261 protein-coding genes, 2 pseudogenes and 1 other annotated feature (2 of these 264 cut by a window edge) are annotated in these 230,686 nt (G+C 39.9%); of the genes and pseudogenes, 36 read left to right on the forward strand and 227 right to left on the reverse strand.

Annotated features, from left to right (window positions below):
* Positions 1–461, forward strand: partial view of a YqhG family protein gene (locus LG307_RS14610; RefSeq protein ID WP_404443339.1) — the 3' portion only. The gene continues 358 nt to the left of window position 1, outside the view; only the last 461 of its 819 coding nucleotides appear in the window; its start codon lies beyond the left edge, outside the window; the stop codon is at positions 459–461.
* 22 nt (positions 462–483) lie between these two features.
* Here LG307_RS14610 and LG307_RS14615 read toward each other — a convergent pair whose 3' ends face one another.
* The 8 genes and pseudogenes from LG307_RS14615 to LG307_RS14650 form a co-directional block, all read right to left on the reverse strand.
* Entirely contained in the window at positions 484–786 is a 303-nt protein-coding gene (locus tag LG307_RS14615; RefSeq protein WP_404443342.1) for a DUF5658 family protein, read from the reverse strand.
* Between the two features lie 85 nt (positions 787–871).
* On the reverse strand, positions 872–1,300 hold the full coding sequence (locus LG307_RS14620) for a hypothetical protein (RefSeq protein ID WP_404443345.1): 429 nt from the start codon (positions 1,298–1,300) through the stop codon (positions 872–874).
* Entirely contained in the window at positions 1,287–1,532 is a 246-nt protein-coding gene (locus tag LG307_RS14625; RefSeq protein WP_404443347.1) for a cytoplasmic protein, read from the reverse strand. The genes LG307_RS14620 and LG307_RS14625 overlap by 14 nt, the downstream gene beginning before the upstream one ends.
* Before the next feature lie 70 nt (positions 1,533–1,602).
* Positions 1,603–2,469 (reverse strand): GyrI-like domain-containing protein, encoded by an 867-nt coding sequence (locus LG307_RS14630; protein WP_404443350.1) that lies wholly within the window; start codon positions 2,467–2,469, stop codon positions 1,603–1,605.
* A gap of 27 nt (positions 2,470–2,496) precedes the next feature.
* The gene (locus LG307_RS14635) at positions 2,497–2,964 is read right to left on the reverse strand and encodes an NUDIX hydrolase (RefSeq protein WP_404443352.1); all 468 of its coding nucleotides are present in this window, start codon (positions 2,962–2,964) and stop codon (positions 2,497–2,499) included.
* 11 nt (positions 2,965–2,975) lie between these two features.
* Positions 2,976–3,728, reverse strand: coding sequence for a class I SAM-dependent methyltransferase (locus LG307_RS14640; RefSeq protein ID WP_404443354.1), 753 nt, complete (start codon positions 3,726–3,728; stop codon positions 2,976–2,978).
* A 5-nt stretch (positions 3,729–3,733) separates the two neighbouring features.
* A complete protein-coding gene (gene aac(6'), locus LG307_RS14645; protein WP_404450467.1) occupies positions 3,734–4,183 on the reverse strand; it encodes an aminoglycoside 6'-N-acetyltransferase in 450 nt (149 codons plus the stop codon).
* 18 nt (positions 4,184–4,201) lie between these two features.
* Positions 4,202–4,645: pseudogene (locus tag LG307_RS14650) on the reverse strand (GNAT family N-acetyltransferase); the annotation flags it as partial.
* 86 nt (positions 4,646–4,731) lie between these two features.
* Here LG307_RS14650 and LG307_RS14655 point away from each other — a divergent pair.
* Positions 4,732–5,916 carry an oxalate decarboxylase family bicupin gene (locus tag LG307_RS14655; protein WP_404443356.1) on the forward strand — a complete coding sequence of 395 codons (1,185 nt, stop codon included), beginning with the start codon at positions 4,732–4,734 and terminating at the stop codon, positions 5,914–5,916.
* Positions 5,917–5,935: 19 nt separating this feature from the next.
* Here the strand turns inward: LG307_RS14655 and LG307_RS14660 are convergent, their stop codons facing one another.
* The 18 genes from LG307_RS14660 to LG307_RS14745 form a co-directional block, all read right to left on the reverse strand.
* A complete protein-coding gene (locus LG307_RS14660) occupies positions 5,936–6,277 on the reverse strand; it encodes a hypothetical protein (RefSeq protein ID WP_404443359.1) in 342 nt (113 codons plus the stop codon).
* Positions 6,278–6,409: 132 nt separating this feature from the next.
* Entirely contained in the window at positions 6,410–7,174 is a 765-nt protein-coding gene (lepB, locus tag LG307_RS14665; protein WP_404443361.1) for a signal peptidase I, read from the reverse strand.
* A gap of 105 nt (positions 7,175–7,279) precedes the next feature.
* Positions 7,280–7,867, reverse strand: a complete 588-nt coding sequence (locus tag LG307_RS14670; RefSeq protein WP_404443364.1) for a sigma-70 family RNA polymerase sigma factor — start codon at positions 7,865–7,867, stop codon at positions 7,280–7,282.
* Positions 7,855–9,084, reverse strand: a complete 1,230-nt coding sequence (locus LG307_RS14675) for an aminopeptidase (RefSeq protein WP_404450468.1) — start codon at positions 9,082–9,084, stop codon at positions 7,855–7,857. The genes LG307_RS14670 and LG307_RS14675 overlap by 13 nt, the downstream gene beginning before the upstream one ends.
* A 296-nt stretch (positions 9,085–9,380) precedes the next feature.
* Positions 9,381–11,099, reverse strand: a complete 1,719-nt coding sequence (gene ptsP, locus LG307_RS14680; RefSeq protein WP_404443366.1) for a phosphoenolpyruvate--protein phosphotransferase — start codon at positions 11,097–11,099, stop codon at positions 9,381–9,383.
* Positions 11,099–11,365: a phosphocarrier protein HPr gene (locus tag LG307_RS14685; RefSeq protein WP_010194663.1), complete on the reverse strand. Its 267-nt coding sequence runs from the start codon at positions 11,363–11,365 to the stop codon at positions 11,099–11,101. The genes ptsP and LG307_RS14685 overlap by 1 nt, the downstream gene beginning before the upstream one ends.
* Positions 11,366–11,709: 344 nt before the next feature.
* The gene (locus LG307_RS14690; RefSeq protein WP_404443369.1) at positions 11,710–11,892 is read right to left on the reverse strand and encodes a YqzE family protein; all 183 of its coding nucleotides are present in this window, start codon (positions 11,890–11,892) and stop codon (positions 11,710–11,712) included.
* Positions 11,893–11,925: 33 nt separating this feature from the next.
* Positions 11,926–12,441: a shikimate kinase gene (locus tag LG307_RS14695; RefSeq protein ID WP_404443371.1), complete on the reverse strand. Its 516-nt coding sequence runs from the start codon at positions 12,439–12,441 to the stop codon at positions 11,926–11,928.
* Between the two features lie 99 nt (positions 12,442–12,540).
* Positions 12,541–12,768, reverse strand: coding sequence for a YuzF family protein (locus tag LG307_RS14700; protein ID WP_404443373.1), 228 nt, complete (start codon positions 12,766–12,768; stop codon positions 12,541–12,543).
* A gap of 74 nt (positions 12,769–12,842) precedes the next feature.
* Entirely contained in the window at positions 12,843–13,259 is a 417-nt protein-coding gene (comGG, locus tag LG307_RS14705) for a competence type IV pilus minor pilin ComGG (RefSeq protein ID WP_404443376.1), read from the reverse strand.
* Positions 13,213–13,659 carry a competence type IV pilus minor pilin ComGF gene (gene comGF, locus LG307_RS14710; protein ID WP_404443378.1) on the reverse strand — a complete coding sequence of 149 codons (447 nt, stop codon included), beginning with the start codon at positions 13,657–13,659 and terminating at the stop codon, positions 13,213–13,215. The genes comGG and comGF overlap by 47 nt, the downstream gene beginning before the upstream one ends.
* Positions 13,643–13,978, reverse strand: a complete 336-nt coding sequence (gene comGE / locus LG307_RS14715; protein ID WP_404443381.1) for a competence type IV pilus minor pilin ComGE — start codon at positions 13,976–13,978, stop codon at positions 13,643–13,645. Before comGE ends, comGF begins: the two co-directional genes overlap by 17 nt.
* The gene (comGD, locus tag LG307_RS14720; protein ID WP_404443383.1) at positions 13,962–14,420 is read right to left on the reverse strand and encodes a competence type IV pilus minor pilin ComGD; all 459 of its coding nucleotides are present in this window, start codon (positions 14,418–14,420) and stop codon (positions 13,962–13,964) included. Before comGD ends, comGE begins: the two co-directional genes overlap by 17 nt.
* Positions 14,407–14,592: a hypothetical protein gene (locus LG307_RS14725; RefSeq protein ID WP_404443387.1), complete on the reverse strand. Its 186-nt coding sequence runs from the start codon at positions 14,590–14,592 to the stop codon at positions 14,407–14,409. Before LG307_RS14725 ends, comGD begins: the two co-directional genes overlap by 14 nt.
* Before the next feature lie 42 nt (positions 14,593–14,634).
* A complete protein-coding gene (locus LG307_RS14730) occupies positions 14,635–16,299 on the reverse strand; it encodes a recombinase family protein (protein ID WP_404443389.1) in 1,665 nt (554 codons plus the stop codon).
* Between the two features lie 73 nt (positions 16,300–16,372).
* Complete coding sequence (locus LG307_RS14735; RefSeq protein ID WP_404443392.1) at positions 16,373–16,633, reverse strand: hypothetical protein; 261 nt, start codon at positions 16,631–16,633, stop codon at positions 16,373–16,375.
* A 123-nt stretch (positions 16,634–16,756) separates the two neighbouring features.
* Positions 16,757–17,092, reverse strand: coding sequence for a hypothetical protein (locus LG307_RS14740; RefSeq protein WP_404443395.1), 336 nt, complete (start codon positions 17,090–17,092; stop codon positions 16,757–16,759).
* Positions 17,093–17,103: 11 nt separating this feature from the next.
* On the reverse strand, positions 17,104–17,325 hold the full coding sequence (locus LG307_RS14745) for a hypothetical protein (protein WP_404443397.1): 222 nt from the start codon (positions 17,323–17,325) through the stop codon (positions 17,104–17,106).
* 128 nt (positions 17,326–17,453) lie between these two features.
* On the opposite strand from LG307_RS14745, the gene LG307_RS14750 reads away from it, so the two are divergent.
* Both LG307_RS14750 and LG307_RS14755 read left to right on the forward strand, forming a co-directional pair.
* Positions 17,454–17,693, forward strand: a complete 240-nt coding sequence (locus LG307_RS14750; protein WP_404443400.1) for a helix-turn-helix domain-containing protein — start codon at positions 17,454–17,456, stop codon at positions 17,691–17,693.
* On the forward strand, positions 17,686–17,964 hold the full coding sequence (locus LG307_RS14755) for a hypothetical protein (RefSeq protein WP_404443402.1): 279 nt from the start codon (positions 17,686–17,688) through the stop codon (positions 17,962–17,964). Before LG307_RS14750 ends, LG307_RS14755 begins: the two co-directional genes overlap by 8 nt.
* Positions 17,965–17,985: 21 nt before the next feature.
* Here the strand turns inward: LG307_RS14755 and LG307_RS14760 are convergent, their stop codons facing one another.
* Entirely contained in the window at positions 17,986–18,387 is a 402-nt protein-coding gene (locus tag LG307_RS14760) for a hypothetical protein (protein ID WP_404443404.1), read from the reverse strand.
* A gap of 94 nt (positions 18,388–18,481) precedes the next feature.
* Positions 18,482–18,694: a helix-turn-helix domain-containing protein gene (locus LG307_RS14765; protein WP_404443406.1), complete on the reverse strand. Its 213-nt coding sequence runs from the start codon at positions 18,692–18,694 to the stop codon at positions 18,482–18,484.
* Between the two features lie 264 nt (positions 18,695–18,958).
* Between LG307_RS14765 and LG307_RS14770 the strand changes: the two genes are divergently transcribed.
* From LG307_RS14770 to LG307_RS14780, 3 genes are read left to right on the forward strand one after another with little or no spacing between them, the layout of a single operon-like run.
* Positions 18,959–19,267, forward strand: a complete 309-nt coding sequence (locus LG307_RS14770) for a hypothetical protein (RefSeq protein WP_404443408.1) — start codon at positions 18,959–18,961, stop codon at positions 19,265–19,267.
* 6 nt (positions 19,268–19,273) lie between these two features.
* On the forward strand, positions 19,274–20,443 hold the full coding sequence (locus LG307_RS14775) for an FtsK/SpoIIIE domain-containing protein (RefSeq protein WP_404443410.1): 1,170 nt from the start codon (positions 19,274–19,276) through the stop codon (positions 20,441–20,443).
* Positions 20,427–21,101, forward strand: a complete 675-nt coding sequence (locus LG307_RS14780; protein WP_404443412.1) for a hypothetical protein — start codon at positions 20,427–20,429, stop codon at positions 21,099–21,101. Before LG307_RS14775 ends, LG307_RS14780 begins: the two co-directional genes overlap by 17 nt.
* Positions 21,102–21,117: 16 nt before the next feature.
* Here LG307_RS14780 and LG307_RS14785 read toward each other — a convergent pair whose 3' ends face one another.
* Complete coding sequence (locus tag LG307_RS14785; RefSeq protein ID WP_404443414.1) at positions 21,118–21,732, reverse strand: restriction endonuclease; 615 nt, start codon at positions 21,730–21,732, stop codon at positions 21,118–21,120.
* Positions 21,733–21,850: 118 nt separating this feature from the next.
* On the opposite strand from LG307_RS14785, the gene LG307_RS14790 reads away from it, so the two are divergent.
* The 3 genes from LG307_RS14790 to LG307_RS14800 all read left to right on the forward strand — a co-directional run bounded on the left by LG307_RS14790 (position 21,851) and on the right by LG307_RS14800 (position 23,277).
* Positions 21,851–22,003, forward strand: a complete 153-nt coding sequence (locus LG307_RS14790; protein ID WP_404443416.1) for a hypothetical protein — start codon at positions 21,851–21,853, stop codon at positions 22,001–22,003.
* 72 nt (positions 22,004–22,075) lie between these two features.
* On the forward strand, positions 22,076–22,408 hold the full coding sequence (locus LG307_RS14795) for a hypothetical protein (protein ID WP_404443418.1): 333 nt from the start codon (positions 22,076–22,078) through the stop codon (positions 22,406–22,408).
* A complete protein-coding gene (locus LG307_RS14800; protein WP_404443421.1) occupies positions 22,405–23,277 on the forward strand; it encodes a hypothetical protein in 873 nt (290 codons plus the stop codon). The genes LG307_RS14795 and LG307_RS14800 overlap by 4 nt, the downstream gene beginning before the upstream one ends.
* 322 nt (positions 23,278–23,599) lie before the next feature.
* Here LG307_RS14800 and LG307_RS14805 read toward each other — a convergent pair whose 3' ends face one another.
* From LG307_RS14805 to LG307_RS14900, 20 genes are all read right to left on the reverse strand, one after another.
* Positions 23,600–25,885: a phage tail tape measure protein gene (locus LG307_RS14805; protein ID WP_404443424.1), complete on the reverse strand. Its 2,286-nt coding sequence runs from the start codon at positions 25,883–25,885 to the stop codon at positions 23,600–23,602.
* A 3-nt stretch (positions 25,886–25,888) separates the two neighbouring features.
* Complete coding sequence (locus LG307_RS14810) at positions 25,889–26,134, reverse strand: hypothetical protein (RefSeq protein WP_404443427.1); 246 nt, start codon at positions 26,132–26,134, stop codon at positions 25,889–25,891.
* A gap of 65 nt (positions 26,135–26,199) precedes the next feature.
* Positions 26,200–26,529, reverse strand: a complete 330-nt coding sequence (locus tag LG307_RS14815; protein WP_404443429.1) for a hypothetical protein — start codon at positions 26,527–26,529, stop codon at positions 26,200–26,202.
* Positions 26,530–26,585: 56 nt separating this feature from the next.
* A complete protein-coding gene (locus LG307_RS14820; protein ID WP_404443431.1) occupies positions 26,586–27,131 on the reverse strand; it encodes a hypothetical protein in 546 nt (181 codons plus the stop codon).
* A 7-nt stretch (positions 27,132–27,138) separates the two neighbouring features.
* On the reverse strand, positions 27,139–27,585 hold the full coding sequence (locus LG307_RS14825) for a hypothetical protein (protein WP_404443433.1): 447 nt from the start codon (positions 27,583–27,585) through the stop codon (positions 27,139–27,141).
* Complete coding sequence (locus LG307_RS14830; RefSeq protein ID WP_404443436.1) at positions 27,582–27,914, reverse strand: hypothetical protein; 333 nt, start codon at positions 27,912–27,914, stop codon at positions 27,582–27,584. Before LG307_RS14830 ends, LG307_RS14825 begins: the two co-directional genes overlap by 4 nt.
* A 2-nt stretch (positions 27,915–27,916) precedes the next feature.
* Positions 27,917–28,237 (reverse strand): hypothetical protein, encoded by a 321-nt coding sequence (locus tag LG307_RS14835; RefSeq protein ID WP_404443438.1) that lies wholly within the window; start codon positions 28,235–28,237, stop codon positions 27,917–27,919.
* On the reverse strand, positions 28,234–28,548 hold the full coding sequence (locus tag LG307_RS14840; protein WP_404443441.1) for a phage head-tail connector protein: 315 nt from the start codon (positions 28,546–28,548) through the stop codon (positions 28,234–28,236). Before LG307_RS14840 ends, LG307_RS14835 begins: the two co-directional genes overlap by 4 nt.
* The gene (locus LG307_RS14845; protein WP_404443443.1) at positions 28,548–28,745 is read right to left on the reverse strand and encodes a hypothetical protein; all 198 of its coding nucleotides are present in this window, start codon (positions 28,743–28,745) and stop codon (positions 28,548–28,550) included. The genes LG307_RS14840 and LG307_RS14845 overlap by 1 nt, the downstream gene beginning before the upstream one ends.
* A gap of 64 nt (positions 28,746–28,809) precedes the next feature.
* Positions 28,810–29,628 carry a hypothetical protein gene (locus LG307_RS14850; protein ID WP_404443445.1) on the reverse strand — a complete coding sequence of 273 codons (819 nt, stop codon included), beginning with the start codon at positions 29,626–29,628 and terminating at the stop codon, positions 28,810–28,812.
* Between the two features lie 82 nt (positions 29,629–29,710).
* A complete protein-coding gene (locus LG307_RS14855) occupies positions 29,711–30,361 on the reverse strand; it encodes a DUF4355 domain-containing protein (RefSeq protein ID WP_404443448.1) in 651 nt (216 codons plus the stop codon).
* A 117-nt stretch (positions 30,362–30,478) separates the two neighbouring features.
* Positions 30,479–31,345, reverse strand: a complete 867-nt coding sequence (locus LG307_RS14860) for a minor capsid protein (protein WP_404443451.1) — start codon at positions 31,343–31,345, stop codon at positions 30,479–30,481.
* Positions 31,329–32,651: a phage portal protein gene (locus LG307_RS14865; protein WP_404443454.1), complete on the reverse strand. Its 1,323-nt coding sequence runs from the start codon at positions 32,649–32,651 to the stop codon at positions 31,329–31,331. The genes LG307_RS14860 and LG307_RS14865 overlap by 17 nt, the downstream gene beginning before the upstream one ends.
* 15 nt (positions 32,652–32,666) lie before the next feature.
* Positions 32,667–33,317 (reverse strand): hypothetical protein, encoded by a 651-nt coding sequence (locus tag LG307_RS14870; RefSeq protein ID WP_404443457.1) that lies wholly within the window; start codon positions 33,315–33,317, stop codon positions 32,667–32,669.
* Complete coding sequence (locus LG307_RS14875; protein ID WP_404443460.1) at positions 33,310–34,359, reverse strand: hypothetical protein; 1,050 nt, start codon at positions 34,357–34,359, stop codon at positions 33,310–33,312. Before LG307_RS14875 ends, LG307_RS14870 begins: the two co-directional genes overlap by 8 nt.
* A gap of 383 nt (positions 34,360–34,742) precedes the next feature.
* Positions 34,743–35,144 carry a helix-turn-helix domain-containing protein gene (locus LG307_RS14880; RefSeq protein ID WP_404443462.1) on the reverse strand — a complete coding sequence of 134 codons (402 nt, stop codon included), beginning with the start codon at positions 35,142–35,144 and terminating at the stop codon, positions 34,743–34,745.
* Between the two features lie 39 nt (positions 35,145–35,183).
* A complete protein-coding gene (locus tag LG307_RS14885) occupies positions 35,184–35,417 on the reverse strand; it encodes a hypothetical protein (protein WP_404443464.1) in 234 nt (77 codons plus the stop codon).
* 4 nt (positions 35,418–35,421) lie between these two features.
* Positions 35,422–36,252, reverse strand: coding sequence for a phage tail domain-containing protein (locus tag LG307_RS14890; RefSeq protein WP_404443467.1), 831 nt, complete (start codon positions 36,250–36,252; stop codon positions 35,422–35,424).
* Complete coding sequence (locus tag LG307_RS14895; protein WP_404443470.1) at positions 36,221–36,484, reverse strand: hypothetical protein; 264 nt, start codon at positions 36,482–36,484, stop codon at positions 36,221–36,223. Before LG307_RS14895 ends, LG307_RS14890 begins: the two co-directional genes overlap by 32 nt.
* Before the next feature lie 72 nt (positions 36,485–36,556).
* Entirely contained in the window at positions 36,557–36,931 is a 375-nt protein-coding gene (locus tag LG307_RS14900; RefSeq protein WP_404443472.1) for a hypothetical protein, read from the reverse strand.
* A gap of 291 nt (positions 36,932–37,222) precedes the next feature.
* Between LG307_RS14900 and LG307_RS14905 the strand changes: the two genes are divergently transcribed.
* Complete coding sequence (locus tag LG307_RS14905) at positions 37,223–37,645, forward strand: hypothetical protein (protein ID WP_404443475.1); 423 nt, start codon at positions 37,223–37,225, stop codon at positions 37,643–37,645.
* A gap of 212 nt (positions 37,646–37,857) precedes the next feature.
* Here LG307_RS14905 and LG307_RS14910 read toward each other — a convergent pair whose 3' ends face one another.
* The 34 genes and pseudogenes from LG307_RS14910 to LG307_RS15075 all read right to left on the reverse strand — a co-directional run bounded on the left by LG307_RS14910 (position 37,858) and on the right by LG307_RS15075 (position 67,310).
* Positions 37,858–38,640 (reverse strand): hypothetical protein, encoded by a 783-nt coding sequence (locus LG307_RS14910; protein ID WP_404443477.1) that lies wholly within the window; start codon positions 38,638–38,640, stop codon positions 37,858–37,860.
* 69 nt (positions 38,641–38,709) lie between these two features.
* Positions 38,710–39,066 carry a DUF2513 domain-containing protein gene (locus LG307_RS14915; protein ID WP_404443478.1) on the reverse strand — a complete coding sequence of 119 codons (357 nt, stop codon included), beginning with the start codon at positions 39,064–39,066 and terminating at the stop codon, positions 38,710–38,712.
* Between the two features lie 97 nt (positions 39,067–39,163).
* Complete coding sequence (locus LG307_RS14920) at positions 39,164–39,652, reverse strand: hypothetical protein (protein ID WP_404443481.1); 489 nt, start codon at positions 39,650–39,652, stop codon at positions 39,164–39,166.
* 13 nt (positions 39,653–39,665) lie between these two features.
* Positions 39,666–40,103, reverse strand: coding sequence for a hypothetical protein (locus tag LG307_RS14925; RefSeq protein ID WP_404443483.1), 438 nt, complete (start codon positions 40,101–40,103; stop codon positions 39,666–39,668).
* Between the two features lie 202 nt (positions 40,104–40,305).
* Positions 40,306–40,506: a hypothetical protein gene (locus LG307_RS14930; protein WP_404443486.1), complete on the reverse strand. Its 201-nt coding sequence runs from the start codon at positions 40,504–40,506 to the stop codon at positions 40,306–40,308.
* Entirely contained in the window at positions 40,503–40,652 is a 150-nt protein-coding gene (locus LG307_RS14935; protein ID WP_404443489.1) for a hypothetical protein, read from the reverse strand. Before LG307_RS14935 ends, LG307_RS14930 begins: the two co-directional genes overlap by 4 nt.
* Entirely contained in the window at positions 40,649–41,422 is a 774-nt protein-coding gene (locus LG307_RS14940; protein ID WP_404443491.1) for a hypothetical protein, read from the reverse strand. Before LG307_RS14940 ends, LG307_RS14935 begins: the two co-directional genes overlap by 4 nt.
* Positions 41,423–41,434: 12 nt before the next feature.
* Positions 41,435–41,824 (reverse strand): hypothetical protein, encoded by a 390-nt coding sequence (locus LG307_RS14945; protein ID WP_404443494.1) that lies wholly within the window; start codon positions 41,822–41,824, stop codon positions 41,435–41,437.
* A 330-nt stretch (positions 41,825–42,154) separates the two neighbouring features.
* A complete protein-coding gene (locus tag LG307_RS14950; RefSeq protein ID WP_404443496.1) occupies positions 42,155–42,367 on the reverse strand; it encodes a helix-turn-helix domain-containing protein in 213 nt (70 codons plus the stop codon).
* 297 nt (positions 42,368–42,664) lie between these two features.
* A complete protein-coding gene (locus LG307_RS14955) occupies positions 42,665–45,337 on the reverse strand; it encodes a hypothetical protein (protein WP_404443499.1) in 2,673 nt (890 codons plus the stop codon).
* A 234-nt stretch (positions 45,338–45,571) separates the two neighbouring features.
* Entirely contained in the window at positions 45,572–47,068 is a 1,497-nt protein-coding gene (locus LG307_RS14960; protein WP_404443500.1) for a hypothetical protein, read from the reverse strand.
* A 42-nt stretch (positions 47,069–47,110) separates the two neighbouring features.
* Positions 47,111–47,272, reverse strand: a complete 162-nt coding sequence (locus LG307_RS14965; protein ID WP_404443502.1) for a hypothetical protein — start codon at positions 47,270–47,272, stop codon at positions 47,111–47,113.
* 66 nt (positions 47,273–47,338) lie between these two features.
* Positions 47,339–47,527 (reverse strand): helix-turn-helix domain-containing protein, encoded by a 189-nt coding sequence (locus tag LG307_RS14970; protein ID WP_404443505.1) that lies wholly within the window; start codon positions 47,525–47,527, stop codon positions 47,339–47,341.
* A 102-nt stretch (positions 47,528–47,629) separates the two neighbouring features.
* Positions 47,630–48,409, reverse strand: coding sequence for a hypothetical protein (locus LG307_RS14975; RefSeq protein WP_404443507.1), 780 nt, complete (start codon positions 48,407–48,409; stop codon positions 47,630–47,632).
* 105 nt (positions 48,410–48,514) lie between these two features.
* Positions 48,515–48,829, reverse strand: a complete 315-nt coding sequence (locus LG307_RS14980) for a hypothetical protein (RefSeq protein ID WP_404443510.1) — start codon at positions 48,827–48,829, stop codon at positions 48,515–48,517.
* Between the two features lie 148 nt (positions 48,830–48,977).
* On the reverse strand, positions 48,978–49,271 hold the full coding sequence (locus tag LG307_RS14985) for a hypothetical protein (RefSeq protein ID WP_404443512.1): 294 nt from the start codon (positions 49,269–49,271) through the stop codon (positions 48,978–48,980).
* Positions 49,272–49,285: 14 nt separating this feature from the next.
* Complete coding sequence (locus tag LG307_RS14990) at positions 49,286–49,525, reverse strand: hypothetical protein (RefSeq protein WP_404443515.1); 240 nt, start codon at positions 49,523–49,525, stop codon at positions 49,286–49,288.
* A gap of 268 nt (positions 49,526–49,793) precedes the next feature.
* A complete protein-coding gene (locus LG307_RS14995; protein ID WP_404443518.1) occupies positions 49,794–50,414 on the reverse strand; it encodes a helix-turn-helix domain-containing protein in 621 nt (206 codons plus the stop codon).
* Positions 50,415–50,548: 134 nt separating this feature from the next.
* Positions 50,549–50,707: pseudogene (locus LG307_RS15000) on the reverse strand (competence type IV pilus major pilin ComGC); the annotation flags it as partial.
* A 1-nt stretch (position 50,708) separates the two neighbouring features.
* Entirely contained in the window at positions 50,709–51,746 is a 1,038-nt protein-coding gene (gene comGB / locus LG307_RS15005; RefSeq protein WP_404443520.1) for a competence type IV pilus assembly protein ComGB, read from the reverse strand.
* On the reverse strand, positions 51,730–52,800 hold the full coding sequence (gene comGA / locus LG307_RS15010; RefSeq protein ID WP_404443523.1) for a competence type IV pilus ATPase ComGA: 1,071 nt from the start codon (positions 52,798–52,800) through the stop codon (positions 51,730–51,732). Before comGA ends, comGB begins: the two co-directional genes overlap by 17 nt.
* Positions 52,801–53,046: 246 nt before the next feature.
* Positions 53,047–53,865, reverse strand: coding sequence for a serine hydrolase (locus LG307_RS15015; RefSeq protein WP_404443526.1), 819 nt, complete (start codon positions 53,863–53,865; stop codon positions 53,047–53,049).
* A complete protein-coding gene (locus tag LG307_RS15020) occupies positions 53,852–54,871 on the reverse strand; it encodes an ABC transporter ATP-binding protein (protein ID WP_404443529.1) in 1,020 nt (339 codons plus the stop codon). Before LG307_RS15020 ends, LG307_RS15015 begins: the two co-directional genes overlap by 14 nt.
* A 2-nt stretch (positions 54,872–54,873) precedes the next feature.
* Positions 54,874–55,797, reverse strand: a complete 924-nt coding sequence (locus tag LG307_RS15025) for an NlpC/P60 family protein (RefSeq protein ID WP_404443532.1) — start codon at positions 55,795–55,797, stop codon at positions 54,874–54,876.
* Positions 55,790–56,890 (reverse strand): mandelate racemase/muconate lactonizing enzyme family protein, encoded by a 1,101-nt coding sequence (locus LG307_RS15030; protein WP_404443535.1) that lies wholly within the window; start codon positions 56,888–56,890, stop codon positions 55,790–55,792. The genes LG307_RS15025 and LG307_RS15030 overlap by 8 nt, the downstream gene beginning before the upstream one ends.
* A gap of 14 nt (positions 56,891–56,904) precedes the next feature.
* Complete coding sequence (locus LG307_RS15035) at positions 56,905–57,825, reverse strand: LD-carboxypeptidase (protein WP_404443537.1); 921 nt, start codon at positions 57,823–57,825, stop codon at positions 56,905–56,907.
* 120 nt (positions 57,826–57,945) lie between these two features.
* On the reverse strand, positions 57,946–59,577 hold the full coding sequence (locus LG307_RS15040) for a peptide ABC transporter substrate-binding protein (protein ID WP_404443541.1): 1,632 nt from the start codon (positions 59,575–59,577) through the stop codon (positions 57,946–57,948).
* 206 nt (positions 59,578–59,783) lie between these two features.
* Positions 59,784–60,794, reverse strand: coding sequence for an ABC transporter ATP-binding protein (locus LG307_RS15045; protein WP_404443544.1), 1,011 nt, complete (start codon positions 60,792–60,794; stop codon positions 59,784–59,786).
* A gap of 8 nt (positions 60,795–60,802) precedes the next feature.
* The gene (locus LG307_RS15050) at positions 60,803–61,753 is read right to left on the reverse strand and encodes an ABC transporter permease (protein ID WP_404443546.1); all 951 of its coding nucleotides are present in this window, start codon (positions 61,751–61,753) and stop codon (positions 60,803–60,805) included.
* A 1-nt stretch (position 61,754) separates the two neighbouring features.
* Positions 61,755–62,687: an ABC transporter permease gene (locus tag LG307_RS15055; protein ID WP_404443549.1), complete on the reverse strand. Its 933-nt coding sequence runs from the start codon at positions 62,685–62,687 to the stop codon at positions 61,755–61,757.
* 57 nt (positions 62,688–62,744) lie between these two features.
* A complete protein-coding gene (locus LG307_RS15060; RefSeq protein WP_404443551.1) occupies positions 62,745–63,569 on the reverse strand; it encodes a M55 family metallopeptidase in 825 nt (274 codons plus the stop codon).
* A 159-nt stretch (positions 63,570–63,728) separates the two neighbouring features.
* Positions 63,729–64,244, reverse strand: coding sequence for a type 1 glutamine amidotransferase domain-containing protein (locus LG307_RS15065; protein ID WP_404443553.1), 516 nt, complete (start codon positions 64,242–64,244; stop codon positions 63,729–63,731).
* 287 nt (positions 64,245–64,531) lie between these two features.
* Positions 64,532–65,824 (reverse strand): lysine N(6)-hydroxylase/L-ornithine N(5)-oxygenase family protein, encoded by a 1,293-nt coding sequence (locus LG307_RS15070; protein ID WP_404443555.1) that lies wholly within the window; start codon positions 65,822–65,824, stop codon positions 64,532–64,534.
* A gap of 217 nt (positions 65,825–66,041) precedes the next feature.
* Complete coding sequence (locus LG307_RS15075; protein ID WP_404443558.1) at positions 66,042–67,310, reverse strand: ATP-binding protein; 1,269 nt, start codon at positions 67,308–67,310, stop codon at positions 66,042–66,044.
* Between the two features lie 290 nt (positions 67,311–67,600).
* Here LG307_RS15075 and LG307_RS15080 point away from each other — a divergent pair, with 290 nt between their 5' ends.
* The gene (locus tag LG307_RS15080; protein ID WP_404443560.1) at positions 67,601–67,774 is read left to right on the forward strand and encodes a hypothetical protein; all 174 of its coding nucleotides are present in this window, start codon (positions 67,601–67,603) and stop codon (positions 67,772–67,774) included.
* A 59-nt stretch (positions 67,775–67,833) separates the two neighbouring features.
* Here LG307_RS15080 and LG307_RS15085 read toward each other — a convergent pair whose 3' ends face one another.
* From LG307_RS15085 to LG307_RS15110, 6 genes are all read right to left on the reverse strand, one after another.
* Positions 67,834–68,889 (reverse strand): hypothetical protein, encoded by a 1,056-nt coding sequence (locus LG307_RS15085; protein ID WP_404443563.1) that lies wholly within the window; start codon positions 68,887–68,889, stop codon positions 67,834–67,836.
* A 539-nt stretch (positions 68,890–69,428) separates the two neighbouring features.
* On the reverse strand, positions 69,429–70,499 hold the full coding sequence (locus LG307_RS15090; RefSeq protein ID WP_404443566.1) for an undecaprenyldiphospho-muramoylpentapeptide beta-N-acetylglucosaminyltransferase: 1,071 nt from the start codon (positions 70,497–70,499) through the stop codon (positions 69,429–69,431).
* Positions 70,500–70,657: 158 nt separating this feature from the next.
* Positions 70,658–70,822, reverse strand: coding sequence for a YvrJ family protein (locus tag LG307_RS15095; RefSeq protein ID WP_404443568.1), 165 nt, complete (start codon positions 70,820–70,822; stop codon positions 70,658–70,660).
* 67 nt (positions 70,823–70,889) lie between these two features.
* Positions 70,890–71,105, reverse strand: a complete 216-nt coding sequence (locus LG307_RS15100; RefSeq protein ID WP_404443571.1) for a DUF2922 domain-containing protein — start codon at positions 71,103–71,105, stop codon at positions 70,890–70,892.
* 42 nt (positions 71,106–71,147) lie between these two features.
* Entirely contained in the window at positions 71,148–71,363 is a 216-nt protein-coding gene (locus LG307_RS15105) for a DUF1659 domain-containing protein (protein ID WP_404443573.1), read from the reverse strand.
* 371 nt (positions 71,364–71,734) lie between these two features.
* Entirely contained in the window at positions 71,735–72,127 is a 393-nt protein-coding gene (locus LG307_RS15110; RefSeq protein WP_404450469.1) for a Spx/MgsR family RNA polymerase-binding regulatory protein, read from the reverse strand.
* A 337-nt stretch (positions 72,128–72,464) separates the two neighbouring features.
* Here LG307_RS15110 and LG307_RS15115 point away from each other — a divergent pair, with 337 nt between their 5' ends.
* Positions 72,465–72,710 carry a DUF2626 domain-containing protein gene (locus tag LG307_RS15115; protein ID WP_010194612.1) on the forward strand — a complete coding sequence of 82 codons (246 nt, stop codon included), beginning with the start codon at positions 72,465–72,467 and terminating at the stop codon, positions 72,708–72,710.
* Between the two features lie 38 nt (positions 72,711–72,748).
* Here LG307_RS15115 and LG307_RS15120 read toward each other — a convergent pair whose 3' ends face one another.
* The gene (locus tag LG307_RS15120; RefSeq protein ID WP_404443575.1) at positions 72,749–73,768 is read right to left on the reverse strand and encodes an SAM-dependent methyltransferase; all 1,020 of its coding nucleotides are present in this window, start codon (positions 73,766–73,768) and stop codon (positions 72,749–72,751) included.
* 111 nt (positions 73,769–73,879) lie between these two features.
* A complete protein-coding gene (locus LG307_RS15125; RefSeq protein ID WP_404443577.1) occupies positions 73,880–74,512 on the reverse strand; it encodes an MBL fold metallo-hydrolase in 633 nt (210 codons plus the stop codon).
* Positions 74,513–74,595: 83 nt separating this feature from the next.
* Here LG307_RS15125 and LG307_RS15130 point away from each other — a divergent pair, with 83 nt between their 5' ends.
* The gene (locus LG307_RS15130; protein ID WP_404443579.1) at positions 74,596–75,081 is read left to right on the forward strand and encodes a hypothetical protein; all 486 of its coding nucleotides are present in this window, start codon (positions 74,596–74,598) and stop codon (positions 75,079–75,081) included.
* 114 nt (positions 75,082–75,195) lie between these two features.
* Complete coding sequence (locus tag LG307_RS15135) at positions 75,196–75,369, forward strand: DUF2759 domain-containing protein (protein WP_404443581.1); 174 nt, start codon at positions 75,196–75,198, stop codon at positions 75,367–75,369.
* Between the two features lie 370 nt (positions 75,370–75,739).
* On the opposite strand, the gene LG307_RS15140 is transcribed toward LG307_RS15135, so the two are convergent.
* From LG307_RS15140 to LG307_RS15200, 13 genes are all read right to left on the reverse strand, one after another.
* Positions 75,740–76,054, reverse strand: a complete 315-nt coding sequence (locus tag LG307_RS15140) for an MTH1187 family thiamine-binding protein (RefSeq protein WP_404443584.1) — start codon at positions 76,052–76,054, stop codon at positions 75,740–75,742.
* Between the two features lie 16 nt (positions 76,055–76,070).
* Positions 76,071–77,201, reverse strand: coding sequence for a hypothetical protein (locus tag LG307_RS15145; protein WP_404443587.1), 1,131 nt, complete (start codon positions 77,199–77,201; stop codon positions 76,071–76,073).
* Between the two features lie 135 nt (positions 77,202–77,336).
* Complete coding sequence (locus LG307_RS15150) at positions 77,337–78,536, reverse strand: M14 family metallopeptidase (protein WP_404443590.1); 1,200 nt, start codon at positions 78,534–78,536, stop codon at positions 77,337–77,339.
* Between the two features lie 122 nt (positions 78,537–78,658).
* On the reverse strand, positions 78,659–80,554 hold the full coding sequence (locus LG307_RS15155; protein WP_404443593.1) for an LTA synthase family protein: 1,896 nt from the start codon (positions 80,552–80,554) through the stop codon (positions 78,659–78,661).
* A gap of 390 nt (positions 80,555–80,944) precedes the next feature.
* Positions 80,945–81,904, reverse strand: coding sequence for an ROK family glucokinase (locus LG307_RS15160; RefSeq protein ID WP_404443596.1), 960 nt, complete (start codon positions 81,902–81,904; stop codon positions 80,945–80,947).
* Between the two features lie 16 nt (positions 81,905–81,920).
* Positions 81,921–82,112, reverse strand: coding sequence for a YqgQ family protein (locus LG307_RS15165; RefSeq protein WP_404443598.1), 192 nt, complete (start codon positions 82,110–82,112; stop codon positions 81,921–81,923).
* Between the two features lie 147 nt (positions 82,113–82,259).
* Entirely contained in the window at positions 82,260–83,696 is a 1,437-nt protein-coding gene (locus LG307_RS15170; protein WP_404450470.1) for a spore germination protein, read from the reverse strand.
* A 177-nt stretch (positions 83,697–83,873) separates the two neighbouring features.
* Positions 83,874–85,394: a rhomboid family intramembrane serine protease gene (locus LG307_RS15175; RefSeq protein WP_404443601.1), complete on the reverse strand. Its 1,521-nt coding sequence runs from the start codon at positions 85,392–85,394 to the stop codon at positions 83,874–83,876.
* Between the two features lie 74 nt (positions 85,395–85,468).
* Positions 85,469–87,187, reverse strand: coding sequence for a methyl-accepting chemotaxis protein (locus LG307_RS15180; protein WP_404443604.1), 1,719 nt, complete (start codon positions 87,185–87,187; stop codon positions 85,469–85,471).
* Positions 87,188–87,320: 133 nt separating this feature from the next.
* Complete coding sequence (locus LG307_RS15185) at positions 87,321–87,500, reverse strand: hypothetical protein (RefSeq protein ID WP_404443607.1); 180 nt, start codon at positions 87,498–87,500, stop codon at positions 87,321–87,323.
* 64 nt (positions 87,501–87,564) lie between these two features.
* Complete coding sequence (locus LG307_RS15190; RefSeq protein WP_404443609.1) at positions 87,565–88,509, reverse strand: L-lactate dehydrogenase; 945 nt, start codon at positions 88,507–88,509, stop codon at positions 87,565–87,567.
* An 89-nt stretch (positions 88,510–88,598) separates the two neighbouring features.
* Positions 88,599–89,393, reverse strand: a complete 795-nt coding sequence (locus tag LG307_RS15195; protein WP_404443612.1) for a DUF92 domain-containing protein — start codon at positions 89,391–89,393, stop codon at positions 88,599–88,601.
* Positions 89,371–89,946 (reverse strand): 5-formyltetrahydrofolate cyclo-ligase, encoded by a 576-nt coding sequence (locus LG307_RS15200; RefSeq protein ID WP_404443615.1) that lies wholly within the window; start codon positions 89,944–89,946, stop codon positions 89,371–89,373. Before LG307_RS15200 ends, LG307_RS15195 begins: the two co-directional genes overlap by 23 nt.
* A gap of 199 nt (positions 89,947–90,145) precedes the next feature.
* Here LG307_RS15200 and rpmG point away from each other — a divergent pair, with 199 nt between their 5' ends.
* Complete coding sequence (rpmG, locus tag LG307_RS15205; protein WP_010194590.1) at positions 90,146–90,295, forward strand: 50S ribosomal protein L33; 150 nt, start codon at positions 90,146–90,148, stop codon at positions 90,293–90,295.
* 38 nt (positions 90,296–90,333) lie between these two features.
* Here the strand turns inward: rpmG and LG307_RS15210 are convergent, their stop codons facing one another.
* The gene (locus tag LG307_RS15210) at positions 90,334–91,395 is read right to left on the reverse strand and encodes a sugar phosphate nucleotidyltransferase (protein ID WP_404443618.1); all 1,062 of its coding nucleotides are present in this window, start codon (positions 91,393–91,395) and stop codon (positions 90,334–90,336) included.
* Between the two features lie 14 nt (positions 91,396–91,409).
* On the reverse strand, positions 91,410–93,149 hold the full coding sequence (locus LG307_RS15215; RefSeq protein WP_404443621.1) for a glycosyltransferase family 4 protein: 1,740 nt from the start codon (positions 93,147–93,149) through the stop codon (positions 91,410–91,412).
* Positions 93,150–93,386: 237 nt separating this feature from the next.
* Between LG307_RS15215 and LG307_RS15220 the strand changes: the two genes are divergently transcribed.
* Positions 93,387–93,767 carry a hypothetical protein gene (locus tag LG307_RS15220; protein WP_404443623.1) on the forward strand — a complete coding sequence of 127 codons (381 nt, stop codon included), beginning with the start codon at positions 93,387–93,389 and terminating at the stop codon, positions 93,765–93,767.
* The gene (locus LG307_RS15225) at positions 93,757–94,248 is read left to right on the forward strand and encodes a hypothetical protein (RefSeq protein ID WP_404443626.1); all 492 of its coding nucleotides are present in this window, start codon (positions 93,757–93,759) and stop codon (positions 94,246–94,248) included. The genes LG307_RS15220 and LG307_RS15225 overlap by 11 nt, the downstream gene beginning before the upstream one ends.
* A 344-nt stretch (positions 94,249–94,592) precedes the next feature.
* Here LG307_RS15225 and LG307_RS15230 read toward each other — a convergent pair whose 3' ends face one another.
* The 11 genes from LG307_RS15230 to LG307_RS15280 all read right to left on the reverse strand — a co-directional run bounded on the left by LG307_RS15230 (position 94,593) and on the right by LG307_RS15280 (position 103,744).
* Positions 94,593–96,719, reverse strand: a complete 2,127-nt coding sequence (locus LG307_RS15230; RefSeq protein ID WP_404443629.1) for a heavy metal translocating P-type ATPase — start codon at positions 96,717–96,719, stop codon at positions 94,593–94,595.
* Entirely contained in the window at positions 96,709–97,104 is a 396-nt protein-coding gene (locus LG307_RS15235; protein WP_404443631.1) for an ArsR/SmtB family transcription factor, read from the reverse strand. The genes LG307_RS15230 and LG307_RS15235 overlap by 11 nt, the downstream gene beginning before the upstream one ends.
* Before the next feature lie 76 nt (positions 97,105–97,180).
* Positions 97,181–98,047 (reverse strand): permease, encoded by an 867-nt coding sequence (locus tag LG307_RS15240; RefSeq protein WP_404443633.1) that lies wholly within the window; start codon positions 98,045–98,047, stop codon positions 97,181–97,183.
* Positions 98,048–98,120: 73 nt separating this feature from the next.
* Positions 98,121–98,567 (reverse strand): MarR family winged helix-turn-helix transcriptional regulator, encoded by a 447-nt coding sequence (locus tag LG307_RS15245; protein WP_404443636.1) that lies wholly within the window; start codon positions 98,565–98,567, stop codon positions 98,121–98,123.
* A gap of 107 nt (positions 98,568–98,674) precedes the next feature.
* Entirely contained in the window at positions 98,675–98,848 is a 174-nt protein-coding gene (locus LG307_RS15250) for a hypothetical protein (protein WP_404443639.1), read from the reverse strand.
* 153 nt (positions 98,849–99,001) lie between these two features.
* Positions 99,002–99,430, reverse strand: a complete 429-nt coding sequence (locus LG307_RS15255) for a dual specificity protein phosphatase family protein (RefSeq protein ID WP_404443642.1) — start codon at positions 99,428–99,430, stop codon at positions 99,002–99,004.
* 13 nt (positions 99,431–99,443) lie between these two features.
* On the reverse strand, positions 99,444–101,186 hold the full coding sequence (gene arsA, locus LG307_RS15260) for an arsenical pump-driving ATPase (RefSeq protein ID WP_404443645.1): 1,743 nt from the start codon (positions 101,184–101,186) through the stop codon (positions 99,444–99,446).
* A gap of 12 nt (positions 101,187–101,198) precedes the next feature.
* Positions 101,199–101,567 carry an arsenite efflux transporter metallochaperone ArsD gene (gene arsD, locus LG307_RS15265; protein ID WP_404443647.1) on the reverse strand — a complete coding sequence of 123 codons (369 nt, stop codon included), beginning with the start codon at positions 101,565–101,567 and terminating at the stop codon, positions 101,199–101,201.
* 70 nt (positions 101,568–101,637) lie between these two features.
* Positions 101,638–102,057, reverse strand: a complete 420-nt coding sequence (gene arsC, locus LG307_RS15270; RefSeq protein WP_404443651.1) for an arsenate reductase (thioredoxin) — start codon at positions 102,055–102,057, stop codon at positions 101,638–101,640.
* A gap of 29 nt (positions 102,058–102,086) precedes the next feature.
* Complete coding sequence (locus LG307_RS15275) at positions 102,087–103,385, reverse strand: arsenic transporter (protein ID WP_404443653.1); 1,299 nt, start codon at positions 103,383–103,385, stop codon at positions 102,087–102,089.
* Positions 103,386–103,402: 17 nt separating this feature from the next.
* Positions 103,403–103,744 carry an ArsR/SmtB family transcription factor gene (locus LG307_RS15280; RefSeq protein ID WP_404443655.1) on the reverse strand — a complete coding sequence of 114 codons (342 nt, stop codon included), beginning with the start codon at positions 103,742–103,744 and terminating at the stop codon, positions 103,403–103,405.
* Positions 103,745–103,953: 209 nt separating this feature from the next.
* On the opposite strand from LG307_RS15280, the gene LG307_RS15285 reads away from it, so the two are divergent.
* Entirely contained in the window at positions 103,954–104,106 is a 153-nt protein-coding gene (locus LG307_RS15285) for a hypothetical protein (protein WP_404443658.1), read from the forward strand.
* 81 nt (positions 104,107–104,187) lie between these two features.
* On the opposite strand, the gene LG307_RS15290 is transcribed toward LG307_RS15285, so the two are convergent.
* From LG307_RS15290 to LG307_RS15345, 12 genes are all read right to left on the reverse strand, one after another.
* Positions 104,188–105,651, reverse strand: coding sequence for a SulP family inorganic anion transporter (locus LG307_RS15290; protein ID WP_404443661.1), 1,464 nt, complete (start codon positions 105,649–105,651; stop codon positions 104,188–104,190).
* 240 nt (positions 105,652–105,891) lie between these two features.
* Positions 105,892–106,551 carry a phosphate signaling complex protein PhoU gene (phoU, locus tag LG307_RS15295; RefSeq protein WP_404443664.1) on the reverse strand — a complete coding sequence of 220 codons (660 nt, stop codon included), beginning with the start codon at positions 106,549–106,551 and terminating at the stop codon, positions 105,892–105,894.
* Between the two features lie 24 nt (positions 106,552–106,575).
* Positions 106,576–107,400, reverse strand: coding sequence for a phosphate ABC transporter ATP-binding protein PstB (pstB, locus tag LG307_RS15300; RefSeq protein WP_404443667.1), 825 nt, complete (start codon positions 107,398–107,400; stop codon positions 106,576–106,578).
* A gap of 18 nt (positions 107,401–107,418) precedes the next feature.
* Positions 107,419–108,303 (reverse strand): phosphate ABC transporter permease PstA, encoded by an 885-nt coding sequence (pstA, locus tag LG307_RS15305; RefSeq protein WP_404443670.1) that lies wholly within the window; start codon positions 108,301–108,303, stop codon positions 107,419–107,421.
* A 1-nt stretch (position 108,304) separates the two neighbouring features.
* Positions 108,305–109,264 carry a phosphate ABC transporter permease subunit PstC gene (gene pstC / locus LG307_RS15310; RefSeq protein ID WP_404443673.1) on the reverse strand — a complete coding sequence of 320 codons (960 nt, stop codon included), beginning with the start codon at positions 109,262–109,264 and terminating at the stop codon, positions 108,305–108,307.
* Between the two features lie 94 nt (positions 109,265–109,358).
* The gene (locus LG307_RS15315) at positions 109,359–110,345 is read right to left on the reverse strand and encodes a PstS family phosphate ABC transporter substrate-binding protein (protein WP_404443676.1); all 987 of its coding nucleotides are present in this window, start codon (positions 110,343–110,345) and stop codon (positions 109,359–109,361) included.
* 241 nt (positions 110,346–110,586) lie between these two features.
* A complete protein-coding gene (locus LG307_RS15320) occupies positions 110,587–112,743 on the reverse strand; it encodes a peptidoglycan D,D-transpeptidase FtsI family protein (RefSeq protein WP_404443678.1) in 2,157 nt (718 codons plus the stop codon).
* A 148-nt stretch (positions 112,744–112,891) separates the two neighbouring features.
* Positions 112,892–114,178 (reverse strand): MFS transporter, encoded by a 1,287-nt coding sequence (locus tag LG307_RS15325; RefSeq protein ID WP_404443680.1) that lies wholly within the window; start codon positions 114,176–114,178, stop codon positions 112,892–112,894.
* Between the two features lie 290 nt (positions 114,179–114,468).
* Positions 114,469–115,077 carry a superoxide dismutase gene (locus LG307_RS15330; RefSeq protein WP_404443683.1) on the reverse strand — a complete coding sequence of 203 codons (609 nt, stop codon included), beginning with the start codon at positions 115,075–115,077 and terminating at the stop codon, positions 114,469–114,471.
* Positions 115,078–115,218: 141 nt separating this feature from the next.
* Complete coding sequence (pfkA, locus tag LG307_RS15335; protein WP_404443686.1) at positions 115,219–116,178, reverse strand: 6-phosphofructokinase; 960 nt, start codon at positions 116,176–116,178, stop codon at positions 115,219–115,221.
* A 78-nt stretch (positions 116,179–116,256) separates the two neighbouring features.
* Positions 116,257–116,736 (reverse strand): DUF456 domain-containing protein, encoded by a 480-nt coding sequence (locus LG307_RS15340; protein ID WP_404443689.1) that lies wholly within the window; start codon positions 116,734–116,736, stop codon positions 116,257–116,259.
* Positions 116,737–116,810: 74 nt separating this feature from the next.
* The gene (locus LG307_RS15345) at positions 116,811–118,451 is read right to left on the reverse strand and encodes a Na/Pi cotransporter family protein (RefSeq protein WP_404443692.1); all 1,641 of its coding nucleotides are present in this window, start codon (positions 118,449–118,451) and stop codon (positions 116,811–116,813) included.
* A gap of 237 nt (positions 118,452–118,688) precedes the next feature.
* Here LG307_RS15345 and LG307_RS15350 point away from each other — a divergent pair, with 237 nt between their 5' ends.
* From LG307_RS15350 to ispG, 3 genes are all read left to right on the forward strand, one after another.
* Entirely contained in the window at positions 118,689–119,474 is a 786-nt protein-coding gene (locus LG307_RS15350; RefSeq protein ID WP_404443694.1) for a DUF1189 domain-containing protein, read from the forward strand.
* 96 nt (positions 119,475–119,570) lie between these two features.
* A complete protein-coding gene (locus LG307_RS15355; protein WP_404443697.1) occupies positions 119,571–119,921 on the forward strand; it encodes a hypothetical protein in 351 nt (116 codons plus the stop codon).
* A 247-nt stretch (positions 119,922–120,168) separates the two neighbouring features.
* A complete protein-coding gene (gene ispG / locus LG307_RS15360; protein WP_404450471.1) occupies positions 120,169–121,263 on the forward strand; it encodes a flavodoxin-dependent (E)-4-hydroxy-3-methylbut-2-enyl-diphosphate synthase in 1,095 nt (364 codons plus the stop codon).
* Between the two features lie 68 nt (positions 121,264–121,331).
* Here ispG and LG307_RS15365 read toward each other — a convergent pair whose 3' ends face one another.
* Complete coding sequence (locus LG307_RS15365) at positions 121,332–121,742, reverse strand: hypothetical protein (protein ID WP_404443699.1); 411 nt, start codon at positions 121,740–121,742, stop codon at positions 121,332–121,334.
* Positions 121,743–121,926: 184 nt separating this feature from the next.
* On the opposite strand from LG307_RS15365, the gene LG307_RS15370 reads away from it, so the two are divergent.
* Positions 121,927–122,508, forward strand: a complete 582-nt coding sequence (locus LG307_RS15370; RefSeq protein ID WP_404443701.1) for a hypothetical protein — start codon at positions 121,927–121,929, stop codon at positions 122,506–122,508.
* 37 nt (positions 122,509–122,545) lie between these two features.
* On the opposite strand, the gene LG307_RS15375 is transcribed toward LG307_RS15370, so the two are convergent.
* The 5 genes from LG307_RS15375 to LG307_RS15395 all read right to left on the reverse strand — a co-directional run bounded on the left by LG307_RS15375 (position 122,546) and on the right by LG307_RS15395 (position 126,374).
* Positions 122,546–122,710, reverse strand: a complete 165-nt coding sequence (locus LG307_RS15375; RefSeq protein ID WP_404443704.1) for a hypothetical protein — start codon at positions 122,708–122,710, stop codon at positions 122,546–122,548.
* Between the two features lie 119 nt (positions 122,711–122,829).
* Positions 122,830–123,240 carry a Fur family transcriptional regulator gene (locus tag LG307_RS15380; protein WP_404443706.1) on the reverse strand — a complete coding sequence of 137 codons (411 nt, stop codon included), beginning with the start codon at positions 123,238–123,240 and terminating at the stop codon, positions 122,830–122,832.
* Entirely contained in the window at positions 123,237–124,076 is an 840-nt protein-coding gene (locus LG307_RS15385) for a metal ABC transporter permease (RefSeq protein ID WP_404443709.1), read from the reverse strand. The genes LG307_RS15380 and LG307_RS15385 overlap by 4 nt, the downstream gene beginning before the upstream one ends.
* Positions 124,076–124,852, reverse strand: a complete 777-nt coding sequence (locus LG307_RS15390; RefSeq protein ID WP_404443712.1) for a metal ABC transporter ATP-binding protein — start codon at positions 124,850–124,852, stop codon at positions 124,076–124,078. The genes LG307_RS15385 and LG307_RS15390 overlap by 1 nt, the downstream gene beginning before the upstream one ends.
* 112 nt (positions 124,853–124,964) lie before the next feature.
* Complete coding sequence (locus LG307_RS15395; protein WP_404443715.1) at positions 124,965–126,374, reverse strand: ATP-binding protein; 1,410 nt, start codon at positions 126,372–126,374, stop codon at positions 124,965–124,967.
* A gap of 142 nt (positions 126,375–126,516) precedes the next feature.
* On the opposite strand from LG307_RS15395, the gene LG307_RS15400 reads away from it, so the two are divergent.
* Complete coding sequence (locus tag LG307_RS15400; RefSeq protein WP_404443717.1) at positions 126,517–126,774, forward strand: DUF2624 domain-containing protein; 258 nt, start codon at positions 126,517–126,519, stop codon at positions 126,772–126,774.
* A gap of 459 nt (positions 126,775–127,233) precedes the next feature.
* Here the strand turns inward: LG307_RS15400 and LG307_RS15405 are convergent, their stop codons facing one another.
* Together LG307_RS15405 and LG307_RS15410 are read right to left on the reverse strand one after the other, a co-directional pair.
* Positions 127,234–128,133, reverse strand: coding sequence for a deoxyribonuclease IV (locus LG307_RS15405; RefSeq protein ID WP_404443719.1), 900 nt, complete (start codon positions 128,131–128,133; stop codon positions 127,234–127,236).
* A gap of 74 nt (positions 128,134–128,207) precedes the next feature.
* Positions 128,208–129,515, reverse strand: a complete 1,308-nt coding sequence (locus LG307_RS15410; RefSeq protein ID WP_404443722.1) for a DEAD/DEAH box helicase — start codon at positions 129,513–129,515, stop codon at positions 128,208–128,210.
* A gap of 236 nt (positions 129,516–129,751) precedes the next feature.
* Here LG307_RS15410 and LG307_RS15415 point away from each other — a divergent pair, with 236 nt between their 5' ends.
* The 3 genes from LG307_RS15415 (at position 129,752) to LG307_RS15425 (ending at position 131,628) form a co-directional block, all read left to right on the forward strand.
* Positions 129,752–129,931 (forward strand): hypothetical protein, encoded by a 180-nt coding sequence (locus tag LG307_RS15415; RefSeq protein WP_404443725.1) that lies wholly within the window; start codon positions 129,752–129,754, stop codon positions 129,929–129,931.
* Positions 129,932–130,034: 103 nt separating this feature from the next.
* Positions 130,035–130,565: a VrrA/YqfQ family protein gene (gene vrrA / locus LG307_RS15420; RefSeq protein ID WP_404443728.1), complete on the forward strand. Its 531-nt coding sequence runs from the start codon at positions 130,035–130,037 to the stop codon at positions 130,563–130,565.
* Between the two features lie 112 nt (positions 130,566–130,677).
* Positions 130,678–131,628 (forward strand): 4-hydroxy-3-methylbut-2-enyl diphosphate reductase, encoded by a 951-nt coding sequence (locus tag LG307_RS15425; protein ID WP_404443730.1) that lies wholly within the window; start codon positions 130,678–130,680, stop codon positions 131,626–131,628.
* A 77-nt stretch (positions 131,629–131,705) separates the two neighbouring features.
* On the opposite strand, the gene LG307_RS15430 is transcribed toward LG307_RS15425, so the two are convergent.
* From LG307_RS15430 to LG307_RS15565, 28 genes are all read right to left on the reverse strand, one after another.
* Entirely contained in the window at positions 131,706–132,824 is a 1,119-nt protein-coding gene (locus tag LG307_RS15430) for a Nif3-like dinuclear metal center hexameric protein (RefSeq protein WP_404443732.1), read from the reverse strand.
* On the reverse strand, positions 132,811–133,530 hold the full coding sequence (locus LG307_RS15435) for a tRNA (adenine(22)-N(1))-methyltransferase (RefSeq protein WP_404443735.1): 720 nt from the start codon (positions 133,528–133,530) through the stop codon (positions 132,811–132,813). The genes LG307_RS15430 and LG307_RS15435 overlap by 14 nt, the downstream gene beginning before the upstream one ends.
* A gap of 115 nt (positions 133,531–133,645) precedes the next feature.
* Positions 133,646–134,017: a cytochrome c550 gene (gene cccA, locus LG307_RS15440; protein WP_404443738.1), complete on the reverse strand. Its 372-nt coding sequence runs from the start codon at positions 134,015–134,017 to the stop codon at positions 133,646–133,648.
* 380 nt (positions 134,018–134,397) lie between these two features.
* Entirely contained in the window at positions 134,398–135,537 is a 1,140-nt protein-coding gene (locus LG307_RS15445; RefSeq protein WP_404443741.1) for an acyl-CoA dehydrogenase family protein, read from the reverse strand.
* A gap of 148 nt (positions 135,538–135,685) precedes the next feature.
* The gene (locus tag LG307_RS15450; protein WP_404443743.1) at positions 135,686–136,213 is read right to left on the reverse strand and encodes a hypothetical protein; all 528 of its coding nucleotides are present in this window, start codon (positions 136,211–136,213) and stop codon (positions 135,686–135,688) included.
* A 126-nt stretch (positions 136,214–136,339) separates the two neighbouring features.
* Positions 136,340–137,464: an RNA polymerase sigma factor RpoD gene (gene rpoD, locus LG307_RS15455; RefSeq protein ID WP_064099988.1), complete on the reverse strand. Its 1,125-nt coding sequence runs from the start codon at positions 137,462–137,464 to the stop codon at positions 136,340–136,342.
* A 45-nt stretch (positions 137,465–137,509) separates the two neighbouring features.
* Positions 137,510–139,324, reverse strand: coding sequence for a DNA primase (gene dnaG / locus LG307_RS15460; protein ID WP_404443745.1), 1,815 nt, complete (start codon positions 139,322–139,324; stop codon positions 137,510–137,512).
* 31 nt (positions 139,325–139,355) lie between these two features.
* Complete coding sequence (locus LG307_RS15465; protein WP_404443747.1) at positions 139,356–139,826, reverse strand: YaiI/YqxD family protein; 471 nt, start codon at positions 139,824–139,826, stop codon at positions 139,356–139,358.
* Between the two features lie 257 nt (positions 139,827–140,083).
* A complete protein-coding gene (locus LG307_RS15470; RefSeq protein ID WP_404443750.1) occupies positions 140,084–140,893 on the reverse strand; it encodes a pyruvate, water dikinase regulatory protein in 810 nt (269 codons plus the stop codon).
* A 14-nt stretch (positions 140,894–140,907) separates the two neighbouring features.
* Positions 140,908–141,537 carry a helix-turn-helix transcriptional regulator gene (locus LG307_RS15475; protein WP_082380827.1) on the reverse strand — a complete coding sequence of 210 codons (630 nt, stop codon included), beginning with the start codon at positions 141,535–141,537 and terminating at the stop codon, positions 140,908–140,910.
* Between the two features lie 346 nt (positions 141,538–141,883).
* Positions 141,884–143,965, reverse strand: coding sequence for a glycine--tRNA ligase subunit beta (gene glyS, locus LG307_RS15480; RefSeq protein WP_404443753.1), 2,082 nt, complete (start codon positions 143,963–143,965; stop codon positions 141,884–141,886).
* Positions 143,958–144,845 (reverse strand): glycine--tRNA ligase subunit alpha, encoded by an 888-nt coding sequence (gene glyQ, locus LG307_RS15485; protein WP_404443755.1) that lies wholly within the window; start codon positions 144,843–144,845, stop codon positions 143,958–143,960. The genes glyS and glyQ overlap by 8 nt, the downstream gene beginning before the upstream one ends.
* Before the next feature lie 485 nt (positions 144,846–145,330).
* On the reverse strand, positions 145,331–146,107 hold the full coding sequence (gene recO / locus LG307_RS15490; protein WP_404443757.1) for a DNA repair protein RecO: 777 nt from the start codon (positions 146,105–146,107) through the stop codon (positions 145,331–145,333).
* 111 nt (positions 146,108–146,218) lie between these two features.
* Positions 146,219–146,359, reverse strand: coding sequence for a YqzL family protein (locus LG307_RS15495; RefSeq protein ID WP_404443760.1), 141 nt, complete (start codon positions 146,357–146,359; stop codon positions 146,219–146,221).
* 147 nt (positions 146,360–146,506) lie between these two features.
* Positions 146,507–147,424, reverse strand: a complete 918-nt coding sequence (gene era / locus LG307_RS15500; protein WP_404443762.1) for a GTPase Era — start codon at positions 147,422–147,424, stop codon at positions 146,507–146,509.
* A complete protein-coding gene (locus LG307_RS15505) occupies positions 147,417–147,815 on the reverse strand; it encodes a cytidine deaminase (RefSeq protein WP_404443765.1) in 399 nt (132 codons plus the stop codon). The genes era and LG307_RS15505 overlap by 8 nt, the downstream gene beginning before the upstream one ends.
* Positions 147,816–147,926: 111 nt before the next feature.
* Entirely contained in the window at positions 147,927–148,316 is a 390-nt protein-coding gene (locus tag LG307_RS15510) for a diacylglycerol kinase family protein (RefSeq protein WP_404443768.1), read from the reverse strand.
* Entirely contained in the window at positions 148,297–148,773 is a 477-nt protein-coding gene (gene ybeY / locus LG307_RS15515; RefSeq protein ID WP_404450472.1) for an rRNA maturation RNase YbeY, read from the reverse strand. The genes LG307_RS15510 and ybeY overlap by 20 nt, the downstream gene beginning before the upstream one ends.
* Positions 148,767–150,977, reverse strand: coding sequence for an HD family phosphohydrolase (locus LG307_RS15520; protein ID WP_404443770.1), 2,211 nt, complete (start codon positions 150,975–150,977; stop codon positions 148,767–148,769). Before LG307_RS15520 ends, ybeY begins: the two co-directional genes overlap by 7 nt.
* A gap of 78 nt (positions 150,978–151,055) precedes the next feature.
* Entirely contained in the window at positions 151,056–152,021 is a 966-nt protein-coding gene (locus LG307_RS15525) for a PhoH family protein (protein WP_404443773.1), read from the reverse strand.
* 3 nt (positions 152,022–152,024) lie between these two features.
* On the reverse strand, positions 152,025–153,212 hold the full coding sequence (gene yqfD, locus LG307_RS15530) for a sporulation protein YqfD (protein WP_404443776.1): 1,188 nt from the start codon (positions 153,210–153,212) through the stop codon (positions 152,025–152,027).
* Positions 153,213–153,227: 15 nt separating this feature from the next.
* On the reverse strand, positions 153,228–153,512 hold the full coding sequence (yqfC, locus tag LG307_RS15535) for a sporulation protein YqfC (RefSeq protein WP_010196237.1): 285 nt from the start codon (positions 153,510–153,512) through the stop codon (positions 153,228–153,230).
* A gap of 573 nt (positions 153,513–154,085) precedes the next feature.
* Positions 154,086–154,691 carry a hypothetical protein gene (locus LG307_RS15540; protein WP_404443779.1) on the reverse strand — a complete coding sequence of 202 codons (606 nt, stop codon included), beginning with the start codon at positions 154,689–154,691 and terminating at the stop codon, positions 154,086–154,088.
* A 68-nt stretch (positions 154,692–154,759) separates the two neighbouring features.
* Entirely contained in the window at positions 154,760–155,749 is a 990-nt protein-coding gene (floA, locus tag LG307_RS15545) for a flotillin-like protein FloA (protein ID WP_404443782.1), read from the reverse strand.
* 20 nt (positions 155,750–155,769) lie between these two features.
* Complete coding sequence (locus LG307_RS15550) at positions 155,770–157,107, reverse strand: nodulation protein NfeD (protein WP_404443785.1); 1,338 nt, start codon at positions 157,105–157,107, stop codon at positions 155,770–155,772.
* 212 nt (positions 157,108–157,319) lie between these two features.
* Positions 157,320–157,763 carry a GatB/YqeY domain-containing protein gene (locus tag LG307_RS15555; RefSeq protein ID WP_404443787.1) on the reverse strand — a complete coding sequence of 148 codons (444 nt, stop codon included), beginning with the start codon at positions 157,761–157,763 and terminating at the stop codon, positions 157,320–157,322.
* Between the two features lie 15 nt (positions 157,764–157,778).
* Positions 157,779–157,952, reverse strand: a complete 174-nt coding sequence (gene rpsU, locus LG307_RS15560) for a 30S ribosomal protein S21 (protein WP_010196218.1) — start codon at positions 157,950–157,952, stop codon at positions 157,779–157,781.
* A gap of 156 nt (positions 157,953–158,108) precedes the next feature.
* On the reverse strand, positions 158,109–158,672 hold the full coding sequence (locus tag LG307_RS15565) for a flavin reductase family protein (protein WP_404443789.1): 564 nt from the start codon (positions 158,670–158,672) through the stop codon (positions 158,109–158,111).
* A 69-nt stretch (positions 158,673–158,741) separates the two neighbouring features.
* Between LG307_RS15565 and LG307_RS15570 the strand changes: the two genes are divergently transcribed.
* Complete coding sequence (locus LG307_RS15570; RefSeq protein ID WP_404450473.1) at positions 158,742–159,668, forward strand: Na/Pi symporter; 927 nt, start codon at positions 158,742–158,744, stop codon at positions 159,666–159,668.
* Positions 159,669–159,731: 63 nt separating this feature from the next.
* Here the strand turns inward: LG307_RS15570 and deoC are convergent, their stop codons facing one another.
* The 13 genes from deoC to gpr form a co-directional block, all read right to left on the reverse strand.
* The gene (deoC, locus tag LG307_RS15575) at positions 159,732–160,403 is read right to left on the reverse strand and encodes a deoxyribose-phosphate aldolase (protein WP_404443792.1); all 672 of its coding nucleotides are present in this window, start codon (positions 160,401–160,403) and stop codon (positions 159,732–159,734) included.
* 149 nt (positions 160,404–160,552) lie between these two features.
* The gene (gene mtaB / locus LG307_RS15580) at positions 160,553–161,917 is read right to left on the reverse strand and encodes a tRNA (N(6)-L-threonylcarbamoyladenosine(37)-C(2))-methylthiotransferase MtaB (RefSeq protein ID WP_404443796.1); all 1,365 of its coding nucleotides are present in this window, start codon (positions 161,915–161,917) and stop codon (positions 160,553–160,555) included.
* 10 nt (positions 161,918–161,927) lie between these two features.
* Positions 161,928–162,680, reverse strand: a complete 753-nt coding sequence (locus LG307_RS15585; RefSeq protein WP_404443799.1) for a 16S rRNA (uracil(1498)-N(3))-methyltransferase — start codon at positions 162,678–162,680, stop codon at positions 161,928–161,930.
* A gap of 15 nt (positions 162,681–162,695) precedes the next feature.
* Positions 162,696–163,637, reverse strand: coding sequence for a 50S ribosomal protein L11 methyltransferase (gene prmA / locus LG307_RS15590; RefSeq protein WP_404443801.1), 942 nt, complete (start codon positions 163,635–163,637; stop codon positions 162,696–162,698).
* Positions 163,638–163,680: 43 nt separating this feature from the next.
* A complete protein-coding gene (gene dnaJ, locus LG307_RS15595; RefSeq protein WP_404443804.1) occupies positions 163,681–164,808 on the reverse strand; it encodes a molecular chaperone DnaJ in 1,128 nt (375 codons plus the stop codon).
* Between the two features lie 318 nt (positions 164,809–165,126).
* Positions 165,127–166,965, reverse strand: a complete 1,839-nt coding sequence (dnaK, locus tag LG307_RS15600; RefSeq protein WP_404443807.1) for a molecular chaperone DnaK — start codon at positions 166,963–166,965, stop codon at positions 165,127–165,129.
* A gap of 195 nt (positions 166,966–167,160) precedes the next feature.
* Complete coding sequence (grpE, locus tag LG307_RS15605) at positions 167,161–167,766, reverse strand: nucleotide exchange factor GrpE (RefSeq protein ID WP_404450474.1); 606 nt, start codon at positions 167,764–167,766, stop codon at positions 167,161–167,163.
* Between the two features lie 48 nt (positions 167,767–167,814).
* A complete protein-coding gene (hrcA, locus tag LG307_RS15610) occupies positions 167,815–168,846 on the reverse strand; it encodes a heat-inducible transcriptional repressor HrcA (RefSeq protein ID WP_404443810.1) in 1,032 nt (343 codons plus the stop codon).
* Between the two features lie 81 nt (positions 168,847–168,927).
* Entirely contained in the window at positions 168,928–170,067 is a 1,140-nt protein-coding gene (gene hemW / locus LG307_RS15615) for a radical SAM family heme chaperone HemW (protein WP_404443813.1), read from the reverse strand.
* Between the two features lie 108 nt (positions 170,068–170,175).
* Positions 170,176–172,011, reverse strand: a complete 1,836-nt coding sequence (lepA, locus tag LG307_RS15620) for a translation elongation factor 4 (RefSeq protein WP_404443815.1) — start codon at positions 172,009–172,011, stop codon at positions 170,176–170,178.
* Positions 172,012–172,175: 164 nt separating this feature from the next.
* Positions 172,176–172,526 (reverse strand): DUF3679 domain-containing protein, encoded by a 351-nt coding sequence (locus LG307_RS15625; RefSeq protein WP_404443818.1) that lies wholly within the window; start codon positions 172,524–172,526, stop codon positions 172,176–172,178.
* 32 nt (positions 172,527–172,558) lie between these two features.
* Positions 172,559–173,746, reverse strand: coding sequence for a stage II sporulation protein P (spoIIP, locus tag LG307_RS15630; protein ID WP_404443820.1), 1,188 nt, complete (start codon positions 173,744–173,746; stop codon positions 172,559–172,561).
* Between the two features lie 69 nt (positions 173,747–173,815).
* Positions 173,816–175,033: a GPR endopeptidase gene (gene gpr / locus LG307_RS15635; RefSeq protein ID WP_404443823.1), complete on the reverse strand. Its 1,218-nt coding sequence runs from the start codon at positions 175,031–175,033 to the stop codon at positions 173,816–173,818.
* Between the two features lie 221 nt (positions 175,034–175,254).
* On the opposite strand from gpr, the gene rpsT reads away from it, so the two are divergent.
* Positions 175,255–175,521: a 30S ribosomal protein S20 gene (gene rpsT, locus LG307_RS15640; protein ID WP_010196181.1), complete on the forward strand. Its 267-nt coding sequence runs from the start codon at positions 175,255–175,257 to the stop codon at positions 175,519–175,521.
* 190 nt (positions 175,522–175,711) lie between these two features.
* Here rpsT and holA read toward each other — a convergent pair whose 3' ends face one another.
* Complete coding sequence (gene holA / locus LG307_RS15645) at positions 175,712–176,737, reverse strand: DNA polymerase III subunit delta (protein ID WP_404443825.1); 1,026 nt, start codon at positions 176,735–176,737, stop codon at positions 175,712–175,714.
* 322 nt (positions 176,738–177,059) lie between these two features.
* On the opposite strand from holA, the gene LG307_RS15650 reads away from it, so the two are divergent.
* On the forward strand, positions 177,060–177,194 hold the full coding sequence (locus tag LG307_RS15650) for a YqzM family protein (protein WP_404443827.1): 135 nt from the start codon (positions 177,060–177,062) through the stop codon (positions 177,192–177,194).
* A gap of 139 nt (positions 177,195–177,333) precedes the next feature.
* Here LG307_RS15650 and LG307_RS15655 read toward each other — a convergent pair whose 3' ends face one another.
* The 3 genes from LG307_RS15655 to LG307_RS15665 form a co-directional block, all read right to left on the reverse strand.
* Complete coding sequence (locus tag LG307_RS15655) at positions 177,334–179,643, reverse strand: DNA internalization-related competence protein ComEC/Rec2 (RefSeq protein WP_404443829.1); 2,310 nt, start codon at positions 179,641–179,643, stop codon at positions 177,334–177,336.
* Positions 179,644–179,649: 6 nt separating this feature from the next.
* Positions 179,650–180,219 (reverse strand): ComE operon protein 2, encoded by a 570-nt coding sequence (locus LG307_RS15660; protein WP_404443832.1) that lies wholly within the window; start codon positions 180,217–180,219, stop codon positions 179,650–179,652.
* A 76-nt stretch (positions 180,220–180,295) separates the two neighbouring features.
* Positions 180,296–180,958 carry a helix-hairpin-helix domain-containing protein gene (locus LG307_RS15665; protein WP_404443835.1) on the reverse strand — a complete coding sequence of 221 codons (663 nt, stop codon included), beginning with the start codon at positions 180,956–180,958 and terminating at the stop codon, positions 180,296–180,298.
* Between the two features lie 83 nt (positions 180,959–181,041).
* Between LG307_RS15665 and comER the strand changes: the two genes are divergently transcribed.
* Positions 181,042–181,860 carry a late competence protein ComER gene (gene comER, locus LG307_RS15670; RefSeq protein WP_404443838.1) on the forward strand — a complete coding sequence of 273 codons (819 nt, stop codon included), beginning with the start codon at positions 181,042–181,044 and terminating at the stop codon, positions 181,858–181,860.
* A gap of 79 nt (positions 181,861–181,939) precedes the next feature.
* Here comER and LG307_RS15675 read toward each other — a convergent pair whose 3' ends face one another.
* From LG307_RS15675 to LG307_RS15710, 8 genes are read right to left on the reverse strand one after another with little or no spacing between them, the layout of a single operon-like run.
* Positions 181,940–182,692 (reverse strand): class I SAM-dependent DNA methyltransferase, encoded by a 753-nt coding sequence (locus LG307_RS15675; protein ID WP_404443840.1) that lies wholly within the window; start codon positions 182,690–182,692, stop codon positions 181,940–181,942.
* A gap of 1 nt (position 182,693) precedes the next feature.
* Complete coding sequence (gene rsfS / locus LG307_RS15680; protein WP_404443842.1) at positions 182,694–183,044, reverse strand: ribosome silencing factor; 351 nt, start codon at positions 183,042–183,044, stop codon at positions 182,694–182,696.
* Positions 183,045–183,623 carry a bis(5'-nucleosyl)-tetraphosphatase (symmetrical) YqeK gene (gene yqeK / locus LG307_RS15685; protein ID WP_404443845.1) on the reverse strand — a complete coding sequence of 193 codons (579 nt, stop codon included), beginning with the start codon at positions 183,621–183,623 and terminating at the stop codon, positions 183,045–183,047.
* Complete coding sequence (locus LG307_RS15690; protein ID WP_404443847.1) at positions 183,616–184,182, reverse strand: nicotinate-nucleotide adenylyltransferase; 567 nt, start codon at positions 184,180–184,182, stop codon at positions 183,616–183,618. The genes yqeK and LG307_RS15690 overlap by 8 nt, the downstream gene beginning before the upstream one ends.
* Positions 184,183–184,200: 18 nt before the next feature.
* Entirely contained in the window at positions 184,201–184,494 is a 294-nt protein-coding gene (gene yhbY / locus LG307_RS15695) for a ribosome assembly RNA-binding protein YhbY (RefSeq protein WP_404443850.1), read from the reverse strand.
* Entirely contained in the window at positions 184,488–185,324 is an 837-nt protein-coding gene (gene aroE / locus LG307_RS15700; RefSeq protein WP_404443853.1) for a shikimate dehydrogenase, read from the reverse strand. The genes yhbY and aroE overlap by 7 nt, the downstream gene beginning before the upstream one ends.
* A gap of 15 nt (positions 185,325–185,339) precedes the next feature.
* A complete protein-coding gene (gene yqeH / locus LG307_RS15705) occupies positions 185,340–186,443 on the reverse strand; it encodes a ribosome biogenesis GTPase YqeH (protein WP_404443855.1) in 1,104 nt (367 codons plus the stop codon).
* A gap of 5 nt (positions 186,444–186,448) precedes the next feature.
* Complete coding sequence (locus LG307_RS15710) at positions 186,449–186,964, reverse strand: YqeG family HAD IIIA-type phosphatase (protein ID WP_404443858.1); 516 nt, start codon at positions 186,962–186,964, stop codon at positions 186,449–186,451.
* A 476-nt stretch (positions 186,965–187,440) separates the two neighbouring features.
* Between LG307_RS15710 and LG307_RS15715 the strand changes: the two genes are divergently transcribed.
* Positions 187,441–187,581: a sporulation histidine kinase inhibitor Sda gene (locus LG307_RS15715; protein ID WP_404443861.1), complete on the forward strand. Its 141-nt coding sequence runs from the start codon at positions 187,441–187,443 to the stop codon at positions 187,579–187,581.
* A gap of 74 nt (positions 187,582–187,655) precedes the next feature.
* On the opposite strand, the gene LG307_RS15720 is transcribed toward LG307_RS15715, so the two are convergent.
* The 5 genes from LG307_RS15720 to LG307_RS15740 form a co-directional block, all read right to left on the reverse strand.
* Positions 187,656–188,438, reverse strand: a complete 783-nt coding sequence (locus tag LG307_RS15720; protein ID WP_404443864.1) for a phosphatidylserine decarboxylase — start codon at positions 188,436–188,438, stop codon at positions 187,656–187,658.
* 147 nt (positions 188,439–188,585) lie between these two features.
* The gene (locus LG307_RS15725) at positions 188,586–190,361 is read right to left on the reverse strand and encodes a M3 family oligoendopeptidase (RefSeq protein ID WP_404443867.1); all 1,776 of its coding nucleotides are present in this window, start codon (positions 190,359–190,361) and stop codon (positions 188,586–188,588) included.
* Positions 190,362–190,921: 560 nt separating this feature from the next.
* The gene (sigK, locus tag LG307_RS15730; protein WP_404443870.1) at positions 190,922–191,635 is read right to left on the reverse strand and encodes an RNA polymerase sporulation sigma factor SigK; all 714 of its coding nucleotides are present in this window, start codon (positions 191,633–191,635) and stop codon (positions 190,922–190,924) included.
* Positions 191,636–191,868: 233 nt separating this feature from the next.
* Complete coding sequence (locus LG307_RS15735; protein WP_404443873.1) at positions 191,869–192,105, reverse strand: hypothetical protein; 237 nt, start codon at positions 192,103–192,105, stop codon at positions 191,869–191,871.
* A gap of 30 nt (positions 192,106–192,135) precedes the next feature.
* On the reverse strand, positions 192,136–192,258 hold the full coding sequence (locus LG307_RS15740) for a hypothetical protein (RefSeq protein ID WP_404443875.1): 123 nt from the start codon (positions 192,256–192,258) through the stop codon (positions 192,136–192,138).
* 199 nt (positions 192,259–192,457) lie between these two features.
* Here LG307_RS15740 and LG307_RS15745 point away from each other — a divergent pair, with 199 nt between their 5' ends.
* Complete coding sequence (locus LG307_RS15745) at positions 192,458–193,345, forward strand: helix-turn-helix domain-containing protein (RefSeq protein ID WP_404443878.1); 888 nt, start codon at positions 192,458–192,460, stop codon at positions 193,343–193,345.
* Between the two features lie 33 nt (positions 193,346–193,378).
* Here the strand turns inward: LG307_RS15745 and LG307_RS15750 are convergent, their stop codons facing one another.
* Positions 193,379–194,905 carry an ABC transporter permease/substrate-binding protein gene (locus tag LG307_RS15750; protein ID WP_404443881.1) on the reverse strand — a complete coding sequence of 509 codons (1,527 nt, stop codon included), beginning with the start codon at positions 194,903–194,905 and terminating at the stop codon, positions 193,379–193,381.
* Positions 194,905–195,858 carry an ABC transporter ATP-binding protein gene (locus tag LG307_RS15755; protein WP_404443884.1) on the reverse strand — a complete coding sequence of 318 codons (954 nt, stop codon included), beginning with the start codon at positions 195,856–195,858 and terminating at the stop codon, positions 194,905–194,907. Before LG307_RS15755 ends, LG307_RS15750 begins: the two co-directional genes overlap by 1 nt.
* Before the next feature lie 173 nt (positions 195,859–196,031).
* Between LG307_RS15755 and LG307_RS15760 the strand changes: the two genes are divergently transcribed.
* On the forward strand, positions 196,032–196,856 hold the full coding sequence (locus tag LG307_RS15760; RefSeq protein ID WP_404443887.1) for a thermonuclease family protein: 825 nt from the start codon (positions 196,032–196,034) through the stop codon (positions 196,854–196,856).
* Between the two features lie 177 nt (positions 196,857–197,033).
* Here the strand turns inward: LG307_RS15760 and LG307_RS15765 are convergent, their stop codons facing one another.
* The 6 genes from LG307_RS15765 to LG307_RS15790 form a co-directional block, all read right to left on the reverse strand.
* Entirely contained in the window at positions 197,034–197,267 is a 234-nt protein-coding gene (locus LG307_RS15765; protein WP_404443890.1) for a YrhC family protein, read from the reverse strand.
* 147 nt (positions 197,268–197,414) lie between these two features.
* On the reverse strand, positions 197,415–198,950 hold the full coding sequence (locus LG307_RS15770; RefSeq protein ID WP_404443893.1) for a carboxypeptidase M32: 1,536 nt from the start codon (positions 198,948–198,950) through the stop codon (positions 197,415–197,417).
* A 140-nt stretch (positions 198,951–199,090) separates the two neighbouring features.
* Positions 199,091–200,227 (reverse strand): bifunctional cystathionine gamma-lyase/homocysteine desulfhydrase, encoded by a 1,137-nt coding sequence (locus LG307_RS15775; RefSeq protein WP_404443895.1) that lies wholly within the window; start codon positions 200,225–200,227, stop codon positions 199,091–199,093.
* A 1-nt stretch (position 200,228) separates the two neighbouring features.
* Entirely contained in the window at positions 200,229–201,152 is a 924-nt protein-coding gene (locus LG307_RS15780) for a PLP-dependent cysteine synthase family protein (RefSeq protein WP_404443898.1), read from the reverse strand.
* 33 nt (positions 201,153–201,185) lie between these two features.
* Positions 201,186–201,887, reverse strand: a complete 702-nt coding sequence (gene mtnN / locus LG307_RS15785; protein WP_404443901.1) for a 5'-methylthioadenosine/S-adenosylhomocysteine nucleosidase — start codon at positions 201,885–201,887, stop codon at positions 201,186–201,188.
* Between the two features lie 80 nt (positions 201,888–201,967).
* Positions 201,968–202,609 (reverse strand): class I SAM-dependent methyltransferase, encoded by a 642-nt coding sequence (locus tag LG307_RS15790; protein WP_404443903.1) that lies wholly within the window; start codon positions 202,607–202,609, stop codon positions 201,968–201,970.
* Positions 202,610–202,822: 213 nt separating this feature from the next.
* Between LG307_RS15790 and LG307_RS15795 the strand changes: the two genes are divergently transcribed.
* A complete protein-coding gene (locus tag LG307_RS15795) occupies positions 202,823–203,035 on the forward strand; it encodes a YrzA family protein (RefSeq protein ID WP_404443905.1) in 213 nt (70 codons plus the stop codon).
* Between the two features lie 66 nt (positions 203,036–203,101).
* On the opposite strand, the gene LG307_RS15800 is transcribed toward LG307_RS15795, so the two are convergent.
* The 9 genes from LG307_RS15800 to mltG all read right to left on the reverse strand — a co-directional run bounded on the left by LG307_RS15800 (position 203,102) and on the right by mltG (position 212,626).
* Positions 203,102–204,067, reverse strand: a complete 966-nt coding sequence (locus tag LG307_RS15800; RefSeq protein WP_404443908.1) for a nuclease-related domain-containing protein — start codon at positions 204,065–204,067, stop codon at positions 203,102–203,104.
* Positions 204,068–204,554: 487 nt separating this feature from the next.
* The gene (locus LG307_RS15805; RefSeq protein WP_404443910.1) at positions 204,555–205,244 is read right to left on the reverse strand and encodes a YrrS family protein; all 690 of its coding nucleotides are present in this window, start codon (positions 205,242–205,244) and stop codon (positions 204,555–204,557) included.
* A 93-nt stretch (positions 205,245–205,337) separates the two neighbouring features.
* Positions 205,338–207,113, reverse strand: coding sequence for a peptidoglycan D,D-transpeptidase FtsI family protein (locus LG307_RS15810; RefSeq protein WP_404443912.1), 1,776 nt, complete (start codon positions 207,111–207,113; stop codon positions 205,338–205,340).
* Positions 207,114–207,167: 54 nt separating this feature from the next.
* On the reverse strand, positions 207,168–207,641 hold the full coding sequence (gene greA, locus LG307_RS15815; RefSeq protein ID WP_237663715.1) for a transcription elongation factor GreA: 474 nt from the start codon (positions 207,639–207,641) through the stop codon (positions 207,168–207,170).
* A gap of 161 nt (positions 207,642–207,802) precedes the next feature.
* Positions 207,803–208,438: a uridine kinase gene (gene udk / locus LG307_RS15820; protein WP_404443915.1), complete on the reverse strand. Its 636-nt coding sequence runs from the start codon at positions 208,436–208,438 to the stop codon at positions 207,803–207,805.
* 4 nt (positions 208,439–208,442) lie between these two features.
* The gene (locus tag LG307_RS15825) at positions 208,443–209,714 is read right to left on the reverse strand and encodes a U32 family peptidase (RefSeq protein ID WP_404443918.1); all 1,272 of its coding nucleotides are present in this window, start codon (positions 209,712–209,714) and stop codon (positions 208,443–208,445) included.
* A gap of 22 nt (positions 209,715–209,736) precedes the next feature.
* Positions 209,737–210,663, reverse strand: coding sequence for a peptidase U32 family protein (locus LG307_RS15830; RefSeq protein ID WP_404443919.1), 927 nt, complete (start codon positions 210,661–210,663; stop codon positions 209,737–209,739).
* On the reverse strand, positions 210,660–211,322 hold the full coding sequence (locus LG307_RS15835; protein ID WP_404443922.1) for an O-methyltransferase: 663 nt from the start codon (positions 211,320–211,322) through the stop codon (positions 210,660–210,662). The genes LG307_RS15830 and LG307_RS15835 overlap by 4 nt, the downstream gene beginning before the upstream one ends.
* 164 nt (positions 211,323–211,486) lie before the next feature.
* Positions 211,487–212,626 carry an endolytic transglycosylase MltG gene (gene mltG / locus LG307_RS15840; RefSeq protein WP_404443925.1) on the reverse strand — a complete coding sequence of 380 codons (1,140 nt, stop codon included), beginning with the start codon at positions 212,624–212,626 and terminating at the stop codon, positions 211,487–211,489.
* 244 nt (positions 212,627–212,870) lie between these two features.
* Between mltG and LG307_RS15845 the strand changes: the two genes are divergently transcribed.
* Positions 212,871–213,329 carry an RrF2 family transcriptional regulator gene (locus tag LG307_RS15845; protein WP_404443927.1) on the forward strand — a complete coding sequence of 153 codons (459 nt, stop codon included), beginning with the start codon at positions 212,871–212,873 and terminating at the stop codon, positions 213,327–213,329.
* Between the two features lie 40 nt (positions 213,330–213,369).
* Here LG307_RS15845 and LG307_RS15850 read toward each other — a convergent pair whose 3' ends face one another.
* From LG307_RS15850 to LG307_RS15920, 15 genes are all read right to left on the reverse strand, one after another.
* Positions 213,370–213,657, reverse strand: a complete 288-nt coding sequence (locus LG307_RS15850) for a DUF1292 domain-containing protein (protein ID WP_148987717.1) — start codon at positions 213,655–213,657, stop codon at positions 213,370–213,372.
* Between the two features lie 16 nt (positions 213,658–213,673).
* Positions 213,674–214,090: a Holliday junction resolvase RuvX gene (gene ruvX, locus LG307_RS15855; protein ID WP_404443930.1), complete on the reverse strand. Its 417-nt coding sequence runs from the start codon at positions 214,088–214,090 to the stop codon at positions 213,674–213,676.
* Positions 214,091–214,093: 3 nt separating this feature from the next.
* The gene (locus LG307_RS15860; protein WP_010196077.1) at positions 214,094–214,360 is read right to left on the reverse strand and encodes an IreB family regulatory phosphoprotein; all 267 of its coding nucleotides are present in this window, start codon (positions 214,358–214,360) and stop codon (positions 214,094–214,096) included.
* A gap of 81 nt (positions 214,361–214,441) precedes the next feature.
* Complete coding sequence (gene alaS / locus LG307_RS15865; RefSeq protein WP_404443931.1) at positions 214,442–217,075, reverse strand: alanine--tRNA ligase; 2,634 nt, start codon at positions 217,073–217,075, stop codon at positions 214,442–214,444.
* A gap of 53 nt (positions 217,076–217,128) precedes the next feature.
* Positions 217,129–217,355: a binding site (T-box leader), on the reverse strand.
* A gap of 46 nt (positions 217,356–217,401) precedes the next feature.
* Positions 217,402–218,460: an AI-2E family transporter gene (locus LG307_RS15870; protein ID WP_404443933.1), complete on the reverse strand. Its 1,059-nt coding sequence runs from the start codon at positions 218,458–218,460 to the stop codon at positions 217,402–217,404.
* A 56-nt stretch (positions 218,461–218,516) separates the two neighbouring features.
* Positions 218,517–219,878, reverse strand: a complete 1,362-nt coding sequence (locus LG307_RS15875) for an aspartate aminotransferase family protein (RefSeq protein ID WP_404443936.1) — start codon at positions 219,876–219,878, stop codon at positions 218,517–218,519.
* A 43-nt stretch (positions 219,879–219,921) separates the two neighbouring features.
* Positions 219,922–221,388, reverse strand: a complete 1,467-nt coding sequence (locus LG307_RS15880) for a CoA-acylating methylmalonate-semialdehyde dehydrogenase (RefSeq protein WP_404443937.1) — start codon at positions 221,386–221,388, stop codon at positions 219,922–219,924.
* 165 nt (positions 221,389–221,553) lie between these two features.
* Positions 221,554–223,161 (reverse strand): PucR family transcriptional regulator, encoded by a 1,608-nt coding sequence (locus LG307_RS15885; RefSeq protein WP_404443940.1) that lies wholly within the window; start codon positions 223,159–223,161, stop codon positions 221,554–221,556.
* A 168-nt stretch (positions 223,162–223,329) separates the two neighbouring features.
* Positions 223,330–223,563 carry a hypothetical protein gene (locus tag LG307_RS15890; protein WP_010196066.1) on the reverse strand — a complete coding sequence of 78 codons (234 nt, stop codon included), beginning with the start codon at positions 223,561–223,563 and terminating at the stop codon, positions 223,330–223,332.
* A gap of 72 nt (positions 223,564–223,635) precedes the next feature.
* The gene (locus LG307_RS15895) at positions 223,636–223,866 is read right to left on the reverse strand and encodes a hypothetical protein (protein WP_404443943.1); all 231 of its coding nucleotides are present in this window, start codon (positions 223,864–223,866) and stop codon (positions 223,636–223,638) included.
* 20 nt (positions 223,867–223,886) lie between these two features.
* The gene (locus tag LG307_RS15900; protein ID WP_404443946.1) at positions 223,887–225,353 is read right to left on the reverse strand and encodes an NCS1 family transporter; all 1,467 of its coding nucleotides are present in this window, start codon (positions 225,351–225,353) and stop codon (positions 223,887–223,889) included.
* A 265-nt stretch (positions 225,354–225,618) separates the two neighbouring features.
* Positions 225,619–227,043 (reverse strand): dihydropyrimidinase, encoded by a 1,425-nt coding sequence (gene hydA / locus LG307_RS15905; RefSeq protein ID WP_404443948.1) that lies wholly within the window; start codon positions 227,041–227,043, stop codon positions 225,619–225,621.
* A gap of 13 nt (positions 227,044–227,056) precedes the next feature.
* A complete protein-coding gene (gene preA / locus LG307_RS15910) occupies positions 227,057–228,343 on the reverse strand; it encodes an NAD-dependent dihydropyrimidine dehydrogenase subunit PreA (RefSeq protein ID WP_404443951.1) in 1,287 nt (428 codons plus the stop codon).
* A 23-nt stretch (positions 228,344–228,366) separates the two neighbouring features.
* Positions 228,367–229,686, reverse strand: coding sequence for an NAD(P)-dependent oxidoreductase (locus LG307_RS15915; protein WP_404450475.1), 1,320 nt, complete (start codon positions 229,684–229,686; stop codon positions 228,367–228,369).
* A gap of 169 nt (positions 229,687–229,855) precedes the next feature.
* Positions 229,856–230,686: the 3' portion of a nitrilase-related carbon-nitrogen hydrolase gene (locus LG307_RS15920; RefSeq protein ID WP_148987725.1), read on the reverse strand. 60 nt of this gene lie beyond the right edge of the window; only the last 831 of its 891 coding nucleotides appear in the window; its start codon lies beyond the right edge, outside the window — the gene reads right to left on this strand; the stop codon is at positions 229,856–229,858.

Below are 230,686 nucleotides of genomic sequence, written 5' to 3' on the forward strand. Positions count from 1 at the left end.
ACCCGTGGCTGAATGTAAATATGAAAGTGAGCTATCAGTGTGACCGCAAGAAGGACGTGATTATGTCCCTTGGGATCCACTTGATTACAGGTACCATCCTGGAAAAGTTTCAGGAAGAAGTGGAAAAGATTCATTTGACACCTAAAATTCCTGATTTTTGTTTCACCATGACTCCCATCATTAAACCGGCGAGCGGCCTTTCTAGGCTCGAGCATTATGTAAATGGATTTATCGCCAGTCAAGATCATCAATGGGCAGAGGACGCAAGGAAAAGATGGGATCAAGATCTTCAGCTTTTGAAGCATTTTTATGAGGATGATGAAGAAAAACCTGAAGCCTATGAAACGGAGATGAAGGCTCTTCAAGAGCAATATGAGCCAAAAATTCACGTATCAATCATTAACGGCGGTCTTTTCTATTTGGGTCCATCGTTTATCAATAACCTTCACAATGGTAAATGAAGACTACCATTGTGAAGGTTTTTTAAGTTATATAGTAGTAAATCCAGTACATATGTAGGATAGTGACCATGCCGTACCCGCAGACGGCCGTTACGCAGACCGCTTTAAGCATAGGCGATTTAAGTTTCAGGTTATTTTTTATGAAAAACAGTAGAAGTAGGGAAATACCAAGTTTAAAGAGTAAAAATAAGATCGGGCTTGTTTCATAGAGGGATTTCATCAGCGGGTTGCCTTCATTAATTAACTGGAAATGCAGGCCAAAGTATGTGGCAACTCCGTCAAAAATATTCAGTAGCAACAGCGCGATCAATAGTTTTTTGACCATGGCACAACTCCTGATTGCAATTTGTTCTTTAATAAGAACGATTATACCTTTAATATTCTTTGCAAGGCAAGCTTTTAGTTTTTTTTTAAGAACATTTAATTAGTGGTATCTTTTCAGTCTTTCCACTTTGAGTAGGATTATAAGATCTGGTAGGGCACTGTAGAAGGGTTTTTGAGGGGATGAAGTTTTCAGATGCTAGAATTCGTGGAATTCTACCTTTTTTGGCACCGTTCGTGGCCTTAGATGCCAAACTTAACGTCATTTTGCTTTTTCTGGCATCGTTCTGCTCCTTAGATGACAAACTTAACATCATTTCGCCTTTTCTGGCATCGTTCTGCTCCTTAGATGACAAACTTAACATCATTTCGCCTTTTCTGGCATCGTTCTGCTCCTTAGATGACAAACTTAACGTCATATTGCTTTTTCTGGCATTGTTCCGCCTCTTAGATGCCAGAGTTTTCGAAAATCCGCTTTTTCTGGAATCTATAGAGTCTTTAGTATTAAAACCAAGCACGATGCATACTTTCTAAAAACTCTTTTGTTATGGAATACCCCGAACTTTCACCAATAACAGAATCAATTCCACAATGGGGACACACGGCCGTTTGATCTTGATCAATCCATTCCGTAATAAGAGAAGGATTGTAAATTTCCATGCAGAAAAAACACCCACATACCTTATCCTTTTCTAACTCTTTTTTATGATGGCTGCTGAATTTATGCGCCTTAGCGATATAATCTTCCATACTGTTTCTCCTCTCTATTCTCAAAAAAATAAGAGCCCACCTTATCAAGACAAGGTGGACAATCTCTTAATTATTTTATCGGAATCCATATCTCCGAGTAAAGGTCCGGACTCGACGGATCCTCATCTGTGTACAATTCAAAATCCGGCGCTCCGGAATGTTCGTAGCTATTGGAAGGGAACCATTCTGAGAAGATACGTTTCCACGTGTCCTGCATGGCATGTGGCATCGGACCATGCACTTCAAAAACTACCCATTTTGAAGCAGGAATCTCCAACTTCTCCAACTCTTCCGGAATCTCCCCTTCTATCGCCGCAGCCACCCAGTAATCCATCACTTGTTCTGATTTCATCTCTTCTGTTGTTCCTTCACATACACCAAGAACCCCTTTGATGGCCCCATTATTTAATGCAAACAGCTTATCTGTAAAACCTTCTGCATTAACATCCTGCCAAAACTTCGGGATCTCCAAAGATTGCTCATCATTGGCACATGAAAATCTTCGTTTCTTCCCAGCCACGGTAAATGCCTCTTTGTTCACTACACTATATTTCATCGGTTCTGCCCCTTCCAATGTGACCTGGATGACCAGGCGGTTATAAGTTTGCAGCTTCCCTTCATGCCTCCGCACTTCTGTTGGAGAAGTGCCGTGTTGCCTTCGGAATGCCTTCGTGAAAGCCTCGGGAGTGTCGTAACCATAGTTGCAGGCGATATCAATGATCTTGTTGTCCGTTGTAAGCAATTCCTGTGCAGCAAGCGTCAACCTTCTTCTTCTTAAATACTCTGCAACCGATGTATCCGTCAACAATCCGAAAGTCCGTTGAAAATGAAAGGAAGAAACATTTGCATGTCTAGCTATATCCTCGATTGTTATATCTTCTGTCAAATTCTCTTCCATATATTCGATTGCCCGCTGAATCGATTCCACCAACGCCATATGACCTCACTCCTTATGTCTATCCTATCAGCGTGAACGATTGGATTCCTGTTCGTTTGTGCTTTGTTTTGGCAGGTTTCTTAATCGAGCTGCCTCTCTAATATTGTCATGTAAATAGGATTCCGTCTGTGGATGATATAGAATTTCTTCGGTCGTCATCCAATGAACAGCCTCCACCTCATCCGGACTCTTCGGAAATGGTTCTCCACTCTGCCATTCACATAGAAATACAATGTCCACAACTTCCCGGCCATCCGGTAAAACGAAGGAGGTATTACGCACATACGTCATATTTTCATGAACGCTGATTCCCACTTTCTCCATCAACTCTCGCCTCAAGGTCCGCTCCAAAATATCAGAAGAAGCGCCTTCTGGGTCAACCGTCCCGCCAACAAAAGAAAGCATCCCTCCTGCATGCTCTTCTTTGTGGCTCCTCTCTATCATCAACCATTTATCCCCTCTATACACAGCACCTTCCACATTTATTAAGAACATCCTAATCCCCCTTATTTTCTTGCTTTAATAATCAAAGTCGATGGAAACCTGCGAGTCTTATAAAGAGAATAGTAGCGGTCGGATACCGGCGCATCCTCATCTTTAAAACGTTCTCCCGCCTCACTTTCCACCACCTTCTCGATGGTAAAGCCCGCTTGAATCAGTTCATTTATGTAGGTTGCAAGTTTTCTTGTGTGGATGGTCATCGGTGCATCTTCACCTTTAAATTTCTCAAAGGTGTGCAGGCCTTCTTTCTGATAGGAACCTTCTAAAGTCATGACACCATTCTCGCTACTAATATGAGCGTATAAAGGATGATCCCAGCTGAAAAGAAAGCTTCCTCCTTGTTTTAGATAAGAATAGATCAATTGCAAGGTTGCCTTTAAATCTGTGGTCCAACCCAAAGCATAGATGGAATAAACACAATCAAAATAATCTTTTGGAAGGTCGATTTCTTGTTCCATCGGCGCACAAAATAAGCGAGGTTTCCATCCTTGAAGTGTCTTTTCGGCAGCTAATTTCTGCTCAGAAGAAAGGTCCACTCCCCACAGTTCACCTGCGCCCTTTTCCTCCGCCATATACTTTAAAGAATGACCACTTCCAAACCCGATATCCAACACCTTTTTACTTTGAAGATTGTCTAACAGTTTCAATTCATCTTCCGTTTGAGTAAAAGGCCCATAACTCGGAAGGGCATCCACCCCGTTGAAATAATGGGCGACCTTGTCCCAGCTCTTGCGATTACTTTCCAATAGTTGATTCATGACCATTACCCCTTTATATCTTTTATAAATGCAATTAACCTGCTTGATTCCTTAAATCCCACTCCAATGTGAAAATCATAGCTAACATGATTATCTAAGTGGATGTCTGAGCCTATTTGCTTACAGCCTTTCTTTTTTAACCAAAGCTCGCCTACTTCTACTAACTTTGCAGAGTATCCTTTCCTTCTAAACTCTGGTTTCACATATACCCCTTCTATATATCCTGTCGGAGTGGATTCTGTCCCTTCCACATAATCGACTCTGATAGAGAGATGGATAAAGGAAACAAACTCTGTACCTAAGCGGTAAAATAGAATCTTGTCCCGATTGGAAGCCAGGATTTCCTGGAATGACTCCTGCAACTCTTCCTTCGTGCTTTCCGGCCAGAGATCTAAGGACATTTCAGTGTAGTAGTCTATATGATTGTTCGAAGCAACTACAACGTTTTCATCCATACGGTCTTCTGAAGTTTTAAGTTCCAGCCTAGCCAATTGCTCCCCCCACGAAGCAATCTCCGTTTCTACAAAACCAGCATTTTTATATAACTTTTTCGCTAGATGGTTGGTCGGTTCATAGCCAAGCACGACATACGGGATGGAGGTGGCGTTTTCTTTATTAATATCCTTCAATACTTCATCAAGCGCTACTTTTCCAAACCCCTTCCCTTGGAATTTTTCATCTATCATCAATCGGTAGATCCAGTAATTCCCGTCATCCGGATCAATCCCATACATCGCAAAACCCACCATTTCCTCTTCCGCATAAACTCCCATTGCTTTGAAATCCGGTAAGAATTGCACCTGTGCAAGGGAATAGAGGTTGGATGCCACGAAGTTTTGTTGGTCCTCTGAAACTTTTAATTGAATTGCCTTTTGCCAATTTTCAGCTGTAATTTGTCGTAGTGTGATTTTCATGATTTTGTCCCTCTTCTATTTTTTAGTTTTGTTCATACCAATAGAATAGTGTGTATTTACCCATTATCTTTAATGAAGGGTGATTCTAGATGACTGATGATAAAATTGACAAACGAATTCCTCAACCCATCAGGAGCGATGGTGCCGGAGCATTAGATCTTGGTCCGAGAAACGTGCTGAGAGATTTACAGAATCCTGATTTGCTCGTGCCCCCAAAAACCGATGCCGGAATCGTTCCAAATCTGCGTTTCTCCTTCTCGGATACGTCTATGATTCTGAAACACGGTGGATGGTCCAGAGAGATTACGGTCAGAGAACTTCCCATCGCCACCACTCTGGCTGGTGTTAATATGAGTCTGACCGCCGGTGGTGTAAGGGAGCTCCATTGGCACAAAGAGGCAGAATGGTCCTATATGATACTCGGCCGTGCCCGCATTACAGCTGTAGACCAGGACGGAAGGAATTTCATTGCCGATGTCGGACCTGGTGACTTGTGGTACTTTCCACCCGGCATTCCCCACTCCATTCAAGGATTGGAGCATTGTGAATTTTTGTTGGTTTTTGATTCTGGCGATTTTTCCGATTTGAGCACTCTCTCCATTTCCGACTGGTTTGCTCATACACCAAAGGAAGTGTTATCGGCTAATTTCGGAGTTCCGGAGAGCACCTTTGACGACCGTCCAAAAGGCCAGCTTTATATCTATCAAAGTGAGGTGCCCGGACCTCTTGAAACACAGGCTGTCCAATCGCCTAACGGGAAAGTTCCATTACCATTCAAGTACGAAATGTTAAAACAGCCACCACTGGAATTTTCCGGAGGATCTGTTCGTATTGTTGACTCCACCGTTTTCAAAATTTCCAAAACCGTCGCAGCGGCCCTTGTGGAAGTGAAGCCTGGTGGCATGCGGGAACTTCACTGGCACCCGAATAATGATGAGTGGCAGTATTACCTTACAGGAAAAGCACGCATGACCGTCTTTCTTGGGGACGGAACAGCCAGAACCTTTGATTACATGGCGGGGGATGTAGGATATGTTCCTTTTGCAACTGGACACTATATCCAGAACACAGGTGATGAAACGCTCTGGTTCCTCGAAATGTTTAAAAGCGACCGGTTTGAAGACGTATCCCTGGCCCAGTGGATGGCATTAACGCCGAGACAACTGGTGGACAGTAATGTTAATGTCAGCTCCGCTTTTACAAAAAATATACGAAAAGAGAAGGAACCTGTTGTGAGCTTTCCACCTTATACGTATAAGCCGAAAAGTAATTAGATCTCGATGGAGAGCCCTGTTAATGCTGACGGGGCTCTTTTTTGCTTGCGTATCGTAAGGATAAAACAATAAAAAGGACAAAAGCACCAATTCCCATCAAAATATAGGCAAGCATATCTGTCCAATGAAAAGGTGCTTCATGGAGGTACACCGCTTTAACCCATATTTCTTGTTGCTCTTCGACTGCGATGGCAGTAGCCGAGTCGATTCCCATAATTTTGTAATACTTCGCACCCTTTTCATAATAGTTGGAGGCGTCGCCATAATAAGATCCCGTCCTATCATCAGCCATCCTTTTTACCTCGCCAATCTTTTTCCCTATGTCTGAAGCATCCACGAATTCCTCTGTGACTTCGTACACTCCACCTCCCCATACAACAAACTTATATGCCCAACTAAGCGCATGAGCCGTAGAGGAAACCATTGAGAAGCAAATTACAAAAAATAATAGACCCCTTTTCATCTCTCTATCCCCCGTCTAAAGTCCATAATATTACTTCCACTTACGATAGCCTAAAACCTTCCCGTTTATATTTTCGATCGGAACCACTCCAAAATTCCTGCTATCAAAACTTCTCCACCACGCATCTCCTAATAAAAAGACATGACCTTCAGGAATGGTATATTTTTCTGTATCATATTCTTTCGCATCCTCGAATAAAGGACGATTATAAACATTATCCAAACCTCTTCCATAAAACGCATCTAACTTCTTATCATCTATATATATTTGAGCATCTTTCAAGTGAATTGTTTCTCCAGGCAACCCCACAACCCTTGATATATTTTTAGGTTCACTGTACTTATCAAGCATACTTGGATCGATTTTCACCTCTTCAGGATACGTAAAATTCACTACATCCCCACGGTTTACACTATTCACTTCATAATATGCCGGATCGATGACAAGCAGATCTTTATAGAAATGGTGATCTCCCCTATCCATGGCATCACTATGCCATTCATATAAAATCATGTCATCCTCGTACACTACCCTCTCAATATCGGGTGAAGTAATTGAATCGGTAATTACCGAAGAGGTCGGTTCGAATAGAGGCTTAAAAATAAGTATCACTACCAATAAGGAGACAGAAAGCGACATCGCTATTCCCAATGAAAGAAAGACAGGCTTCTTTTTAGAAGGATTCTTCTTAATATTTTTTAATACACTTTGTTTACGTTCTTCTGAAAGTGCGGCATATTGAAATACAGTCGTGTCCATCTTTTTTCGAAATTGCTTCAACTCTTGTTCAATCATTACCCCTACCTCCATCCGTATAGTGAACTCGCAATAGCTCTTTTCCTCTAGTCAGTCTTGTCTTGACAGTACTGAGGTTGGTATGAAGAAAACTGCTTATCTCCTTCAAGCTACCTCATAATAAAAGAGGAAAACGACTTCCCTATATTTCAATGGTAGGGCTAACACAAAATCCGCCAAATCAGTAACATGCTCTTTTTCTAAAAATGGTTGTTCAGGTGTGCTTGTATGGTCCGCAACCACCCTTCCAAACATTTCTGTGATTTTCACTTTTCTATAGTTCCAACTCTTCAAATAATCCTTACATTTATTGATGGTGATTCTGTATAGATAGGTTTTCACACTGGACTCGCCACGAAAAATATCCAGATTATTAAAATAGGTTATAAATACCTCCTGTGAAATATCTTCAGCTATATTAAAATCCTTCACGTAGGAATATGCCAATTTTACAATACTATTTCCGTATTGATTCATCACACTTTCCAGATGTCTTTCTTTATGGTCAAAAACATGCAAAGGTTCTTCCAAGGCTGCCTTCACCCTCTCTTCCATTCTTTCACTAATAAAAGTTAGACGACACTTCTCCTTGGAAAGTTTGGAAAATCTTTCTTTTAATTGTACCAAAAGAAAAAAGCAGGAGAACTTCTTATTAAAAAAGAAATTATCCTGCTCTATTTTTAAATGGCCCATTCTCCATCTGTCATGATTTTTTCTTTCACGCCATCTTCCGTTTCCCCTTCAATGCTCAACTCTTCCGAACCAATCATGAAGTCGACGTGGATCATACTGGTGTTGATTCCCTTAGCTTCTAACTCTTCCTTGCTCATCTTCGCGCCGCCTTCAATATTGATGGGATAGGCAGAACCTAGCGCCAAGTGACAAGAAGCATTTTCATCAAACAGTGTATTATAGAAAATCACTTCTTGTTTGGAAACTGGTGAACTGTGCGGGACAAGCGCTACCTCACCTAGATGCAGTGATCCTTCATCCGTTTCTAAAAGCTTTTTCAACACTTCATATCCTTGCTCTGCAGTGAATTCAACAACTTTGCCTTCTTTAAATGTAAGGCTGAAGTTGTCCACAAGATTTCCATTTAGGTTTAAAGGTTTAGTGGAGGATACGACACCGTTAACTCCGGTTTTTACAGGTGCCGTAAAAACTTCTTCTGTTGGAAGGTTTGGAACAAAATAAGTACCTTGATCATTGTTCATTCCACCGCCAAGCCATACCTGTTCATTTGGAAGCTCGATTGTTAGGTCTGTACCTGGCGCTTTGTAATGAAGCTTTTTGTATTTTTTCGTATTTAAAACTTGTAGTTTTTCCTGGAGGGTTTTAATGTGCTTATTCCAAGCTTCAACAGGGTCATTTTCATTGACGCGTGTTACCTGGTAAATGTTTTCCCATAGGCTTGCAACCTGTTCTTCAGGAGATTTTTCCGGGTAAAGCTTAGCTGCCCATTCTTGAGAAGGCACGGAAACAATCGCCCAGCTTACCTGTGCTGTTTGAATGTATTTTCGGTAGTTCTGCATGGCTTTTGCCTGCGCTTTGTTAGAGATGGATACTCGCTCAGGATCGACGTCTTTTAGAAGGTCTGGGTTGGACGCAACGATGGACATAAATGCCGCTCCTTCTTCTGCCATCTCCTCCATTCCTTTTACTTTCCACTCACGAACGTGACTGAGAGATTCTGTTGAGGCCGTTTCATATGTAATCTTTGTTAGTTGTTCGTCGTTCCATTCGGTATGTACGTATTTAGCACCCAGCTTATATGCGATTTTTGCAACTTCTCTTACAAATGGTGCTGCAGATATTGGGGCATTGATAACTAGAGGCTGATTTTCTTGCAGGTTGATCCCAACTTTTAGCGCAAGTTCAGCGTATTTGGTCAATTTTTCTTGTATCACTATGTATTTCCTCCTTTTGGTTGATGAGAATATTGTATCATAGGATGCCGACTGTAGGTTTAAGGAGATTTTTTATAATTTTAGAGGGGACTTAACTGGGTCCTGAGGGTATTGTGAGTTTTTTGAGTATGATTGTGAGTTTTACAAAGCTTATTGTGAGTTTTTCAAGCGTTATTGTGAGTTTTAGACCTATTATTGTGACTTTTCCGAAGCTTATTATGAGTTTTGTCCATCACCATAGATATCCCCACCAAAAAAAAGACCAACTCCCCCAAAAAGGAAAGTCGGTCTCCCGAATATTACACATTAAATTTCTCTTTAACAAATTCCACAACTTCTTCTGCTGTGCTCATGCCAAGGATCTCTTCACGGTAGGAAGCAGCTTCCTCTTTGGAGATGCCACGCAATTGGCTTCTTGCAGGAAGGATGGATGTCGCGCTCATGCTGAACTCGTCAAGTCCCAGTCCAAGAAGGATTGGAATCGCGATTGGGTCGCCAGCCATTTCTCCACACATGCCGGCCCATTTACCGTTTTTGTGTGCAGCTTGGATGACATTATCCACAAGACGCAAGATTGCAGGGTTGTATGGTTGATACAAGTAGGAAACCTGCTCGTTCATACGGTCCGCTGCCATTGTATATTGAATCAAGTCGTTTGTTCCGATGCTGAAGAAGTCTACTTCTTTCGCGAAAATATCAGCCATGACCGCAGTTGATGGAATTTCCACCATGATCCCAATCTCGATATTTTCGTTAACAGTTGTACCGTTCTTCACAAGCTCTTCTTTTTCTTCTAAAAGAATTGCTTTTGCTTGGCGGAACTCGTCTAATGTCGCAATCATCGGGAACATGATTTTCAGGTTTCCATAAGAGCTCGCACGGAGTAATGCACGAAGCTGTGTACGGAAAATCTCTTGTTCCTCCAGACAAAGGCGAATGGCACGGAAGCCTAGGAATGGATTCATTTCTTTTGGAAGGTTCAGGTAAGGAAGTTCCTTATCACCGCCGATGTCCAATGTACGGACAACAACCGGTTTGCCTTCCATGCTTTCAAGAACTTCTTTATAGGCTTTGTACTGCTCGTCCTCTGTTGGAAGTTCGGTTCTGCCCATGTAAAGGAATTCTGTACGGTAAAGACCAACGCCTTCTCCGCCATTGGCAAGAACACCTTTCACATCTTTAGGAGTACCGATGTTTGCAGCAAGCTCGACTTCTTGTCCGTCAGAAGAAAGACTCTTCTCGTTTACAAGCTTAGCCCACTCTTTTTTCTGCTCTTCGTACTTCTCTTGCTTTTCTTTGTAAGAAGCAATTTCTTCTTCTGTCGGATCGACGATTACCATACCGTCCAAACCATCAATAATAACCATTGTGTCATTTTGAATGGATTCCATGACGTTCTTTGTTCCAACAACTGCTGGAATTTCCATAGAACGAGCCATGATAGCAGAGTGGGATGTACGTCCACCGATATCAGTCGTAAATGCTTTTACATATTGACGATTAAGCTGGGCAGTGTCAGAAGGAGTCAAGTCTTCTGCGATGATGATCACTTCTTCTGAAATAAGTGCAGGATTAGAAACTGTCACACCCAAAAGGTGCGCAAGAACACGTTTCGTCACGTCGCGGATATCCGCTGCACGCTCCTTCATGTATTCGTTATCCATTTGTTCAAACATGTTGATGAACATTCCAGCTGTTTCATCCAAAGCGAACTCCGCATTTACACTGTCGCTTTTAATTTTATCTTTGATTGGATTTAAAAGTTCAGGATCACTCAATACAAGCAAGTGTGCAGAGAAGATTTCCGCCTTATCTGCTCCAAGTTCTTTGTGTGCGTGTTCCTTGATTTTTTCCAATTCGGATTTTGAGATTTCTACTGCTTTTTCAAATCTTTCTACTTCCGCTTGGGCATTGCTGATCGTCTTTTTGTCCACAGAAAGCTCTGGGTTTTCAAGACGATATGCTTTCGCAATGGCAATCCCGCTAGAAGCAGGTATCCCTTGAATCGTGTTTGACATTATTCCCCTAACCCTTCTGATTTCAAAGTTTCTTCAATTGCAGAAATTGCCTCGCTCTCATCAGAACCTTCTGCAACGATCTTGATTTCCGCACCTTGAGGAATTCCTAAAGACATAACACCCATGATGGATTTCAAGTTTACAGATTTACCGTTGTACTCAAGGTTTACGTCTGCATCAAATTTACCTGCAGTTTGCACCAATTGTGTTGCCGGACGTGCGTGAATTCCTGAATCTGCTGTTACTTTAAAAGTTTTTTCTGCCATTGTAATCAAACTCCTTTGGGATATGTGTATTTTTTACTCAGAAACTATTCAACTAAAAGAACCTTGTTCCTTTTATTCCTATACCCTGTCGCTTTCACCGGTAATCTCGGTGAATATGTAGAAAAGAATATAGAAAAAGGCATGAGCGGGGGCTTGTCTCTATAAAAGGGTACACTCGTCCCCTTAGTATGGATCAAAACCTCTTCACTCATGCCTGATCGAATCAGTAACACGTAAAGTTCTTATCTATGTTGAAAGCATTTGCATGAACATATAGTTGAACGCTTCTTAACTGTCCGTTGAGATTGTAGCATAAAAAACAAAAGCTTGGCAATACTTTTGACTTAGTTCTTCTTCTTTTTAAACATCATCATGATGGCAAAAGGAATAACACCAAAGAGTTGGAAGGCTATCGGAGAACGTTCCTGCTTTCTGATTTGCCTTTGTTCTCGTTTTACTTCTTTCGGTTGGTCCATATACGTAACCAATTGCTGTGTCACATACTTTACATAGTCATTTGTTTTCAATTAATTTCACCACCAAAGAGAAATTCTTTACCTTTAGTGTTGACGGTTATTCCAAGTTTTAATCGCATTATGTAGGGCATAAACCGCTTCATCAAATGCTAAATCAGTTGTATCCAACGTAATATGGGCTTGATTATACAAAGGGAGACGTGTCTGAAATAGTTCCAAGACTTCCTCTTTACTTTTCTGTTGGATAAGAGGTCTTGTTGTATCATTTTCTAATCGTTGCCAAATTACTTCGGGATCTGCATACAAAAAAACAACACATCCATTTTCTTTCATCCAGTCTATGTTTGCCTGCCTTGTTACTATTCCTCCGCCAGTTGTTACAATAGCATCCTTAGTAGGAAGCTCTGTTAATATTTCCGTTTCTAATTCACGAAAATAAGTTTCTCCGTGTTTATCAAAGATATCCTTAATTTTCATTTTTAGTTTGTTTTCGATCATTACATCTGTATCCAAAACAGCGACACCTAGTTTGTTCGCCACTGCCTGTCCTATTGTTGTTTTTCCAGCTCCCATAAAACCAGTAAGATAGACGTTTTGCATGCTGATCCCTCTCTTTCTTGACAGAACTAATCCTTCTTCCCATTATAGGAGAAAAAGTGCCTGCTGGAAACGGCAAGCACTTTTTCTTGTGTACAATTGTCAGTTATCTGGCATGATCCAAATTATTTCTGCGGTCCGAATGAAAAAACTGGAGTCACCAGCCATTAGGACAACATGATCCGGTTTAACATCTTTTAAGTTACCTCTTATCGAGCCGCGTGTGGTCTCAATCACCACTTCTGTTCCAATAATACTCTTTAAGGTATGGTACACATATGGCTCTACCACCATATATTGAATGGGCATTCCATTGTCCGCTTGATTCATTAGGCGAATACCTCCTTTATCATTATACATTTATATGAATGGGACAATGGGAAGGTGAGGAGGTAAATCTAAATTTAATACGTTTCATACCAAGCAACAATTTTCTTCTTATCCACATTATAAATGATGGTCGCCCTGTATTGCCTTCCCTCCAGAGTTGTGCAAACAATTGCTATCTCCCTTTCTATATCAAGGGCTTTCACGGTAATAACAGCGTTCCCCTTTGGAAAAGTGACGGTATGAGAAACTAATTCATTCTCCACCTTCAACATTTCCTCCACCATATCCCAAGAAAATTTCATCATTGCTTCCAATTCGTACTGCTGATTGGTTTCGTGATAAAACATTTTTTCCAGTCTATAATTCTCCATTTGATGCAGCAAAAAAGAAGACAGCAGGACACTTATAAAAATTGTTACAGGAAAAATATAGCCCCTTTCCCTCCTATTCTGCATACCAACTGTTTGGTATGGCACTAATTCTGAATTCATAGACCACATCATCACTTCCTTCCAATCTGAAGCTGGCCCCGTTTTCTTGTTCGACAAAATTGATGCTTTTAACATGATGAAGAAGCAATTCATGTCCGCTTCCATTGACTCTGCGTCTAATTTTTTGCTGATAATATTCATATGTGACTCTCTGATCGGCTTGATTAATAATCACTAATACTTTCCCCTCAACAAATACCCGTTTCGCAATTTTTATTTCTCTGTTTGCTTGTTGAATAAATACCTCTAGCTCCATTTGATTGATGCCATTATTTATTTCTGTCAAGGTGATTAAATTTTTTATTAATAATGGAAAAAAGGTTGTCAAGACTAGTACTAAGGAGAAGGAAATCAGCACCTCCAAAAGTGTGAATCCCTCTTCTTTACGGATAATGGACATACATGCACCTTTCTTTTACCAATAGCCGATAATCATCATAGGAGACGCACAACATAGGGGGAAAAGATTCCTCTATTAGTGTTACAGAATAGAATGTGCCATCTTTATTTACCGTTTTCTCCTGATACACCGCATCGTCAGAGCGAACATTCTCAAGTTCCATCGTCAATATAAATCGGGCCTGTTGCTCTAATGCAAAGCCTTTACGCTCTTGATTAATTCTTACAAGACCAGGTAGAAGGACAGAGGCAATCACCATCCAAATGACTAGTGATGCAAGTACTTCCAACAAGGTGAATCCTTTACAATTTTTCCACATAAAAGCGTCCCTTTCCTAGAGTGAAGACATATCGGTATTGTTCTATTTCATCCACATAAATCGCAATTGCACCTGATTTAGTAATGCTTCCGTTCCCGTGATAGGTAATTCTTTCCCCCATTGTTCTCGTGTTGATTTTAATTTTTGAAGGATATTCCCTGTAAACAAGTTCTTCTACTCGAAAGCCCCCCTGCCGAATGCGATAATAATTTTCGCTTGGGGTAAAAATGATGTAAACACTGGTCTTTGAACTAAGTGCGTATTGTTGGGCGAACAACAAATCATTGCTCAGCTGCTCGCGAAACTGTTCTCCGGTGTACGTTTCTTTTGTTGAGTTCAAGGTAAGAACAGTCACCGTAAGAATGACCGAAACAATAGATAGAACAAGCAACGATTCAAGAAGGGTATAGCCTCCATTAACTTTATCCTTACTCTCCTGCACTGCTTGCTGTCGCCTTATTATTAACAATAGTGATGACACTTCCGTTCGGACACTTCAACGTATCCGTATCATCAAAACGATCTTCCAAATAGTCCGGTGTGTTCAATTCATCAATAGTTGCCACGTTATTCCCGGTATCTAACCGGTATGCCTGCATTTGCGCTTCCACCATGCTACCTATCGCACCCATTAACAAACTTTTTTATTCAAAAAATTAATACTCTGACTCGAATGTCAAAGATGCGTTGTGCTGACTCTCTAAAAATTCATTCAGTTGAAACCATTTTACTTCTAATAACCTCAAGCTAGGAAAGTGAAGTCTAATTTCTAATTTTTTCTCAGGCTTTATTTTTATATAGTCTATAGCCTCAAGTACCTCTTCCAAAGTGAAAATTCTTTTACTCATAAATTTTCTTGATTTATCATACTGTAACCTTATTTTTTCCTGCAACCTTTCAATTTCAACTACTTGTGCACTTTGTAGCTGTGATTGGAGCTTTTCCTTTTTTATAGCTAAATCTTCAAGTTGTTTTTCCAATACAGATTTTAATGCTGGGTTATCCATGAAGTTATTGAAAAGTAAATCCAACTTATCATCAATCTCTTCAATTTCTTTCCTTAAAGATTCCTGTTTGTCTTTTGCTTCAATCTTACTATTTTCCAGTCTTTCAACTAGGATATGAGTTATTCGATCATTTTCAGCATCATGCTCTCTGTTGTAGGCTGCCAGTTTCCACCTCATTAGCTCGTCCATTTCTTTCATTAGCTTATTGTGTGAAATTCCTTTGGCATCACAATTTTTGAACATTCTACGATTTCTACACATGTAGGTTACTTTTTTCCTTTTTACACCTCTTTCTGTAGAAGTTGAAGAAATCCTTATATAATCACTTCCACATTTACCGCATTTTATTTTATCGTGAAAGACATTTACTATTGCAGTATTCTTACCAACTTTCTTTTTATTAACTTCCGAAACTCTTCCTTGCATTAGTGCCTGTGCTTTCTCCCAAGTTTCTTCATTCACAATAGGGTCTATAATGCCTTGATGCGCGATCCATTCAGATTTATCCCGTTTAATTTTCTTGTTGTTTGTAGTCACATCGGGTTTGGTTAAGCGATTAAGCACAACAGTTCCCTTGTATTTTTCATTTCTTATCATTCTTCTTATAGTAGTTGCAATCCACTGTGTACCTTGTCTAGTTCTAAGTCCTCTTTCGTTTAATATACGTGCAATTTGAGTAGCACCTTTCTCTTCATTCACATAGAAATTAAAAATTTCTTTTACTACTTCAGCTTCTTCTTCTAATATTCGATATGAGCCATCTTTTTCAACAAATTCGTATCCATACAAAGGTCTTGACATGTGAAACTGTCCCTTTTTAGCTCTTTGTTTATATGCAAACTTTACTTTTTTCGAGCGATCAATTGATTCTTGCTGAGATACCAATAAGAAAATCCCGAATTCTAAATGCCAATTTTCCTTTTCAGTTGTAAACCCCATATTTTCAAACTCTAAGTAAACTCCTAAATTTCGAAGTTCCCTTGCTACGACATATGAGTCCATGTTTCTCGAAAACCTTGATATGTCTTTAGTTATAATGTAATTGAACTTTGGTTTTCTTTCATGCGAAGGGCCAAATGACAGTACGTTTGTATTTTCTAATTTTTTGTAATCTAAGCCTGCATCATAAAGCATGTTTAGAAATTGTTCTCTATTAGAACTGGTAGCCGAGATACCTTTATCAGCATACAATTTTACAAGTTCATAGTTATTTTTCTTACAGAAATCTTCATAATATTCTTTCTGGTTTTTCATTGATGTGAATTGAGCATCTGAACCAGTACTTACCCTTGTGTAAATAGCAACTTTTTTCATCAGTTTCACCTCATTTAATCCATGTAAATTATATCAAAAGTTGTAAAAGGGAGGAACTGAATTAGCTCATTTTTCAACCCACCAACCTATACTCACAAAAACAATCTTCATCCCCATGCTCGTCCACAATTGTTTCAGAATAGAAATGCACAACTCCCTCTTTAGTAACTACACGTTCATTTTCGTTAATAATTACTCCAGCAGCAGATAGATCATTTAACTCTTCGATTGTTTCAACAATATATGTAGCACCCATTTTCAAAGCTTCCAATACGCTTCCTGCAATATCCCACTGACCGTTTCCATCGAAAAATACTACTTGAGTTGTTAACATTCCATCCATCTCCCTTAAAATTTTATATTGTCTAAAATGACATTTTGATTTATAATAAGAACTAATGTTCGTATTAGTATATTTTTCGGAGTAGAGACTGGTAACCTCTACTCCACTTTTTTTCTACTTTCTCCCCTTAGAAGAAAAATGTTTGATTCCCAGCAACCCAAGATTAAACTCATTTTTGTTCCTACACACCGTTGTCAGGTATTCAAATAGCGTCATATTCATCAACTTCTCTTCCACTGCCTCCAAGAATGCTTCCTTATTATCAAATGTCATATGCTCTTCTAATGTTGGGCTTAACAAAGCTCCTATATCTTCCACAAAGTAGTCGCCATCTTTTTCATCTAATACTTTGACCAAGAATACATCATGATCATCATTTACAATGGTGTAATTATCTTTGATAAAAATCCCATCAAGTATTTCTCCAAAGTGCATTCTAACTTTAATCATCGCATTCCCTCCTAATAACTAGTTCTCCACTTAATTTCTTCTTGAATAGTGTCTGTCTTACGCTCTCCATAGTAATACTTCTCAAGAGTGAATATTGCATCATTCATTGCTTTGCAACTTGCATATAAAGGACAATCCGAGAGCTTTTTATATTCACCTGAAGCCCACTCTTCAACTAGATAATCAATTTCAATTTCGTAAAACTTCATAATTGAGTTGATTACGTGATCCATTTACTCACCTCGCTTTATTAACTCAAACAGTTATTAACTTCTTGAGTTAATACTAACTTAAATAGTTATTAACGTCAAGCGTTAATTTGTGATATAATTGAAAAAAATTTATTCTTCGGGGGACATTAATGATTACGTTTAAATTAGACGAGATGTTAAAGAAAAAAGGTATGACAATGTACCAACTCTCAAAGGCTTCAGGCGTAAGACCAAATACCATTAGTCAATGGGTTAACAATAACACTCTTGAGCCAGGAAAGAGGGTGAAATCAATTAGTACGGAAACACTAGAAAGCATTTGTACGGTGTTAGAATGTAATATTGAAGATGTGATTGAGGTAGTTAAAGAGGTGGAAGTAGATGATTAAGGGTTTAGGAAAATACCAACCACTTTGCACTTATTTATCCAATACTAAACCCGATAAGAATTCATTAACGTTAACTTTTGAAGATATAGAACAGATTCTTTCCTTTAAACTTCCCCTTTCAGCGTACAAACATAATGCATGGTGGGCAAACGAAAGACAAGGTCATGTTCAAGCAAAAGCATGGTTGCAAGCAGGTTGGAAAACATCGGACACTGTTTTAGGAAAGACAATTACCTTTATAAGAAACAAAGAAAACCACCCGACAAATTAATGTCCAGTGGTTTTTATTCGTTTATTTTTTCTCTAATACTTCTTTAGCTTCTTGCTCCGAAATTTTATAGTAATCACTTACTGCTTCAATAAACCTTTGTTCATAATCAAAATTGTCCCATTTATAATACTTGTTAGCAGTAGTATCTATATATAGTTTTCTAAATTTTTCGCTATCAGGCAATTGATTTTTTTGAACCAACTCATAATAACTATCAGAAGCAACCTGCGCAATATTTCTTGCTATGCCTTCAGCGAGCTTATCCTTGTAGTCCTCAAGAGAAAAATCCTTTCTTACGTTTTCAACCATTGTCAAAACCGGAACCCCAGTTTCAGCTACATAATGATCTAAACAAATATATTCAATTCCGTCCTTAACAAATATTTCTCCTGCTTTAGGATTATCTAGTTGTTTTCTATCCATTGAAGCTGCCTCCTAAATTGTAATTAAGGGGCAATAATATCATCTAAATGATTATAAGTCAAAATATTCAGTTATTTAAATAAATTATACTATATTACATACTCCAAAAGTCTTCAGCTTTCTTATTCTCATCCACTTCTCTAATTGCTGCCATAATCTTTTTTATCGTCCCCATATTAGGTGAATATTGATCATCTGATGCAATTTTACTTATTGTATTCCTGCTTATCTTTGTCTTCTTAGACAACCATTCCTGAGTAATTCCTCTATGATCTAAAAACCTGCCTAATTCAGTTCTTGGTTTCATTTCCAAGTCTCCTTTAAAAATTTTCAAACAAAAGTTGTAAAGTTGGACAATCCTATCTGCATAGATTACTAACACGAAAGCTAAACAGTTGGAAATGTGTTGTTGGTATAAAGTAAATGAAGTTATTTTTCTCTTCCGTAATATTTTCCAATAAGTTGCACAAATGCACATGTACAAAGTAAAAGTATTGATTTAATAGTAATTTGAATTTCTGTTAAAAAAGATGAAATGGTAATGAAGATTTTTTAGAAAAGGGGCGGTTGAATGTTTTATTTTCATAAAATTAAGTCTATAAATTTCAAAGAGTTTACGAACGGTCAATACTCCACCAAGCACCCTAGAGATATTCGTCTTAATTCTTTGATGATTAGCCCACTTGCAATGTTTGATCCACTTGTACTATCAATTGCAGCTGGAATATTGAGTATTGTATTCCTTGAAAAATTTCTTCTAAATGGTAACTTGTTTCATCTCGGAGAGTTTCTTGGAAAGTTTATTAATGCAGTTTGTCCAGTTCTTCTCTTTGGTGCAATTATTTACTTCTTCTTTACAAACCCCTTTATAGGATGGTGATTGTGTGTGATTAAAAATCTTATTGCTAAACAAAAAGCAAAGGGTCAGTTGCTTAACGCATTTAAGACTGCTGAGATTGGAGTTGAAAGAAAGTTTAATGATACAACTCGTTTCATCTATCCTAAAATTCAAGATGTCAGATTCAACTACGAAAAGAAAACATTAACTTATGTATTTACATTGCCGTATGGGGTTGATCCAAAAATACTGAAGAAAAAAGAGTATGTCTTTCAACAGTTCTTTTCTAAAAATATCGAGATAAAAGGTGAAATTAAAACATTCACTTTAACCATTTTTACTCAAACTCTTCCTTCAACTGTTAAATACGACTATAAGAAAATGAACCTTAAAGGTAAACTTCCTATACCAGTTGGCCTAGATAAAAATGGTGAGTTTTACTTTTATGAACTTTCTACACACCCTCATTTATTACTTGCTGGTGAAACAGGTAGTGGCAAATCAACAGAGGTACGAAGTATTATTACATCTTTAATTCAATACAAAGCCCCCTCTTCCCTTCATTTATTTTTGTGCGATTTAAAGATGGGGGATTTTCACATCTTTCGCAATGTTGAACACGTTAAATCCTTTGACACTAACGCAAACGAATTAAAACTAACTTTAACCAAGTTAAAAGCAGAAATGACTAAGCGTGGGAAAAAATTGCTTGAACACGAAGTATCACATATTGATGATTTACCAAGCAAACTCCCTTACATCATTCTTGCAATAGATGAGGTTGCATTATTAAAGAAAGAAAAAGAGTGTATGGATATAATCGAACAAATCAGCTCAATTGGGAGAAGTTTAGGTGTGTTTTTAATTTTATCCATGCAAAGACCTGATGCTAAACTACTTGATGGTAAGCTCAAAGTTAATTTAACTGTGAGAATGGCATTTCGTTGTTCTGATGGTATAAACTCAAGAATTGTGATTGATAAAGTTGGTGCTGAAAAATTAGATCAAACAGGAAGAATGTTACTGAAGATACAAGGCGAGCGTGATTTAAAGGAGATTCAGGCACCATATTTAAGCATAGATAAGGCTAAAGAAATATTGGAGTCCTACAAGGTTGTGAAAGTGGAAGCTGTTGAGAATCAAGAATGTGACAGTCTGGAGGGTACTTCTGAGGAAAGTGATTCTATATTTGGGGTGTTGGATGATGAGAAAGCGTGATAAAGCTATATTAAATGACCTTAATCGTTTCCGTTGCATGGATAGAGACAGTATAGCAGAGTTACATTTTAGTAAATTAAAAAATCCTCAGTATGCTGCAAATAATGTTCTGTTAAGGTTAGTTAGGGATAATCACATCCAAAGGTCAACTCATTTTGTTCCTTACGTATATTTTTGCACCGACTCTACAATGAAGAAAAATAGCCAAAAGATCAATCACTTCCTATCTATTTTGAATGTTTACAAAGAAATGAAGCGATTTGAGAAAACAAGCACATTCCAGGTTGAGCCAAAATACTCCAAAGGAATGTGTGAGCCGGATATTTTCTGCATCTTCCAAGGCTCCCCTTTCTTCATTGAGGTTCAAAGGACGGTTTATAGTGAAAAACAAATGAAAGAAAAGTTGAATAGATATTTAGATTTGTATAGTAGTGGAATTATGACAAATGAACCTTGGCAACCAGTCGAAAGAAAAATATTCCCTCATGTTTTAATCCTGTCTGATCAAAGGTATGCGATTGACAATGGTTATCCATTCAGGGTACTTCAAGCTACGTCAATCTCTCAGTTTATGAAATCCATTAGACCAAAGGAGCAATTCAAACCAACTAAGCTAACCTCTTCTGGTTCAGGTAAACTCAAATTAAATATACAATAACAAAAAACCCTACTCCTCAAATTGTAGAAGTAGGGTTTTCCACTAGATTAAACTTTTGCAGCTGTGCTTCTTTCTGGCTTAAACCTTCTAGCCAATATTCAACTAAACTTACACCGTTGATAAGCTCAATATTTAAACCTTCAGCATATTTCTTAGCATTTTGAGTAAAGCAACCAGTGGTCACAACAAAACCACCTACAGCACCTTGTTTTACCATATTAGAATGAATTAGAGCTATAGAGTTAAATGACAAGTCACCCATGTAACATTTTACTTGCCCTAGATATAAACCATCTGAGGACGTGTGTTCAATGTCAACTCCATAATCATTTGAAGCACCTGTGACATAAGCACTACCACCTTTTGCTCTTACTATCACTTTTGCAACGAAATCTTCAAAAAGATATGGATCTTCTTTTAGATAAATGGAGGAAATAGTTTTAGGTTTCTCAGCATCTTCTTTACAAAAGCGCATATACAAACCCATTGCTAATGTTCTTTTCATTTCAATACTTGTGTCTAAATGTGATGCAATTAATGAAGTTTCAAACTGATCTTTCTTCTTTGTTAGCATATAGTGAGCAATTAATACGATAACTCCTATTGCAATTGCTATCTCAATCCAAATCATTATATTTCACCTCATATAAATGATGGACAGAGTAAATAAAACTTATTCAATTTAGATGAAACTATTTACCTATAATTACGTATGGATTATAAGGACAGTACTTGAGGAGGATGAAATAATGAGTATCAATAAAACAAGAGGATTCTTATATTGGTTAGCGAAGTTTTTGGGTGACGTAAATGCAGTCAAAAAAGGGAAAGTTAAGCAGCGTGTTGCTAGGAGGATTGCTGGGAAGATTACCGGAAGAGGATTAGGAAAGTTATTTAAATAATTCCATATTTCAACAAATAACTCTACCCCTTCCACTAGGTATTTGTTACCATTAAGTGGGAGGTGTTTTTTTTTGTTTCAGGACTTTCAAAATCATGAATCAATGTTTATATCCTCTGTTGCTAAAGCATGTTACAAAGAGGATAAGAGATTTGTACACATTTTAGCTAAACAAGGAAATGCAAAGTTATATGCGATAATACCAGTAGTAGCAGCAAACAAGACACCTAAGACGGTTGATGATTTAGTGATATGTAGGATAGATGGCGAAACAATTGAAGAGTTACATAATGAGGCAGGTAAGGAAAATTGGAGTATGGAATGGTTGGAGTATGCGATACAACAGAAGGTGAAAGGTGAGTATTATATGAGTTTGGCGAGGTTTAAGAGGAGGATAAAGCGATGAAAAAGAGTGGATTAATTGAATTTTTTGAAACGATTGGGGCAATTAATCAAAAAGTAACAGAATGGTCTAATGCCATTTCTAAGTCGATACAACCATTAGTTGAACTGTCCATAAAATTTCAAGAATGGATTAGCTCTGATGAAATGCAGCAAACGTTTAAAAATATTATTGAAGGTATTGAGCAAACAGAAGAAGATATTAATAATTATAAAAAAGCTATGCTCATACTTGGCTATCCCCCTAATATCAGTCTCGATATAATATTAATGAGAGAAATTGGTAGAGAGTTTCTTGAAAATAATACTGATAATTTAGAAGTTTCAATTGATGAAATCATGAAGAATTACTATAACCCCACTTTACTCAACGAGATTAAACGAGATTGGGAAAGTTATAATTTCTTAACTGATAGATTGCCCCTTCTTAGACAAGCAATCAACGCTCATAATCTTGGTATGTATGCTCTTTCAATACCTTCTATAATAACCCAAATGGAAGGATTAATTATTCAAGGATATGATATTAAGCAAAGGGTAAGTGGCAAACAGTTTAGGAAATTAGTTTCAGCTTTATTTGTAAATGATGAAGAGGAATCTTTTAATTTCGATAATGAAGTTGGAGACTTTTATCTGAAATTTATATTAGTAAATTTCGATCATGGAACAGAAATAACTTCTGAAGTAAGTAGACACGCGATACTACACGGAGGAGCAAAACCTTCATTGTACGCTAGAGAGGAAGTTTCTTTAAAAATCATCTTAATGATGGACAATATTATACATCGAATAAATGATTTAAAGCCTGAAGAAGTACAAGCTACCAAGGAAAAACTAGGGTTCAATGCCTCTTTAATCTTAGAAGCAAAATGAGTGCATTTGGTACACTTTTCACAAAATCAATCCATATAAAAAGTGTTTATAGCCTAGCCATATAATCGGTCTAGGCTATTTTAGATAACCTCAAAGCGACCCTTTTACGTTTAATTGGCACACGATATTGACAAGCTTTTACTTTCCCATTTGGGTGAAAGTAATTGCCCATAAAAATAAAATCATTATAGTATCTTCTAATACGTCTTATTATATCTGTGGACTCTGTGTATAAGGCATAGAAGTCACTGTCTAATCTCCATGTCTCTGTCAGTGTAATCAACCCCTTTAAATAGAAATAACCCCTCCAGTTTGGGAGAGGCTACATTTTGAATGATAAAACACCTTTTTTAGCAAATGCTTTATTTGTTGAGTTATAAAACTTTTCAATCAATGCATCTGTTTCTTTTTGTGTCATGTTTTGTTTTGGATATACATTTAGAGTAGTATGTACAGTTACATCTTGATGCGGTGCATTTGTTACATTTTGCGTTTTATTATATGTATTTCCACTAAGAATTCTATCTTGTAGCCTTTGATATACTGCATCGGCAAATGGATTCATTGCAGATTTATTGGAAAGTGGAACAATTGCTTCTTTACCTGCTTCTCCGACAATGTTACCGTAAAGCATTTTGCGATCAGCAATACCACCTTTAGCCCAGTAGCTTACATCAAAATTAGGGTAAGGAATCCCCCAGGAGTTCTTTTCCATAGAAACTGATACTCTCGGAAGTTTTAACTTTGGAAAACTTAAATTAAAGTTAAATGCGTCTTTAATTTTTTGGATCATTCGCTTCACAGTATCGACTGCATCTGTTATTGGAGTAGTTATGGAGTTTTTAATTTTATTAAAAATATCTTTTGCAGAAGTCCATACATTATTAAATATGGTGGAAACTACTGTTTTCATTGTATCGAACTTATTTTTTACATTATCCACTAATCCCGAAACGACTGAAGATACTGTATTTTTAATACCATTCCAGATATCCGAAAATACACCACTAACAAATTTTAGGGCAGTACCTACTACTGTCTTTATTACATTAAGAGCTTGAGAAATAACCCCTGAAATAGCTTCCAAAACACCGCTTGCAATTTGCTTTACACCCTTCCACGCTTTATCCCAGTCTCCAGAAAGCACTCCCATTACAGTGTTTACAATACCCTTGATTACCTCAAGAACACCGCTTATGACTTTGGAAATATTATCAAAAGTTGTAGATGCATAGTTTAAGATGTCATCGCCATACTTCTCCCAAATAACGGTTGCAGATTCAGTGAATGAAGCAATAATCTCTTTCACTGTTTCTATAACACTTGAAATCACTTCTTTTATGGCTGAGAAATTGGTATTCGTGGATTCGTTCGCCTCTGTGAAAGCAGTCTTGATTTTGGATATATATTCGATTGCAGTTCCAATCACACTTCCAATTGTTTCAAAGGTAGTTGAAATGAATTCTTGAATTTGAGGCATATTTGCAATAATGAAGTCAGTGAAATCTCCCAGTAACGGAAGAACATGTTCCCTCATGGGTTCGATTAGTGCAGTTTGGAAGTTACGGCCAATACCAGACATTGCCTCTCCGAATGTGTCATATTTCACTTCATTTATTTTCGCTAAAGTATCCGCAGACATATCAGCAGACCCAGAAATATTAGCCATAGCATCTACTGCACCAGCTTCTAAATCCTCGTACATTGTACCCATTAATGCGACACCAATTTGATTCTTATCCATAGGATCTTTTACTTCATTAAGTGCGCCCATAACTTTCTGGAATGCTTCTTTACCCGCATCTCCACCTTGAGCAAAAGCGTTCGTCACTTCTTCAGCATTAAGACCCATGCTTTCTAATGCTGCAATAGTTTCGGGGTTACCGTCTTTCATTTTAATGTTCATTTCTTTGATACTATCGCCAATTTTATCAACACTAAATGCACCATTTTCAGCCGAGTTTATCAAAAGGTTCATAGAGTCTTCTGCTGTCAATCCAATCGCTGAAAATTGTGGGCTATACTCATTTAATACATCGAGTAAGTCACCATTTTTATTAGCACCATTTTGAGCACCTTGAGCTATTAAAGTCATAGCCTCTTCAGAAGTAATACCGAATTGCTTCATCATTGTATCTGCTGCAAGGGTTGACTCAGCAACATCAAACTGAAAAGTATCTCGAAGCATTAAAGCATTCTGAGTCATTTCTTCTAAAGCTTCACCAGATAATCCAGTATTTTGCTTAACCAATGCCATACTATCAGCAATATCTTGGAATGATTCTCCAAAGTTATTATTGTAGATGTTCATTAGGCTATCTTCCATGCCTTTTATCTCTTCTTCTGTAGCACCCGTTGAAGATTGAAGTCCATTTAAAGCCTTTTGTAAATCATCAGAAGCCTTAAATCCAGCACCAGCAATACCGAGTAGAGCAACACCTAAGCCTGCAACAGCTCCTAAAGCTACACCACCGATTACTTTCCCCATGCTTGACACTTTCTTTTCACTATTGCCCATTGCTTTATCAGCATCGTTTAATCCGCTAACTAAGCCTGAATTATCAAGAACAATTTCAGCTTGATACCCACCTAAATCATACATAGACATTTATTAATTACCTCCCTTCTGTTTGGAGGTATAACCAGTAAGATTACGAATAGCAGAAAGATCAGCATCTACTCTAGGATTAGCATAACGGTATGCCTTTTTCAGATATTCACGTCCCTCTTCCGTTTTCTTTAATTCTTGAATATGAGCTTGTCTTATGTAAGCTTTAAAGTGGCTATGAGGAAGTTTTAAAATATCTTTGTGTGAAAAAGTATAATAGTGGGCTAATAATGCGAAATCCCCAAACAACTCATAGTCTTGACTCTCCCCATAAGAAGATCCCGTACTTCCCTTGCTATCGGGAAAGTACGGGATCATAAGTTTGGGTTCTGTGAGTTCTCAGTCACTTTTGCTTTGTATAACTCTACAATCGCCTTCATTTGACTAAGACTTACATTCTTATTTACAAATTCTTCACTTACTTCCCTTGATTCATCTTGATTAAGAATCATAGAAGCCATTTTTACAAATAAATTAAATTGTTCTTTATTTGTAGTAGCCTTTAAAGCTTTATCTTCAAAGTCTAATAGGTGGTTTACTAATTCCACACTAGGCTCAGATGGAATGGTGAATTTATCATCTTCTGAAAATTTAAGTACTAATGGTTCTGCTGTTAATAGGGATAAATCAATAATTTTTGACATTGTATGTCCTCCTTATAATCTTGAAAATAAAAAAAGAAGGGTTGCCCCTTCTCCGATTAAAATTCTTCTGTAATTCTTACGATATTCCCATTTTCTTTATCTGGGTCTGCAAGTAACTTAAATTCAAAATTAAATACAGATTCAGCTTCTGGATTGAAAGTCATTTGTAGACCACTTCTGTTTTGAGCACGGAACATGTCTATGTATAATTCTTTTCCATCCGAACGTTTTGTATGGACATAACGAAGTTGTTTAATAGGAACAGTACGCATACCACCAATTCCTAAGGTGCGTTTACTATTAGTTACATCTTCGTTAAAGTATGCTGCCGAAACTTCTGCAATCTTTTCCATATCAAAAGTACAGATACCTGCATTAAAAAGTACTTCCTCACTTGTCATGAAGCTACCTAATTCTTGGTTTAATGCTCCACCTCTAACATCAGCGAAGTTTTGTGTGACGTTTAGTGTTGCTTCCCCACTAGACTCACCAATTTTAATTAATGCGTCTTTAACTAATTCATCTAAACTGTTATCTATATCAATATCATCAGGAATAATGTATAACGTCCCTGCTCCAAATAAAATTTCTTGATTTGCCATTAAAAATTCATCCTTTCACTTTTACCAAAAAGTATTGTATTTGTTCGAACAGTTTTTCTTCATCATGATAAAGAAAATTCCCACCTGAAATAAGTTGGGAATGTAATATTGTCGTACCATTAACTATGTTAGATGGACGACTGATATTAGGTTTATTGAAGTCTAATATTTCATTTAATCTTTTTGTGATAGCGTCTATTTGCAAATCATCTGAAACTATAGTAGTAACCTTTACTCTAAATTGAGTAACCACGTTATTATCAAGAGGCAACACATCGAAAATAATATAAGGATATTCTATAAAACTCCCTTTCTCATTTACGAGTGCAGGATTATTGTAGATATTCTGAGGTCTACCCATAAATATCTTATGGCTCTTTTGTGAGGGCATATGGTTCAATAATGAGCATAAGGACAAGTCTGAAGCGAGATAGTTATATATGGTTGCATTCATACTGTCTTCATTCCTTCTTGAATCATTTTCTTGATATTATCCAAATTCTGCTCTATACCATCTCTTATGTATGGCTGAGGTTTGATGTTCTTCACATTTGATCCCTCATGAACCACGGCAGCATATTCAACATTTGAAGCTCCGGCCAGTATAGTTGACTTGCTCTCTTCATGACTTGCTTCTGATCCACTATTACGTCTTAAATGACCAGTCTCACCAACAGGAGCACGTTGCTTGATTTCCCTCTCTAACAACATAGAAATATCGTTAGCAGTTTTGATTCTCTTTTGATTCGCATCTTTAATTGCTTGATTAATTCTAAGAGCCATATTTAAGCTACCCCCTTCTTAATCAATACTTCAAAATGCTTATCATATTGAAGGTAATCAGTCACTGTGTAAATTTCATCCTTATAAAGAATCTGAGAAGTTGTTAAAATGTTAGGGTTAGGCTCACAAAACAACCTATTAGTTACTTGGACAAACAAGCCATAATTCGTCTCAGCTAACTTGGATGAATAAGGTTCTAACTCACCTTTGAATTTTCTGTATTCAGTTGTAGGATCACCATATACAGGTCTTCCAAGGTGGTCATGACCAAGAAGCTCACCTTCAGTTTCATGGATTGTGTAGAATGTTTTAGGTGTTCTCATATAAAACGCAGCCTTTTATGATTATTCAACTTACGAATAATATCAGGAGGTAAATCTTCTCTGTATGTTTCACTCAAGCTCCCTTTTCCTTCAGAAACTAAATTCTCCACAGATTTATTACGGTAGTTAAAAACAGCTATATCCTCTGCAATTTCTATGAGTTCGCTATTTAGTTCCGTAATATTGCAAAAACTTTTCACATAATTCTCCGCACGATTAAGGTAAAGTGTTAGAACACTGTCCTCATCAGTTTCATCTAACGCTTTATCCAAGAGAATTTTTAAATTGTCTAAGCGAGTAATATCTTCCATTATTTATCACCTTGCTTTGCTTTCGGTTTAGCAGGTGTTTTTCGCTTAGGTTTTGTTTCAACTAGTTCTTGTTTAGGTGTTTCTTTTGGCTTAGCTTCCTTTACCAATTCAAAGTTATCACTTTTCTGACAACGTTTAATATGGTCGGGATGCTCTACTTCCCAAACAAGTCCTGTTTGTTTATTTTTAAATAGCATTTAAACACCTCCATACTAAAAAAGAGTATGGAGAATATCCCCATACTCAAATGAATGATATGTATTATTGATTTGCAATCCCAGCAGTTAAAACAGCTAGACCTTCTGGACGCAATACTTCTGCACCGTAAACTACTAGTCCACGTACACCATCTGCAAATGTGTTTTGTAGGCGCATTGCTTCTGTCTTATCAATTTGTTTCCCAAAACCAACCGCAGATTTATGAAGAGCCATAATCTTATATACTCCACCAACACTGTGCAGTTCTTCAGATACTACAACTTGCATACCGTTAATTTTCTGCCCCTCAACTACACCGTTTTCTAGTACAGTAGGATTAGCAGTGAATCGGCTATCTTTAGAAAGTAAGCCTAAAACCTCAGATTCAATAATTACAAAACGGTTTGCTTTTGGTACTTTCTTTTTGTTCAGCTTAGTTCCTAAATCAACAATGTAGTTATATACGGAGCCTACATCTAATGTTACTGGTTCAACATCTGACCCAATTACATTATCTGCATGAGCTTCCGTATAGAAACCAAGAGTAAATGTATCAATTTCTTCCTTAACTTTTGTAGCTTCTTCAGCAGTATAGCTGTCAACTAAATCACCAGCTGCTTGAACCTTATCTACATCATCTACAGAAAAGGCGAAGTATTTCTTTTGATCCATGTTTAACTCAATTGGAGTAGTATTTACTTCATCCCAAGATACAGTTCCATCATAATCCTTTACATTTCCAGCACCTACACGGTTAAAAGTAATTTTGTTACCTTCAATTTTCATTGGTTTAGTTGTGATTAATTCTGTGATAGACTCCTTAGAGTAATTTGCTAATAGTTTACCTTCCCAAATAGTTGGAATAAAAGATTGTACTGACATGTTAATATCACCTTTGTTTTCATAATAGTGCTTTTTGAACGGAAGCCCGAAACCAAAATAAATAGACTAACAATTAGCTAGTCTAGTTTCCTTGTTTTAATGCATCATTTACTAAATTCTGATCTAGCTTTGCAATTTCATCAGGACTCATAGTTTTAAGTTGTTCCAATGTTAAAGCTTCTGATTTTCCACCTTTATCTTTAGGAGTAAATCCGCTTGATTTTAACTTGTCATTTACAACAGTTTGTAAATGATTTGACCATACTTCTTTTAAACTTGATAAATTAGCATCTGTTACCTCTTTACTTTTTGTCCCTTTGTCATCATCGTCTTTTTCAACTCGTACAAAGAAATCAATTAAGTCTGTTGGCAATGAATTATCGGAAGCAAATTTATAAGCAGAGTTACGAAGAGACTCACGTAATTTTTCACGCTTAATACTCTCAATCTCTTGTCGAAGTTGATCCATTTCTAAATCTTTTGCATCCTTATTACTGGTACGCTTAGTTACTTCATCAGTAATAAGTTTTTCAAGATGATTAGACTTCCAAGTTTCTAAACCTTTAGTGAAATAACTATCTAGTTTAGGTTGTAAAAGTTTCTTCCCATCTTCTGCATCAAGAAAAGCTTGAACTCCTTCAGGTGTTACTTGAGTTAACCCCTGTAAGTATGCCTTCACTTCTTCTTGGTCTTTGTTATCTTCTAAAAACTTTTTAATATCCTCTAAATTCATAATGATTATCCTCCTACCCTTACCGTTCAAGCCGATAAGTGTAAATATTTTTGTTTTCACATTGTTCTTTTACGTCTACCACATGAAAAAAGACAAAATAAAAAAGCCACTAAGTGACTATAATCCCTTTGCTTTCTCCCATTCCCGATAATTCTTGTATGGGATGTATTCTTTTGTTTCGTTGTCTTTCCTAAAATTCGTACCACCTTCAATAACTGGCATTTGATCACATTTGCAATTAGGATGAATCGGTACACGAGGTCTACTTGCATCATCTATATCGAATATCTGTCCATCCAAATCGGCACAAATGGAACAGGTGTTTTTTTCTAAAGTTGCCAAATGTTCTACTTGTCTAATTCCATTTTCTCGATAGAGATGCTCTTTAGATTCACTAATAATTCGAGCAGTTTCAGTTCGTACAAGTCTTTGAGATTGATAGGATTTACTTCCAAACTCATTATCGAAAACTTTAGCAATCTTATCTAATTTGTGACCTTCTCGAATTCCACGCTCTAAATTAACAATTAATGCTTCTCTTAATGCATTTTGATTCATCCAAATACGCTCAGAAAAGTGTTTACCTGACCAGTTCTGATTGATGAATTGATTTAAGATTGCTTCGTTAACCCTAATGAAATTTATCTGAATCCCTATTCGCTGCTCCAGAGTAAATGCAGATTTATAATAAGCATTCACATATGCTGCCCCAAGAATAGTTGTAATTGTAGCAATTTCCAATGTGCCAATTTTATTTAGTTCCTCAACAACTTGCTCCTCAAGATTATCAATAATGGTGGTCATATAGATTTGAGAATAATTTAACTCTCCATCCACCGAATAATCCATAAACAACTTAGCTATTAATTGCTTAATCTTGTCTCGACTGTTGGCATACTGTTTCAGAACAGCATCAAACTCATCATCAGATTCACTTAATAGTCCCTCTAAGAGTTCTAATAAATCTTTATTGAGGCTGTCCATTTGGAACACCTAAAGTTTGTTGGTTACGTGTGACAAGATCAGCATCTAAATTTGAAGAATCTGAAGCAGTATTAAGCTTTTTAATTTCTAATGAAGGCTCTTGTATTTTAGGATGCCAAGACAATAATGTTTCCAGTGGAACAATGTTTACCAATTTAGCAATTTGATCTGTAATAGAGGCCTCATCAGCAGGAATATCCCTTGAAAATTTAAAACTTAAATCGGAAGCCTCATAAGATTTCCCTTGTTTATTCAACATGGTAACAATCATTTTAATTCTCTTTCGCAATGCTTTTTCCATCTTGCGTTCTTTCATACTACTCTTTGTTTCAAGTCCAAACAGATGGAATTTAAGAGCTTGACCGCTAAGATTGCTGGAGAATTTGCTTGAGGTTAAACGTGGAGTATCAGATTGCTCATGAATCAAATGATCCAATGTCTCAAAAAGATTATTTTGAAATTCTGCATTTGCATCCTTAGTTAAAAACTTTGCTTGATTAGCATCCTCAACTAAAAGAACACCATCTTGCTTTAATTTCATAATATCTTCTTTAGTTGTGCCGTTTAATCCTGCTAGTACAAGATAAGCATTTACCCAACTCTCATTACTATTTATAGAATCAGAAAGGAGTACATTTAAAGCATCCACTTGTGTGATGATTTCTTCAAAGTCACCTTGTTCTTCTTCATTATTAAGGTAAATACCAATAGGAACCTCACCGAAATAATGCTCTTTGTCTTCTTCAGAAGTATCTGGAACAAAGGTGACACCTTTATCTGTGGAGATGTAATGGTAAATACCTTGTGAATCGTACACCTCAACTTTAATTGCCTTGTCATCACTAATTGTTTCTTCCCAATGACGTAATCCGAAGAGAATATTATTCCTGCTATCCTTCTCCACATACATATCAATTGGAGAATAATAATTAAAACGTATTTGACCATTCTCATCAATATAATAAAGCTCATAGCATTTCCCATATATAGAAAATGTCTTGATTATCTCAGCATTTGTATCTTCTTCATTGTTTATGTAATTAATTAATTTAAGATCGTTTACAAATGATTCGTTTCCTGATTTAGAAACATAAGATAAAGGAATAGAAGCAAAATAGCCTAGCATAGTATTTATGATTTTCTTAGGATACAAAGTAACAACTTTATTATTTGGCTTATCTGGGTCTAGGAGTTTCCTAGATAAAATCTTATGCTTACCTATGTAATAATCGAATAGTTGTTGTAACCTGGGTAATTCTAATTTTTGTTTTCGAATACCTTCTTTGATTTGTTCTGAAGTAATCAATTTCTCACCGTCTTTCTATATTCCTAATAATTTTCTATCGAGCGTTTGTAGACGTTTATTCCTCACTTCAATGTCCTCTATCCTGTTAGCAAATTCAGCTACAGAATCCACAGCATCATCATGAAGAGTAAACTTTTGACCTGCAAAGTCCATTAACTGTTCAAGAAAGTCATTTTCAACTCTTTCTGAGCAAAAAATAATTCTACCGTTGTTTACATCAGAAACAATAGTAGAAATTTTCTCGTCCTTATTTTTCCTTTGCATTTCATTAATGAATACAATCTGTCTGACAGCAAGTTTACTGTGCTCATCCTTTGCAATTTCTTGCTGAATTCGTTCCACATCTAAACCGTTATAAGTATTCTTTTCTATGTAGATATGAGTTATATCTTCGTATGTATAAAGTAAATCAATCACATGATTTATGTACTCATCAAACTCATTGAATTTCCTTAATTGACCGCTTCGAACATATTTAAAGTTGTTAGTTGCAGCAGAACCCACTACAAATGAGAATGAGTCAGAACGTTTTCTATCCTTATTCTTAACACCTGCTGTATCAATGGTAAGCATCGTCTTGGTGAAAGTATTTTCTTCAATGTCATCTCTAGACTTTGAGACGTTTGATTTAAACCACTTATCGCCTATATTCTCTACGTTACACATTAGTTCTTGCATGAATGCGATACTTTTCCCATATAGTAGGGAAGTCCATTAATGGTTTGTTGGATAGATAGTACTCTTTAGCATCTTGAAGAGAATCTTCAAGCTTATCATCAAATAAGATGTTTCTAAACTCAGTCCAATGTTCATGATTATCAAAGAATTCATCCACATCAAAGTCGACTACAGAACGCTGAAATACTTTGTATTCTGGATTCTTAGATATTTGGTCAATAAAATCTCCTGTTGCTAATGGAGTGCCTAATACAAGGAATTTCGTAGCAGGTTTGATTAGTTTACCATTTCGATAAACCGCTTCATCTCCACCTTCTTCTACTTCCTTTAACCATTTCTGATATTTCTTTTGTTTACTTTCCGGAGTAAGAATATCACTCTCAGCAATATAATCATCCGCAAGATAGGTAGTAGGACGAAAAATCCCTTTAGGTGATACATAAGAAGCACCACGAACAGAAGAGCCTGAAGAATATGCTTGAATTTTAGTATCATTATCAAGCTCTAATTCTAGTTTGTTTACAGTACGTTTCCGCTCGTTTACCAATTGACCAAATGTGTGTACTATGTATGGAGTTTTGAGAGCCTTCTTTGTTTGATCCACAAAGTTAACAGCATCTAATTCCCTGTTTGCAAGGACAATAGTAAATGGTGAGATACCGTAACAATGGAGAAAACAACTTAGAGCCATATCAATTATGGTGGTCTTAGCGCAACCACGAGGGAGAATAAATTCTTGCTTATCATGCGTATTATGTATAAATATATTTTCTAACTCTCGCCAAACTTGATAATGTACATCTGCTAATGGTCGAGTTAAGTTATTATCTTTAGGAACAAAGAAGTCTTGGAGGAAATGAAGACAGAAGTATTCAATTGATCTACGTCCGCAAGCATAAGCTAAACCATTTGCACCGAATAAATTACTTTTATGTTTCTTCATTAGTTCCTTAGCTTTATTCGAATCATATAATTTGGTAAGATATTTAAAGAGGAGTTGTCGATTCTCCTTCGTGTTAATTATGTCCATTCAATGTATTCCACCTCCAAGACTTGAAAAATTTTATAAAAAATTGTAGAGACTGCTGCGGAGGATTTTCAGAATTCAAAATTAGAATCCCCCTGCCTCTCACCTTCTCGTTAATTTTTATGCGTTTTAATGTATTTTTATTTATTTATATTAATTATTGCTTTCTTCTTGAAAAGTTTGTGAATTCCCCTGAGAGGTCTACATAACTCTGCTTATAAGAAGTCGATTCATTGTGAATACCTTGATATATCAACGTTCTCAACTACTAATAATTTATCAGTGTTATTCTCACTGCATTCACTCTATTTCCCATGAATCTAATTGATAATTAAAGACAAAAATAAATACAATCCCATTAATAAGATTGTATAATACTTTGCATATTATTCTTCTACTTCCCACTCTTCAAACTCTGCATCTAATATGTCATCAGATACGTTATGAGCGTTGTTATTAGCAGCTTCTATATGGTGCTTAGCTACTGGTTTACCTAGGCCTCGATCAATAATATACTGCAATACCTGAGCCTTAACACGTGCGTTATCAGTAGTCTCAGCTAATTCAAACAGCGAATCCACTGCATTCTCTAACTTACCATCTATAATCTTCTCAACTAAAACTTTCCTCTGTTGTAACCGTTTGTCCAGCTCAGCCTTAAACTCTACATTGTCTAACCACTCATATATAGTCTGTCTAGCTATTCCTAATTTCTTAGCTATCTCAGTCTTTGGTAACTGTCCATCAGCTAAGTATTGTATAGCTAAAGCCTTCCTATCATCTATCATTTTCTCACCCCTTACACTCTACAGTTTCCTTACACTAATTTACTTGATATTTCGTCCTATCAACCTATTCACTTCTTCCAAACAAAGCTCCAAATTTAACTCTATAAACTTCTCCAAACACTCTCTATCTTCATGCTTACTTATATCCCATTCACACTTCTTATAAGCGTCATATAGCCTTATTACACTTCTCCAGTACACCTCATATAGCTCATCTATACTAATGCCTGATTTAGCAGCAACATAAGCGAATTTCTCATCTGTAGTGGGCATCTAATCACCCTTTAGTCTCAAACTGATAAACAAACCTCATCTTCACATTTCCATATACCTTCAAATAATTATTACCTCTCAGCATCTCCAGAAACACATCATTATGATTATCGTATCTGTATGTACCAACGATATCAGTCTCTATTTCCTTATGATGATTATCCACTCTAATCTTTTCACCACTCAGTAACGCTTTTAACTCAAACTCTTGTCCAGCATTACTCATATTAACTATTTTCAGATCACCATTTCCAACCTTTTCAAACTCAAGAATCGGCTTACATGGCAAATCTCCACTATTCACAAATGTTATATCTGTCCCATTAGTACCATTTACACTTAAATCATATGTTTCACTCACAAACACAGGAGAATAGCTAAATGGATTATTCGTCCTAAACACAAGACTGACAATCCCACCACTATCTCTTATGCCATTGTGCAGCAACCTTGAATCACCACTATAAATAACATAAAATCGTCTCTCAGGCCTATTCTCAAAATAAAACTCTTTATAATAATCCTGATCTAACCAACGACAAATAGACCTAACTTCCTCATCAGTCACATTTTCAAATTGGATTGTCATCGGTATCTCAAGAGGATCATACTCAGCCCCTACGAAATAAGGTTTATGATTGTATCTGACCTTTTTCTCGATAATCGTCTTGTTTGGCAAAAATATCTCTTCATACAAACCGGCATCCAAGCTAACTTGTTTACACTTCATATCTCTACTGGATATGCCATCATGTACAAAATGCAAACTTTCCTTCACTTGCTCACCATCCTTTTTCCACCGCTTATATCTCCATCCATCCGTCTCTATCGTCAACTAATCTATAAGTCCCATCTTTGAGGTTTGCAATTAATTCCTCTACCTCAATGGAACCTGAACAGTCATAGCACCAATCATAATAATCTGTTTCAGTGTTTTCTTGAATCCAATAAAAGTCACATTTAGGCACTTTATATACAAAAAATATTTCTCCATATTCCCGTGTTGACTCGCCAATACTCCAACTATCTTGTATGAAAAACTTATCTCTCAGTTTAATTTCCCTCATCCTTTTTCCTCCAAATAAAAAACACCTCAGTGAAGGAGATGTTCTGAGATTTATTTATTAAGCTTTTTTGCTTTATGCGTTAACTAATTTATTGTAATAAACTTGAACATGATACTGAACCTTTTTCAACATAATGTACACTTTCTCATAACTGTTCGGGTTTATCCGATTAGTACCAATGTTTGAAAAGTACCCATACGCAATGCATATTGAAGGAATTAAAAAATCAGAGGCGTAATAACCTGAATCATCTTGGATTAAAAGTTGTAAATGCTTCTTTACATCTGTTTTTATTTCTTGAAACTTTGCTTTAATTACATTTCTTTTACTGTTACCTTCTATAAACAACTCATTCTTATAGTCTCCCATAAAATTCAACAACTCATTGAGCCGATCACTTAAACATCCAAGGACATCAACAGCATCAAAGTAGTCAATATAGTTCAATTCACATCTTCCTCCAAGTTATGATATATGACTATATTACTACTTTCAAGATAATAAAAAAGACTTTATTTTTAGAAGAACACTCATAATTAAAATGCACCATCATTTACAATTTTAATCTAAAATAAAACGCCTCTTTATACTTTTTACAAACATTCGGTATGTCTGCTACTAGATTATTAATTAGGACATTTCCACATAATTAATTCCAAAATAAAATAAACTTGTAGATTTATATATGGTACAATAATACACTGTAGGGAAATTAATCTAATATTGGAGGTATTTATAATGAAAAAAATACTATTAATGTCAATAGCAACTTTTCTTGTATTACTTTTACCGATTCAAAACGCAAGTGCAGCAAATGGGCCGACTGGAAATTGTAGTGTAGTAGTTAACGTTGATGCATACAATTATTATCAACCTGGTGCAGGTACTGTTGATTTCTACGCTACGAAACCATCTTCAACATGCGGAGGATCCATTCCTTATATGGTAGATTTAGAGAAATACGTAAATGGAAAATGGACATATATTGGTACAGCGGGTGAACTTGGTGGAATGTTTTCCTATAGAACCCCAACAAAACTAATAAATATCAATGAATATTTTAAAACTTCAGGTACCTATAGAATAAAACTTTCTTTAGAAGCTCCACACCTAGTTCATCATGGCTATGCATATTCCCATAGCTTCAACATTCACTATTAATTTACTAATATCGCATTCCCCTACATAGGCTCACTTTATGTGAGCTTTTTTATTTATTATAATCTCAAATTCTGTTTCTAGATTTTCATATTTTATTAGAGATAAGATCAGTTGTCATTAAAGCGATAAATCTTAGAAAGCCACAGATAGCCAATGCGCATTCCTTTTCCTCCATATAAAAAAGCACCCTCGAAAGGATGCCAAAATGATTCTTATTTTTCAATAGCTTTAAGTAACTCCAACTGTTGTATTTCTGCTTGCACTTTAAAATTACTAAAAAGTTCATAAATATCAAATATTAATTTATACTCATCTCTAGTAATCTCTGTATAAATCTCATTATATTCATCTTTTTTAATTTTTTCTGCATAATCTTTCCAAGTCATCAGTGGATCATAGTGATGCAAAAAATAATCCTGTGCTTCATGCCATAATTCGTTTAACTTCTCATTAGTTGAAAAAGTATTCTTTATACCATCTAACTTATTTCTTAAAATAAAAAATTCTCTGTACCCCTTTGAGTCGATATGTAGCACATCTTCTTTAATTCTTTTTAAAAACTCACTTGTTAATTTCTTATATTCTTCAGTTGCTTGTAGTTGCAAATTATGATCAATCCAAAATAGCTGTAGTTCATCTTTGGAATTAATATCAAAGGGATCTTTTACTCTAGTGAACTTTTCTAACTCTATTAAATTCTCTTCTATAGCGGTAATTAGATTTTCAAGACTATTAATCTTTTTGGGATACTCATTCAACGCACGGATTTTTTCAGAATCTCTAATTGTTAGTTTTACTCCGATCAAAGTTAATGCTCCAGAAATAACTCCACCAAGTATCGCTCCACCAAAAGTACCTATATAACCTATCCAGACACTTTCGTCACCAGCTACAGGAATTGTTTTAATAAACATTAATGTATTTGTTAAGATTGGAAAAATAATTAAAAGTGAACCAACACAAAAAATTATTATCCAAATTGTTTTTTTATCCATAATCCAACCTCCTATTGTCCTAAACACATTTATTTCGACAAAAGGAGACATTTCCCTGCATTTTTTACTTTAACTTAAAAATAATTTACTAGAAACCTGTAAAGCTAATGCTTTTAACACTTCAAAAGATATGTTTCCACCTTTTTCTTTTACTTGCTCCTTAACTTCGTTCCATACCGTGTCATTTTTAATAGAATCTAAAAATTCATGTCCATTCCACGTAATCTTTTTCGGTTTCCATTCATACCCATCCATTGAGGACAAATCGACTGCTTCAATAAATCCAGCATTATTAAGTAACTCAACATGATAAGAAATCATATCGTCTTCATATTCTGGAATATCAAGATCTATCCATCCCATTTGACTGTTATTTTCTTCAATTGAAATAAGTATAGTTCGAATTAACTCCATATCCCTTTTCATAATTCCTTCACCCTCTCCAAATATTCACTCTTCCAATATTCGGCAACGAGGGACAAAATTCCTGCTAAACTTAAAAAAGCACCATTAAGGTGCAAAGTTAAGCAATGCTTCTACTTATAAATGTCTCAAAAGGTTTTGTAAGGCTTTTATAAAGAATTTTATTTAATTCTTTATAAATATTCTTTATAACTATTTTATTTCTCTCATTATTATTAGAGTTAATCTTTTCATAACTCTCCTTTTTAATCTCTGCTATAATTTCTACATTTTGTCTATACTTCACAATAGAGAATTTTAACAATTCCCATAATAACGTCCGATCTGAAGATAAAAGCTTTCTTGCTTCTTTCTTCTGCTCATCACTAAGATTATTGTCCCGGTTAACCTCTTGGATTATTTGAGTTTTGTTTTTCCTTAAATTTTTGTAAATTAAAAGGGGAAAGAGTAATGCATATACACCACTAAACGTCATTATTAAGGATAGTTTTAAATTCTTACTTTGATAAATACTTTTTACAAATAGTGCAAAAAACGCACCTAAAATAATAGCCGCCAAAAGAATTTCTAAGTGATTTAATAAAATCATACAGACACCTCCTTTAAGTATCGAAAGCAGTTTGCTTAGGAACAGCTTTTTTACTTGATTTATTGCGAACATAAACAAGTACCAACTCTGCTGCACTAAAGAAAACAGTAAAAAAGGAGAAACTAATAATATATCCATCTACTGGAATACTTGGTACCCATTCAATTAATCTATATTTTACATTTGGTATTATCATACCCTCTTTTAGCATAATAATGTCAATTACACCTAAGAAATCAATAAATGTGATTATGGCTGTAAAAGAAAGTCCAAAACCAGCATAGTGCTTTTCAAAATTCTCACTTGATTTATAAACATTAATAAAATCAAGTAAAACCATCCCATAAAATGCAAATCTGGCATTAAAGAATACTTTCTCAGTTGTTGGAATTTCACTAAGAAAGATTAAACCAACTAAGATGAATGCAACTCTCAAAAAAACCATTAACATAATTATCTATCCTTTACCATTATCTCCTAATTCAATATTAAATTTCCTTTAGAGAAAAAGCAAGGGATTTCATACAATATTCTACTAAAATATAATAATTCCTTAATTATTTATTATATAAATATTAGAAGACTAATGGAATTGCACCATTACAAAGCAACTTGCATCTTCAAAAAAGCGTTACACAAGTAACGTCAAAAACTTACGATTCTAACCACTCTTCTAGTTCTGTTTGAATAATACCTTCCATCATAGCTAAATCGCCATACTCTCTACTTGCCAAATATTCATGTGGAGTCATTTTCAATTTTCCTTTAAAATCCATGTGATTACCCTCATAAGTAAAATCCACTATTACCTTCTCTTCATTTTCATCTAGCCCAATATTTTTTAGTGTTATCAATTATCATTTTCCTCTGTCTCAATAATCAACTTTGCCCCTACCCACTTCTCAGCGGCACACCAGCATTCAGCCTCAAGTAATTCTTGTCTGTTCAAGAAGCTTTCACATTGGTAACAGTACACACCATCATCAATTACTTTGCTCATGCAACTTCCACCTGCTTTATCGTATATCTATCCCAATCATCATTCTCAATGCATTTTCTTGCAACATGTCGATAAAACTGTTCACTAAGTTTTGTTTCATTCTTAAGAAAATCCAAGTACTCTTCTTTCAATCCAACATCATCACCAAAGTACACATCAATGTTTTTATACATAATCTCATCACAATACTGCCATTGACTAATGTTTCTTCTATTCGCTTCTGTCATTAAATCTTTCCTTAATCGCAACGGTGGATTGTTCATGAACAGCCAGCCCATTTCATCATGATGCATTTTTGCAAGCAAGCCCATATCTACAGAGTTATCTTCTACATACTCTCGAAAATTTACATCTATACTCAATTTAATAGATAGAGTATCTTTAACTTCATCTAATTTTGCATTCTTATCTACTGAGATTAAATACACTTCATCTTCAGCATTTACATGTTCCGGATAAACTGCCCATTCTGAACTCATACAATTATGCTCTAATTCTTCAACTGTCCAGCCATTAAGAACTACCTTTTCGAAATAAACTCTTGCAATTTGATCCATGTCACCTTTGCTAAATAAGTACCTCATTTCACCCTCAAATGACTTTGTTTCCACTAGAAATTCCTCTAAAGACATCTCAAGTAAATACTCCTTATAATCCTGCATATGCTTTTCACAGGCATATTTAAAGGCACGATACTCATTTTCTGCATACACAAATATTACATCTTTGGCATCAACAATATCTGAAAAGACTAATTTATATAGTTTCATTATTTTCCCCTTTTAATCATCCTGTTTAATTTGATTATTTCTCATAGCCTCTTGCAGCTCTAATGCAGATACTTCTCTAGTTTTACGTCTAGGTGTTTTCTTTTTCTTTGGTGATTCATCTTCAAAGTCAGAATCTTCTTCAACCAACTTTGTAAAATCCAGCTTTTTGATAACTGCTTTTGCTACTTCTTCACCTTTTAAGCTTCCCCTTTGCTCAGGTAAACTTTGTAGATAGGTTTTTATGTAATGAACATCCTCAATTAAAGATGCCATATCTAACTCTATATTCTTAAAATGATGATTGCTCAAACCTTTATATAATTGATTGCAAGCAGATTTACAATGGAAATAAATTAAATCCTTTAACTCTTCTTCAGTTATGTGTATTAGTCTTTTACTCATCCTTTTTCCCTCATTCCTTTGGTTTCCTGTACGATCAAAGCTGTAGTCTTACACCAACTGTTGCTACAGCCCTCATACAGGTTATAATCAAAAAATTATACACGGAGGTAATGAACCTTGAAATTAGCAGGAACATCACATGTCTAGCTTTTATTTAGACTTGGAGCAAAGACGGGGCACATATAGTGATACCAAGTGTTTAAAACAGTTTTAGGAGGACTAATAAACTAATCATTGCGATACGGTTTATCAATCAGGCGTTCCCATTTTTTTAGTGTCGCTGGTTAACCCAAGTGGCATCTATCACATGGTAGATGATAACGACAAATATTAATTAACGGGCATTTTAACCCAAATATATGTCTGCTTTGTCTTTATGTAATGTTTCATTTTTGCTAAATTGTGCTCAGATGTACTAGCTTTATAGTTGAATATTTTAGAAATCATACTCACAGATAATCCTACATTCTCAGCTAGTTCTTTATTTGTAATTTCTTTTCTCTTAGCATCTTCTTTCATTTGTCTTACTTCATCAAAGTGCATTTCAACTCCCTCCTTTTACTTTTATTAATGCACATATATTTACCTGAAAATTGAATAAAAAAATAGCACTAGGTGACCGAAACCTAATGCTCAAACTTGGAAATTGTAAGAACAACAATTTAAAAAGCATACAGGGTTGTTAGAAAGGGAAAAAATCTCTTCCATTTTCCGATGAGAGAAGTAAATACCTATATTTAAAAATACAATTATTTATCCCTAAGATACCCTTATATTAAATATATTAATATAGTAAAAACCCCTTTATATAGGGGTTTCGAAGACACTATCCAAATAATGTCACGCTGAGTTTTCAAGCTTCTTTTTCAACTCTCTCGCCTTCCTTTGTCGCTCCTTACCCAACTCTTTAATTCTAGCTTTATGGCATGTTTCACACCTTACTTGTCTCTGCTTTTCTTTCACAAATTCTTCACCACAACCAACACATTCCAACACTTTTTCCATATTCACTTCTAAGTTCTCTAATATTATATCTCCAAAACTTTCCCATAAGGTGTCTTTATATTTACTATCCTTTTGTTTATACAGATATTCAATTAACACATCGACTACATAACTCGGATGATTCTTTATCTTCAACAATTCATTTTTTATGTGGGTAAAAACATATGCTTTTGCCTTTTTCTTAGTCTTCCCCTCATCCTTTAATTGTTTTAATACGTCTCCCTTACTTCGGTCTAGCTCTATGTATTTATCAACTATCTCCTGATTCATTTCAACTTCAGGATCACTCATCAACAGTTTATATTCCAACTTCCCACCAGCTACTTTACTAAATGTAATCTTTGTTTTAGGAATAATATCCTCCAAGCGATTAACTGTGCTATTTGTCTTTTCTGCTACTCTAGGTTTTTTTACCACTCTACCCTTGACCTTCTTCTGACGTTTAGCATCGTATTTAATAAAGTGAGGCATGTTTCCTCTAACATTACTTTCAATGATTTCATTTATCTCATTAGGCCTAGTTGGTTCCCATCTTGTTTTAGCAAAATCGATCTGAGCGTTATTTTCTAGGCATAACCAACGGATAACATCGTAATTTGGCTTATCCGAGTTCCAGCATTTTGATATTAGGTTCGATATTTCCCCGATATTTGCATCAAATGCAATCTTCAAACTTTCGTAAATTGCTTTATTCTTAATTTGTTCAGGCTCTGCTTTACCCATCTCATAATACAGAGGTACAATCCCTTTCATATTGCGTTCAGCTACTTCTAATAATTTTCTATCCTTATGCTCAGATAGCACCAAAACCCTGTCACCGTCAAAATCACACTGAATTAATCGTGCTAGAACGCAATCGTTCGAAATATAGATAGCATCAGTATTAAATCTCTGTGCTTTCTCATCATCAATTACATTATTCTTCAATCCCCATTCCCTAGCAAGGTGGGGGCTTCTTAGGATTGCCACTTTGCCCTCATCATGCTTCCGATAATACACTTCATCCTTCTTCAACAAACTCTTCGCTACACCAGTAAATAGGTACTCTGAGAAGGCATATAAATCGGGTATAATGAAGGTGAACGAGCCATTTACATTTAACTTTCCTGTTTTAGCTTCTTTGACAAGCGATTCTTTTCTTTTCATTATCGTTTGTTTGGCGTGAGGATCGTTAAGCAAAGCAGGGTACATCATTAACGCTTTCTGAAATTCTTTCTTTCGTTCATTCGATTCTGTGGCACCAAGAATTTTTAACATGACATTTTGGTCGCTTCCTATAGCTTTAATTTCCTCAATTGTTGCAGAAGCTATTTCCTCTAACTCCTCATTTGTCACATCCACCAAACTTTGTAACATTTGATAGTTGAGCTTACCTTCGTTGAATTCTGCTTCTTCATTTAACTTTGCAGCCTGACAATTGTATTTTTTAAATCTATTTTTATAATCTTCCCAGCTATCATAAAATGACCAAAGCTTCATCTGGGACTTTGTGAAAATTATTGAAATTTTATCATCCACAATATCCCATTCCCTATTCCAAATATCCGTCACTTTTCTACCATGCTTGGTGAAGTCGTAAACAGAAAGTAGACCTTTAATCCAGGGCAAACGTATCATGCAATTTTTATCCGACACAGATGGAAGCATCATCCCCACTCCATCAGTTACGTTCATCGGTACATTCATTACCTTTCTGCTAATCTCATATGTTTTATTGTCTATGTAATCTACTTCAGCAGGGACATCTAATTCTAAATCATTCACTACAATTGCATTATCTATAGGGAAGCCAATCCATTCCTCTGAGGCAGAATTTATCAAGGCCTTGTAGCTTATAAATTTATTAATGTTCAGTGACCCTTTAGCATTAATCTCATCTATAGACAATCCACAAGTCAGTGTATCAGCGTATTTATTCCATACTGACTCCTTGATCCAAACCCCTTTCTTCGTGCGAATCTGCCCAGCACTCGAAGCGAAGTATAAATACTGCTCTCCAGAATACTGAAATCCTTCGATAATAAGCTCTTTTAACACTCCAAGATGATAAGACTCCACTACCATAATATCAGTCGAAATCTCACCCTCAGGCATTCCTAGTGCCCTCGTAAGCACAGAGTCAAAGGTTGCTATTACATTACTAGGCTTCAACTCTTCTACTCTCAGATTGCGGACACCTTTATGTTTGTCCAGAGCTTTATTAAACTCACTTTTCAACTTGCCAATTTCCTCTTTCACCTTATCTATTTCTTGTCTCATTTCTTTCTTCTCTTCGACAATCTGATTTAGTGACAGCTTAATTTCAACTAATTTATCTTTGGATAGTACAGTTTGCTTTCTCATTGCTATGAGTTTAAGTTCATCTTTACGCTTCTTCTTCTTTTCGTTAGTGAGCAGCTTCCTATAACCATTCAAATTTTGAATTTTTCTATGTAACTTGTTCTCTTCATCCGTTAAAAATGAATATGTACCCAATGAGTAAATGAACATTTGCTTATCTAGTGCCATTAATATTTACCTCCGATTAATTTGATTAATATAGTTCAAGTTCAAAAGATTAGGCTTGCCAGCCCACTTCCCCAAGTGCGGGGGAAGTTCCTCGGCCAAGGTACGAGGTGGAGCGTTTCGTACCTTGGCATGTCAATTTGTACGTTTTAACCTATGTATAAATGTTATTTTCTTACAATTAGTACCTTTTTTATGGAGTAACCTCTATAAAGAGCTTTATCCATATTTTTGACACTATCTTGCTACATTACTTAAAACTTCCCAGTATGTAATACGCTTCTTGTCTTTAGCCTTACTAGTCCTTTTAGATACAATCAAATACTCCATCTTATTTTCTACAAAGTAAGCATTCAATAAATTGATACCTTTTTGTATGCGACCTCTTCCATCTCTAAGTTGAATTTTCTCTATCAGTTCTTTTTGCTCGGCAGAATAAAGTCTCTTTCCAACAATACTCTCAAGATATGATTCTAATAATTCTTGCTGATTCTTTTCTTCAACAACCGTATATGTATATTCCTCAAATCCATCATAAAAGCCGAACTTTCTAGCAAGAAACTTACAATATCCATATTCTCCATACTGCTTCATGTATTGAATATCATTCATGTCGGTCAAACACTTAAAGTAAATGAGATCATTAATTTTTAAAGTAGTAATATTTTTATCATCATTTACTTTCTCGTTGTAGACGATAGACCACTTATCATATTCTCTGGGGTATTTCTCTATGTATTCATGCACACTATGCTTCCTTAAATATTGAGCCATTTCAATTTTCTTGTTTAACTGAGTTTCCATTCCACCAAGTTGCTGATTTGTAATGGTTTTAATGTGAAGGTAAATTCCATCTTTCTTATCTACAATTCTCTTTCTGCCGAAGCATTGTATCAGTGTGCCGATGTCTTTTACATCACAGACCACATGTTGCAACTCTTTGTCTATAATATTTACACCAGCGTCCATGCAAGTTGTGGTGATAAGAATCAACTCCTCGAATCGTTCATTTTTTAACATATTTCCAATCTTGTCTTGATCAACATGCTTGTAAAATTTTTCATTATTTTTACTACAATTAAATAAAATGTAATCTTGATACTTCTTGTATAACTTAAAGGCTTTCTCTGCGGACTGGATGAAGAATATCGCTTTCCTTTTCTTGTCTATTGCCTCTTTAATAAATTCCTCAATAGTTTCATCTTTGTTGAAAAATCGTAAGTCTTTTATAAAGTTGAATTTAATCGGGAGGTCGTAACCTTTTGTTTCTAATTTTTTATATTTACTTATGTACCTTTGCATGTAGTCACCAGTTGCAGACATAAATATTCTTACTTTGCCCTGTTGCTTTAATATCGCATTTAGAGACATGTCTGTTGTATTGTTAAAGCTGGCATCACTCATGAAATAGTGGAACTCATCGCAAACTATATATTGGTAAGGACTAAAATCAAATTCTTTGTTGTTCTTATATAAAGCTTCTATGTATTGGTATGTTTTTATATCTAATGAGTCAGTTTTCTTAGCTTGAACTAGTTCATCTTGAAATTGATTCACACAATTCACTCTATGTATTAGCATAAGTATTTTCTTTTTGTTCTTCTTAGCAATTGCATATAGATTGTTCTTGATGAAATAACTTTTTCCTTGGCCTGTTCCAGCTTTAATTGTGACAATGCCTCCAGAGTCCCAAGATTTAACTTCATCTATCGTTACCTTTTCACTTACTCTCATTATTCTTTCTCCTTCTCATCTGATTAAATTGATTAAATCCAGTTATTGATTAATGATTTTTTGTAACTCATCCGTCTTCTCATAAAGCCAGTATTTTTGATTACTAAGACTAATGGAACAAGTTATATATCTAATCCCAGCAGCTTGAATTTTTCTATGTAATGCAGTGTCGTAACAAAAGAAAAGCTTATCTTTAATATCCATTTTTAATATTCTCCTTGTCTTGTAGAGTACTAGTCTGTATAATATGTATTAGTTATGTATTAAATGTTATAATAGGACATCTTCACCCATTTGTTGTAAAAGGGCACAGAGTCTATAATATTTCGACTTGCTTATATGTGTATGTCCGTTGAGATAACTATTTAAACTGGTGTAACTTAGGCAAATTTCTTTCGATATGTATTTCTGACTGATACCTTGTTGCTGGATGATCTGTTTTAACTGTTTTCCTGTCATAATCGCAATATACTCACCCCTTTCTCATCTAAAACCCTTCGGTGAGATATAATAAGCATCCCTCATTATCTATTGTATAGGGTCTGCATCATTTAGCCAAAGTTACTCAGAAAAATTTACTTTTAGATGACTTCTCTTACTCATAAACTCATCCAGATCACCGTACAACTCATCGGCAACCTCATATTTATCGTTAGGGTCATTCTGCAGCACCTTTAGTTGCTCTATATGATTCTCAAATAGCTGATATAAGCCGTTTTCTGCCATAAAGCTGAATAGTATATTATCTAGCCTTTCGTACTCATAGCGTGCGTTTAAGAACCTCTCCTCTAACTCATCTACAGCATCATAAGTAACAGATGTGTATTCTCCTCGAATGTCCTCATCATCTTCGTTATCAATCAGTTCAAGTAGAATATTAATGCTATCTCTGAGTGCATTGTCGCTGAATTTAGTCATATTTTCAGATGAGATGGGGATAAGGTGCGGATCATTAGCTGGATTGATAACAACAGACTTCTTATTCATACCATCTGTCACCTGCCAAACATCATCCACCTTAATAGATGTGCAACCAATTTTCACTGAGTCAATTCCTTTATTTAGTGCAAAAATTATTGCATTAGAAACCTCTTCTGCAGTAATGTTACCGGAACTATGCACATCAATCACTTGGCAAGAAGCATCCTTCATTGTGATCATTGCGACTAATTCATTTTTAGGAGGTGCAGGATTAATTTTAGTTTCGTATTCTCTAAGTCTAGCTTTAATGTTTGCAATATCCTTTGATAATTCCTCAGGTATGTTTAGGTGGTAGTGTCCATTAGGCTTAATTGAAGCGATAGAAAACTCTAGATTTTTTATTAATTGTTCATTTGTCATTAGTTTGTTACCTCCATTATTGTATAATTTGTTTTTAATAGGTTGGTAGAAAGCCAGTTTCACTAAGAAACCAGCTTTCAGTTTTACACTTTCAGTATTTAAGGGTTATACTTTGGGCAGATTACTAACGTCTACATTTAAGTAATCTAATATTGTTTTGGAACCTTCGCCTTTAAGTAAGGCTGCTATTTTGGGATCAATTTCTTTAGCTTCAGTTCCAAAGCCTTTTGGCATTGCCCTTACTGGCTTAACATAAGCAATTTCTTCAGTGTTAAATATACAATCTTCAATTTGAACAAATTTATATTCAAATTGCCCCGATAAATCTTCAATATATTCTTTAAGTGTTTGACCTTCATCCAGCTCAACTTTCACATGTAGAGATTTATCATTTTTTAATTTGATTTCAATTTCAGCCATTTTATACTTCCTCCTTATATTGTTTTCATTAAATTTATAATCATTTGGCAGTTTGCAACATTCCGTCTATTTTATGTACAACTAACTCAGCTATCCGTAATCCGTGACCTTCACATCGTTTCACCACCTTTAAATTATTTTGACAAAACTATAAAACATGTCTTATCGCAAAATCACTCTTAAACTCGCTAATAATTCTCTCTCTGGCCTCGAATAACTGACCATTTGCAATGAGCTTAATCAACTCACATTGAGACTTGTTTGACAACATAGCAGCAATAATTTGATCAGTATATGTTTCTATGATGAAATCCGGTGAAAATTGCTTTAAATCCTGAACTGCTTTAACGACACTTTGACGATTTAACTCGACACATTCAGTTACAAATTCATTTGCCGCGTTTCTCTGTGCTTGGTTGGTTGCTAGATTGGCTGTTGGCATTGATAATCCCCCTATTAGATAATGAATAGTTGTTTCATCGTTTGTTGGATCTCGGTGTCAGTGATTTCGTATTCATTGATGAGTTGAGTGATTTCTTGATGCATTCCAACAAAATCAGGATGAAACTGAATCTGTTTTAGAAACAGAACAAAATTGTCTTCTAAGTCTTGAGCTAATATAAATTCGGTCATGATGTGAAGTTTTTTATATGTAGATAGTTGAACAAGGGATTGTGCCTTTGTTACATTTGCCATTCTGCTAACCTCCAAGTTTATAAGTATTTATGTATGTAAGACCTTAACAAAGTTCTTTTCTAAATAACTTTTTGTAACTATAAACTGTTCTCCTAAATAGTTAGTCGCTATATACTCATGAGCTTCCACATGAACATTACCTAATTTTGTGTGAATTATCTCACCGCCCCGACCTTGCCTAAGATGAGTTATCAAGTACTTTTTATGAAATCTCAAGTAATATTCACCCCCTTTCATTCGTTTCCTAGCTTTAGAAATACAAATTTTATTACTTCTTAGTGGTGTAGTAGGATTTCAAATTGTCTAATTTCTCAATTAGGACATCATCGTTTAATGTTGAAAATCCAAATTCAAAATCATTGTAGTTCAGATATTCAATAAGGCTTTTCAACATTTTTAATTTGTATTTCTCTTTTGTTTTGGTCAATTTGATCACCTCACTCAATAATTCTTGATAATACCCCTCATCTGAACCGACTTCATTATTTATTAGGGTAGTGACTTCTTCAATTAACAAGTTAGCCTGTTGTTCATCTTGAAGGTATCTAGATAAATCTTGTTCAGGACTATAGAATTTTTGTATTTCATAAACATTTCCATCTTTATCCTCTACAAAATCTGTGTATTCTTCAAAAGTAGCGTTCCGATCTACAAAGATTCTCTGTAATTCTAATCGCTCGGAACCCAACAAGGTTTGTTTGCGGAACCATTTCTCATCTAAATTGAACAAAGATGCTATTTTACCAATGTGCTTTTCTGGAATAGGTTTTCTTTTTTTACCTACCCATTCATTTACTGACTGCCGTTTTATCCCTAATTCATTAGCGACCTCAGAAAGAGGTATTTGAAATGTTTGAGAGATGTATTTCAATGGATGTAAGTTCTCCATTCCATTCACCAACCTTACATGTAAGTTTTAACTAACTTCATCTTAAAACAAACTTACATGTAAGGTCAAGGTTTATTTTACATATATTTGATAATTATTAGTTATACTGTGTATTAAAGTTTGTTAATGGGAACCACCATGCTGATGAGGGCATCGCATCCCTTTTCCCCGATAACACTTGTGTTTTTTGTTACATTAGGAATCATGATTAACAACAATACAGTGATCACGAGCATGACCAAGAGCATCTCCACCAACGTGAAACCTCGTTCATTTTTCAACCATTTTTTCATACTATATCCCTCCTAATAATTGAAACATCGGAATGAAAATACAAAGATATAAAACAAACACAAATCCGCCCACTCCCAGAAACAATAGCGGTTGAATTCTTCCTAACAGCTTTTCACTGAATTCTTGCATCTTCACTAGTAAAAGCTTGCTGTATTGCTCAAGCTCCAGTCCCAATTTTCCGTTTTTTTGTCCATGAACAATAACGATCGAAAGCCCTGTTACAAATACCTTCTCACCTTCCACCAACTTCTCTAGCTTTTCACCTTCTACCAGTCTGCTGCGAAATTCTTGTGCTTTTACATGAAAAAAAGAGTGGTAGCGCTGCTGCTCAAAAACGGCGATGGCTTCATTGATCGTCAAGCCACTTAAAAGCAAGCTGCTAAGCTGTTGGGTGAAGTAGTGTGAATAGTGAAGGGAGAGGAAGGTTTTAATAATAGGTATCTTCATTAACATGCTTACCCTTTGGGAGGGTGACGTTCTTTTTCCACAAATCTTTAAAAGAATATAGGCAGCCAGTAAAAAGACCACGGATACCGCCACCGCAATCGGAATATGGACTACCAGTTGGAAGAATAAGGAGATGACTGGACTTAAGGAGATATTCATTTGCGAAAAAAGTAGATGAAACTGGGGCAAGAGGATCATTTGGACAAAAATCAACATGATTAACACTAAAAAAATGAGGGAGATTGGATATTTAAGGATAGAGATAATTTTTTCACGATAATACCTTTTCCGCTCAAGCAGAGCCCCAGCAGACCTAAATGCCTGCCCAAGGTTTCCATGCTTCTGGGAAAAGAACAACAAGGATAAAATATCTGGATGGAAACGAAGCCCTTCTAGCACTTTATGAACACTGTATCCTTCTTGCAGTTCCTGTATTGCTTCTAGTAAGTTGCGCTTTTTATCCGCTTCTAAGTGGATGCTCATTAACTCAAGTGCTTCCATTAAGGAATACCCATTAGCATAGAGTTCACCCATCCTTTTCAAGAAATCTTCTTGTACTTTAAGCGACCACCCTCTATTTGCCTTTTCCATCTGTTACCCATCTTTCATATTCCCTCTGATGAATAAAGCCCAACGCTATCCCTTTTTTAATTACTTCCTTCAAGGTCGGATAACATAATTGCACTTGTGCCCCCTTGCATTCCTCCATCACCTTCGTTAGTTCCCGCCCGTACAGAAGCTCATATACACTTGCAAGCCTGTGGTTTCGATATTTTCTGCAAAAGGTCGTACACTCCCCTTGGCAATATGGACATTTCAACTCTACTAACCTTTGTGCTGAGATTGCTATTAATGTTTGCTCCAACTCCTGCTGAGTGACTCCAAACTCTAACAGGCGATGCACCGCTCCTTTTGCATCTCTCGTATGCAAGGTGCTTAAAACTAAGTGTCCTGTCAACGACGCCCTTATCGCAATCTTAGCTGTTTCCTCATCCCTTATCTCTCCAACCATAATGATATCTGGGTCATGCCTGAGTATTGCCTTTAACCCAGAAGCATAGGTGATACCCGCTTTTTCATTTACCTGAACTTGCAGAACATGCCTGCTTTTTCGCTCAACAGGATCTTCTAATGTGATGATATTCCGTTGCAGCAATCCCTTGGATTCTTCGAGAATGGAATACAATGTGGTGGTTTTCCCAGATCCAGTAGGCCCGGTAAACAAAACAAGCCCGTGGGAATGCTTCATAAGGGAAAATAGTTTTCTTGTTGAATTAGGAAAAAGAGAGAGATGTTTCAAAGGAAATTGGTTTTCATCGTGCGGCAGGATACGGATAACCAAACTTTCTTGGTTAACGGTCGGCAAAGTTGAGAGTCGAAGGTTGATTTGTTTGGAGTCAACATATAGTTTCAAGGCGCCATTTTGGGGTTTTCTTATTTCTCCAATGTCCATTTCGGCCTGAAACTTTAAGTGGGACAGCATTCTTTCATAGATTTCAAGTGGAAGCTCTTCTTGGTCATAGAGGTAGTGGTCCAATCGAAAAAGTACTTTTGCGGACGCTTCAAGGGGTTTGATGTGAATATCCGAAACTTGTAAACGGACTGCTTGGCGAACGATGTCTTCGCATTTTTTTTCAATATTCATTTGTCACCTCATTCAAATTGTTATAAGGATAGGGTACAAAGGGATGGGTGATGGACATGCAAAAGTGTGGAGGAGCCTCCTAGATGTTTGGAGCGAGCGGAAGGTGGGTGGATCTAGCAGCAGAATATGGTAGCGCAACACTGTTTCTCCTTTCTGAAGAATGTCCTGCCTTTAAAGTATTCTTCATAAAACGACAGATTCCTTCAAGGTTTTTATTTTTTTAAAAATAAAAAAATCCCCGCTCTTTTATGTAGAGCAGGAATCTCTCAAATAGTCGTCCACTATTCTCCCAATTTGTTGTATTACCCTTTTCCCTTCAGAATTTTCATATAAACCATCTGCCATCACTGCTATGAACAGGTTTGTCTCTCCACGGGACACAATTCCGCAATCATGTTCCACACCAGGAAGTTCCCCTGTCTTGTTGGCAACCTTTACAGATTCAAGGTCCATATAGAAAGGTAGTTTATCCAATAGTTGCTGGCCACCTAGGATATCCAGCATCAGCCGCTTGTTTTCATTTGTAAATAAAACGGACTTGTCTTCATCAAGAAGCTTCAGACATGTGACCATATCACGGACGCTTGTGCTGTTTTCAAATCCTGCTTCTGCTGATCTAAAGTCCATCATCTTCCTTTCCAGTTTCGTCCTGCTCAAGCCCTGCTCCACACAAAAATCATCGACAGATTCCATTCCGATAATCTCTATAACCTTATTGGTCGCAGTGTTATCAGATACAATAATCATTAGCGTCAATAAGTCACAGAACGAGAAACTCGTCTTACAATCTATAAATTGAAGAACACCAGCTCCAGCGACGCGACTCTTCTCATCTATTGAAAACCTGTCGGTAAGTTTTAATTTGCCGGTTTGCACTTGTTTAAAAGCCGACATCAAAATAGGGATTTTTATCAGACTAGCCGCCTTTTTCTGGACATCAGCATCCATTTTCAGCCCATTGCCATCCTTGTCTTCTAACATAAAACTAACGTGCCCTGCAGTGGAATCCACCACTGCCTGAACACGTTTCTTCAACTCTTGCAACCTGCTTTTAGTTCCCATCATGCGCACTTGCCACCATTTCCCTTGCTTTATCTGGTCCAACAATCTTTTCATTGTATAAATGACAGGCAACATAATGTCGCTCCTCGACTTCCTGCCACTTTGGAACGGATTGGCTGCAGGCTTCCATCGCATGCCGACAGCGAGTTCGGAAAACACAGCCGCTTGGAGGGTTAATCGGGCTTGGAATCTCCCCTTGGACGATCTGCCTTTCCCGCCTGTCTTCCACATCAGGGTCGGGTATCGGTATCGCGGATAATAAGGCTTGTGTGTAAGGATGCAAGGGCTTTTTATAAAGTGCTTTACTTTCCGTCAGCTCCATCATTTTCCCAAGGTACATGACCCCTATGCGATCACTGATATGCTTGACCATGGAAAGGTCGTGGGCAATAAACAGGTAAGTTAAGCCTTTTTCTTTCTGGAGCCGTTTCATTAAGTTCACCACTTGCGCCTGGACGGATACATCCAATGCAGAAATCGGTTCATCGGCAATGATGAAATCCGGATCCAATGCCAGTGCACGTGCAATTCCGATACGCTGCCTTTGTCCTCCGCTGAATTCATGAGGATAACGGTTGGCATGCTCGCGGTTCAGGCCGACATCTTCCAACAGCTGATAGACACGTTCTGTCCGCTCTTTGCTATTTTTGTAGATTCCATGCACTTCCATTGGTTCAGAAATGATTTCTTTTACCGTGGAACGCGGATTTAGCGAGGCATACGGATCTTGAAAAATCATTTGCATGTTCCGGTGAAAGGTAAACTTCTCTTTCTCGGTAAGATTATGAACATCCTTTCCGTTAAAGTTTACTTCCCCGGCAGTTTTACCGTAGAGGCCGATGATGGTTCTACCAGTGGTTGATTTTCCGCATCCGGACTCTCCGACAAGGCCAAATGTTTCTCCTTGATAGATATCAAATGAGACATTATCTACCGCTTTTAAGGTTTGTTTTTTCCCAAGAAAAAAATATTTTTGCAGGTTTTTCACTTGAAGTAGTTTCTTTTGCATGATTATTCCCCGTCCTTTTGCCAGTACCTTCTTGCTGCACATAGTTCTTTTTCATAAATAGTGTTTTCCATCGGAAGGATCTCAATATCCCTGCCTGTTTTTGGAGAGTGTAAGAGTTTGCCCTCTCCATGATAGATTCCAACATGGTGAAGCTTACCTTTGCCCTCTTCATAAGCAAAAAACAATAGATCGCCTGGTTCCAAGGCATCAAGCTTTACTTCCACTCCCTCTTTTGCCTGATCATGGGCATCCCGTGGAATGATATATCCGTTTGCTTTACACATGGTATAGCTGAAACCGGAACAATCCATCCCGTATCCGCTCATGCCACCCCATAAATATGGGAGGTCGAGAAATTTTTCACCTGTTCGGACGATATCTGCTCCCGACCTTTTTGGAATGGAAGCGAGACTATCATATACAGCAGTATCATCTACTTTAAGTACTCCAACAGCTCCATTTGGAAGTTGAACCTTGACCTTCGCAGCCTCTTTCTCTACTACCGGCAGTATGGTCTGAAAGCTGAGCTCCAGTAATTCCTCTCCCTCTGGTGAAAAAAGTGAAGTCAGGTTACTCGTTACCACTGCCACAGGGCCATCCGCAAGTTTCCATTCTTCTACCGAGGTGATCTGACATTTTGGCACCCAACCAGGATATCCCCTGTTATCTTTTGATGAGCCCTGTGTCAGGGCAATAATATGATAATAGTCTTCTTTTTCTTCTAGAACGAGTACTTCCTGCCCGTAAAGCAATTGCGATTGGATCAGGTTTGCATCACACAATTCTAACCTCGTTTCAAAATTCAAGGAATCGAGCCAGCTTCTGATATCGGTAGGATTCGAGATAGCTTTTTCGTCTTGCTTTCTTGGTGAATCATAAGAGGTCCAGATGGTGGCAACCGGTACATTTATGACATATTTATTCAACACTGACTCCTCCTTTAACATTTACCTCTGTAATTCCTAAACCATTTGCATCTGGAAAACTGATATTATGCCCATTATATTGGATCCCGCCTGTTACGATATCCTCGGCCAGCATAAGCGGTGCATCAAAATCAAAGCGGGTGATGTTGCTTTTACTTGCGGCAAAATGAGCAGCGGCCGTAATGCCCAGCCTTGTTTCAATCATACTACCTACCATGCACTCGACTCCGAAGGCCTCTGCAATACTATTAATCTTTTCCGCTTGAAAAATGCCGCCTGATTTCATCAATTTGATATTGATCAGGTCCGCACTGCGAGTTTTAAGGACCTGAAGTGCCTGCTCTGGAGTAAAAACACTCTCATCCGCCATGATTGGTGTTTCCACTGCATCTGTCACCTGTTTCAAGCCCTCGACATCATGAGCAATGACTGGTTGCTCGACCAGTTCGATATTTACTCCCAGATCCTCCATTTTACGAATGCCGCGAATCGCTTCTTTAGCCGTCCAGCCTTGGTTAGCATCAAGACGAATCCCGACCGAGTCACCTACCCGACTTCTAATTTCTCTTATTCTAGCAATATCTGTTGCCATATCGTCTTTGCCCACTTTGACCTTAAGCACACGAAAACCCTTTTCAACATATAGCAGGGCGTCCTCTCCCATCTCTTTCGGGGAATTCACGCTTACGGTGAAATCTGTTTCAAGATCCTTCTTGGCACCTCCCAAGTATTGAAAGAGAGGCAACCTGCTGTGTTGGGCCAAGCAATCATAGATGGCCATGTCCACCGCAGCCTTTGCGCTTGAATTACGGACAAGCGATTTATGTAGTTTTTGCAATAAAGGTTCGTAATTCAGTAGGTTCTCATTTAATAAGACCGGCTTGAAAATATGCTGAATGGCATATTCCGCACTATCAAGGCTGTCCCCTGTGATGACATGGGTTGGAGGTGCTTCTCCCCATCCTACCAAACCGTTATCACATGTGATTCTTACCATTACAGCCTCTGCGACGTACACCGTACGCAAAGCTGTCTTGAATGGCTTTGACAGAGGTACTGCGCTACGAAAGGTATCGATTTGCTGTATTTTCATGATTTGCTCTCCTTTCATTCCACTCCCGCTTGGATCGTTAATGTCTTGTTGTATGTGTTCAATTCCGCTTTTGCTCCGTGTGGAATCGCGATGTTCGGGGAACAGTGTCCAAATTGGAATCCACTCATGGTCGGTTTTCCTGCATTTTTCACGTGTTGAGAGATGACCTCCTCAAGTGTCAAGGATGCTTTTCCCTCATCTGGAACACAGTTATGAAAGTTCCCAATGACAATGCCTTTCGCATCTGCGAATTTACCGGCCATTTTCAATTGATTCAGCATTCTGTCCACTTTATACGGCTGCTCATCAATATCTTCAAAAAATAGAATTTTTCCCTTTGTATCCAATTCAAAAGGTGTTCCAAGCGAACTGACCAATAAAGTCAGATTTCCACCCACCAGTTCCCCGCTTGCCACTCCTTCGTTCATCACTTCAAGGGGAGATAGCTCTTCCGTATACACCATTTCAGTTGGATCAAACAGCTGCTGAAAATAAGCTTTTGAAAGAGGGTGAATCGTATCTAGCCCGATATCAGAGCTTAGCATCGGCCCATGAAAACTTACTAGACCTGCCTTTTGATAGAATGCCTGATGCAAAAAAGTGATATCACTGTACCCCCAGAAGATTTTCGGGTTATTTTTGATAAGATCATAATTGATGTCAGAAGCAATTCTTGCCGTTCCAAATCCCCCGCAAGCACAAAAGATAGCTTTTACCTCATCATCTTGAAACATGGCATGTAGATCTTGAATTTTTTCTTCATCCTTTGATGCTAGATAGCCGTATGGAGCATCAACATATTTGCCCATCTTTACTTTCAATCCAAGTTCCTCTTCCAGGAATGGCATGGCGAGTTTAAGTTTTTCTTGTTTCGGCGGGCTTGCAGGCGCGATAACGCCTACCGTGTCTCCTTTTTTCAAACGTAGTGGCTTCATTGGTTCCCACTCCTCTCTCAAATTATGTATATGTAGGGTGTTGCTTCATCAGTATGTATTCCAATTTCAATGAAAAGGGTGTTCAGTGAACACCCTTCTCCAGTTAGAACGTATAACCTATTATTCTTTGTCCGCCCATTTAAGCTCGATGTATCCAACCGGATGGCGAACAATTCCTTTTACTGCTTCGTTTTGAAGATAGACATGGTTGTAGAAATACAACGGAATGATCGGCATGTCTTCAAATAACACTTTCTCCGCTTCATACATTTGCTCATAGCGAGCTGCTTCATCTGTTTCGTTCAACGCGGATTGAATTAACTCATCATACTTCGCGTTACTCCAACCTGTACGGTTCATGGAATGACCAGTTTGGAAGTTTTCTAGGAAGTTGATAGGGTCGGCATAGTCCGCTAAGAAAGAACTGCGAGAGAATTGGAATTCAAGTGCCGTTTGCATATCAAGGAAAACATTCCATTCCATATTAGCAAGCTTCACTTCTACACCAAGGTTATCTTTGAACATCTGTTGCATGGTTTCAGCAATACGCTTATGCTCATCGCTTGTGTTATACGTCAATGTTACTTCAGGTAATGTTTCATACCCTTCTTCTTCCATTCCTTTTTCCAGTAATGCTTTTGCTTCTTCTGCATTAAATGTCACAAGGTCTCCGTTTGTTTCACGGAAGTCTTTACCAGTTGGATCTGTAAACCCAGAAGAAACAAATCCTGTTGCTGCTTCTTCCCCACGCTTAGTAACATAGTCAACAATATCCTGCTGGTTAACCGCCATTGCAAATGCCTTCCTGATGTTTGCATTTTGGAACGGCTCTTTATCTACACCAAATCGGAAAAAGTACGTTCCGGCTTGTTCGCCGATATTAACTTTTCCTTCTGCAAATAACGCTTCACTTGCATCTGCAGGCACTCCTGAAGTATCCAGGTCACCAGCTTGGTACATTTGGTATTCGGTGTTGGTATCATTCACAATTGCCCAATGAACTTTATCCAGCTTAACTGTGTCTGCATCCCAATATTGATCGTTCTTAGCCATAACAAAGTGGCTTTCATGCTCCCACTCAGCAAGGTTAAAAGGACCATTTCCAACAAAAGATTCCGCTTCTGCAAACCACTCTGAATTTTCAGTAGCCACCTTTTCATTAATCGGGAAGAATGCCGGGTTCGTGATAACACTTAAGAAATATGTTTGTGGAGCTACAAGTGTCACTTCCAATGTTTTTTCATCCACTGCCTTTACCTTCACGTTGTCAGCAGAGCCTTCGCCGTTGTTGTAGGCTTCTCCACCCTCGATGAAGTAGCCAAGGAATGCGGCTGGAGATGCTGTTTCAGGGTTCAATAGTCGTTTCCAGGCAAATTCAAAGTCGCCAGCAGTCACGTCGTCCCCGTTGGACCACTTTGCATTGTCACGGATATAGAACGTGTATGTTTTTCCGTCTTCAGATACATCCCATTTTTCCGCTGTCGCTTCTTGTGGCAGGTGCTCGTCATTTAGGCGGGTCAAACCTTCCATCAAGTTGTTTAACGCGTTCCAGGAATAAGAGTCAAACCCGATTGGTGGATCTAATGAGGTTGGTTCAGATCCGTTGTTCAATTTAAGGACCTTCTCTCCTGATGCGCTGTCGTTGTTACTTGTGCCATCGCTTGTGTCGGTACCTGTGTTGTTGGTTGCTGTACATGCTGCTAATACGAATACTAGCAACGCTGTCATAAGTAATGACATTACCTTTTTCATGTGTTACTCCCCCTTTTTCAATTTTAGTTCTGTAAGACACCGCTGTTGATTTCCGCACTGGGCTTCGCTTTCCGCGTGGCGATGCTTGAGCCTCCTCCCAACGTTTCAGGGGTCTCAACCTACCGCTACCTCCCGCCGGAGTCTTCGCCCTGTGCTCCAATCAACAGCTATGGAATCTATGAACAACTTCTATTTCACTATAAGTCTTATCTTATAGTTGAAATTACGGTTTTTATGGGCTTGGGAGCTCGTGGGTCCTGAAGCCAGCAATCTACATGATGTTCCTCAGACAGCGTAGTCTTCATCGGATAGACGCGCTCACAAACCTCCATGGCATATTCGCACCTTGCTGCAAATGCACAGCCTGTGGGCGGGGAAAATAGATCCGGCGGAGATCCGATAATAGGCACAAGTTCTTCATCTTCTAAATCAAGGCGAGGAACAGAGTTTAATAGTCCTTTTGTATACGGATGTTCTCCTCTATAGAAAATTTCTCTCCTATTTCCTGACTCGACTATTTTCCCTGCATACATGACAGCTACACGGTCTGCCACTTGCGCCACCACTCCAAGGTCATGCGTGATAATAATGATGGAAACGCCTGTTTTCTTTTGAATGTCTTTAAAAAGATTTAAAATTTGGGCTTGGATCGTTACATCAAGTGCCGTGGTTGGTTCATCTGCAATCAACACTTCTGGCTGGCAGACAAGGGCCATCGCAATCACAATACGTTGTCTCATTCCCCCACTAAACTGATGAGGATATTGCTTCAGACGTTCTGTCGGGCTTGGTATCCCGACAAGATTGAGCATGTCCACTGCTTGTTTTTTTGCTTCTGCTTTGGATACTTTCTTGTGCTGAATGATTCCTTCCATGATCTGATCCCCAACCGTCAGCGTTGGATTCAATGCGGTCATCGGATCTTGGAATATCATCGAGATATCCGCTCCACGGATTTTCCTCATTTCCGGTTCGGACACTTTCGTGAGGTCTTTACCTTTAAAAAGAACGGACCCTTGCGTAATGCGGCCAGGAGGTTCTGGAATTAAACGCATGATACTTTGGGACGTCACACTTTTCCCGCAGCCTGACTCTCCAACGATGGCAAGCGTCTCTCCTTTATGCAGATCAAAGCTTACACCCCGCACCGCTTTCACTTCACCACCGTAGGTTGTAAAGGAAACATGTAAGTTTTTTACTTGAAGTACTTTTTCCATGATGTCACTTACCTCCTCAACTTTGGATCTAGTGCGTCTTGTAGTCCGTCTCCCAGCACGTTAAAGGCAAACATGGTCATGGAGATGAAGAATGCCGGGAAGAAAAGGCGCCACCAGTGTCCTGAAATAATCGTTGACAATCCATCATTAGCCATTACACCCCAACTGGCATAGGGAGCTTGTACACCTAGACCAAGGAAGCTCAGAAAAGCCTCTGCAAAAATGGCTGCCGGAACGGTCAACGTCATTTGAACGATGATAGGTCCCATTGTATTCGGCAGCAGGTTTTTCCTTATAATCCGTGAAGTCTTCGTTCCAAATGTTTTGGATGCCAGTACAAATTCATAATTCTTTATTTGCAATACCTGCCCTCTGACTATCCTGGCCATACCGACCCATCCGGTTACGGTGAGGGCGATGATGATGGTCAATAATCCAGGTCCCATCACAACCATCAATAAAATAACGACTAACAGATATGGCAAGCCATAGAGCACTTCCACAACACGCATCATCGCATTATCAGTTCTGCCGCCTTTGTAGCCAGCAATGCCTCCGTAGATGACTCCGATAATAAAGTCGATTAATGCAGCCATCAACCCGACAAACAAGGAAATTCTTGCACCATACCAGGTACGTGTGAACACGTCTCGTCCTAGTTCATCCGTTCCAAAAAGATGGGTAGATGATGGCGGCTGATTCTGATTAGGCAGATTTGTCTGCGTCACACTATGAGAGGAAAAAATCGGGCCGAAGATGGCCATGATAGTCAATAAAATCAAAAAGACCAATCCTGCCATTGCAAGCTTGTTCTTAACCAGTCGTCGCCAAGCATCCTGCCAATAAGAAAGACTCGGACGGACTACAGCCTCTGCTTCCCCCTTGTTTTTGTCAACTGGTGTAAACCATTCATCAGGAACAGGGTTTCCTTGATTTTCTTGAAGTTTACGCTGCGCCATATCAGTTCCCCTCCTTTTTATGAAGCTTAATACGAGGGTCTAATATCCCGTACGCTATATCTACAAGAAAGAGCATTAAAATCAAGAAAGTGCTATAGAATACTGTCGTCCCCATAATGACAGGATAGTCACGGGAATTAATGCTTTCTACGAAATATTTTCCCATGCCAGGGATGGCAAAGATTTTTTCGATCACAAAGGTTCCTGTCAAAATACCTGCTGCAAGTGTGCCCAGGATGGTCACAACCGGTAACATGGCATTTCGTAGCGCATGCTTAAACACTATTTTTACAGGAGATAACCCCTTTGCCTTTGCAGTTCGTATGTAATCTTGTGTTAATACTTCCATCATGCTGGCTCTCGTCAATCTCGCAATAATTGCCATTGGACCGGTTGCAAGGGCCAGGGTTGGCAAAATCATATGTCTCCAGCTAGACCAAGTGGCAGGAGGCAGCAAGCCCCAGGTGACCGCAACCTGCTGTATAAGCATGGTAGCAAGGACGAAGTTTGGAATGGATATTCCGAACACTGCAAAGGTCATCGCCAAATAGTCAATGACACCATTGCGTTTAAGAGCCGCAATCACACCCAAAAAGATACCTGAAATGACGGAAATAATTAGGGTGATCATACCAAGCTCGAACGAAATCGGAAAGCCCCTTCCCAACATGTCATTTACCGTCTGCGAAGGTTGTTTAATAGACGGACCGAAATCTAGTGTTACTAATGTTTTTAAGTACATTACATATTGAACAGGTATTGGCTTGTCCAAATGATAGTGCGCTTCTAGGTTCCGCTGAACCACATCACTTGTGGAGCGCTCTTCATTGAGCGGTGAACCCGGAATGGCATGCATCAAGAAGAAGGTCAACGTGATGATGACCCATAAAGTTATGAGCATTGCTAGTAATCGTTTTGCTACAAATGTTCCCATTCTCCCACTCACACTTTCTTCACTATTGGGTTTTTATGTATTTTTAAAATAAATAGATCAACAGAATGTCGTTCTCATTGCCAATTCTGTCATCACTAGCATGGCTTGATAGGCTTCTTTGATATCTTTAGCTTGAAACTTTACGATGGTCGTCCCCGGTTCTAGTTCCGTTCCTGGCATAAGATTTGCCCATTCCGCTTGACCGTAGTTGGCAAACTCGATGCGGAGCGTTGGATGATCTGGAGGTACTAAGGGTTTGATTGTATGTATGTCATTCAATGCCTTTAATGTTTGTTCTTTAATAAGTTCTTGTGCCTTGATTGGAGTCAGTGATTTTGCAGCGGAACGTGAAGCAACTTCTTTCACTACCGCACAATGAATGCCTGGAATGAGACTTTCTGCTTCTGATGCGGTTTGGTCATCTCCTGTTACCATGATGACCGGTACGCCATAATAACCTGCAACATATGCATTGAATCCTAACTCTCCCACTTGAACATCATTTATGAACATATTTCGCACACCAAAAATCATGGAATGCGTCATCACGCCTTTCATCGACGCTCTTGCATGGTAGCCGATAAATATAGCTGCATCAAAGCTTTCGTTTAATCCCTGCACCATGGAATACGGTTTTACATCACCAGTTATCAGCTTTGTTTCAGGGTGAAGCTCTTCAATCAGAATATTATTCATCTTAGAATGACTGTCATTGACCACAACCTCTGTTATACCTTTTTCAAAAGCTGTTACTACGACGGCATTCGTTTCTTGCGTCATTATTCTACGGCCGCGCTCATAATTATGTAGCTTGGAATCTACATGGGTATAATCTACCAGCCCACTAATCCCTTCCATATCAACTGAAATATATAAGTTCAACCATTCTCCTCCTTTCCGTTGTAATATTCTTAATATTATAACAGTATTATTTTTCCTCTACAACGGAACTTCAAGAATATGGGTCTAATTATCCAGATAATTCAAACAAAAAAAATCATGTTGCCCAATTACTATGGGACAACATGATTTTTTTGGGTGTTATTTTAAAAGCTTTAATGACTCCCTTATAAATGCCGGAATATCATCTGGTGTTCGGCTAGAAACCAGTTGATCATGACAGACGACTACTTCCTTGTCGTGGAAGTGCGCCCCAGCATTTTGCAGATCTACTTTAATAGAAGTATAACCTGTAATATCTCTTCCTTTTAGCGCTTCTGCCGTAATAAGCAACTGAGGCCCATGACAGATGGCAAAGACAGGCTTTTGATCATCCATGAATGTTTTTGTAAATGCAACAAATCGATCATCTGCCCGTAAGATGTCAGGAGAGAATCCACCAGGTATCAGCAGGGCATCGAAGTCTGCTGGACTTACATCGTCGATTCCTGCGTCTGTGGTAATTTCAACTCCATCTGTTTTCCCTTTTATGGTTTGTCCTTTTGATTTTTCGATTACTGTTAGTTGATGTCCTGCTTCTTCAAAGGCTTTTGCGGGTTCTGTGTACTCGGAGTCTTCGAATTCATTGGTAAGCAATACTGCGATTTTTTTACTCATGCTAAAACATCTCCTTTTTATTAGTGCTCTGTTACACACCGCTGTTGATTTCCGCACTTGGCTTCGCTTTCCTAGGGGCACTGCTGGAGCCTCCTCGGCAAGCCTGCGGGGTCTCCACCTAGCGCTATCTCCCTCAGGACAAGGAAGGCTCCGACAGCGATACATCGCACGAAGAAAATGCGTAGCATTTTCGAGGAGTCTTCGCCCTGTGCTCCAATCAACAGCTATGTGTCTCAACAAAGCTTTATATGTTCAAGTACCCCTCAGCTGGCATATTAAACGTAGAATTACGCATCGGGCATGAATTGTTGGAAGACGGTGTCTTTTTGAACTGGATATATTTCTTTATTGGCCACATCGTTAATAATGGTTTGATTTCTCATGACAGCAAGGCTTAAATTGGTTGCTGCTGTCCCATGTGAGTGTTCCAGATTCGTGGAAATATACATATGATGCTGTCTGGGTTCCTTCCAAACTAACCGGTAGTTCGCATCCACTTTAAATTCTTTGTCACTTTCCCACTGTATTTCATCTTTGTTATCCCAAATCCATTGTGGTATATGAGGTTTATAGCCTGTTGCCAATACGACATAATCACTCTTAACGGTGAAATCTTCTTCCTTCTCCCACTGTCTGCACGCCACTTCCAACGCGCCGTCTATCCGTTTTATGGTATTTACTTCTGTTAATGGTTGAATGGTGATTTTTTTATCTCGTCCCTCTACAGACCTGTTATAAAGCAGGTCATATATTTTCACCAACGTTTCTTTATCTACTCCGTTCCGGGCAGTATCCAATCTCTTCAATGCCTCTTTTCTTTTTTCATAAGAAAGACCGTGGAAATACTGAACATAATCTGGCGAAAAAACTTCCTGCCCAAGTTTGGCACTTTCAAGCTGTGAAAAAATAGAGGAACGCGTATACCATTTCAATGAATAGTTGTTATGCTTCTGCTCTTCCAGCAACTCGTAGAAAACCTCTGCCGCGCTCTGACCAGATCCAACAATAACGATGGAATTGGAAGCTTTCATTTCTTTTTCTTTATGTAGATATTCACTTGTGTGAACAACCTGGTCATTCTTCTCGATGCCTTTAGGTATTAACGGCACACTTCCTGTACCAACCACGACATGTTTTGCATGGTAGATGGCAACCTCTCCTGTATCGGTTCTCTTCACCTTAACAACATAACCATCATCAGTATGATCCACAGACACTACCTCTGATTGAAAGTGACAGTTTTGTAGCTTTACTGATACCCATTTAGCATAAAGATTGTATTCTCTTCTCGGAATATCAAAACGGCGGTAAAAGAAAAATTGAAACAATCTATTCTGTTTATGGACATAGTTTATGAAGCTATACTTGTTTGTCGGGTCCGCAAAAGAAACCAGATCTGCCAAAAAGGGTACCTGCAAATCAGATTGCTCAATAAGCATACCAGGATGCCAGTTGAACGCTTCTTCTTTATCAAAAAAGATGGATGTGATGCTTTCGTTATTTTCAATTAATGCAGCTAAACCCAAGTTAAATGGTCCAATACCAATTCCAATCAGGTCAAACATTCTATTTTCAGACATGTTAGTTCCCCCGCTTTTATCTGTAATGTCTTATTAATACCCTGATTCAGAAGATTTTCTTCTTATTAATTTGATTATTTTCATAAAAAAAGGGACAGAGACTTAGTCTCTGTCTAAAAATCCCGTGTACGAAAGGAGAAGGAAGCTGCACACGATATATTCTATGCATGTTTCTATGAACTGCTTGGTCATCTATCTCTTATCAAACGCACATTTTTTACGTTGTTGGTAGTTCGATAGTGACAGTTGTACCTTTTCCTTCCTCACTTTCAATACGAATGGCGCCTTGATGTTCTTCCATGATTTTCTTGGTTATGGTCAATCCAAGCCCCATTCCCTTTTCTTTTGAAGTAAAGAACGGGTTGCCTATTTGAACCAGGTTGGATGATGAAATCCCTATTCCGTCGTCTTTAACCAGAATGCTTACTCTACCATCTGAAAGTGAAGAACCGCTGATTTTTATGGTCCCTCCGCTTTGCATTGCTTCCATGGAATTCTTAATAAGATTGATAAATACCTGCTTAAGGTTATTTTTATCCCCTCTTACCAACATATCAGGACTCAAGTTTTCTATAGAAAACTTGATATTCTTATTGTTAGCTTCATGCTCCACGAGACGAATGACATATTCAAGAATTTCTAGTAATGGAATAAGCGTTAATTCCTTTGTCTGCGGTTTAGATAACACAAGGAGCTCTGAAACAATATCATTTATTCTATCAATTTCAGATAAAACCATATCCACATGGTTTTTGTTTGCTTTTCCAGACCTTTGAATCAATTGAATAAATCCTTTGATAGAAGTCAACGGGTTTTTTATTTCATGGGCGATACCTGCGGAAAGTTCACCGACTGCTGATAATTTTTCTTTTGTAACCAACAACTGTTCTGTTTTCTTCAAGGACGAAATGTCTCTGCCAATAGTGACAAGTGCTTTTCGTCTACCATCTGAGTGAAACAAAGGCACCTTTATGACATCAAATGTCTTTCTCTCCCCGTCTTCGAGACTAAATGACTCCTCTGCACGTGAGATCTTAGCTTCCAACCATGTTTGCTCATCCGTTTTCATACAATATTCAAAAGCTTCCATGAAATGCGGAGAATAAGCTCCTAATTCAATATCTGTTTTTCCCTTATAATCAACCTCATGCAAATCATAAAGCGCCAGACCATATTCATTGGTTTGCAACCACCTGCCAACACCGTCTTTGAAGCATACAAAGTCAGGCATGTTGTTAATAAGGGTAGAAAGCTCCTGTTCTTTTTGTTCGAGCTCCTTTAGTGCCTCATGCTTTTTAAGCATTAAAAATAGTAATAGGGTGGTGATGAGTATAAAAAGCCAGCCTTTTATAAGGTTGATATATTCTGCTATAACGAAATTGTCATTTTGCTTTAAGACATATAGCCAATAATCCGTCAGGGCAATCCATATGATGCCAAAAAGCAGATATATTAAAGGTATAAATTTCAGCCATTTCCTTTTCATATATTACCTCTTATATCTTGTGAAATAGTCTAATTAAATAAATATCAATGTGAATTTTTTTGTCATTTTTATTATATCTTTTTATGGCGGATATAGATATAAAGTCCCACTTGGGAAAGTTCGTCGGAATTTCATGGAATTAAACCTAAAAAATATTATACACTTTCCTACACCAATATTTCTACTTACTTTTGCAGTATAGTTCCATTTCCTCATACAAGGCAGGGTTTAACCTGGTTCAATCAGGGTATATATTGGTAAAACGATACATTATAGAGGGAGGAATTAATATGGAAGAAAGAGATGTACGTGTCGAAGATAGAGATGTAAGGGTTAATAAAACGGAGACGAAAGAAGATCGCGGATTGGTTGCTTCAACCTTTATAAAATACACAGCCTACCTTATCATTTTCTTCGGAATCATTTGGTTCATTATCAGCTATCTGTTACCAATGCTGCCATAGCATGCATAAATCCCAAGTCGAAGTGACTTGGGATTTTTTTTTAGGAAAGTCTCAGATTATTAAAGTATTGTTCCGGAAAACTGCGGCATTTGTAGCGTTATGGATTGTATTCTTTCTCCGTTAATATCCACGGCCCATAACTTGTAATTAGGTTTTCCCCTCAACCAGCTTTGATCCTGAATAAAAAGCACCCTCTCTTTGTCTCTAAAAAATACCGGATCGGTTATCAAAGTGCGAAAACTTGTAATTGGTTGCACTTCTTTCCCGCTGCTTTTCATTGTGTACATTTCATAGATAAATTGAGATTTATCACGAGGGTTTTCGCTTGCTGCAGAAAACACTACAAGATCCCCAGAAGGCGAAAGTTTACCGGTATAGATGATATTTGTTGGAAAGTCAAAGCTGGGCTTGACATACTCTCTTTCAGTAGTTTGAGTGTCCATCACAATAAAGGAAGAGTGAAGGCCATTTTCTTCATCCTTATTCCATTCCACATAGCCAAGTTTTGTTCCATCTTTTGTGAGTGATAGGCTTCGTTTTTTCAAACTTTCATCATGTGTGAGGCGCTCTTTCCCTTCCCCTGTCACAGCGATGGAATATAAATCAATGTTAGAAGGTCCCTCTTCCATTTCATTTCCTTCTTGATAATCCTTTGCTGCAAGGTAATAGATGGATTGGTCGTCCTGTGAGAAAATGGCGTCTGTTATCAGCTCATCATCCTCTGATAGTCGCACAAGCTCACTTCCATCACTATTCATAATGTAAAGTGATCTGGTTAATGTGTCCTCCCCTTTTTCTTGCGATAAGAAAAGTATTTTATCGCCTTTGGAAGAATAGCGTGGGTGCACATGGCTTTCTTCTTGTCTTGGATAAGTTAACTGACTTACATTGCTGCCATTCACATCTGCCTTATAGAGTGCTCCATCCCCGCTTTGATAGAATGGAAAAACAATGGATTTATCGTCAGGAGACAGGGTGACTGTTTCCCCAAAACCATTGTCAATCGGGAGCCAAGAGCGGGTAAAACGTTCCGAGAAAAAATACAAAAGGACGGATATGATGATGACAAATCCTATAAGGGAGATGGTGAATAATTTTAATGTTTGTTTTTTCATCGGTATCGGCCTCTTTCTAATAGATGGTATTAGTTCTAAGGTAGTTTACCCTTTAATGGAAAATCCTACTTATTTTAAATCAGAAATTATTATTATAAAAAAACCAGGAAAACCCCGGTCCGCTTTTAGTTGCTTGGTTATGCGCCGCTGTTCCTTTCCGCAAATGGCTGCGCTTTCCGCGGGACGGTGCTTGAGCTTCCTCACAACGCTTCAGGGGTCTCAATCTACGGTTACTCCCCCGCAGGAGTCTTCGCCATTTGCTCCAATCCACAGCTGGTATATATGTTAAGAATTGTTACTGCCTTTTTCAGACAATTAAATTAGAGAATTTTTTCAACCTTAGTTGAATGAAGTGGAAGGTGCGCAGACGCCCGAGGGAGGAAGGGACAGGTGAGACCCCGCAGGCTGCAAGCCGAGGAGGCTCACGGACCGCCCGCAGGCAAGCGAAGCGCCTGGAACGGAAATCAACAGGATTTCATACTCTCTAATTCATTAAGAAAAAGCAATCTACTAATACTTAATAGATTGCTTCTCCTGTATTATCTTGCTGTATTTAGGATTTCTTTTAAGATGATTTCCAGTGTGTTTGGGGCACTGTCTTGAGACATGTTTGTTTGCAGTTGTTCTTGATCATTCTGGAGTGCCTCCAATTGCTTTAACAATGTATCGGTTGTAAGTTCCTCTTCAAACAATACTTTAGCAAACCCTTTTTTCTCGAATGATTGGGCATTTAATATTTGATCTCCCCTGCTTGCGTTTCTAGAAAGAGGGATTAGTAGCATCGGCTTTCGTAAAGCAAGAAATTCAAATATGGAATTGGCCCCGGCTCTTGAAATGATGAACTCGGATGCTGCCAGCACATTTGGCAATTCTTGATTGATATACTCAAATTGTTTGTACCCTTTGACGCCTTCAAGTGAACGGTCCACGTTTCCTTTTCCGCAAAGATGAACAATTTGGTATTGTTCTGTTAATGTCGGTAGGATTTGGCGTAAGGTTTCATTAATTTTTTTCGCTCCAAGACTTCCACCCATTATGGTTAGAATCGGTTTTTTCTCGTGGAAACCAAGCCATGCTCTTCCTTCTTGGGCTTTTCCCTTGAATAACTCTTCTCTAATCGGAGAACCGGTAAAAAGTACTTTATCAGACGGAAAGTGATTTAATGTCTCGTCAAATGTAACGAAAACTTTAGTCGCAAATTTCGTCGCAATTTTATTGGCAAGACCCGGCGTGATATCTGATTCATGAATGATGACGGGTATTTTCAACAATTTTGCCGCCATCACTACAGGTACCGTTACAAATCCCCCTTTTGAAAAAACCACACTAGGTTTCACTTTTCTTAGGATCACTAATGCTTCCATTGCCCCTTTAATAATCCTAAGAGGATCGGAAAAGTTCTTCCAGTCAAAATAGCGTCTAAGCTTACCGCTTGATATTCCGTGGAAAGGAATATTTTCCTTTCCTATGATATCTTCTTCAATTCCTTTTCTTGAACCTATATATGTAATATCCCATCCTGTGGCTTTTAATTTATTCATAATGGCTATATTAGGTGTGACGTGGCCTGCAGAGCCACCGCCTGTAAAAACTATCTTCTTATTTGTCATGGTATCAACATCCTTCATGTCATTCTCTTTCTTCTTATTATTAACGAAAAAAGTGTTAAAGGCAAAGAGTTTATGCCATCATTGACGTTACCACAATCTATGTGAAACATAAAACAGGCTATTGAACCATCTTGCAAGTTCAATAGCCTGTTCATCTTTTATTTTATATTGCGTGAAGGCAGTGTTTCCCTGGATAGTTGATATGGAAGCTGTTGCAACGCTATTGTTACACTTTCTAGTTTTTGTTCTATCCTATGCAACAAATAAAACGTGACAACAATCGGGAAACCAACTTCGCTTATCCATGTCCACCACTGGTCCATGTGCTCTCCCCCTTTCCATTTAAATAGAAAAGGCCTACTGATGTAGAGTAGACCTTTCCATAATGCGTTAAGCTAGTTCGTAGTCCGTGACATTTCGTTCAACAATTCTGGCGCTGTCTTTTGTGATGATATTCCCACCTTTAGATGTAAAGACATTCGCTGCAATGATGCTATCCATCGCCTCCTCGATCTCCACTTGTGTTAGACCTGCTCTCGGATCATCAACAGAGACTTTCACCTTTGTACCTTCTTCATTCAGAAAAAATAATTCCAATGTGAACATGTACCCACCTCCTTTCTCTCCTCTTCTAGCGTCACACCTCTATTAGCCTAGAAAGTGCAATTCACTGCGTCTAACATTTGAAACTGGTGTTATCTGAAGATTAGAAATTGCTTCTGCAGCTTGTAAAAGCGCCGACGCCTCTGCATCGACTTTGATGTTGTTGTAGTTTTTTGAACGGTACAACAACTTGCCTTTGTCATCCTCCCCTAATTCGTACATTAAACGAAGTTGGACATTTTCTACTGCGTAATCTGCCATGCTCTCACCTCCTTTCACCCTCTATATAAAAAGTTAAAGGGAAAAAGTAGTGAACACGTGAAAACTTTTTAAAAACTATTAGTTGTTTGGTTACTCCGCTGTTCCTTTCCACAAATGGTTGCGCTTTCCGCGGGACGGTGCTTGAGCCTCCTCACAACGCTTCAGGGGACTCAATCTACCGTTACTCCCCCGCTGGAGTCTTCGCCATTTGCTACAATCCACAGCTAGAAATTACATAATCAATACGTAATGCTTATTCAGTTAACACAGGTAGATTGCTTTTCAAAGCCCTTCAATAAATGAAATCAACAGAATTATATAATTTCACATAAAAAAACCATCCCAGTTAAAGGAATGGTTTTTTTCGATATTTAGGAAACGGATTGTTTTAAATTATCAAATTTAGTTTTTTGTCTGGACAGCTTTTGCAAGGAAGACTCATTATAGCCAACAATCAACTTTTTCCCGCTTGTGATGATCGGTCTTCTAAGCAGCTTTGGTTCTTCTATGATTAATTCAATAAGCTGGGATAGTGACAGTTCATTAACATCTATCCCAAGATCCTTAAACGTTTGGCTTCTAGTTGCTAATATTTCATCAATTCCTTCTGTTGTTAACGAAAGAATCTTCATCATTTCTTCTTTGTTGGGCGTTTCCCTGAAAATATGCTTTTCCTGAAACTGTACATTGTTGGCCTTCAACCACTTCTTCGTCTTTCTACATGACGTACAACTTGGGTAACTGTAAAAAATGATTTCATTCATCATACTTACCTCCCCGTTCTTATTTTTTCTTCAATATTTTATGTTAATCTCATTGTATACCAATTGTATAACTTTTGTACAGTAAAATGATAACTATTTATTGAACAAATTACGACAACATTCTTTCTTCACAAAAAAATAAGGCTTCTTGTTTAACTTTGGACTATAATGGTATGATAGAAAAATAGTTGCATAATCAATGTGGAACTGGAGAAAAATGTACTTATCTTGTAATCGTCACAAACTAGAAACAAACGCTTATTTACAAGTAAAGTATTGGTACATTATAATAGGAAAGTGACAAGCATAAGGATTAGTGCGTAAGGAGGGGATACATATGGATCGTATGTACCGTGTAATGGGTTTCTGGACTGGGATTTTTGCAGTTATGTTCTATCTTGGCCACATGACTCAAACGTCTTTACTTTTCTTCGGACAAACGGTATTCTTCATTTTATTAAGTTATCTTAAGCTATCTGAACGTATGTACATCTATATTTTCGGAGCATATTTAACAATTTTCTTTGTTGCCTTCTCGTATTGGACAACATTTATGATGGTGCCTGGATCTGGTGGTCATTAAACATACGTAGCTAAACAATAAAAAGCGATTGACTTATGTCATCGCTTTTTATTGTGGTCAAAACCTATTAACTTGTCCCATGTGTTCGTCCCCTTTTCATGAATAAGCACATGAAAAGAGTTGCTCCAACTGCTATCCATAATGAGGGTTCTTATCGCTCTGTTCTGCTTACTTTTTTCAGAGAAAGGATTTGGGTCTTGATTTTCTTGAAGATATTCAAGAATACCTGCCGCCACGAGAAATTCTCCCTGCCTAAAGGTTCCAACATGGTTGAATCCCGAGTCACGAAAGCTATCTTCCAATGCGTCCAGATGTATATGTGAGGTCAAATCCATCTCCGTAGGATATTTCAGGGGATTCTTTATTAGGTGATGTTGATAATATCCCCTAAGACTGCCCCCTACCAACTCTGGACTGGCCAATTCCGAAAAACGGTATCCATAATCCACTGTAATGATGGTACCTGCAAGCAACCATTCTCCAAGGATCTTTGCATAATCCACCATCGTTAACGGAATTTCCATTCGCTGACCTTCAACAAAAGTCAATTTGTTCCTAGATATATAGCTTAGAATATCCTCATTAACCATCCTAATGCTTTTCTCCGACAGTTTCCCATCTTCATTTAGGGTGACGAAAACTTCCATTAGTGCTCCGTTTGTGTATTCGACTATATGTACAGGTAAAGCATCAAATAGTTCGTTGGAAAAAAGCACACCCTTTCTGAGACTCTTAGGCACATCATTCAATGAAGTATAATAGCTGACAGGTGCGGTGTCCGGAATAGAGTACTTCTGCATTGAAATATGATAAGAGCTTGTCTCCACCATGATATACTTCATCTGGCCATAAAGAGCTTCATCCAGGCACTTTACCTCCTCTAATAGGTGCTTAGCAAACCTGCCATTCCCGCCGCCTATCTCAATAATTACCGGTGGAATATCAGATTCCTGAAAATACCCTACCAACAGTTTCGCGAAAAGCCTTCCATAGACATTATGGACATTGCTGCTCGTGATAAAATCTCCTTCAGTGCCCACTTTAATTTTTTGCTTCATATAATATCCTTCTGAAGGATGATAGAGTACAGCCGTCATATATTCGGCAAAATCCAATTTTTTTTGTGGGGATTTTTCTATCTTTTCTTGTAAAAATGCCGGGATCATTTTTTAAAAGCCATTAAGAAATGGGTTGCTATCCATTTCCCTTGCTATGGTTGTGGTCATCCCATGCCCTGCTAGAACGGTCGTTTCTTCTGGCAGGGTCAGCAGCTTGTTGTGTATGCTTTGTATAAGCTGATCGTGATTGCCTCCCGGAAGGTCTGTTCGTCCAATGCTGCCAGCAAAAAGGGCATCTCCGGCAAATACCACTTTGCTCGGTTCATGATAAAAACTCACACTGCCTGGCGAGTGACCTGGCGTATATAAGATTTCCAATTCAAAATTGGATATCACCAACTTTTCTTCAGCTTGAATAAGATGGTCAGCCGGCTCAGCCGTAATAGGTCCAAGCTGGAAGAACTTAGAGCCATTAAGACTTGGATCACCAAGCCAAGTCTTCTCTTTTTTATGTACATATACCGGGACTTTCCAATGATTGCGTACTGCATCCACTGCTCCTATATGATCAAAATGTGCATGGGTCAATAAAACAGCTAATGGTTTTAGAGCGTTTTCTTCCAAGTATGTATTAAAAGCCTGCCCCTCACTTCCTGGGTCAAAAATGATGCATTCTTTTTTATCATTTATTAGAAGGTAAGCATTTGTTTGCAACGGACCAAGTGGTAGTTGTTTCCATTTCATTTCTTTCCACACCTTTCCTTGAAGTATCTTTTCATCTATTTTACACTAAGAAGTAGAACTTGAGAAACGAAAGGAAATTGCCTATGAAGCCTATGTTCGGTTTGGAAATACAATGCGCAGACGATAAACCGCAATACTTTCAGAACCTTCTCTTGCAGCTTAAACAGATAGCCAGTATCTTTGATTCAGATGAGAATATGCTTATTACCGATTCCGCCTTGGAAGCGAAAGTTGTAAAAAACTTGCTGTTGGACCGTTGTATCCTCGAGGAAACGTATACACTTTCCCTCTTAGAAAATCCGGTGGCCAGCAGTCTTTTTACCGACTACGGATTTGTTTCAGAAAAAAATAATCATTTCATGTATCAAGATATGATATCCATCTTCAAAATTGAAAGCGGTAAACAAGAAGATATTAATATGTTCCTCATACAAATGGAGGAATCAATTATTGCGATGGAGGAACAATATAATAGATCCTATATTATTGATAAAGAAAATAAAGAATATATGTTGAAAGTGGCTCGGGCATATGACATAGAAGTGTCATTTTTTGACCTCGACAAATAGTGAGAAAACATTTAAAATGTTAATGGAGTGTATTGTAATGTTCCATTACATACTTATTTTATGGAATTTCTTTTAAATAGAAATGAATATGATCTCTGAAAGGGGCGTTAAACCTTGCCATTAGTTATTATTTTTGGACTTGTAACACTTTTATGCGTATTTGCACTTGTCCGTTCCCTTAAAGAAAAAAACTTCTTAGGAATTGTTTTCTCTTTCGGAACTGTTGCAGTGTTTGGTTGGTTTACAGTAATGACTGTCATTCAATCCGGTTACCCTGTAGCACACTAATTACTATTCATATGTACCTTGCTAAGGCAAGAGAAGAGTATTCCTTCCAAATGGTAGGGATACTTTTTTTTTTACGCAAAAATTCTCAAACAAAAACAGACGTTGTGAATATACTGATAGCAGACTTAGATTAAGCTATAAACATCGGTGTTAAGGGACATACTGTAGACAAAAGAACTTTAGGAGGGTGATATGCTTGGCATTAAAGACATTGTGTGGAAGTTGCAATGGGACAGGGAAGAAAAAGCTTTTCATACTGCCCTTCTACAAAAAATGTACGAAATGTAAGGGGCACGGCCGCTTAACCAAAGGATTTTATATTTAGCAAAAAAATGCCAGTCACTCGCTTTCAAAGTGACTGGCATTTTTATTAATTGGAACGTTTGGATTCCACTGCTCGAAGCTTATCTTCCATCTGAACACTTTTGTCTCTGCGATCATCTATTCGGATATTTGTTGCTACCCGATGCAATCCTTTTTGAAACGGTGCTTCGTGGATAACCTGTACCACGTGCAATAATGTCGGAAGTTCTCCTTCAATAATGGTACTCATTGGCGTTAATTTATAGTTGATTTTCCCTTCCTTTTTGAAACCTTCCAAGATATCTTGTATATCTGCAACATAGTCACTTACACTTGGCCCATTTGTTCCAATGGGAATAACAGTAACATCGACAATTGCCATTCTTTTCTCCCCTTTACTAAGATAACTCCACAAGATTAACTAATTTTTTCGTTAAAGGAATGATTAGTTGTTCCAACTGATAGCCATACAAACAATACACTCCACTAGGTGAGCATTTTAAAGGCTTGTTTTCCATGTCTTTTACAAGAACTTCTTTTTGCCCAGTTGTACTGTCAAAAGAGATGAATTGAAAACCATCGGAATATCCATCTGCATTCCCTGCACGAGTTGCCTCAAATGAATAGAAGAGATTGGAGCTCCCCACAAAATCAAAATAAGGAATAAAGTAATTAGAATACAAGGTTAACAAAGGTGCTTCATAAGACTGAACTTCCTCTAACTCTGGAAAACGATAAAAGGAATAAGAAGCCATCTCATTTTCATCTACTGAACCAACAGTAATTAACAGGCTTTCATTAGTATGAAACATGACGACTCTTTCCTTGAGTTCGCTCTTTTCTTCCGTTCCTAAATCCTCTGTATACAACGGCGCTTCCAAAACAGGCATATCAGGATTCCAATCTATATACCCTATTTCTTCATTTGAAAGCCATTGGACAAACGGATCTTTCACATCTTTTTTTACCATACTTTTGTTGGGAACATCAAGCAGAAAGCTATCAAATGTCCAGTCCTCCTTAAAAGACGAAACAACTAGCTGCTGGCCGGAGAAGGGATTCCAGGAATAGACGAGATCTATTGAATGATCAAATCTCCAATCTGCTAGTTCTTCCCCTTCGTCAGAAAGCACTAGTAGCTTCCCTTCTGTAGCAGAGACAGCAGATCGTACAAGAAACATTTCATGGTTATTATTTGCTTCCACAGACAGTATAGGTTCTTCAGATTTATAAAAGACATCTGTCTCTCCGGAAATTAAATGATAGGAATGAACCGCAGAGCCGGAGCCATCATTTACTATATATAATATGGTTTCATCATTCAACCATTCTGAGATTGTACTGAATTGTTCAGCGGGTACTGAGAGCTTTTTAAATGATTCGGTTAGAAAGAATGACGGATTGAAAGGTTTTTGTTTTGTTTGATTAGAGAGTGCAGGCGCGTTGCTAACTTCCTTGGGGTGAGAAGGAGATTGACATCCTATCAAAAAACAAATAATGATACAGACTACCCAAAAAACCTTTTTCATTGCACCCCTCCTTTTTTCCTATCTTATTAACGATTATGAGGCAGGAAAGGTTTCAATACAAGCTAAAAAAATAATTATTCCTACAGTAATATTTTTTCCAATTTTAAAAAACGGCAAGATGGTTCCTTTGCCGTTTTACGTGTAGAGGGAAGCTAAAAAGATACCCAGTGTTTTTTGATAAATGGTATTGTATTGTGACAAGGGCAGCGGGTTAATTCCTCTGCCAAGTTCCAGAGTGAATCCCGGTTTTTTGTACTCTTGAATGTACCAATCTTTAAATCCTGCGTGACTGTCAACATAGCGGACGCTTTTATAGGTGCTGACCCTTTCAAACTCCTTCGCGATCAACTCGCTCTCCACCGGCTCATGGCCCTCGTATCCCCAATAAAATTCTTCTCCTTGAGTATGGACGGCAATCACTTTATCGAAGTTTTCTCTTTCAGCCAGGCTTGCCATCGCAAGTGCTTCTGGCTCCGTCAAAGGCATGTCACCAGGATAATCTCGTGGGGAAGGTACTTTCTCCTCTTTTCTTATCTTTTCAATCTTCCAATTAGCAGGAAAATGCTTATTTAAATCTATCCCCCTGATGTTTGCCTTCCAAGCTGTAAAATCAGGACGGTCCTGATTAATCTCTTCCACCAGCTCTTTGAAGGACGTTTCAGATGGCGCTCCATTTAGGACAAGATCCACCCCATCAGGGTTTACCATCGGAACAATGGAAAGCGCTGATTGATTATACAAAGGCAGACAAGGAAGCCCTCTTAATGGTGTGAAGTTTGTAAGGCATCTAAGGTAGTCATTGATTAAATTCATTACAACCGCACTTGTAATCCACTCGTTCGCATGAAAACTTCCATTCCAATGGACCTTCTTTTTCCCCTTTCCTATTTGAATGTGATGCAAGGGCTTTCCCATCACAGATTGTCCAATGGAAGTGCATTGTATAAAAGGATATATTTCTTTGAGTTTATTAATGTCCTGTGCCATTGATTGATAATCATACCGTTTCTTTGTATGAACTATATTTTGGGTCATTCTACAAGGCAATTGGAGCACATCTCCTGCCTTTATATTGGCAATGTCTTTATCTTGATTCATTAACACCATACCATCAGAGGAGAGGTTTAGTTTTTGAGCGATCGTTTGGATGGTGTCGGCTCTTTCTACTTCATAATCTATCTGAATAAAACCTGGTATAGCTATTTCCTGCCCCGTTTTAAGGGGTTCTGAGTCAGAGGAGGTATTTGGGTTTGAATCGCTAATTAACTGCAAAGGAAGCCCAAATAACTGACTATAATACCATAGGGAGTCGCCTCTTCTAGCTACAACCTTCATTCTATATCACCGCCCACCATTCGCATTTATACTAACCATATGGGGAACCAATGATATTTAGAACTTATCGAAATGAGAAAGCAAAAACGCCGAAAGCAATGTAGTTTGCTTTCGGCGTTTTATTATTCTTCTATTTTGCTATCATCGACTTGAATGGAAGTACCATCATAAAAGCGAAGCAGGTCTCCGTAAATAATTTCATCCGAGTATTGAAGCTCTTTTTTAGCTTTTTCCATGTAAGGCTCACATGCTGATTGATCTGTTTCTTCTTCTGTTTCCTTATCATAGCAAGCATTTTTAGCATATACCACTTCGTCTGTCACAAAGCTTCCGTCACGGAATACAACAAAATCATTTCTGTCTTCGGAGAATAGATCTGCACCGAATTGGATATCATTTTTCGTTTCCATTCCAAGTAAGTGTTTGATTGTAGGCTTAAGATCAATCTGACCGCCAACTGTATCAAACTCTTTCGGGTTTTTATCCGTTACACCTGGAATATGAACAAACATTGGTACACGTTGCAATTGAGCATTTTCAAAAGGAGTTATCTCTTTTCCTAGATACTGGCCCATCGCTTCATTATGGTTTTCTGAAATCCCGTAATGATCTCCATACAGGATGATGATGGAATCTTCATAAAGACCTGATTTCTTCAGCTCATCGAAAAGGACTTTAATGGATTCATCACTATATCTTACTGTAGGGAAATATCGGTTCAATGTACGGCTGTTAGAATCAAACTCATCAACAAATTTGTCTTCTTCATCCAATACGAACGGGAAGTGATTGGTTAAAGTAATGAATTTAGCATAGAAAGGCTTTTCTAAATTTTGCATGTATGGGATTGATTGTTGAAAAAACTCAATATCCTTTAAACCCCAACCTACGGAATTTTCTTCATTTACATCATAACTTTCAATATCAAAATATTGATCATAGCCTAAAGACTTATACATTACATCACGATTCCAGAAGCTTTTATTATTTGCATGGAATGTTACAGGTGTATAACCTTCCTCTTTTACTGCATTAGGCGTTGCCGTATGGAAATCATTCGTTCCATGAGTGAAGAACACGGCACCACGGCCAACTGGATATAAAGAATTATCTAATAAAAATTCAGAGTCCGACGTTTTCCCCTGTCCTGTTTGATGATAGAAGTTATTGAAATAATAACTCTGATCTTTTAATTCATTTAAGAACGGAGTAATCGGTTCTCCGTTGATTTCTTTGTCAATGACAAAGCTTTGCATAGATTCTAATTTGACGACAATGACATTTTTACCTTTTGCAACACCATACAAATCGTCGTTAGGTGCTTTGTAACTTGCATTGATGTAGTTTTGAATCTCAGCAAGTTCGCTCCCATCAGCCATCGCACGCTGCGCACGTGTTTTAGACTGTAGAACAGCATCATAAACATGGTAGTTGTATGTTCCTAAGTTTTTCACAAGGATTTCGCGGTCAAATGTACGAGTCAATAATTGCGGTCTTTCTGTTTCCGCCAAACCTAAGTTAAAAAGGAAAATACCAACAACGGATAAGAAGTACATCTTGCGAACTTTCGGTCTCCATGTACTCATGCTGACAAAGGACGGTGTCCATTTAGCAATAGCAATAAGAATAATTACATCTGTGAACATCAATAAGTCAATTGGTGTCATAAGTTCTGTAATACTACCGCCAAGATCACTCATATTCCCCGATTGGAAAAGTAACGGGATTGTAATGAAATCATTGAAAAAACGGTAATAAACTGCATTTGCATAAAGGACAAACGAAACGATAAAACTTGTAATAATCAGGTACCGCTTCATTCCTTTTTCCTTAAAGAAGAGTGCAAATCCGGCAATAAGCAGTATAAAGCTCAACGGATTAATAAATAGTATAAATTCCTGTTTTAGGGATTCAATTGTAATGTTAAAACTTGTTTTATATACGATATAGGTTTTTATCCATAGCAGGACAACTGCGATCAGGATAAAAGGTACTTTTGATTTAAAGGCTTGCTTCATCTTTTATTTACCTCCTTATAGCAAAGACAGGGAAGCTCTTTATTATAGTATTAGTATTGTTAAAAAAAACATTTTAGATGTATCCACAACCAACTTTTCATCACTCAAAAAATTTGGCTACGACATATCTTAAAACTTTTTTTACAAAAAATCAATGGATAATTAATACTGCATTTATATTAAAGAGCTAGAATAATAGTCTTGGCGTTGTTTGCAGCTATATATAATAGACGCAGTACAAGCCAAAAAGTTTCACGAAAAGTAAATGTTTATTTATTTTGAATAGTCAAATAAAAGGAGACTTCTGTCAAGAAGCCTCCTTAACGCGTTATTCTCGCTTCTTCCTATCTCTTTTACCCAAGAGACTGAAAGAATAAACTACACATTTTTTTACAATTTCGTTTTTGCCAGATAAGCCGCTCCAATTACCCCTGCATCATTTCCTAATGTCGCTTCCGCAATTTTCACGCCCACTTTAGTTCTTGGGAAGAGATATTTTACAAAATGATGACGAACAGGTTCTAATAATTTTTCACCTGCTTTTGATACCCCTCCACCAATAACGATTTTTTCAGGATTCATAGCATTTGCAAGATTCGCCAAAGCGAGTCCTAAATAAGAAGAGACTTGATCAACAACATATTGCGATATTTCTTCTTTTGCATCAGCTTGTTCGAAAATTAATTTTGCAGTCAATCCTTGTTGCTGTGCTATTTCTTCCAGCTTGCTTCCCGGAATTTTTTCCATTGCTTCTTTAGCGAGACGAACAATTCCGGTTGCAGATGCAATCGTTTCCAGACATCCTGTTTTTCCACAATTGCACGGTGCTCCACCCTCTGGTATGACCGTGATATGGCCTATTTCTCCACCTGCTCCATTAATACCATGAACAATCTCTCCATTTGTAATGATGCCTCCCCCAACTCCCGTTCCAAGGGTTACACATATCAGGTCTTTAGATCCTTCCCCTGCACCTTTCCACATCTCACCGATCGCAGCAAGGTTCGCATCATTGTCGACTACCACAGGCAATCCTGTTTCTACTTCCAGCAGATCTTTTAGAGGGTAGTTTTCCCATCCCAAGTTAACTGCTTCATATATTAATCCTGTTGCCATGTTTACAGGACCTGGCGCACCCATTCCAAGTGCTCTTAATTTAGACTTTGTTTCGCCCAGTTCTTCCAGTTTGCTGTCTATAGCTTTAGCAATATCTGTAGTAATGTATTTGCCTTTTTCGCTTATATTTGTAACAATCTCCCACTTGTGAGCGATTTCACCGTATTGTGTAATAAACGCCATTTTAATTGTTGTGCCGCCCAGGTCAACACCAACCAACCATTTGTTTTCCATTTGTTTCACCTTTTCTTTATCTTAATTTGGATAATTCTTGTCGCAGTAAAATCATTGCGGATTGGAACACACTCGCGTCCAGGACTCCAGAACGATAGAGCTCTCTAATTTCATCTTCCATTAGCTCTAGGTCTGCTATTTTGTCGCCTGTGTAGATATATGCTCCATAGCTTTTTAAAAGTTGTCTTATGTCTACCATATTTTTCATGACTTCACCTTTTCTTCTTTACTAGCTGAAAGGGTTTGTGCTCCATTTTCAGTATAAAGGATTCCCTTTCAACGTCAAGCAAGAAAACAGGAAAAAACGGATGGAATCACGCCCATCCGTTTTTTACAAGGATCATTTACTTTCTTGTTATCTATCTGGGTCTTCCGAGTGGAGAATGGTTGGTCTCCTGTTCTTCAGAGGAATCGGCGCTCGGATTAATACGTCCCGGAATCCTCGGTAGTTGAATGGGATAAACGGCCATAGATATGGGACGTTGTACGAGTTCATCATCATTAGGAATACCACAAGTATGACAAGTCCCACCATAAAGCCTATTACTCCGAACATGAAAGTAAGTAAAAGAAGCACAATCCGGAACAGCCTGTTTGCCAAACTAAGTTCATAGCTTGGGGTGGAGAATGTTCCAATCGCCGCAATAGCCAGATACAGGATAATCTCAGGTACAAAGAGACCTACTTTTACCGCCACATCTCCTATTAGAATTGCCGCCACCAGTCCAAGGGCTGTCCCTAAAGAAGTTGGCGTATGAATGGCTGCCATTCTGAGCATATCCATCCCGATTTCTATGATGAGTATCTGAGCGATTAAGGGGACCTCTCCCGTTTCACTTGGGCCTATATATGATAGTTGTTCAGGTAGTAACTGCGTATTCGTTGCTAACAAGAACCATAAAGGCAGGATGAATATGGACGCCCAGACTGCCAGGAATCGGACAAGTCTTAAGTAAGCCCCAACCACCGGTTTGTTTCTGTACTCTTCTGCATGTTGCAGATGGTGCCAAAATGTAGCTGGAGTTATGATGACACTTGGTGACCCATCGACTATGACTAGCACATGTCCTTCATACAAATGGGCGGCTGCTGTATCCGGCCTTTCGGTGTATCTGACAGTAGGATAAGGATTCCAGTGACGTCCCCCAACAAATTCTTCCAGTGTTTTTTCAGCCATTGGCAGACCGTCCGTATCAATATTTTCCAATGACTGTTTAATTTCCCTCACTAAATCGGGATCTGCCAACTCGTCCAAATAACAGATACTGATATCCGTTTTTGATCTTCTGCCGACTTGGAGATATTCCATCCTGAGTGAACTGTCTCTTATCCTTCTTCTGATTAAAGCACAGTTGAAAATCATCGTTTCAACGAAGCCGTCTCTGGAACCCCGTACCACTCTTTCCATGTCAGGTTCTTCCGGTCCTCTGACAGGATAGGTCCTGGAGTCAATGATGATGGCTTCCTCTAGCCCCTCCACAATCATGACCGTCGGACCTGCAAGGACTTGATCTACTACTGTTTCTAAATCGTCGGTTTTACCTATTTCGACATAAGGTATGTAAGTCTTTAATAATTTATCTAAAGGTTTTTCGTCTAGTTCTTCCGGCAAAAGATCAGATAAAAATTTCATTAAAAACAACATGATATCATCTTTACCGAAACCATCCACCAGGAACATGCCTATTTTTCTGCCTGCATAATGAAGATCCAGAAAGATTAAATCAAAACTTTTATCCACAGCCATTCTTTCTTTTAAATATCCGATGTCCTCATCGAAGTTGCCCGACATTTTTTTTGTTGGTTTATGCCAAGTCAAAATGAGTTCCTCCTAATTTTTGATGTATTAGGTATGAAGTATTTATTATCTTTTCATTTTCTGCCAATACCATCAAAAAAATACAGAACTCCACAAAAACAGCAAGGGCCGCCATCCCGAGGGAATGGAAGTCCTTGCTGCTGCTAAATATCATCCTTCTTTTAACAAAGCCTCTATTTCTGTGCGTAAGGTATTGTAAGCTTCGACAGTTGAATCTAGTTCGATCGCTTTGTTAATGGAATCCGATGCCTTTTCTGTCTCATTTAGCTCAAGATAAACCAAAGCCAAATTATAGTGCGCCTCATGAAAGGTAGATTGAAGAGAAGTAAGTCTTTCTAATCGATTCTTCGCATCCTCTATGTTGCCATCTTGTATATCGATATAGGAAAGGTAGAACAGAACTTCGGGGAATTCCTCCTCCCTATCTTCCAGATCAATAAGCAAGGTTTGTGCCTCTTCATATTCTTCTTGCTGAATCAACGTTTCTGCCTGTTTAATGAGAGCAGTCGGATTCTCGGCGTTGTAGCCTTCTTGGAGCAAAAAGTATGTCAGTACCACTGCCGCACCTAAGCCAAGTATTCTTTGGATAAATTTTGTATGCTTGGGTAAATGCACAATCGCCGAGGCCAAGAAACCACCTATCAATCCACCAATATGACCTGCATTATCAATGCCCGGGATCGTAAATCCAATAGCAAGATTGATACCTATCAATACAAAAATGTTCATTCCCATTGTACGGAGGAACAACTTGGGATGGATCAATCCAACGAACAAAAGAGCACCAAAACAACCAAAGATGGCTCCAGAAGCACCTGCAGATAGCGAGGAAGTAAATACGAAACTGGCTAAAGAACCGGCGAACCCTGCAAATAAATAGATGCCGAGAAACCTTGCGTTACCATAGATTCGTTCCACTGCACTACCTAGATAGAATAAAGCCATCGTATTTAGCAACAGGTGAAGCACCCCTATGTGCAGGACGATAGGTGTAAAGAAGCGCCACCAGTCCCCTTCAAGGATGGCGGGATTATATTTCGCACCATATTTCACCAGCGTCTCAGGATTTTGGCTCCCCCCATTTGTCTCTAATAAATAAAACATAACCAGGTGTAAAAAGATAAAAAAATATGTAAAAAAGGGTTTTCCATGTTGAAACAGGGATCTCTCCTCTTTAACTCTTTGGGAAGAAGCACTTAGAACCCTCTGCTTGAGCTGATAGAGTCCGAGATCATCTAAGTCATTCTCTTCTTTAATAGTTACTTCATCCCCAGTTACCTGAGAAATTCTACTTAATGCTTTTTGAATATTCCCCTCATGAATTACGATGGAATGAAGTTCCGTTTTTTCCCTAACATACGGTTCTTCCACCCTGAATTCCCAATCATCCACAGGAGGGTATGATGAAACATAAATATTGAACGCATGTAAATGACGCTTTCTCAGTTGTTGTTTAAAGTTCACCACGTGTCCGGATGCATTCTCTATATCACGTTGAAGCCATGTGCTCCAATCTAGATCATGTCGATAGAGCCTGATAATGGGTGCTTTTTTATAAGTAAGGTTTTCTAGCCAAAGTTCGTTCTGATCTGGAGAGATATGTAAAATTCGATATTCTTTTATTACAACAAAATGTTGAACAAGCTGCCAAAATAAGATATCTTGCCTCAATTGCCCACCTCCTCGTTCCTTTATTTTAAATGGTCCAAGGAGAAAAGTAAAAAAATAACTATATGGATTTCGTTCTATGAGTCGCAGTTGAATCTTGCAGTAATGACAGATAAGGATTTGGAAAGGGCACTTAGTTTCTTTCCTATTTCATTTGTATATTCCATCTGTCCCACTTGATTTTCACTTGCAGAAAGCATTTGCTCAGAGCTAGCGGAGGTTTCTTGAGAAACAGAAAGCAAACTGTCCGCAGCACACTCTAAATTGGGTAGAAACTCTTTCCACCCTAGCAGATCCCCATTGATGACGGTTAGGTTATTACTAACTTCTTTCATTTCGGACATAAGCTCATCAAAAGTAATTTTAGATAAGTTTGCCATGCGTAAGTTATCCTTTATCTTTACATGCATGTTTTCAAACTCATTTACAGCATTGGCTGTTACATTTTCCATTTTTCCAATGGAATTGGTAATTTTCTCAGCTGCACTTGTTGATTGTTCAGCAAGGTTCCTCACTTCAGTGGCTACCACAGCAAATCCCTTCCCGGCATCTCCTGCCCTAGCGGCTTCAATGGTTGCATTTAATGCCAGCAGCTTCGTTTGTTCTGCCATTCCTTTAATCAGTCCTACCAGTCCAGTAATGGAAGCAGAATAGTTTTTTACATTTCTCACCGTGTTCGACAAGTCTTCAAAATCCTGTTCAAATTTCACAATGGTAGAAATAAGAGTATTCATGTGTTTTTTTCCTATTTCAGCCGAGTTATCCATTCTATTCGAGCTAGAAAAAACGCGCATCATATTATTTTGCATTTCACCTACAATGTCCTTCATTTCTTTAATACTTTGAACACTCGTCTCAGAACTAGCAGCAGTTTGCATAGCTCCTTCTTTCACCAAATTAATGGATGATATTAACTGATGGGTAGAAACCATGGAATCTTCAGAAGAAAGGCCAAGATGAATTCCTGTATCCTCTAATTCTTTAGTGGTTTGCTTGATCTCATCTACAACTTGTGACATGTTATGGATCATCGAATTGTAGCTCTTGTTTAATGATACAATTTCAGGTATAGACGTTTTGATATTTTTTGCAGGCCTTAGGTTCCCTTCCCTTCCCTCTTTCATCGCTTCACGAAGGATGGATAAAGGCTTGGTCAAGGTCCGGACAAAAATGATAGTAATAATGGTGAAAATCACGATACTCACAAGGATGACTATGAGAGTGAAAAAGCCCATTTCATGAACAGGAGTTAAATAAGAACTGGTCGGAAGAATAACCCCATATATGCCACCGACCTCTTTCATCTCCCTGAAGGTAATGGTATATTCCACCCCATTAATGGAGTCTTTTAAGATCCCATTGTTGTTGCTGACCATTGATTTAACTAAGGAATCTGGTACCGCCGGCAGACTGTCTTCACTTATCTTGAATGGCTGAATGTTGTTATTGGTTATATAAAAAAACTCGGACATGATACCGTCTTCTTTCAAAGTATCCCTTTGGGAGCGGATGTTTACCTCTAACTGCTGCATAAAATACGCGTCGTCACTTATATAAGTAAACTTTAAATTCTCAGCAATATAGCTCATAAGTTCCACTTCTCTTACAAGACGGTTTTCGATACTATTAATGGTCATCTCTTTAGATTTTGTATAGGAAACTAGTCCGACTGCCGATATGGAAACGAGCATTAATGTGATAAAGAGTATGAAGAGTCTAGTTCCCAAATTTATTTTCCCTGCAAAATGCTGTACTTTCTCCGTCATTCTCTGTTTATTACTGACAAGTTGTCTCATCGAGTTGGTCCCCCTGCAAATCTATTCGTATATCAAAATAAATTATAGAGGAAGAATATTAATGTAATGTTAATTTTATGTAATTATTCCAGTGATAGAGGTAAAAGAAAAACCACCAGCATGAACTGGCAGTTTATCCTCGAAATACGGTTTGTAAAAAGCGGTCGCGTACAAACGGAATGTCCATCCCAAATGCTACAACAAATCTCCTAATGCTACCGATTGCTAAAATGTAATTTAGGATTTTATAACGACTTTGGTAAATGGCATATGTACCGACACCAATCAGAAAAATTCTTAGCAAGAAACCCATTATCATCCCTCCTATCTATATCTTGCTTAAAAACAGAAAAAACATGCCCATGAAAAGGCATGTTTTAGAATACTTTCTCTTTAATATCTGATAGGATCTGAACAGAATGTTTAAACTGCTCTGTCTCTTTTTCACTTAAATCAAGCTCAAGAATTTCTCTTATTCCGTTTCGGTTGACGATGGCAGGTACTCCGATGTAGATATCCTTACTACCATACTCCCCATCCAAATAGGCTGAAACGGTCAATATGGAATTCTCGTTTTGAAGGATTGCCTTTGTCAGCCTTACAAGACCCATGGCAATTCCGTAATAGGTTGCACCTTTTCTTTCAATGATATGATAGGCGGCATCCCTTACACTTACAAATAGATTATTTAAATCTTCCTCTTTGTATTTTTCCTGTTTCGTCATCATCTCTAAAATTGGTTTTCCGCCGATATCCGCTTTACTCCATACTGGCAGTTCTGTATCTCCATGTTCCCCAATGATGTAAGCATGCACATTGCGAGCATCCACTTGAAAATAATCACCGAGTACATAACGAAATCTGGCAGTATCGAGAATGGTTCCAGAGCCGATCACCCTCTCTTTAGGCAGACCTGAGAATTTCCAAGTAGCGTACGTTAAGATATCCACCGGATTTGTGGCGACAAGAAAAATGCCATCGAAATCATTTGCCATTACTTCATCCACAATGCTCTTAAATATTTTTGTATTCTTTTCGACAAGATCTAATCTAGTTTCACCAGGTTTTTGATTGGCACCTGCACAAATCACCACAATGTCTGCATCCTTGCAATCTTTATAATCGCCATACCAAATCTTTGTTGGCGTTGGTGCAAATGCTATTCCATGATTGAGGTCCATTGCATCGCCTTCTGATTTTTCTTTATTCAGATCGATCAATACAAGCTCTTCTGTAACACCTTGATTCAATAAGGCAAATGCATAACTTGACCCGACAAACCCTGTTCCTATCAAAGCAACACGACTAATTCCGTTTCTCATGGTATCTCCTCTTTTCACCTAGGTTAACTATTACAACTTTATTGTATCAAAAAAGTTTGTGAAACACTGAGCAAATTGTAACTATTTTGTTACATATAAATTAGTATGGTGATGGCACTTGCTATTAATATAGACGATATGTTGACCACATCATTGTTCACCCACTTGTTGCCTTTTACTAATTGTGTGGACTGTTGACAGTGTTCCTTTCTTTCCACTTGCTTGCTGCATACTTTACAACGGTAAGCAGACTGAACCGTTGCCCCAAGAAACGTATCAATAAAACAACCGACTACCCCCATTGCAGCAAGGAAAAGAACTAGTTCTATCGTTATTTCACTCCATAAAATGTAGGAAGCGATACTGATTAGCGCTGAACCAGCAACTGCTGCCAGAGTTCCCAGTAAAGAGATGGCCCCAGACGTGCCAGGATCCACTGTTTTCATTTTTCTGATGGAAAACGGCCGCTTCTTACTTAGTGACCCTATTTCCGATGCCCAAGTATCTGAGTTTGCGACAGCAATGGAGACGACAAAGCCATAGATCCAAAAATCTGAAGGAAACATGTAAGCACTGATTGCAATAAGTGCTGGCACACCGCCATTCGCAAAAACTTGCACGATATCGCGTTGGGAGCCTTTTTCATGCAAATCCGCTACTTCTTCCTTTTGCTTACGGTTGTATTTGCTCCACAAGCTAGAAGTCACAAAGAATAATCCAATTAAAAGGAGACCATATCCTTTAAAACCTAGAGCTATAAATATCCCTACAAGGAATGTTCCAACAGCGCCGGAAGCCGCCAATGCTTTTAGCTTGTATCCTCCCCAAGCCAATGCAATAATCCCGATAATTAATAGAATCTCATTTTCTAATAATGCAGTCATATACAGCCTCATTTGTCACGATTTTATGTACGGGAATATCGTAATGATCAGTTGGTACTCTTTTCAATAGCTGTTGTGAAAATGCCAAAGAGACTTTATAGCCCTTATAATCCATTAAGTATCGATCGTAATATCCGCCACCGAAGCCTATTCTATATCCTTTCTCATCAAAAATTAGACCGGGAACAAGAATGAAATCCAGCTTTTCTTTAGGGCATAATTCGACTTCTGACACGATAGGCTCTTTTAATCCAAAATAGACGGACTCAAGCTGGTTGAAGTTTTCTAGATAATAGAAGTTCATGCTTTTATCCTTTGGGAAACATTTCGGCACAGCGACTTTCTTTCCTTCCTCCCAAGCACGGGTGATAATGCCTTCTGTATCCACTTCAGGAAAACGCGAAATGGTTACACCGATCGTTTGCGCATCCTTCCATTCGTTGGAAGAAAACAGTTTAGCTTGGATGATTTTGCTCATTAATTCATGGCTTGAACGGTCCATGTCCCCTAATATTTTTTTCATCTCTTCCCTTAAGATACTTTTCTCTATCATTTCTTTGCCTCCTAACACACCTTACTATTACCATACCAAAATACTTTCACTCCCACACCAAAAACGAAAGCAAACAAGGAGTTTACTGAGCCCCTAAACATTATTTTCCCCTTCCCGAAAAAAAACTGGCATTATAAAAAAAATAATGATATTATAGTAAGGTCTGAATTGAATGCACTATATGTTTGGAGGGATAACGATGCGCGTAAACGTAACTTTAGCTTGTACTGAAACTGGTGATCGTAACTATATCACTACTAAAAATAAACGTAACAACCCAGATCGTCTTGAGCTTAAAAAATACAGCCCAAGATTGAAAAAAGTAACTGTACACCGTGAAACAAAATAAGCAGCAGGATTTTCCTGTCTGCTTATTTTTTTTGCCCATTAACCAGCTTCTACTGGGCTTATATTCTTTTTATTTTTGACCTTGACCGATGGACCCGCTTTGTATCCTTCACTAATCTGATACCTTGGGGCAATCGTTACATTTCTTATCGATGATGGGGAAGTCTGCTCAATGGTCACATCATCCCAGACAATACTCCTGCTTAACTCACAGTCTTTCGAAATTTTAGAGCTCTTACCGATGATGGTGTACTTGCCGATAACCACATGATCCCCGAGATAAGAATCATTGCCGATATATGCCGGCCGGTTGATGGTGACATTGTCTTCCATTTTAACATTGGATCCAACCCATAAGTTCGGCAGTACTTCTTCGGCCGCAATATGGACCCGTACTTTTTTATCGAGCATATCGTATTGTGCCTGACGATAATCCTCATGACTGCCAATATCCTTCCAATAACCATTTGTGTGGTAACCATAGAGGCTCATGCCGTTTTTAATCAGTCTTGGAAAAATGTCCTTGCTAAAATCATACTCTTTCCCTTTTTCCATCATGCACAAAACAAATGGATCTACTACATAGATGCCGGTATTTACAACTTTGCTGAATTCCTCTTCTTTCGATGGTTTCTCCACAAACTTGGTGATATGCCCCTCTTCGTCTGTATCAACCACGCCAAACTTATTTGGTTTTTTGACTTCTTTCGTAAAAATGGTGAACAAGGAGTGTTTTTGTACATGATAATGTACTCCTGCCATTAGGTCGAAATCAGTCAAGGCATCACCGCTGATAACTAGAAAAGGTTCATCAAGCAGATGCTCTGCATTTTTTACGCTCCCGGCAGTACCTAAGGGGACCGTTTCCTGGAGATAGGTTATGTTCACTCCCCATTGCGATCCATCACCAAAATAGTTCCTAATCTTATCGCTTAAGTATTGGAGAGTGATAATTATTTCTGTGATTCCATGCTCCTTCAAGAGCTCAATACTATATTCCATAACAGGTTTATTCAGCAGTGGCACCAAGGGTTTAGGGAGTTTTTGTGTTAACGGCATCAGCCGGGTACCTTTACCCCCAGCCAAAATGACTGCTTTCATAAGCTTTATCCCTCCTACTGGACGGAAGAAGTAGTAACTGTTGTCTCATAAACCGCCTCTGTCTCATCTCTTACATCTTCCCAGTTATATTTTTGCTTCACTTCATTCAATGCCTTTTCCCCGAAGCTAGCACTTAAGGTTGGATTCTCGATAATCGAAGAAATTTTTTTACTCAAATCCATGGCATCCCCTGGCTCAAACAATAAACCAGTCTCTCCGTCTTTAATGATGGAGGAGAGCCCTCCAGTCCTTGCTGCAATAACAGGTTTGCCAGCTGCCATGCCTTCAATTGCCACTATTCCAAATGGCTCATAATTGCTTGGTACGACTAGCATGTCACAACGCTTAAGAATAGTTGCTTTTTCACGGTCATTTAAATATCCGACAAATAACATCGTTTTCTCCAGCCCAGCCTGACAAACTAATGATTGATAGTCCGACATGTAAGGGCCTTTTCCAGCTAAGATAAACAGACATTCAGGATGGGTTTCATGAATTTTTTTTGTAGCATCTAGTAAAGTGGCAATGCCCTTCTCAGGTACCATTCTGCCTAAAAATAATGCAAGATGGGTATATGATTTTCGATTTAAAAAGTCCGATACACTTTCACTTTCCTCTTTAGAAAGGTGAACCCCATTCGGGATGACACGAACCTCTTTTTTACCAATCATCTTTTTTTTCACTTCAGTCTTCATAAAAGAGCTACAAACTATTAACGCATCAGAATTTCGAATCAGGGACTCTTCCCATTTAGCGGTTTGAAGCTGGATAGAGTATTCAAGACTACTCCTTCCCTCTTCAAGTGCATGGATAGTTGAAACCAAAGGAAGTGCCATAAACCCTTTTAAAGCTCTTGCAGCAAATCCCACAAGCCAGTCATGGGCGTGTAAGACTGAAAATTGATTTCTACTTGATAGATTCCGCACTCTTTCTACCAAGTTCATATTGGTCTGGGCGACAAATAGGTGAAAATCTTCATACGTGCATTCCACTTCTTTTGCCCTGTATATGGTTACCCCTTCCACTGTTTCCGTCTCAGGTGCTCCAAGGCAATGAGGAGTCACAAGCGACACGAGATGCCCTGCCTTAGCCAGCTGTTTGGAAAGTTGCCATACATGCTGCCCTAGCCCCCCCAGAACAGCAGGGGGACACTCCCAGGACAACATGATAATATGATAGGTATATTTTATTTCTTCATGTAACAAATGATTATGTGATTGATGTTCAGAATAGAATACATCAGAAGTAACAGTTTCCTGAAATGTTCCATCATTTAACTGACGTGCTTTTAGTAATTCATATGGGGATTTTGCGTAATATGTGTATGCGGCTGACATCTGTTGCCATTTTTCTTTGTCAATTACGTTTATCGGTGTCCATATCGCTTCCGTTTCTCCCGCTGCGCGTCTCCCACCCTCTACTTTCAACTTGTTGCTTTGGAAAAAAGGAAAAAATACTTCCTCTTTTCCTACACCAATTTCCGCTCGAATAAAAGTGTAGTCCTTGATTTCCGGAAGTGTTATGCTACCATGATTCATTTCTGTTAGTATATCCAAGAAGAAGACGTCCTTTCTACTGACCTGTGAGCTTCTTTTCCATCCTATCAGTCTGATGTTCAGCCCATCCTCTCCTGATGACTGATAGACCTTAACGAAATCTTTCCTCCATTGATGCACGACCCATTCTGCTTTCATGTTTCCGTCATCGCAAAACATCAACCTAATAAATTCCTTTTTTGGCTCAATGATGCTCATGGTCCAAACCTCTTCCCCCACGACTCTATCTTTTCTTTCATCTTATCACGTGGATTTTCTTTTCCACAACAGCCGGTTTTTGTCGTCTTTTGTGATAAAGCGTAAATTTTTTATGTCCGTTGACACAAAACGTTCACAAAACCTTCATATGTTTCTGAGGAATTTGTCGAAAGACTATTTTTCCATCTCTACTCCTATGATATAAAAAAGAGAGAAACTATTTATTGAGGTGAAAAAATGTTAATCGCAAGTATAAGTTTGATTATTATTGCAGTCGCAGTGATTGTGATTTCCTTCTTTGTGGATGACAAATTTGCAGATTTAGAAAAGGAAATGGAACAACTATCCTTTGATGTTGTTCAGGACAAATATAAGTTGGAAAGAAAAATGAAAGTATTAGAAGAAGAACTATTAGGTGGATCCACTCCTATACATAAGTCAAAGGCTAAAAAACTAGCATCCCACCAAACTGTAAGCGAAGAAGATGTTGCTATTTCCCTTTATCAAAAAGGATACACTCCTTCTCAAATCTCTCAATTCACTTCCACTTCCATGGACAAAGTGGAACAGATTCTTCAATCTGCCAACCTAAAAGGAAATGTAGCCAATGAGAACTAATCTTAGAGCGTTCGCAATCGGTATTCTCTTCGCAACAGGAGTAATGGGAGTTGCCTATTCGATTGTCAGCGCAGGAGCAACTACATTGAATGAAGAGTCTGTTCAGGCATATGCGGCAGAAAATGAACTGCATCTTTTATCAAAGGAAGAGTATGACGAGTTATTGCCTGAGGTTGAACCAGTAGAGGAAACAAAAACAGAACAAAAAGAAGATTTGGCAGAAGAGAGTAACAGCAACGAAGAAGAAAAGACAGAAGAAGTGCAAGAAGAAACGAATGAACCTTTTGAAATTGTCATACCGGATGGAATGGCAACCTATGAGATTACCGCATTGTTAGCACGCGAAGGGATCATCGAGGATGACAAGAAGTTTGACGCTTACCTTGAAGACAATAACATTGCCACCAAGGTCCGTTCTGGTACATTTACCATGAAAAAAGGCATGAGTTACGAAGAAGCAGCAGAAGTGTTGATTAAATAATTTTGCATGAGCACCGATCTACTTGGGACGGTGCTTTTTTGTATAGCTTTCAACTGGTAAACGGAGGGTTTGCCCCGTTAGCAAGATGCCCTGAAATAGCCTCTAAACTGAATCGGGCGATAATCTGAATTTACGGGCGATTTTTCAGAGTAATCGGGCGATAATAAAATTTTACCGGCGATTTTTCAAAATTACGGGCGAAAAATGACCCATTTCGGGCGATAATTTAAAAAAACGGGCGATTCCCTATATATCCCAAATTATCTTTACAGCGATCTACTTCATAAAAAAGCAGCATCCTCGCCGGATGATTCCAAAACGGTCGGAGAGGATGCTGCTTTTTGCTATTTCTTTATTTGATCTTTTACCTTCAAAAGCCTCAAACTATTTAACGTCACAAGCAGTGTTGCTCCCATATCCGCAAAGATCGCAATCCATAAGGTCAGCCATCCTGGAATCACCAGCAGTAGCGCCAAAACCTTCAGCCCTAAAGAGAACCCAATATTCTGCTTGATGATAGCCAATGCTTCCTTGCTCAGTCTGATGGTGAACGGAAGTTTGCGCAGGTCGTCTCCCATCAATGCTACATCTGCCGTTTCAAGCGCAGTATCGGTTCCCGCTCCTCCCATTGCCACTCCTACTGAGGAAGCTGCAAGGGCCGGTGCATCGTTAATTCCATCCCCTACCATCATTATGCTACCGTGTTTCTCACGTAGTTCTTTAATATACCGAAGCTTATCTTCCGGCAGCAGACTCGATTTCACATGGTCTATCTCTACCTCGTGTCCAATTGCTTCTGCGGTTCTATCGTTATCTCCTGTCAGCATGTATAAAGGAGAAATGCCTATTTCCTTCAAACTTTTTATACTGGAGGCACTACTTTCTCTTATCTCATCGCGGATACCAAGGATCCCTAGAATTTTTTCAGAAGTCCCCACTACAATCACTGTTTTTCCTGCATTCTGAAGTAGATGGATACTTTCTGACAGCTCTTCCACTTCCGGATGCTTTTGACCCAAGAACCAATTGGGGCTTCCCGCTTGATAAAGAATACCATTAATGGACCCCTTTATCCCTTTACCCGCAACAGATTCAAAATGCTCCATGGTATAATTCGTATCGGCTACCCCTGCCACTTCCGCTTTCTGAAGAATGGCTGATGCTAATGGATGGGTGGAACCACCTTCAAGTGTCGCAATGATTTTTAACAACACTTCCTCTCTAAAATGGTAGGCCAGAACATCGGTCACTTCCGGTGCTCCTCGAGTTAATGTCCCCGTCTTATCAAAGGCAATGGCCTTGATTCTACCCACTTCTTCAAGGAAAACCCCGCCCTTGATCAAAACCCCGTTTCGTGCAGCATTTCCTATTGCTGTCACTATTGCAATAGGAGTAGAAATGACGAGTGCACAAGGGCAACCAACAACAAGAACTGCCAGGCCTTGGTAGATCCAAGTGTTCCAGTCCAGACCGAAGAACAACGGAGGAACTATTGCTACTAGAATAGCAATGACAATAATTAACGGTGTATAGTATTTAGCGAACTTATCCACAAAAGCCTGAGAAGGTGCTCTTTCAGCCTGAGCCTCTTCGACAAGATGAATGATTTTGGAAATGGTAGTATCCTCCACCCGTTTAGTAACCTCTACCTCCAACAGCCCATCTTCATTAAAGGTTCCAGCAAACACCTCATCATTTACGCTTTTGGATACAGGAATGCTTTCCCCTGTAATCGCCGCTTCACTGATGGAAGCCCCACCTTTAACAATGATCCCGTCCATTGCAATTTTTTGGCCAGGCTTTACCAACATCCGGTCACCGATTTTTATATCTTTTACAGACACTTGCCTTTCCGTTCCTTCTATTAATATAGTCGCCTGTTTAGGTGATACATTCATCAGGGACCGAATAGAAGCTCGTGCCTTTTCCATCGAATAGGATTCCAAAGCTTCGCTGATTGCAAAAAGAATGACGACAGTTGCACCCTCACCCCATTCTCCGATAATCGCAGCACCGATAATGGCAATCGTCATTAAGGTCTTCATGTCAAATTGAAGCCTAATAAGATTATTAAGTCCAGTGAAGAATAATCTGTAACCGCCTATTACAATGGAAGCAGCGAAAAGAATAATAGTAGATAGATGATCTTCTCCCTGTTGAAAAAATGCCACCCAGCCTGCGACAAGGAACAGGAACGAGAGAAGGACGGTTGCATGTTTTTGATAAAACGGAACAGCCGGTTCCTCCGGTAGATCCTCTTTTTCGGAAGACAGCTTCAGCTTGTCAAACGCCCCAGCCTTTTCGATATCACTTATGCTTGCAACTCCACTGACTGAAATCTTAGATGCACCGAAGTTCACTCTAGCCTCGGAAACACCTTCTATCTTTTTTACATTATTCTCGAATTTTTGTGCGCAGTTTGCACAAGTTAATCCTTGAATGCGGTAAGTTTGTTCCACTTTATTTTTCACGTGTCTTCACCTCTTTTTGGTGGGTAAAGGCAATATCAATTAATTGCTTAACATGGTCATCATCCAGGGAGTAATACACAAGCTTCCCGTCTTTCCTGAATTTCGCCAATCCAAGGTCCCTTAAAAGCCTGAGATGGTGTGAAGCTGTTGCCACTGTTGATTCTGTAATGGTTGCGACATCATGCACACAAAGTTCTTTTGCAAGATTAAGCGCTTGTGCTATTTTCAACCTGGTTGGATCAGACAACGCTCGATATATCTTTGCCACATCATAAGTCATTGTTTCATCTATCTGTTTCTTCACTTCATTTACTTTTGTTTCATCTGCACATTCTTCCTGACATTGTTGCACGGACAAAACTTTTGAACTGGACTTGGTCGGCATAAACAAACTCCCCTTCACATTCAAACGTTCGTTTGAATATTAGTATATGCCAACACTTATAAAATAGTCAATACATTCAAATTAGATAAAATAAGAATCCTGATATCGTGGACATACATATCACTGAAATAACAAACGCTACCACCAATTTTTTCTTAAAAATGCTGTTTAGTAGTGCCACTTCAGGAAGACTCGCTCCAGCTGAACTGATTAGCAATGCCATGACAGGTCCCAAAGCCATTCCTTTCGCTATCATCATCTGGGAAATAGGGATCATGGTCGATAGTCTGATGTATAACGGAATCCCGATGATCGCTGCTATTGGAACAAGCCACCAATTATCTCCCCCAAGATATTGTGTGATAAAGGATGTAGGGACAGCTCCATGAATCACTGCACCGATAGCGGCACCTATTAATAAGAAAGGATAAACGGTTTTCATGAGAGTAAGCGTTTCTGCTACTGATCTTTTCAGATCGATTCCTTTACTCTTAGGATGATAGTTTTTCAGCAACACATTTTTCAATTGCTTCTCAAAACCTAATTTACCTAGCGACAATCCAATAATAATGGAAAGAACTGTTGTGGTTAGAGTATAGATAAGTGCCACCTTCCACCCCATCAATGCAGTCATGATTGTAAGTATGGTCGGGTCAAGTACAGGTGAGGCAAAAAGGAAAACCATCACAATTCCAAATGGTATTTTCTTTCTCAGCAAGGTGACCACCATTGGGATGGTGGAACATGAACAGAAGGGAGTAATAAAAGCAAACAAGACGGCTATTACCGCACCTAGAAGCGTATTTCTCTGATTGAGCCACTTCTCCATTTTATGAAACGGGACCAAAGATTGAATGATGGAAACTAGAAAGGTAATGAGAACAAACAAGACCGTTAACTCCAAAGCGATATACATAAAACTTGTCATAATATCTTTAACCATAAATTTCATCTCCCTTTAATTACTTGTATTTTGCAAGTATTAATTCTGTAAAAAAGCAAGCTTTGATACTTGCTCAATATAAAGGTTTACAGCACATACTGCTTTTGCTCATCGCTGCATTCAAAACCTTTAAGGACTCTACCACCTCAACGCTTTCGTTTTCACTTAAATTTGAAAACACGTTTTTTAAGTAGTGTAGCATTTGTTGATTAATTTCTTGTTCTACTTTCTTTCCGTTTTCAGTGAGGTATAAGTGATATACTCTTTTGTCTTCAGCTGATTGTCTTTTTTCCACCAGTTCCAATTTAACCAATGTTTGAATTTGTCTGCTGAATGTCGTGATATCCATGCCAATCGTTTCAGCAACTTGTTGCATGGATGGACTTTCTGTTCTTGCCAGTTCATATAAAATATGACTTTGTACTTGTGAAATATCATGGTCTTCTACCGAGCAGCAGTTTTTATTCAACATCCCGAACCGTCGCATTGTGACCTGAAGGATTGCCCTTACATCTTCCATTATTTTCACCTCTTACTTTTTATTATAGTTATTTATTTGCATTTTGCAACTATTTTATTTGCATTTATAAAAAAAAGGAGAAAGCCCTATTGCTTCCTCCATTACCTTTAACAACAATCGCTATCCTTCATCCCTAACAGGACAAGTCCTTTACCTTGCGGAGTTTCCTGGACATCCAGGACAAGATCCGTTGTCATGCTTTCTATTTTCGGATCGATTGCTACTTTTATGGTATTTAATGTTTCCAATTTATCATCTGCTTTTGCCTCATCCAGAGACAATCCTAATTGTGGGCTTCCTCAGCCCCAGCCTGCAAAGTAGACACGGATGTTGCTTGCCCCGTTTTCACGCAGGACATCAGTCAGTACATCTCTAGCTTCGTTTGATACCTTCACGGCCAGTCACCTACCTTTTTAACTTATTTAGTATGGCTATTATTTCTTTTCGTACATATTTTGCAGCACTTCTTTTAATTCCTGCTTCACGTTAATAACAGGTCGGATGGAAGTTGCAAGCTTTTCCGCTTCTTCCACAGTACTAGCTTTCCCCATGTGAAGCAGGGTACCCATGGCAACCGTACCTGTTCTGTTCCGCCCGCCTGAGCAATGGAAGTATACTTTCTTTCCTTCTTTTTGAGCTTGTAACACATATTCAATAGCTGCCTTTACTGATTCATCCTGTTTTGCTGCATCGTCGACGATCGGCATGTGGATTCTAGGAAGATCGTCTTCAACGTTATCCGTTTCCGCACGCAAGTCTATGATAACATCTAGGTCTTCATTTGTGTGAGCTTCTTTAACTTGATCTGCTCCTCCGATAAAAACATTCTCCGTTAATTCTTGATAATATTTTTCGTTTGTCATATTCCTTCACTCCTTAAAACAGATTCTCTTTTTCCCATGGTAGAATGGCGCACTTTTTTTTCGTATCCTTTACTCTCTTTATCCAAGATAGTTCATGCTTCCCTCTCCCTGATAATAAGGGATCATTTGTTTCAGTAAAGGCAAAACTTTGATTGATGATCCACCAACGTGGAGTGATAGAAGCCCGCTCCAGGTCAGCATGTAATCTTTCTGCCTCGAGAACAGGTGTCGCTTCTGGAAGTGTCACAATAAGTACCGCTGTCTCTTGGGGGTTTCTAAGACGTGGCAGAAGGTTTTGCACTTCTTTTGAAACCTCCCCTGTCGAACGCAATAATTCCTTTTGATAGGATTGGGCGGCATCTAGTAGCAGCAATGTATGTCCTGTTGGCGCAGTGTCGATGATAACCACTTCCTCGTCCGCCTTGCCAACTATCTTCGCGAACTTCTGGAAGACGGCTATTTCCTCGGTGCATGGTGAATTAAGATCTTCCTCCAGGTATGCAAGTTGCTCCTCAGTTAATCCATCTCCAGCTTGTTTGAGAACTTGCTTTTTGTATGCTTCAATCTCAGCTTTCGGGTCAACTTTACTGACGGTTAAATGTTCCGTTATTGTACGGTCTTTTAAGGCATGCTCTAAATGGGCTGCCGGATCGGTGGTAGTAAGGTGGACGTTTACTTCCTTTTCCGCGAGTTTCACAGCAAGTTTGGCTGCGAGGGTTGTTTTTCCGACGCCACCTTTCCCCATTGTGAATATTACACGGAGATTTTTGTTTACGATATCTTCAGCCACTTGTTCAAAATTGGACAGTTCAGTAAGCACTTCACCTTTTACCTTGGCCGTTTCGTCTACTTGAACCGTATCTCCATTTAACCATGCTTTTAACGACTGAATTCCTGTTAAAGAATACGAGATATATGGCAGGTATGTCATCGGTATCTCATGGAATTGTTCCATAGCAACACCCAAGGCTTTCTGCTGCTTTTCAAAAAATGCCAAGGATACCTCATCATTCATAACTGGTTTTTCCATTAGTCCATTTACAATCAACTTTTGATTATTAAGGCCAATCTCACGTAATTCCCTGGAAGCTCGTGCTGCTTCTAGGATGGGAGACTCATCAGGTCGCGTTACGAGAAACAATTGAGTCTGTGAGGGATTGGATAATGCCTCTACAGTCCGTTCATATAGCTTCTTTTTTGCGCCGAGCCCTGAAAGAGGTCCTAAACACGAAGCTCCATGGGTACTGTCTTCGAGGAAATTGTTCCAGGCAGACGGCAAAGACAATAACCTAAGGGTATGTCCAGTTGGTGCTGTATCAAATATAATCACATCAAATTTTTCCGTTATCTCTTTTTGTGTAAGTAACGTGGAAAACTGATCAAAGGCCGCTATTTCAACCGTGCATGCCCCAGATAACTGTTCCTCCATGGTTGCTACAACCGATTCCGGGAGTTTTCCTTTATAAGGTCCTATAACATTTTCACGATACTCCCTTGCCGCTTCCTCAGGATCGAGATTGCAAGCATAGAGCCCTTCAACACTTGGTATTTCTGATATATCATTCGTCAATTCAATGCCAAAAACATCTTGTAGGTTGGAGGCTGGGTCCGTACTTACAATCAACACTTGCTTGCCTTGTTCTGCTAGAGCGATAGAAGTGGCACAGGCTGTCGACGTTTTTCCCACCCCGCCTTTGCCTGTGAAAAATAAATATGGCGTCTTTATGTCTTTTGCTGGTTGAAATGTTGGGAGCATATAGGCACCCTCCTAATTGATTGAGTTTAAGGTGATGTTAAGTTTTTTCTTTGGTTTTTCGTGGGTCAGTTCTTCTATTTTCACACCGGTCCATTCAGCTAACTCCTCATTAGACGGATAATCAGCCAACTTCGTCACTTCACCATTCACCAAAACTATCGGAAGGCAGTCAGGTCCCTTTTCCATAAGAAGATCGTTTACCCTTTGATTTGTTACAAACGGTTCAGGTTCTGAGCCTAGATTATAACGGATGACTTCCATTCCTTTTTGCTGTAAGGAAAAAACAGCACTTGCTACTCTTATCAGTTCAGGGTCGACACTTGGACCACATACTCCGGTTGCGCAGCACAATGCTGGGTCAAAAATTTCAATTTTAGTCATTTCTTATTTCCCCTTTCCAATCTTCCGATATAGAAAAAATAGCCGAGGATATTTCACTCGGCCATTTTTATTATTTTCCAGTATCAGCAAACGTCTTGATTCTGTCGCCAATCTCGTCACGTACACGTTGGAAGAACTTCCACTTCTCTTCTTCTGTACCTTCTGCTTTGGCAGGGTCATCAAATCCCCAGTGTACTCTTTCTTTGTTCGGTGGTGTTGCCGGGCAAACATCAGCTGCATGGCCGCATAGCGTTACAACTAAATCTGCCTTTTTCAAGATTTCAGGATCGATGGTGTCGGAAGTTTGGTTGGTAATATCCACGTCCACTTCGTTCATAGCTTTTACTGCATTTGGGTTTACACCGTGTGCTTCGATTCCTGCAGAGTATACGTCCCATTCGTCACTTAGATATTTTTTTCCCCAGCCTTCTGCCATTTGGCTGCGGCAAGAGTTACCTGTGCATAGGAAGTAGATTGTTTTTTTAGTCATGTTGAAAAACTCCTTTACGTTTTAGTTAGTTAGCCAATTATTAAAAGCCAGAAGTATAGGCCGAGTAGCGTGATGAATAGGGTTGGTATGGTGAGGATGATACCAACTTTGAAGTAGTATCCCCAACTGATTTTTACACCTTTCAGGCTTAATACATGTAGCCATAAAAGGGTTGCCAAGGAACCGATTGGCGTTATTTTTGGACCAAGGTCGGATCCGATGACATTTGCATAGATTAACGCTTCCCTTATGGTTCCCGTTGTTGCTGTATCTTTAATTGCAATTGCATCAATCATGACAGTCGGCATGTTATTCATGAAGGATGAAAGGATTGCTGCAATGAAGCCCATAGATATGGTTGCAACAAACAGTCCTTCGTCTGCTGCCATTTGGATAACGTCTGTCAATATATTGGTCAAGCCTACGTTTCTTAGGCCATACACCACCACATACATACCAATCGAGAAGAATACGATAGCCCATGGTGCACCTTTCAAAATTTGTTTTGTATGAATAACAGGGCTGTTTCTGCTTATTAAAAGAAAAATGATGGCTACAGATGCTGCTACGAACGAAACCGGAATGCCTGCAAATTCACTTGCGAAGTATCCGATAAGCAGGACCGCAAGTACAATCCATGATAAGTTGAATAGTTTCACATCTTTTATCGCTTCTCTAGGTGCTTTTAATACGGACATATCATAGTTTTCCGGAATGCTTTTTCGGAAGAACAAGTAAAGTACCACTATACTTGCACCAAGCGCAAAGAAGTTCGGAACAATCATTCTTGAAGCATATTCCACAAATCCTATGTCAAAGAAATCCGCCGACACGATGTTCACAAGGTTACTAACCACTAGTGGTAGCGAAGTAGTGTCCGCGATAAATCCACTTGCCATGATAAACGGTAAGATCATCTTTTCTTTAAACTGCAGGTTCCTCACCATTGCCAGAACAATCGGAGTCAGAATAAGTGCCGCTCCATCATTTGCGAAGAATGCTGCAACCACCGCTCCAAGCAAGGTAATATAGATGAACATCCTTACGCCGCTTCCTTTGGCGAATCGAGCCATATGCAGCGCAGACCATTCAAAGAAGCCTACTTCATCTAATATGAGGGAGATGATAATTAAAGCAACAAACGTCAATGTAGCGTTCCAAACGATGCTTGTTACATCAATGACATCCGTAAAGGTAACAACTCCGAAGAGCAATGCCAGTAGTGCCCCCCCACAGGCTGACCAGCCGATGGACAATCCTTTAGGCTGCCAGATAACAAAAACTAAGGTAAGTAAAAAAATCACAGATGCCAAAATAATATCAAGCAAATTTCATCCCCCCTGTACTAACAACAAGTAATTCTAAGTCCCTTTTCCTCAAGCTCTTTCATCTTCTCTTCTAGTGAAGGAACATGCGCCAGAATCGACGAGATTAAGCCATAGTGTGGATGTTCTGTATTAATGGAATACATGATCCACTGACCTTTTCTCGATTCTTTTACCAGACCAACTTCTTTTAGCTTTTTGACATGTTGGCTAATGGACGGTTGGCTCATCTGAAAGATTTCAACAAACTCACAAACGCAGCAATCGTGATCTTGTAGAAGTGCCAACATGGAAAGCCTCGTTTTATCACCTAAGATTTTCAGCGTGACGGCCGCTTCTTCCATTTTCAATAGTTGTTGCATACGTACACCTGCCTTTGATAAAGATAATCTTATATAAACGATTACTTATATAATAATATGTTTATATAATAAAACACTTATATGTTAGTTTCAAGCTTTCTTTTGTAAAGAAATTGTGAAGGTTAATTGCGGAATTATCTGTCAATTGATATAATCACTTTAAGACAGCGCTTCCAAATACATATGAGTAGGAAAGGTGATGCTGTGTTATGATGGATTATCAGTACAGACGACGAGCTTTTCAAAACCTACATGTGGAACAAGAAGAAGCAAAAATAGAACTAAAACAAAAAGTTGAAAAATCTAAATCAATGATGGCTTCCATAACCGCATTTTTTTCATTTTTCCATCACACCTCTTAAGGAGCCCATATGCTCCTTTTTATTATGGCTATTTATGTACAAAAAACGGGACAAATGAAATGTCCCGTTAATTAGATAGTATTAGTGACCAGAAGTGGCAGATAAGCCTACTCTGTCTATAAGGATTTGACTCTCATCATTAAGGCCTGTAATTTCTACTTTCTTACCGAGTCTTTGATATTTCAGTACGGTTTTTGAAATTGCAGTAACGGCCGATTGATCCCAAATATGAGTGTTACTGAAATCGATGACGATTTCTTTTGGGTCATTATTATAATCAAATAAATCGACAAAGTGACTCATCGTTCCAAAGAACATTTGTCCAGTTATTTGGTAATGCATGACATCTTCTTTTAACGTCATAGTTGCTTTGATTTTGGCCATCTTCCAACCGAAGATTAATGCACTTAATATAACTCCTGATGCCACACCTTTTGCAAGGTCATGTGTGTAAACAACAATAGCAACCGTTACAATCATGACTATTGCATCTGCACGAGGTATTTTATGAAGTTCACGGATAGATTGCCAGTCAAAAGTACCGATGGAAACCATAATCATTACTCCTACAAGTGCTGCCATAGGAATTTGAACAACAACATCTCCAAGTACCATGATCAGGAATAAAAGAAATGTACCTGCTACTAGTGCAGAAAGCCTTCCCCGTCCACCTGATTTAACGTTAATTACAGATTGTCCAATCATGGCACAACCAGCCATACCACCAAAGAAACCAGTTATGACGTTTGCAATACCTTGACCTTTCATTTCTCGGTTTTTATTACTCTTTGTATCTGTCATTTCATCAATGATTGTTGCAGTTAAAAGGGACTCTAAGTTACCTACGATAGCAAGTGTAAATGCATATGGCAGGATAATCATCAATGTTTCTAAAGACAATTCAACCATAGGGATATGGAAGAAAGGTAAGGTTCTTGAAATTTCTCCTTGATCTCCTACTGTACTTAAACCAAAGCCTCCACCAAATAGGGTAATCGCTGTGATTACGACAATTGCCACTAATGCAGATGGTAAAGCTTTAGTGACTCTCGGAAGCAAGTATATAATGGCAAGGGTAGCAATGACAAAACCGACCATTATCCAGGATCCACCTTTTTCCGGAGTAAAATGCACTAATTGTGCGGTGAAAATTAAGATTGCTAAAGCATTAACAAATCCAATAATTACTGCCTGAGGAAGAAAAGATATAAATTTCCCCAGCTTAAATATACCCATCAAAATCTGGATGACACCTGTCAATACAGTAGCTGCGAACAAGTACTCAATTCCGTGATCTGCAACCAATGTGATCATTAATAATGCCATCGCTCCGGTTGCAGCTGAAATCATCCCTGGTCGTCCACCTGTGAAGGCGATGACCACAGCAATACAGAAGGACGCATATAAACCTACCATCGGGTCTACACCCGCAATGATGGAAAATGCGATAGCTTCTGGAATGAGGGCTAATGCTACGGTCATACCGGCAAGTACGTCACCACGCACGTTACCAAACCATTCTTGTTTTAAGTTTGCTACGTTCATAGCACACCTCTTTCATTCATATTTAGTTTTGTGACTTTCTACTCTCAAGAAAGTCGGGTCCGTTTGCAACAGGAAAAATCATACCACATAATAGCTAAGCTGAAAATCAGAGTGAAAACGCGAACAAGTGAGATTATCTCTTAATTTCTACTTATTTCTTTATTTATCTGATGTTTTTGCATGTCTGTAAAAAAATTACATAAAAAAAGCTTTGTTCAATTAAGAACAAAGCTCAGCAAGTCAATCATTCAATTCATAATGGGTTCCTTTAACAAGGTAGAAAATGTTCTCGGAAATGTTGGTCGTGTGATCGGCCATACGCTCAATGTAACGGCAAATGAAGCTCAACTGCGTAATTTCTGGTATCATTTCCGGGTAATCCTTTGTCAGCTGCAAAAGTTCGCGGATGTTTTGACCATATAACTCGTCCACCTGGTCATCCATGTCAGCTACCTTTTTAGCTAAAACAATATCTTCGTCGTAATATGCCTTTAGAGACAAAGATAACATCTCTGTAGCTATACTATGCATTTTCTCAATTTTTTCAATCTGTAGCAACGACTGTTCACTTTTCCCGATTCGGATGGTAGACTTTGCAATGTTTACAGCAAAGTCCGCTATTCTTTCTACATCTGTTGAAATTTTAATGGCCACAAAAATTCTTCTTAAATCAATTGCTACAGGTTGTTGCTTGGCAATCAGAAGGATGGCAAAATCATTGATTTCCTCATCCAATCTGTCCGCTTTGTTATCTTCTTCAATGATTTGAAGTGCAAGGTCTACATCCTTTTTTGTTAATGCAGTGATAGATTTTCCCATTGCCACTTCCGCTAAGCTTCCGAGCTCCAATAATTTATCTCTTAAACTCTCCAAGTCTACATGAAATTGACGTAATACCATCTGACTCTCCCTCTCTGCTTTTAATTATCCGAAACGGCCAGTAATGTAGTCTTCTGTACGCTTATCTGCCGGATTGGAGAATAGTTTATCTGTTTCTGAGTATTCAACTACTTCTCCATTTAGGAAGAAGGCTGTTCTGTCAGATATACGCGCTGCCTGTTGCATGTTGTGTGTCACAATGACAATGCTATAGTCTTTCTTCAATTCTTGGACCAACTCTTCTACTTTCAGGGTGGAAATAGGATCAAGTGCAGATGTTGGTTCATCCATAAGAATTACATCTGGTTCAATTGCCAAGCAACGGGCGATACATAAACGTTGCTGCTGTCCACCAGATAGACCGTATGCATTTTCTTTCAGACGGTCCTTTACTTCGTCCCAGATAGCTGCACCACGTAAACTTTTTTCCACGATTTCATCAAGGACTTTTTTGTTACGGATGCCGTGAATTCTTGGCCCATAAGCAATATTGTCATAAATGGATTTTGGGAACGGATTTGGCTTTTGAAATACCATTCCTACATTGGTTCTCAGTTCTTCCACTTGATACGATTTTGCTAAAATATTCTTTTCACGATATAGGATGTCACCAGAGACTTTTACACTTGGCACTAATTCCACCATACGGTTCAATGTTTTAATATAGGTGGATTTACCACAACCAGAAGGTCCGATAATAGCCGTTACTTCATTTTCATAAATAGGCAGGTTGATGTTTTTCAATGCCAGGTTTTCACCGTACCATAAGTTTAAATCTTTTGTATGATAAACAATCTTTTTGTCTTTTGGAGTGTTGGTTGTTGAAGAAGTATTGTTCTTCGTTTCACGTTCAGGCACTGCAATTTGCATAGATGATTCCTCCTAGGATTAAAATCTTCTTTGGAATTTATTTCGAATAATAACTGCAATAGAATTCATGACTAATAGAATGAATAGTAATACCACGATTGTTGCGGCTGCAAGATTTGCATATTCTGCTACAAGAGCAGCATCAATGGTCCAATAGTAAATTTGCATCGGTAGCACCGTGAATTTGTCGAAAATCCCTTCAGGTAGCGGAATCAATAACGCCGGTATACCTAATACAACTAGTGGAGCAGTTTCCCCGATTGCACGGGATAACGCTAAGATTACTCCTGTTAAGATTCCCGGTAAAGAGGCTGGCAACACGATATTCTTGATTGTCTGCCATTTTGTCGCACCCATACCATAAGATGCTTCTCTTAAAAATCCAGGAACAGAGCGAATTGCTTCTTGACTTGCTACAACTACGATAGGAAGAACTAATAGTGCCATTGTAAGACCACCGGCTAGTACAATGTTTCCGAGTCCTGCCGCCCTTACAAAAATAGTCAATCCCAAGATACCAAATACAATAGAAGGTACACCTGCTAAATTAGATATATTCGTCTGTAAAAATCGCTGTAGGCGTCCTTTTTTTGCATACTCTTCCAAATAGATAGCCGTACCGACACCAAGAAACAAAGTAATTGGTGCTACCACTAGCATGAGCCACAATGTACCCATGATAGCTCCCATAATTCCGGCTCTATCAGCCATTGTTGAAAGTTTATTCGTAATAAATTGAAGATCTATCCAACCCATACTTTGAGAAATAACACGGTAAAATAAAATCACGAGTACAACTAGACCAATCAATGTTGCAGCTAAAAATAATGATTTGGCTATTTTGTTGACTGTTAATCTTGAAGTCATTTTCTTTTGTACTTGCGCTGCATCAACATACTTCATCTTAATATTCCTCCCTATACTTGCGAGAGATATACTGAGCGATCAGGTTCATGATTAATGTGAACACGAACAACGTCATCGCAACAGCATACAAGCTATAATATAAAGTTGAACCAGCTGGTGCATCTCCACCGGTTACTTCCACAATGTATGCAGTCATCGTTTGCATAGATTGAGTGACATCAAACGTAAAATTCTTCGTACTTCCGCTGGCAATCGTTACGATCATCGTTTCACCGATTGCACGGGAAATAGCTAGAACAAATGATGCGATAATTCCAGACATAGCTGCAGGAACGACTACTTTCCAAGCTACCTCCAATTTAGTGGATCCGAGTGCCAACGCTCCCTCTCTCATTGCATTAGGAACGGAGCTCATCGCATCTTCTGATAAAGAGGCAACCATCGGAATGATCATGATTCCCATCACTATCCCCGGACTGAGGATATTGGTTGGTTCCAATCCCGGGATGATAGCCCTTAAGATTGGTGTGACGAAAGTGAATGCAAAGAATCCATAAACAATCGTTGGGATACCTGCAAGTACTTCCAAGATTGGCTTTAATACTCTTCTGACTTTATCGGAAGCATATTCACTTAGGAAGATGGCAGACATCAATCCGATCGGAATGGCCACAACCATTGCAATCAATGAGGAAATCAATGTACCCGTTAACAACGGAATGACACCAAATTGAGCATTTTCTCCTAATGGTTTTAAGACAGTTCCAGTAAAGAACTCTAGAAATGGTACTCTTTTAAAGAACTCCACCGTTTCAAATAATAAAGTAAAAATAATGCCAAGCGTTGTGAAAATAGAAATTGTCGCTATTACCAGTAAAAATTTTGGCACAAAAGCTTCAATAAAACGATTTATGTTAAGAGTGGTCTTTTTCTCATTGATTAACTCTCTCACATTGATGCTATCTTTCTGATTAGCCAATTTGAAATCCCCTTTCATCCTTCACCCTGCAACAAGGACCATCCAAGGCCTATTCGTTGAAAATACAAGAGGAAGATGAGCAGCCATTAGCTCCTCATCTTCAGGTAGTTCCTTACTTTAAACCTTCTAGCTCTTCTACTGCAGTTTTAATCTCTTCATCTGTCAATGGAGCGAATCCAGTTTCACTAGCAATAGTTTGTGCATTTTGCATTGTGAAGATCGCATAGTCTAACACTTGTGGCTTTTCTTTTGCCATACCTTTATTCAAGTATGTGAATACTGGACGAGTGAAGTTTGCATACTCACCATCTTCAGCAATTGTGTCAAGAGACGGTTCTACAGGTCCATTACCAAAGTCTACATTTACAGCCGTTAATTTGTCGGTGTTGCTTGCATAGTACCCGTAACCGAAGAATCCGATTGCGTTTTTATCTTTAGAAACAAGGTCTACAAGTGTAGAGTATTCTTGTTGTAAGTTTGTACCTTCAGCTAAATCTTTTTCTCCAAGAATTGTTTCCCAGAAGAATTCGTATGTTCCGTGGTTTTCATTAGGTCCGTAAGTTTTGATCTCTTCATCCGGAAATTCAGGACGTACGTCAGACCATTTTTTCTTGTTGCCTTCTGCTAAGAAGATGTCGATGATTTCTTGTTCTGTAAGTTCTTTAGCCCAGTCGTTTTCTGGGTTGATTACGATTGTTAATCCATCAAGTGCCACTTTCATTTCATGAACATCCATGCCAAGCTCTTCGGCTTGTGCCTTCTCTTCGTCTTTAATGTGACGGGAAGCGTTATTAAAGTCTGTACCATTTTCTACTAGGAATTTCTTGAATCCTGCAGATGTACCAGCACGACTTACTTCAACAGAAACACCTTCTTGAGCCTCTGTCATGTATTTCTCCGCCATTACCGACATGAAAGGATATACCGTACCAGATCCATCAATAACTACACTACCTTCAAGTTCTTCTCCATCAGCAGCTGCCGTTCCTTCTGCATTTGCTCCCTCAGAAGCTCCGTTGTTCGAGTTGCCACATGCTGCAGCGAATACCGCTAGAGATGCTACGATTGCCAGTAATAAAAAACGTTTGAAGCTTTTCATTTCTTAATTCCCCCTAAGGTTTCTGTTTAGTTGATGTTTCTGTTTGTCTTGCCCTACGAGTAATAGAATATAACTTGTGTGTTAACGGGGTATGAATCAAGTGTAAAGGTTTTGTAAATGTCGGATTTTCTGCTGTTTTATAGGGAATAATGGGGGGATTTAGTGAAAGGTTCTTATTGCAAAATTGGTATCAGGGCATTTAGACACAAAAAAGCACCCCTATTGGAGTGCTTTTCTACTATTATTCTGTATCTTCTTCTGTATTCTCTTCTTCGGTTTGTTCCACTTCTGGTTCCCCTTTTGCACGTTCTTTCTTTAAGTTAAAGTAAGCATCCATCACCGCATCACCAATACGGGTACTTATGCCTCCTGTTACATTAAAGTCAGTAGATGCATAAGGCACCATGATCGCAAAGGCGATTTCAGGATTTTCATATGGAGCATATCCTACTAGATTAAAGTTAAGCGTTTCATAGGTGCGTCTTTCTCCATTAGGAAGGGTTTCTATATACCTTGACTCAGCAGTACCTGATTTTCCTGCAGGTTTATATTGTTTCATTTTAGAACTGCTTGCCGTTCCTCTTGATCCATTGTAAACCCTAATAAAGCCATCTTGCACCTGCTTTATTTGTCTATCCGTCATATCGACTCTGTTCAACACTTGTGGTTTGAACGGTTCCACTAAACGACCCAAACCTTCTCCATCACTATTAGGTTCTCTTATCTCTTTTACTAATTGCGGCTTCATTCTATATCCGCCATTAGCGATAGTAGAAACATATTGGGCTAATTGCAACGTAGTATACGTATCATACTGTCCGATGGATAAATCCAGAAGTAGACCTGGCATACTTGTATCTGTTCCTTCCACCCCTGAAGATTCACGAGGAAGGTCAATGCCTGTTTCCACACCTAACCCAAATTGGGCTAAATAAGACCTGAATGTATCATAGGCTTCAGGAGGTATGAATAGCGGCTGCCTAGGTGCATAATTAGCGCCGGCAATTGCCATCGCAATTCTAAACATATATACGTTGGAGGATCTTTCAAGCGCCGTTAAATCATTAATGCTACCCATATTCGTATAAGAAGCTTTTCTTAGCGCATCTTGACCACGACCGATATATACTGGTGCGTCATATAAATAAGAGCCCGGTTGGATAACACCATGCTGGTAACCAGCAAGCACAGAAGCTCCTTTTACAGTTGACCCAGGTTCATATGCTTCCTGAATAGCACCTAATGCGTTGTCATAAACTTTCAATTGCCCGTCTTCTTCATCCCTGATCAATTGCTTTCCAGCAAGAGAAAGGACTTCACCTGTTTTTGGATTCATAACAACAACAAAAGCACGATCTAGGAATCTAGCCTTAGCGCTTGGTGTGGCTCTTGTTTGGAGCATTTCTTCAATTAATACTTCTTCCACCTTTTGCTGTAATTCCATATCAATCGATAAGATTAAATCTTTTCCACGCTGACCGTCATAAACCTTTTCTTGATGAAGCAGGTTACCGCCTGTGTCTGTAACATTACGAACCCTTGCTTTTTGTCCCTGGAGAACATTTTCATATTGAGCTTCGAGTTGGGAGGTACCTATTCGATCATTTCGACTATAACCACGTGCGAGGAATTCATCTACCTTCTCACTTGGTATCCCGGATTCTGATGTTGAAACTTTACCAAACACAGAATCCAAGGTTGATCCATATGCATACGAACGGATGAAATCAGTTGTAATATCTACACCTGGCAAGTCTGTCAACATTTCACTAACCATCGCAAATTCCTTTGCTGTAACATCTTGGTTTTTCACAATCTGAGGGGTGAGGGCATAGCCTTTATTAAATTCGCGAAAGATAGCCAGTACCTCTTTTTCTTCTTCTGTGATTTCCGCCAATTGTTCTTTCGAAATTCTATCTAATTGCAGATCGTATAAATCACTTTCTTCCAGTTCCCCATCCGCTACCTTTTTGCGGTCTTTATCCGTAATTAATTTAGCGGCTTCTTCTGGACGGGTTAAGATCCAGTAATCCTTCTTATCTCTCTCCTGAATCTTTTTCGTATCCATGGTGATAATTTCAGAAAGCTTTTTTGCAACCTCCAGCTGTTCCTGTGGACTTGTTGATTGCATACGAGTATATGTAATTGCATTTAGAGGTGTGTTGTCCACTACCACATTTTGATTGCGATCGTAAATTTTTCCTCTCGGTACCAGTGTATTCACCGTCACATTCTCTGTCCGATCGACTTCTTTTCGGTAATCTTCCCCAAAAACGATTTGGACAAATCCAAGTCTTAGGATAAGGGCTGAAAACAGTAAAAAAACCGCAAAAAACAAAAGGTTTAAGCGCGACGGGACATAATTTTTCTTTTTCTTTTTTTGCTTTTGATTGGTCATACTTTACACCTTTTCATTATTTATTTCGATGGGCTTATTAGCAACATGTTTATAAAAAGTAAGAGACACCTACGTTTGTCTGTATAGGTGCCTGTGTCTTTTACTATTGTATAGGAAAACGCAACAAATTTCTATTATTAAATCCCTTTTATGGAGTTGATTCTCCCTCGCCGTCTCGCAAAGTTGTCACAATTGGATGTGGTTCTTCTTTTGGCAACGGTACGGGTTCAAGTTCTACTTTTCGGACGAACGGATAGATCAAAGCATGCCCTGCTCCAATTACACACATTAGGATTGGAATACTCTTTTGCGTATCAAAAAAGATAACGGCAATTAAAAACAGGACGATAGAAGCAATACGTCCTAGGTTCAAGAAAATTTCCCTGACTACAATATACTCAATTCTCATCTCTGCCGCTTTCCAGCCTCTTCCTATAACATCATAGGTTAACGAGACATATGGAACCAATAACAAAGGGTAGGCAATAGCAATAGTGACAGCATACATCAGAAGTTTTACATATGTCAGTTCAAAGATAAGAAAGAAAATCGACCCATAAAGGATGAGACCACCAAGAAGAATGGCTTTCTTTCTATATTCCTTTTTGATGAGCCTTGTCGCCAAATAGTAGCATACAAATGCGACGGCCGAATTTAACAGGCCAAACGTTCCTAGGGCGAGTTCGCTGTTGGTAGTAATGAATACCAATACGGAGATGGCAAAAAGGAACGTACCTTCCCGCAATCCTTGGAAGAAATGCGCATTCGTTATGTATCCCCAGTTTGAATTGTTTTTTCTTTCCTGTAAAATGCGACGGAGTTCAAAGCTTCCTTCTGCTCCTCTCCTTTGTAAAAATAAACTTAAAATTACAGCAGCAAAAAACAGGATGAGGGAAATGGTGAATATTACCGTGTAACCTGTAAATTTTTCTAAAGTCGAAATGATATAACCTGCCGCTATGGGCCCAATCATCCCACCTACTGAAGTTAGAATCCCTAAGAACCCATTGAAGAAGTCTCTTGTTTCCGGCTCGGTGATTTCAAAGGTCAATACATTAAATGCAAGCCAGTAAAAACCATACCCTATACCAAGTAGTGCCCCAAGAAGCAATAAATACGTGGAAGCCTTGTCTCCGATGAACAAAACAAACAAATAAAAAAGTGCTAAGAATACGACTCCTAAACGTAGCACAATGACTCGGTCAATTTTTTTTGCCCATCTGCCTGCCAAGATAAATGTTAATGGCTGAAAGACGACTATTGCTAAATTGTAAAAGCCCAGGTCACTGAATTCACCTGATTGCTTCCATAGGTATACATTTACGAATGTATTGGATAGGGCGATGCTGAGAGAGTATAGTCCACCGATGATTAAGAGTAGCATCAGGTCTTTGTTGACTTCGACATCGCCGATCAGTTTTTTTAGTGCTGCCATTATTACCCCGCTCCTTTATCTACGTTTATTGTGGCTTAAAGGAGTGGGAGTTATGTACTTTGATTTTTGAACATCTGGTCAATTAGTATTAAACACCGCTGATGCTTTCCGCAAAAGGCTTCGCTTTCCGCGGGACGGTGCCTTGAGCCTCCTCCCAACGCTTCAGGGGTCTCAACCAACCGTTACTCCCCCGTAGGAGTCTTCGCCATTTGCTCCAAGCATCAGCTAAATATCTAATTAATAATAAAAACTCCCATCCAATTAAGGATGGGAGCTTTTTGGGTCAGAAATTATTTTGCTTCGTTGTAAAGTTTTCCTACTACATCCCAGTTGATTACGTTGAAGAATGCGTTGATGTAGTCAGGACGACGGTTTTGGTAGTTTAGGTAGTAAGCGTGCTCCCAAACGTCAAGGCCTAGAACTGGAGTCTTGCCTTCCATTAATGGAGAGTCTTGGTTTGGTGTGCTTGTGATTTCAAGTTCACCGTTGTTTACTACTAACCAAGCCCAACCAGATCCAAAGCGAGTTGCTGCAGCTTTCGCGAATTCGTCTTTAAAGTTTTCAAAGCTACCGAATTTGCTTGTTAAAGCATCAGCCAATTCACCGTTTGGAGATGTAGCTCCGCCTGGAGTCAAGATGTTCCAGAAAAGGCTGTGGTTTGCGTGTCCGCCACCGTGGTTGCGTACAGGTGTTTTGATGTTTTCAGGAACAGCGTCCATGTTGGAGATCAATTCCTCTACACTTTTACCTTGAAGCTCTGCTTGTCCTTCTAGTGCAGCGTTGATACCTGTTACGTAAGTATTGTGATGCTTTGTGTGATGAATGTTCATTGTTTCTTTGTCGATGTGAGGCTCCAATGCGTCGTATGCATAAGGTAATTGTGGTAGTTCGTATGCCATAATTATCTCCTCCTAATTGTTATGTAATATTATAATGGAACCAAAAAAGCATAACCTTTTTGATTCGTTAGTTTCAGATTACCAAAACTTGTACAATCTTTCAATTAATCTGCTTGCCTTGACTCAATTATTTATTCTGAATTAAATAGATAACTCTTGTGACAGACGGTACATGCTTTCATCTATTTTGTGAGGTATGGAGAATACTTCATCAAAGGAATAATCGACAATCTGGTTTTTTTCCATTCCTACTGCTCTGCCGGCTTTTCCTTCCATCAATAACTCTACAGCCCGTCCGCCAAGGCGGCTTGATAGTACACGGTCAAATGCAGTTGGTGTTCCACCTCTTTGAATATGTCCTAGAACGGAAACCCGCGTTTCTAACCCAGCTTCTTTTTCAATCAATTTAGCAAAATCCACTCCACTGCTAACGCCTTCTGCCAAAACAATGATTGTATGTTTTTTGCCTCGTTTTTGACCGCTTTTTATTCGGCCGACTACATCTTCAATCTTATACCCTATCTCTGGAATGACAATGGTCTCTGCTCCACCAGCAAGTCCTGCCCATAAAGCAATGTCCCCTGCGTGTCGGCCCATCACTTCAATGATAAACGTACGTTCATGGGAAGTTGCCGTATCTCTTATTTTGTCGATAGCATCAATAACCGTATGAAGTGCCGTATTGAATCCGATGGTATAATCTGTTCCCGCAATATCATTGTCAATGGTGCCAGGCAAGCCGATGCATGGAAATCCATGTTCCGTCAGCTTCTGCGCTCCACGGTAAGATCCATCTCCACCAATAATCACAAGACCTTCAATACCGTGCTTTTTTAATTGTTCTATCCCTTTTTGCTGACCTTCAAGCGTTTTGAATTCTTCACTTCTAGCTGTATATAAAACCGTACCGCCACGATGAATGATATCCCCAACCGACCCAAGCTCCAATTTTTTAATATTACCAGCCATTAGGCCTGCATAGCCTTGATAGATGCCATAAACATTTAAGTTGTGGTAAATTGCTTTTCTTACCACTGCCCTGACAGCCGCGTTCATTCCCGGCGAGTCACCGCCACTTGTTAATACTCCAATTGTCTTCAAGCCATCCACTCCTTCTTCGTACATATAATTGCTATAGCACAAATGTATCTCTTTTAAACACTTCTAGTATAACCTTGTTTATATAAAAATAAAGAATACAATGATCATAATACCCTGGATGATCCCTTTCACCAAGGCACTGCTGAACAAACCAACCACAGATCCGAATCCTGCTTTTATTGATGCATTCAGTCCGTTTTTATTAAATAAAAGCTCGCCTATTACCGCTCCCAAAAACGGTCCCAGAATGATCCCCGCTACGGGAATAATAAAGGGGCCGACCAATAAGCCGATGGTGCTGCCCCAGATAGATGCGTTGCTTCCACCAAACTTTTTTACTCCTAATAGATTCGCAAAATAATCTGCCACAAAAAGCAAAATGACAAATAATACGGTGATAGTCCAGAATAGAAATGTTAGCTCTTCAAAAGAGAAAAATACTTCATAAAGGACAAATCCGCCTACTAAAAAGAGAACACTCGGGATGATTGGATAGACCAGCCCTATAAAAGCAAAGACAAACAATGCAATGATAATAGTCCAATAAAGGATTTCCACCTTAAAACCTCCTTCAAACATTTTAAAAAAACCAGACCCGTTAGAGTCTGGTTTTTATTATACGTTCGTACCTATTATAAAGTTTCGTGATCTTCTCCTAAAACTGCTTCCGCAATATTTACAGCATGATCCCCGATACGCTCAAGGTTACTGATAATATCAACAAACACAATTCCAGCTTGACCGGAGCATAATCCCTCGTTCATACGCAAGATGTGTTTCTTACGAAGAGAACGCTCCATTTTGTCAATTTTGTCTTCTTTCAATCTAACTTCATTCGCTAGGTCTTTATTGTTCGTTCTCAAAGCTTCAATAGCTTCTTTGACCGTTGATTGAGTCAGTGTGAACATTTCTTCAAGATCTGTTTCAGCAGCCTCAGTTAACTCCACTTTATTGGCAATTTGATAATCCACTAATTCCACGATGTTTTCGAAGTGGTCACCGATTCTTTCGATGTCACGGACTGTATCCATTAAAACGGAGTGCTCTTCTGATTCGTGATCAGATAAAGAGCTTGAAGAAAGCTTTACTAGATAATCCGTAATTTTACGATCAAGATTATTAATAGCTTCTTCCACCTGATAAGCTTGTTCTGAATACTTTGTTACACCAGTTTTTAAATATTCATGTGTGGATTCAAGTCCTACAATAGAGAACTCCCCCATACGCAGAACTTCTTCTTTAGCTTGTCCTAATGCAAGAGAAGGTGATTGTTCAATAAAGATTGGATCAAGATGCTTTGGTTTGTATTCAACAAAGCTGTCTTCACCAGGAATAATTTTTGTAACAATCAACGCAAGCAGTCCAATGAATGGCAACTGAATAATTACATTAGCAATGTTAAAGGAACCATGTGCAAATGCAATCGTCATTTCAGGATTAAGATTAAGTTGTTGTTGTAAAAATTCCACATACATTTGGAAAGGAACCAATAGTATTAATACAACTATTGTCCCTATTACATTAAACATTACATGCGATAATGCAGCTCGTCTTGCAGCGACACTTGCCCCAATAGCAGCTAACACAGCAGTAATCGTGGTTCCGATATTATCTCCAAACAATACCGGCAAGGAGGCTTTAAGATCAATGGCACCTTGTCCATACAGTTCTTGTAAAATACCAACAGTTGCGCTCGAGCTTTGAACAATAACGGTAAATACTGTTCCGACTACAACCCCAAGGATTGGGTTGTTACTCATAGATACAGTTAAGTCAATAAATGCAGGTAGCTCTCGTAATGGTTTAAGTCCATCTCCCATGGTACTTAGACCATAGAATAGCGTACCGAAACCAAAAACGATTTGACCAAAATATTGTATTTTTTGATTTTTGAAGAAGAATAATAAGATCGCACCTGCTGCGATAATCGGTAAGGCATACTCGTCGATTTTAATACCGATGATGAATGCTGTTACGGTTGTCCCGACGTTTGCACCCATGATGACACCAATCGCTTGACGAAGCGTCATAAATCCTGCACTAACCAATCCGACTGTCAGTGCTGTGGTTCCTGAACTTGATTGAATAAGGACCGTTACTAGAATACCCGCTAGTACACCCATTAACGGATTTGTTGTAAAACGATCTAAAATATCTCTCAGCTTATCTCCAGCTGATTTTTGCAGTCCGTCACCCATGTATTTAATCCCGAAAAGGAAAATACCCAGACCACCAATAAATTCAAAAATTAACTTCTGAACATCCAAGTCCAATACATTCAACCCCTTAATCAAAAACAATTTAGTATCGACAAAAATCTACAAAACCAAATACAATTATTAACCTAATATGATTCTAATGTAAATAGAATTTCTGATAAATTTACATTATCTTTACAAACCGTAACTTGAAATTTACATTAGCGACTGTTAAGTAATTAAATATTGTTCGCACACCCAATTTAAGGTAACATTAAATTCATATATTTTATTAAAAGGACTGATTAGGAATTGAATATTTTTTCTCAATTTGTTAAGAGCTTGTATTCCCCGAAAGCAATAGCCTCCTTTCGCTTTCAAGGAATAGGCAAAACCATCCTGTACGTATTTTTTCTCGTTCTTATAACTTCTATCCCCATGTTTATCACTTTTGGAACTAGTGCAGTGAAATTAGTAAACAGCACCGAAGACTTTTTACAAAATGAAACCCCGGACTTTTACATCCAGGACGGAGAATTTTACGCCGATGTAAATGAACCTTTTATTGTAGATGAAGAAGGATTCACCATTATATTAGATCCCGACAATCAATTATCATTAAATGAGATTCATTCATATGGTGATGTCGTGGCGATCCAATCGAAAGAAATTATTTTTCAAGGAGCAGGACAGACAGACTTTGTACCATTAAGTGACTTCCAAGGAACAGAGGTAACGAAAGAGAATTTGCTTCAGTTCATGGATTCTGTGGGAAGTGCATTTCCAATCATCATTACTGTATTCTTAGTAGTGGGTTATCTGTTTTTTGCGGCCACCAAGTTTGTTCAAATCTCCATTTTAGGGTTGTTTGGGTTAATAATTAAGAATTCGTTAAAAAGAAATAAATTGCAATACCGCCATACATGGGTCCTGTCTGCTTATGCGGTCACGCTTCCAACGCTAATTTTCACCATCCTGCAAGCAAGCGGTCTGGAGCTACCTTTTTCATCATTAATAAGTTTTGCCGTTTCTCTTTTTATTCTCTATCTTATTGTTAAAGAGGTAAAAGTTAAGAAACCAGCTCCTACAAACATATAATTTATGACACCGACAAACATTTGTAGGTGTTTTTTAGTTATATTCCTATCGGACAAGCATATAGTTAAATATGCTTGACTGAGGAGGAAGAATAAAATGATCCGATTATTCATTGCAGCTCTTATTCTTATCACCATATACAGCGTTTACTATGATTTATCATCTGGCACCATACCTGAGCCTGCAGCTCCAGTTACCGCTACTTCTCAACCGAGCAACTCTGAAGCAGAAGCGGAAAGTTCTGCCCAACCCTCACCTACCAACAACCTTTACATAGAAGTGGAAGTCAAGGCCGGTGATACTGTTTTGACAATCGCAGAGAAAATTGCCAACAAACCTATTCCCGTCTCCATTACACAACTAGTGGAAGACTTCCAAATCCTAAACGACGGCACTACCCCTGAAAAAATTCAAATCGGTAAAACCTACAAGTTTCCTGTCTACTAACAGCCAGGAAACTTTTTCATTACATTTATTGTGAAGTAGATAACCCGTTGATTGAAGTGGAAGGCGCGCAGACGCCCGCGGGAGTCCCTGAAACTTTTTCACTTGTCAGATGGGGTTACGATTGTTAAAATATGTTGGGAGTTAGTGGATAATACTAGCTTTTTTCCTCATTAAAAGGTACATTGATGAAAGAAAGATGTTTTGATCTATAGATCATTCCTAAAGGAGCGATTCATTCGTGAATGAAATAATACATCGTACAAAAACCCGCCCTGTTAAAGTTGGAGACATTACCATCGGCGGCAGTAACGAACTATTTATCCAAAGTATGACAACCACCAAGACACATGATGTGGAAGCAACGGTTGCAGAAATTAAGCGGTTGGAAGAAGCAGGCTGTCAGGTAGTCCGCGTAGCATGTCCGGACGAACGCGCAGCAAATGCCATCGCTGATATAAAAAAACAAATCAACATTCCACTTGTTGTAGATATTCACTTTGACTACAAACTGGCTTTGAAAGCAATTGAAGGCGGAGCAGACAAAATCCGTATCAACCCTGGTAACATCGGTCGCCGTGAAAAGGTTGAAGCGGTAGTAAAAGCTTGTAAAGCAAAAGGGATTCCAATTCGTATCGGTGTTAACGCAGGTTCCTTGGAAAAGCGTATCATTGAAAAATACGGCTATCCTACTGCAGACGGCATGGTAGAGAGTGCCCTTCACCATATCAAAATTTTAGAAGACCTGGATTTCCATGATATCATCGTGTCCATGAAGGCTTCTGATGTGAACCTTGCGATTGAAGCATATGAAAAAGCAGCAAAAGCTTTTGATTATCCACTTCATTTAGGTATCACAGAGTCCGGTACCCTTTTTGCAGGTACGGTAAAAAGCGCAGCCGGCCTTGGTGCAATTTTAAGCAAGGGAATCGGAAACACGTTACGTATTTCCTTAAGTGCAGATCCTGTAGAGGAAGTAAAAGTTGCACGCGAGCTATTGAAATCATTTGGCCTATCTTCTAACGCAGCAACACTCATTTCTTGTCCTACATGTGGACGTATTGAAATTGATTTAATTAGTATTGCAAATGAAGTGGAGGAATACATCTCCACTATTAAAGCGCCAATTAAAGTAGCAGTACTTGGTTGTGCTGTAAACGGACCTGGTGAAGCACGTGAAGCTGATATCGGTATCGCAGGTGCCCGTAACGAAGGGTTACTTTTCCGCAAAGGCGAAATTGTGCGGAAGGTACCGGAAGCTACAATGGTCGAAGAATTGAAAAAAGAAATCGATAAAATTGCAGAAGAATACTTTGCAAAACAAGCAGAAGAAGCAAAAGCTTGACACCATTGGGTGCCAAGCTTTTTTTGCTTTTTAGACGATGAAATTACGTCCCACCGTCTATGGTGATTTTAAAACAATGGTAAAACAAAAATCCCAACAACAATGGAAACGATACCGATTCCGATTGCCCATGCTCCTAACCCTGTTGCCCCACGTTTGCGGGCAATAAAGCCGACGATAATACCGGCAGCTCCCATAATGATAGGTAGAAAGAACAATGACAGGATCGATAAGGCTAACCCTAAGATCCCTAGTCCTCGTCCACTCATTCCCATCACGTCGCTGCGCTCTTCTTCAAAAATTGCTTCTCTTTCTCTGCTTCTATCTGATCGTACAACAGGAGGCACTGCAACTTCAGCTGCGTGCTCTTCTATGAAATCCCGATGTCCCTTCGCTCTAGAAACATGAGGTTCTTCGTAAGCCAAGTCTGAATCAAAACGGTCAAGTTTCTCTTCGTTTTTCTCAAATTCACTTGCCATTCGTATCCCTCGCTTTCTTAAAGAAGTTAGGAGCATTACTTAGTATAAACAAGACAAGACAAAATCATCGGTGTTAATCTTTGTTAAGTTTTGTTAGCTTCTCTTTTATCATTCCATCAACAAAATAACTGAAAAAAGGACAAAATATGTTAAAATGGGTGTAGCAACAGGACTGGAGGCAATTATGAGAAAAAGATTTGGAATCGATATTGACGGGACATTAACTTGCCCTTCCACTTTTGTACCTTTTATTAATAAAACTCTGCAAAAAAATATAACACTTGAAGACATGAAGCAATATGATTTAACGCCTCTAATGGGCTTGGATGAAGCGGGTTTTTGGAGCTGGATGGACGAAATGGAACCAATCATATACAAAGACGCCCCGCTGGCCAAAGGAGCAAAACCAATTGTGCAACGATGGAAAGATGAATTTGATCTCTATTTCATCAGTGCCCGCAGAAACCACCTTTTTGATGTGACAAAAAATTGGTTCTCCCAACAAGAAATTGATTACGATCACTTAGAACTAATTGGTACACACAACAAAATTGCTGCCGTAAAAAAACATAACATTGAGTTGTTTTTTGAAGATAAACATGACAATGCCTGTGATATTAGTGAAGAATGTCAAATACCCGTCATTTTATTCGATACCCCCTACAACAGGGATCCGATCCCTGCCAATGTACACAGAGTCTCAAATTGGGAAGAAGCAGATCAAAAAGTACAGTCCCTGCTTCAAACAATCAGCGTTTCCCGGTAAACATAATAAAGGAGAGTGGATGATTCCACTCTCCTTTTTATTTTGACCGAGACATTGCATGCAGAAGTTGCCTTTCAATCACTTTCACAAAGTCTTCTGTGCTCATATCTTGTCTGTTAGATCCCATTTCCCGGATTCTAATCATTATGTCAACTAAATCTTCTCTTCTTAAAGAAGAAAGTTGTTCACTCTCTGCTGTCATCTCATACACCCTTACGCATCTTTTAGAACATGTTTCGTGGATAACCGCCCAGTTTCAGAGGGCACATATCTAAAATAGGTGGTAATAACTATATATGAGATAATTCTAAATTTGTTACTTTAGACACATTCCGGGCACTTGCCGTAGATTTCAAATTTATGACCTGTTATATCATAACCTTTCAAGTTATCCGCCAAATCTTGCATCGGGCAGGTTTCAATCTCTTTTGTCTTTCCACACACCATGCAAATAAAATGATGATGATGGTGGTGTGTTGAACAGGTAAAACGGAAGTGTTTTTCACCTGATAGCTCTGTGCTCTCTAATATCCCAAGTTCCACAAAGACGGCAAGATTGCGATAAATAGTATCAAAGCTTAAACCAGGGTAATTGTCCTTCATGGAATCCAATACATCTTTCGCAGTTAAATACTTATCTTCAGTGGCAAAAAGCTCCAGCATCTCCTGCCTTTTACCCGTATATTTATAGCCTTTATCTTTCATTAAAGTTAGCGCTTGTGTAACGTTCATTTCTTTCCACCCCTTACCTTATTCCAAAGAATGGTGACAATCAAAATAAGAACAGATAAGATTACAATGGTTCCACCAGGAGCAAGATCAAAATAGAAAGAGGAAATTAATCCACCAATCACTGCAATTTCCCCAAAAATGATAGCCAAGACTATCGTTTGTTTAAAACCTCTGCTTAACCTCATACTTGCAGCTACAGGTAAAGTCATTAGGGAAGATACTAAAAGAATGCCGACAATCCGCATTGATGCGGCAATGACAAGTGCCACCATTATAATGAATACTAAATGAAAAACTCTTGCATTCACACCCGACACCTTGGCATGTTCCTCATCAAACGAAAGGATAAAGAACTCTTTGTAAAATAAAATGATGGTGAGAAGCACCCCTACAGTTACTATAAGAACCGTCCAAAAATCTGATGTTGTAACAGCACTCACACTACCGAATAAGAAGTTGAAAAGATCTGTGTTAAATCCATCCGCAAGCGAAATGAAGATGACCCCAAGCCCGATTCCTGATGATAAAATGATGGGAATGGCAAGCTCTTGGTAGTGTTTATAAACTCCTCTAAGCTTTTCAATAAACAATGCACCAGTCACAGAGAACGCCATCCCAAAATAAATAGGGCTTACACCGACCATTAAACCGAAGCGTTTTTCCACAAGCAAGCTTGCCGCTATCCCGGCCAACGTAACATGGCTTAAAGCATCTGCAATCAATGACAGTCTTCTTACCACGACAAAAACACCTAATAGAGGTGCCAAAAAGCCAATCAAGATTCCTGTATAAAATGCATTTCTTAAAAATTCAAATTGCATAAAAGCTGATATCATTACATTTGCCCTCCATCATGTTGATGGTGATCATGACTTAAAACATGCACATCATGGCCGTAAAACTGCGAGAGGTCATTGGTGCGTAATTTTTCAAACTCATCTGTCACACCGTGAAAATGTAAATTTTTGTTCAAGCAGGCCACATGTGTCACCTTCTCTGTGATCGTTCCAACATCATGTGTCACCAAAATCAAGGTGATACCTAGCTTTTTATTTAGATGAGCCAGCATTGAATAGAAATTTTGCACATTTTTGATATCGACTCCGACTGTAGGCTCGTCTAAGATCAAGAGCTCAGGCTCACTGACTAAAGCACGTGCAATAAATACTCTTTGCTGCTGTCCGCCAGACAGATCTCCAATATTTCTATCCGTAAATTCTTCCATACCAACCGCCCGAATGGCTTCTAAAACTTGCTTTTTGTGCTGATGGTTGAAGAAACGCAATAAGCCAACCTTTGAAACAAGACCGGTTGAGACTACTTCAAAGACTGTTGCAGGAAAACCGGAATTAAAACTGTTTGCCTTTTGAGAGACAAAACCAATTTTGCTCCAATCCTTAAACTTCTTGATGTCTTTTCCAAACAGTTCGATCGTTCCCTTTTGAGGACGCAGTAGTCCAAGGATACATTTTAGAAGTGTGGATTTTCCTGAGCCATTAGGTCCTACAAGTCCTAGAAATGCACCTCTTGGTATGCTCAGATTTATGTTTTCAATAACGTTTTGTTTTTCATATTTATAGGATAGCCCTTTAATTTCGAGTACTTTTTCCAACTAAATCACACCTTAAAAGATAAGAATCATTACGATTTTCTAACAATAGATTAGTATACATCAGCCGGAGGAAAAAGTAAATATAAGCGACTTTGCACCAACAAAAAAAGCCCTACTCAGGCTTTTCCTTTAGCAGAGGTAATCGGTAGCAAAAGGTAGACCCTTCCCCTAGTTTGCTATCGATGAATAATTCTCCATCATGATCTTCTATTATTTTTTTGCAAAGTGGTATGCCCAGGCCATTTCCCTTTTCCTTCGTTGTGAAAAACGGTTTGCCGATTCGATCTAATACATCTTCAGCCATTCCTTTTCCATTATCTACCACTGTAATTTCATAGAAGGTATCCGTTTTTTTGGCTCGCAATAGGAACAGCTTGTTTTTCTGTTCCGGCGTGTAGGCTTCAATTGCATTTCTTAAAAAGTTCAGCATGACTTGTTTGATCATGGCCTCATTGACCATTACCTGTTCTTCTACTTCGTCAATTTCAAAATCAAAGTCTATATTATGTAATAAGCATTCTGATTGAAAGATATAGACCAATGACTGAAAAATATGTTGTGGCTGGATCAGCTGCTTTTTTACTTTTTTCCTGGAGACAGATAAAAAGTCCTCAATGATTGAATTCATGCGATTGATCTCAGCCATGATGGTATCGTAATATTTACTCCAATTATTCGTAATCTGGGAAAGTTGAATAAATCCTTTGATAACAGATAAGGGATTTCTTAACTCATGTGCCATCCCTGCAGAAATTTGGGAGACAGATTCCATCTGTTGTTTGTATACTAGGAGATTTTCAAATTTCTGCTGGTACGAGCGGTCATGAATGATGAAGAAAACCTTTTCCGAGCGCTCAAATAAAATGCCTTGAATCTGATATAACACTTCATCGTCATAGCAGATCCGTTCTTTGAAATGTTTATTGGAGATTACTTCTTCATATATCTCATATAATTTATCCTTTAGAATAACTGGAGTCAATAAATCATCAAATTCAAGATTGGTATAGTCCTCCCCTACATCAAGTTCCAGCAATATTAAACAGCGATGATTGATATATTCAATCATTCCGCCTTTGGAAAGGACCAGTATGGCAATATCCAATGAATTGGTCATAAATTCATTGACTTTCAATGATTGTTCAATTGTACCGTAAAGAAGTGGCAGAACGGCGGAGTTGTCCTTATTCTCAATTACATGCCCTGACAAATAGATACGCTCTCCAGAAAGGATACCTGTATAAACGACCTCATAGAAACTTCCGTTTATGCGGTGAAATAGGAGCCTTTTTACTTCTTTCCCGTTCGAATCATATATATCCTTTAAGTATGTATAGACTTCTTGACGATAGCTTGATGGAAAACTGAGAAAAAAAGACCGATTCTCCTCCAGCACAGATAGAAATGCGCTAGCCCTCTCATTCCATTCCTCAATAAAGCCATTCGCATTCAGAATAAGCCTAAGATCTGAACTTAAATGCTGAAATATATCTTGTTCATTTTTATCTATAATAAACGACAAGGTGACTCCCCCTCGTTACCCTTTAAATATCAAATATATATGGAATATTTTAATTATACAATAATTTCCCAACAGTTGTCATATTATTTCGTAAAGGTAGCCTTTTTGTTTTTCCAACATAGGCTAAACTGGGAGGGATAATATGATGAACATTTATCAACAAATCGTAAACAAGAAGCTCCATAACATGACGGCCGACGAATTGATGAAGTATAGCGGGGAATATAACATCTCCTTGACACCTGATCAGGCAAAAAAGGTGTCAGCTCTTTTGCAGTCCAAGAAGGTAAATGTGTTTAATACATCTGAGAGAATTCAATTGATGAAGGAAGTGGCAAAGATTACCGGCCACGAAACAGCAAAAAAAGTTAATCAACTATTTTTGGAGTTCACAAAGTAAAAGAAAAAGTCAACTTAAAAACAAAAGAACTTTAGGTATTGGTTAATCACCGCTGTTCCTTTCCGCAAATGGCTTCGCTTTCCGCGGGACGGTGCTTGCTTGAGCCTCCTCACAACGCTTCAGGGGTCTCAGCCTACCGTTACTCCCCCGCTGGAGTCTACGCCATTTGCTCCAATTCACAGCTGAAAATCACGTATAAGGTACGTCCATGCTTATTCAGTTAACTCGGGTAGATGCTTTTCATATACCCGAGTTGATCGAAGTCATCTTGTTGATTGGAGTGTAAGGCGCGCAAACGCCCGCGGGAGGAAGGGACAGGTGAGACCCCGGAGGGAGCCTCACGGACCGCCCGCAGGCAAGCGAAGCGCCTGGAACGGAAATCAACTGTAGTTTATATTTTCATTTTTTTCAAAAAAGAAGCAAGGGCACTTTTTATGTCCCTTGCTTCTTTCTTATTGATCAATCATTCACGATTTTCGTTAAAAGTTCCTCATCAAACTGCTTGTTTTTAAGCATGGCAATTTCATGTTTATATGGCGGTTTACGGTCTTTCTTATCTTCACCAACATATGGTGTCTCCAATATTTTTGGGATATGTTTCAATTGATCATGATGGACAATATAATTGATCGCATTAAAACCAATATGACCAAATCCAATGTTTTCGTGGCGGTCTTTGGCAGCACCACTTACATTTTTACTGTCATTTATATGAAGCACTTTCAGGCGGTCTAAACCAATGATATCATCAAATTGCTTTAATACTCCATCAAAGTCATTTACGATATCATATCCAGCGTCATGCACGTGACAGGTGTCTAGGCAAACGGATAACTTTTCGTTTAAATGCACTCCATCAAATATGGCAGCCAATTCTTCAAAAGTCCGACCACATTCAGAGCCTTTTCCTGCCATGGTCTCCAATGCAATTTGTACATTCTGCTCTTTCGTCAATGCCTCGTTTAGCCCTTTAATGATTTGGCTGATACCCGCTTCCGTTCCCGCCCCAACGTGGGCACCCGGGTGGAGGACGATCTGTTTTGCCCCGATAGCATCCGTTCTTCTTACTTCTTCTGCCAGGAAGTTCACTCCAAGCTCGTAAGTTTCCGGCTTTTGCGAGTTCCCGATATTAATGATATAGGGAGCATGTACAACAATTTCTTTTAAACCATGTTCTTTCATATGTGCAAGACCCGCTTCTATGTTAAGGTCTTCTATCTTTTTTCTTCGCGTATTTTGAGGAGCACCTGTATAGATCATAAATACATTTGAACCATATGATGCAGCCTCTTCACTTGCAGCAAGCAGCATTTTTTTTCCGCTCATGGATACATGAGAACCAATTAGTAAGTTTTCCATAACATCACCTCTTTTAACAATCAGCCTTTATTTTATCATAAGGATGCCATGAAAGGTGATCGGATTGGTCATGATTATCTTTTCTTTAAACGGCGTTGTCTTTTCTTAAATTGCTCTACCTCATATTTGTGTTTCTTTTTATAGCCTGGTTTAACTTTCGTCGATTTCTTTACGGATGTTTTCGCCGCTACATCGAGTTCATTAATTTGTTTTTTACGGTTTTGTCGTTTGTTACGTGGGCCGATTTCTACCAATTCACCGTTTTTGAAATCAATTTGGGTAAACTCTATTCCCATCTTTTCAATCTGAGCAAGCGCGTTCTCATCTGTTGGTTCGTAAAAAGTAATGGCATTACCGGAATAGTCCGCACGTGCAGTACGTCCAACACGGTGAATATAGAAGTCAAGATCTGAAGGAAGCTCATAGTTGATGACATGACTGACACCTGCAATATCGATTCCTCTTGCCGCAAGGTCTGTTGCCACCACATATTGATATTCCAATTCATTGATTTGCTTCATCATTTTCTTGCGTTCACGAGGGTTAAGATCACCATGGATTCTACCTACTTTAAGACCTTGTTCAAGCAATGCATCTGCCACTTCATCTGCTTTTTTCTTTGTATTGGTAAATACAATCGCCAAATACGGGTTATATTCCACAAGTAGATCATGCAATAATTTCGTTTTGCTTTTCGATTTTACCGGCATAAGCAGATGCTTGATTTTAGCTGCCGTTACTTGTTTTGGAGCAACATGTGTATATTTTGGATTTTCCATGTATTTGCGCAAGAAAGGCTTTAGCTTTTCTGGAATCGTTGCAGAAAATACCATAATTTGAAGATTTTTCGGCATTGCTGCAGCAACCTTATCAATATCTTCGATGAAACCCATGTCAAGCATAAGGTCGGCTTCGTCTACGACAATGGTTCTAGCTGTATGGACTAAAAGCGCATTTTCTACCATCAAATCTTTAATACGACCAGGTGTCCCGACAACAATATGCGGCTGTTGCTTAAGACGATCAATCGTACGTTGTTTGTCGGTACCGCCAATATAACAACGAGCAGTGATCATATCTTCCCCAGAACAGAATTTAGTGATTTTTAATACTTCTTGATAAATTTGGTTAGCAAGCTCTCTAGTAGGAGCTGTGATAACTGCTTGTACTTCCTGCACGGAAGGATCAATTTTACTTAAAATAGGAATCAGGTACGCATGTGTTTTTCCTGTTCCAGTTTGAGACTGTCCGATCGCACTTTCTCCGTTTAATAAAGAAGGAATCATTCTCTCTTGCACTTCTGTAGGCTTTTGAAATCTAAGTTCTTTTACCGCTTCCAAAATGAACGGTTTTAATTTAAATTTTTCAAACGATGTATTCATTTATTTACCTCCACTTTTAAAATCATGCATGGAATATGTATCTATGTCATTATTTTAAAGGTTCTATTTTCAATTTATGAGTTATTATTCGCGTTCCGATACGTTCTATTTAACCCCAAACAACTATTATAAAGCAGTTTTTGCTTTTTGGCTACACTACGGTTGTGCCCATTCTTTCCAGACAATAAACATGCCAAGCACTATCCGCATAAATTATAGGAGACCAGAAAAGTTCCTTGAATTCCAGCAATGATTTGCTTACTTTTCAAGAAAGAAAGGAGGATTACCATGTTTTTTGGACCAAATCGATCGATGCCACCTATGCAACAGCCAATGCCGCCGATGCAACAACCTATGCGACCTTCCCCATTCCGAATGGGTCCGGGTCCCTCTCCGTTTATGCAACAACCGAATAACATGTTCAATATGTTTAATATGCCCAATTCAAACATGTCCAATATCCCTAATCAAATGTTTAGAAACCCTTCTTCCCCATTTATGGGAGGCGCTGGGCGGGGTATGGGTATAGGAGGTATAGGAGGAAATAGCGGAGGAAGTGGCGGAGGATTGCTTGCCAAACTCTTGGGAAGAACCGGTGCCAGAAGCATCGGGAACATGGGCGGACTTGGCCAACTAGCCAATACAGGTGCAGGAGGTGGGCTTAGCCAACTGGCGAACGCCGGAACACTTCAGCAACTCATCAATCCAAACAACCTGACGGGGATGCTTGGAAATGTTCAAAAAGCGTTAAAAATGGCAGAAGGTGTCATGCCGATGGTTCAGCAATATGGACCTCTTGTAAGGAATATGCCCGCCATGCTTAAGCTTTACAATGAACTGAAAAATGTGGATGATGACGATGAAACAGATAACAGTGTAGGAGAAGATTCTACAGATGAGGGTCAAACGGATGATGACAAAAGTGAGAAAGCAGTGAAAGACAGTACAAAGAAAAAAGCAATAAAGAAAAAGATAAAGCCTGCTTCCACTGAACCCACTGAACCCGAGGAGAAACCAATAGGAAGTTCCGCTCCAAGGCTTTATATCTGAAGTTCCTAATATCTTCTTTTGTACTAACCTTCTTATTTATACTATAATAGAATGTAAGTAGTGAGAGAGTGTTTATCACTCTCTTATTTGATGTAAGGAGGGTTTCCCCTATATGGAGCTTATTAAAATCGCCCCTCGAGGCTACTGCTATGGTGTAGTGGATGCTATGGTGATTGCAAGAAATGCAGCATTAGATAAAACATTACCACGACCAATCTATATCTTAGGTATGATTGTTCATAATAAACATGTTACAGACGCGTTTGAAGAAGAAGGGATCATTACACTGGATGGTGCGAACCGTCTTGAGATTCTTGATCAAATTAACGAAGGTACCGTTATTTTCACTGCTCACGGTGTCTCACCGGAAGTAAAGATCCGTGCTAAAGAAAAAGGATTAACGACCATTGATGCAACATGCCCGGATGTAACACGTACACATGACCTGATTCGGATGAAAGAAGCACAAGGGTATGAAGTTATCTACATCGGTAAAAAAGGACATCCTGAGCCAGAAGGTGCTGTAGGAGTAGCGCCTTCCATCGTTCACCTAGTGGAAACACTTGATGACGTGGAAGCATTGTCGATTGATAGTGAGAAAGTTATCGTGACAAATCAAACTACCATGAGTCAGTGGGATGTAGCCGACATCATGGTAAAGGTTCAGGAAAAGTACCCGCATGTGGAGCAACACAAAGAGATTTGCCTAGCTACCCAAGTTAGACAAGAAGCGGTGGCAGAACAAGCTGGACAAGCTGATGTGACTATTGTTGTCGGCGATCCTAAAAGCAACAACTCCAACAGACTTGCTCAAGTTTCCCAAGAAATCGCCGGCACTCCAGCCTACCGCATTTCCGATATCAGCGAGTTGAATGTGGAGTGGCTGATGAACGCCAGCATGGTTGCAGTAACAGCAGGTGCTTCTACACCGACTCCGATCACAAAAGAAGTTATCCAATTTGTAGAGCAGTTTGATCCGTTGAATAAAGATACGTGGAACACGACGAAAAATGTTCCTTTGCAAAAGATTTTGCCTAAAGTGAAAAAGGCGAAAACTTCTTAATGGTTGCTGCACCCTCTTTTTAGAGGGTGTTTTTTGTTCAAAAAAAACGACCCAAAAAGGATCGCTTCTTCCAAACATCACATAAACGTAAATGGATCTGTATTCGTTTCGGAAACGAATACCTCTAGCTCCCAATTCCTCTCCCTCACTGCCTCTTTTAACCGCAGCGATACACCCTTTTTCATAATCTTCTCCGCATAATGACCAGGGTCAACAACATTTAGTCCGATGGCCATGGCATCATGGGCGGTATGAAAATAAAGATCTCCCGTTACATAAACATCCGCACCGGCAAATTTGGCAGCATGGATATATTTATTACCGTCTCCTCCTAATACCGCTACTTTCTTAATTTCACTGTTTAAATCTCCTACCACCCGTACATTTTCCACTTCCAGCCCTTTTTTTACATGAGAGGCAAAGTCAGCTAACGACATTCCTGTCTTCAACTTTCCAACGCGACCTAACCCAAGTGAGTTTATCTCATTTTCTAGCTTGTAAACATCATAAGCTACTTCTTCATAAGGATGAGCTTTAAACAAAGCTTTCATGACTCGCTTTTCTATAGAGATTGGGTATACAGTTTCCACCTTCATCTCTTCGACTTTTTCAAGCTGCCCTTTCTTACCTATAAAAGGTTCTGTCCCGTCTAACGGAAGAAAACGTCCTTCCCCTTCCGTTGTGAACGAGCAGTGACTGTAGTTTCCGATATGCCCTGCCCCTGCTTCACCTAAAGCCTCTAAAAGTGTTTCTGCGTGAGACACTGGAACAAATACGCTCAGTTTACGAAGTTCCTCTTGGTATGTCGGAACCATTACTTTTACATCCTCAAGCTCTAAAGCCTCAGCTAAGAGATCATTAACGCCTCCCTGGGCCACATCAAGGTTCGTATGGGCCACATACACGCTGATATCATTCTTAATGCATTTGGTGACGATTTTCCCAGCAGGAGAATGATCCGTAACTGTTGGAAGTGCCCGAAAGATTGGCGGATGATGGGCTATAATCAAATCAACATTCCGTTCAATCGCTTCGTCTACTACCTCTTCAAGCACATCTAGTGTCACCATTACTTTATGAACCGGTTTATTCAAAGTACCAATTTGAAGGCCAATTTTATCCCCTTCAACTGCATATTTTTTAGGGGAAAACTGTTCGAACCACTCGATAACCTGCAACCCGTTAACTGTTTTCAATACCCAGCTCCTCCTCTACAAGTCTAATTTTCCCGGTCAATTCTTTTCTTTTTTGTTCATTTGCCTCTTTATGTCCGGCTTCGTCCAGTTGAGAGACTATCTTTTTCCAATGAGCAAGCTCATGGGTCCACTTTTGCACAAATACATCATTTCTTTCCTTTGCAAGAAACGGCCCTACAAGCAAATAAGCCTCTTTTTTATCAGCGTAAGGTTTTCCACTTTGCCCGCGTTCTGCCACGAGGATTTCATAGATCCTTCCATCATCAAGCAAAATTTGTTCTGCAACAAGTTCCCATCCGTTCTCAAGCAGCCACTCCCTGATCTTTTTTGCCCCTATATTTGGTTGGAGGATAAGCGTTTGAACTCCTGCCAGCTTCTCCTTCCCCTTTTCAAGGATGGATTGAATTAAGGTTCCACCCATTCCGGCAATCGTTATGCAGGTAACCTCACTGGGAGAGATTACTTCCAACCCATCCCCTTTTCTTACTTCAATGACCTTGTCCAGTTCCGTTTTGCGAACCTGTTGAACAGCAGATTGAAAAGGACCTTCCACCACTTCTCCAGCTATTCCTTTTTCAATCATACCTTGCAGATAGGCATAACAAGGAAGATAAGCATGGTCTGAGCCGATATCTGCCAATACACTACCTCTAGGTATAAATGAAGCCACTGCTTCCAATCGTTTTGAGAGCTTTAATTCATTCATGTCTGTTTCCTCTTTACTTATGTATTTGAATTTCTATGTAACAAGTATAAAAAAAAATCCTTCACAAATGCAAAGGATCTTTTATATGTGTAACATTTTGCTAAAAAAATCACTCTTACTCTTCGCCCTCTTCACTTTGGCCGCCATTTGCAAGCCACTCTGCAAGAACTTCAGCTTCTTTAGGTGTAGCTAGGTTAGCAGGCATAGAGCCTTGTCCGTTAACTATAACGTTTGCGATTTCTTCTTGAGATAGACGTTCACCAACATCTGTCAATGCAGGTGCAGCACCTGCGCCTTCCAAGTTACCGCCGTGACAGCCGATACAAGAGTTTTGTTGGTAAAGCTCTTCTGCAGTCAATTCTACAGTTTCATCTTCACCGGATGCAATTTTTTCAGCCTGATCAAGTCCAACGAAAGATAATAGGAACATTAGTCCAAGACCTAATACCGCGATAAATGCAAAAGGAATAAGCGGATTACGATTCATGCTATTCAAACCTCCTTATGTACATGTACGTGTGTCTTATCTTATACAAGCACTCTCTATTTTACTTTATATTTTACTATAGGAAAAGACTTAATTGCCAACTTCTCTCGTAAATTCACAGTTTAGACAAAAACCTTCATCACATAGATGAAGGTTTCTATATTTGTTGGTTATATTGTACCTCAAAATGAGAAAAGTGATGTGTTTTTGGAAAAATAATTTTGAAACCGATAAACACCGCTGTTGATTTCCGCACCGGGCTTCGCTTTCCGCGGGACGGTGCTTGAGCCTCCTCACAACGCTTCAGGGGTCCAACCTACCGTTACTCCCCCGCTGGAGTCTACGCCCTGTGCTCCAATCAACAGCTAGAAATCCTTTTACTATACACCCAAAGATCTTGCTATAACCATTCTTTGGACTTCGGAGGTTCCTTCGCCGATTTCTAGCAGTTTTCCATCGCGCATGAAACGTTCTACGTGGTATTCTTTCATGTATCCGTAGCCGCCATGGAGTTGAACAGCTTGATCTGCAATTTCCATGCACACTTCGGATGCATATAGTTTACACATGGATGCTTCTTTAGAGAATGGTCTTCCTTGGTCCTTTAACCAGGCCGCTTTATAAACCATCGTTCTGGCAAGTTCAAGTTTCATTGCCATGTCTGCAAGTTTAAATTGGTTGACTTGAAAACTAGATAAGGAACGGCCGAATTGTTTTCGCTCTTTCGAGTAAGCGAGCGCTCGCTCAAAAGCTGCCTGTGCGATTCCTACAGCCATTGCGCCAATACCGATACGCCCTCCATCAAGAGTAATCAGGAACTGTCTAAAGCCCTCTCCTCGTTTACCCAAAAGGTTTTCCTGCGGCACACGTACATCTTCGAGGACTAATTCTGTGGTGTTTGATGCATTCAGACCCATTTTTTCATAGTTATCAATTACTTGAAATCCTTTGGCATCCGTTGGAACGATGACAGCTGAGATTTCTTTTTCGTTACCTTTTTTATCGGTAATGGCGGTTAAGGCCAAATGCTTTGCGTAAGAGGCATTCGTAATGAAGCACTTATTGCCATTGATGATATAATCCTCACCGTCTTCTACAGCGGTTGTCATGGTACCACCTGCATCAGAGCCGGCGTTAGGTTCGGTCAATCCGAATGCACCGAGTGATTCACCTGTACAAATAGGAACAAGGTAATTACGCTTTTGTTCCTCTGTGCCGAAAAGGTTAAGCGGTGCTCCACCTAATGAAACATGGGCGGAGTATGTGATACCTGTTGATCCACAAGCCCTGCTCAACTCTTCCACCACTATGGCAAAGCTGACCGTATCAGCGCCTGCTCCTTCATATTCTTCTGGGAAAGGAAGCCCCATCATACCTAATTGTGATAACTGTTGAAATACTTCAACAGGGAATTTTTTATCCCGATCTCGTTGGAGAGCTCCCGGAGCAACTACTTCATCTGAAAACTCTCTAATTGTTTTCTTAATCATCGCTTGTTCTGACGTTAAATCAAAGTTCAAAATCTTTCCCCCCTTGTTGTTTGGAAAACATTAGCTAGAGCTAGTCTTTCTCTTCCAACCTGCATCATATTGAATACGCTTTCATTTGTATTATAATAGATATGAGGGAATTTTCACAACTTTTAAAAATGCCTAAATTATCAAGAAGTTACATTAATATAATATTAGCGACAAATATAATCATCATGATAATTGCAGAAATGTTTAAGTAGTACCATTTCTTCATGTAGCCGATTGTAAACCACATTAGAATCTGAAAGGTGATAATGATAAAGGTTAATGGCAACTGAAAGGATAAAACCTCAAGGGATTTTATGGAAAAAATAAGCACAAGCAAAGCAATGACAAAGACTGGTATATGTATGAAAGATTGTTCTTTTCGAAAAACAAAATATCCGAACAGAGAAAGAAGAACAAAAAAAGTTACCAGGAGCATTTGCAAATGAACTGGCATTTCAGTAAAATAAATGACAAGAAATGTTATTGGAACGAATAAAGAAATCAGACATGCAAAAAAGATGGAGAATAGTTTCCCCTTACCTTTTGCTGGTTGTTCCTCGCCCTCACCTTCTGTATAAAGGGCCAGCAGATAGTCGCAATATTGTTCTGGCAGGAGACGGTTTCTTTTCCAATACCCGATTTCTTGAATGATGGTTTCTTTTCGTTGTTTATTCACTGTGTTAACACTCCAATTACAGGTCTAAATATCGATAACTGAATATTATAAAAGTATCGAATTGCAAAAAAAGAGAAATAGCTTACTCTTTTCAAGAAAAAGCAAACTATTTCTATATGCCTGATTCTATTCAAGAAAATCTTTCAGACGTTTACTGCGGCTAGGATGTCTCAGCTTACGAAGAGCTTTAGCTTCAATTTGTCGGATACGTTCTCTAGTTACTCCAAAGACTTTTCCTACTTCTTCAAGAGTACGAGTGCGTCCGTCATCTAAGCCGAATCTCAGTCTTAATACATTTTCTTCACGGTCTGTGAGTGTATCAAGTACATCTTCCAACTGTTCTTTCAACAATTCATATGCTGCATGATCAGAAGGCGAAGTTGCGTCTTGGTCCTCAATAAAGTCTCCAAGATGAGAGTCATCCTCTTCACCGATTGGTGTCTCCAGTGACACAGGCTCTTGGGCAATCTTAAGGATTTCACGTACTTTGTCTGGTGTTAAATCCATGTCTTCTGCGATTTCTTCAGGACTTGGTTCGCGCCCTAGATCTTGTAACAATTGACGTTGAACACGAATAAGCTTGTTGATGGTTTCAACCATATGCACAGGGATACGGATCGTTCTTGCTTGGTCAGCAATTGCACGGGTAATAGCTTGGCGAATCCACCAGGTTGCATATGTAGAAAACTTGAATCCTTTACGATAATCAAATTTTTCTACCGCTTTGATCAGACCCATGTTGCCTTCTTGGATCAAATCAAGGAATAGCATTCCACGGCCTACATAACGCTTTGCTATACTTACAACTAGACGAAGGTTTGCTTCTGCAAGTCGACGTTTCGCCTCTTCGTCACCTTCTTCGATTCGGTTTGCCAGACTGATCTCTTCCTCCGCGGAAAGTAGATCGACGCGTCCGATTTCCTTAAGATACATTCTAACCGGGTCATTGATCTTAACACCAGGCGGTACAGTCAAATCATTTAGGTCAAACTCTTCTTCCTTAGCAAGCTGCTGCGTATTTGGATCATCGTCTGATTCAGCTTCTCCGATGATTTCCACACCCTGTTCGCCAAGGTACTCGTAGTACTCATCCATTTGATCGGACTCTATCTCAAAGCCAGCCATTTTTTCGGCTATCTCCTCATAGGTTAGGACACCACGTTTTTTACCTACTTCGGTTAGTTGTTCTTTTACTTGTTCGATGGTCAATTCTGTTTCCATCTCTTTTGATTGTGCTGATTTTTCAGCCATCAACTGTCCCCTCCTTCCAACATTGAACGCGATAAAGAGGTATATTTATTGTTTTAACTCTTTTTTCATTTGGATTATTTCCATCGCGATTTGTGCAGCACCAAGATAATCGTTTTGTGCTTCTGCTTGTTTCTTGTCTTGTTCTTTTTCTTTTATTGTTAACAATTTTGGATAATTAAACACCTGTTTCATATAATCATGTAGCACTGCATCACTTAATTCGTCTTCAAGTGTCAGCATACCAAGCTCAGAAATGATTTTCTTAAGCGCCTGCTCAGGAATGCGCTCCATGAATATACTGATATTCGGCTCGTAGCCCTCTTCGTAGAAAGCATATAGGTAGGTTGCAATCGCACGGTGCTCTTCGATGATAAAGGCGCCTTCAATCGAAGCTTGCACCTTTTCAGAAACTGCCCTATCTTTGAGCATATGTGCGAGCAAATAGCGTTCAGCATTTAAATAAGCCGGTTTTAACGCTTGTGTGAAGATTTTGGGCTTGTTAGGTATATTTATTCTATTCTGCTCGTTATAATCCTTTTTTTGCAGTAAAGATTTATACACTTGAAACTGTTGCTGCTTTAAAGCGTCCAAAGAGATGGAAAATTCATCAGCTAGCTGACGAAGGTAATGATCCCGTTCAACCGCTTTTGTCAGCATGCTAATTTCTTTCAGAACATCTTCCACATACCGCATCCGTTCGCCTTCATCTTTCATGTTCCTGCCTTTACGTAAGTACCTGAGCTTAAATGCCATGAACGTTAGGCTTGCCCCTATTACATCCTGCTTAAACGAGTCTGATCCTTTACTACGGATATAGTCATCAGGGTCCATTTTATCTGGCATCATGGCAATTCTCACGTAACACCCTTGTTGAATAAGGATGTTTGCTGCCCTGTACGCTGCTTCAATTCCTGCATTATCCCCGTCATAACAGATGGTAACATGTTCAACATGTCTCCGAATAATGCGGGCTTGGTCCTCTGTCAAGGAGGTTCCCATTGTGGCAATTCCATTAGGTAACCCCGCTCCGTCTGCAGCGATGACGTCGGCAAATCCTTCAAATAGGATAACCTGCTCCTGCTTTCTTATGTGAGGACGGGCCTGATGGAAATTGTATAGGATTTTACTTTTATTAAAAAGTGGGGTCTCGGGTGAATTCAAATATTTTGGTTCACCTTCTCCAAGCACCCTCCCAGAAAAGGCTATAACATTTCCTTTGTGATCATGGATCGGAAACATAATTCGATTTCTGAAACGGTCAAAATATTCAGCTGTATGCTCCTTTTCAATTAAAAGACCGGCCTTTTCCAACAACTGCTGGTTGTAACCCCTTTTCGTAAGGAATTTCAAGGCAAAGTCCCAGCTGTTAAGTGCATAGCCAACACCGAATTTTTTTAGCGTTTCATCGGTAAACCCTCTTCCGGTCACATAATCATATGCTTCTTGGCCCTCTTTTGTATTCAAGAGTAAATGATGGTAAAATTTATGCAAAAGTAGATGTGCATCCATCATCCATTTTGTTTCTTTCGACTGTCCTGATTGTTCTGTTGCAGTAAATTCCGGCACTTCCACTTCCACATTGGAGGACTTGGCAAGTTTTTGGGCAGCTTCTACAAAACTGACACCCTCGATCTCCATGACGAAATTAAAAGCATTACCGCCTGCACCACAACCAAAGCAGTGATAGATTTGCTTGTCTGGGGAAACAGAGAAAGAAGGAGTACTTTCACCATGGAAGGGACATAGTCCGAAATAATTACGTCCTTGCTTTTTTAATTGCACATATTCACTTATAACATCAACAATGTCGGTAGACTGTCTAATCTGATCAATTGTTTGTTCAGGAATCCGATAATTCATAACAACACTCCGTGACTTACTATTTCTATCTCTATTCGAGAATTCCTGCAATTTTCGACAAAGTTTTTTTAAGCGATTGAACAAATCTTTCTCTGTCTTTCATTGTGAAAGCTTTCGGGCCCTTGGAATAGTTCCCTTTTCTCCGTTCTTTCGCAGATAAAAATCTCATATGCAAGCTCAGTTCCATTTCACTCTCTTCATACTCTTTTCCACGAGGAGTGAGAACATAAACGTTCTTGGACACAAGCATGCTTGCTAGACCAATATCTTGGGTGACTACTACATCATCCTTCTTTGAATGATTCAAAATGTAAAGGTCTGCAGATTCTTTTTCATCATCCACATAGACCCATTTTCCTTCAGTTTTATTGGTCATGACATGGGAATAAGAAGCTACGTAGCACACATCCACTTTATATGTATGACTTATTCTACTTATTTCATCTTTAACAGGACACGCATCCGCGTCCACCAAAATAATAGGTTTGCGATTATTTTGCATGTTAAATGGTTTCTACATCCCTTCCCAAAAACCTTCTTTTTTCGATATGTTTTTTGTAGTTGTCGAACGAAACTGTTATATTGCCCTTGACTTATAGCTATTTTTAGTTTATTCGATAATCCATCACTCTAAACCCTATCGAGGAATTTTTTATCACAATTTTTTATTATAATATAAACTTTTCAAATTGACTACTGTTTCACATCGAAATAAACGTATTCAAAGGTCAAGAAAAAGAGCACTCCTAAAAGCGCTCTTTACTTCAGACGGTTATTATAAATGTTAGAAATAAGGTTAGCCGTTTCTTCTACGGCTTTATTCGTAACATCTATCACTTCACAACCTATTTTATTTACGACCGTTTCAAAAAATGCCAACTCTTCTTTAATTCTTTCAAGGTTTGCATATGCCGCTTTATCGTTAAGCCCCAATGCTTTCAATCTTTCTTTACGGATATCATTTAACTTTTCAGGAGAGATCTTCAGACCGAAACATTTTTCAGGATTCACTTTGAAAAGTTCTTCTGGCGGATCAACCTCTGGAACGATCGGTACGTTTGCCACTTTTAGGCGTTTATGCGCTAGATATTGGGATAAAGGCGTTTTAGACGTTCTTGATACCCCTACCAACACGATATCCGCTTTGATGATTCCCCTCGGATCTCTTCCGTCATCATATTTCACAGCAAATTCTACTGCTTCAATTTTTTTGAAATAATCGTCATCCAACTTTCTAACCAACCCAGGTTGGTACTTAGGTTTGATTCCGTATTCCTGTTCCATTAAGTCCACTAGCGGTCCGATGATGTCATAGACCTGCACGCCTTCTTTGATGGCCAGTTCCAACAGATGCTTTCTCATTTCAGGGACAACAAGTGTAAAGGCGATAAGGCCTTGATTAAGTTTTGCAATGGAGACTACTTCCGACAATGTTGCAATGTCTTCTACATAAGGAATTCTTTTGAGATGGAAGTTCGCCCCATTAAATTGGCTTATAGCCGCTTTTACTGCCAACTCTGCAGTTTCTCCGACAGAATCAGATACGATATATACGGTACGCTTTTCCATGATTCTCCTCCAATCTAGATAATTTCATCGTGTGCCAGGGCAACCAGCACTTTTGTAATATTCGTTTTTGTAATTCTACCGATTACTTCATAGCCTTTATCCGTTTGCTTAACGACTGGAAGAGCATCTATTTGTTTTTCGATCAATTTTTTCGCCACGTCAATAATCAAATCTTCTTTAAAGCAATAGGTAACATTAGGCATTCTTGTCATAATAATATTAACCGGTATGGAAGTTAACTCCTGTTTACCGATACTGGCCCTCAAAAGGTCCTTTCTTGAAAGCACTCCGACAATGATAGAGAAGTTGTCCACCACAAAGAGCGTTCCTACATCTTCTAGGAACATGGTGCAGATTGCATCATAAACGGAAACACTTTCATGGACAACAACCGGGATGGACTGATGGTCGTTCACCTGAATTTTATTTATTTTATCGGATAGTAGCTGCGATCCCGTTTTTCCCGTATAGAAATAACCGACTCGAGGGCGAGCATCTAAGTATCCTGCCATGGTCAAAATTGCTAGATCGGGACGAAGGGTTGCCCGAGTTAAGTTAAGTTGATCAGCTATTGCTTCACCGGTGATGGGCCCTTGTTCTTTGACTATTTGCAATATAGTTTCTTGCCGCTTATTCAGTTCGATTTTCGTTCACCACCTATTGGGTTAATGTCAAACTCTATTGTCCAGCTCCGGGCACCCAGCGGCTATCAAACTTCCCTCGCCTCCTTACGATAAGCTCAACATCGAATCGCTAACGCTCTTCGTGTTTCCTTTATCTCATACGGCTCAGTCCAGTTTGTACGCAGCTGAACGGGCACCCTCCGCTTTTCTATTTGTGACATACTGTATATGTAAATGATATATACTAATTATACTGATAAACAGAAGAATTGGAAAGAGGCTGACTAAATATTGTGAGGAATGCTTTAGTCAGCCTCTTTCGTGTGTTAACTATTTTACCATAGGGTTATAGGTTTGTCTTTTTTAATCACTTAACCATAATGCCATTTACGTTTCCGAAAATGGAGATAACCTTAGCCATATCCGCCATAAGGGCGAGACGGTTTGTTTTTACCGCTTCATCATCTGTCATTACCATGATGTTATCAAAGAATGCATCGATGGCTGGTTTTAAGGAAGCAAGTTCTTCATACGCTACAGAGAAATCCTGGTCTGCCGCCGCACGGATAACCTGTTCTTTTTTGTTGTTAAATTGCTTATAAAGCTCTTGTTCTTGCTCCTGGCTTAACAGGTTTTCTTGAACTTCAGCAGAAAGGGTTGCTTTCTTGGCGATGTTGCATACTCGGCTTAAAGATTCCATTGTATCTTTAAATCCTTCTTCATTTTTCTTCGTTTCAAGCGTCTCTGCTTTTTTCACAGTGGAACAAACATTCTCTAGCGGAAGTTCTAACAGTGCATCCACAATATCGTAACGAACGCCACGCTCTGAAAGGTTGTTTTTCAGACGCAACTTAAAGAATACAAGTAAGTCTTCCAGGATAGCTTCTGTTTCCTTCTTTGCAATTCCTTTTTCTGCATAACGTTCTACTACTGATTGCATGAATGCTTCTAAAGAAAAGGTCCACTTTTTATTGATAATAGTTTGTATGATACCAGATGCCTGACGTCTTAACGCGTAAGGATCTTGTGAACCTGTAGGAATAACACCTATAGCAAAGAATCCAACAATGGTATCCATCTTTTCTGCAATACTTAAAATAGCACCTACATCGGAGGAAGCTGTCTGATCTTCTGCAGATCGAGGCATATAATGTTCGTTGATCGCCTTTGCAACTACCGGACTTTCACCCTTTGCCAGGGCATATTTTTCACCCATGATTCCCTGTAATTCAGGAAATTCATAAACCATATGGGACACTAGATCAAATTTATAGATAGAGGCTGCACGTGCTACATGCTTCTGTGCTTCATTGTCCACATCTACGATTTTAGCCAGGTCTGTTGCGATGCTCTGAACACGTCTCACTTTATCGCCAGTCGTTCCGATTTCCTCATGAAATACGATTTTATCGAGCTTTTTGACCGCATTTTCAATGATCATCTTTTCGTCTTCCTTAGAGAAAAAGGCCGCATCAGATAATCTTGCACGTAATACTTTTTCGTTTCCTCTTGCCACATTATCTAAGTTCTCATGATTACCATTACGCACCGTTACAAAATACGGTAAAAGAGTTCCTTCTTCACTTTTCACAGGGAAATAACGCTGATGTTCCTTCATGGAGGTGATCAGTACTTCTTCAGGCAAGCTGAGATAGTCCGACTCAAACGTACCGAATAATGCAGTTGGATACTCCACAAGGTTGTTTACTTCTTCCAAAAGATCTTCATCCACAGGAATGTTCCAGCCATTCTCTTCTCCTATTGTGGATAGTTGCTTTCTAATTGCTTCTTTTCGTTCCGTTGCGTCGACAATGACATAGTTGGAAAGCAGTTCTTCCACATAACTACCGGCGTCCTTCAGCTCCACTTGACCTCCAAGAAAACGATGCCCCGTGGAAACTCGGTCGGACTTCACTTTTGCAATCTCAACTGGTATTACTTCTTCACCGAATAAAGCAATCAACCATTTAATCGGTCTAACATACTTTAGGTCCTCATCTGCCCAACGCATATTCTTTGGAAAATGCAGGCTTGTTGCAACAGAAGCAATGGAACTTAGTATTTCTTTGGTATCTTTTCCTTCTACATGCTTTTGGACATGCACATATTCCACGCCGTTTATTTCTTTAAAATAGATATCTTCAACCGTTAACCCTTGGCCTCTTGTAAAGCCTTGAGCGGCCTTTGACCATTCACCGTCCGCTGAAAGGGCAACCTTTTTAGCAGGACCTTTCGCTTCCAAGGTAACATCTTCTTGTCTTTCTACAAGGCCTTTGATTAGGACTGCAAGCCTTCTTGGAGTAGAGTATGCTTGGATGTTTTCGTAAGCCAGCTGGTTTGTTTCAAGCCAAGATTTCACTTTTTCCTGAAGCTGATTCATGGAATCCGTTACAAATCGAGCCGGCATCTCTTCTAAACCGATTTCAAATAAAAAGTCTCTTTTACTCATTAGTGCTCTCCTCCTTTTTCAAAATTGGGAACCCAAGTTTTTCTCTTTCTTCATAGAAGGTTCTTGCCACTTTTCGGGCCAAATTCCTTACACGACCGATATAGCCTGTTCGTTCGGTTACAGAAATGGCTCCGCGTGCGTCCAATTGGTTGAATGTATGGGAGCATTTTAAAACATAATCATAAGCGGGGTGCACAAGACCATGGTCCATCTGGCTGTGCGCCTCTTTTTCGTATATATCAAACAATGTGAACAACATATCTGGATCAGATGTTTCAAATGTATATTTGGAATGCTCATATTCTGGTTGAAGGAAGATATCACGAACAGTGAATCCCTCCGTCCATTCTAGGTCAAATACATTTTCTTTGTCCTGAATGTAAGAGGCAAGACGCTCGATACCATAAGTGATTTCTACTGAAACCGGTTTACATTCAATGCCGCCTACCTGTTGGAAGTAAGTAAATTGAGTGATTTCCATTCCATCCAGCCAAACTTCCCATCCAAGTCCTGCTGCTCCAAGGGTTGGTGCTTCCCAGTTATCTTCTACAAATCGGATGTCATGTTTAAGTGGGTCGATTCCTAGTTTTTTTAGTGATTCCAAGTATAGTTCTTGGATGTTGTCTGGAGATGGCTTCATGATTACTTGGAATTGGTGATGTTGGTACAGGCGGTTTGGGTTTTCGCCGTAACGGCCGTCAACTGGCCTTCTGGATGGTTCGACGTATGCTACGTTCCATGGCTCAGGTCCGATGCTTCTTAAGAATGTGTAGGGGCTCATTGTTCCGGCACCTTTTTCTACGTCGTAGGCTTGCATGAGGATACAGCCTTGTTCTGACCAGTGGTTTTGCAGGGTCAGGATCATGTTTTGGATGTTCATTTTGACACCTTCCTTTTTTAGTTGTTGCTGGTGACTCCTTTCGATTTCCGTTCCAGGTGTTCGCTTTCCGCGGGACGGTGCTTGAGCCTCCTCACAACGCTTGCGGGTCTCAATCTACCGTTACTGCCCCGCTGGAGTCTCACACCTTGCACTCCAATCTACAGGGAAACTTACTCATCCTTAGCCACCACTAATTCTGATTTTAATATGTTGGCTGTAGGACAAAAAGGGAGAACCTCTTGTCTCTATGCCAACAGTTGTTGTCAGCATAGGGACGAGAGATTCTCCCGCGGTTCCACCCTATTTGTAAAAAGGAATAGCCTTTTTACCACTTTATCCGTATTGCTCCAGAACGCCTTCCTTATCTCTTGATTCCCTAGCTCCCACCGCCCTAGGTTCGCTTTAATCGAGTTTGATAAGTACTACTTTCCTTCAACGCAATCTTTATAGATGTAATTGGATAATAAATGATTTTTACTACAAAGTCAATCTGGTTTCCCCTTTTTTTCGGGAAGATTTGCTCGCAATGAACCTAGTTGCTTCAGAAAGCGCTTGGATTTTAACATTATCCCAGAATAGGCTTCATAATATTCATCTATAATGAAACGCAGCTCTTTCCTTGTCTCCTCTTTTAAAGACAGATTCCCGATTCTATTGAGGTCATAATAGTAAAACGTACGTAAAAGGCGCAGCGTTGATGGAGCGACCTTTATTAAATATGGATCTTTGTGAAAGCATCTGTTGCAGAGGAAACCTCCTTCTTTAATAGAAAAGGAAAATGTTCCTTCTGTTGCTCCACAAGATGCACAGCGGTTAAGTTCCGGTGTAATACCGATAACATCACACATCTTCATTTCAAAGATGAACGTCAATATCTCTGCATCGTATCCGTCATCAATACAGTGAAGCACCTGGTAGAGAAGCTCATAAAGCGGCGTGTTCCGCTTTCCTTCATCAGTTGTTTTGTCCATCAACTCTACGATATAGGATGCATAGGCTGTGAGAAAGATATCCTCCCGGATGGACCTCATGGAGTCCATGATTTCTCCTTGCTGGAGACTGCCTAAACCTGTCCCTCTTTGAAAAACGAAGGTCCCGTGAGAAAATAATTGGGAAATAGCAGTAAAGCGACTGCTTGGTTTGTTTGCACCTCTTGCCATTACCCCTACTTTTCCTAACTCTTTTGAGTAGATGGTAACAATTTTATTATTTTCTCCATAAGCATTCGTTCGAATGACAATGCCTTCACATTTATGTAGCAAATCGTACACCGTCCATTATTTAGGCTTTTATTAATTGTAAGGTTTGCATAATAAAAAGGCAATCCACAACACTTATGTGTGTAAATCACCTTAATAACTAATCATCTGTCATTATGAAATTGGTAAGTCACTATTTGCTAGCTCTTCTGTCTGTTCGGGTATATCGCCATTTTCTTTCTCAAGCTCTTTAAAAAGAAGATAGGTATCAATATTACCTGTTTCTTTAAAGACCTTCCAGGTAAAATCCAACATTGTAAACTCCACCCTTTCTGTAGTAAAGACCAGCATGCCTATTCCAATTCCTATATGACTATGATGACCGTAGAAGGGTCAAAACATGTTAGATAAATTTTGTAAATTCAATGCTACGAATGAACTATGTTTCGCTCGTCTTCCCAATTAGTATTCGTTTTCATTAAAACCAAAATCTCTAAGCTGCGACTGCTTATTACGCCAATCCTTTTGGACCTTCACCCACAGCTCCAAAAACACCTTTGATCCCAGTAATGCTTCTATGTCCACTCTGGCTTTTTGTCCCACTTCTTTCAAGACTTTCCCTTGCTTACCAATAACAATCCCTTTTTGAGAATCCCGCTCTACTACAATGGTAGCCTGGATATCGACCATATCCTTATTTTCACGTTTCTTCATGGAATCAATTGCTACAGCGATGGAGTGAGGCACTTCCTCTCTTGTCAGATGAAGAACTTTCTCCCTGATCAATTCGGCAACAATAAAACGTTCCGGATGGTCTGTGACTTGATCAGCCGGGTAATATTGCGGACCCTCTGGCAAGAATTTCTTGATTTGTTCTAACAAAACCTCTACATTATTGCCTTGCAATGCAGAAATCGGAACTATCTCTTTGAATGGGTACAACGCTTTGTAGGTTTCCATTAAGGGCAACAAATCATCAGGATGTACTTCGTCGATTTTATTTATTACCAAATAAACCGGAGTAGAAGTTTCCTTCAGTTTTTCAATAATAAATTCATCGCCTTTTCCTAGACCTTCTTTTGCGTTGATCATAAATAGAACCAAATCAACTTCTTTTAACGTGTTTTGCGCCACTTTCATCATGAAATCGCCAAGCTTATGCTTAGGTTTATGGATTCCTGGCGTGTCGATGAAAACTATTTGTGCATCGTCTTGTGTATATACACCCTGAATTTTATTTCGAGTTGTTTGTGGTTTGTCGCTCATTATCGCAATTTTTTGGCCGATTACTCTGTTCAAAAATGTTGATTTTCCAACGTTCGGCCTGCCAATGATGGAGACAAACCCTGATTTAAAGTCTGTTGTAGTATGGTTATGCATCTAAATCCTCCGGTGAAAAGGCTCCAGGTAGCAAATCTGCTACTGTCAGTTCCTGAATATCACCTTGAAGGTTTGTCAGGATCACTTTCGTTTCAGGTGCACATAGCTCCGATATTACTTGACGGCAAGCTCCACATGGTGGGACAGGTCGTTTTGTATCGGCGACAACGGCAATTGCATCAAATTCTGTGATGCCTTCTGAATACGCTTTAAAAAGGGCTGTTCTTTCTGCGCAGTTAGTCATACTATATGCAGCATTTTCAATGTTGCATCCGCGATAGACCTTACCGTCTTTACCTAATAATGCCGCGCCTACTTTAAACTTGGAGTAGGGTACATAAGCCATTTCTCTTGCTGTTTTTGATTCTTGGATTAAAGCTTCGATGTTCACAGTTAATCTTCCTTTCTTCTGTAAGCTTCGGGTGCGCGTTACTTATATTTTACCTCAAATTCATTCTTAAATCACCCTTAAATTTTAAAAAATTTAAAATTTTCAATTTATTTAAAGATAGGTCAATAAATAAGGGCCAAATAAGATTACACCAATTATAACAGAGATACAAGCAAAAACTAAGGCCGCAGAAGCAGCCACATCTTTTGCGGTTTTTGCAAGGGGATGATACTCCTCGGTAACAAGATCCACCACGTTTTCAATGGCCGTATTGATAATTTCAATGACGAACATCCCGGCTATGACTAAAAATAGAATGAGCCACTCTACTTTTGTGATTTGAAAGAATAAGGACAAACCAATCATCACAAAAGCTAGAAAAACGTGAACTTTAATATTTCTTTCCGTTCGAAGGACAAACATCAATCCATCAAAAGCATAAGAAAAACTAGAAGTAAACGATCCTCGATACCCCTTCTGGTTACGATCTTTTGAGTCCATAGGCGTCCAAGATTTCTTTCTGTTTATCAAACATTTCTTTTTCATCTTTTTCGTTTTCATGGTCATATCCCAACAGATGCAAAAGACCATGAAGAGCTAGAAACCCTAACTCTCTTTTTACAGAATGCCCGTACTCTTCCGCTTGTTCTTCCGCTTTTGGAATAGAGATGATAATATCACCTAGCATACGGGGAGCGTCTTGTTCATAATGGATTTCCATTTCGCCCTCTCCCATCTCCTCCATCGCAAAAGAAATAACATCTGTCGGACGGTCCTTGTCACGGTATTCACGGTTAATTTCCTGAATTCTTTCATTATCTACAAAAGTCACGGAGAGTTCAGCACCTGTTTGAATCGATTCTTTCTCAGCAGCAAATACCAATAATTCTTTTATATCCTTCCACTGCTCATCTGTCAGCTTGGATGTTTCATCTAACATATCAATTTCCATCATGATTCTTCCTCTCCTTTCGGGTACTCAATTCTTGAATGGAATATTCCTTGCAACGTTTCACAGAAGGACTTGCCAATTTCTTCAAGTTCCTTGAAAGTCAGTTCACAGTCACTATATTGCCCATCTTGAAGACGGTCTTTAATGATAGCTTTTACAATCGTCTCAATTTTATCTGGCGTCGGGTTATTTAAAGACCTTACCGCCGCTTCAATGCTATCAGCAGTCCCAACGATTGCCGCTTCCTTGGAAGTAGCTTTCGGTCCTGGGTACCTATATTCTTCTTCTCTAATATTTTCGTTCTTTTCTTTCGCTTTATGATAGAAGAATTTCAAAAGCGTCGTACCATGATGCTGGGCCGCAATGTCTACAATCTCTTTCGGCATATTATGTTCGCGGAGGATTTGAGCTCCATCTGTTGCATGGGCAATAATGATATTCTTGCTCGTCTGGGGTGGAAGCTTATCATGGGGATTCGCTCTTCCCATTTGATTTTCAATAAAATAATGCGGTCTTTTTGTTTTTCCAATATCATGATAATAAGAGGCAACCCTTGCAAGCAATCCATTTGCGCCAACTGCTTCACACGCTGATTCTGATAGATTGGCCACCATTACGCTATGATGATACGTGCCCGGTGTTTCCATTAGAATTTTCCTAAGCAAAGGATGGTTTGGATTGGATAGCTCAAGCAACTTCATGGTAGAAAGCATTCCAAAGCCCACTTCAAAGAATGGCAGAATTCCAATAGTAAGAACGGCAGAGACCACTCCAGAACCAACCGCCATTGTCCCATTTATACCAAGTTCCAACAATTCGTTCATTCCAGTAAGGTCCCTGTTGGTCAATAGAACTAACGCAATGACCGTTACAACGTTAATCAATGAAACAAATAGGCCGGTCTGGAGAATGGTTAGGCGTCTGTTATGCTGGTTCAAGAATAGAACAGAGGCAACTGCCGAAATGATCAAGTAAGACCCGACAGTATAGTTCATGGTACCTGGAACCATATTAAAAATAAAGCTGCCGCAAATTCCAAAAATAATACTGGAAAAGACGGCTATACGATCGGTAATCAGCATTTTAATCAGCATTGCGCCCATAGCAACCGGGGCGATATATCCGATCTCCGTTGTATTCAACGTTTGGAAGAAACTAAAAATTTTCAATAAAATCAGCGTTATGGAAAAGATTAATAGATACATGGTCAAATACGTATTTTTGCTGTGAATCGTTGTATCAATATTTTTAAACAGGTAAACAAGCGCAAAAATCATTAATCCGATGATAATTAGTAATCCGACATACGGCGCAATATTGTCAGATTGGTCCGCAAATCCGGCTACCGTTAAAAGTCTATAGATATCTCGATCAATGAATTGCCCAGCCTTCACAAGTGTATCACCCTGTGAAATCCGCACTGGTTCAACAGCATCTATCGCCTGCTGCCTCTTTTCCTGCGTTAGAGCAGAATCATAAATTACATTTTGAATAACAGAAAGGCTAGAAATATTAATAATCACACTAGGGACATTGCCAGATTGCGAAAGCTCTGTTCTGACAAGATTTCTTGCTTCTATTGTGTCCTCAGGCTTATGTATATCCCTAGACATGGCATTATTAATCGCCGTTACTGCTGCATTTTTATACCTAGTTAAATCGGCTTCCTTTAAACTGAGCAAAAACAAAAGATCTTCATCTTCCAGCTCCTCGTTCCACTGACTGGGAACTTGTCCAGCAAGCGCTTCCTTAAGAAGCTTCAACTTTTCTGCATCAGTCAGTTTAACAGGCTCAGGCACTTCTTCCGATTGCTCATCGGCACCTTCTCCCTCGGCAGGAGGTGCGGTTTCCGGGACTTTTTCAAGTTCTGCTACCTGATTTTTCGTATCAATCAGCACTTCTATAAAGTTCTCTACCCTTGCAATTTGCTGATATGCTTTGTCCTTATCACGGATGAACTGGTCTGGGACTTTATCTTCCGCTTCATCTCTAAGTATTTCTGTCGCTTCTCTATCTTCAAAACTATGTGGTGCCACAATTGTTTTTTCAGCATTGCTAAACAGTTGGACATTTATCTCCTCAGGCTTAACATTACTAAACATAATACCGAACATGATAAGTCCCAAGATTACATAGATAACCACATGGTAAAATTTAAAGGCCTTCAAGTCTTGCAAAGAAATTTTCCAGGATTTCGATTTTTTTTTCACTTTTAATTGACTCCCTCCCTAAACGACATCCCTACAGATAAAATCCGATACAAGTGAAAGAGCCCCAATTAAGGGGCTTTATTTTGATTCTAACTTTTCGTAAGCATCAATAATTCTCGCTACCAATGGATGACGTACGACATCTGATTGTTCGAGTTCTATAAATTGAATGCCTGATGTGTTTTTCAAGATATCCCGGACTACAGCAAGACCCGACTTCATTCCTTTTGGCAAATCGACTTGGGATATGTCACCTGTAATGACCATTTTCGACCCAAATCCAAGCCTTGTCAGGAACATTTTCATTTGCGCTGCCGTTGTGTTCTGCGCTTCATCCAGTATGACAAATGCATCATCCAATGTACGGCCCCTCATATAGGCTAAGGGAGCAATTTCTATCGTCCCTCTTTCTATTAACCTTTGGGTATGTTCTGAACCAAAGACATCATGAAGCGCGTCATACAATGGACGTAAATACGGATCCACTTTCTCTTTCAAATCTCCAGGCAAAAAACCCAAGCTCTCCCCTGCTTCCACAGCAGGACGAGTAAGGATAATACGTTTCACCTGTCCGTTTTTTAATGCGGTAACGGCCATCACCACAGCTAAATATGTTTTTCCAGTTCCTGCAGGACCAATCCCGAAAACAAGATCTTTTTTCCTGATGGCAGCAACATACTGTCTTTGCCCTAGAGTCTTAACTCGAATGGATTTTCCTTTTACATTCTTAGTTAATTCTTCATCAAACAATTCCAGAAAAGAATGGATATTGTCCTCTTTTGCAAGTTGGATCGCATAGATGACATCTCTTTCACTGATGGTAATACCTTTTCGAATAACTTCCAGTAAGTTCTGTATGACGCTATCCACTATTTCCACTTGTTTGACATCGCCGGAAACATTGACTGTTTCTCCGCGGGTCACAATGGATACGTTCAATTCTTCTTCAATTCTCTTTAGGTGGACATCTTGATTCCCAAAAAGAGCGATTGCTTCGTTTGGATTTTTTAGTTGTTGATTCATCATCACTAGTTCTTCTGACATTCATTAGTCTCCTTGAATAATTGGTTCGATTTTTACAATATTTTCAATGACTTGGTAATGTATATCTACCCTTACTTTACCATTCTCCTTATGAGTGCGCAAAACTTTTTCACCTTTTATCTCTGCATCTTCATCCAAATTGGAGAGCACTTGATCTCTTCCAATCTCCAAAGCCTGCTCAATGACCTCTTCATCATCGTAAATTCGCTCTACTATTTCTTGCTCATGAACGGTTTTGCCCACATAGGATATAGGCAATTGCCATTTCCAGAAGTAGAAAGGCCTCTCTGCTTCATATTCCTCTTGGCGCTCGTATTCTTTTTTAAAAAAACCCCAGACAGGAACTTTCAAACTTCCTACCTTCAAGTAATGCTTGTAGTAGGTTTCTCCTGTCAAAACAGGGAGAGTGGTTTTAATCGGGACATCCACACTTGTAAGGTACCATGTTTCGCCTAATACCTCCCCTACTGCTGCAATCGATCTTTTTTTATCTTCTCTCCCAATCAAACCAGAAACCAGTACTTGCCCTTGATTCACATAATCATTCACCTGAACGAGTGGTTGTCCCTTTTCAACGTAGATTCTAGCTACCATCGCTTTTTTCTTCGCCACTAAACTTCTCGGTGACAATGCTTCCAACTTTTCAGGTTCATTCTTCTCCACCACTTCAAAATGGTAGGATGTCCCGTTTAAAACCACTCCAATCCAAGTAATTTCACTTATTGTGTCCGTTAAATTACGTTGAATACTTTCCACATCTTGAATAAAAAATTGAAACTTCCCTCTTTTGACTCCAAGCTTGTCTAATTCTTGCATAATCTTATGTTCCGTCGCAGGTTCCGCCCCTTTAATTTCAATACTCCAGACCATATTCGATAATAAAAAAACAGTAAGGAAGGCCCCGATGACCCCAACAATCAATCCGCTGTTTTTAAGTGAATACTGAGTTAAAAATGGCAATCCCTTTCTTGTCAGGAAACGGAATTTGCATTCTTGTTTCTTAATAAGCTGCCTCAATTTACGGACATCTTTTAGGAGAACGTGGCATGTGTAAGCCTCTTCCCCCATCTTCTTCACTTGCCACACCTGTATCCCGCTTCTTGTGCAATCGTTTAGGAATCTCTCTACACCTTTCCCATGAATAATTATCTTTACAGTACCAGAGAAAAAGTTCATCCATTGATTTTTCATGCGTATCCTCCTAATTTATTCTTCCAGATACATCACTTGACTGATTTTCCCTTCAAGCAAAATTTCTTCTGGCAATATGGTCCTGATCACAAACGAATCTCCTTTAACAAGAAGCTGCCCCTGCTTTAGAAGCAACCGTATTTCCTTATCACTAAACGTTAATAAACCTCGGTGATTTTCAATATATATATGTATTTGTCCAATCATTGTAATTCTCGGCAGATCCATCATGACATCTGCGGGTAATTCCATATTGTTGGTGATCCAATTATTCATGCGGGAACGAAACTTCTTGAGCATGGAAAAACCCCCTTTCCTTTCATATGTATGAAAGAATCAGAGGGTTTAATACAGAATTTTTCAAGGGAGAAAGGGTGAGGGGAGAATAAAAATATCCGATTAAAAACGCTCGGTCTTTTTTGGGATAAAACATTAGTTGTTACTTAATAGACGCTGTTCCTTTCCGCAAATGGCTTCGCTTTCCGCGGGACGGTGCTTGAGCCTCCTCACAACGCTTCAGGGGTCTCAACCTACCGTTACTCCCCCGCTGGAGTTTTCGCCATTTGCTCCAATCCACAGCTGATAATTAAATAATCAAATACGTTAATGCTTATTCAGCTAACACAGTTAGATTACTTTTTATAATCCTACCGTTAAATGAAACCACCTTGTTGATTGGAGTGGAAGGCGCGCAGACGCCCGCGGGGGGAAGGGACAGGTGAGACCCCGGAAGGCGAAGCCTGAGGAGGCTCACGGACCGCCCGCAGGCAAGCGAAGCGCCTGGAACGGAAATCAACAGTATTATACACTTTCTTATCTTTTCAAAAAAAATCCCTGCACAAAGTCTCCTTTATGCAGGGATAAATATATCTACTATTTTCTTTTGGAAAAATGCTCTGTGTAAACAGGACGATGTGGATTTCTTGATCGGGGTTGGCCTAGAATCTCCGACCACATGACCCCTTCCACCACTCGGTTTGGTTTTATCCGATAACGGGAAGAAACCACTTTCCCTTCTGAAAGCTTGAGCTCCTGTTTTAGAATCGGACTGTTCTTGGAGATTTCCTGTCCTTTAATCGACAACTCCTTCACTTCGTCCTTCATCTGTTTCTGTATAGAAGATACCTGTTCTTTCTTTTGTTCTGCCTTTTGTAGATACGGGTTCACTTTTTCCCGGACTTTCTGCTCCAGTTCTTCCAGTTTGCCCTCTCCAAAGACATCTATATCCCAGTCAAAACGAGGCTTTTCTTCTCTTTTTCGGTTCGGCGCACTTTCGCGTCGATAATCCTCATAATCTTCTTGCCTTTGGGATGCCTGTGAAGCAGTTTGCTGACGTTGTTTTTGTCTTTGTTGCTGCTGTTTTTGTTTTTGCTGCTCTTCTTGTTTTCCGCCTTTAAAAAGGGTCGAGAAGATACCAAGCAATACAAAAATCAGCCAAGGTGCCTGCTGAAGAATTTCAAAAATCCATTCCAATTGCACATCATCCTCCCTTCCTTAAAGGAGTTGCAGGAAAAGTGTTCATTCTTTTCCTGCTTAATCTTTCATGCTTACTTTTCACCGTCTTCAGGGGTATCTGTCAGTTTGCCGATAGAATCTCTCATTTCCGTATCAGCTGTGATGTTCTTGATGTTCATATAATCCATTACCCCAATGTTTCCAGAGCGCAATGCTTCTGCCATGGCAAGAGGTACTTCCGCCTCAGCTTCCACAACTTTTGCACGCATTTCTTCTACGCGGGCACGCATTTCTTGTTCTTGGGCAACGGCCATTGCACGACGTTCTTCTGCTTTTGCTTGAGCAATCTTCTTATCTGCTTCCGCTTGGTCAGTTTGTAATTCAGCACCAATGTTTTTACCGATATCAATGTCGGCAATATCAATGGACAAGATTTCAAACGCTGTCCCCGCGTCCAAACCTTTAGATAAAACTGTTTGTGAAATCATATCAGGGTTCTCAAGTACTTTCTTATGATCTATTGCAGAACCGATTGTACTTACGATACCTTCCCCTACACGCGCGATAACTGTTTCTTCACCCGCACCACCGACAAGGCGTTCAATGTTTGCACGAACAGTAATACGAGCTTTTGCTTTCACTTCAATTCCGTCCATCGCAACACCGGCGATAAATGGAGTTTCAATAACTTTTGGATTAACAGACATTTGTACTGCTTCTAATACGTCACGGCCAGCTAAATCAATGGCAGCCGCACGTTCAAATGTCAATTCAATGTTTGCGCGTTGTGCCGCGATAAGAGCATTCACCACTCGGTCAACATTACCACCTGCCAAGTAATGGCTCTCTAATTGATTGGTTGTAACCGCTAAGCCGGCTTTGTGTGCTTTAATTAACGGGTTAATGACACGACTTGGAATTACACGTCTTAATCTCATCCCAACAAGCGTGAAAATACTTACTCGCACACCCGCTGCTAACGCGGAAATCCATAGCATTACTGGAACAAATGTCAGTAATACCGATAAAAAGATAATTCCAAGAACAACTGCTAATAAAATAATTAAAGTACCTGGATCCATAATAAAATTCCTCCTAAATATTAGTCAACAGAATGCATTTCCCGTACCACAATACGAGAGCCTTCCGCCTTTACAATCGTTACTTTTTTGTTTGCTCCAATAAAATTACCCTCTGTGACCACGTCAATTCGTTCGTCGTTAATGACCGCGGTTCCTGAAGGCCTTAATGGAGTCATTGTTACCCCCTGCTGCCCTACCAATTCGATTCTGGATACATTTGATACATATCCCTGCTCTGTATTGGTGGAATCGCGGAGTACAATCCGGTCAAAAAATCGGATTTTCTTACCAAATACCGTAAATAACAGTACCATCGCAATAATTGTTACAAGCATAGCAATCAACAAGGATAACCCCATTCCTGCAATATCATCTGTTGCCAAAAAGAAACTCGTCACCACAGCACCAAGGCCAAGTATTCCAAGTATTCCTCCCGGCACAAAGAGCTCTAAGACAATGAGCACGACTCCTACCGCAAATAGAATGATGGTTTCCATTCCCGCAAGCCCTGCTACCATATGTCCGTAAAAAAATAACAATAGAGCACTGATTCCCATCGCACCGGGTATGCCAAACCCAGGAGAATATAACTCTAGTACCAGCCCAAGAGAACCTATTGATAAGAGAATAGGAACAACAACAGGATTGGTCAAGAATCTTGCCACGTTTTCAGCAAATGTAACCTCTGATGTGACAACCTCGGCATCTTCATATCCCAATTCGGTAAGCAAGGCATCCAGATTGGCTACTGTTCCTTCCGAATACCCAACTTCAAGAGCAGAAGATGCCCCTAGTGTAACTAAGTCCCCTTTAGGCGCTCCAACTTCAGGGAGATCTAAATCTTTATCCGCCATCCCAAGTGCATATTTCGGATCACGGCCATTTGACTCCGCTGCATTTTGCATTTCACGTAACCAAAAGGATTGCGCTTTATCCTCAGCCGCGCTTCCATCACCCGTAATAACCGCCGCTGCTCCCATGGAAGCATTTGGGGTCATGTAGATTTGGTCAGCGTATAAAGCCAAATATGCACCGGCAGATAAGGCTTGGCTGTTTACAAAAGCAACTGTTTGTGTGGATGCGCCCTCGAATTTATTGGCTATTTCAGTGGCTGCATCCACCAAACCACCTGGTGTGTGGATGTCAAAGACTATTAAGTCAGCACCATCTTCCTCAGCAGTTTGAATGGACCTATTAATGAAAGACAAAAGGCCCTTTTCAACGGTGCCATTGACCGGTATAACATGAACCAGTTTCTCGGCACTGCTCGCGTTGGATGGCAAAAGCGGTAATGCCGATAAAATAAGTGCTAGAACAAAAGCGCTAACATAACTAATACGAAGAACTTTTTTCATCATGTCCTCCTCTCCAGAACCTATTCATTTTATATTCACCGTAACCAGTATGTAATACGCACGGAAAACCTTAAAGTTTCATTATGATTGATATTTTTTTAGATGCAGGCTCAAAGTGTGGCTAATTAGTGAACACAGAAAGGAATTAGAAGGGATAATTGGTCAACATGATTAAAAAATAACACCTTACATAGGTAAGGTGCTATTTTGGGTTTTTATGAAAGATGTTGTTGTACAAGTTTGTTAACAAGGCTACCGTCCGCTTTGCCTTTAACTTTAGGCATCAGTGCTCCCATTACTTTACCCATGTCAGCTTTCGAATTGGCGTTCACCTCAGCAATCGTCTGTTGGACGATTGCTGAAAGATCCTCTTCGGATAACTGCTCGGGCATATAATGTTCAACTATTGCAATTTCACCCTGTAATTTATGAACCAAGTCTTCACGACCGGCTTTATCAAATTCTTGGAGGGAGTCTTTACGTTGCTTTAATTCACGAGACAATACGGTAAGTTCTTCCTCCTCGGATAAGTCTCTGCCGTGCTTGATCGATTCGTTCTGAATCGAAGACTTAACCATTCGGAGTACGGAAAGCTTCTCTTTGTCCTTATCCTTCATAGCTTGCTTAATATCGGTATTTAAACGCTCGAGAAGACTCATTCTTACACCCTCTTGTTAAAATTTACGCTTTCTAGCAGCTTCAGACTTCTTCTTACGTCTTACGCTTGGTTTTTCATAGAATTCACGCTTTCTTGCTTCTTGCAACGTTCCAGTCTTTGAAACTGAACGTTTGAAACGGCGAAGAGCATCTTCAAGCGATTCGTTTTTACGAACAACTGTTTTTGACATTCTAATTCCCTCCCTCCAGAACAACCACTAACATTTTCAGAAAAAACATGATCCCATAAATGCAAAAAAGCATGTATAGAACATGTACTTACCAATTATAATATATTCACTAATGCTGGTCAACAATTATAAGGAAATGCTTTAAAACAATCTTACTCAACTATTATTTCGAAATAGGTTTATCACCTTGGAATCCTTGCCTGCCAACATATATTGGGACCTACCGAGATAAAGTGGAATCGAAAGTTTTTCCCATTTTGGCAATCCATTTTCGGTAAATAAGCTTTGATCTTTATAAAATCCGGTCATCTCCCCGACAAACCAGTCATGATCTCCATACGTCTGCTGGTCCATCACTTTGCATTCATAGGCAATATACGCTTCATTTAAAATAGGTGCGGAAACTGTCTTCCCTTGTTCATATTTTATATGTAGCTCATCAAATTTATTATGTTCTTTTCCTGTAAGCATACCCGATTCCTGGATAAAATGAGCAAACTTTTCCGGCACAAAATTTATTGCAAATTCTTTGGAGTTTTCTATTAAATGATGGGTATATCTTTCTTTTGCAATCGCGACACCATAGATCGGCGGGTCGAATGATATGTAGCTATGCCAGCCTGCTGCCATTATATTTTTTTCTCCGTTCCAATTGGCAGTTACCAGGGCAACCATGCCTGGATAGCTATGCATAACGGTATTGGCCGTCCACTCTCTCATGTGTGTGATCTCCTCTCGTGTTTTCTTGTCATTCTTGTCCATCACCCGCCATATATTGTGATAGAGGTGATGGGCTTGTTTTCTATTATAACGTTATTGGCTGTATATTTAGCGATTTTTTTAATCGGTATGACCGTGATGAGATCAGGGCTACTTCAATTGTCCGAGGAGAGGACAAAAGGGTACCTGACCAAATTCACTGATATGCCGTGGAAAGGTTTGTTGATAGGAATCCTGATTACCGGACTCTTGCAGAGCAGCTCTGCTGTGATGGTCATCACTGTAGGATTGGTGGCGGCGGGGTATCTTACCTTTTATCAGTCCATTGGCATCATGCTTGGCAGCAACATCGGTTCCACTTTCATCACCGAGCTCATTACAATTGATATTTCTCAGCTTATCTTCCCGATGCTGATTATCGGATTTTTGTTTCTATTTTCGAAAAAGAAATTACCATTCAGCTTTGGATCCAGCTTGTTCGGGCTTGGTTGTTTATTTGTCGCCATGAATGGATTTGAGTCCCTTGCTGTTCCGTTAGCAGGTTTTCCATCTGTACAGGATATGCTTGCGATGACAAATGACCATCATCTATATGGTGTGGGTATCGGGACATTGCTTACGGCTATCATCCAATCCAGTTCGGCTACAACAGGCATCAGCATGAGCTTTTTGAATAATGATTTACTGTCCCTTCCGGCAGGGATTGCAATTATGCTCGGTGCTAATATCGGAACTTGTGTGACTGCTTACTTGGCAAGCATTGGTTCAATACGAGAGGCCAAGTTAACTGCGTATGCGCATATATGGTTGAATGTGATAGGTGTGGCGGTATTTTTCCCTTTGATTCCTTGGTTGGGGAGTTTAGTGGCAATGCTGGCTTCCAGTGCTGATGTACAGCTTGCTCACTCAAGCGTGATATTTAATGTGCTGTGTTCTGTGGCTGCGTTGCCGTTTGTTCGCCCGTTTGCGCGGTTTGTGGAGAGGGTGCATGGGTGATAAAGCAATCAAAAAAGCACCCCCTCAAGCATAAATGCCCAAGGGAGTGCTTAAAATTTGATCTTAGTAATCCGTATCAGCAGTTAAACCTTTAACAATAGCGATACCGGAACTTGCTCCGATACGTGTTGCTCCAGCTGCGATCATTTCTTCCGCACCTTTTGCATCACGAACACCACCGGAAGCTTTCACTCCGATTTCAGGTCCTACAGTTTGTCTCATAAGAGCGATATCAGCTACAGTTGCTCCGCCAGTTGAGAAACCAGTGGAAGTTTTCACGTAGTCGGCTCCAGCTTTAACAGCCAATTGGCATGCTCTAACTTTTTCTTCGTCTGTAAGAAGGCAAGTTTCGATGATGACTTTAGTCAAAGCGCGTCCTTTTGCTGCTTCTACAACCGCACGGATGTCTCTTTCTACTAACTCGTTGTCGCCATCTTTCAAAGCGCCCATGTTGATAACCATGTCCACTTCAGTGGCACCGTTTTCAATTGCATTCGTCGTTTCGAATGCTTTCACTTCTGGAGTGTTTGCTCCTAGAGGGAATCCAATTACTGTACAAACTTTTACATTGCTTCCTTCTAAAAGTTCAGCAGATGTTTTTACCCAAGTCGGGTTCACACAGACAGATGCAAAGTTGTATTCTCTTGCTTCTTGGCAAAGTACTTCTACCTGTTCTTTTTTTGTATCGGCTTTCAATAATGTATGATCAATCATTTCTCCAACGTTTGTATGCATGTTCATACTCCTTTCAAATTAAGAGGTCTGACCTCTAACATCATAACATGATTCCAATATTTTGGCGAGTACAATGTTAGTATTACCTGCAATTTTTTCTTCACGACAAAAAGTGACTCCATAATTATGGAATCACTCTCTTTATTTTCTTATGAGCTTAAACGAATATTCTCTTCTTCAAGTAGTGGCGCATCTTCAAGCACGCGAACGAATTGCCCTTCGTTGTAAGGATATCCAGCTTTAGCAATTTTTACTTTCACAAGCTTTCCGACCATTTCTTCTGTTGCCGGGAAAACAACTTTTAGATAGTTGTCCGTGTAGCCAACGTACAATCCTTGATCTGGTGCTTCTTTATAGATTTCTTCTGGGATTACTTCTAACACTTCGTCTTCAAAGGTGGAAGCATATTCTTTTGCCAATTGATCAGAAAGGGCAATCAGGCGATGAACTCGCTCATTTTTCACTTCTTCATCCACTTGGTCTGTCATTCTTGCCGCCGGAGTTCCTGTACGTTTAGAGTACGGGAATACGTGCAGCTCGGAGAATTTATGATCTTTGATAAAATTGTATGTTTCCATGAATTCTTCGTCGGATTCACCTGGGAAACCAACAATCACATCGGATGTAATAGCAAGTCCAGGCAATGCTTCTTTCAAGCGATCTAGACGTTCTGCAAAGAATTCCATCGTGTATTTACGACGCATTCTCTTTAGTACCGTATTGGATGCTGATTGAATCGGGATATGAAGGTGACGAACAATCTTATCAGAATTGTTCAGTACTTCAATTACTTCGTCTGTAATTTGGCTTGCTTCGATGGAAGAGATACGAATACGTTTAAGGCCCTTCACTTTTTCATCTAATTCACGAAGAAGCATCGCAAAGTTGTAATCCTTCATGTCTTCTCCGTAACCGCCTGTGTGAATGCCTGTTAAGACGATTTCCTTATATCCTGCATCCACCAATTGCTGTGCTTGTGTAATAACTTCTTGCGGATCACGGGAACGCATAAGACCGCGAGCCCAAGGGATGATACAGAAAGTACAGAAATTATTGCAACCTTCTTGGATCTTTAGGGAAGCACGAGTACGGTCAGTAAATGCCGGCACGTCTAACTCTTCATAAACACGAGCCTTCATGATGTTTCCTACGCCATTAATCGGCTGGCGCTCTTGCTTAAATTGCTCGATGTATTCTAGCATCTTTACGCGGTCCTGTGTTCCAACCACTACATCTACTCCAGGAATCGCCATGATTTCAGCCGGAGATGTTTGTGCGTAGCATCCAGTTACACAAATAACTGCATCGGGATTTTTACGGATGGCGCGACGAATAACCTGACGACTTTTTTTATCGCCCGTATTTGTAACGGTACAGGTATTGATGACATACACATCTGCCGTACCTTCAAATTCTGTACGTTCATAATTATTTGCTTTGAAAAGCTGCCAGATCGCTTCTGTTTCATAATGGTTCACTTTACACCCTAGTGTGTGAAAGGCAACAGTTGGCATGTTTTCCACCTCACATTAATTCAAAATGATACGAAATTGCGGCAAGCACATATAGCGGTGCCGTTTCCGTTCTTAATATTCTTGGGCCGAGCGCGCACGGAACAAAGCCATGTTCCAAAAGTCGATCCATTTCTTTATCGGCGAGGCCCCCTTCAGGACCAAACACACAAAGAATCGATTCCCCGTGTTTCATGTTTTTTAAGGTGTTCGCAAATGCGGAACGTTCCCCTTCCTTCGCGCTCTCTTCATAGGCCACGATTTTATACGTATAGTTTTTGCTCTTCTCTAGAATTTGTGGGAAAGAAGCAGGCTCCTCCACAATAGGCACCATGGAACGATGTGATTGCTCCGCTGCTTCCTTGGCAATCTTATTCCAGCGTTCTACTTTCTTTTTGCCCTTCTTTTCGTCCCATTTCACAATCGAACGAGCAGCATTAAAAGGGATAAAAGACTCGGCTCCGAGTTCTGTACCCTTTTGTAATACTAGTTCCAATTTATCCCCTTTAGGCAACCCGTTCGCAATCGTTACACGAACTGGAATTTCTGTTTCAGCCTTTATCCATTCTACAATATCTGTGACTACCATATCATTGGTAATTTCAGCAATTTGGCAAAGGGCCGTCTGCCTGGTTTCCGAACAGCTGCATAGGAGTTGATCGTCTACGTTCATCCTCATAACCCGTGTGATATGATGAACATCTTCTCCTGCTATGGTTATGGATGTTTCATCTATTTGATTGGAGTTAACAAAATAACGTTGCACGACCTTCACCCTCGCTTATGCTTCTTTTTTGGCGATAAACGCCACCCAATCTTCCATCATCATCGTTTCTTGGATTTTGAAACCTGACTTGATTAGGGCGTCTTTCACTTCTTGCTTTTTCATGCTGATGATTCCGGAAGAAATGAATGTCCCGCCGTTTTCCAACACGCGGTAAACATCATCTGTAAATCGAACGATAACCTCTGCCAAAATATTAGCAACAACTACATCAACAGGACCTTCTACATTTTTAAGCAGATTGTTTTGTTTCACTGTAACTGTTGGATGTACTTTGTTCAGCTTGATATTCAGTTTGGCAGATTCGACTGCAACCTCATCCAAATCAAGAGCGAGTACTTCCTTTGCATCAAGCATGGCTGCTGCGATACTTAAAACACCGGAACCAGTGCCCACGTCAATGACTTTGTCTTGTGGCTTGACTGTACGTTCAATCGCTTGTATACATAGGACCGTTGTTGGGTGGGTACCCGTACCGAACGCCATTCCCGGGTCAAGCTCAATGATTTTCTCATCAGAGCTAACTGGTTCATACGTTTCCCACGTAGGCACGATGGTGAACTTCTCCGATATTTTCACGGGATTGTAATACTTCTTCCATGCTGTTGCCCATTCTTCTTCATTCACTTCACTGATGGAAATGTTGTTTAATCCAAGGTCAATATCATGGACCAAAAGGTTATTGATTGCATCTTTTATACCTTCCACCGTTTCACCTAAAAAGCTGTTAACAGGAAGGTATGCTTTCATTACGACGCCTTCTTCTGGATAATCATCTGGATTGAGTTGGTATATCTCTCCGAATTGATCTTCTCTTTCTTTTGTGAGTTCGAATGGATCCTCTATGACCACTCCACTAGCGCCTGCTTCATGAAGAATATGTGATATTGGTTCAACCGCCTCATTTGTTGTATGGATACTTATTTCTGACCATTTCATACATACCAACTCCAATCCTAGCTACTAAAAGCTATTGATACTTTTATTCACCTTTTAAAACACGTTTTACTTTTGAAAAGAAGCTATCTTCTTGTTCATCCGGTGCTTGCCCGCTTGTTTCGGCAAATTCTCGGATTACTTGTTTTTGTTTCTCCGATAGTTTGGTAGGAGTGATCACTCTGATCTTGATGTGTTGATCTCCTTGACCATAACCTCTAACATTGGCAATACCTTTGCCTTTTAAGCGGAAGTTCGTGCCTGTCTGTGTTCCAGCTGGTACTTTCAGCTTCACTTTACCATGGAGAGTCGGCACTTCTACTTCATCTCCAAGTGCTGCTTGTGCAAATGTAATCGGCATTTCACAGTAGACATCATCCCCGTCACGCTCGAAAAATTCGTGTCTGCGGACATGGAAGACTACATATAAGTCACCAGCAGGTCCGCCGTTCACTCCAGCTTCCCCTTTTCCAGCTACGCGAAGTTGTTGTCCTTCATCCACACCAGCCGGAATGTTGACTTTGATTGTATTGCGTTTTTTCACACGGCCAGCGCCATGACATGTTGTACATTTGTTAGGGATGGATTTCCCGGAACCGTTACATTTAGAACAGGTTCTTCTGTTAACGATACGACCAAATGGGGTGTTTTGCTCTACACTTTCCTGGCCTGTTCCACGACATTGAGAACATGTTTCTACCTTTGTACCAGGCTTCGCACCTGTACCGGAACATGTATCACATGTTTCTTCCACAGGTATTTCAATGGTCGCTTCTTTTCCGAAAGCAGCTTCTTCAAAACCAAGAGTCATGGTGTATTGTAGATCTGCACCTTGTCTTGGAGCATTCGGATCACGACGTCTTCTTCCGCCGCCTTGACCGCCAAAGAAGGTTTCAAAAATATCCTCAAAACCAAATCCGCCGTCAAAACCACCGCCGCCGCCAAACCCTTGATTAGGGTCAGTGTGTCCAAATTGATCATAGTGTGCTTTCTTTTGGTCATCGCTTAACACTTCGTAAGCTTCTTTGATTTCTTTGAATTTGTCCGCTGCATCGTCTGCTTTATTGATGTCCGGATGGTATTGTTTGGATAGCTTTCTGTAAGCTTTCTTTATTTCATCTTTCGACGCGCTTTTACTGACGCCAAGCACTTCATAGTAATCGCGTTTACTCATTAAATACCCACTCCCGTTTCATTCACATAAAGGTTATTGTATCACCTGAAAGAGGGAAAAAGCAATAAAAGTTATGTGCTTAAATCCCATTCTGGTTAACTCCTTGGTACCTTCCGTTTCAGGTGGTCGCTTTCCGCGGGGCGGTGCTTGAGCCTCCTCGGCAAGCCTGCGGGGTCTCAATCTACCGCTACTCCCCCGCAGGAGTCGACCACCCTACACTCCAGGCACCAAGGGAAATTCTTATTACATAAAAAGAAAGCCAAAGCCATGGCTTCGACTTTCTTTTTATCTTTATCAGAAAAGCCCTAGGACTTTATCTTACTTTTTATCATCGTTTACTTCTTCGTATTCTGCATCGACTACGTTGTCGTCGTTGTTCGTAGCGCCTTCAGTTCCTTCTGCTCCTTGAGCCGCTTGTTGTGCTTGTGCAGCTTGCTCATAAAGCTTCATGGAAATTTGTTGGACGATTTCTTGAAGCGCATCCTTTTTCGTGCGAATTTCTTCAAGGTCGCCTTTTTCGATAGCAGCTTTTAATTCTTCTTTCGCATCTTCCGCTTTTTTCACTTCTGCTTCTTCCACTTTTCCTTCTACTTCTTTAAGTGTTTTTTCAGTTGTGAATACAAGCTGATCTGCTTCATTGCGTAATTCTACTTCTTCTTTACGCTTTTTGTCTGCATCCGCGTTCAATTCCGCTTCTTGTACCATGCGGTTGATTTCGTCCTCGGATAGACCTGAAGAAGATTTGATGGTGATCGTTTGCTCTTTGTTAGTTCCAAGATCTTTTGCACGAACGTTTACGATACCGTTTTTGTCGATGTCAAAAGAAACCTCGATTTGCGGAACGCCGCGTGGTGCTGGTGGAATGTCTGTCAATTGGAAACGACCTAATGTTTTGTTGTCGCTTGCCATTGGGCGCTCCCCTTGAAGTACGTGAATGTCTACCGCAGTTTGGTTGTCAGCAGCTGTAGAGAACACTTGAGACTTACTTGTAGGAATAGTTGTGTTTCTTTCAATAAGCTTCGTGAACACGCTGCCCATTGTTTCGATTCCTAAAGAAAGTGGTGTTACATCAAGAAGTACAACATCTTTCACGTCCCCAGTTAATACTCCACCTTGGATTGCTGCACCTAAAGCAACAACTTCATCCGGGTTAACCCCTTTGTGTGGGTCTTTACCAGTTTCTTTCTTGATTGCATCTTGAACAGCAGGGATACGAGTAGATCCACCTACAAGGATAACTTTGTCAAGTTCAGAAGCAGAGATCCCTGCATCTTGCAATGCTTGACGAACAGGTCCCATCGTGCGCTCTACAAGACCGGAAGTAATGTCATCGAATTTTGCACGAGACATGCTTACTTCCAAGTGAAGAGGTCCTGCTTCACCAGCAGTTATGAACGGCAGGGAAATTTGTGTGTTTGTTACACCTGAAAGATCTTTTTTCGCTTTTTCCGCTGCATCTTTCAAGCGTTGTAGCGCCATTTTATCTTTAGAAAGGTCAATGCCGTTTTCTTTTTTGAATTCTGCTACAAGATAGTCGATGATTACTTGGTCAAAGTCATCTCCACCAAGACGGTTGTCACCAGCAGTAGAGCGAACTTCAAATACGCCATCTCCTAGTTCAAGTACAGAAACGTCAAACGTTCCGCCCCCAAGGTCATAAACAAGGATCGTTTGATCTTCGTCCATTTTATCAAGACCATATGCCAGTGCTGCAGCAGTTGGTTCGTTGATGATCCGTTCTACTTCAAGACCAGCGATTTTACCAGCATCTTTTGTAGCTTGACGCTCAGCATCATTGAAGTAAGCAGGAACTGTGATAACAGCTTTTGTAACTGTTTCACCAAGATATTCTTCTGCGTAGCCTTTTAAGTGTTGAAGGATGATGGCAGATACTTCTTGTGGAGAGTACTCTTTGCCTTCTACTTCCACTTTATAGTCTGTTCCCATGTGGCGTTTAACAGACATGATTGTGTTAGGGTTTGTAATAGATTGGCGTTTTGCCACTTCCCCTACTTGGCGTTCGCCGTTTTTAAAAGCAACAACAGATGGAGTTGTGCGGTTACCTTCTGGATTTGGAATTACTTTTGGTTCGCCGCCTTCAAGCACAGCTACACATGAGTTTGTTGTACCTAAGTCAATACCGATGATTTTACTCATTTTGTTTTTCCTCCTATTGCAACTTACATTAATATGTAGTTTTTTGTTTTTTCCGTTTAACTGTTGATTTCCGTTGCAGGCACTCACTTTCCGCGGGGCGACCTTGAGCCTCCTCGTTTCACTGCGGGGTCTCAACAATGTCGCTACTCCCCCGCAGGAGTCTCGTGCCTTCCACTACAATCAACGAGGTTATTTTTATTGCTTTACTTTTACCATAGATGGGCGGATGACGCGGTCTTTTAGCTTATACCCTTTTTGGAACTCTTCCAAAACGGTGTTGGATTCTCCTTCTCCCTCTTCCACCTGCATGACTGCCTGGTGTAAATTCGGGTCAAATGTTTCTCCAACTGCAGGGATTGCTTCTAGACCTTCCGATTTAAGAGCTTCCGCTAACTGGCGGTGCACCATTTCCATACCTTGTAAAAATGTCTTGATTTTCTCATCCTCTGATTCTACTTTAAGCGCACGCTCAAAGTTATCAAGAGCAGGAAGTATATCTGTAACAAGATTTTGCGCACGGTACTTTTGTGCAGCCTCTTGGTCAAGTCTCACACGGCGACGGTAGTTATCAAAATCAGCTTGCAAGCGAAGAAGGCGATTTTCCGACTCTTCAAGCTTAGCTTCCAATTCGGAGATTTTCTGTTGTTCAGCAGAAACTTCCACTTCTTCTACTTTTTCCGTCGTTGTCGTTTCTTGCGTTTCTTCTGTTGTAACTTCTTCATTTTCAACTGTTGCTTGTTCGTTCTCGTTTACCAATGGTTTCACCTCCCTCAAAGTGTACAAATCATGTTGTATTTTCATGATGATAGGACGGAGCAAGAACTCCATCCTCTAACAATATTTCCATGCTCAGTCCTTTTGATACAGTTTATTGACTGCCTGTGATAGGTCGGAACTGACGAGTTGCAAGAGACTGACGACACGGGAATATTCCATTCTGGTAGGCCCGAGTAATGCGATGGTTCCTAATTGTTCGGGTCCGATGGAATAGCTGGCTGAAATAATGCTGCAGCCCTCCATACCAGGAATATTATTTTCACTGCCTATCTTAATATGGATACCAGCTTCTTTTGCACGAATATGCTGAGAAAGGTCTTTGCCTTGATCAATCAACAACATCAATGAACGTATTTTATTGATATCATTAAATTCGGGTTGGGCAAGCATGTTCGTTTTGCCCCCAAAGAACACCCTATCCTTTTCTTCCATGTAAAGAGTGGAACTTAAGGATTGCAGGATATTTTCGTAGTTTCCGATATGAGATCTTAAAAGGGTAGCCACTTCTTTGTAAAGCTTGTTGATCAGCTCTGAGAGAGGCACTCCGACTAAGCGTTCATTTAGGATATTGACCATTTTTTGTATATCGGAAGAGTCCATGTTGGCAGGAAAAGAAAACATACGATTTTCCACATGGCCTGTATCCGTCACAATGATGGCAACTGCCTGTTCAGCATTAATAGGGATGATTTGCAGGTTCTTAAGCCTGTGATCCCTTACACCTGGTCCAAGGACAATGGATGTGTATTTGGTCAGATCAGAAAGAATCTGAGCTGATTTTTGAACAGTTTTTTCTAGTTCATATATTTGCTCGCGAAAGATGGATTTAATTTCAAACACATCCCGTTTTGTAAGCCTTTCAGGTGAAAGCAGGTGATCCACATAATAGCGGTACCCTTTTTCGGACGGGACTCTTCCTGAGGAAGTATGTGTTTTTTCAATAAATCCTAATTCCTCCAAATCTGCCATCTCGTTTCGGATGGTGGCTGAACTGAACGAAATTTCATCTTTCTTTGAGAGCGTTCTGGAGCCAACAGGTTGTGCAGATCGGATAAAGTCGTCAATTATGACTTGCAAGACTAACAACTGTCGTTCTGTAAGCACTCAGCATCACCTCTGTTAGCACTCCTATTCATCGAGTGCTAATTCTATAAATAAATTACCAAATACCTATTCACATGTCAATCAGATCGCACCAATAAAAGCTTGAAAAACTTCATTCCCCAGAAATTTCCCTTTTTTTGTTAAACGGATAAAGTCTCCTTGTTGTTCCAAAAGCCCTTTTTGAATGTTTTCTTCAATCGGCCCTTTAAGAATATTTAGCATCTCTGCGTCGAATTTTCGTTCAAACCTAGAGATAGAAACTCCTTGTGTCTTGCGTAAGCCTAAGAACATCTCTTCTTCGATTCTTTCTTCTCTTGTCACCACATGTTCCTCTTTATAAGGAAATCCAGTCTCCCTGATGGAATCCATATATTTCTTCAGTGGTCCATGGTTTGCTCGGCGAACACCTTCTGTATAACTATGAGCACCCGCTCCGATTCCGTAATAGGACTCATTATCCCAGTATGTGAGATTGTGCTTGCTCTCATAACCTTCCTTGGCAAAATTTGATATTTCATACTGGTGGTACCCATGCTTTTCCATTTCATTCAAAAGAACATCATACATGCTGGTTTCTTCCTCTTGAGTCGGAAGCGGGAGTTTCCCCTTACTCATCAGATTATAGAACACCGTTTTCGGTTCAATAATCAATGAGTAGGCAGAGTAGTGTTCCATTCCAAGGGAAAATGCCGTATGAAGGGTATCCTGAAAATCCTCCACCGTTTGATCGGGAAGGCTGTATATGAGATCAACACTAATATTATCAAAGCCAGCCTCTCTGGCATGCTCGATCGATTTAAAAACATCCGTTTTACGATGAGATCTTCCTATTCTTTTCAAGAGGTCATCATTAAAGCTTTGAACGCCAAAACTTAGGCGATTTACCCCACCCTCTTTTAATAACCGCAGCTTCTCAAGAGATAAATCTCCAGGATTTGCTTCAAAGGTATATTCTATGTCAGGCACCACATCAAAGTTTCGTTGAATGGATTCCAATAGGTAGGATAACTGCTTTTGGTTTAAAGCCGTCGGAGTTCCACCTCCAACAAAGATGGTTTCCAAATGTTGAGTCGGAAAACGATCTATTGTATTTTTCATTTCCACATCCATGAATTCCAAATAGGCCTCCACTGGCTGATTTTTTAGAAAAACTTTATTAAAATCGCAATAATGACAAATATGCTCACAAAATGGAATATGGATATAGGCTGATTTAATCACAACAATCACACTTTCATTAAATAGTATCTAAACTATAGCACAGGCATTTCCATTATGAAAAAATACCGCATCTCTGCGGTATTTTTCGACTATAACTTAATTAAGCCATCACTTTTTCTTCGCTGCATCGTCCATTTTCAGGACCGCCATGAACGCTTCTTGTGGCACTTCAACAGAACCAACCTGTTTCATACGTTTTTTACCTTCTTTTTGCTTATCTAAAAGCTTACGTTTACGTGAAATATCTCCACCGTAACATTTGGCAAGAACGTTCTTCCCCATCGATTTAATCGTTGACCTAGCGATAATCTTTTGACCTACTGCAGCTTGGATTGGAACCTCAAACTGTTGTCTTGGAATAAGTTCCTTTAATTTCTCCACGATTATTTTTCCGCGGTCGTAGGCAGAATCGTTATGAACAATAAAGGATAGTGCATCCACTTTTTCAGCATTTAGAAGAATATCCATCTTCACAAGTTTGGAAGGCTTGTACCCAATCAACTCATAATCAAAGGAGGCATACCCTTTTGTATTTGATTTTAATTGGTCAAAAAAGTCATATACGATTTCAGCTAATGGAATTTCATAAACGATACTCACTCGAATATCATCGAGATATTGCATATCAATAAAGTTTCCACGCTTGTCCTGGCAAAGCTCCATAACTGCTCCAACATATTCGTTTGGAACCATCACTGTTGCTTTCACATAAGGCTCTTCCACACGATCAATCGTTTGTGGATCAGGCATATTTGATGGATTATCTACACTCAGCTCTGTTCTATCCGTTAAATGTACCTGGTAAATTACAGACGGGGCTGTCGTAATTAAATCAATATTAAATTCTCGCTCGATACGTTCCTGAATGATTTCCATATGAAGCAATCCCAAGAAGCCACAACGGAAACCAAAGCCTAACGCTTGAGATGTTTCAGGTTCGTATTGTAGTGCAGAATCATTAAGTTCCAGTTTTTCCAATGCATCACGAAGATCATTGAATTTAGCTGAATCAATTGGGTAAAGTCCGCAGTATACCATTGGATTTAATTTTCGGTAACCAGGAAGCGGCGTAACAGCACCATTCTTAGCACTCGTGATTGTATCACCTACACGAGTATCGCCAACGTTTTTGATAGCAGCAGTTAAGAAGCCTACATCACCGACTGTCAGTTCATCCAGCATCAACGCTTTCGGTGTGAATACACCTACTTCGTTAACCTCGAACTCTTTTCCCGTTGCCATCATTTTGATTTTATCGCCAACCTTAACTGTACCATGCATTACCCTAATGTAAGCGACAACTCCACGGTATGGGTCAAATAAACTATCAAAAATAAGTGCTTGCAAAGGGGCATCAGGATCACCTTGTGGCGCAGGAATCCTCTCGACAGCCTGCTCTAAAATATCTTCAATACCAATGCCTGCCTTCGCACTAGCTAAAACTGCATCAGAAGCATCCAAGCCAATAACATCCTCTATTTCTTGGCGAACACGCTCTGGCTCTGCACTAGGCAAGTCTATCTTATTAATAACTGGCATAATTTCCAGATTGTTGTCTAATGCCAAATAAACGTTTGCAAGCGTTTGGGCTTCAATACCTTGCGCTGCATCTACCACTAGAATGGCACCTTCACATGCGGCTAAACTTCTGGAGACCTCATATGTAAAATCGACGTGTCCAGGTGTATCAATAAGATGGAAAATATATTCTTCGCCATCATTCGCTTTATATCTTAATTGAACGGCATTCAATTTAATCGTAATCCCGCGTTCACGTTCCAGGTCCATGGAATCAAGCAATTGATTCTTCATTTCCCTTTGTGTCAATGCAGACGTTTTTTCCAAAATACGGTCTGCTAAAGTTGATTTCCCATGGTCAATATGGGCAATAATTGAAAAGTTTCTTATCTTTGATTGTCGTTTTAACCGTTCTTCTCTGTTCATTATCTGTTTCACTCCTACACTTTCGGCAACATACACTATTTTTGATTATATCAATACGAACAAGAAGATTCAATGATATTTCAAGGGTTTGGATTTACTAGGAAAAAAGAAAGCCTCCACCATGGAGATTTCAGGCTCCGAAGGGTGTAAGCTTTCTTTTAAAATTATCCCGCTTTTTCCTCTACGGTGTCTTGGACTTTGTTGAAGAGTCCGCTCATTAGTCCAGAGACTCCATCTGCTAACTTTTTGCCGGCAGACGAGAAAACATTGTAGGCTTTGATGCCTTCTAGCTTTTCTTGTTTCTCTTTCATGTCCTGTGAATCAATTTGACGACCAAGTATTGTCCCGTTATAGCCTTCCGCCGTTTCCGCCACATGAAATGCTTCCCCTTGAAAAGCCGGATCATCATATCCCTTCATTTTCCGCATTCCATCATTGGCCTGCTGCATCCCCAAAAGCACTCCAAGAAACAACACCAGGGAAATGAACAAACATTTTACCATGAACCTCTTCATCGCACTTTCAGCTCCTATCTTTTTATTATTTATTATTGCGCGTCCCCTTCAGGAGTCCCGTCCACCTTTTCTGCCTGCCAGTAGATTTCACTGAAAACCTCTGCAAAAATTTCAAGGGTCCTGTTCATCTCTTCAAATGTATTATCGACTCCCCCAACCTCTATCAGCATGGAATTAGGTGAAAGATCCTGATTATAAATACCATTACGAGTTTCGACAGCTGGTGGAACAAATATACCTTTACTTAAACCAGGATGCAGTTTCTCCAATTCATGATGAATCTGTTCAGCCAAGTATTGATTCTTTTCATAGTTTTGGTTTTTCTTTCCTATTACAAAATACAGGCGGGCATGCGGGACACCGTTAATGTCCATGGTGGTGCTTTTTCTTCTCCCAGAATCCCGGTGAACGTCGATCAAGTAATTTAAATCCTGGTTGCCTGCCAAAGCCTCTTCCACGATCGGCCGAGTGACATCATAGGATTGTCCATATACCCAGCCTCTATTTTTTAACGCTAGTGCTGTATCGGTAGTATCTATGTCCGTCCCGATTCCACGTTGCGTCAATTCCTCCTGAAGTTTTTTGCCAAGACGCGTTACATTGACTTCAGGGTGACTTGCAGCATTCGGACTTGTCACGCCTTCTAAATAAGGCAAAAATGATTCCCTTGAATGGGAATGGTAGATAAAGACGGTACGTTTATCTCCAGTTGTCTGAGCTGGAGGCGGAGCATTCTCCCCTTCTTCCTCCTCCACTTCAATAATGGAAGCTTGTCTCTCTTCTAACAGCACTTCCATCGGAGGGGAAGATTCCACTGGCATATCTGTATAATTGACTCCAGATCCCGCTACAAGAATTTCTCCGTCATAGTGTGCAAAGCCAGGGATTTCATTACGGATAAGGCTGCGCGGATCATCAAGGTTAAGGCTTGTCGTTAACTCAAACAAAGCAGAAGCGTAATTCGGCGCCTTTGCTTCACTAGACAGACCTTGGGTAAAATACGCATTCGTATAACCGAATATATGTAACAGCGACTCCCCTGAGAACCGTTTGGAAAACTCATGGATGGAGCTTGAGCTGACTCGATATTCTGGTTTTAGAGAGGTCATGACACCGGATACCGCAAATACAAGAATAAATCCTAAGATCACTGCTACGACTGATTTTTTTAAGCTTGTCCCATTTAATATGACGATGCGTGAGGAGCGGTAGCCCTTCATTTTCTCACCCTTTCACATACTTGTTGCTACTATATGTATGCGAAAGGATGAAAAGTAGAACTAGGTGGCTTAATGTGTATAGGCGTCTACGTTATCTTGGTTAACATGGTAATGCAGAGCCGCATTCAATCCTTCAGCCACGACATTCGCCATATCTTCAATAAAATCGTCCACTTCTTTCGGTGTTACCATCAGATTGTGACCAAGGGGGGAAAGGACTTCATGAATCAACCTGCGTTTCTCCTCTTCTTCGAGCGTCCCAACCATACCAAGGAAGTTTTTGCGGTGTTCTTCCCCTGGCAGGTCCTCTTCGGTAAGCTTGCGTTTTTCCCCGAACGTCATTCCTGCTGGCGCAAGAGACCTTGAAGGACTATCCCCTTCTTTCATCTCTTTTCCAAAATGCTTCAAGATGAAATCAATTGTATCGCTAGCCATTGAAACCGCATCGACTACGGTAGGAATACCAATTGCAATTACCGGAATTCCAAGCGTTTCCAGGCTAAGCTCTTTTCGTTTGTTACCAACCCCTGATCCTGGATGAATCCCAGAATCGGAAATTTGAATGGTCGCATTCACTCGTTCGATCGATCTCGCTGCCAATGCATCAATGGCAATCACAAAATCAGGTTTCGTTTTTTCCACCACTCCGACAATGATGTCACTTGTCTCAATTCCTGTAATCCCCATCACTCCAGGGATAATGGCACTTACTGGCCTAAATCCATCTTGCACCGACTCTGGCTGCAGCTTAAAAAGGTGTCTGGTTATTAGTAGATTTTCGCAAACTAGAGGACCTAGGGCATCTGGCGTAACATTGGTATTTCCAAGACCTACCACTAAGCAACTAGCATCCTTGGAGATATTAAGCGAATTCAAGAACGCACTAAATTCTTTTGCGAAAACTACTTCTACTTTCTTTTGCAAGTCGCTGTCTTTTTGGCGAATTCCCACCGTTTCAAGCGTAAGATAGTTTCCCGGTTTCTTCCCCGTCATCTCCGCTCCTTTGTCGGATATGGTGACAGTGGTAATATTTATTCCATCGGTTTGTCGTTCTTTCACGACTACCCCTTCAATTTGTGAAACCGGTCCGGATGATTGATTGTTTGCGTTTGATTCGTTTTGGTTTTGGTTTTGATTTTGGGTTTGGGTTTGGGTCGGTGCCTTCGGGTTCTCCCCGTTCTGACGATTTTGTTTTTCTATAGCCATCTGATTGGCTTCTATCGCCAAATCGGTTCTTACTTCGTATTTACTTAAATCCAAAGGTTGTCGTGATTTAGGTTGAGTCATCTGTGCACGCCTCCAGCATTTCCAAATTTTAGTTTTATTTTGACCTTACAATCTTTTTTCATGCATAAAAAAACCCGTGGAATGAACATTCAAGAAAATTCCCTTGACTCCCTATTGCATAATCATTATGGATTTGATAAAATATCACTTGTTCTCATAAGTATAGAAATGTCGAGTTTTATATAAAATCTCGATCGTTGAATTGTATGGAGGTGAAAGATATGCCAAACATTAAATCTGCTATCAAACGTGTAAAAACTAACGATGTACGTCGTGCTCATAACGCTACTATCAAGTCTTCTATGCGTACTGCTGTGAAGAAAGTAGAAGCTTTTGTTGCTAACAACGATGTTGAAGGTGCAAAAACTGCTTACCTAGAAGCTGCTAAACGTTTAGACAAAGCTGCGCAAAACGGTATCATCCACAAAAATGCAGCAAACCGTCAAAAATCTCGCCTAGCGAAAAAAGTAAACGGAGCTACTGCATAATAAAAGGGCGATCCGGATGGGTCGTTTTTTTATTTTTTGTCCTTTGGGGGTCAGACCCCCAAAGGATTTTTTTGATTTATGTCGAATACTTAAAGATACTGTGCTTTTCTGCCTTCAAAGGGTCCAAAAACGACAAAAAACCACCGAATCTGCATGTTCGGCGGTCAGAGAAGTTTTCTTTTTTGGTTGTTCATTTAATAGGTGCAAGTTTAATCAGTAACATTTCCATCGCGAGCTGTTTATCAATTTTTCCGCTTTTCATCAAATAATCGGCCTCTGCAAGATCGTCCACCATTTTCATCAGCTCTCCTCGCTCAAAATATCTGCCCTGCTGGGACGCAAGCTTTACTCGATAGGGGTGAACTCTCAAAATTCCTGCCATTTTCTGCTGACTATATCCTTGCTCACTTAAATCTTTTACCTGATACAATAAACGAAACTGATTGGCGATCAATGCGTGTAACTTGATTGGCTCTTCATTATTGCGCACCAAGTCATAAAACAGCTCCAATGCTTCGTCCACTTTCCTATGTACCATTTTTTCAATCAATTCAAACACAGAATGTTCAATGGATTTTGCTGCTAATTTTTTTACAACATTAACAGAAATCTCAGGTTCCGAAACGCCGATATACATGGCCATTTTGTTGATCTCCTGTGAAAGGACAGAAAGATTGACACCGGCAATTTTCAGCAGCTCTTCAGCTGCCGCATCACTCAAATCCGCTCCGTTTTGCATCGCTTTATCCTTCATCCACGCTTTAAGGTCTCTCTCCCCTAAAGGCTGTACTTCCATGACCTCTGCGTATTTCTTCAACTGCTTCACAATCTTTTTGCGCTCATCCAGCTTTTCATAAGATGCCTGGATGACCATTATGGTATATGGAGCCGCTTCTTGTATGTATGCAAGAAATCGATCTGTATTATGTTCGACCTTACTTTTATTTTTTTCTGCAGTCAGAAAGAATGGATTTGATAGGACCACCACTCTTCTTTCCCCCATAAAGGGCAAGGTCTCTGCATCTTCAATCGCTACATCGACCGGTTGTTCTTCCATATCATAAAAGGAGAGATTGAAATCATGCTCCTCTTCATCGAGTGCATGTTCAATGATGGAATCCCTGATTTCTTTCATTAGAAAAGTTTCCGTCCCCAATAGTAAGTATATTGGCGCAAAGTGTTTGGCCTTTATTTTTTTCAACGCTTCAATTCCCATTTGTATGCTCCTGTCATCTGTTTCTTTACTACCTTATCGTACATGAGAATGTTGTTAATTGACAAGCATCAATAGAGCAGTAAAATGCAAAGGAGACTAGTTCTCACCTACAAAGAACTAATCTCCATTTTATATGAACGTTAACGATGCAAGCCCCAGGTAACTCGCCCGTTAACGATTGCCCCGTTTGGGTGTAATACTATGTTCTCCCCGAATTTCCGAACTATTTGTGACAACTCTTGTCAATGGAGGAAAAGCAAAAATGTCTGGTGGATTTTTTTTGTTGTATAGCTTATACTAATGTGTGATAGGAGGGATACTTATGAACGAATTTGAGAAAAGCGTCCAAAGTAAACGTAACGATGCAGTAGATTCTGGTGTCGGTTTTGTCGTATCCTTCGGTTTTTTCGCAACAATCTTTGCAATGGCAACATTGATTCAGTACTTAGGATCTTAATGACGGGATAAGATACATACCGTCGTGATTCTTTTCCAAAGCATGTTGTGAAAAGAATGGGGATAACTCAAAAAGCTTCGCTATAAAAGAGACTGCGTCCTACATGGTGCAGTCTCTTTTTCATTTTTGATACTGTATCCTATGGGATTATAGTGGAAAACGTTCCTCCACGATGTGTAAATTCAAAGATAATTGCACCATGAAGATCTGTCCTGTACACTTTAGCATCTACTTGTGACAAACGGTCCAGCACTTCTTGATGGGGATGTCCAAAGCGGTTGTTCCTTCCTGCTGAGATGATAGCTACCTTTGGCTTGGTTCTTCCCAGAAAACCCTCGGTAGAAGACGTTTTGCTTCCGTGATGTCCAACCTTTAATACATCCACATTAAGGGTTGGGTAGGCGTGTATGAAATCGCGTTCCGCCTCCTCCTCCATGTCTCCTGTAAACAGCCAGTTCCTTTTTCCTATCATGGCAAAAAGCACAATAGATCCCTCATTTTTACTTTCATATATTTTAGCCGGATGAAGGAATGAAAAGCTTGCGTCGCCCACTTTCCAGCCAGTGTTTGAAACAGCGATTCCTGTAGATACACTTCTGCGCTTCGCTTCCTTTAAGATGTCCTGTTCCACTTCGCTTACACCGAATCCTTGAGGCACTAAGATCTCCTTTATACCCACTTGCCCCCAAAGACTTTCCACATTGCCTATATGATCAAAATCCCCATGCGTAAGAATCAATTTATCTAGCCGCCTAACTCCTTCTGCTTTTAAAAAAGGCACTAAAACATCTGATCCGTTATGGAATTCCTTCTTTCTTTTCCTCCATTCTTCTTCGGGGAAGGAAAACATCCCTCCTGTATCAATCAGATATTTTCCTTTATTAAAAGGCAGGCTTATATATATCGCATCTCCTTGACCAATATCAAGGACCACTATTTTTCCATAAGGATTAAAATAATGGATATTCCAGTGGAAAACCATGCATATAAGTAGGCCAATCACGCCAGCACTTACTTTATTTGTTTCCAACTTGCAAAAAAAGAAGATGACAGACACACAATAGACTGCCGTTAACAGAATGGCGGGCTTCCCAAACACCATGGTCCCTAGCGGAAATTGAGCAATCCAGACTGCCAGGGAATTCATGATTTCCAATGGGTAGGATAAAAAAGGGATGAACAAGGATACATCATCGGGGGAAAGCAAAAGTACAAAAAAGAGCAGAAAAGAAATTGGAAGCACGTAAAGGGAGTAAAACGGCACAAATATGATATTTAGAAGCGGACTCCAAATAGAGAACTGATAAAAGTGGTAGAGAAGCAAAGGCAAGGAGGCCACTTGAGCAATAAGGGATACAATGAATAGTTGAGCAGTGCCGTTTTTCACCTTCTGAATACTTTTAGAAGCTAATAGTAACGAGAGACTGACTGAAAAGGAGAGCTGAAACCCGATATGATATAGATAATATGGATTTAACAGTAAAACGAAGATGCAGGCCAGGCCAATTGTATCAATCGAGAAAACCTTCTTTTTCAAAAGCAATAGGGTAAGTGCCACTCCTGTCATGGTTGCGGCTCTCATGACAGATGGTGCTCCGCCTGCCAACAAGGCATATATCGGCAAGATGGATATCAATAACAGATTCATCCATTGCCTGGTGAATCCAATCCGGATGCCAAGGAAAAAAGTTGCTGCGGTGATGATTCCAACATGCAAGCCGGAAATCGCCAACAGATGGACAAGTCCCAGCTGCTGATAGGCATCCAACAACTCTCCATCAAGACTGCTACGATCTCCAAATATTAGCGAAATCATAAAACTTGCTTGAGGCTGGTCCACGTAGGCGTTAATTAAATGTATTCCTTGTTGCCGGTATTGTTTTATGGAAGTGAAGAAGGATGTTTTTGATGTAGAGGTGCAAGCTTTGGGAAGGGAATTCAACGTAAGTATCCAATGGATTTTCTGTTCATAAAGGTAGTTTTGGTAGTCAAAAGCGTGTGGGTTACTTGCTTGTTGAGGCTGTTTTACTATTCCTGACCACTTGCAACTGTCGCCAATTTCCAGTTCACTGAAATGCAATGCTTCTTCCGCCATATCCATAAAATACTCCACGACTAGTACTTCATTTTGGCTGCTTTTCATTTGGAAACCAACCTTATTCCCATCAATCATGACAGGGGAATAAACGGTGCCTGCGAATTCAGATTCACTCAGATGATGAATGGAAGCATTAGCACTATCCACGTATAACATATAGGCTGAGAAACCTGCGGTAAACAGGATGGTCAGTAAAAACAAGCCTCGAGGCTTTTCATCTATACGGTAGATCATGAGGAAGAATAGCAGAGAAAGGAAAAGCAGTCCCCAATGGAAATCTGACCTGGAGACTGTAATTCCCAAACAGCTTGCAATGGCCAAATAGGCATAAAAGCCTGTCCTGATCTTCATTGCTCGCTATCCCTTATTGCTGAATAAATCAGTAGAACGTTCGTACCAGTTCTTCATTTCTTCCTCACTGGCACCGGACTCCTTCAGCCTCTCGATCAGACTGTTAATAAACGCTAGTTTCTCAGGGTCATTCAAACTAACCGCCATCTCCTTCAACTCTACTTGTTCGACTTGCACATCTGCTTGTTCAAACATTTCCAGAGCATATGGGTGATTTTTGTATTCCATCGCGTAATAGACCGTTTTAATTCCTGCCTGAATAATGGCCTTACAACAGTGAAGGCAAGGAAAGTGCGTGACATAAATTTCCGCTCCGGTTGTAGGAACACCAAACTTAGAGCATTGAAGCAATGCATTCATTTCAGCATGAATGGTACGTACACAATGATTGTCAATAACAAAACAACCTTCATCGATGCAATGAACGCCGCCTGCTATCGATCCGTTATATCCGCCTGCAATGATTCTCTTGTCACGTACGATGGTTGCACCAACAGCAAGCCTTGTACATGTACTGCGCAATGCAAGCAAATGGCTTTGTGCCATAAAGTATTGATTCCATGATATTCTCGTCATCCTCCATCAGACCTCCAGTTCCTTAAGACAATATGCAATAACACTAGTGTATCGGCTCTACTAGAATTTCGTCAATTCAATTGGCAACAGTAATTTGATTTCTTAATTTTTCAAAAGACTTTTCTCCAATCCCTGTAACCTGCATAATATCTTCTTCTTTTTTAAATAATCCATTTTCCGTCCTGTAGTCTATAATTGCCTTGGCTTTTGCAGGGCCGACACCAGTTAATGTTGTTAATTCCTCTTCTGATGCTGTATTAATATTGACCAGCCCGCCTGCGGATGCCGATTGATTCTTACCTGTGATGTCCGGTTGCTGAATCACTTCATCTACTTCTTCGCCCTCTTTAGGGACGATTATGACCATTTCATCGGCCAACAGTGCTGCCAAATTCACCTTATCAGAATCGGCTCCTTCCATAAAGCCGCCTGCCTTTTCTACCGCATCTATAATTCTGTCACCGGTTTTCATCCGATAAACTCCAGGCTGTTGGACTTGTCCCTTAATATCAATAAGGACTTCTTGATTGGAAACCGCTTCTTCCTCATGGTTTTCTATTTCTTCTGAAGTGGTTTCTTCGGTTTCCTCCCCTTGTACTGTTCCTGCAAAACTTATTTGTTCCATAGAAGAATCTGTTTTATCTCCATTCATATTCGACCAACCAATAAAGGAAATCAGTGCTAAACCAAAGGTTGCTACCATTATTTTTGTTTTATGGATGGACCATAATTCTTTCATTCATTTCACCTTCTATTCATATTAGTAAGTCTGAAAACATATAGTGTATGAGAAACTTTTTTGGATGGAGGAGGGAATGAAACATGAAGATTGGAATGATCGGCACAGGCAACATGGGGAGAATCTTGGTGGAATCATTTGTCGACTCGAAAGCAGTACCTCCTGAACAGATTACCATTACTAATCGCTCAATAGAGAAGGCGTTTAAAATACAGAGCAAATATCCTGATCTCCATGTTGCGGAGACCGCCCAAGAGGTGGTTAGAGCTTCTGATATCATTTTTTTATGTGTAAAGCCATTGGATATTCACCCCCTTTTAACAAAGATCAATAAGGACCTGACACCTGATAAGTGCGTTATTTCCATCACAAGCCCTGTATCTGTTCTACAACTACAAACATTGGTCTCATGCCAGGTGGCAAGGATTATACCGAGCATCACCAACCGTGCACTCGCCGGTGTTACCCTAGTAACGTTTGGAGAAAACGTGGAAGAGGAGTATCGTGAGTTTCTTCTCACCATTTGTTCGAAGATCTCAACTCCGATTCATATTAAGGAAAATGTTACAAGAGTTGCCTCTGACATCGTTAGCTGCGGACCTGCATTTTTCAGTTACATTTTACAAAGATTCATTGATGGCGCGGTAAGTGAGACGTCCATTTCTAAAGAACAGGCGACAGATTTGGCCAGCCAGATGATTATAGGCATGGGGAAATTGATTGAAAAAGATATTTATACATTACAGACTCTACAAGAAAAGGTTTGTGTAAAGGGCGGTGTCACCGGAGAAGGCATCAAGGTGTTAGAGAACGAGTTGGGTGATGTGTTCCATCATGTGATTCAGAAGACTCATGAGAAGTTTGATGAAGACATTACAGAGGTAAAAAAACAGTTTCACTGATTAAAGTATTCGCTAACAATCGACAAATCCCTTTATATTTTTTATTTTTTTCATAAAAAAGGCGCCCTTTAAAGGACGCCTATTTTTGTGCAACAAAAAACACTCTTTCAGTATGATCGGCCAGATGTTCCGTGGAATAGTCGCCTGTTATCGATTTAACCGCGAACCCCACTTCTTTTAACCAATTTTTGTATGTTTCCACATCAAAAGTCCGCTGGAAATGAAGCTCGTCAAAACGCAAATATCGGTCAGATTCTTCTTCTTTTACAAAAAAGGAAAGCTCATGCTCGACACTGTTTGGAAAATCTCCAGGAAAACTATTCCAAATATATGATACTTCTTCTTCTACACTTGTAAACGTATTGTTCATAAAAACTTGGCTCATTTTATAAAGGGAATGCACATCAAAGAGCAGCAATCCGCCTTTTTTCAACTGATTGAACGCAGATTGAAACGTTCGTTTGACGTCTTCTTCTGTTTCTAGGTAATTTAAGGAGTCACAGAAAATCGTGATACAATCCACTCCATTAAACCCTTCAAGTTCTGCCATATTTTGCTCAAAAAGAGGAATGGAATGCCCAGAAGCAGAAGCTTTTTCATGCGCAATTGCCAACATGCTTTCTGAAAGATCTACCCCTGACACTTCCCATCCTTGTTGGGCAAATCGGACAGCAAGCTCCCCTGTACCACAACCAACATCTACGACGGAAAATGGATTGGAGTCCTCCCCCATATACCGTTGTTTAACAGTTTGCACAAAGGAGACCCATTTATCATAAGGAACGTCCTGCATCAATTGATCATAGATATGAGCAAATTGTCCGTAGGCCATGTTACGTTAACTCAAGTTGAATATCTTCTCGAGGAGCGTCTCCCCAAAGACGTTCTAGGTTGTAATAACCGCGCTCATCCTTATGGAATACATGGGCAACAACATCGCCTAAGTCCACAAGAATCCAGCGGGCTTCATCAAAGCCTTCCATTCTGCGTACGTTTTGACCGTTTTCTTCAGCAACTTCTTTAATGGCACGGGCAATTGCCTGAACCTGCTTGTCTGAGTTACCGTGGCAAATCAAGAAATAATCCGAAACCAGGGAAATCCCCTGCATATTTAAAGCTACTAATTCTTCTGCACGTTTATCATCTGCAGCCTTTGCTGCAAGTTGTAATAATTCGTTTGACATTTATGTTAACTTCCTTTCTTTTACCTTCATAGTCATATCGTTATAAGCTTGGAATGTATCGGGGTAAATCGGTTGATTTCGCTTTAACAAGTACATGATCGTATTCTTCATGGCCTGAATAACGGCTATATCAAGCGAACTCTTGGCAGATTCCCGGACTTGGTCCACACCGGGAAAATCCCGGCCAGGTTCGATATAATCCGCTACATACAATACCTTGTCAAGTGGCGTCATGTTTATTTTACCAGAAGTATGACAGCGGATCGCTTCTAGAACTTCGCCATCTGTGATGCCTGCCTCTTTTTCTACCAGATATGCCCCGACCGGCGCATGCCATAGTTCATCATGAAACTGCAGTAGGTCATGCGGCATCTTCTGGTCGATGATGATCCTGCGCATTTCCTCTTTATCGCGGAACTTGGCGTAATCATGAAAGATGGCTGCAAGCTCTGCTTTTTGTGTATCAACATCATAGCGTTCCGCAAGCTCTATAGCCGCTTCCATGACCCCGACTGTATGGATATATCGACGCTCCGTTAATTGCTCTCTAACCAACCGTAACGCTTTTTCTCTATTCATATAGGCGTTTCTCCTCTATGATTTCTTTTACCTGATCAGGGACCAAATACTGAGAAGTCCATCCTCCTTGCACACGCTTCCTTATTAGGGTAGAGCTAATGTCCATTTGAGGGGTTTCCACTTCAATCACAGGGTAAGCTGATTCAAACGTGTATCCCGGACGCTTCACTCCAACAAATGTGACAAGTTTAAGCAGTAGTTCTATATTGATCCATTTGGGCAGGTACTCTACCATATCCGCACCGATTATAAAATAGAAGCGGGTATCAGGATACTTTTCTGTTAATAACAACATTGTATCATATGTATAGGAGGGACCCTCCCTTTGAAGCTCAATAGTCTCCACCCGGAAGCTGCTGTTGGATTCAACAGCAGCTTCTAGCATTCCAACTCTGATAGCAGTCGGGGTTAAGGATTTATTTTGCTTATGGGGAGGAATGTGATTTGGCATAAACCAGATTTCATCTAACGAGAGCTTTTGTCTTACATCATTCGCAATCAGTAGGTGACCCAGATGCGGCGGATCGAATGTCCCGCCGATTATGCCCACTTTTTTCATGATGATCCCTCCATCCTGTTATCTTGGTAATTTGATTTGCTTGTTTTCTTTCGATTCTTTGTAAAGGATGATGGTGCTTCCAATAACCTGAACAAGTTCAGCCTTCGTACCCGCAACAAGTTCTTCTGCTACTTCTTTACGGTCCTCGTCACAGTTTTGAAGCACACTGACCTTAAGTAACTCTCTTACTTCTAAAGCTTCTGAGATCTGCTTTGTCATATTTTCATTCACTCCGCCTTTTCCTACTTGAAAAATCGGATCAAGATGATGTGCCTCTGCACGCAAAAATCTTTTTTGTTTACCTGTTAACATGGTTTTCCTCCTAGATGTTCTTGTACTAGTTTTTTCATTCTATCTGTATCTGGAAGCTCTCCAGTCCAAATCTTAAATGCTAAAGCCGCCTGATAGGCAAACATATGGATGCCGTTCTGAGTAACAGCACCAAGGGCTTTTGCTTCTTGTAATAACTTTGTTTCTAAAGGGTTATAAATAATATCACTGAATACGGCATGTTGTTTAATAGAATGAAAAGGCAGTGGGGTATCATTGATTTTCGGGAACATTCCCACTGAAGTCGTCTGAACTACCACGTCATACCTCTGTATTTCTTTTGCCGCTTGTTCTGTTGTGATACTCCGTGCTATTCCCTGTAATGAAAACTCTTCCATTAATTCCACTGACTTGGATACGGTCCGATTACATATATCAAGCCGTACGCCTTCCTCCTGAGCCAGAGTATAGAATATGGCCCTGGCTGCACCACCAGCACCAATTATAAGAATTTGCTTATCCTTTAGCTCCGTCACTTCTTTTAAGGCTTCTACAAATCCTCTGCCGTCGGTGTTGTACCCGATGAGCCTGCCGTTTCTGTTTAACACAGTGTTAACCGCGCCAATTTTCAGAGCGGCATCTTCCACACTATCTAACAAAGGGATGATTGCTTCTTTGTGGGGAATGGTTACATTAAATCCATTGACACCAAGGGCACGCATACCAGCAACCGCCGCCTTTAATTCATTAGGTTCCACATGAAAGGCATGGTAATGAGCGTCCATTCCTTTTTGTTGAAACGCATCATTATGGATGAGCGGAGACATGGAGTGTGCAATAGGAGACCCTATCACTCCGTATAGACTCTTCATCAGCCTCTCCTCCCTTTAGATCAACGATTTTCTTACCATCACTCCGACACCTTTTGGTACATGAGCCACCACTTTAATTCCCGGCTCATTAATCGTAACCCAGCCAAGGCCTGAAAATACAATATCCGTTTTCTCTTCTTTAATCGTAAACTCATGTGCGACAAGTTCAGGAAACGATTCTACATAGTCTTTTCCAGGTGGCTGCAACAAATCTCCTAAATGCTCTTTATAGACATGATCTGCATTCTCGAGCTTAGTACGATGGATATAAAGGTCATTAGATACGTAGCAAGTAAAAGAGTTACGGCCGCCTTTTACATAATCAAATCGTGCCAAACCTCCAAAGAAAAGCGTTTGAGCTTCATTTAATTGAAAAATCTTCGGTTTGATTTCCTTTTTAGGCGAAATAACTTTCAATTCCGTTTTGTCTATAAAATGCGCCATTTGATGGCGATTGATAATACCGGGTGTATCAAACAAGGATGCGCCGTTATCCAATGGAATGTCAATCATATCAAGTGTCGTACCAGGGAATTGAGATGTCGTGATGACATTTTCTTCTCCTGAGAATTCACGGATGATGCGGTTGATGAAGGTAGACTTTCCGACGTTCGTACAACCAACCACATACACATCTTTCCCGTCCCTGTAGTCTTCAATGGCCTGAGCCAATTCTTTGACGCCAGTTCCTTTATCCGCACTGATCAAGAAAACATCTTCTGGTTTCATGCCAAGCTCTTTTGCTGCTTGCTTCATCCAATTGATCACCTTATTGGGCTTAACTGACTTTGGCAGCAAGTCCACTTTGTTTCCAACTAATAATACCTTATTATTCCCTACAAATCGGTGTAAGCCCGGCAACCAACTTCCGTCAAAATCGAATATGTCTACAATTTTCACCACTAAGCCTTGTGTGTGGCCAATGGAATTCAATATTCGAATAAAATCGTCATCTGTCAGGGAAACATCTTGTATTTCATTGTAATGTTTCAGGCGAAAGCACCTTTTACAGATAACCGCTTCCTTATTTAATGAAGAAGGAGGCGCATACCCCAATCCATCCGGGTTTTCTGTCTGTATGGCCACTCCACACCCGATACATACTATTTGTTCTTCCATAAATGTTAGTCCTCCCAATTAATCATGCCTTTTCGTTTCATCCACGAAAGGATTCTTCTTTCTACACGGCGGTTGAATTTCGTTATAAAGCCGTCCGTTTGAGCAACCGGCACCACAAGGATAGTATGTAATCCTAGACGGTTACCTCCAAGTACGTCCGTTAGAAGCTGATCCCCGATTACTACCACTTCTTCTTTTGGAAGTTTCATATCTCTCAGCGCTCTTCGAAATGCCCGACGCATCGGCTTTCTTGCTCCATATATATAGTTTATTCCAAGTGGATCAGAAAACATCTTCACTCTTTTCAACTTATTATTGGAAACAATCGTTACTAAGATGCCAACCTTTTGCATTTCCTTAAACCATTCAATAAGCGCAGGTGTCGCTTCTGGGCGATCCCATTCCACAAGCGTATTGTCCAAATCTGTAATAATTCCTTTAATGCCCTTTTCCTTTAATTCCATTGGCTTTATTTCAAACACGCTTTTTACGTGTTGTGCAGGCAGAAAATACTTAATCATTTTATCACCCTCAATTGGTTTAGATAGTTGTTCTCATAAGTTATTTAAATGGACGATTCACGTTCAATATAAACACTTTACCATCTTACCTAAATTCCTTCTCTGTGTTAAGCATATTATTGATATTTCTAGTGTTAGCATGCTTCTAATTTCAAATTAAAAATAATCAAAATAAAAAGTTTTCGACAAATTCCTGTCGGTTTCAACACCTGTGGATAAACTTATCTACATTATACAGTGTGCCCTATAACGTTTACTGGTAATTATAAACAATATACCCACATGTTATCCACTGTTAACTGTGGATAACAGAACGGTTGTTCTAAAAATTAATACGTGGTAGAGTTATCGTACAACCTAACAAAACATACAATTATATGCGCAACAAATAACGAATAGAACGTAACTTAAAACATAATTCATTCAACCATACATAGTGACGTAATAATAGGAGGTGTAGGGCAGAGGCCAATCTGATGAGAAAACTTTCCGATGAACTTTTACTAGAATCCTATCACAAAGCGACCGAATTGAAATTAAGCACGGACTTCATTCTACTGATCGAGTTAGAGATTAAACGCCGTTCCCTAAACTACAAAATTAAAGCAACTTCCTAAAAGAGCCGGTCTACTGGCTCTTTTTGTTTTTTGCCTCCTGACCTCCTAAAAAAGAAAGAAAGCTAGTGCGCTCACTAGCTTAGCCAAGTACCGATTTTTTGACCGACCTTTACCTCTTCCTTCTCTTTCAATGTATTCTCCATCATGAAACCATCTTTCTCAAACAACAATATAACTGTGGAGCCAAATGAGAAGTATGCCATTTCTTCTCCTTTTACAAGTTGCTCGCTTTCGTGCGTCAATTCGATGCTGTTAACAAACATGGCGCCAACTTTTATCACCACAACGTGCTTGCCATTGTGCTCTATTTCTGTCAACCTGCGATAGTTCTTCGCAAGTGGTTCTTTCCCATACTTTAATCCCATCTGATTAACTGGATAAGATTTACCGCCTAATGTCCATTGTTTCGTAACGTTTCCTGTTATAGGAGTATGAATTTTATGATAGTGGCTCGGACTTAAGTAAAGGACCATATAAGAGCCGCCCATATATTTCTTGGCTAACTCGGGATCTGATAGCATTTCCCCGACAGAGTAATCAATCCCTTTCGCCGTTAGTGAAAGAGAATCAGTAATTAACCCCTTCTTCTCCACGACCGCATCAACCGGACTTACTACAGAGTTCTTGCCTGAGTCTATTGGCCTTACGTTAGGCTTTAAATTTCTAATGAAGAATTGTTGCAAGGTAGGGAACGTATCGATTTTTTCCTGCATTTCTTCCGTATTAATATTGTATACCTTCGCAAACGATGGGATAAACCGCTTGCTAAGTTTTGAACTGGCAAATTGTTTGACAGCCATTGAAGATAGCTTATGATTTGTCAATTCAATTGCTATCCTATAGATACTTTTTAACAAATTGCATTCCTCCAAGCTTATATTTCCTCTATATATAATGAAATAATCTGTTGTGTAAGATGGTCTACTTAAACTCCATGAGTGATATTATAACATTTGAACATAAGAAAAGGCATCCCCATATTCAGGAATGCCTTTTTTGTCTATTTATTTGCTTGTAAGTTGTAAAAACTCTTCCACATCTTCAAGCGATTTTTTGACTGCCTTTTCCCAGAAATCGCGTTGTGTCAAATCTACACCCAAATGCTTCATCGCCAGATCCTCAACTGTCATGGACGCTGTATCTTTTAATAAGGCAATATACTTTTCCTCATAGTTTGTTCCTTCTTCAAGCGCTTGAGAATAGATGCCCAATGAGAACAAGTATCCAAAGGTATATGGGAAGTTATAGAAAGGAACCTGTGTGATAAAGAAGTGCATTTTAGAAGCCCAGAACGTTGGATCGTACTCCCCTAGAGAGTCGCAATATGCTTCTTTTTGTGCTTCTACCATTAGTTCGTTTAACTTTTCCACACTTACCAATCCGTTTTTGCGTTCTTCATAGAATCTTGTTTCAAATAAGAAACGAGCATGGATATTCATATAAAATGCAACGCTGCGCTGAATCTTATCTTCTAAAAGAGAAATTTTCTCTTGCTCATCCTTCGCATATTTTACTGCCGCATCCGCGACTATCATTTCAGCAAAAGTAGAAGCGGTTTCTGCAACATTACTTGCGTAAAAGCGGTTCAAAGTTGGAACTCCGTGCATGGCATGCTGGTGGAAAGCATGTCCCAATTCATGAGCCAATGTGGATACATTAGAAAGCGTTCCCGAATAAGTCATGAAAATTCTGGACTGACCGGATACTGGGAAACTGGTACAGAAACCACCAGGTCTCTTTCCTGCTCGATCTTCGGCTTCAATCCATCGGTCTTCAAATGATTTTTTGGTAAACTCTGTAAGCTCAGGGCCAAACTTGGAGAACTGTTCGATAATGAATTCCGCACCCTCTTGATAAGAAAGAATCGTCTCTTCTGATGATAATGGAGCAGACACATCATACATGTTCAATTTCTCAAGTCCTAAAAGCTCCGCCTTACGTTCAAGATACTTTTTCAATGTGCCTTTATGGTCTGTGATTACCTGCCACATCATATCCAATGTTTCTTGCTTCATTCGGTTGTTCTCAAGCGGTTCATTAAGTACAGAGTCCCAACCTCTTTGCTCATATACTTGAAGACGGAACCCAGCAAGATGGTTTAAAGCGGCAGCAATTGTATCTGCTTGACCTTCCCATGCTTTTTTCCAAGCATCAGAAACCTTCTTACGGACACTGCGGTCTCCATTTGAAAAACGATTATGGGCTTGCCCAACGGATAGTTGTTTCACCTCACCGTTTTCTTCTACTGGAATCTTAATAGTGCCCACGATAGAGTTATATAGTTTCCCCCAAGCATGATAACCATCAACCGCTAGGGAGGTAACCAGTTTTTCCTGTGCAGCCGGTAATTTGTCTCCAGCTCTACGTCTTCTTTCATTTAATACATACTCAAGTGGCTGAAAAACATCTCGTTGAATAAGAGTTGCCCATGCCGCTTCATCAATATCTACTAGTTTTTCATCTAATGCGCCTAACTGGACCTGTAATTTTGCATGCAATTGAGCTACTTTACCTTGTAGCTGTGAGGCAGCCTTATCCTTAACATCCTGTGCAAGCAGACAGCTGATGAAAGCGGAAGCCTGTACCACTTTTTTAACGACATTCTCATAGGAAACCAAGATCGCCTGTAAGTTCTCTGTGGAGAATCCTTCTATTTGATTTTCAAAATCCCCAAGCTCTGATTGTATTTCCGTTAAATATGTATGAAATTCATTGGAATTGCTTCCTCCTTGGAAAAACACATCCAAGTCCCAAGTTTCGCTGTATGTTTTCGTTGTCACGTTGCAATTTCCCCCTTTTAACTTTATAAGACCATTATAAAGGAAGAGTGTAAATATTTCTACAATTCCAAACTATTTGATTGTCGTAAATTTCGTTATACGAAGTTTTTCCACAGACTTAGCCAAACCTACAATTGGAAAAAAGCCTATGCAAAAAGCATAAGCTTATCTGTATAAGTGATTTTTGCAATAATATGCGCCGCCAATAAGCAACAAGATAAACAGAATTACTAGAAGTCCATACAACCATCCACCATAATATCCAGGTCCGCATGGTCCAGGATATGGAGGAGGACAACAACCGAAACCTCCGTAAGGGTACCCGTACATACCAACAACCCCTTTCTCCAACTAGGTATCTACACTACTACCTTATGCACATCCCACAAAAGAGACAGGGCAAACGCGGAGAAAACCCCAATAAATTTCGGGAAAGTTCATGATAATTGTGTTACAGGGAGATTAAATTCCTGTGTGGGGGTCAGACCCCCACAGGATTTTCCCCCTTCACGTCGAAACCCCTTGGCACGTTTTTTGCCAAGGGGTTGGTTGTGATTAAGTTAGTGTTTTTTCTTTTCTTTTTCGGCACGGTAGAATTCGTGGAACATTTTCATGAGGGCGCGCTTTTCGATCCGGGATACATAGCTTCTGGAAATACCTAGTTCTTTCGCAATTTCCCGCTGCGTTTTTTCATCCTTTAAATCAAGGCCAAAGCGGCCGACAATAACCTCACGTTCCCTTTCATCGAGCACATCAATATAAACTTTTATCTTTTCCAGTTCCATATTAAGCTGTATGGTATCAATCACATCTTCAGATTCTGATTTCAATACATCTATTAAACTGATTTCGTTCCCTTCCTTATCTTGACCAATTGGATCATGTAATGAAACATCCTTCTTGGTTTTCTTTAACGCCCTTAAATGCATCAATATTTCATTTTCAATACAACGAGCTGCATAGGTTGCTAGCTTCGTCCCCTTTCCAGAATGGAAACTCTCAATGGCTTTGATCAACCCAATAGTTCCTATTGAAATTAGATCCTCTGAATCTTCTCCGGTATTTTCGAACTTTTTCACGATATGTGCCACAAGCCTCAGATTATGCTCAATAAGTAGATTCCTTGCCTCTTCATTTCCTTCTGCCATCAATTTCAGGTACTTCGCCTCATCCCCGGATGACAATGGTTGTGGAAATGCATTGTTCTTGACGTAAGAAACTAGAAAAACAAGTTCTTTGATTAAGTATCCTACCGATGCTAATATACTTGACACACTTTCACCTCCATAAGAAATGCTTAGGCAAGAGCCCAGTAATAATTCTTATGTAGGAAAAGGCATTCATGTGCAAGTACACTGCAAAATTAATCCAAATAAAAATGGTATATCAACATGTAATTGAAGTGTTATATTTATGTTACAATTCTGACGATTAATGGTACAATTTCAATTAGAAGAACAAATGTTCAATAAATAGAAAAAAGACCTCCCTAGTAACTAGGAAGATCTTAATACTTAATATAAGGATATTTTTTCAACTTGGAAGGAATGGTACCTTTGCCGACTTTCACCACACTGTACTCTTGAAACAATGCTTCAAACCACTTAGAAACTTCTGCATATGTTTTATTTTTGTAATCCACAAGCTGGGCAACCCGGTAACGCCTACGCGCCTTTTGCTCACGATCCACAACGATAAACCAAAAGCATGTAAGCTCAAAAGTGTTTGTACTAGTCGCTGACATGGTATCAACCTTCCTTTGTAAAATTATTTATTAATATAAAGGTGGTAACTCATTCGTCTTATAATCTTCAGAAGGACCAGCATGGGAAGTAACTGCATTTGCACCAAACAAAGTCAAGGAAACTACTAGAACTGTTAAGATAAACTTCTTCATTATCATTACCTCTTTCTACTTTTTATTTGGATTACTATTGAGCTATCTTTAATAAGTATTTTACACTATATTAAAAAATCATATTTTCCTCGATATTCAATGTTACGTCCAAATAATCTATGGTTTTCTTCAGTTTCCTACGATTTTCGTTTTAAATTATAACTCTAGGAATATTTTATTAGTTAGGATGTGATATTTAGTGGATTTTTCATTAATCGGGAAAGAGATAAAAATCCTGCGGTCTGCTCTTAACTTATCACAAGCTGAGTTAAGTGAAGGGATCTGTACACAATCACAAATCAGTAAAATTGAGAAGGGGGAAGTGTATCCTCTTGCTAACACTTTATATTATATAGCAGAAAGACTTGGAGTGGATATAAATTATTTTTACGATTTAGCAACTAACCCTCAACTATCCTATGTACAAGAAGTCTTTTCACAAGTAAAAGAACTTTTAAACCGAAGTGAATTCGAAGAAGTGTACGCTATAGTTGAAAGTGAAAGAAAAAACCCGCTATTTGTTAACAATAGAAAAAATAAGCAATTCTTACTATCTACCGAAGGAGTATGTGTATATCACCTAAAAAAGAACAAACGCGAGGCTTTAAGGTTATTACAAAGTGCATTGGACTTAACCAAAATGACCTCAAAACTTCTAGGCGAGAGAGAAATTGAAATTCTTAATAGCATGGCTATTGTTCATTTTGAAACCAAAAATTTTGAAGAGGCATTGAGAATATTTAATCACGCTATCAATTGTTACATGAAAATACCTTATCACCATGACCCTACAATAAAAACAAAGATTTTGTACAATAAAGCAAAAACACTAACAAGAATGAATAAATTAGAAGAATCTAATGATACATGTAAGCTAGCAGTAAAATGGTGCGTGAAACAAAATAGTATGTATGGTTTAGGAAACCTTTACTACCATATAGGCTACAATTTCAGCCTTTTACTTAATAATGACATCGCCATAGAATACTACAACAAATCCATTCAGATTTTCATGATTCAAGAGAACAAAGTTTTCGTCAAACATATTAAAGAAAAAATTGATGAACTGTCCGTCTTAATAGACTAAAAAAACTAGGCATCTCAGCCTAGTTTTTTCATTTTACTTTTCCCCCAGCAACCGTTTCTTCTCCAAGAACTCCTTTGCCACTTCATAAGTGGTCTTGCCTTCCACACTTACTTGGTAATTCATGTCACGCATTTCGTCATCATTTATTTGGTTTTCCAATTGGTTCAGGATGTCTTCAAGTTCCGGATGCTCATCAAGGGTGTCTTTTCTGAGCAATGCGGCTCCTTGATATGGAGGGAAGAGATTTTTATCGTCTTCTAGCACTCTTAAATTAAATTGTTTGATTTCTGCATCTGTAGAGTACGCGTCTACTAAATTCACATCGCCACTTTCTACTGCCTGATATCTTAGTTTTGCTTGCATGGTTGTCAGTTTAGGGAATGTGATTCCGTAAACATCTTGTATACCGACGTACCCGTCTTGACGGTCAGAGAACTCTAGGGTGAACCCAGCTTTAATTTCGTTTTTTGCACCGTTAAGGTCAGATATGGTGTTAATGTCGTTTTGTTCAGCAAATTCCTCCGGGATAGCTAGAGCATATGTGTTGTTAAAGCCCATTGGTGGCAGGTACACCAGCTCATCCTGTTCCATCAAGCCTTTTTTTGCCTGTTCAAACACTTCCTTGTCATCGATGCTGACCGGTTCTTGTTTTAATAAGGTGACAATCGCCGTACCTGAATACTCCGGATAGATGTCAATGTCTTTATTTTTCAGGGCTCGGTAAACAAAGCTTGTGTTTCCAAGTGACGGGCGCAATTCGACACGGAGATCTGTCTCTTCTTCGATTAAAAGTTTGTACATATTGATGATGATATCAGGTTCTGCTCCAATTTTCCCACTGATAACAAGGTCCGGCTCTGTCGCTTTCATAACAGCAAAAGGAGATAGGAAAAGCAGGACCACAACCATCCCTATGATGAGTGCTTTCTTTCCCGATCCTTTTCTTGCGGCAGTTTCAATCATCCTCAAAATGATATCAAACAAAATGGCAAGCAAGGCGGCAGGGATAGCACCCAACAATATTAGAGCATTGTCGTTTCGGTCAATCCCTAGGAGGATAAGACTCCCCAGCCCTCCTGCTCCGATTAATGCCACGATCGTTGCAGTACCGATAATTAAAACCATTGCAGTACGAATTCCTGCCATGATAACAGGTAATGCAAGGGGCAGCTCCACACGGAATAATCGCTTCATGGACGTCATCCCCATTGCTTTTGCCGCTTCACGCAAGGAAGAATCCACTTCTTTGATACCTGTATAGGTATTTCTTAAAATGGGGAGCAATGCATAAAGGAATAATGCAATAACTGCGGGCACAAACCCTATACCCACCAAGGGAATCAAGAGACCCAGTAACGCGAGGGAAGGAATGGTCTGCATGACTGCTGTTACACCAATAATCGGCTCTGCAATTCGTTCTTTTCTCGTTAATAACACACCCAATGGAACGGCGATGAATACTGCTATCGCCAAGGCAATGACTGATATTTGAATATGTTCTAAAAGCGCTGTCCAAAGTTGGTCTCCACGAGCTGCATATAGTTCTTGAAGGAAAGTCATTATACAAGCCCCCCTTCTTCGCTATGGGCATGAAGGAATTGAAGTGCATTTTTTCGAGACAGCACACCAATTGGTTCATTTGCTCTCATGATTGTAACGGCCTCTTCTTCTGCGAAAATTGCAAGGAGTTGTCCAAGCGTTACTGTACTATCCACTTCTTTGATTGGCGTTACAGGAGGCTCCATTCTAAAATCCTCTGTTAATTCTTCAAGGGTCTTCTGAAGTATGCTGCGTCTATTTCCTATAAAAGATTTTACAAATTCATTTTTGGGGTTATTCACAAATTCTTGCGGAGTCCCTACTTGAACTGCCTCTCCATCTTTCATAAGGCAAATCCGGTCACCAAGTGTCAGCGCCTCGTTCATATCATGAGTGACAAACACGATGGTTTTTTGGATTTTCTTTTTTAAGCTCAGGAAATCTTGCTGCAGTTGTTCTCTGCTGAGCGGATCCAGGGCACTAAACGGCTCATCCATTAAGATGATTGGCGGATTGGCAGCCAAGGCTCTTGCTACCCCTACCCGTTGTTGTTGACCTCCTGATAGCTCTGAGGGTTTTCGTTTTTTATACGTAGCCGGTTCCAAACCGACAAGCTCCAGCAGCTCATCTACCCTTTTGGAGATATCTCCTTTTTTCCAAGATTTCAGCTCTGGAACGATGGATATGTTCTCCTCGATTGTCATGTGTGGAAAAAGCGCAATTTGTTGAAGAACATAGCCAATATTCCAACGAAGCTCATGAATATTATGGTCGGAGATACTCTTCCCATCAATGAGGATATCCCCATTTGTTACATTATGTAATCGGTTAATCATTTTTAATGTGGTTGTCTTTCCGCATCCACTCGGTCCTATTAGGACGAAAAATTCTCCTTCTTCTATCTCCAAACTAAAGGATTGAACGGCGGTGGTTCCGTCTTCATACGTTTTTGTTACATCTTGAAAGGTTATCAAAACCTTCTCACTCCCCATACAATTATTATTTCTCTAAGTATTTCCTAAAAGCACAAACTATAAATACCCTAGATTTATCCGCGTTAAACTTAGTGATAAAAAGTCCGTAATACATTGTCTTTGGCATGATATAATGAGTAATACTTTTGCGCAGAAAGGAGACACCTATGAGAATGAAATTATATACGTGGTGTTTATTTGTTGTTCTTGTTTTGGCAGGCTGTTCTTTGGAAGAGAGTTCTACCCCTCTAGTGGAGAATGCCACATCTGAGGCAGTCCAAGAACAGGTTGATCCACAAGATGAGAATTCAGATGAAACGAAAACAGCAAGCACTGGTGATACCAAACCTGAATACGACAAAATAGAGGTTCCGCTCGTTCGGGTTATAGACGGCGATACAATTAAGGTAATGATCCATAACAAAGAAGAGAATGTCCGATTCTTGCTTATCGATACTCCAGAAACCAATCATCCCAGAATGGACGGACCACAACCGTTTGGACATGACGCGAAGAAGTTCATGGAAGACTTTATGACCGGAGGAAAAGTAGAGTTAGAGTTTGATGTTGGCGAGCGGGATCATTATGGACGAATTTTAGCCTATGTTTATGTAAACGGCGTGTCTGCTCAAGAAGAGCTTCTTAAGCGAGGATTAGCTCGCGTGGCATATATATTCCCGCCTAATACTCGATATGTGGATTCTTATCAAGCTATCCAAGAAAAGGCCCAAGCAGATGGGGTCGGGATTTGGAGTGTTGAGAACTATGCACAGGAAGATGGTTTTTACCCTGAATACGTAGAGGAGCCGAACCTAAAATCTCCATCTGAGGAAAATATAGTGACGGAAAACTGCATGGTAAAAGGGAATATCAGCTCAAGCGGAGAAAAAATCTATCACGTGGAAACAGGAGCCTACTTTGACCGAACCATTCCCGAAGAGTGCTTTAACACAGAAGAGGAAGCAGAATTGGCAGGATTCCGTAAGTCAAAGAGATAAGATGCTTTATACTCTTGGTGAATGGAGGCCCTAGTTGATTGGAGTGGAAGGCGCGCAGACGCCCGCGGGAGGAAGGGACAGGTGAGACCCCGCAACGTAGTGAGGAGGCTCACGAAGCGCCTGGAACGGAAATCAACAGTTCAAACGAAAAGGAGCCTCCATTGTGGGCTCCTCTTCTTATTGTTCATCCTGCTCTTGCAACAACTTTTTCAACTTTCTTGCTCTAAATACAAAAAACACAGCCCCACCAAGTAAAATCACAGTGGCACCCATCATCGTAAAGATCTGTGCAGCTTCTTTCCCTGCATGCTGGAAAGCTACTCCTATATATAAAAATACACTGACGGTCGTTAATATAATGGCATATCTAGTATAGTCTTGAATCTTTGCTTGCAAAACTTTCGCATTCATCTAGATTCCCCCCATCTACTATTCACTTTAACATAGTTTGATAGGTTGTCCGGTATGTAATTTCTTCCTTAAACATAGGATAACGTGACTGTAAGGAGGTTGTGTAAAAAAGCCTTCTGCAGCTATACAGAAGGCATTTCGTTTCAATTAAAATTGATAAATAGCAGAATACTTTTCTTCTAAATATCTCACCAAATATTTTGCATCCAGTTCTTCCCCTGTCACCTTCACAATTAATTCGTTTGGCGAATATAGCTTTCCATATTGATGGATATTCTCTCTTAACCACCCGCGAATTGCCATGAAATTGCCTTGTTCAATTTTGTCATAGAAATCAGGCATTTCTTTGATAAACGTATAGAGAATTTGTGCGGCATAAAGGTTTCCTAGTGAATAAGAAGGGAAATAACCAAACCCGCCAAAGGACCAGTGAACATCCTGAAGAACACCCAGCGTATCTGATGGTGGCGTTATTCCTAAGTATTCCTCCATCTTTTCATTCCAGACCTTTGGAAGATCTTTCACTTCATATTCCCCGGCAAATAAACCTTTTTCAACTTCATAGCGGATCATAATGTGAAGATTGTATGTCAGCTCATCCGCTTCCACTCGGATGTAGGATGGATCTACTTTGTTTGTAGCAGCATAAAAATCTTCCAATGAGACATTTTGCAATTGTGTCGGAAAATGTTCTTGTAAGTCTTTATAAAAGTACGTCCAAAATTCCTTGCTGCGTCCAACCATGTTTTCCAAGAAGCGAGATTGTGATTCGTGGATACCAAATGATGTTCCGCGTCTGATCACTCTACCCTCAAATGCAGGATTGACTCCCTGCTCATACATTCCGTGTCCTGCCTCATGGATTGTTCCAAAAATTGCCGAACGGACATTGTCTTTTAAGTAACGGGTAGTGAGTCGAACATCACCTGTATTGACAGAAGAAGCAAAAGGGTGCACCGTTTCATCCAGACGGCCGCCTTCCATATCAAAACCAATTAATGGCAAGATGTATTGATTAAACTTCTTTTGAGCCTCTACATCATATTCCTGTGCGAAAATATCTTCACGTGGTTGGGACTGTGAAGCTTTGATTTTATTCAAAAGTTCTACACTTTTTTCTCGAAGCTCTTTAAATAATGGATCTAGTTTTTCAACCGTCAATCCAGGTTCAAATTCGTTCAGCATCGCATTGTATGGATGCCCTTCATACCCATAATATTCTCCAAACTTCTTTTTGAATGTCAACACTTTTTCTAGGACGGGGGCGTAGGAAGCAAAATCATTCTTCTCACGCGCTTCTTCCCATGCCTCATTTGCATCATTAACAAGAATGACATATTCTTGATACTCATCTGCAGGGATTTTTATTGATTTGTCGTAATTCTTTTTACGTTCCTCTATACAGGCTTTTGTCTCTTCATCCAACTGCTCCCATACCTTCTCTTCTGTTAAGAAAGTCAGCAATTCGCCCATTTCTTCTGAGATAGATAGCTTGAAAGCTTCTGTTGACAAAGTTCCTCTCGCTTTGCCAAACAAGGAACGTCCTTTTTTAGGTGCTTTCGTTTTAGAATCCCAACTAAGAAGCCCCAACACATCATTATAATGACAAAGCTTCTCATCCAGCTTATTGAAAGCATCCACTTTTTCTTGAACATTCTTTTCTAATACAGGTACTGTAGACATTGAAACCCTCCTAGTAAAAATAGTATGAAAATTATGTATTATTTTTTTATTATATCAGATTTTCACTAGAACACTAATCAATTGTACTAAAAAAGCCCTATGAGAACTTTACTCTCATAGGGTCTTCTATTATTCCTACCTTAACCTTCAATAGCCTGCTTCAGATCTGCAATAAGATCTTCTACATCTTCAATACCAACGGAGATACGCACTAACCCGTCAACAATCCCAAGCTCTGCGCGACGCTCGGCCGGAATAGATGCATGTGTCATACGTGCTGGAACAGATATTAAACTTTCTACCGCTCCTAGACTTTCCGCCAAGGTGAAGTACTTAATTCTCGCTAACAGCTGATCGGCTTTTTCTGCACTACCGATATCAAAAGATACCATCCCGCCAAAGCCTCCTGCCTGCTGTTTCGCAACATCGTGGTTCGGGTGGTCTTCTAAACCAGGATAGTAAACTTTTCCTACAAATGGATGGCTTTCTAGGAACTCAACTATACGGCGAGTGTTCTTTTCGGTCGCCTCCATACGAAGTCCAAGGGTCTTAATCCCGCGCATTAACAGCCAAGAATCTTGCGGGCCTAAGATGCCGCCTGTAGAGTTTTGAACAAAATGCAGCTCTTCAGCCAATTTCTCTGAATTAACAACAACAAGACCTGCCACCACGTCACTGTGACCTCCAATATATTTGGTTGCACTGTGAAGGACAATGTCTGCTCCAAGGTTGATTGGAGTCTGCCAATATGGTGTGCTGAATGTGTTATCAACGATAGTTAAGAGATTATGCTTTTTCGCAACTAAGCTCGCTTTTTGAATATCTGTCACTTTTAACAATGGGTTCGTCGGTGTTTCAATGAAAAGCGCCTTCGTATTTTCTTGAATGGCAGCCTCAATATTTTCCACCTTGCTTGTGTCTACGAAAGTAGAGCTGATGCCCATTCTGTTTAACACCTTTGTCATGACACGGTATGTTCCGCCGTATACATCATCAGTCAGGACAACGTGATCCCCGCTGTCAAACAACATCATGACAGCCGTGATAGCCGCCATACCAGAACCGAAAGCAAAGCCCGCTTTTCCATTTTCTAAATCCTTGATTAATTCTTCTAGCGCATGACGTGTCGGGTTTCCTGTTCTGGAGTACTCATACCCCTTGAAATTCCCTACACTTTCTTGTTTATACGTACTAACTTGATAGATCGGCGTGGAAACCGCACCAGTATGAGGATCTCCAAAAATTCCACCATGTATCAATTTTGTTTTCTTATGCATATTAAATGCCTCCTTCATAAATCTTTTTGCTTAAATAGCGTTCGCTGCTATCGGCAAAAATCATCACAATATTAGTACCCGGTTTTGCAAGTTTTGCTTCTTCCAAGGCAGCATGCAACGCTGCACCTGAAGAGCTACCGACCAACAAGCCTTCGTTTTGCGCCAATTCCTTGACGCGGTCGAATGCATCCACATCATAAACCGTGTGGATGGCATTGAAATATGTTTCATCCATATAGCCCGGTAAAAATTCCATTCCGATGCCTTCCGTTTTATGCGGGCCAGATTCGCCGCCGTTCAGGATGGACCCCTCTGGTTCGACGATGACCGTTTTCACTTCAGGATTCTTTTCTTTTAAAAACTTTGCCGTTCCCATAAAGGTTCCACCAGTCCCAGCTCCCGCCACAAACACATCCACATTCCCGTCCAACTGTTCCCAAAGCTCGGGACCTAATGTCTTGTAATAGGTTTCTGGATTGGCAGGGTTGCCAAACTGCTGAGGGCAGTAGGAATTTGGGATCTCCTTGTTAAGCTCTTTGGCTTTTTCAATCGCACCCTTCATCCCAAGTGGTGTTGGTGTATGGACAATCGTTGCACCGAGCGCTTTCATCAGTTCCTGCTTTTCCACACTGAACTTCTCCGGCATGCATACCATCACCTTGTAGCTTGTTCCGACTGCAGCCAGCGCAAGGCCAATACCCGTATTTCCGGCTGTCGGCTCTATGATGGTGCCGCCTTCTTTCAGCTTCCCAGAACGAACCGCATCTTCTAATAGCTCTTTCCCCAACCGATCTTTAATACTTCCGCCTGGGTTGTAAAATTCAAGTTTTGCAAAGAGGCGCACCCCTTGCGGAACTTCAAAATTAGTCAACTCCACGACAGGTGTATTGCCTATCAAGCCGTGGACGTTTTTAAAAACATTCATCCTTTATCCCCCCGCAGACATTACTTCCGTATGTTAAGCGTTTTTCAGCTCACTCAGCATATTTTCAATCAACATGGAAGAATGCAATGCTGCTTTGCTTAAGAATTGATCAAAGCTGATATTAGACTCTTTTCCAGCAATATCAGATAGAGCACGAATTACCACAAACGGCACTTCAAATGCATGGCAGACTTGAGCAATTGCCGCAGCTTCCATTTCCGCTGCCTGCAATTCTGGCATTTTTTCACGAACCTCTTCCACGCGTACCGGATCGTTCATAAAAGAATCCCCTGTCGCAATCAAGCCTTCCACTACCTGCATGCCGCTTACGTTTTCAGCAGCTTTTTTCGCTACAGCCATAAGCTTTGCATCTGCTTCAAATGCTGCAGGCAATCCCGGTACTTGTCCGTATTCATATCCAAAAGCCGTCACATCCACATCATGATGACGGACTTCCGAAGAAATCACCACATCTCCAACATTTAAGGACGGCGAGAACCCACCGGCAGATCCAGTATTAATAACCACTTCCGGCTTGAAACGCTCTAAAAGTAAAGACGTGCTGAGTGCCGCATTCACTTTGCCGATCCCTGATTTAGATAAAATTACATCTACGCCATTCAACGTTCCTGTATAATATTCACAACCTGCTACAGTTGTTGTTTCCATACCTTGAATCTTTTCACGCATGATGGTCACTTCTTCTTCCATTGCTCCGATAATTGCTACTTTCATTATGAGTATCCCTCTTTTCGTAGAATTAGCGAACGGACTTACTCACTTTTTCGAAAAGAGAGAGTGTGAATGCCCGCCTGCTACTGTTTTGTCGCTTCCATTACCCAGACAAAATGATTAAAACGCTGGTACTCCACTTTAAATCCATGTTTTTCAAAAATTGCAGTCAGGACATCCAGTGTTGTATAGTATTCAGTCTTTAAATCGTTAGCTAAATTTAAGAACGTATGCTTTTCTGCCTGTTCAATTGTCGCTCTGTACGCATCCTCATTTTCAAAGACCGTATCAGCAAATACTATTTTACCACCTTTATCAAGTAACTTTCCATAGTGCGCCACCGCATCTTCCTTTTCTGCATCTGTCAGATGGTGAAACGCATAAGTACTTACGATGGATTGGATGGATTCGGTTGGCACAGGGAAGCTCAAAAAATCACCATCCTCAAGGCTTACCGTCTGTGGAAGCTTTTCTGCCGCCTTCTCCCTCATCGTTTTAGAAGGCTCAATTGCATACACTTTATTGCCTTTTTTCAGAAGCTCGGCTGTAAGATTCCCTGTCCCCACTCCAAATTCTACGACAGGACTTAATGCCTTGGAGGCCACATCCTTCAAAATGTCTTCGTATCCGCGGAAAACTTCCGCATACTCTTGATCCTTCCCACTTACTGTCACATCATAATAATTTGCCCAGTCATTAAACAGTTCGACGAATTCACGTCCCATAGATGATCACTCCACGAATAATTTATATAATTCCTATCAGTATAGTATGTTTTAAAAAAATAACTGTTCTCAATCTATCACATCTTTCTATTTTCTTCAATGAAAATGTTTGGTAGGATGTACATGGGAACCTTATAACAGAAGGATGAGAGCGGTTGCGAATGTTCTGTTTTTTCTGTAGAATATACCCGACGAAAGGACTTGGAATTATTAATGAGGAACTTTGAATTTAGTTTACTGGAAGATAAAGTGGAGTTTTTTGAGGCACTTGACTTGAAATCGTTAGAAAAGAAAATAAATGAACAGATTGATCATAACCGCGCTATCATGCTCGGAGTCCACTCCGTATCTCATCAGATGCACGTGGACGAAGAAGGCAGACGCTTTTATAGTGCGGTTGTGCATTTTCGGTTGAAGGGGAAATAGAAGGGATGGAAACGCTCGGGATGGGGCGTTTTTTGTTTGGTTATACACGTTATATGTTTGAAGGTTTCATAGAAAGTATCTCCTATTCTTAAAGCTCCCCTCAAACTTAAACCCCAGAGACACTAAATACTTAGATGTAACAGAAGCAGAAGGTAAATTAAGATAACTCCTTAGCTCCTTATTGCTGATCGTCTCTCCAATCAATAGCTTGTAATCTCTAATCGCGTCATTGTGTGCATCCTTAGAATAGGCGTTGCACCTCATACACCCCCAAATTCCCCTTCCCCTTAGCATTGGAGCATAAGAACACTTTACACAAATTACTCCTGTTATCAGATCATTAACAGCAATATTATAATGGCTGAGGAGTTGAAAATTGTCAGGTGTATGTTTTTTTATGAGTGTTCTGGAGAGTTTATAGAGGTCTTTGTTACTTAGCAGGATATTTCCCTTAGAGATATTTTCATCTATCTCTTTCAGACGATTTGGCAAATTAGTATGGAAGGTGACTTTCCTGATGATGGACGGAGTGGTTTTTATGAGTGCAGCATTATTGTGGGTGAGTACTATTAAACTTGCAATAGGCATAGGGGGAAAACCATTTTTCTCTAACCAAAGGGAAAGCTGATGACGTTGCCTGGAAATTTGCGAAATAGGATCTCCTAGTTTTTCAATATCTGGGCTACCTGGCAAGTGTCTTAAAAGCTGGTTAGCACTTTCATCAAATTCCAACTTTCCAGACATATATTTTGAATCAAGGATTGTACAATGTGTGGGAGCAAGCAATAAACTGTCTAATTGAAAAAACCTGCCTTTAGGATCTTCTAGCCTGAGACTATTAAGAATTAAATAGTCGTCATTTGGCAGAAAGGTTAAGAAATAATCTAGCGCCTCTTCCCCCTTATGTCCGTATGACAATTTACCGTACTCTTGCTCTAAAATTGGATACTTTGGATGACTTTTAGGAACTCTTCGCATCCCCGCTTCATGTGACATTAATTTATGAGACTTTTCTCGTTTCTTTTTGATCATTTTAGTCCTCCTTTTTTGTCGATTCTTGTTATTTCTATGTGTGAAGGGTAGTTTCCTGCAAAAAAGTGGGTATTTTTTCAAAAGTTTAGTTTCACGTTTTATGTATGAGCTCCTCTCCTGAAAAACACTGTCGGAAAAGGCCCATTTACTGTCGGATTCAGGGCAAATACAAGCGGAAATTCACAAAATACTGTCCAAGACTATCAAAATACTGTCCAAACTAGGTCAAATACATGCCAATCGACAAATCTCTAAAAGGTTCGACACAAGTATGCATTTCCGGTAACCTCATCCCAAAACCAAACCCCTCGGTAACCTATTACCATAAACCCCACCCCAGAACCTCATGCAAACCAGCTCCTCCCACTAAAAGCCCTTCAACACTTCAATCCCTTGACCTTCCCCAAAGCCGAACACCGAGCCCTAGTCCACAACAAAAAAAGACCCACCCCCAAAGGGATAGGCCAGGCACCGTCTAACTATGAAATTACAATGACTTAACCTGCTCCACCTTTGTTGGCTTCCAACCTTTGTTGGTCACCCACTCCAAATAAACTTTGAAGTTCTCACCGGTGGATTTATTTTTAATAGACGCTACAGATGAATGCTCGCTGCCGCCATTACCTAAGAAGTATAATGTGTAATCTCCGCTGTTCAGACGGGTAGCTGCTTCCACGGCTTTCAACTTTTCGTCCCAGTCTACATGGCCTTCTTCATAAACCGATGTATGCGGTTCGGATTGAGTAGTGCCAACAGGCCCCCAGCCGGGATTGGTCATCGTCTTGATGACGTTTGGATCATCGGAGTTTTCGGAAACCTCTGTTTCGGAATCGTCAGCTTCGTTGGATTCTTCCTCTTTTTCCTTATCCGCGTCCTTCTCTTCGGATTCTTCTGCTTCAGAATCAGCGTCAGTTTCTTCCTCTTCCTTAGGAGCAGCTCCTTCTTCGGATTCTTGCTCCGCTTCGTTCTCTTCTGTTTCACTTAATTCCTGTTCCCCTGTAGCCAGCTGGTTTTCCCTATCTGTAGCTGGGTCATTCTTTCCAAAGAACAGGGAAGAAGCAAGAACAACGATAAATATGAATACAACACCAATCAGGATGTTCAAGATCATGTTAGTTTTTTTACGTTTGGTTGTTCGGCCGTAACGTGAGCCACCTTTGTTAAAGTTTAAAGACACATTAGTCCCTCCTAGTCAAAGCCATATATAGTATAATTACAATAGCTTATTGTACCATCAATACTATAAAAAGCACAGTGAAAAGGATTCCCATTATCTTTCTTGGTTTTCCAAGTTGTAAATATCCTGGACCATTTTGGCATATACGGATGAGACATTGTTCTCATCGGCCACATCTAATTCGACCATAACCATAGCATATTTAGGACTTTGGATTGGAAAATAACCTGCAAACCACCTATTATATAATTCTCGGTTATCCTCTGTAAATTTACCTGTCTGCGCTGTACCGCTTTTTCCTGCCACTTCATAGGAGAGTCCCTTCATCCTCCATCCGGTTCCGGTATCTCCCTCTACTACTTCTCTTAAAAGATGCTGAAGCTGCATGACCGTGTAGGAAGAAAGCTTCTCCACATCTCTTTCATGCTCAGGGAATGTAAACAATGTTGTCCCGTTTTTGTACAGAATGTCACTGACAAGCTTCACTTCTTTCGACTCTCCGCCACGCGCAATCGTAGCCATCATATTCGCTACTGCAAGCGGCGTTACCTTGACATCTTTTTGACCAATCGATGTTTGGGCAACAGCGAGAGGAACTCCTTTTTCCTCATCGTTTCGCCACACCATGTTCTTTTTTTCTTTAGGAATCTGAACAAAATTATCAAAGCCGAACATATCGCCCTTCCATCCTACGGTTTCTGTCAAACCCAATATTGCTGCATACTTATCCAATGCATCCTTATCTTTTTCCACCAAAAGCTTACCAATCTCTCCAAACGTGTAGTTACAACTTTGGGCAAAGCTCGCTTCCAGGTTGAGGGTGCCTTTTCGATCCTTTTCTTCTTTTTGCATGTCCCCTCTAATATCCAGATCACAGTTGAACACCATTTCATTGTCTACGATGTTCTCCTCGATTGCCGCTGCCGTTACGACTGTTTTAAAAACAGAGCCTGGAAAATGTAGTTCTAGCATCAGATTATGTGCACCAGCTCCCTCTGTCGGATTGTTAGGGTCTAAGGATGGATGTGATGCCATCGCAACTACTTCATTTGTCTCAATATCAATCACGACCAACCCACCCTTTTTGACTTGAAAATCATTCAGCGTTTTTTCCGCGAGCTGCTGAATGTTCCTGTCAAGGGTGGTTTTGACAGTAAGCGGGTAATAGGGATTCGATGGAGACATATACCGGACGTCAATACCGAATAACGGGCCGCCAAAGCGATCAACATGATAGAGCAATTTTGTGGAGCCTTCAGGCAGGATGATTTCGTCGAACGCCTCTTCCAAGCCTGAAACCCCGATAGGCGTATGCGGGGAATAGTTTTCTTTCTCTACTTTTTCAGCATAACGTTCCATAAATGTATCGGAATTTTCCCTCGTCACCCCAATGACATGTTCTGCCGTTTTTTCCTCGAGTTCAAACTGTCGATACAAAGCTACAATACCCGGATAATCAAGTTCATTTATTTGTGCCATTTTCTCATCTGTCAGGCTTTCTGATAAGACAACTGGTTTTTCTGCATCTGCAAGGAGTCTGTCAATTTCAGACGAGTTCATCTCCAGTATGCTCGCAAGCTTATCTTTAGGCCATTCTAGTCCATTAAGGAAAGGAAATAAGATGACACTTGGAAAATAGTCGTGAGTAAGCGGAAGGCCATTGCGGTCGATGAATCTGCCGCGGCCTTCATCAATCACAAGAGATTGCGTTCGCTGTTTGACACTGGCTTCAATTAAATTAATATGTTGGTCTGTAAAGGATTCTGTGCTGATAAGCTGCACTTGAACAAGCCTTCCGACAAGGAGGCTTAAGAGCAGCACGACGCAGATTCCGAGTTTATTGATTCTCCCTTTGATTAACCGTTGCATAAAAAAACACCTCATCAACATTGTTGACGAGGTGCGATCTTTTTAATCAATTGCTTATTTTACCGAAACAATCTTCACGTTCATTTCTCCGCCTGGAGTTTGAATCGTTACTTCATCGTTTACGCGTTTGCCCATTAGGGAGCTTCCCATTGGGGATTCGTTGGAGATGTTTCCTTCGAACGGATCAGCTTCTGCACTACCTACGATGGTGTAAGTTTCTTCTTCGCCATCTGGAAGTTCAACGAACGTTACTGTCTTACCAAGACCGACTGCATCAGTTTCTTTGTCTTCTTGGATGATTTTTGCGTTACGGACCATTTGCTCAAGAAGCGTGATACGGCCTTCCACGAATGCCTGCTCTTCTTTTGCAGAATCATACTCGGAGTTCTCGGAAAGGTCCCCGAAGCTTCTTGCTATTTTAATACGTTCTACCACTTCTTTACGTCGTACAGATTTCAGGTTCTCTAATTCTTGTACAAGCTTGTCTTTCCCCGCTTGTGTCATTGGATATACTTTCTCTTGTGCCATGACTTTTCACTCCTTCTGTAATTGCATTCCCCAATTTACGTTGTATCTTTATGGCAATAAAGTTCAAAGCCTATGTAAATGTGGAAAAAGATGTACCCATTAAATGGAATACATCGTCGCTCCTTCCACAATTGGAAAATTCTCTAGCTTCTCATATGTTATTACAAAATCTCTTTTTGTTCAAGAATTGTTTGAATTTTTGTTACCATCAGGTCGATGGCAACGTGATTTTGTCCGCCTTCTGGAATGATGATATCCGCATATCGCTTCGTCGGCTCAATGAACTGATTGTGCATTGGACGGACAACTGTCACATACTGTTCGATAACAGAATCAATCGTGCGACCGCGTTCTTTAATGTCACGCAGCATGCGACGGATGATACGTAAGTCCGCATCAGTATCCACAAAAAGCTTTATATCCATTAAGTTACGCAAACGCTCGTCTTCTAATACCAAAATTCCTTCAACAATGACAACATCTTTCGGTTCCACTTCAATCACTCGCGTTGATCTTGTATGAAGGGTGTAATCATAAACAGGCTTATTGACGTTATCATAGTTCAGTAAATGCTGAATATGCTCAATCAATAAGTCGTTATCAAATGCCAAAGGATGGTCATAGTTTGTTTTCAACCTTTCCTCCATCGGCACGTCTGTCTGGTCTTTATAATAGTAATCTTGTTCTAGCATTAAAATAGACTTCTCTGTAAAATGATCAAAAATAGCTTTCGTTACACTTGTTTTTCCTGAGCCAGATCCTCCGGCTACACCGATTACGATCGGTTTTTTCCCCATGGTCTTACTGCCCCTTTCGCATCATGTTGTTCGGATAAATCGGCTTTTCCACTTTAAATTTCACAATTTGTAATGGATGGCGGGCAGCATCCAGCTCATTGCCTTTCTCATCCCAAACCTTCTCTATTTTTTGTGTGAAGTTTTCAATTTCAGGACCGAAGAATTCTACTTCATCGCCTGGTTTGAAAAAGTTTCTTTGTTGTAACGTTACCATTTGTGTTTCCATATCATAATCAAGCACCAGACCAACGAAGTCAAAGTCTGTCTTCTTGCTATGGTTGCCAAACATTTGCTCTTTATACCCCGGTACCCCTTCAAAGAAAGCAGGTGCCGTTTCACGATTTGCACATTTATCAAGCTCTTCTAGCCATTCTTGTTGAATCGTGAAGTTGTCAGGATCTGCACAGTATGCGTCAATTACTTTCCGATATACACTTACAACTGTCGCAACATAGTGAATGGATTTCATGCGGCCTTCAATTTTCAAGCTATCAATTCCCAGTTCAATCATTCTAGGAATGGATTCAATAAGCTTCAAATCTTTCGGACTCATCGCAAATGGTGAATCGCCTTCTGCAAATAGCGGCTTTTCTTCGCCACCATTCAATTCGTACAAGTCATAATCCCAACGGCATGATTGGCAGCAGCCTCCACGGTTAGAGTCCCGTGCGGTCATATGATTACTTAATGTACAGCGTCCGGAATATGCGATACACATTGCACCATGAATGAAGGTCTCTATTTCGATGTCGACCTTTTCTTTCATTTCACGGATCTCTTCTGCGCTTGTTTCACGAGCAAGAACGACACGCTCCAAGCCTTCCTCTTTCCAGAACTGGACCGCTTTCCAGTTGGACAGGGATTGTTGCGTACTTAAGTGAACTTCAAGCTTTGGCGCCACGCTTCTGCATGTTTCAATGATAAGCGGGTCAGCGACGATAATACCGTGCACCCCAGCACCTTCAATGCCGCGAAGGTAATCATCTAGTCCGTCCATGTTTTCATTGTGTGCAAAAATGTTGGTGGTAACATAGATGCGCGCTCCGAATTTTTCAGCGAATTGAACACCTTCTGCCATTTCTTCAAAGGTGAAATTTCCAGCATTGGAACGAAGTCCATATTCCTGACCACCGATGAAAACGGCATCTGCTCCGTATTGAACGGCTATCTTTAATTTTTCCAGATTACCTGCTGGTGCTAGTAATTCTGGCTTTTTGACAATAACTCGTTTCCCGTCAACTACTTTAGAGATCTTATCATTTATATAGGTTGTCATAAAAGGCTACCTCCTTTTCTGCTTAATAGACGGTTTCTTTAAAGAAGAACCCTGTGTCGAGTGGTCGGTGACCTTGTTGAAGTTCTGCCATTTCATTTAACAGGTCTTCTTTGATATCTTCATAGGCATCTCTGTCATCTACACAGAGGTCTATTGCTTTTCTATATCGCTTTGTTACTTCAACAATATACTCAGGTGTTTGGAGGACACCGTCAATTTTGAAGCTGTCCACTTCTGCATCGATCATTTCTTCTAGTTCGTCGATGATGCACATATCGTTTGGACTCATGATATGTGTGCCATTTTCATCTTCATAAACAGGATACTTATTGCTTCGTTCCTTGTCATGAAGAATCATGGCGCGTTCCTTGCCTTTTTCCACTTCCATTTGTTTGCCTTGGTACTCAAAATAATGGCCAAGTAAGGAACGCTTGGATTGGAACATACAGGTCATGCCATGCACTTGCACTTCAATTTCCACTTCAGCGTTTTCCTTGATTTCTACAATGGCATCCATATTGAGTTCCCTAGCTAACACAGCACGTTTGGAGCCTTTTCTGCCCCAATAATTACAGGTGTAGTAGTTGGTTGCCGTTGTTTCTGTATTCCAGTGAAGCGGCATAGTTGGAGCAACTTCTTTGGCCGCCATTAATACAGCAGGGTCTCCGAAGATGACAGCATCTGCTCCTGCCTCATTCAAAAATTGAAGGTATTCGGACAGTTCATCCACTTTTTCATTATGGAATAGTGCGTTCATCGCCACATAAACCTTTTTCCCGTGTGTATGCGCAAGAGCAATAGCCGCTTTTACTGCTTCCTTATTGAATTCCCCTGCCAGACGCAAACCGTATCGCTCTTCTCCGACTACGAATGCATCTGCTCCAGCTACTATTAGGTCTTTCATATTGGTTAAGTCTAGTGGTGTCACTAAAAGCTCTGGTTTTTTCAACGTTCTTCACCTCTTTTTTTACTGATTGCTATCCCATCACCAACAGGTAGGATCGTAGTGATATAGGCCGGATGTTCCATCAACCATCTATTGTAACGGTCAATCTTTTTGACCAGATTTCTGATTCTCTTCGGTTCTAGAGCTTCATGGTCTTCAGCTACCATTCCACGGAAGAGGACGTTATCTGTAATAATGATCCCGTCTTGGTTCAACAGAGTCTCATACATCGTAAAGAACCGTTCATATTGCCCTTTTGCTGCATCAACAAAAATGAAATCAAACGGTGCTTCCTTTTCCACTTGGTCCAACACTTCCAGTGCATCACCAAAAATCAATTCAATCCTATCTTCAAGCCCGGCTTGTCCGATATGAGCTTTTGCTTGCAGGTATCTTTGCTCATCACGCTCTATGGTGACAATGCTCACTTCAGGTAAAGCCTGTGCCATCCTTATTGCGGAATAACCGATAGCGGCGCCGATTTCCAGGATTCTTTTTGGCATAGATAATCTTAAGAGTTGAAGAAGTGTTTCCATTCCCACCAGGTCCATGATCGGGACATTCTCTTTTTCAGCAAGCTTTTCCATGTTGCTGACAAGTTCATTCCTAGGGGGAGTGAGTATATTCAAATAGGTAATTACTTTATTTTCATTGGCTTCCAACAGTGGGACGCCTCCTTTATTCTTGCTAAAAACAAAGAAAATAGAGGTCACCTCAACGGAGGAACCCTCTTATAGATTACAATCAATTCAGTTCAAAACAACTCGATATATTTTACCACAAAAAAATAGGGAATGCGAATTAATTTCGCACTTCCCTACATGACTTACCCATTGTCTTGACTTGTAATATGTTCGTTTTTGTCAATATTATGTTCTTCCAACGTTTCGTTGAATAAAACCTTGCCATCTGGAGTTGCCAAGAAATAATAATACTCGGTCTCCGCAGGATTCAATGCAGCTTGAATGGATGAAAGGCCGGCATTGGCAATAGGTCCAGGTGGCAGCCCTTGATGCTTATACGTATTGTACGGAGAATCTACTTCCAGGTGTTCATATAACGTCCGCTCTTTATGTTCACCAAGCGCGTACAATACAGTCGGATCGGTCTGAAGCGGCATGCCTACATCAAGACGGTTATAGAATACACTTGAAATGCTCTCACGGTCTGTTTGCATAGTTGCTTCTGCTTCTATCAAACTTGCCATGGTTAACAATTCGTGTGTGGACATATCTCTATTTCCCATGCCAATGCGAACTTGATCATCCTGTAGGACCTCATTAGTCTTTTGAAGCATCGTATCAATGACTTCTTCAGCTGTAGGATTTTCTACATAGAAAGGATAGGTTGCAGGGAACAAATAGCCCTCTAACGCATATTTGACATCTTCTTTAAACATATCGTCCGTGATTACTTGCGGATACTTTTCTCTCATTTTTTCGAGGAATTCCTTGTCGCTGGCTTTTTCTAGAAACTCTTCTTCTGAAAGCCCCATTCTGTTCTCCAAAATGACAGCAATTTGCTCCAGTTGACGTCCTTCAGGAATCGTAATCTGGAAAACCACTTCCTGTTGAACTTTTCCTTCTTTTAGGTGACCGATGATTTCATCAAGGTTCATGGAAGGACTCAGCTCGTATTCACCAGCCATAAATCCTGATTCATTTTTAAACTTTACATAATAACGGAATACCTTCCCATTATTGATGATCCCATTTTCCTCTAAAATGCGGCCGATGGATGTTGGGGAGGACCCTATGGGAATATCCACTTTTTCTGTTTTTGTATCTTCCTCATTTACAGGCTGCAAAGCATTTTTTATATAAAAATAACCTCCGCCAATGATTCCAGTCAAGGCTAGCATAAGTATGACAAATACGGTAAAGACAATGCGGCGCACAATCTTTGCTTCAAAATGTTTTTCTTTAAGCTTTTCTTGGATATAGTCTTTATTATTTTTTTCAGACAAAAAAATACCCCCTCTCACACACCTAACAATTATACAACAAATTCATTATAATTTTGACAAAAAAGCTTGTATTTTCTCTATTCCGACACATTCCCACATCATATTTTACCATTTTTTTCGTAATAATCATTACTTTTTTCCTAAATATTTTGAATTATTAGGGTGATGGACATACTTTCATTTAGTAGTTTTACCATTTTCATTCAGAATAAAGGGTATGGTAAAATAAAATTGGAGGTAGATTATGAAACTTACACTTTACACTGACTACTCGTTACGAGTTCTACTATATTTAGCAAGTTCACCTGATCAAAACAAACTTATTCAAATTAAAGAAATCGCGGAAGCTTATAGCATTTCGAAAAACCATCTAATGAAGGTAACATTTCACCTTGGCAAGTTAGGATATGTGGAGACCATTCGCGGCCGCAATGGCGGATTGGCATTGGCACGAGAACCGAAGGACGTGAATATCGGCGAATTGGTACGGCAAACAGAGGAGGATTTTCATATCGTTGAGTGTTTTCAAGATCATTCTTCCTGTGTGATATCGCCACACTGTAAGCTAAAAGGGGTGTTATATCAAGCCACACAGGCTTTTATCTCTGTGTTAGATCAATATACCCTTGAAGATTTAATTGTAAATAAAGAGCAATTAACCACTCTGTTGTTTACAGATGGTAAAGGGCGCGGGCAAAAATAAAGAGAGCAATCAGGAGTACCCTGTTTGCTCTCTTTTTGTTTTACTCTTCTTCTTCTTCTGCCAAGAAAGTGTTCAACATTTCTTCAATCATATCCCACTCTTCGTCCGTTTCGACAGGCTGAAGGTCGCCGCCTTCTTCTGATTCGCTAGGAACGAAGCTTGATGCATGGATTTCGATGTCATCTTGATCATCATTTTCCGCTCCTACTGGGTAATAAAGTACATATGATTTTCCGAATTCCTCAGAATCAAATGTGAAAAGCACCTCACATAATTGCTCGTTACCGTTTTCGTCTACTACTGTAATATTTTGTTCTCCGTGTTCCATTATGCTCACCTCTAATTTATTGTTGGCTGTCTAGATATCCTTGTAAAATGACAACTGCAGCCATCTTGTCTATTACTTGCTTTCTTTTTTTTCTACTTACGTCAGCAGAAAGCAGAATTCTTTCTGCTGCTACAGTAGAAAGCCTTTCATCCCAATAGATGACAGGAAGTCCCGTTTTAGCAGTCAGCATATCGCCATAATGCTTGCTGGCTTCTCCGCGGGGACCGATGGAACCATTCATATTCTTAGGTAAGCCAACGACGACTTTATCAGGCTTATATTCAGCGATAATCTGTTTCAATCGCTTAAAACCTAAATTTTTTACTGCTTCATCAATTTTTATCGTTTCCAAACCTTGTGCGGTCCATCCCATTTCATCACTGATGGCTACACCAACCGTTTTGGAACCGACGTCTAAGCCCAAAATGCGCATGTATTACTCCTTGCGGTGCTGTTCTAGGTAGGACTTCACTAATTCTTCAATCAGCTCGTCCCTTTCAATTTTCCGAATAAGCGTTCTTGCTTCTTTATGACGCGGAATATATGCTGGGTCTCCGGATAACAAATAACCGACAATCTGGTTAATAGGGTTGTATCCTTTTTCCTGCAGCGCCTCATAAACTGTTATTAATACGTCATCCACATTAGCTTCCAATGCATCTTCCGGAAAGTTAAACTTCATTGTTTTGTCAAAGGAGCTCATCATTTGCACCTCTCTCTTAGACTTCTTTTTTCTATCTGCTTGTAAATTGTTACCTTTATTGTACACCAAAAGTCGGCAATGTTAAACGGATTTTATCCAATCTTCAACAGATTGTAATGCAGAATCGACTTGTTCCGGGTTTTTTCCGCCCGCTTGTGCCATGTCTGGTCGGCCTCCACCGCCTCCACCGCAACGTGTAGCAACCTCTTTCACGACCTTGCCGGCATGGTAGCCTTTTTCGATCAGATCTTTTGTAACACCTGCAGAAATGTTCACCTTACCATCTTGAACGCTTGCAAGTACTATGATACCAGAACCCAGCTTATTTTTTAAGTCATCTACCATCGTGCGCAGGTTATTCATGTCGGTTCCTGCCACTTTGCTCACAAGCATCGTTACGCCATTGACGTCTTTTGCTTTGGAAGAAAGGCTGGACGCTTCAATGTTTCCAAGCTTGGAAGCCAAGGATTGGTTCTCCCTTTGCAATTCTTTCATATCGGTAAGAAGGACATCGATTCTTGCTCCTACTTCCTGTGGTTTCGTTTTAAGCTTTGCCGCTGCATCTTTCAACAACTGCACTTGGTCATTTAACAGACGATACGCGCCTTCCCCTGTAACAGCTTCCATACGGCGTGTTCCTGCTCCAATTCCAGACTCTGACACAATTTTGAATAACCCGATTTCAGATGTGTTCGGAACATGGCAACCGCCGCAAAGCTCAAGGCTGTATTCCCCAACTTGAACGACACGGACGATTTCTCCGTACTTTTCACCAAACAATGCCATCGCACCCATCTCTTTTGCTTCTGTGATGGATTTGTTCTCAATAACAACATTCATGCTTGCCCAAATCTTCTCGTTGACAATCGCTTCAATTTTCTCGATTTCGTCTTGCGTTACTTGACCAAAGTGAGAGAAATCAAAACGAAGACGGTCTGCCGTTACTTGAGACCCCGCCTGGTTTACATGAGTCCCTAACACGTCTTTTAAAGCTTGGTGCAGAATGTGTGTAGCAGTATGATTCTTTATGATCTGCGCACGGTTTTTCGCGTGCACTTCAGCTTTAACCGTTTGCTCTGTATTCAACACGCCTTCTTCCACTATAATGGTATGAAGATTTTGGCCGTTTGGAGCCTTTTGAACATCCTTCACAAACCCTCTGCCGGACTCGGTTACCATGTAGCCGTGGTCAGCAATCTGCCCTCCGCTTTCAGCGTAAAAAGGTGTTTCTGCCAAAATTACTTGAACCTCATCACCTGTTACAGCTGAATCCGCCAGCTCACCATTTTTAACAATGACAGACAAAGTCGTTTCTGCAGCAAGCTGGTCATATCCGATGAAGCTGCTTGCTGCACGGATTTCTCCAAGGACACCACTTTGAACTTGCATGGAATTGGAGTCTTGTCTAGCGGAACGAGCACGGTCACGCTGCATCTCCATTTCCTTTTCAAATCCTTCGTGATCAAGAGTCATACCTTGTTCTTCCACATATTCTTCTGTAAGTTCAACAGGGAACCCGTACGTATCGTATAAACGGAAAGCGTCTGCACCAGATACTGTGGTGCTGCCATCCTCTTTAGCTTTTGCGATGACAGTTGATAGAATCGCCAAACCATCATTCAGTGTTTCATGGAAACGCTCTTCCTCTGTTTTCACTACACGCTGAATGAAGTCCTGTTTTTCTTTTACTTCTGGATAGAAATCTACCATGATTTCCGCTACAACCGGAACAAGCTCGTACATGAATGGACGGTTGATGCCAAGTTGCTTTGCGTATCGAACCGCTCTTCTTAATAGGCGGCGAAGAACATAGCCACGACCTTCATTAGAAGGAAGTGCACCATCACCGACTGCAAATGTCACGGTACGGATATGGTCCGCGATTACTTTAAACGCCGTATCTTTCTCTGCGTCTACTCTATATTTTTCACCGGAAACTTTTTCAGTCGCTTCAATAATTGGAATGAAAAGATCTGTATCAAAGTTCGTTGGCACGTCTTGAATAACAGATACCATACGCTCAAGGCCCATACCTGTATCAATATTTTTCTTTGGAAGCGGTGTGTATGTATGATCTGGGTTGTGGTTGAACTCAGAAAATACAAGGTTCCAAATTTCAAGATAGCGTTCGTTTTCTCCACCAGGATAAAGTTCAGGGTCATTTAAATCGTTTCCGTAGCTTTCCCCGCGGTCATAAAAGATTTCTGTGTTTGGCCCACTTGGGCCTTCGCCGATGTCCCAGAAGTTGCCCTCAAGGCGGATTATTCTTTCAGCTGGAACTCCAATAATTTCATTCCAGTACTGGTATGCTTCTTCATCTTCCGGATGAATGGTAACGGATAGTTTTTCAGGATCAAATCCAATCCATTTTTCACTCGTAAGGAACTCCCATGCCCAGTCGATTGCTTCTTTTTTGAAGTACTCTCCGATGGAGAAGTTACCAAGCATTTCAAAAAACGTATGGTGACGGGCAGTTTTCCCTACGTTTTCAATATCGTTGGTACGGATGGATTTTTGTGCATTGCAAATACGTGGATTTGCTGGGATGACACGGCCATCAAAGTATTTTTTCAGGGTTGCGACGCCGCTGTTGATCCATAGCAGGGATGGATCTTCGTGCGGGACAAGGGATGCGCTGGGTTCTACCGAATGTCCTTTTTCTTTGAAGAAGTCTAGGAACATTTGTCGTACTTGAGCGGATGTTAAGTGTTTCATGTGGTTTTCCTCCTTAAAATGTTACTAAAAAACAAAAAACTCCCGTCCCTAATAACAGGGACGAGAGTGTTCTCGCGGTACCACCCTGATTATGACAGAAAAAATCTGTCATCTCTCAGATTGCTTTAACGGTGCAGGCCGGCAGGATTTTACCCTGCTCTCCGGATTAGCTTTCCATTACCCTTCATCCTGGAATCCTTTCAGCCGTGGAATTCCTCTCTATGTGAGCATTGCTCGTCAGGATGGTCTGTAATGTACTAAGATCCTTCTTTGAATTAGTTTATGTAGCTAGTATGCTTCGATTATATGCAACAGAAAGTCGGTTGTCAATGTTTGATAAAGTGAGCTGTCAGATGTGTCAACGTAACCTTCAGCACAGCAAATACTGGTACTGCCAAAATCAATCCGACCACCCCTGCCACCTCTCCGCCAATCAACAGAGCCAAAATGATGAAAACCGGGTGAATGTGGAGACTTTTCCCCACTATCAACGGGGATAAGATATTCCCCTCTATAAACTGAAGACCAAAAATAATGATAATCACAAGCAGGACCATCTTCACAGAAATAGTGGCAGCGATGATTACTGCCGGAAACGCCCCGATAATCGGGCCAAAATAAGGAATGATGTTGGTGATGCCTATAATAACACCAAGCACCAGTGGATATTTCATGCCGGTCAGCCAGAGGCTTACCGTGGCCAATACTCCAATGATTAAGCATACCGTCAACTGCCCTCTTATATAACTACCAAGAGAAATGTCTACATCCTTTAAAAAGGCGATTCCTGGTTCCCTCCACTTTCGAGGGGTCAAGTACCAGACTGTTTTCTTGACCTGATCATAATCCTTTAAGAGGTAAAACACAATGAATGGAATCACAATCAAGATAAAAAAGGAATTTAACAGCCCTTTTAACCCGGCTACTACTTTTGCCATAAGACTAGACAGCATTGCTTCGAATTCACTGAAGGTCTGATCTACCCTCTCATGAATTCCGTCCGGCCAACTAGACGTGGAACTATGAATCTGTTTGATCCAACCGCTGTATGTCTGAGCCAATCGGGGAAAGTTGTCTGAGAGCTCCCAAAGCTGATCTATGATGACTGGTATTCCTTTATAAGCTATGAGACCGATTCCACCAAAAAACAAGAGATAAATGATCAGTATTGCCAATGGCCTTGGCATCCCTCTGTTGTGTGTATACTCTACGACAGGATGCAACAAGTATGTGATAAAAATACTGATGAAAAACGGGATGCTGATGATGAACAAAACTCTTAATACAGGCGCCCACAATGGACTCAGTTTCATAAATACATATAAGATGATCATAACGAGTAGAAGTGTACCTAGGCGTAACAGCCATTTCTTCTGATTTTCCAAGAGAAACGCCTCCTACTCGTTATTCTCTATTTAGTTAAAGGTATTTATACGTTATTTTATATCACCTCTAAAATGGAATCGGCCACCGTTTTAATGATAAATTGCAGGTCATCCTCACTGATAGTCAATGGCGGTGACAAGGTCAGGACATTATTAAAACCTGCTACAGTCGCCCCATTTTTCCCGACTATCAAGCCCTTCTTTTTACAAGAGGCAATGACACCGTTTATTTTATCTATTTCAATCGGCTCTTTTGTCTCTTTGTTTTTCACAAGCTCCACCCCTACTAAGAGCCCTTTTCCGCGAACATCCCCTACATACGGATGATCTGATAAACGGGATTTTAGTTCACTTAATAATTCTGCTCCTTTTTCTGCAGAGCGCTCTATCAGCTTTTCATTTTCCATGATTTCAAGGTTCTTTAAAGCCAAGGCACATGATGCTGGGCTTCCGCCAAAGGTATTAACATGACGCAAGTAGTCGTACTCCTCTGATCCTTTAAATTGGTCGTAGATCTCCCTTTTCACAGCAGTGGCAGATAGTGGCAGATAGGCACTTGTGATACCTTTTGCCATAGTGATGATATCAGGTTTCACTCCATAATTCATGAAACCGAACGGCTTTCCAGTTCTTCCAAAACCGCAGATCACTTCATCTACAATCAAAAGCGCACCATGTTTTTTGCAAATTTCAGAGACTGCTCCCATGTAACTGTCTGGAGGGGTAAGGATTCCTCCCCCAGTTATGATAGGTTCCATGATCATCGCTGCAATGGTTTCACTCAGCTCCCAAGTCATAACTTGGTCTACGTCTTTCACACATCGCATTTTCATCGGATCTTCTGTTTGGCTATCCTCCATCCTGTACGTATCTGGCGGAGGTACGTGCACAAAACCTGGAGCAAGTGGTTCATATTTATATTTCCGCTGCGCCTGTCCTGTCGCGGCGAGGGAACCCATTGTGTTTCCATGATAGGAACGGTATCTGGATACAATTTTATACCGGTTGCTTTCACCGCGCTGTGCATGATATTGTCTTGCAATTTTAAAGGCTGTTTCATTTGCTTCCGAACCGCTGTTGGAAAAGAAAATGACATACTCCTCTCCCAGCCACTTATTGAGTTTTTCTGCAAGTTTAATGGCAGGTACATGACTTTGCGTTAGAGGGAAATACGCCAGTTCTTTCAGTTGTTCGTATGCTGCTTCTGCAAGTTCCGTTCTGCCGTACCCGACATTTACACACCAAAGTCCTGACATACCATCCAAATAGCGGTTGCCGTCTATATCTGTGATCCAAGCTCCTTTTGCTTCTTTTACTACCATGGTGGAAGTGGGACTATAGGGTTTCATGGAATGCCATAGATAGCGATCATCCTGTGCAAGTAGATTTTGTTCTTGCGTTTGATTTATTTTAGCCAACGGAAACACCCTTTCTATCTGACTCTATACTCTACACCTTATTTTAAAAATCGAATCTTGATGTGATCATTTTTTTGCGGGTGAAGAAATTGACTCCATCTTTGCCGTTTACATGAAGATCACCGTAAAAAGAATCTTTCCAGCCGGAGAATGGGAAAAATGCCATGGTCGCAGGCACACCTACATTCACTCCGATCATTCCTGCATCAGCCTCTTCCCGGAACTGCCGAACTGCCTTCGCATCCTTAGTATAGATGGTTGCACCATTGCCAAAACGGGATTTCTCAATATGGGACAGAGCTTCATCTAAATCCTTTGCACGCAAGAGGCTGAGGACCGGAGCAAAAATTTCTTCCTTGGCTATCGTCATGTCAGGGGTTACATGATCGAAAATGGTCGGTCCAAGGTAGTTGCCTTCTGTCATTTCATCCATTTCTTTTCGTCCATCCCGAATTAGGGATGCTCCCTCTGAAACACCTTGTGTAATGTACCCAAGTACCTTTTCCCTGTGACTTTCCCTGATGACAGGCGTTAACAATACTTCTTCATCCATGCCGTTCCCGATTGTCAGAGAGTTTGCTTTATTTTTCAGTTCTTCTACAAATTGATCGTTATCCCCCACTACCACTACTGCACTGCAAGCCATGCAGCGCTGACCTGCGCTTCCAAATGCCGATGTCAAAATATGTTGAGCAGCTTTTTCGATGTTGGCATCCGGCATGACGACATGATGGTTTTTCGCTCCAGATAACGCCTGAACCCGTTTGCCGTTCTTGGCGGCGGTCTCATACACATATTTTGCCACCGGCTGGGAACCAACAAAGGAAATTGCTTTAACATCCGCATGATCTAAAAGTCCATTTACCACATCATGGGCACCATGGACGATGTTCAACACCCCGTCAGGCGCTCCCGCTTCTGTAAACAGCTCGACTAATCGGTTGGCTAGCATCGGAGTCCGTTCTGAAGGCTTCAACACAAACGTATTTCCGCATGCGATAGCGAGCGGGAACATCCAAAGCGGAACCATCATCGGGAAGTTAAAAGGAGTTATTCCCCCTACCACTCCCAGTGGATATCTATACATGCTAGAATCAATATCTTCGGCAATATTGGATAAGGTCTCCCCCATCATCAGTGTTGGAGCTCCTGCTGCAAACTCTACACACTCCAGCCCTCTCTGTACTTCCCCGTGTGCTTCCTTGAACGCTTTTCCATTTTCAAGCACAATCAGCTTTGCCAGTTCATCATGATTTTCTGTTAGAAGGTGATGGTAGGCATACATGATGCGTGCACGTTTAGGCACAGGCACCTCTTTCCATGTTTTAAAAGCGGTCTTAGCTGCTTTCACTGCCTCTTCTACATCTTCTTTAGTGGAGATTGGGACCTTTGCCAAACATTCTTTTGTCGCCGGATTGATGACTTCCATCTGATCCGCACCTTTTGAGTCCACCCATTTACCATCTATAAAATTTTGCAATACTTCTGTGTCTTTTGAAGTAATAGTCATAATTTTGTCCTCCTTATTAGTTTTTTGAATTTTTAGAACTTATGACTATTATCTGACAAAATAGAAAGGCTTTCATTAGACAAAATGTAAAATGGATAAGGTTTCACTCCTGACATTTTGCCAAGAAAAAAAGTTGATTCCTATAGGACCAACTTTTTTTGCAAGTTAAAGACTATATGTTTTGCTATCTCCGTCCAAATAAGAATTGGTGGTATTCAAATATTCATATACCATCACCATGAACTCAATGACCAGTCTCTTTTCGGAAGTCATGAAATCCTCTCCCAGTAAACTTTCTAATTTTTGAATTCGATGATAGAGAGTCTGCCTGACAATATAGAGCTTGCTTGCCGTCTCTTTTTTAGATCCATTGCAGGCAAGATATATTTTTAATGTTTCAAGAAGTTTTCCGTTATGCTTGTGATCATAGACAATGACAGGCTCCAAATATTCCATAACAAAATCACGCAAGTCATGGTGTTTTTGCATGAACGATATCAACCGATAAATGTGAAGATCCTCGAAAAAGGAAAAGTGTTCTTCTTTTAACAACTGTTCCTGAATTTGCATAGCCTCCCAGGAGGACTGATAACTTTTCGAGAGTTGATCAAGCGGCAGGACATACTTTCCAACGGCAAAACGGAGCGAATAATTCCCTTTATTGTCTTTTTGTTTGCTGAGGATGTTGGCTACTCCTTCTGATAGTCTTTCCTTCCAGCCCCACTCCTCTCTTCTGTTAATAAGAATGACCGTGAGCGTATTTTTCATTTCCGTAAAAAATACAGAAAAGCCTTGTTGCTCGAAAACAGAGCGAAATAAAAGGGTGAGATAGGTTTTATCCAACGCGGGCGCCTGCTGATTTTTCTTTTTACATAGAAGTACCACCCCGCCTTTATGAAAAACCGCCTCATTGCGACCAAGGAAATCTCGAATCGATTCTTTGTTTTGACCACCCTCAAGCCAACTGCGGAGCCATTCACTTTCTTCTAGTCTTCTTTTCTCCTCCACATATAACCCTCTCAAAATATGTTGAGCAAGCGCTGTAATGGTCCGGTCTAAAAGCAGATGATCAAACTCGCTCAAGACCCGGCCATGGGAAAGAATGTGAATGACGCCATGTTGCTTGTCCAATACCTGTACAGACTCTTTCCAATACCTTTCCTTTACCGGCTCAGCTTTAAGCGAGCATAGAATTTTTTTCCTCTCGTGGATGGGAACGTCAGGGATGAAGTATCTTTCTTGATTATTATTTTCGTATATAATTTGTGTTTCCAAATGTTCTTGAAGATAGTGTAGTATCTGAATTTCATGGGTGATCGTCAAAAGTTTTTTGTTCAATGTTTGAGAGTAGCTTTCGAGTTGAGAGATCATTTGATATTGCTGGTTTATCAAGACAGAATGAATATCTTGCGTTATATCTACAAATGACACTTCTTGATGAAAGAGGATGAGAGGGAATGCTTGTGCATTGGCTAAGTCAATGATTTCTTGTGGGATGGAGGGGATGTATGCGCCTTTCTCAATACACAATCCGGCAGCCTGGCAATTAATGAGCTGTTGGACAAAGGATATGAACTTTTCCGTATTATTGCCAAAGGATACCCCCGTGGATAAAATCAATTCCTGTCCATTCAACAGTTTTTCTATATTGGTTATCTCTACGACATGTACCCATTTCACTTGGCGGTGCATGCCTTGCTCACCTGCTATTACTTCTGATTTTTCAAAGTGTTTCCGCTTCATGATCTCCTGTAAGGACAGCATGGTTTTCATGTATTCACCCCTTTGTTCAAGATGGTTGCTACTATTATGTATGACTAGGTCCTAACTTGATACTTTTATTATAACGTAAGCAGAGGTATTATTTGATTAAATATTCTGACAAAAATACACAAAAGATGACATGTTGGTAGTTACTCAACATGTCATCCACTTTTTCACTTAATTATTTATTGGAAAATATAATTGAATCTCTTGAACCATTTCTTGAAATTCACCTTCATCATTGAAATCGCTTGAATCCCAATTCTCCAAAATCCAATTTACCAGTTCTTCAGGCGAATTAAAAAACTCTCCACTAGAATCTGCTTTGCGGATGGTGAATCTGTTATTATCCTCATCGATTGTTACTTCACAGGGATAGGCGCTTTCTTTGCATTTCAATTGATATTCCATATAAAGAATACTCCTTTCACGATGCAGTTTACATGATTTTATTCACAGCAGGTGGAAACTATGAAGGTTTCGTTAATTTTCTTGCCTTTGTTGCTTAATCAAAAGGGAGGCAAAATACTTCCTGGAATCTGCATGTTTAATGTGTAGGGTCTCTTCATGGGATATTTCTTTCTTGCCATCATTTCGTTCTAGAACAAGAAAGGCTCCCTCTAAGTTCTCTTCTACATCTTTAATACGAAACCCTTTATTTATGAAAAAGTCTATCTTTTCTTTTTCTGCTACATATTGTTGATAATCACTCAAAATATATTCCTCCTTACATATTAACTTGAAAGTTCTTTTGGTTCCTCATAGGCATCTGCTTCGTCCACAATAATCCAATCTCTTCCAACTGTAATGCCAAGATACTTCTTATCATCAGGATCCTCAATTTCAGCCTGCTGGTACTTTTTAAAATACCAATATTTTGCCAAAATGTAATATAACCCTCCGCCCACTACAAAACCGACGATAAAAGAGTAGTTCGCAAGATAGTATGCTGCTGCTCCTCCTACAAACCAAGAAATAAAACCTGCTAAATTAAAGCCCTTTGTATACTTGAACTGGCCATTATTTTCATAGAGATCATGAACATTCACGCGGCGTTTTCTTAATAAATAGTAATCTGCAAACAAAATCCCCACGATTGCAGAAAGAATCCCGCCGACAATTAACAGAACCGGAATAAGTATCCCAAAAAGGTTCCAAGGTTGAACAACAGAACCGACGATCCCAGCAATGACAACGCCTGCCCAGAACGGAACTTTTGGGCCTCCAACGTTGGAGAAGATAGTTGCAGCCGGAATGAGGTTGGCAGAAGCATTGGTGGACCATTGTGCAAAGATAATCATCAATAACAGTACGCCTAAAACAATACCGCTGGCTGCTTCTTGCAATGCCACAACAGGATCATAGTTTGATACTGCGATATAAGAGACACCGCCGATAGCTACCATGAAGGTTTGTGTAAGTGGTAAGGCTATGACGCTTCCGACAATGCTGGATTTGTTTCTCTTTAACCAGTTTCGTTCAAATTTAGGCGCTTTAATAAAACGGGAGATAGAAGGGATATCTGCTGCCAATGTTGCCCAGAATCCCATGTTGGTGAAAATGACAATCAGGAATGCCGTTACTGCCGCCCCTCCTGTTACAGGACTTTCAATCCAAGACCATACTTCCCTGCCTTGTGATAAAGCCCTGTCTGAAAGGGTGGTGTACATCCAGGCAGAAATAATGATAATGATTGGTGCCGCAAGATCAGCAAAACGCTCCACCGCCTTAATGCCAAGTGCTGTATTTAATAGTTGGACAGCAGCAAAGATGAGAAAGCATACAAACCAGTTATCAAAGCCTGTTAGTGTAAATAGAATGGCATTCATGGCAGTGGCACCGAAGTAGGTGTTGATACCAAACCAGAAGGATGCCGCCAAACCGCGAATGATGGAAGGGATGTGTGTCCCTATTGTTCCAAACGGCGCCCGCATATAAACCGGGAAGGAGAGACCATGTTCAATCCCTATGTCCCCTGTAATGGTCATGAACAATCCGATGGCTACACTTCCGATGATCGTTGCAACTATTACCCAGCCGAGTGATAAGCTTTGCACGCCTGCTCCACCGATGGCAAAAGCAGCGAGGACTACCGCCATACCGACCCACATGACGGCAAAGCCGAGTGTGCCGATTTTTCTGTTTGAGTGAGAGATTGGCAGCAGGTCAGGCGATTTCAGGTAACTTTCATTCTTTTTCATCACAACACCCCATTATAGAATTTATGATTTCTACCAATTCTTGCAGATCTCCGTTCCGGGTGATCGCTTTCAGCGGGGCGTGTGCTTGAGCCTCCTCACAACGCTTCAGGGGTCTCAACCTACCGCTATCGGAGTCTCTCACCCTGCACTCCGAACTGCAAGGAAATATCGTTATTTTCTTTGATATAACAAATGCTTGACCTAGGGTGATAGTGTAGGTCAAGCATACGGAGGTTGATGGAATAGAATTTTTAGGTTTGGTAGGTCAGATGGACAAGGTCTCGTTCTGTTTAAGTTGGGATGTTGCTCCATATTTATTGCGTTTAATATATTGCCCGCTTCCGGCCTTACCGACAAATTGCTTGTCGCGGACGACAAACTCACCTCGAACCAAGACAGATACAGGTTCACCGGTTATTTTCATTCCTTCGAATGCATTATAATCAACGGACATATGGTGTGTAGAAGCGGATATTACCCTTTCATGGTTTGGGTCAAAAATGACGATATCGGCATCGGCGCCAACGGAAATGGTCCCTTTTTGGGGAAACATGCCAAAAAGCTTAGCAACTCGGGTGGATACAATGTCAACGAACTGATTGATGGATATCCTTCCTTTTTTCACACCTTCTGAAAACAAAATGCTGACTCTGTCTTCGATCATCGGCCCACCGTTTGGAATTTTGGTAAAGTCACCTTTCCCCAACGTTTTTTGACCTTCAAAGTCAAACGAGCATTGATCAGAGCCAAGCGTCTGAAGCTGGCCGCTTTTTAAGGCATTCCATAATACTTCTTGATGCCATTTATCACGAAGCGGCGGGGACCAGACATATTTGGCGCCTTCAAAGTTTGGTTTTTCCAAGTAGCTTTTATCAAGCGCCAGGTATTGTGGACAGGTTTCTCCCCAAATTTCCACCCCTTTATTTCTTGCTTCGGCAATTTTTTCTACTGCTTCCGCACAGGATACATGAACCACATAAAGTTGCGAATCTGCAAGAGAAGTAAGTTGTGCAGCTCTTCCAGTCGCTTCCCCTTCCACCTCTGGAGGTCTTGTAAGAGCATGATATATCGGGTCTGTATTTCCTTTTTGGAGTGCTTCCTTGGTCAGATAATCAATGACATCTCCGTTCTCCGCGTGAACCATCACAAGTGCGCCAAGATCTTTCGCTGCCCTTAAAGTATGAAAGAGGGTTGCATCATCTGCTTGGAACACATTTTTATATGCCATAAATACTTTAAAAGAGGTGATCCCTTCTTTTTCAATGACTTGTGGAAGCTCCTTCATTACCGATTCATTCATTTCACCGATCATCAAATGGAAACTATAATCGATAACCGCTTTATCCTTTGATTTGTCATGCCAGGTTTTAATAGCATCTTGAAGCGGTCTGCCCTTTTCTGTCAGACAGAAATCAATGATGGATGTCGTTCCTCCAAAAGCTGCCGCCATTGTTCCACTTTCAAAGTCATCCTTTGTTACAGTGCCCCCGAATGGCATATCCAGATGAGTATGGGGATCTATCGCACCCGGGAAGATATAGCAGCCTTTTGCATCAATTACTTCCGCATCTGCTGATGAAAGATTAAGGCCAATAGAAGTGATGGTTTCTCCATCAATTAAAATATCTGCTTCATACTGGTCACTTGCCGTCACAATTATTCCGTTCTTAATTAGTTTTATTGCTGGCATTTGTCCTTCCCCCTTATTTAACCGTATCCACTTCAAATTGCTTCAATAATCCAAGAGCAGACTGTCTGTCATTCCAAGTCATCGGCGGCTGTTCATGCGCAAGCTCCACCATGGTGATCGCATCCTCCACCGGACAGACGATCGAACATAAATTACAGCCAACACAATCCTCTTCTCTTACCTGCAAGTACGATTTACCAGATGAATCCTTCAGCATATCAATACATTGATGGGAAGTATCCTCACAAGCGATATGGCATTTGTTGCAGTTAATACAGGTGTCTTGATTGATTCTTGCTACAATCTTGTAGTTTAGGTCAAGGTTGCCCCAATCTGAATACTTCGGAACAGATTTTCCAACAAGGTCCATGACCCTGGCAATTCCTTTTTCATCTAAGTAATTGTTCAGCCCATCCAACATGTCTTCCACAATTCTGAACCCATGATGCATAGCTGCCGTACAGATTTGAACACCAGTTGCCCCCATCAACATGAACTCGACCGCATTTTGCCAATTAGAGACTCCGCCCATTCCGGAAATCGGCACATTTACTCTTGGGTTTCTTGCACATTCCCCCACCATATTCAGGGCAATCGGTTTTACAGCAGGTCCGCAATATCCGCCATGAGCACCTTTACCGCCTACATGAGGTATCGTGTTCCAACTATCAAGATCCACACCTGCGAGGCTATTTATGGTGTTGATCATACTGACAGCATCTGCTCCCCCTCTGACTGCTGCTTCTGCCGTAACAGTAATATCAGTGATATTAGGCGTTAATTTAACAATTACAGGTGTATTGGCCGCTTCTTTTGCCCAATATGTTTGCTTCTCCACAAGCTCCGGAACCTGACCGGATGCAGAACCCATTCCCCGTTCAGCCATTCCGTGTGGACAGCCAAAATTCAACTCAAGTCCATCGACCCCGACAGCTTCTACCTTTTTCACAATCTCATGCCATTTTTCCTGTTTTGGTTCCACCATCAAAGAAGCGATGACCGCTCGATCTGGAAACTTCTTTTTTGTTTCTTCAATTTCTCTTAAGTTCACTTCCAGAGGCCTGTCGGTAATGAGCTCAATGTTGTTGAAGCCCGCTACCCGCTGGCCATTGAAACTGACCGCTGCAAAACGAGACGACACATTTATAATCGGATCGCCGAGCGTCTTCCATACAGCGCCTCCCCATCCTGCTTCAAAAGCGCGCTGTACTTGATAACCTGAGTTAGTAGGCGGTGCAGAAGCAAGCCAGAATGGATTAGGCGCTTTAATACCTGCCAAATTTATCGATAGATCTGCCAAATGCTTTCCCCCTCACACAATTTTTAAGCCGTCTCTACTTTATTTTTCACCAGTTTTTCATAAAGGGCATATGCGGTAAGTTTTCCTTGTTCCGCAGCAGTTACCACCATGGCTTCTCCTTGCCCCTTCCCAAACACGACATCTCCGCAGGCAAATACTTTTTCATTAGAGGTTTGATGAGTATGCGTATCTATTTTCACAACGCCATCGTCGTGAATGAGACCAAATTGTTCAATGAGATTTGTATACCTCGTCTGCCCGATTGCCTTAATTACTGCGTCTACTTGCAGTGTGAATTCAGAACCTTCCACTTTCACAGGCCTTCTTCTTCCATCGGCACCTGGTGCTCCAAGTTCCATCTTTATACATTCAATGGAAGTGACTTCTCCTTTTTCGTTACCGATTATTTTACTCGGCGCTGTAAGCCAGCGGAATTCCACTCCATCCTGCTTAGCAAACTCATATTCAAAGTCATAGGCGGTCATCTCTTCATGAGTTCTTCGATATAGTATTTTTACATTTTCCGCTCCAAGTCTTACCGAACATGTCGCACCATCGATTGCAGTATTTCCTGCCCCAATGACCACCACATTCTTTCCTTTGAATTTGTCGGTAATGCTGTTGGTTTTTGTTTCTTTTACAAAATCAATGGCATCATATACTCCATTAAGTTCTTCTCCTTCAATTCCAAGCATCGGAACACTGGCCATGCCAATTGCTAATATCACACCATCATAGTCAGTCAATATTTCCTCTACGGAAATGTCCACTCCCACTCTTGTATTGGTCCGTATCTCCACATCCAAGCTTTTGACCTGTTCCACTTCCCAGTAAGAAACACTTTTAGGTAAGCGGAAGGAGACAATGCCATACGTATTAAGTCCACCCGCTTCTTTTTCCGCTTCAAATATGGTCACCTGAAAGCCAAGTAGAGCCAATTCCCGCGCTGCAGAAAGACCTGCCGGACCTCCTCCGACAATCGCCACTTTCTTCCCGTTGGATTTTCCTTTTTGGAAGAGAATCTGCTCGTTTCGAATGGCCCAATCTGTTGCATAACGTTGAAGGTCACCAATGACAATCGGTTTAGTATGATGATTTAGAACGCATGCTCCTTCACATAACTCCTCCGTCGGACATACCCTCGAACAACTTGCCCCTACAGGGTTGGCACTCATGATTGTTTTGGCTGAACCCTTTAAATTTCCTGATGCGATTTTTTTTATAAAAGAAGGAATATCAATACTTGTCGGACACGCTACTATACATGGTGCGTCGTAGCAATATAAACAGCGGTTTGCTTCTTCTAGCGCTTCCCTATCCGTTAAACCCGGTTTAGCTTCCATAAAATTCACAGCTAAATCTTCTAAATCGATTCGTTTCACTGTCCCTTTCACATACCCACTCCCCTTTATCCCATCTCGCAATAAAAAAAGGTAACCCATATCCACGGATGTGCCCAATATTCAATACTGGAATCAGGTTCACAAACTGCGAATGAGTTACCTCTGTCCTTTACGGCAAAAGTGCGGTCATTTCTTCATATGTCTCCGGTCGTCTATCACGGTAAAACTGCCACACATCTCTCACTTCACGAATTAGTTTTTTGTTCATTTCACCAATGATTACTTCATCTTGATCCCTGCTTCCTATGGAAACAAAGGACCCTCTTGGATCGACCAGATAGGACTGTCCATAAAACTCGCCCATCTTCCAAGGTCCTTCCACCCCGACCCTATTAATGGCACCGACATAATAACCGTTTGCCACGGCATGTGCCGGCTGCTCAAGCTTCCAAAGGTATTCAGAAAGTCCTGCCACTGTAGCAGATGGATTAAATACAATTTCCGCTCCTTTTAAACCAAGCAAGCGTGCTCCTTCAGGGAAATGGCGGTCATAGCATATGTACACGCCAACTTTTGCATATGCTGTATCAAAAATCGGGTAGCCAAGGTTTCCCGGTTTGAAATAGAATTTCTCCCAGAACCCGTGTCCTTGGTCTCCTACACCGACTTGAGGAATATGTTGTTTACGGTATTTACCGAGATATTTTCCGTCCGCATCAATCACCGCTGCGGTATTGTAATACGTCGCAATGCCTTCCCTTTCATAGATCGGAAGGACAATAACGACACCTAGCTCCTTTGCAAGGTCTTGAAACAATTTTGTCGTCGGACCATTTGGGATTTCTTCCGCAGCCTCGTACCATTTGGCATTTTGTTCACTGCAAAAGTATGGACCGTAGAAGATCTCCTGCAGACAGATGATCTGAGCACCCTTTGCTTTCGCTTCTCTTACAAGTTTAATATGCTTTTCAATGGCTGCCTTTTTATGGACCTCCACTGC

Origin of the sequence: Sutcliffiella horikoshii (genome assembly GCF_044809035.1) — a bacterium.
Lineage (GTDB): Bacteria > Bacillota > Bacilli > Bacillales > Bacillaceae_I > Sutcliffiella_A > Sutcliffiella_A horikoshii_G.

What these genes read in the sequence shown, in the direction of transcription:
- LG307_RS14965 (WP_404443502.1), bottom strand. Translation starts at nt 47,272, where the DNA reads ATGGATATTAAAGATAAGCTTTTCTTTTGTTACGACACTGCATTACAT.
- LG307_RS15850 (WP_148987717.1), bottom strand. Translation starts at nt 213,657, where the DNA reads ATGGAACACGGAGAACAAAATATTACAGTAGTAGACGAAAACGGTAAC.
- yqfC (WP_010196237.1), bottom strand. Translation starts at nt 153,512, where the DNA reads ATGCTCAAGAAGTTTCGTTCCCGCATGAATAATTGGATCACCAACAAT.
- LG307_RS15715 (WP_404443861.1), top strand. Translation starts at nt 187,441, where the DNA reads ATGAGAAAACTTTCCGATGAACTTTTACTAGAATCCTATCACAAAGCG.
- rpsU (WP_010196218.1), bottom strand. Translation starts at nt 157,952, where the DNA reads ATGTCAAAAACAGTTGTTCGTAAAAACGAATCGCTTGAAGATGCTCTT.
- LG307_RS15040 (WP_404443541.1), bottom strand. Translation starts at nt 59,577, where the DNA reads ATGAAAAAGGTAATGTCATTACTTATGACAGCGTTGCTAGTATTCGTA.
- LG307_RS14825 (WP_404443433.1), bottom strand. Translation starts at nt 27,585, where the DNA reads ATGAATGCAACCATATATAACTATCTCGCTTCAGACTTGTCCTTATGC.
- ruvX (WP_404443930.1), bottom strand. Translation starts at nt 214,090, where the DNA reads ATGCGCATTTTGGGCTTAGACGTCGGTTCCAAAACGGTTGGTGTAGCC.
- LG307_RS15800 (WP_404443908.1), bottom strand. Translation starts at nt 204,067, where the DNA reads ATGATCAAAAAGAAACGAGAAAAGTCTCATAAATTAATGTCACATGAA.
- LG307_RS15070 (WP_404443555.1), bottom strand. Translation starts at nt 65,824, where the DNA reads ATGTCTGAAAATAGAATGTTTGACCTGATTGGAATTGGTATTGGACCA.
- LG307_RS14960 (WP_404443500.1), bottom strand. Translation starts at nt 47,068, where the DNA reads ATGAGAGTAAGTGAAAAGGTAACGATAGATGAAGTTAAATCTTGGGAC.
- LG307_RS14990 (WP_404443515.1), bottom strand. Translation starts at nt 49,525, where the DNA reads ATGGCAAATGTAACAAAGGCACAATCCCTTGTTCAACTATCTACATAT.
- LG307_RS14725 (WP_404443387.1), bottom strand. Translation starts at nt 14,592, where the DNA reads ATGGTGGAAGCGCAAATGCAGGCATACCGGTTAGATACCGGGAATAAC.
- LG307_RS15750 (WP_404443881.1), bottom strand. Translation starts at nt 194,905, where the DNA reads ATGACTTTCCTTCAAGAACTATATGCAGCTCGTGGAGACCAACTTTGG.
- LG307_RS14630 (WP_404443350.1), bottom strand. Translation starts at nt 2,469, where the DNA reads ATGGCGTTGGTGGAATCGATTCAGCGGGCAATCGAATATATGGAAGAG.
- rsfS (WP_404443842.1), bottom strand. Translation starts at nt 183,044, where the DNA reads ATGTCAAACGAATTATTACAACTTGCAGCAAAGGCTGCAGATGATAAA.
- LG307_RS15110 (WP_404450469.1), bottom strand. Translation starts at nt 72,127, where the DNA reads ATGAATGAAATCATTTTTTACAGTTACCCAAGTTGTACGTCATGTAGA.
- LG307_RS15860 (WP_010196077.1), bottom strand. Translation starts at nt 214,360, where the DNA reads ATGAGCTCCTTTGACAAAACAATGAAGTTTAACTTTCCGGAAGATGCA.
- LG307_RS15030 (WP_404443535.1), bottom strand. Translation starts at nt 56,890, where the DNA reads ATGAAAATACAGCAAATCGATACCTTTCGTAGCGCAGTACCTCTGTCA.
- LG307_RS14910 (WP_404443477.1), bottom strand. Translation starts at nt 38,640, where the DNA reads ATGGATAAAAAAACAATTTGGATAATAATTTTTTGTGTTGGTTCACTT.
- LG307_RS14945 (WP_404443494.1), bottom strand. Translation starts at nt 41,824, where the DNA reads ATGAGTAAAAGACTAATACACATAACTGAAGAAGAGTTAAAGGATTTA.
- LG307_RS15165 (WP_404443598.1), bottom strand. Translation starts at nt 82,112, where the DNA reads ATGAAAAATATGGTAGACATAAGACAACTTTTAAAAAGCTATGGAGCA.
- rpmG (WP_010194590.1), top strand. Translation starts at nt 90,146, where the DNA reads ATGCGCGTAAACGTAACTTTAGCTTGTACTGAAACTGGTGATCGTAAC.
- LG307_RS15140 (WP_404443584.1), bottom strand. Translation starts at nt 76,054, where the DNA reads ATGGCAATTGTCGATGTTACTGTTATTCCCATTGGAACAAATGGGCCA.
- LG307_RS15115 (WP_010194612.1), top strand. Translation starts at nt 72,465, where the DNA reads ATGGATCGTATGTACCGTGTAATGGGTTTCTGGACTGGGATTTTTGCA.
- pstA (WP_404443670.1), bottom strand. Translation starts at nt 108,303, where the DNA reads ATGAAGTATGTTGATGCAGCGCAAGTACAAAAGAAAATGACTTCAAGA.
- LG307_RS15100 (WP_404443571.1), bottom strand. Translation starts at nt 71,105, where the DNA reads ATGTTCACATTGGAATTATTTTTTCTGAATGAAGAAGGTACAAAGGTG.
- LG307_RS15255 (WP_404443642.1), bottom strand. Translation starts at nt 99,430, where the DNA reads ATGACAAACGAAAAATATTATCAAGAATTAACGGAGAATGTTTTTATC.
- pstB (WP_404443667.1), bottom strand. Translation starts at nt 107,400, where the DNA reads ATGCAAATTGCAGTGCCTGAACGTGAAACGAAGAACAATACTTCTTCA.
- LG307_RS15845 (WP_404443927.1), top strand. Translation starts at nt 212,871, where the DNA reads ATGAAACTTACACTTTACACTGACTACTCGTTACGAGTTCTACTATAT.
- LG307_RS14745 (WP_404443397.1), bottom strand. Translation starts at nt 17,325, where the DNA reads ATGGATCACGTAATCAACTCAATTATGAAGTTTTACGAAATTGAAATT.
- LG307_RS14925 (WP_404443483.1), bottom strand. Translation starts at nt 40,103, where the DNA reads ATGTTAATGGTTTTTTTGAGAGTTGCATTCATCTTAGTTGGTTTAATC.
- LG307_RS15380 (WP_404443706.1), bottom strand. Translation starts at nt 123,240, where the DNA reads ATGAACGTTACACAAGCGCTAACTTTAATGAAAGATAAAGGCTATAAA.
- LG307_RS14760 (WP_404443404.1), bottom strand. Translation starts at nt 18,387, where the DNA reads ATGGATAGAAAACAACTAGATAATCCTAAAGCAGGAGAAATATTTGTT.
- LG307_RS14885 (WP_404443464.1), bottom strand. Translation starts at nt 35,417, where the DNA reads ATGCCCACTACAGATGAGAAATTCGCTTATGTTGCTGCTAAATCAGGC.
- LG307_RS15095 (WP_404443568.1), bottom strand. Translation starts at nt 70,822, where the DNA reads ATGGACCAGTGGTGGACATGGATAAGCGAAGTTGGTTTCCCGATTGTT.
- LG307_RS15145 (WP_404443587.1), bottom strand. Translation starts at nt 77,201, where the DNA reads ATGAAAAAGGTTTTTTGGGTAGTCTGTATCATTATTTGTTTTTTGATA.
- LG307_RS15080 (WP_404443560.1), top strand. Translation starts at nt 67,601, where the DNA reads ATGGAAGAAAGAGATGTACGTGTCGAAGATAGAGATGTAAGGGTTAAT.
- LG307_RS15215 (WP_404443621.1), bottom strand. Translation starts at nt 93,149, where the DNA reads ATGAGCATCATTGAGCCAAAAAAGGAATTTATTAGGTTGATGTTTTGC.
- LG307_RS15790 (WP_404443903.1), bottom strand. Translation starts at nt 202,609, where the DNA reads ATGGGACGTGAATTCGTCGAACTGTTTAATGACTGGGCAAATTATTAT.
- LG307_RS15045 (WP_404443544.1), bottom strand. Translation starts at nt 60,794, where the DNA reads ATGGAAAAAGTACTTCAAGTAAAAAACTTACATGTTTCCTTTACAACC.
- LG307_RS15660 (WP_404443832.1), bottom strand. Translation starts at nt 180,219, where the DNA reads ATGACGAGAATATCATGGAATCAATACTTTATGGCACAAAGCCATTTG.
- LG307_RS15775 (WP_404443895.1), bottom strand. Translation starts at nt 200,227, where the DNA reads ATGCATAAGAAAACAAAATTGATACATGGTGGAATTTTTGGAGATCCT.
- LG307_RS15405 (WP_404443719.1), bottom strand. Translation starts at nt 128,133, where the DNA reads ATGGAAAACTTACTAATTGGTTCTCATGTATCCATGAGCGGAAAAAAA.
- LG307_RS14880 (WP_404443462.1), bottom strand. Translation starts at nt 35,144, where the DNA reads ATGATAGATGATAGGAAGGCTTTAGCTATACAATACTTAGCTGATGGA.
- LG307_RS14975 (WP_404443507.1), bottom strand. Translation starts at nt 48,409, where the DNA reads ATGACAAATGAACAATTAATAAAAAATCTAGAGTTTTCTATCGCTTCA.
- comGB (WP_404443520.1), bottom strand. Translation starts at nt 51,746, where the DNA reads ATGGAAAAGGCAAATAGAGGGTGGTCGCTTAAAGTACAAGAAGATTTC.
- LG307_RS14640 (WP_404443354.1), bottom strand. Translation starts at nt 3,728, where the DNA reads ATGAATCAACTATTGGAAAGTAATCGCAAGAGCTGGGACAAGGTCGCC.
- LG307_RS14835 (WP_404443438.1), bottom strand. Translation starts at nt 28,237, where the DNA reads ATGAGAACACCTAAAACATTCTACACAATCCATGAAACTGAAGGTGAG.
- LG307_RS14615 (WP_404443342.1), bottom strand. Translation starts at nt 786, where the DNA reads ATGGTCAAAAAACTATTGATCGCGCTGTTGCTACTGAATATTTTTGAC.
- LG307_RS15185 (WP_404443607.1), bottom strand. Translation starts at nt 87,500, where the DNA reads ATGGGTTTCTTGCTAAGAATTTTTCTGATTGGTGTCGGTACATATGCC.
- LG307_RS14700 (WP_404443373.1), bottom strand. Translation starts at nt 12,768, where the DNA reads ATGAATCAAGCGGACAATGGAATGCCCATTCAATATATGGTGGTAGAG.
- vrrA (WP_404443728.1), top strand. Translation starts at nt 130,035, where the DNA reads ATGGGTATAGGAGGTATAGGAGGAAATAGCGGAGGAAGTGGCGGAGGA.
- LG307_RS14995 (WP_404443518.1), bottom strand. Translation starts at nt 50,414, where the DNA reads ATGGAGAACTTACATCCATTGAAATACATCTCTCAAACATTTCAAATA.
- LG307_RS15900 (WP_404443946.1), bottom strand. Translation starts at nt 225,353, where the DNA reads ATGAAAAAGAATGAAAGTTACCTGAAATCGCCTGACCTGCTGCCAATC.
- LG307_RS15035 (WP_404443537.1), bottom strand. Translation starts at nt 57,825, where the DNA reads ATGAAGCCACTACGTTTGAAAAAAGGAGACACGGTAGGCGTTATCGCG.
- rpsT (WP_010196181.1), top strand. Translation starts at nt 175,255, where the DNA reads ATGCCAAACATTAAATCTGCTATCAAACGTGTAAAAACTAACGATGTA.
- comGF (WP_404443378.1), bottom strand. Translation starts at nt 13,659, where the DNA reads ATGTCCATTATCCGTAAAGAAGAGGGATTCACACTTTTGGAGGTGCTG.
- LG307_RS15570 (WP_404450473.1), top strand. Translation starts at nt 158,742, where the DNA reads ATGGGCTTGTTTTCTATTATAACGTTATTGGCTGTATATTTAGCGATT.
- phoU (WP_404443664.1), bottom strand. Translation starts at nt 106,551, where the DNA reads ATGGTATTACGTCAATTTCATGTAGACTTGGAGAGTTTAAGAGATAAA.
- LG307_RS15235 (WP_404443631.1), bottom strand. Translation starts at nt 97,104, where the DNA reads ATGCCGACCAAGTCCAGTTCAAAAGTTTTGTCCGTGCAACAATGTCAG.
- LG307_RS15020 (WP_404443529.1), bottom strand. Translation starts at nt 54,871, where the DNA reads ATGCAAAAGAAACTACTTCAAGTGAAAAACCTGCAAAAATATTTTTTT.
- LG307_RS15550 (WP_404443785.1), bottom strand. Translation starts at nt 157,107, where the DNA reads ATGATGAAAAAAGTTCTTCGTATTAGTTATGTTAGCGCTTTTGTTCTA.
- LG307_RS15495 (WP_404443760.1), bottom strand. Translation starts at nt 146,359, where the DNA reads ATGTTGGATTTTACCTGGAAGGTCTTTAAAGAAACAGGTAATATTGAT.
- LG307_RS15245 (WP_404443636.1), bottom strand. Translation starts at nt 98,567, where the DNA reads ATGGAAGATGTAAGGGCAATCCTTCAGGTCACAATGCGACGGTTCGGG.
- LG307_RS15365 (WP_404443699.1), bottom strand. Translation starts at nt 121,742, where the DNA reads ATGGCAAGTGAATTTGAGAAAAACGAAGAGAAACTTGACCGTTTTGAT.
- LG307_RS15075 (WP_404443558.1), bottom strand. Translation starts at nt 67,310, where the DNA reads ATGAAAAGGAAATGGCTGAAATTTATACCTTTAATATATCTGCTTTTT.
- LG307_RS15240 (WP_404443633.1), bottom strand. Translation starts at nt 98,047, where the DNA reads ATGGTTAAAGATATTATGACAAGTTTTATGTATATCGCTTTGGAGTTA.
- LG307_RS14735 (WP_404443392.1), bottom strand. Translation starts at nt 16,633, where the DNA reads ATGTTAACAACTCAAGTAGTATTTTTCGATGGAAACGGTCAGTGGGAT.
- LG307_RS15105 (WP_404443573.1), bottom strand. Translation starts at nt 71,363, where the DNA reads ATGGCAGATTACGCAGTAGAAAATGTCCAACTTCGTTTAATGTACGAA.
- LG307_RS14770 (WP_404443408.1), top strand. Translation starts at nt 18,959, where the DNA reads ATGTTTTATTTTCATAAAATTAAGTCTATAAATTTCAAAGAGTTTACG.
- LG307_RS14755 (WP_404443402.1), top strand. Translation starts at nt 17,686, where the DNA reads ATGATTAAGGGTTTAGGAAAATACCAACCACTTTGCACTTATTTATCC.
- yqfD (WP_404443776.1), bottom strand. Translation starts at nt 153,212, where the DNA reads ATGAAAAATCAATGGATGAACTTTTTCTCTGGTACTGTAAAGATAATT.
- spoIIP (WP_404443820.1), bottom strand. Translation starts at nt 173,746, where the DNA reads ATGAAGGGCTACCGCTCCTCACGCATCGTCATATTAAATGGGACAAGC.
- LG307_RS15355 (WP_404443697.1), top strand. Translation starts at nt 119,571, where the DNA reads ATGATCCGATTATTCATTGCAGCTCTTATTCTTATCACCATATACAGC.
- LG307_RS15740 (WP_404443875.1), bottom strand. Translation starts at nt 192,258, where the DNA reads ATGAAGAAGTTTATCTTAACAGTTCTAGTAGTTTCCTTGACTTTGTTT.
- glyS (WP_404443753.1), bottom strand. Translation starts at nt 143,965, where the DNA reads ATGAGTAAAAGAGACTTTTTATTTGAAATCGGTTTAGAAGAGATGCCG.
- LG307_RS15090 (WP_404443566.1), bottom strand. Translation starts at nt 70,499, where the DNA reads ATGACAAATAAGAAGATAGTTTTTACAGGCGGTGGCTCTGCAGGCCAC.
- LG307_RS15125 (WP_404443577.1), bottom strand. Translation starts at nt 74,512, where the DNA reads ATGAAATGGAAACAACTACCACTTGGTCCGTTGCAAACAAATGCTTAC.
- grpE (WP_404450474.1), bottom strand. Translation starts at nt 167,766, where the DNA reads ATGAAAATACAACATGATTTGTACACTTTGAGGGAGGTGAAACCATTG.
- LG307_RS14985 (WP_404443512.1), bottom strand. Translation starts at nt 49,271, where the DNA reads ATGCCAACAGCCAATCTAGCAACCAACCAAGCACAGAGAAACGCGGCA.
- LG307_RS15120 (WP_404443575.1), bottom strand. Translation starts at nt 73,768, where the DNA reads ATGAAGCAAAAAATTAAAGTGGGCACTGAAGGAGATTTTATCACGAGC.
- lepA (WP_404443815.1), bottom strand. Translation starts at nt 172,011, where the DNA reads ATGAACAGAGAAGAACGGTTAAAACGACAATCAAAGATAAGAAACTTT.
- LG307_RS14940 (WP_404443491.1), bottom strand. Translation starts at nt 41,422, where the DNA reads ATGAAACTATATAAATTAGTCTTTTCAGATATTGTTGATGCCAAAGAT.
- LG307_RS15655 (WP_404443829.1), bottom strand. Translation starts at nt 179,643, where the DNA reads ATGAAGATCAGGACAGGCTTTTATGCCTATTTGGCCATTGCAAGCTGT.
- comER (WP_404443838.1), top strand. Translation starts at nt 181,042, where the DNA reads ATGAAGATTGGAATGATCGGCACAGGCAACATGGGGAGAATCTTGGTG.
- LG307_RS15195 (WP_404443612.1), bottom strand. Translation starts at nt 89,393, where the DNA reads ATGACTGCATTATTAGAAAATGAGATTCTATTAATTATCGGGATTATT.
- LG307_RS15510 (WP_404443768.1), bottom strand. Translation starts at nt 148,316, where the DNA reads ATGGACTCAAAAGATCGTAACCAGAAGGGGTATCGAGGATCGTTTACT.
- ptsP (WP_404443366.1), bottom strand. Translation starts at nt 11,099, where the DNA reads ATGTCAAACACGATTCAAGGGATACCTGCTTCTAGCGGGATTGCCATT.
- LG307_RS14875 (WP_404443460.1), bottom strand. Translation starts at nt 34,359, where the DNA reads ATGGACATAATTAACACGAAGGAGAATCGACAACTCCTCTTTAAATAT.
- LG307_RS15425 (WP_404443730.1), top strand. Translation starts at nt 130,678, where the DNA reads ATGGAGCTTATTAAAATCGCCCCTCGAGGCTACTGCTATGGTGTAGTG.
- LG307_RS15330 (WP_404443683.1), bottom strand. Translation starts at nt 115,077, where the DNA reads ATGGCATACGAACTACCACAATTACCTTATGCATACGACGCATTGGAG.
- LG307_RS14895 (WP_404443470.1), bottom strand. Translation starts at nt 36,484, where the DNA reads ATGAGGGAAATTAAACTGAGAGATAAGTTTTTCATACAAGATAGTTGG.
- yqeH (WP_404443855.1), bottom strand. Translation starts at nt 186,443, where the DNA reads ATGGAAGAACAAATAGTATGTATCGGGTGTGGAGTGGCCATACAGACA.
- LG307_RS15290 (WP_404443661.1), bottom strand. Translation starts at nt 105,651, where the DNA reads ATGAACGTAGCAAACTTAAAACAAGAATGGTTTGGTAACGTGCGTGGT.
- lepB (WP_404443361.1), bottom strand. Translation starts at nt 7,174, where the DNA reads ATGATTGAACAAGAGTTGAAGCAATTTCGAAAAAAGATGGACACGACT.
- gpr (WP_404443823.1), bottom strand. Translation starts at nt 175,033, where the DNA reads ATGACTCAACCTAAATCACGACAACCTTTGGATTTAAGTAAATACGAA.
- dnaK (WP_404443807.1), bottom strand. Translation starts at nt 166,965, where the DNA reads ATGAGTAAAATCATCGGTATTGACTTAGGTACAACAAACTCATGTGTA.
- comGG (WP_404443376.1), bottom strand. Translation starts at nt 13,259, where the DNA reads ATGAATTCAGAATTAGTGCCATACCAAACAGTTGGTATGCAGAATAGG.
- LG307_RS14815 (WP_404443429.1), bottom strand. Translation starts at nt 26,529, where the DNA reads ATGTCAAAAATTATTGATTTATCCCTATTAACAGCAGAACCATTAGTA.
- LG307_RS15880 (WP_404443937.1), bottom strand. Translation starts at nt 221,388, where the DNA reads ATGACTATTACTTCAAAAGACACAGAAGTATTGCAAAATTTTATAGAT.
- LG307_RS15190 (WP_404443609.1), bottom strand. Translation starts at nt 88,509, where the DNA reads ATGAGAAACGGAATTAGTCGTGTTGCTTTGATAGGAACAGGGTTTGTC.
- yhbY (WP_404443850.1), bottom strand. Translation starts at nt 184,494, where the DNA reads ATGTTAACAGGTAAACAAAAAAGATTTTTGCGTGCAGAGGCACATCAT.
- LG307_RS14820 (WP_404443431.1), bottom strand. Translation starts at nt 27,131, where the DNA reads ATGGCAAATCAAGAAATTTTATTTGGAGCAGGGACGTTATACATTATT.
- LG307_RS14655 (WP_404443356.1), top strand. Translation starts at nt 4,732, where the DNA reads ATGACTGATGATAAAATTGACAAACGAATTCCTCAACCCATCAGGAGC.
- LG307_RS15465 (WP_404443747.1), bottom strand. Translation starts at nt 139,826, where the DNA reads ATGCAAAATAATCGCAAACCTATTATTTTGGTGGACGCGGATGCGTGT.
- LG307_RS14860 (WP_404443451.1), bottom strand. Translation starts at nt 31,345, where the DNA reads ATGGACAGCCTCAATAAAGATTTATTAGAACTCTTAGAGGGACTATTA.
- LG307_RS14780 (WP_404443412.1), top strand. Translation starts at nt 20,427, where the DNA reads ATGATGAGAAAGCGTGATAAAGCTATATTAAATGACCTTAATCGTTTC.
- LG307_RS15780 (WP_404443898.1), bottom strand. Translation starts at nt 201,152, where the DNA reads ATGAATGTTTTTAAAAACGTCCACGGCTTGATAGGCAATACACCTGTC.
- dnaJ (WP_404443804.1), bottom strand. Translation starts at nt 164,808, where the DNA reads ATGAGTAAACGCGATTACTATGAAGTGCTTGGCGTCAGTAAAAGCGCG.
- LG307_RS15915 (WP_404450475.1), bottom strand. Translation starts at nt 229,686, where the DNA reads ATGGAAGCTAAACCGGGTTTAACGGATAGGGAAGCGCTAGAAGAAGCA.
- udk (WP_404443915.1), bottom strand. Translation starts at nt 208,438, where the DNA reads ATGGGGAAAAAACCGATCGTAATCGGTGTAGCCGGAGGATCTGGCTCA.
- LG307_RS15765 (WP_404443890.1), bottom strand. Translation starts at nt 197,267, where the DNA reads ATGAATGCGAAAGTTTTGCAAGCAAAGATTCAAGACTATACTAGATAT.
- LG307_RS14850 (WP_404443445.1), bottom strand. Translation starts at nt 29,628, where the DNA reads ATGTCAGTACAATCTTTTATTCCAACTATTTGGGAAGGTAAACTATTA.
- LG307_RS15825 (WP_404443918.1), bottom strand. Translation starts at nt 209,714, where the DNA reads ATGACAACCTATATAAATGATAAGATCTCTAAAGTAGTTGACGGGAAA.
- LG307_RS15150 (WP_404443590.1), bottom strand. Translation starts at nt 78,536, where the DNA reads ATGAAGGTTGTAGCTAGAAGAGGCGACTCCCTATGGTATTATAGTCAG.
- LG307_RS15325 (WP_404443680.1), bottom strand. Translation starts at nt 114,178, where the DNA reads ATGGCAGCACTAAAAAAACTGATCGGCGATGTCGAAGTCAACAAAGAC.
- LG307_RS15085 (WP_404443563.1), bottom strand. Translation starts at nt 68,889, where the DNA reads ATGAAAAAACAAACATTAAAATTATTCACCATCTCCCTTATAGGATTT.
- comGE (WP_404443381.1), bottom strand. Translation starts at nt 13,978, where the DNA reads ATGTGGAAAAATTGTAAAGGATTCACCTTGTTGGAAGTACTTGCATCA.
- hydA (WP_404443948.1), bottom strand. Translation starts at nt 227,043, where the DNA reads ATGCCAGCAATAAAACTAATTAAGAACGGAATAATTGTGACGGCAAGT.
- LG307_RS15180 (WP_404443604.1), bottom strand. Translation starts at nt 87,187, where the DNA reads ATGAGACAACTTGTCAGTAATAAACAGAGAATGACGGAGAAAGTACAG.
- LG307_RS15285 (WP_404443658.1), top strand. Translation starts at nt 103,954, where the DNA reads ATGATGGATTATCAGTACAGACGACGAGCTTTTCAAAACCTACATGTG.
- rpoD (WP_064099988.1), bottom strand. Translation starts at nt 137,464, where the DNA reads ATGGCTGAAAAATCAGCACAATCAAAAGAGATGGAAACAGAATTGACC.
- LG307_RS15210 (WP_404443618.1), bottom strand. Translation starts at nt 91,395, where the DNA reads ATGAAAGCAGTCATTTTGGCTGGGGGTAAAGGTACCCGGCTGATGCCG.
- LG307_RS15155 (WP_404443593.1), bottom strand. Translation starts at nt 80,554, where the DNA reads ATGAAGCAAGCCTTTAAATCAAAAGTACCTTTTATCCTGATCGCAGTT.
- LG307_RS14695 (WP_404443371.1), bottom strand. Translation starts at nt 12,441, where the DNA reads ATGCAAAACGTCTATCTTACTGGTTTTATGGGAGCTGGAAAAACAACA.
- LG307_RS15160 (WP_404443596.1), bottom strand. Translation starts at nt 81,904, where the DNA reads ATGGAAAACAAATGGTTGGTTGGTGTTGACCTGGGCGGCACAACAATT.
- LG307_RS14670 (WP_404443364.1), bottom strand. Translation starts at nt 7,867, where the DNA reads ATGGGCCATTTAAAAATAGAGCAGGATAATTTCTTTTTTAATAAGAAG.
- LG307_RS15665 (WP_404443835.1), bottom strand. Translation starts at nt 180,958, where the DNA reads ATGAAAGAATTATGGTCCATCCATAAAACAAAAATAATGGTAGCAACC.
- aroE (WP_404443853.1), bottom strand. Translation starts at nt 185,324, where the DNA reads ATGAAGAGTCTATACGGAGTGATAGGGTCTCCTATTGCACACTCCATG.
- LG307_RS15650 (WP_404443827.1), top strand. Translation starts at nt 177,060, where the DNA reads ATGAACGAATTTGAGAAAAGCGTCCAAAGTAAACGTAACGATGCAGTA.
- LG307_RS15320 (WP_404443678.1), bottom strand. Translation starts at nt 112,743, where the DNA reads ATGACCAATCAAAAGCAAAAAAAGAAAAAGAAAAATTATGTCCCGTCG.
- LG307_RS14970 (WP_404443505.1), bottom strand. Translation starts at nt 47,527, where the DNA reads ATGACAGGAAAACAGTTAAAACAGATCATCCAGCAACAAGGTATCAGT.
- LG307_RS14765 (WP_404443406.1), bottom strand. Translation starts at nt 18,694, where the DNA reads ATGAAACCAAGAACTGAATTAGGCAGGTTTTTAGATCATAGAGGAATT.
- LG307_RS15200 (WP_404443615.1), bottom strand. Translation starts at nt 89,946, where the DNA reads ATGATAGAGAAAAGTATCTTAAGGGAAGAGATGAAAAAAATATTAGGG.
- LG307_RS15625 (WP_404443818.1), bottom strand. Translation starts at nt 172,526, where the DNA reads ATGAAGAGGTTCATGGTAAAATGTTTGTTCATTTCCCTGGTGTTGTTT.
- yqeK (WP_404443845.1), bottom strand. Translation starts at nt 183,623, where the DNA reads ATGAATAGAGAAAAAGCGTTACGGTTGGTTAGAGAGCAATTAACGGAG.
- LG307_RS15410 (WP_404443722.1), bottom strand. Translation starts at nt 129,515, where the DNA reads ATGAATACATCGTTTGAAAAATTTAAATTAAAACCGTTCATTTTGGAA.
- arsA (WP_404443645.1), bottom strand. Translation starts at nt 101,186, where the DNA reads ATGCTCCCAACATTTCAACCAGCAAAAGACATAAAGACGCCATATTTA.
- LG307_RS14980 (WP_404443510.1), bottom strand. Translation starts at nt 48,829, where the DNA reads ATGGCTGAAATTGAAATCAAATTAAAAAATGATAAATCTCTACATGTG.
- LG307_RS15810 (WP_404443912.1), bottom strand. Translation starts at nt 207,113, where the DNA reads ATGCAACGGTTAATCAAAGGGAGAATCAATAAACTCGGAATCTGCGTC.
- prmA (WP_404443801.1), bottom strand. Translation starts at nt 163,637, where the DNA reads ATGAAATGGTCAGAAATAAGTATCCATACAACAAATGAGGCGGTTGAA.
- LG307_RS15565 (WP_404443789.1), bottom strand. Translation starts at nt 158,672, where the DNA reads ATGAGAGAGTGGACGGCCAATACCGTTATGCATAGCTATCCAGGCATG.
- LG307_RS14845 (WP_404443443.1), bottom strand. Translation starts at nt 28,745, where the DNA reads ATGCTATTTAAAAATAAACAAACAGGACTTGTTTGGGAAGTAGAGCAT.
- floA (WP_404443782.1), bottom strand. Translation starts at nt 155,749, where the DNA reads ATGGATCCAGGTACTTTAATTATTTTATTAGCAGTTGTTCTTGGAATT.
- mtaB (WP_404443796.1), bottom strand. Translation starts at nt 161,917, where the DNA reads ATGCCAACTGTTGCCTTTCACACACTAGGGTGTAAAGTGAACCATTAT.
- holA (WP_404443825.1), bottom strand. Translation starts at nt 176,737, where the DNA reads ATGGGAATTGAAGCGTTGAAAAAAATAAAGGCCAAACACTTTGCGCCA.
- LG307_RS15555 (WP_404443787.1), bottom strand. Translation starts at nt 157,763, where the DNA reads ATGAGTCTTCTCGAGCGTTTAAATACCGATATTAAGCAAGCTATGAAG.
- LG307_RS14830 (WP_404443436.1), bottom strand. Translation starts at nt 27,914, where the DNA reads ATGGCTCTTAGAATTAATCAAGCAATTAAAGATGCGAATCAAAAGAGA.
- LG307_RS14935 (WP_404443489.1), bottom strand. Translation starts at nt 40,652, where the DNA reads ATGAGCAAAGTAATTGATGATGGTGTGTACTGTTACCAATGTGAAAGC.
- LG307_RS14800 (WP_404443421.1), top strand. Translation starts at nt 22,405, where the DNA reads ATGAAAAAGAGTGGATTAATTGAATTTTTTGAAACGATTGGGGCAATT.
- mtnN (WP_404443901.1), bottom strand. Translation starts at nt 201,887, where the DNA reads ATGAAAGTAGCAATTATCGGAGCAATGGAAGAAGAAGTGACCATCATG.
- LG307_RS14840 (WP_404443441.1), bottom strand. Translation starts at nt 28,548, where the DNA reads ATGGAAGATATTACTCGCTTAGACAATTTAAAAATTCTCTTGGATAAA.
- LG307_RS15470 (WP_404443750.1), bottom strand. Translation starts at nt 140,893, where the DNA reads ATGGAAAAGCGTACCGTATATATCGTATCTGATTCTGTCGGAGAAACT.
- LG307_RS14955 (WP_404443499.1), bottom strand. Translation starts at nt 45,337, where the DNA reads ATGGCACTAGATAAGCAAATGTTCATTTACTCATTGGGTACATATTCA.
- LG307_RS15675 (WP_404443840.1), bottom strand. Translation starts at nt 182,692, where the DNA reads ATGGCCTACGGACAATTTGCTCATATCTATGATCAATTGATGCAGGAC.
- LG307_RS15065 (WP_404443553.1), bottom strand. Translation starts at nt 64,244, where the DNA reads ATGAGTAAAAAAATCGCAGTATTGCTTACCAATGAATTCGAAGACTCC.
- dnaG (WP_404443745.1), bottom strand. Translation starts at nt 139,324, where the DNA reads ATGAATTATCGGATTCCTGAACAAACAATTGATCAGATTAGACAGTCT.
- LG307_RS15055 (WP_404443549.1), bottom strand. Translation starts at nt 62,687, where the DNA reads ATGGGAACATTTGTAGCAAAACGATTACTAGCAATGCTCATAACTTTA.
- era (WP_404443762.1), bottom strand. Translation starts at nt 147,424, where the DNA reads ATGCATAACCATACTACAACAGACTTTAAATCAGGGTTTGTCTCCATC.
- LG307_RS15760 (WP_404443887.1), top strand. Translation starts at nt 196,032, where the DNA reads ATGAAATTATATACGTGGTGTTTATTTGTTGTTCTTGTTTTGGCAGGC.
- greA (WP_237663715.1), bottom strand. Translation starts at nt 207,641, where the DNA reads ATGGCACAAGAGAAAGTATATCCAATGACACAAGCGGGGAAAGACAAG.
- LG307_RS15225 (WP_404443626.1), top strand. Translation starts at nt 93,757, where the DNA reads ATGAGAACTAATCTTAGAGCGTTCGCAATCGGTATTCTCTTCGCAACA.
- LG307_RS15885 (WP_404443940.1), bottom strand. Translation starts at nt 223,161, where the DNA reads ATGAAAACCATGCTGTCCTTACAGGAGATCATGAAGCGGAAACACTTT.
- alaS (WP_404443931.1), bottom strand. Translation starts at nt 217,075, where the DNA reads ATGAAACACTTAACATCCGCTCAAGTACGACAAATGTTCCTAGACTTC.
- deoC (WP_404443792.1), bottom strand. Translation starts at nt 160,403, where the DNA reads ATGCATACAAACGTTGGAGAAATGATTGATCATACATTATTGAAAGCC.
- LG307_RS15690 (WP_404443847.1), bottom strand. Translation starts at nt 184,182, where the DNA reads ATGAAAAAAGTGGGCATAATCGGCGGGACATTCGATCCGCCGCATCTG.
- LG307_RS14740 (WP_404443395.1), bottom strand. Translation starts at nt 17,092, where the DNA reads ATGATTAAAGTTAGAATGCACTTTGGAGAAATACTTGATGGGATTTTT.
- LG307_RS15795 (WP_404443905.1), top strand. Translation starts at nt 202,823, where the DNA reads ATGAGGAACTTTGAATTTAGTTTACTGGAAGATAAAGTGGAGTTTTTT.
- LG307_RS15735 (WP_404443873.1), bottom strand. Translation starts at nt 192,105, where the DNA reads ATGTCAGCGACTAGTACAAACACTTTTGAGCTTACATGCTTTTGGTTT.
- LG307_RS15525 (WP_404443773.1), bottom strand. Translation starts at nt 152,021, where the DNA reads ATGTCAGAAGAACTAGTGATGATGAATCAACAACTAAAAAATCCAAAC.
- LG307_RS14625 (WP_404443347.1), bottom strand. Translation starts at nt 1,532, where the DNA reads ATGGAAGATTATATCGCTAAGGCGCATAAATTCAGCAGCCATCATAAA.
- arsD (WP_404443647.1), bottom strand. Translation starts at nt 101,567, where the DNA reads ATGACTAAAATTGAAATTTTTGACCCAGCATTGTGCTGCGCAACCGGA.
- LG307_RS15770 (WP_404443893.1), bottom strand. Translation starts at nt 198,950, where the DNA reads ATGTCTACAGTACCTGTATTAGAAAAGAATGTTCAAGAAAAAGTGGAT.
- LG307_RS15435 (WP_404443735.1), bottom strand. Translation starts at nt 133,530, where the DNA reads ATGAATGAATTAAAGCTCTCAAAACGATTGGAAGCAGTGGCTTCATTT.
- LG307_RS14950 (WP_404443496.1), bottom strand. Translation starts at nt 42,367, where the DNA reads ATGCACTTTGATGAAGTAAGACAAATGAAAGAAGATGCTAAGAGAAAA.
- LG307_RS14685 (WP_010194663.1), bottom strand. Translation starts at nt 11,365, where the DNA reads ATGGCAGAAAAAACTTTTAAAGTAACAGCAGATTCAGGAATTCACGCA.
- LG307_RS15050 (WP_404443546.1), bottom strand. Translation starts at nt 61,753, where the DNA reads ATGGCGCAGCGTAAACTTCAAGAAAATCAAGGAAACCCTGTTCCTGAT.
- LG307_RS15375 (WP_404443704.1), bottom strand. Translation starts at nt 122,710, where the DNA reads ATGACAGCAGAGAGTGAACAACTTTCTTCTTTAAGAAGAGAAGATTTA.
- LG307_RS14915 (WP_404443478.1), bottom strand. Translation starts at nt 39,066, where the DNA reads ATGAAAAGGGATATGGAGTTAATTCGAACTATACTTATTTCAATTGAA.
- comGA (WP_404443523.1), bottom strand. Translation starts at nt 52,800, where the DNA reads ATGAATATTGAAAAAAAATGCGAAGACATCGTTCGCCAAGCAGTCCGT.
- LG307_RS14870 (WP_404443457.1), bottom strand. Translation starts at nt 33,317, where the DNA reads ATGTGTAACGTAGAGAATATAGGCGATAAGTGGTTTAAATCAAACGTC.
- LG307_RS15370 (WP_404443701.1), top strand. Translation starts at nt 121,927, where the DNA reads ATGAGAAAAAGATTTGGAATCGATATTGACGGGACATTAACTTGCCCT.
- LG307_RS14905 (WP_404443475.1), top strand. Translation starts at nt 37,223, where the DNA reads ATGAAAAAAATACTATTAATGTCAATAGCAACTTTTCTTGTATTACTT.
- pstC (WP_404443673.1), bottom strand. Translation starts at nt 109,264, where the DNA reads ATGAAAGGGGATTTCAAATTGGCTAATCAGAAAGATAGCATCAATGTG.
- LG307_RS15400 (WP_404443717.1), top strand. Translation starts at nt 126,517, where the DNA reads ATGATGAACATTTATCAACAAATCGTAAACAAGAAGCTCCATAACATG.
- LG307_RS15890 (WP_010196066.1), bottom strand. Translation starts at nt 223,563, where the DNA reads ATGGAATATCAATTGAAATGCAAAGAAAGCGCCTATCCCTGTGAAGTA.
- LG307_RS15710 (WP_404443858.1), bottom strand. Translation starts at nt 186,964, where the DNA reads ATGATTAAGTATTTTCTGCCTGCACAACACGTAAAAAGCGTGTTTGAA.
- LG307_RS14785 (WP_404443414.1), bottom strand. Translation starts at nt 21,732, where the DNA reads ATGATTTGGATTGAGATAGCAATTGCAATAGGAGTTATCGTATTAATT.
- LG307_RS15315 (WP_404443676.1), bottom strand. Translation starts at nt 110,345, where the DNA reads ATGAAAAGCTTCAAACGTTTTTTATTACTGGCAATCGTAGCATCTCTA.
- LG307_RS15385 (WP_404443709.1), bottom strand. Translation starts at nt 124,076, where the DNA reads ATGATATCAGCTTTTATGCAATTTGAATTTTTAAGAAATGCATTTTAT.
- glyQ (WP_404443755.1), bottom strand. Translation starts at nt 144,845, where the DNA reads ATGAACATCCAAAACATGATCCTGACCCTGCAAAACCACTGGTCAGAA.
- LG307_RS15130 (WP_404443579.1), top strand. Translation starts at nt 74,596, where the DNA reads ATGAAGCCTATGTTCGGTTTGGAAATACAATGCGCAGACGATAAACCG.
- LG307_RS14635 (WP_404443352.1), bottom strand. Translation starts at nt 2,964, where the DNA reads ATGTTCTTAATAAATGTGGAAGGTGCTGTGTATAGAGGGGATAAATGG.
- LG307_RS14790 (WP_404443416.1), top strand. Translation starts at nt 21,851, where the DNA reads ATGAGTATCAATAAAACAAGAGGATTCTTATATTGGTTAGCGAAGTTT.
- cccA (WP_404443738.1), bottom strand. Translation starts at nt 134,017, where the DNA reads ATGAATCGTAATCCGCTTATTCCTTTTGCATTTATCGCGGTATTAGGT.
- LG307_RS14920 (WP_404443481.1), bottom strand. Translation starts at nt 39,652, where the DNA reads ATGATTTTATTAAATCACTTAGAAATTCTTTTGGCGGCTATTATTTTA.
- LG307_RS15280 (WP_404443655.1), bottom strand. Translation starts at nt 103,744, where the DNA reads ATGCAACAACTATTGAAAATGGAAGAAGCGGCCGTCACGCTGAAAATC.
- LG307_RS14730 (WP_404443389.1), bottom strand. Translation starts at nt 16,299, where the DNA reads ATGAAAAAAGTTGCTATTTACACAAGGGTAAGTACTGGTTCAGATGCT.
- LG307_RS15220 (WP_404443623.1), top strand. Translation starts at nt 93,387, where the DNA reads ATGTTAATCGCAAGTATAAGTTTGATTATTATTGCAGTCGCAGTGATT.
- LG307_RS15015 (WP_404443526.1), bottom strand. Translation starts at nt 53,865, where the DNA reads ATGATGGGAACTAAAAGCAGGTTGCAAGAGTTGAAGAAACGTGTTCAG.
- LG307_RS14855 (WP_404443448.1), bottom strand. Translation starts at nt 30,361, where the DNA reads ATGAATTTAGAGGATATTAAAAAGTTTTTAGAAGATAACAAAGACCAA.
- arsC (WP_404443651.1), bottom strand. Translation starts at nt 102,057, where the DNA reads ATGACTAAAAAAACAATCTACTTCCTATGCACAGGTAACTCTTGCCGC.
- LG307_RS14750 (WP_404443400.1), top strand. Translation starts at nt 17,454, where the DNA reads ATGATTACGTTTAAATTAGACGAGATGTTAAAGAAAAAAGGTATGACA.
- LG307_RS14805 (WP_404443424.1), bottom strand. Translation starts at nt 25,885, where the DNA reads ATGTCTATGTATGATTTAGGTGGGTATCAAGCTGAAATTGTTCTTGAT.
- LG307_RS15170 (WP_404450470.1), bottom strand. Translation starts at nt 83,696, where the DNA reads ATGTCGGGCAACTTCGATGAGGACATCGGATATTTAAAAGAAAGAATG.